A 230,686-nucleotide genomic window follows, 5' to 3' on the forward strand; every position below is an offset into this window, starting at 1 on the left:
GTGCGCGCGGCGGGCACGGCGTACAATATGTCGATCCGCAAGATGATCGAGCTGATTCGCGGCGCGGGACGAGAGCCGGCACAGCGCGATACGCGCTACCGCGTGATACGGAGGTTTTGAGATGAATGCAGAGACGGCGGGACGGGAGATATTGACGGAGAAAGATGTGCCGCAGGCGGGCTATGCCGTGATCGGCGGATCGGGGACGCTTTCGAGCGATTTCCCGCGCGCGTCTATGGCGGCGGATGTGGAGATCATCGCGGATGGGCTGCATTTTATAACGCCGTACGGGGAGAGCCCCGCGTTCCGTCTCTTTTCCGTCGCGGGGCGGCGCGTCCTGACCTGCAAAATGCACGGCTGGCGCAGCGGTGTCACGCGCGCGGACGCGTCGCGCCAAGTATTTTGGGTACTGCGCGCGGCGGGCGTGCGGCGCATCCTCTCCGAGGGCGGCGTCGGCACGGTCAATCCCCTGCTCGACCCGCGCGATTTCCTCATCCCCGACGACTACCTCGACCTCTCCGTGCGCAAGGACGTCATGCTCGACGGGCGCTATCTGCTCGTCATGCGCGACGCGCTCTGCCGTGAGCTGCGCGAGACATTGATTGCCGAGACGCGGAGACGATATGCGGGACGTATCTTTGACCGCGGCATCTATGCCGTCACCGACGGACGGCATTTCGAGAGTCCCGCCGAGATCGCTATGCTGAAGGGGCACGCCGACATCGTTGGGCAGAGCCTTGCCCCCGAGGTCTACCTCGCGCGCGAGATCGGCGCGTGCTATGCGGGGCTGTATTTCGTCGTGAACTACGGCGAGGGGATTCGCCCGTGGTCGCACGATGTGCTCACGGATATCTTTTACGACGACGCCCCCATGATCGGCGACATCCTCCTCTCCACGATTCGCAGCGTCCCGGATGACGCGTATACCTGCGAATGCCGCGCCCTGCGGAAAGAGACACTGCTTAAGGATGTTTACAATAAGGAATCTGATAAAGGATAAAGGCAACAACAAAAAAGGCTCCTCCACATTGCTGCTTATAGTGCAATGTGGAGGAGCCCCTTTAACGATCAGACCTTACTTTCTGCTGCCGCTTCATAACCGAGCATGAGCGCCTGCATATTCTGCTCCACCGTATGCGGCGGGACGCGGTTTTGCACGGCGGCTTCCACCGCGGAGAGAGGGACGAGACCCGCGATGCGTGTGATCGCGCCGAGGGCGACGATATTGGCAAAGAGGGCTTTGCCGAGCTGCTCGATGGCGAGCGTGGTGATGGGGACGGAGACGATGTGCGCCGCGTGCGGCACCCGGGGGACGAGCTCGCTGTCCACAATCAGGATGCCGTCCGCGTCGTCGAGGTCGCCCGCGTATTTATCCGCCGCCGCCTGCGTCATGGCGAGCACGATGTCGGGGTGCTCCACGTGCGGGTGGTAGATGGCGGCATCGCTTACAATGACCTCGGAGCGGGACGCGCCGCCGCGCGCCTCAGGGCCGTAGGACTGCGACTGCGCGACGTTCATGCCGCACGCGGTCGCGGCCTCTGCAAAGATGATGGCGGCGGTGATGACGCCCTGTCCGCCCGAGCCGGAGAGACGAAGTTCTTTCTGCATGTCAAAGCCCTCCTGCGCGGCGCATGATCTCTGTATTTGCCGCGCCGTATTCCGCGCCCTCGCACGCGTGGAGGAGACCGATGGGGAATTTGTCCGGCGTGCGCTTTTCAGGCGGAAGTTTGTCCCACGCGCTCTTCATGACGGCGTGGTCGCGCATCCACGAGAGCATCGCGGCGGGCGCCCCCATCTTGTTCCGGCGTCCGTAGGCGGTGGGGCATTGGACGATGGCTTCGATGAGGGAGAACCCGTGACTCTCTAGGCCGCCCGAAATCATTTGCGTGAGATGCTTGACGTGGAACGCCGTCGAGCGCGCGACGTAGGTCGCGCCCGCAGCCTCGGCAATGCGGCAGGCGTCGAGCACGCGGTCAACCGTGCCGTAGGGCGCGGTCGTCGTGGACATGCCCGTGGGCGTCGTCGGCGAGGTCTGCCCGCCCGTCATGCCGTAGATATTGTTGTTGAAAAGGACGACCGTCAGATCGACGTTGCGCCGGCAGCCGTGCAGGAAATGATTGCCGCCGATGGCAGTACAATCGCCGTCTCCTGTAATGACAATGACATTCAGCTCGGGGCGCGCGAGCTTGATGCCCGTGGCAAAGGGAATGGCGCGCCCGTGCGCCGTATGCACCGTGTCAAAGTCCATGTAGCCCGACCCGCGCGAGGAACAGCCGATGCCGGAGACGATGACCGTATTGTCCTGCGTGATGCCGTCCGCGCCCTCGATCGCCTCGGCGATGCATTTGAGCGCCGTGCCGTTACCGCAGCCGGGACACCAGAGGTGCGGCAGACGGTTTTGCCGGAAAAACTGCTCGTAGCCGCGGTCGATGTCCGTGTGCAGATTTGTATTCATATCCGCCATTATGCCCGTCCCTCCTCACACATGCGCCGAATCTCCGCGAGAATCTCCTGCGGAGTGAAGTCCAGCATATTGTATTTGAGCGCGGCACGGACAGGCGTGCCGTGCGCCGCGCGCGCGACTTCGTGCACGAGCTGACCGTAGTTCAGCTCCGCGACGAGGAGCGATTTCACGCGATCTGCGAGCCGTGAGACGGCGGCATTGGCAAAGGGCCAGATCGTTTGGAGACGCAGAAAACCGATGGCAAGACCCTCCGCACGCGCCGCGCGGACGGCTTCGTAGGCAGTGCGCGCCGTGCCGCCGTAGCTGACGACGGCGTAGTCCGCGTCCTCCATAAAATGTTCTTCCACATGGATGATCTCCTCGCCCACGCGGTCGATTTTCTCATGCAGACGGCGCAGCATGGTCTCGGTCACGGCGGGACTGCCCGAGGGGAAGCCCGTCTCGTCGTGGAGAAGTCCCGTCACGTGGATGCGATAGCCGTCGCCGAACCGTGCGACGTTGGGGACGAGGTCTTCGCCCACGGCGTACGGCTCGTAGCCCTCGGCGCGTGTCTTGGTCGGCAGGCGGCGCGGGTAGATGTCGAGCTTTTCGGGGGCGGGCAGCGTGACGTTCTCGCGCAGATGCCCGACGATCTCGTCCGTCAGCAGGATGACGGGCGAGCGGAACCGCTCCGCGTAGTTCACCGCCATGACCGCCATGTCGAACGACTCGCGGACGCTCCACGGCGAAAGCACAATGATCGGGTGATCGCCGTGCGTGCCCCAGCGCGTCTGCATCACGTCGCCCTGCGCGGGCGCAGTTGGTTGCCCCGTGGAGGGACCGACGCGCTGTACGTTGACGACGACGCAGGGAATCTCCGCGCACGCGGCATAGCCGATCAGCTCCTGCTTCAGCGAGAAGCCGGGGCCGCTCGTCGCGTCCATGACCTTTGCACCCGCGAGCGACGCGCCGAGGATCGCGCCCATCGCGCCGATCTCATCCTCCATTTGGAGGAACGTGCCGCCGATTTTCGGCAGCAGCAGCGCCATCTGCTCCGCGATCTCCGTCGACGGCGTGATGGGGTAGCCCGCGAAGAACGTTACCCCCGCCGCGACCGCGCCCTCGGCGACCGCCTCGTTGCCCTGCATTAGTCGGGCAGAGGAATTTGTTTTGCTCATACGACTGCCCTCCGCTCCACGAATATCGCAAAATCGGGACAGCGCATCTCGCACTGCCCGCAGGCGATACAATCATCGGGACGGACGGGCGTGATCTTGCCGAGGAGGCTCACCTCGAGCACCTTTTTTGGGCAGAATGCCGCGCAGATACCGCAGCCCTTGCACCTTTTTTCTTTGATAAACAGCTCACCCTTCATGGCGTTCAACTCCCGCCGGGATGCGGAACACATCCCACAATACACAGAACACATCTTCATCCCGTCGGCTATGCTGCCGTTTCTTCTTTGGATGATAGTTCCATTATAACAGAAAATACAGAAGAAAAGAAATAAAATGCATGAATACATGTCGTATTTCGGTCTGTGTATACGGGGCTATTGACGCATGGGCGGCGGCGTGGTAATCTGTACGATCATTGAACTTTTGCAGAAATATCGGGAGGTGCTCCTTGCAGTTCTATACCTATGCCTATATCGTGCAGCGCAGTCAGGTCAGCGACGCCGTGCAGTACGCGCTTTCGTTTCTCGCGCTGGCGGCGCTGCTCTTTGTGATTTTCAAATATCTGCGCAGCCGGTTCGTCTCGCGCTACCGTGATCTCATCGTTATTCTGCTGCTCACCGTTTTATTTCTCGGCGGCGTTCAGTACAGCGGCTATACGCAGACGAGGAGCGATCGGGAGCAGACATCGCGCATGGCGCTGTTCCTGCACCGCATCGCGGATGATCTCGGCGTCACGGTGAATGAGGTGCGGACGAACTCGACCAATCTGAAACAGGGGATGATCGTCAGCGTGCACGGGACATACTACACCGTGACGTTCAATGCGGATTTTACCTCGTTTCGCTATGATCGGACGCATCTGATGAGTCGGGATGTGCAGATCGTGGATAAGGAGGACTGACATGATCGTCTATTCGCTCGTACTCGTGAAGCTCGCGCTCGGACTCCTGTGTCTCATTCTGCAGATCAATCTGCTCGGCAAGGGGAACCTCGCGCCGAGCTCGGCGACGGATCAGGTGCAGAACTATGTGCTCGGCGGCATCATCGGCGGCGTGATCTACAACAACGACATCTCGGTGCTCGAATTCGTCCTCGAGCTCATCGCGTGGACGCTGCTCGTCCTGATTCTGAAATATCTAAAGTCCACAAGCAGCACGCTCAAGGCATTCGTGAACGGACGCCCCGCCGTCCTCATCGAGCGCGGCAAACTCAAGGTGGAGGAGTGCATGCGGCACGGTCTGCTTGCGCACGACATTCATCTGAAACTGCGCATGGCGGGCGTCTACTTCGTTAAGGATGTGAAGCGCGCCGTGCTCGAGCCGAACGGGCAGCTCACCGTCATCCAGTACGGCGAGCAAAATGCGCGCTATCCGCTCATCCTCGACGGGCAGATTGACGACGACGCCCTTGAACTCATCGATAAAGACCGCGTGTGGTTAAAGGGGGCGCTGCGGGAGGCTGGATATGAGCTGAAGGATATTTATATTGGGGAGTATAAGGAGGGGAAGCTAGCCTTCTACCCTTACGAAATGTGACGCGGGATTTTGGCGCATAGCTGTGTCACTGCAAAAAATCCTGCGGAGGGCGTAGGGAACGCCGCCGTATTGCGTTCAAGGGCACGGCAGCGCCGTGCCCCTACGGGGGCGGCGTGAATTGCTGAGACTTCTCACGATGCAAGGGGAACGCACCGCCTCAGGCGTTCCGCCGTTCTCTATCGTACGGTGAGGGGGCATATATCGCCGTCGCGGAGCTTTTACCCCGCAGGGGCGGCGTGCTCCGGTTGTTTCTTGTCGACGCAATGTCGCCGCGCCGCGGTACTGCCCGGCGCATGATCGACCGCCGGGCGGTGCGGCACAGGATCCTTTATCATTAGTCGTAACGCGCACACCGTTTGCGCAGCGACAAGAATATGCCCCCGAACCGATAAATCCGAGCCGCACATAGAATAGACGTTAAAAAGCTATCGCATGAATTTTCTATGCGATAGCTTTTTCTTGTTCTCTTCACTTCACGCGATACGCCACGGCATACATCACGGGGAGTACCAGCAGTGTCAGCACGGTGGCGACGATGAGTCCGCCCGCGATGGCGACTGCCATAGGCCCCCAGAAGATGCTGCGCATGAGGGGCAGCATGCCGAGGATGGCGGCGGCTGCGGTGAGCATGATGGGGCGGAATCGCAGAACAGCGGAGTCGATGATGGCGTCCATGGGCTGCTCGCCCGCGTCCTCATGCTTTTTGATCTGATCGATGAGGATGACGGAGTTGCGGATGATCATGCCAAAGAGCGCGAGAATGCCGAGATACGCGACGAAGCCGACGGCGGAGTCCGTGAGCAGCATCGCGAGCACGACGCCGATGAGCCCGAGCGGTGCGGTGAGGATGGTCAGCGTCATCTTGCCCATGCTGCCGACCTGTATCATGAGGAGCGTCATGATGATGAAAATCATGGCGGGTACGGGCTTTACGAGGTAGCTCATGGAGTCCGCGGAGTCCGCGAGCGCGCCCGCCGTCTCGATCGTCGTTCCCGCGGGGAGATTGTCGCGCAGCTCCTTTGTCGCGGCGAAAATGCGGCGCGCGGCGTCGTTGCCCTCGCCCTGCGTGACCTCCGCCTGTACGAGGATGGACGGGCGCAGGTTGAGGCGCTTGATGAATCCATCTTCCGCCTCGTAGGAAATATGCGCAATCTGCGCGAGCGGGATGTACCCGCCGGACGTGGCGACGGGGAGCTCCCCGAGCCGCTCGATATTCGTCCGATCTGGCTCTGCAAGCCGCAGAGCGATGCCGATCGTGCGGTCGCCCGTGTAGAACTCCGCCGCCTGCGCGCCCGAGAGCTCGGTGTAGAGCATCTGCTTGACCGTCTTGGCACTGATGCCGAGCCGTTTCAGCTTCTCCTTGTCAAAGTCGATGCGGACGGCCTTCGTTTTCTCCGTCCAGTCGAGGTGTACGTTCGCCGTGGCGGCATCGGCGCTTGCGATCGCGGCGACCTCTTCGGCGACGTGGCGCGCCTCGTCTGCGGTCGGCGCGGAGACGCGCAGCATGACGGGGAAGTCGGCGGGCGGCCCCGTCTGGATGTACTGCGTTGTGACGCGCACGCCCGAGAGCTCGTCATGGCGTGCGTCTCCGATCAGCGCGGCAAGCTGCTCGCGCTCCGCTGTGCCCTTCGCCGTGATGACGAACTGCGCCGTGTTGTCGGCGTCCGCCTTCGGATCGACGGTGAGGACGAACCGCGGCGTAGACCTGCCGACGTAGTACGCGTAGTTTTCGATTTTGTCCATATGCGCGTCGAGGAGCGCCGCAAGCCGATCCGACTCTGCCTGCGTCGCCTGCATGGACGCGCCTGCGGGCAGCGTCAGACGGACGAGCAGTTCGGGGCGCAGCGACGGCGGGAAAAAGGTCTGCTTGATATGCGGAAAAGCAACGAGAGATGCGGCGAATACGAGTACCGTCCCGACGAGCACGATGGCGCGATGCGCGAGAAAGGTCGTCAACACGCGGCGAAAGAGCCGGTAGAAGCGGCTTTGGTACGGATCGTGCGCGGTCTCTTCACTTTTGACACGGATGAGGTAGTACCCGAGCAGCGGCGCGACCATGACGGAGACGATCCAACTGAGGACGAGCGCGATACCGATGACGGGGAAGAGCGCGGCACAAAACTCGCTCGCGAGCCCCTTGGCAAACGCGACGGGGATGAACCCCGCGCAGGTGATGAGCGTACCCGTGAGCATCGGCTTTGCGGTCTGGGTAAAGGCGTAGCACGCGGCTTCGAAGCGATCCATGCCGCGCTCAAGCTGCACACTCATCATCTCGACGGCGATGATGGCGTCGTCCACGAGCAGACCGAGCGCGATGATGAGCGCGCCGAGTGAGACCTTGTGCAGGTCGATGCCGAGGATATACATCGCGACGAACGTGCCCGCGAGGACGAGCGGGATGCAGCACGCGACGACGAGCCCCGTGCGCAGTCCGAGCGAGAGGAAGCTGACGGCGAGCACGATGACGACGGCGAGCAGCAGCGTCTCGACGAAATCGTCAATGGAGTTCTGCACGACGGCGGGCTGGTTTGAGACCTCGCTGAGCTGTGCACCGAGCGGAAGGTTTGCACGGATCTCTGCGGTGAGTGCCGAGAGATTTTGCCCGAGTTCGAGGATATTGCCGCCGTCCGCCATGGAGACAGCAATACCGACGGCAGGGGCGCCGTCGTAGAACATCTTCGGATCGGCAGGCTCGATGTCGCGCCGCTCGACCTTTGCGATATCGCCGAGACGAAAGACGCGCCCGTTCGCGGCGATGGGCAGCGCGCGGATATCCTCGACGTTTTCAAAGACGCCCGAGGCGCGCAGATACACATTGTCCGTCTCCGTCTCGATGCGCCCCGCCGTCATCATCGCATCCTGTCCCGCCAGAGCGTCCGTGATGACCTGCGGGCTGATGCCGAGCTGCGCGAGGCGGTCGAGCGCGATCTCGACGTAGACGCGCTCGCGCTGGACGCCGATGAGGACGACCTTTTGCACGCTCGGCACGGCGAGGATGCGGCGGCGGGCGTCCTCCGCCATGGCGCGCAGCTCCTCATAGGAGTAGTCTGCGCCCGTGACGGCGTAGATCGAGCCGTACACGTCGTCGAATCGGTCGTTGTAGTAGGGACCGAGCACGCCGTCCGGCAGATCCCGTTTGACATCTTCGCCGAAGTTATGCACGTCGCGCCACGTCGGGCGAATCTGCGCCTTGTCCACCTCGGGGCGCAGCTCCAGATAGATGACGGTCTGCCCGGGGCGCGTCTCGCTCTTGATCTGCTTCATCCCCGGGACGTCTTGGAAACGGCGCTCGAGTTTGTCCGTAACCTGTTCCTGCATCTCCTCGGCGGTTGCACCCGGCCATGCGGCGGAGACGACCATCTGGCGGATGGTGAACGCGGGATCCTCCATGCGCCCGAGTGACCGGTACGCGAAGACGCCGCCGACGGCGAAGACGATGATGAAATACCAAACGAGAGAGCGGTGGCGCAGCGAGAGTTCGGTGAGATTCCTCATTGCGTGCGCACCTTCTCTCCCTCGTGCAGTTGGTGAACGCCTGCCGTCACGATGACAGCGCCCGCGGGGAGTCCCGTAACGACCGCGTCGTTATCGCGGAATGCCGTGACCGTGACCGGTTGGAGATGTACCGCGCCGTCCTCGACGATGTAGACACCTGTGGTATCGCCCGTTTGGTACAGGGCGGAAAGGGGGAGTACCGCGCCTGCCGCCTCCGCAGAGGAAAGGCGCACATGCGCCGTCATGCCGAGCGGAAGTTCCGCGGGGGCGTCTCTCAGTGCGATGCGCGCGGCGTAGGTGCCCGTCGCGGCATCGGCGACGGGGGCGATCTCGCGCACGGTGCCCGTATAGGCAATATCGTCTGCCCAGAGCGTCACGGCGGCGGGCATACCGACCGAGACATCCGATAGTCGGCTCTCCGGAACGGCGATCTCGATCTCGCGCGCGCCCTCCTGCGTGAGCGTCATGACCGTCTGCCCCGCGGCGACGACTTGACCCTCCTCGACCGTGATATTCGATATGACACCGTCCGCACCTGCAACGAGGTGTGTGTAGCCGAGCGCGTTGCTCGCCTCTGTGCTCTGCGCCGCCGCCTGACGATAGGCAGCTTCGGCGGCGTCTGCCTGTGCGCGGTACTGATCGAGCGCTGCCGCCGAGATCGCCTGTGCGGCGTAGAGCTCCTCATAGCGCGCGAGATTCGTGCGCGCGAGCTGCATCTGTGCGCGCGCCGAGGCAACGCCCGCATCCGCGGCGTTCGCCTTTTGCTGTACGTCGCGCGCGTCGATGACCATGAGCACATCGCCCGCGCGGACACGCGTCCCGACGTTCACGTTGCGCGAGAGAATCTGTCCGCCGACCTGAAAGGCGAGCTTTGTCTCGTATCGTCCGCGCACCGTGCCGGCATAGCCCGTGTCGCCTGTAGAAGAGGCATCGCCGACCGTGACCGTTCGCACGAGGGGAGGCGGCATTTCCTTTTCGGCGGTCGTGCCGCAGCCCGCCGCGGCAATCGCTGCTGCGAGAATAAGTACCGTATAGAAGTGCTGCTGCATATTCGTCTCCCTTCATCGATCTGTCAAGCGGTTCATCACATGTCCATCGGGTTCGAGGCTGTACGGAGAAAATAGAGTATATGCGAATTCTACCACCGAATCAGAACGCTGTCCATATCGTGAAGATTTGAACAGCTGCTGTATTTATGGTACAATAACGAAATCGATAGGAGAAAGGATTTCATGATGGACGAGGAACAGCGGCGGTATGAAAAGATCCGCGGGGCGTACCGATCGGTTGGGCGGCTTGCGAATCTGTACGACGGCATGATGACGTACAGTACATGGTCGGGGAAATTCGTCTCACGGCTCGTGTGGGGGCTCGACCGCGCGGGCGTTGCGCGCTATGTGGGGCTCGCGCTGCGCGCGGCGCACGAGGGCTTTGCGGGGCGGCTGCTCGAGGTGCCGGTCGGGACGGGCTGTCTCTCGCTCCCCGTCTACGCGGAACTCCCGGACGCCGACATCACTTGTCTCGACTACTCGCCCGCGATGCTCGCAGCGGCGCGGGCGCGGGCGGATGCGCTCGGTGTGCGCAACGTCGCTTTCGTCGAGGGGGATGTCGGACAGCTGACGTTCGAGGATGATTTCTTCGATGCGGCAGTATCCATCAACGGCTTTCACGCGTTCCCGGACAAGGAGAGCGCATGGGCGGAGGTGCACCGCGTACTGCGTCCGGGCGGGCGGCTGACAGGCTCGGTGTTCATCCTGGGGAAGAACCCGCGGACGACGTTTGTCGTCACGCAGCTCTATCAGCGCATGGGATTTTTCACGCCGCCGTATGACACGGAGGAGAGTCTTACGATGCGTCTGCAAAAGCTCTACCGCGAGGTCTCCGTGGAGTGTGTGGAGTCGCTGGCATGTTTTTCTTGTGTGAAGTAAAATGTTTGGTTCAAAGGAGTAGATGATGATGAAATTTCGTCGTATCGTATGTGCGCTCTGCATGGGGCTGATGCTCGGCGGTACCGTTGCCGCACCTGCGGCGTTCGCCGAAGAAGCGCCGGCGGAACAGCAGCAGGCTGCACCCGAGGTTGTGCAGATGTCCATCGAGGAGAGCGGTGTCTTTACCGTGGCGAAGCTCGAGGAACAGATGAAGTCGACAATTGACCTCTTTGAAAAGGGCGACATTGCGGCGCTGCAGGCGAGCGCAACCGACCAGATGCGTTCGGGACTCACGGAGCAGCTCGTGAATGAGGCAAAAGCAGAGTTCGCGCCGAAATGGGGGGCGCGTGTGGCGTTCGGCAAGCCGTATATGGTTGCGCTGCGTCAAGGGGACGAGGTTATTGCGATCGGTGAGATCGCAGTCGGGTACAAGGCGACGGCGGTCGTCTATCGTCTCACTTATGACCGGAATATGAAGCTCGCGGGATTCTTTGTGAAGTAATTGCCGAACGGTGTGCGCACTGGCTGATCAAGTGTCATAAGCGAGGGCGTGGACGCTGTGTCCGCTATAAATAATCAGATACAGTAAAACGGGACTGCTGCATTTTGGGCAGCAGTCCCGTTTTTATGGAGATTTGTGTGTTGTGCCGCCTCGATAGGGGCGGCGCTGCCTTACTCTTGAATTCTTTGCAGCGGGGCAGCGTGTTCAAGGGCTAAGAAGATGGACGCTGCGGATGAAAATCCTATGCTGCACCTTATGTCGCGTCATCATAGACGCTGTCGTCATACCCCGCCGCATCATCTGCCGACGTACCCGACTGCGTCGATGCAGGCGCTTGGAACGAGGCGGCGCTGTCATAGGTGGTCTGTACACCGTAGAGCGTCGTCTCGCCCTTTGTCTGGATGTAGAATTCTGTTCCTGCGGGGAGGTCGACGTTTTTGCCGCGGACAAAAGCGCCCGCAACGATTCCGATGGGACCGAGCACAGCCATGCCCGCGAGCGATGCGCCTGCTGCCATCGCCAGATGCTGCATTTCCTTTTTCGCCTCTTCGCCGATGTAGGTTGTCACATAGGTGCCGTCGAGCGCCTTTGTGTTGTTAAAGTCAATTTCGACCTGTGCGTTGCGCCCGAAATTGCGCGACTGGCGCACCTTTGTCACCGTGCCCTCGCCGCGCGAACCTTTCGTAAAGACGAGTGCATCGTTGACGAATACGTCGTCCGCGACCTGGTACTCGATCGTGTCGCCAACCTTGAGATTCTTTGCATTGACGGGCGTGACGAGCGAAACTTTGATGAGCGTATTCGCCGGGACGGTCACGGGGACGACGGGAATATCCTTCGCGCCGAACGAAGCGGTGCTGAGTGCAGAGATACGTTTCTTGAATGTGCCGTCGCCCGTTTTCCCGAGGAGTGACATCTCCATCTCGCCGATGCGTTCCTGTACGGAGCGCATACTCGTCTCATGGCTGATGTTCCACTCGATCGCGTTGAGATCCATCAATACGGACGGTACGGTGCCGGTCGTATAGATTTCCTCGTAGAGCGCGTCGATGCGCGCCATCAGGCTGCCCGAGCGGTGTTTGCCGTCGTAGTCGCGCTCGAGCCGGTTGATGCGGTCGATGAGTGCGCCCGTCTGTTCCTTGCCGTAGGTATCCTGCTCGATGAGCGCCAGTTTGGACTGTACCGCGTTCGGCGGTTCCGCCGCAAATGCCGTGCCCACAGACGTGAGTACGAGCACAAAGGTCAGCATGAGTGCGCAGATTTTTTCTCGCATGGATAGATCATCCTCCTACTTTGCCGTTTGCTTTTTTGCCGTCAGAAATTCCTCAATGAAGTCTACGATGCTCCGCATCGGCGAGCTCGCCGTATAGGGCTGCGGTATGTCCGTGCCTGGGACGGTGCGCAGGACTTCTTTCGTGTCGTAAATCTCCACCTGCGTGGAAAAAATGCGGTAGGTACTCTGCGTGCGGTCAAAACGCATCCGATAGAGATAGCGCCGATTTTCCGCCGCCTTCACGACAGCAACGACGGCGTCGCGCTCCGCCTCCGACACGCGCACGATGGAGAGCGTATCCACATAGTAGCCGGTGTCGCCGTCCGCATCGACGAACTGCATATCCTCTGCCGCCGCGCAGTGACCGAGTCCCATGAGGAACACGAGAGCGGCGAGCAGGAGTCCGCGCACACTGTACCGCCGCATCCGCATCAACGCCTCCTTTGGGGGAATCCCCGATCCCACATTCGCTTTCATATCCGTTCCATTATAGAGGAAATCGCATAGCGCGTCAAATTTATCTTATCTGTGTACGGCGCCGCACTGCATCCCCCTTTTTGGTTGCGAAAATTCCGTTTATGATGTAGTATAGACGTGCAATTATTTTTGAAAAGACAGGAGAATGCGCCCATGACCACAGCCTTGCAAAAGCGTATCTTACTCGCGCTCACCGCCGCCTGTACATTATTTCCGCAGGCGGTCGAGGCGGCGTACAGTGCGGACGGCGAGACGGGGATGCAGCATTTGGACTTCATCGAGAACCGCCGCCGCGAAGCGCGTGCGAATGCACTCACGCCGGAGCAGGAGAAACTGCTCGCGGATGTCGAGGCGATGCGGAAATATCTGAGGCATCCTGTGGATGCTGCGCAGCCTTCGCCGATCGCCTTTGAGGGCGACGATCTCACCTACGATCAGAGTACGGGCGCGTTCACGGCGAAGGGGCATGTCGATATTGTGCAGCTCGCGGCGCGGCGGTTCCAAGGGGACTATGTGGAGGGGAATACAACCTCCGGAGACGTCTCTATTCCCGACCGCGCACATCTGCTCCAGCTCACCGAGGGCGCGGCGCGCGTTACGCTCGACGGCTATCACATCAACTACAATTATCAAAAGCGCACGGGGACGATGGACGAGGCGGCGGGCAAGGTCGGCGCCTACTATATGACCGGGAAGCGGTTTGAGTTTTACCCCGATAAAATTGTGGTCTACGACGGCACACAGACGAAGTGCAGCGCCCAGCATCCCGACTATCATTTGAGTGCGGACGTGGCAGAGCTGTATCCAGGGGATCGGCTCGTGCTCACAAATGTGAAGTTTTGGCTGAAGAATAAAGTGATCTTCACAAAGAAACGCCATGAGGTGGACGTTTCGCATCCCATACAGAGAAATTTCCCGCGCGCGGGTTATGACAGCGACGACGGGGCGTGGGTGGAACAGACCTTTGAACAGACCGTTGCGCCGCGCGTGACGGCGGCGGTGAACCTCCACGTGACGACGAATCGAGGGTGGCGCACGCACTACGATCTCGGTTGGGAGAATGGGGGCGCGCGTGCACTCCTGACCTACGGCAACTATGAGGATAGTGACAGCGAGTGGATCAAAAAGGAACCTTCGCTCATTCTTGGTTATGGACAGCGCATCGGGAAGTCACCGATTCACTACAGCCTCAGTTCCGAGTACGGGCGCTGGTACGGCAGCGGCATCCACAGCAATCACTGGGTCTACGGCATCTCCGTTGCGCACGATACGATACCCTTTCACGGATTTGAGCTTGATCTTGCGGCGGGATATTCCATCACGCGCGAAAGCTACGATCATTCGCGTGTGCAGGGCATGAACGCGAGCGCGTTCCTTACAAAGGAGTTTAACGATCGCCTCGCTGCGTATGTCGGCTATCTTTATACCAAGAACACAAAGCAGAATGCGCTTTTTGCCTACGGTCAAGAGGACTATTCAAAGGTCTGGCAGGTCGGCATGAGCCTGCGGATTGATAAGCGCAACCGTATTGCCATCGGCGGTAAATATGCACAGGAGCCGCGGACGTGGACGGATGTCGATTACTACTGGTTCCATGACCTGCACTGTTCGCAGATCATTCTGCGTTGGCGGTCGAAGCAGAATTCGCTTAAAATTAAATGGGAGTTCACGCCGTGGTAAAAGACGCTGCGGGACTATGTGCCGCAGCGTCGTGCACTGCCGCGCGCAGAGAGGAGAGGTTGCCATGCTGATGCCGCGGGACGAGGTGCGCGCATATGCCGCGGCGCTGCGCGCGGCGGGGCAGCGCGTTGTCTTTACCAACGGCTGTTTTGACATCCTCCACGCGGGGCATGTGCGCTACCTCGCGGCGGCGCGGGCGTGCGGCGACTACCTGATCCTTGGACTCAACAGTGACGCGTCCGTGCGTCGGCTGAAGGGGGAGACGCGCCCTGTCAACGATGAGCATGACCGCGCGGAGGTGGTCGGCGCGCTGAAATCTGTGGACGCGGTTGTGATCTTTGGCGAGGATACGGCGGAGGAACTCATCGCCGAGGTGCGCCCCGACGTCTATGTCAAGGGCGGCGATTATACGCGCGAGACCCTGCCCGAGGCACGCATCGTCGAGCGCTGCGGCGGTGCGGTCGCGTTCATCCCACTCGTCGCCGGGAAATCCACAACGAATATCATCCGGCGGATGCAGGAATCGTGAACAGCGTCCTCATCGTCAAACTCAGCGCGATCGGGGACGTCGTTCATGCGCTCCCCACGGCATACGCGATCAAGGAAACGTATCCCGCGGCGCACATCACATGGGTCGTCGAGCCGCCCGCATACGATATTGTCCGTATGTGCTCCTCGGTGGACGAGGTGATTGTCTTTCCGAAAAAGGAGCTGCGGACACGGGCAGGCTTTCGGCGCGGCTTTCCTGTGTTTCGCCGGCTTCTTCGGGCGCGCAGGTACGATGCGGCGCTCGATCTGCAGGGGCTGTTTAAGTCGGCGGCGATCGCTTTTTTTGTGCGCGCAAAGAAAAAGATCGGCACAGGCTTTATGCGCGAGGGGGCGTGGCTCGTCTCGCGCCCCGTGCGGGGGGCGCACATCGGCGGGCACATCGTCGATCAGAATCTCGACGTCGCGCGCGCCCTTGGCTGTGCCGTGCGCGAGATTCGCTTCCCCCTGCAGATCCCGGCGGATGCCGTGCGTTCTGCGGCGGAAAAGCGCACGGCGGTCTGCGGCGGCGATCGTCCCTATGCCGCGTTGATCGTCGGGGCAAGCCGGGCGAATAAGATATGGGGGGCGGCGCATTTCGCGCGTCTGGCGGGACTCCTCCGCACGGCGGGCATCACGCCGCTCCTCGTGGGGGGCGGCGCGGCGGACGAGCGGCGTGCCGCAGAGATCGCCGCAGCGGCAGAGGAAGCCCCGCCGTCCCTCGTCGGCAGGACGACGTTCCCCGAGCTTGCCGCGCTCCTGCGCGGCGCGCGCGTTGTGGTCGGCGGCGATACGGGTCCCACGCACCTCGCGGATGCGGTCGGTGCGCCGACGCTCATGCTCATGGGCTCGTGGCCGCCGGCGCGCAACGGGCTCTACCGGCAGAGAGAGAACGTCATCGAGATCGACCGCCCCTGCCGGCACTGCATGAAGCGCATTTGCCCGCTCGGGCTCGACTGCCTTGACGTGATTACGCCGGAGCAGGTGATGGCGCGGGCGATGCCGCTCATTTCCGGCGATGCATGACCGAACCGGCAAGGAGGATTTTGTGAAAATCGCGGTGATTATTCTCACGCACAATGAGGAAGCCCATATCGGCGCGTGCATCCGGAGCGCGGCGTTCGCCGATGAGATCCTCGTGATTGACGATGAGAGCGAGGACAGGACGCGCGAGATCGCGGCGCAGGCGGGGGCGCGCGTCATTTCCCGGCCGCTCGTGGGGGACTTTGCCGCACAGCGCAACTTTGCGCTCACGGAGACGACGGCGGATTGGGTTCTATATTTGGATGCGGACGAGCGCGTCAGCCCTGCGGCGGGGGAGGAAATGCGCCGTATCGCAGAGGAAAGCCCCAAGTTTGCCTATGAGATCAAGCGGGTCAATATCGCCTTTGGGCAGAAAATGCGCTACGGCGGACATCGCCCCGATCTGTGCCTGCGGTTTTTCCCGCGCGATGCCGTGCGCTGGGAGGGGCTTGTCCATGAGCGCGCCTGCACGGAGCTGCCCGTTCGGCGGCTTGCGGGCGAGCTTTACCACTATACATATACGAGCTGGGATCGCTATTTTCAAAAATTCAACCAATATACGACACTGATGGCACAGCGTCAACATGCGGCGGGCAAGACCTGCTCGTTTGCAAAAGTGTTGTTCGATCCGCCGTTTGCGTTCTTTCGGTTTTACATCCTGCAGGGCGGCATTCTCGAAGGGCGGCTCGGTTTTGTCCTTGCCGCGTTCCACGCGTTTTACACGATGGCAAAATATGTGAAGCTGTATTATATGCAGGCAAAGGACTGAGGGCGCATGTACGAAAACATCCTCGTCATCAACCTCATGCACCTCGGCGACCTCATGCTCATGACGCCCGTCCTGCGTACGCTCCGGCACAACTACCCCGCCGCGCACATCACACTCCTCGCCGACCTCCTGCTCGCCGACATCGTGCGCGAGAACCCGCATGTCGATCGCTGTCTCTTCATCGATAAAAAAGGGAAGGACGACAGCTTCCTCGGCATCCTCCGCTTTGCGATGAAGCTGCGGAAAGAAAAATACGATCTCGTCGTCAATCTCCACCGCAACGAACGCGCCTCGGCGCTCGCCGCACTCTCGGGCGGGCGGCGCATCGTCGGCTATGCAAAGCCGGGCTTTGCCCTCGCATTTGACACCGTAAGCCCCGATCAAAATAAGATCATGCACGAGATCCACTCTCACTATGTAGCGCTGCGCGATGCGGGCGTCATCGGCACGATCGACGACGCGGGGCTCGAGATGTGGGTGCCGACCACAGCGGAGGAAGAGGCGGCGCGCCTGTGGGCGGCGGAGTTTGCCCCCGGGGATCGGGTCGTCGCGCTCAATATCGGTGCGAGCTGGCGGACGAAACGCTGGGAGTCCGGCTATTTTGCCGCCGTCGCCGATAGTTATCTCACGCGCGGCTATCACGTCGCCATGATGGGCGGCCCCATGGACGTCGAGATGGTAGACGCCTGTGTTGCGCAGATGCAGGAGCGGGCGCATCCGCATCTGCATATCTTTACCGGGAAAGTAAAGCTCGGCACGCTCGCGGGGCTTCTGCGGCGGTGCGCCCTCTTCATCACGACGGACTCGGGTCCCATGCACGTCGGTGTCGCGATGAACGTCCCCGTCCTGTGCATGTTCGGCGCGTCGCCCATCCCGGGGTTCTACCCCTACGACGCAAAGAGCATCTCCGTGCGCGCCCCCGTCCCGTGCCACCCGTGCCGCATCCACGAATGCCCGCTCACAGGCGACGAGCACATGATGTGCATGAAGCGGATGCCGCCCGAGCTGATTTTAACCTACGCCGACAAGCTCCTCGCCGAGACCGGCGGACGCCCCGCCTATGAACTTCCACGCCCCACGCAGTTTGAAACGCGCGTCGCCGAGATGCAGGCGGACGGGCGCTTTGCCCTCTCCCCGCCCGGGGCGGCGGGACGCGTCGTCACATCATCCCTGCCGCAGAGCAGATAACCGTTGCCTAGATAAAGAAGGCTTTTCAAAAAGCCTCGGAAAAGATGAAGCAAAACAAAGGAGTCACTACAGTATATGAGCGCAATTCTAAACCGCAAACTTGACCGATCCAACGAGCTTTGGGCAGAGGCGCAGGACACGATCCTCTCGGGCTGCCAGCTCTACAGCAAGGGGACGGAGACGCACATCAAGGGTGTTTCGCCGATCTATATTGATCACGGCAAGGACGCGCACGTCTGGGACGTAGACGGCACGGAGTACATCGATTACGACATGGGCATGGGTCCCGTCCTGCTCGGCTATCAATACAAGGCTGTCGACGATGCGGTCGTCGCGCAGCTGCGCCGCGGTATGGGCTACTCGCTCGTCGCGCCCGAGGAGGTCGAATATGCGCGGCTTTGCGTAAAGCATATCCCGAGCGCGGGCAAGGTACGCTTCCTCAAGACAGGTTCCGGTGCGACGGAGGCGGCGGTGCGCATCGCGCGCGCCTACACCGGGCGGCGGCACGTCCTGCGCGGCAAATACCACGGCTGGCACGAATGGACGACGGCGGCGGAGCACGACCGGCAGGGCGGCGTCCTCCCGGAGTCGCACAGCTATATCCATAAATTTGACTACAACGACCTTGAACAGGTGCGGGACTATTTCAAAGCATATCCGGACGACATCGCCGCGGTCATCACCGAAGCCGTCGAACACGAGGCGCCGCAGGAGCATTATCTCGAAGATTTGAAAACGCTCTGCCATGAACACGGCGCGCTGCTCATCTTTGACGAGATCGTGAACGGCTTCCACTTCGGCATCGGCGGCGCGCAGGCGTATTTCGGCGTGATGCCCGATCTCTCCACATTTGGCAAGGCGATGGCGAACGGAATGCCGCTTGCGATGGTCGCGGGACGCAAAGACATCATGGAGGACGTCGATCCGAAGGTGTTCATCTCGACGACGTTCGGCGGCGAGTGCCTTTCCCTCGCGGCGGGCATCGCCGTGATGAAGGAACTGGAGTCCGGTGAGGTGACGAAGGCGATTTGGGCGAAGGGGAAGTACCTCCAAGATAATTTCCGCAAACTCGCCAAGGACATCGGCGTGCCGATCGACCTCATCGGCTACCCGTGCCGTATGAATTTTGACTACACGGATTACGAGGGGCGGCGCGACTGGCTCTATAACTCCATATTTATGCAGGAGAGCGTCAAGCGCGGCGTGCTGCTCGGATGGAACGTGTTCCCGTGCTACACGCATACGCAGGAGGATCTGGATTTCTCGCTCAACGTGTTCGAAGACGCGATGAAGGTCTACCGCACGGCACTGAAGAGCGGGCATCCCGAGACCTACATGGAGGGGACGCCGCTCAAGATCGTCCTCGGCTAAAAATTTTTCAACAATAAATGCACCTGAAAAGAGCGCAGCTATATAACGAGCTGCGCTTTTGTGGTATAATAAAGAGACGATTTGCAAAGTTTATACGAAATCGAATGCTCCAATAGCGAAGGGCGGTGAAGACGATCGATACACTTTTTTTGCGGGAGGCAACCATGGCGGATGCCGCGCTCTTGTTTCAATGGCGTAACGATGGAACGTCACGGGAAATTCACAGCAAAAAGCTCGATGCGTCGACGCATTTGCTGTGGGTGGAGGAGACGCTGCGTGATCCGGGCGCAAAGCTGTTCATCCTCATGCGGGGGGAGACCCCCATCGGGCGCATCCGCGTCAACCAAAGGGACGAGGGATTCGTCATCTCGTGCAGCATCGCCGCCGAATACCGTCGGCACGGCTATGGCGCGCGCATGGTCGCACTGCTCGAAGAGCATATGCGCACCCGTCATCCGCGCAGCGTCCTCGTCGCCTATGTGGAAAAGAAGAACGAAGCGTCGCGCCGCACATTCGAACGTCTCGGCTATCAATGCATGGAGGAATACGAGTCCTATCGGTATACGAAGCAGCTCTGATGTGTTCATGCGGGGCAAAGTTACGAGAGCCGAGGGAAAATGAGGTGAACGGTACATGCGGAATGTGGAAGATCTCCTGCGCTATGGAGAAAGCTTGACACTCGAGTATAAAAAAGCGGAGCGCGGTCTTCCTCGGTCTATATGGGAGACCTATTCGGCGTTTGCCAACACGCGCGGCGGGACAATTGTGCTCGGCGTAGAGGAACAGCTTGACGCACCAATCGGGGAACGCGCATATCACATTTGCGGCGTGCAGAATCCGGACAAGCTGATTGCTGATTTTTGGAATACGATCAACAGCAATAAGGTCAGTGTGAATATCCTTGTTGATGCGGACGTGACGACACAGGCGGTCAACGGGAAAACTCTTGTCTGTATTGACGTCCCGCAGGCGACGTATCTGCAGCGCCCCGTGTACCTCAATGAGAATGTACTCAAAAATACCTTTAAGCGCGGGTACGAGGGTGACTATCACTGCACCGAGGAAGAAATCAAGGCGATGCTCCGCGATGCGAGTGATGCAGGGAATGACGGTACACTCTTAGTCGGTTATACGATGGATGACATCGACCTTGATACGCTGACTGCGTATCGTATGGAGTTTGATATACGCAATCCCGGGCATGTTTGGAGCCCCTTATCCCATCGTGATTTTTTAATGAATCTTGGCGGCTATACGGTGGAGCGCCCTTCCGGGCGTGAGGGGCTGACGACGGCGGGGCTTCTTATGTTTGGAAAAGGTCTGCCAATCCGCGAGCGATTTGACCATATCCGCATGGACTATATCGACGAGACAAACCGACTGCCGGGAAGCCGGTGGAGTGATCGGCTGACCTACGACGGCACATGGGAAAATAATCTATATAATTTTCTCAAGCGTGTCATTCCAAAGTTGACGGGGGATATTAAACGCCCGTTCCGCTTGGAGGGGATTGTACGCATCGACGATACGGCGGTACATCGCGCCGTCCGTGAGGCGTTTGTCAATCTAATCATCCACAGCGACTATTTGATCTCCGGCGTGCTCAAAATTATCAAGAAGGATCACAGCTTTTATTTTTCGAACCCGGGGAATCTGAAACTCCCAATCGATATGATTTATAGCGGCGGACACTCGGCAACACGGAACCCACGGATGCAGACGATGCTTCGTATGATCGGTCTGGGGGATAATATCGGCTCGGGATTCCCTACGATTTTGTCGGCATGGGGCGAGGAAAACTGGCGCAAGCCGGATCTCAGTGATAATCTTGACGTTCATATTGTGGAGCTGAAGCTTTGGACGATCTCGGCGATGCCGCAGGAGTGTACGGATTATTTGTACCAACTTTTTGGGGCGGCATATGGGCGCCTTTCGTCGCATGAGCAGATTATCCTGGCGACAGCCTATTTGGAGGATGAGGTCAGTAACACGCAGCTGCAATCGCTGCTCGATCTCCATCCGACCGACATCGGGAAGGTGTTGTATGGGCTGACCAAACGGGAAATGCTGCGTATGAATCATAAAGGGCGGTGGACGACCTATCGTCTAAACACCGAGTACCAATGCACGGAGACGATGCCGGAATCTGAAATTACCGTGTCCGAAGCGCTTGGTCTCAATCCCACAGATCGGCTGATCTATGAGTATCTGTGTGAGAATGAGCTTATTACAACCAAACAGATCAAAGAGATTACACGGATCAAGTCAGGTGTAGGTGCCTTGATCGCTGTGAGGAGATTGATGAAAAAGGATTTGATTGAAAAAATGCGTAGGGGCGGTTTGTGTACTATCGGCGCAAGAAGTAAGCGTCCATAAGTTAGGGTATTGCGCTAAAAAGTTAGGATATTGCGCTAAAAAGTTAGGGTATTGCGCTAAAAAAGTTAGGGTATTGCGCTAAAAAGTTGGGGTATCGGCACTTTGTAGGCGGTTGCACATTGCGTGAGGCTTGCAGTCCGGCGAAAGTTTCGGTACAATATACAATAATAGGACGAACACCCGAATCAGTGGAGATAGGAGCGGTTTCATGGACATGACCAAAATTCGCGCTGTCGTTGCGGAAAAGAGCGTGCGTAGCAACATTCTCGTTGTCGGCGATGTCATGCTGGATAAATATTATTCCGGCGAGGTCACGCGCATCTCGCCCGAGGCGCCCGTGCCGATCACGCATGTGACGGGGACGCGCGAGACGCTCGGCGGCGCGGCAAACGTGGCGCACAACATCGCGCTTCTCGGCGCGCACGTCAGCATCGCGGGCTTTGTCGGCGACGATGTGCACTGCAGGACGCTGCTCGAGAAATTCACCGCGCGCGGCATCGACTACACAGGACTTGTCCGGACGAACCGTCCGACGACGACGAAGATTCGCGTCATCGGCGGACATCAGCAGATGTTGCGCCTTGATTTCGAGGACGCCAGTGCAGTGGACGGCGACTACATGAAGCAGTACCTTTCCTATATCGACGGTAAGCTGAACGAGAGCATGGACTGCGTGATCATCTCGGACTACGGCAAAGGCTCGTGCACCGAATTTGCGGCGCAGCATATCATCCGTGCCGCACACGATCACGGCGTTCCCGTCATCATCGATCCGAAGGGGACGCAGTGGGCGAAATATAAGGATGCCGACTACATCACGCCAAATCTGAAGGAAATCAACGAGGTGCTCCTCGAACCCATTGCGAACGAGGACTTTGACGTGGAAAAAGCGGCGCGTTACGTCATGCGCAAATTCAGCATTCGCAACCTCATTCTCACGCGATCGGAGAAAGGACTTTCCATTGTCCACGGCGACGAGGTTGCCCACATCCCGACGCACGCGCAGGAGGTGTTCGACGTATCGGGCGCGGGCGATACCGTGATTGCGGTCTTTGGACTCGCGCTTGCGGGCGGACTCAAGCCCGCGGACGGCGCATATCTCGCGAATCTCGCGGCGAGCGTCGTCGTTTCGAAGGTCGGCACGTATGCGGTCAGCAGAGAAGAGCTCCTCGCTGTGCTCGACCGTGAGGAAGGAGTGACGGCATGATCATCGTTACCGGCGGTGCCGGATTCATCGGCAGCAATCTCGTCCACGAGCTCAATCGGCGCGGACATACGGACATCCTCATCGTGGACGACCTGAAGGACGGCGAGAACTACAAGAACCTGCGCGGACTGCATTTCATCGACTATCGGCACAAGGACGACTTCCTCCGGCTCATTGAGGACGGTGAGTTCGACGGGACGGACATCGACGCCATCTTCCACGAGGGCGCGTGCTCGGACACGATGGAGTACGACGTCAACTACATGATGAAGGTCAACTACGCGTACTCTAAGGCGCTCCTCCACTTTGCCATGGCGGCACGCATCCCGTTCCTTTACGCCTCCTCAGCCTCGACTTACGGCGGGGGAAAGCACGGATTCACTGAGGGGGACGTGTGCGAGGATGCGCTCAATCCCTATGCGTATTCAAAACTCGCGTTTGACCGCTATGTGCGGCAGGTGATCCCCGAGGCGCGCAGTCAGATCGTCGGGCTGAAATACTTCAACGTCTACGGACCGCAGGAGCATCATAAAGGGAAAATGGCGTCGATTTTCTACCAGCTCTACAATCAGATCAAGGAGACGGGCGAAGCGCACCTTTTCCGTGGGACGGACGGTCTCCCGGATGGCGAGCAGAAGCGCGACTTCGTCTATGTGAAGGACGTCGTGCGCGTCAACCTTTGGTTCTGGGAAAACGGCGGCGAGAGCGGTGTCTACAACTGCGGCACGGGGACGGCGCACACCTACAACGAAGCGGCGCGTGCCGTCATCGACGCCCTCGGCACGGGAACGATCGCCTATCGTGACTTCCCCGAGGTACTGCACGGCAAATATCAGAACTACACGCAGGCGGACACAACCTCGCTCCTCACCGCGGGCTACGACGGCGGATTTACTCCTATGGAGACGGCGGTGCGGGAGTACTGCGCGTTCCTCGATGCGGGCGGATATTTCTCCTATGCCGAAGAATAAGGCGATCTTTTTCGACCGTGACGGCACGCTCAACGTCGATGTGGACTATCTCCACGATCCCGCGGACTTCGTGTGGACGGAGGGCGCGATCGATGCCGTGCGCTGGGCGAATACGCACGGCTATCTCGCGATCGTCGTCACGAATCAGAGCGGCGTCGCGCGCGGCTACTTCCCCGAGAACGACGTCACGCGCCTGCACGATTGGATGAATGCGGAGCTGCAAAAGTGCGGCGCGCACATCGACGCGTTCTACTATTGTCCGCATCATCCTGCGGCAAAGATTCCCGCCTACCGGCAGGACTGTGACTGCCGCAAACCTGCGCCGGGGCTTCTCCTGCGCGCCCTGCGCGAGCACGACATCGACCCCGCCGCCTCCCTCATGATCGGCGACGCCCCGCGCGATATTACCTGCGCCGAGCAGGCGGGCGTCCGCGGCGTCCTCTATACGGGCGGAGATTTGTGCGCGGCGGTACGAGGGGCGATCAATACTTGAATTCATAGAGAGCTGAAATGAGAGTGAGAGGGTTGTCTCTGAATCTGTCTGTGGAACGCGTTCATCAATGGGCTTTTTATTTGCTTTGTGGCTTTGGATTATGCAGTAATATCTCAATTGCAGGTGCCAATATATTCCTTGGAACACTCGTCGCTGTGTTGCTCTTGCGGCTATGGATCAAGCACGATGATTGGCAGGATGCGCTGCCTGACGGCTGGATGAGAGTATCGCTGCTCATTCTCATGGGAGCGATTATCTTATCATCGCTTTTTTCGAGCGATATATCGAAGAGTCTGAGGACGTTTGGCGACTACTATGGTTATCGCATGTTGGGGCTCTATGCCGTCCTTCTCATGATTCGAGAGAAGAGGCAGCTCGCAATCATTGCTGTGTGTGTCGCCATATCATTTGCGGTCAATGATTTGGCTGTGATATATCAAGGAATATTCCAAGGGAATTTTAGAGCGTCCGGATTCTCCATCTACATGTCGGTGGGCGGATTTCTATCGATGCTCCTTCCGTCCCTTATATTGCTGCTGCTGAGCGGGCAAATGGATGAAAAATATCGTATTCCGGCGCGTATACTGCTCCTTCTCGGGTGCATCGCACTTCTTTATAATGGAACACGCGGAGCGTGGCTTGCAGTACCGATCGTGACGTTTTTATGCTGCGGGCTTTTGATGAAGCAGAAGAAGCGATTCGTTGCGGCCGCCGTCCTTGTCTGCATCCTTTTTGGGGGAATCTTTGCATCTGTGCCGATACTTTCCTCGCGGCTTGAAAGTATTGGTGATATGAATCTGCAGAGCAACGCAGAGCGGATTCGTCTATGGACGAGCGCCTATCATATGTTTGAGGATCACCCTGCTCTTGGGGTAGGCTTTGCGCAGTTCAAATCGGAATATCAAGGCGGCTATATTCTTCCCGAAGCAAAGGAACGTGAACTTACACATGCGCACAGCAATGTGATGCATATGCTTGCAGAGTGTGGGGCTGTCGGGTTTTTGGCGCTGCTCTTCTTTTGGGGCACATGGATTCTCCAAAGTGTTCGCATATGGAGCACAACGCACGAGATCGCGGCGCTTATTGTCGCGGCGGTGGTAATGGGGCTGATTCTGCAAGGGCTGACAGAGTACAATATGGGCAACTCTGCCGTAATGAAACTGCACTGGCTGCTGCTCGGGCTGTGCCTGCAGTGGGGGCGGATAGGGCAAAAATCTCTGTGAGATGAAGGTCGTACAAACAGTTGTTACAGTATACTAAAGAGGTGGCGCCAACGTGAAGATTGCTATTTTGGAGACAGTCAAAGCGGATGGTGGATTTGAACTCGAATTTGACCATATCATCATAGAGGCACTGCGTGCAGAAGGGCATGAGCCTATTTTATTTGTGCCGCCGGAAACGGATCTGGGACGAGATCTTCATGCTCCTATCAAATATTTGACCGGCGGAAAGATTGTCAGCTATGACGGCGTACATGGCATAAAGAAAGTATGGAGGTCACTTCAAAGGGAATACCGTCGCGTCAAATGGTTCGATGCCATGATGCAGGCGATACGGGAGAATGAGATCGATACGGTTCTTATCACAACCGCAACATACCGTTATTTGCGTGCGCTGCGTCGGAGCAGTCTGAAAGACAGCCCTGTTCCCGTCCGGTTTATATTTTTGGGCGTGAACCCACAGGAAAAGCCCAACTTCATAAAGGCGGCGTCTTCGTGTTTGCCGTATAAAAATATTCGGCTCTATGTCACGACATTGCGGGATGATTTTCGCGGGATACTGCCTGCGAATACGCGGCTCATTCCCCCGCCGGTTATGGCGCCGCCGGAAATGTCCGGGACGAGCGAGGGGGATGTGCTCAAGATCGGATTTTTTGGACACTACCGTCGCGGCGAGAAAAAGTTGGAATGGTTTCTTCGCCTTGCAGAAGAGAATGACTTTGCACGACCGGTGCAGATGATCCTCCAAATTGCGCCGACGGATGTACGGGATCGGGAAGAGGTCGATACCATTGTTCAGAAGTATGGGCATTTATCTCATGTGACGCTGATTACTGAAAAACTAATTGAAGAGGAATGGTATCGGGCGATTGCCGGTGTGGACGTAGTTTTCCTGCCTTATACGGCGAAACGCTACCTCTATAACTGGAGCGCGCTTTACTTTACCGCGATTGGCTTCCGGAAACCCGTCATTACGACCCCCGTGCTCAATCCCGAGGTGCTGGAAGCATTTGAGATAGGCAAGGCTATTTCTATGGATACATTTGAAGAATTTCGCCGGGGAATGCGGGATTTCGTTGACACGTTTGACCGGAAAAAAGAAATTTATCGATCCAACCTTTTGAAAGCATCGGATAAGTACAGCAAGCAAAATTTTATTCGACACATATTGCAATAATGGGGCATCAACTTTTATGGAAAGCTTTTTTCAACTATCAAAGCGTATATACAATACCTCAAACCTACGTGAAGTTCGCCGATTGGTCGTTTTTATGCTGCGTGTATGTCTGCATTACAGTGCTTTGAAAAAGCTCCAATCTGATTTCGAAGAAGACGATGTTTTGCGACAAGTAACGGAGTACTACCCGTTCGCCTATGAACAGCCGACGCGTGCGTTTTTCTATCATCGTTCCACCTTTGATGAACGCATGATGATTGTCAGATCTCATATGTCTTTTTTGCGTAATAGGATGCGGGCGGATACATTTCTAAAGCTATATCGGGGAACTGCACTGCCGCTGTGGCGGGGACTCCAATGTATGGGAAAAAACTTGACGGCAGAGCTTTTCTTTGAGCCCGGACAGCGCAAAGAAGGGATTCTTTCCGTTACTTTACGTATAGGCATGGAACCGCTCTATCAGATCATTTTTTGGATCGCACCGTCGCCGGATGACCGAAAGTATTCTATGTGGATCGGAGCGATGCAGGGGCCGAATATGGCGGATGCAAAGGAAGTGGTGAAACAGGCGACGAAGGTTTGCCATTCGTATCGAACGAAGAATCTCGTCCTCTATGTCGCACAGGCAGCAGCGCGGGCACTCGAACTCAAGCATATCTATGCCGTCACCAATGAAGGATATTATGCAAACAACCATGTGCGTGTTGACCGCAAGCTCAAGACGGACTTCAGTACATTTTGGGAAGAGGCAGGCGGACATAAGACAATTGATCCGCGATTTTATGAGCTGCCCCTTGTGGAATCTCGCAAAACCATCGAAGAAGTCCCTACACGAAAACGCGCCGTCTATCGGCGGCGCTTTCAAATGCTTGATGAGATTGATGCACAGGCAGCGGAGCAGATGTCAACGGCTTTGCAAGGATGAGACAGTGTCTGCGATGTAGAAAACTGAAATGTAAAAGTGAAAGACAGAAATTAGAAACTAAAATTTCCGTTTTTGATTTCTGTTTTTTTGTATGCTTTATTTCAGTTGTTGAAGACATATTGTGCTAATTAAGTAAAATGTGAAGATAAGAAACTGAAATCTATTCAGAAACCAAAATATGGAACAAAAAACCGTGTAGGTTCATGCGACCGTACACGGTTTTGTATATATGCGGCTTTATGCCGGAGAGACGGCGGGGATCTTACGGCAGTTTATTCATCCACCTTCACACCCGGGGTGATTCCGCGTGTATAGCGCCGTTCCATGCGGTCGTGGACGTGGGCGTATTTGGCGGTGACTTTGGGGCTGCGCTGGCGCAGCGTCTCCTGTACGACGCGCAGATCCTTGGTCTCTTGGTAGAGGTTCGTGCCGCAGCTATGGCGGAAGAGGTGGCAGGCGTAGCCGGGCTGTTTGAGTCCCGCCGCGGTGAGCGCGCGGTTGATGACGTAGCGGATGCCGACGCGCGAGATACGCCCCTGTGCGTTGTTGGAGGAGCAAGAGATGATGGTCGGCGTGAGCCGATTTTCCTGCGGCACTGCGCCGCGCTCCTCGAGGTATGCCTTGAGGAGCTCTAGGGTCTCTTCGCAGGGATAGATGAGTCCCGCGTGTCCTTTGCCGCGAATCTCGATGCGCCCGCGCTGCCAGTCGATGTCTTCGTCGGAGAGCCGCATGACCTCGACGACGCGCAGTCCCTCGACGCCCATGAGGTAGACGATGAGGAGATTGCGGAGGCGTTTGAGGGCATCCTTGTCCTCTTTGAGATAGGCGCAGATCTCGCCGATCTGGTCGACGGTGAGATATTTATAGTCCTCGTCGAGGTGCTGCGGGTTGCGCAGTTGGAGTTCGGCGCAGGGATTTTCGGCGATAAAGGAAAGCCGCTGGGCGACTTTATAAAAGGCGCGGATGGCGGCGCCCTTGATCATGAGGGTCGCGGCGCTGTAATTGCTGCGGCGCATCTCCTCCATGTAGACGCGGATCTGATAGTCGCGGACGTCATTCAGCGGGTGCAGTCCCTGCGCGACGCACCAGCGGAGGAACAGGCGGATCGCAAGCTCGTAGGTGTCGCGCGTGTCCTCGGTCGGGGCGCCGCCCGCGATATAGCGCGGCAGATACTCATAGAAATGCGTGATGAAATACTCGGGCGTGATGGCATCCTGTCGAACGCTCAGCGCGGGGGCGTCCATGGGGCGCACGCTTCCGACGGATGCAGGATGAGGGATGAGCGCGGGGACGCGCGCGTCTGCGTCTTGATCTGTATTTCCTTTTTTCATTGTCCCGCCTCCTCCTTCGTTGATCGTTGAAGTGATTATATCACGTGGGAAAGGGGTTAGCAACAGGTGTTAAAATAGATGCGTTATGTACAGCAAAAGAGCTGTGCGCAAGTGCACAGCTCTTTTGCTGTCATGGGAGATTTTTTAGGATTTGAGCGCCGCCTGCCGTACGATCTCGAGGGCGAGTTCGGCGGCATTGTAGAGATCCTCTTCGAGGAGGGATTCTTCCTTCGTGTGGCAGTCGGTCATGCCGACGCCGAGGACGGTGGTCGGGATGCCGTAGGCGTTGAAGAAGTTCGCGTCGGAGCCGCCGCCCTCCTCCTCGAGGATGACGGGGAATCCGAGCACGCCTGCGGCGCGGCGCAGATACCGGATCGCGCGCGCGTCCTGCGGGAGTTCGTAGGGATCGTAGTCCTTCTTGACGGTGACGGTCGCGGTGCAGGTCGCTTCTTTTGCCGTGCGCTCGGCGATCTCGACCATGCGTGCGGTGAGGGCGTCGAGTTTTGCCTTGTCGCGGCTGCGCGATTCGAAATTGATCGTGCAAAGCTCAGCGACGACGTTGGTCGCCGTGCCGCCCGTGATGCGTCCCGCGTTGCAGGTGGTCTCCTCGTCGATGCGCCCCTGCGGCATGGCGGCGAGGATTTTGCCTGCGGCGATGATGGCGTTGTGTCCTGCGTCGGGGTCAACGCCCGCGTGGGACGCCTTGCCGCGCACGGCGACCTCGATCTGATTCTTGCCCGGCGCCTTGAACGCCGCCATGCCGGGGTGACCGTGCGTGTCGAGTGTAAAGCCGACGTCGGCGTGCAGGAGCGAGCGGTCAATGTTCTGCGAGCCGTTCACGCCGCCCTCCTCGGCGACGGTAAAGACGATCTGCAGATCGCCGTGCGGGATGTTTTGCTCGCGCAGGCAGCGCAGCGTCTCGAGGATGGCGACGACGCCCGCCTTGTCATCCGCTCCGAGAATGGTTGTACCGTCCGAGCGGATCACGCCGTCCACGAGCTGTGGGCGAATACCCGCGCACGGCTCTACACAGTCCATATGTGCCGTCAGCATGACGGTCGGAACACCGGAAACCGATCCCTTGAAATTCGCGACGATGTTGCCGCAGTTGCCGCCGAGGATTTCCCCGGCATTGTCCTCATGAATCTCCGCGGCGCCGAGCTCCCGCAGCCGAGCGGTGAGCAGATTGCCCATTTCCCGTTCGTCGAGGGTGGAGCAGCGGATGGAGACGAGCGCGAAGAACTCGTCCAAAACTCTTTTCTTGTTGATCATGGCGTTACGCTTTCTATGAGAGGAAGAGCACAATCATGAACGTGACGGTCGCGAGCAGCATCGGGAGAGCGTTGCGTTTGGTGAGCTCCATGGGGCTGACCTTTGCAAGCCCTGCGCAGACGAGTGCTGCGCCCGCGACCGGCGACATGGAACGTCCGATGGAACCTGCCATCTGTGCGAGCGAGCCGAGGTCGATGATGCTCATGCCGAACGAAGCCGCCTGCGGGGTAATCGCCCCGTTGAAGGCAAGCGCCGCCGCGTCGCCCGAGCCGGAGATAACGGCGATGAGGAAGGGACCGAATGCGCCCGCGAGCTTGGCAACGGATTCCGATCCCTTCATCGCTTCAATCAGGCTGTCCGTGAGCCCCATTGCCGCCATACCCGTGGTAAAGACTGCTGCGGCGATGATGAGCCCGATGACATCACCGTAGGCACTGCCCATACCGTTGAAGAATTTTTTTGTAATCTCCTGGGGATCTTGGCGTGTGACAATGATCGCGAGCACTGTGCCGACGATCATAGCGGTCGGCACATCGACGAGCGGGAGGAACGCAATCTGCTTGCTGCCAAGCACGAGCAGAATGAGCGGGACGAGGGGAACGAGCGCGTAAAGGGCATTGACCTTAAAGTTCTTGCCGCCCTCCTCCTTCTCGAGTTCTGCAAGATATGCCGCACTGCGCGCGGCATCCGGCCCCTCTTTGCGTACGGCTGCGATGACGGTGAGGGTAATCACCGCGACGATGGAGGCAATGATCGCGGCGGGCACCTGCGCCATGATGACGGTCATGAGGTCGGTCTGCGCGAGGTCGGCGACGAAGATGTTGTGCGCCTGTCCCGGACTGATCGCGCTGCCCCATGTGCCTGCGAGCACCGCCGCCGCCGCCATCGCGGGATGGACGCCCGCAGCCATGAGCGTGGGGATGAGGATGCTGCCGACCGCCGCCGAACAGCCGGCAGCGCTTGGGATGGCGATGTTGATCCACCATGTGAGGAGTGTTGCCAGCGGAATGAGGATGAATTTGCTCCGCGTAATGACGCCCGAGATCGATTCGACGAGGTGACGGTCGCACGTCGTAATTTTCATGACATACGAAAAGCCCATGACCGTACAGATGACCGGCACAAGCGAGCCGTGCACCATCGTCTTGCTGAATGCTGCGACGGCATTGCCGCCTACGCCGCCGATGAAGCACATTAAAAAACCTGCGGCAATGAGCACCATGCGTGTCTCGTACTTTTTGATGATGGCAACAAAGGCGAGGATAACAATAATTCCTCCGGTGATAGCCAATGAAACGACCTCCTTAAAAAATACAGAAAATTACCTTATTCGAATTATTTTCGGCAGATACGGGCGAAATCCTTTCCAATGCACCGGAAAAATTCCAATAAAATAAGCCGATACACAGCAAAATCATGTCGTGTATCGGCAGAGAAAACTTATTCGGCGATGCCCGGGCGTGTCATCTGACGCGGGGAGAGGATGTGATCGAGCTCTTTTTTCGAGAGGAGGCCGCAGTCCAGAACGATCTCGCGGATGGGCTTTCCTGTTGTATAAGCCTCGCGTGCGAGCTCGGCGGATTTCTCATAGCCGATATGCGGCAGGAGCGCCGTGACGATACCGACGCTGTTGTCAAGCCACTTTTGACACTGATCGATGTTTGGCACAAGGTCGACGAGCAGTTTCTCGACGAAGGTATCGACCGCACGCGTGAGGTAATTCAGCGAGTTAAACATGTTGAACGCCATCACCGGCTCCATCACGTTCAGCTCGAACTGCCCGTTCTCCACGGCGAGCGTGACGGCGAGATCGCCGGCGATCACCTGATAGCACGCCTGATCGAGCACCTCCGCGATGACGGGGTTCACCTTGCCCGGCATGATGGACGAGCCCGGCTGACGCATCGGCAAATGCAGCTCGTTCAGCCCGCAGCGCGGTCCCGATGCCATAAGGCGGAAATCGTTGGCAAGCTTGATGAGGACGAGCGCCGCATTCTTCAGTGCGGACGAGACGTCGGCGAACGCATCGGTGTTGTTCGTTGCGTCGATGATGTTCTGCGACGTGCGGTACTGTTCGCCCGTGACCTCCGAGAGACGTTTTGCGACCGCCTTGATATACGCCGGCTCCGCGTTGAGCCCTGTGCCGACGGCGGTGCCGCCCATATTGATCGTATGGATATGCCGCAGAACGTAGCGGATACGCCGAATCGAACGGCGCACCGCGGACGCGTACGAGCCCATCTCCTGCCCGAGCGTGATGGGGACGGCATCCTGCAAATGCGTGCGCCCCATCTTGAGGATGCCGCGGTATGCCGTCGCCTTGCGCTCGAGTTCTGCGGCGAGCCGGTCGAGCGATGCGACAAAGCGCGCTCCCTTCGCCGAGAGACACACCTTGATGCCCGTCGGGAACGCGTCGTTCGTCGACTGCGCCATATTCGCGTGATTGTTCGGCGAGATGATGTCATAGCGTCCCTTTTCCTCGCCGCGCAGCTCGAGCGCACGGTTGCAGAGCACCTCGTTCATGTTCATGTTGACGGATGTGCCGGCACCGCCCTGAATCGGATCGACGGGGAACTGGTCGAACATTTCGCCCGCAATGACCTCGTCGGCAGCGCGTACGAGAACATCACCAATCTCATGCGGGAGACGCCCCGTGTCCATGTTTGCAAGCGCCGCAGCTTTTTTTACCTGCGCAAGTGCCACGATGAAATCAGGGTCAAGTTTTTGCCCTGTAATGCGGAAATTCTCGATGGCGCGCATCGTTTGAACGCCGTAGTACACATCGTCGGGTACCTCAAGACTGCCCAAGAAATCATGCTCTGTTCTCATGATACTGCTCTCCTCATCCGTTTGTGCAGAATTTGGCGCCTGCAGAGTTTATTTGTCGTTGATCCTGAGTTCGAGTACATCGGGACGTGCGTAGTGGCCACAGGGATCAAACTCCATTTTGGCAGACGCAGCCTTGCCGAGGTCGAGCGTCGTGACGATGAGCTCCTCTTTGTCCCAGACGGGCTCGGTATAGAAATTGCCGAATGGATCGATCACGCAGCTGCCGCCCCGGCAGACAATCTCAGGCAGCCGATCAATCTCCTCGGAGCAGTGCAGCCGGGCGCGGGGATAGTCGTCCCGCGTGAAGACCATGTCCGCGTTGATGAAGTAGCAGCGACCTTCAAGCCCGATGTGCTGTACCGTGTTGATCCACGAGGGAACGTCGTTCGTGTTCGGCGCGATGAGGATGTTCACGCCGCGGTCGTAGAGTGCCGCGCGCGCGAGCGGCATATAGTTCTCCCAGCAGATGAGGCTTCCCAACGGCCCCCATGGACTGTCGATCGTGGGGAAGTAGCCGCGGTTCGCGTCGCCCCAGACAAAGCGCTCCGCGCCGGTCGGCTTGAGCTTGCGGTGGACGGAGGCAAGCGCACCGTCGGGTGTGAACATCAGATTTGTATTGTAGAGTGTACCCGTCGTATCGTCACGTTCAGAGACACCGATGCTGATGTAGGCATGGTGCTTCTTTGCCGCGGCGCCGATGGCGGCGGTTTCTGCCCCCGGGCAAACAACGGAGTTGTCATAGTAGAGTTTCCAATCCTTGCGTCCGTCCTCGCTGCGGCTGCCAACGGTGAACCCGAAGGTCATGCCGAAGGGGTATCCGGGGAGGAACAGCTCGGGGAATACGATGAGCTCGGCGTCTTTCTCAGCAGCCTTTTCAATCCATTCGAGTGCTTTTTTGAGAGACGCTGCTTTGTCGAACATGACGGGGGCTGCCTGAATGAGACCAAGACGGCAGGTTTCTTTGAGATCCTTCATAATGTTGACTCCTTTACATGTTCAGTTGCTGCGGCTGCGATAGAGTTCGACGACGTCCGCGTCATAGTCCCATAGCGGCGTATCGGTCGTTTTCTTCTTCTGCCGGTAGTCTTTGAGCGCAAAGACTACGTATTTGGACAGACGGAACAATGCGATAACGTTGAAAAGCACCATGAGAGCACCGAACAGATCGGAGAACTCCCACATGGAAGTGACGGGGACGATAGAGCTGAAAAGGATCAGCGCAAGTGCAAAGATGCGATATGCGGTTACGGCATGTTCCTTGTCCGGGAAGAGGTAGCGCGTATTCACCTCACCGTAATACATATTGGCCAGCAGCGTTGTATAGCCGAACAGGAACATCGCAGCGGCGACGAGCCAGTAGCCGAGATCGCCGAACGAAGCGGAGAATGCGGCCTGTGTCAGCTGGATCCCTTTCAGATCACCGTTCAGGGCGCCCGAGAGCAGGATACAGAATGCCGTGCAGCTGCAGACGATGATCGTCGTCACGAAAACACCGAGCATTCCGGAAAGCCCTTGGTTCACAGGATGCTTGACATTCGCCGCCGCGTGCATGGACGGAGTCGTTCCGGCGCCTGCATCATTGCTGAACAGCCCTCGTGCGACGCCATAGCGGAATGCCTCCTGTACCGTGTAGCCGAGCGCCCCGCCCGCCGCCTGTTGAATACCGAATGCGGAGTCGAAGATAAGGCGGAGCATATCGGCAATCCACTCAGCGTGCGTCACGAGCACGATGAGCGCAAGGATGATATAGGCGAATGCCATGAAGGGAACGACGTAGGACGCGACGGTGGATAGTCGTTTGATGCCGCCGAAGATAACGAGCGCCGTAAGGATCACGAGCACTGCCCCGACACCGAGCGGCGGGAGCGCGGCTTGACCGCTGAACGACCCCGCGATGGAGTTGCTCTGTACCATGCAGTAAACGACGCCGTTGCCGAGAATGACCGAGACAGAAAAGAGGATGGGGAGCACGCGGGCGTTCAGCCCTCGTCTCATGTAGTATGCGGGACCTCCGCGAAACGTTGTTCCATCCTCGTTTCGCACACGGAACATCTGCGCGAGTACCGCCTCACCGAACATGATGGGCATACCGAGGATGGCCGTTACCCACATCCAAAAGATCGCGCCGGGACCGCCCGAGGCGAGCGCCGTTGCAACGCCGACGAGACTGCCCGCACCGACTTCGCTGCCGATGGCCGAGCAGAGCGCGCCGAATGCACTGACGCCTGTCGCGTCGCGGCTGGCCTTCCAGAGATTCGGTACAAGCTGGGTGAAGTACCGTACCTGCGGCACGCCGAGGCGGATCGTGTAGAAAATACCGCATGAAAGCAGGAGCCCGGCAATCAGCCAGCCCCAAAAGATGCCGTTGACGGCTTTGATGATTTCCACGGCAAAGCTCCTTTCTCCAAACAGGAAATACAGCGGCAGAATAACGGTTGCGTCTTTCTATATTTATGGTATCATAAAAGAAATACTTAAGTAAAATTGAGAATAGTAAATTTCTTTATCGAAAAAAATGATGGAAAGGAGGGGGGATTTATGGAGCTGCGGAACATTAAGACCTTCGTTTATGCGGCTGAGACGGGAAGCTTTACCGAGGCGGCACAGCGGCAGAACTATGCGCAGTCAACGGTAACACAGCAGATTCGCCTGTTGGAGGAGGAACTTGGTACAGAGTTGTTTATTCGTATGGGACGCCGTGTGGCTCTTTCGAGTGCCGGGCGTGCCTTCTTGTGGCATGCAAATCGCATGATTGCCCTGGAACAAGAGACCCTGGCACAGTTCCGCGGATCTGCAGAGCCGGAAGGAATCTTTTTCATCGGTGTTATTGAAACGATTGCCACATCGCATTATATGAACAGCATCGGTGCGTTCCTGCAGCGGTATCCGCATGTTCGGCTGCAAGTGCATGTGAGCACGGCGCCGCAGCTCCGGCAGGAACTCCTGCGGGGCGGCATCGATATGGCGATCCTCCTCGATCGGTTCAGCGAAATACCGAACATACGCCTCCTGTATCATGCGCCGTCTCCCATACAATTTATTGCAGCTCCGGGCAATTCCTTTGCACACCGTCCTGTCCGCCTGGAGGAGTTGACGAAGACCGCGTGGATCCTGACTGAACGGGGAACAAACTACCGCAAGCAGCTGGAAGATGATCTGGCCGCGCGCCGGCTTTTTTTATATGATCGGCTCGAAATCGGTACGAGCAAGACCATCATCGACTTTGTCGCGGCCGGGCTTGGGATATCCATATTACCGGCCGTCACGGTTGCCAATGCGATTTGCGATCATCGTGTCGTCCCCCTTCATGTTGTGGATTATGAAATGAACATGGAGCTGCAGATCCTCGCGGTGAAAGACCGGTGGCTGCCGCAGCCGCTGATGCTTCTGGCCGAGATGGTTGCCGCTGCTTTTGCGGAGAAAGGCTAACGCGGGTGCCGATTGGCAATGAATAAGCACGGAAAGAATGCGTACTACGGGCAGGGATAAAGTTCGACTGACGCGAGACTCCGGCGCAGGCGCGCAGAAGGAAATTCTGCGGCGATCGCGAAATAAAGAAGTGGATACGCCGGATGTACGGAAATATTGTGGGGTGACAGCGCATGACAAAAGCGGAAGAGGTTGTGTTCTACGCCAAGCTGCTGGATGAGAAGGGCTTGGTAAACTCCCTGGAAGGGAATATTTCCGTGCTGGATCGGACGGAGGGGAAACTCTACATTACGCCCTCCGGCAAGAGAAAATCCCTGCTTACGCCCGATATGATCGCCGTCATGCGCGGCGATGAACAGGTCGGCGGCAACTGCAGGCGGTCAAGCGAATATTTGCTCCATCGGGCGGCGCTCAACGCGCGGCCGGACTGCAGTGCCGCCGTGCACGTCCACGCACCGTATCTCACAGCCTATGCCTTCTGCAGTCGGTCAATCCGTCTGCGCTGCTCCACCACCTTTGGGCTTCTCTTTGAGGATATTCCCTGCCTGCCCTACGGACAGCCGGGCACGCCCGCAATTGCGGACGGCATCGAGGAGGCGATCGCGCACCGCGATCTGCTGCTCCTTGCAAACCATGGGTGTATTGCCGTGGGAGCGACGCTGGAAGAGGCTGTCGCGCTGATCGAAGCGGGCGAAGAAGTTATGAAGATCTATGCGCTCGCGCGTGCCGCGGGAGAAGTCAGCGACATCCCGCCGGCAGATTGGGAGCGCATGTGCGAAGAACACCCGGGGAGCGTACGGAACCGACATAGGAAGGCATGACGCAGCAGAAAAATACCTGAAAAGCGTTGCTGCGTACCCTTGCCGTACGACAGAAAACAGCATACAAAAAGACAGACGAGACACCTGCCAAACGGCAGGTGATCGTCTGTCTTTCACTATGGGAACTTATGGGAAATAACGCGCACGCTCGCAGGGAACGACGCTGCGCGTCAGTGGATCTCGATCTGCTTGCGCGGCGCTTCGCCGGCGGCTTTGGGCAGGTTCACCTGCAATACGCCGTCCTTGAACTCCGCGTGAATGTTCGCGTCGTCGATGCCGTCGATGTAGAACGAGCGGCTCACCTCGCCCGTGTGACGCTCACGGCGGATGTAGTTGCCCGCGTCATCCTTCTCGTCTTTCGACTCGCTGCGGGTGGCGGCGATCGTCAGATAGCCGTTCTCGTAGTTGAGGCTGATGTCCTCCTTTGCCATGCCCGGCAGGTCGGCGGTCAGCTCATAGTGATCGTCCGCATCCTTCACGTCCACCTTGAACGAGCCCGCGCCCCAGTTCGCCGCGGGGAATCCGTCGTGGAAGAAGGAATCGCGCATCGCGTCAAAAAGTGCGAAGGGATTCGCGCTGTCATTGCGGCTGAGTCCGCGCCGCCCGGAAAAAGGTACCAATCCAAACATGATGATCAACTCCTCGTTGTGCTTTATTCCGGTGCGCGTACCGTTTGGAGAGCCGCGCGCCGTTCACTGTCTGTTTTGGAAGGGGGGCTTTCTTCATCGCCCGCCTTCTGATTGTTATTATACAACGAAAAGTCAAAAAGTCAATAGGTCAAAAAGAAAAAGTTGAAAAATTTTTCCGTGCTTGTATAATGAAGTGGAAGCGGCGATATATTTCAATTGCCGATGAGCGCGCGTAAAGGGCAGTGTGGTTACGATGAATTTCTATCACCTGATTCAGGAAAAAGTATTTCATACCTATGAAGACTGGCACATAAAAAGCCCGATCTATGACCGCAGCGGCTTCCATATCACGGGCATCGATAATTCGCTCCGCGCGATGCGGGATGGACATATCATGTATACGGAGATACGTCCACCGCATGAGATCGGCGGCTGCACGCTGATGCAAGCGGTTGTCGGGGCACGTCAAGAGCGTGTGGATTTATATCTGGACGTCCGGGATAAAAAATATCGGATCACCGACTTGCGCTATGAAGATGCCGTGCGGATGATGCGAAATTTCGTGAAGGATCGCCGGCTTCCCGAATCCGGCACATACGTTGAAGTCCCGGAGAACGATGCGGAAAAACGCGCGGCGTCCTTTGCCGCCTTAGCGGAGCTGCTGACGGGCGATGCGGGGTATGCCAAGCAATTCATTGGGAAGGCAGACCCGGAGGAGATCGAAACCGCATGGATGCGGCTTTCTGAAGAACTGCTGCGAAGAGGAAGGGCGACTGCGCTTGACGCCAAAAGTGGAAAAGCCGATTTTCTCTCTGCCGTAAAGCAATTGACCGCAGGTCTGCCGGTCGCAATCCATGAAGATATGCTTGGTGAGACCGAAAATATAGAGCAGTGGTGCAAAGCCCTGAATGACGCGTGGCGCGGCTATGTACTTGCGGCGCAGGATGTCGGCAGCGACAACTATGTATTGATCGTGCTCACGGAAGAAGATTTTGCTAGGGCGAAGGAACTGGCAGGAACGATACTGCATCGTATCGCCCGCGCCGAAGATATGTAAGTATGAGGGAGGAACATCATATGACAAAGGATATTCTATTCATCGGCTACCCGAAGTGCTCGACCTGCCAAAAGGCGGAGAAGTTCCTGCGGGCGCATGGCTGCGGCGCACCGATGCGCGACATCAAGGCGGAGCCGCCGACGGCAGACGAACTGCGCGCGTGGCATGAGCGCAGCGGGCTGCCGCTGAAGCGGTTTTTCAACACGAGCGGACTGAAATACAAGGAACTCGGGCTGAAGGACAAGCTGCCCGCGATGACGGAGGAGGAGCAGTACGCACTGCTCGCCACGGACGGGATGCTCGTCAAGCGTCCCCTGATCATCACGCCGAAGGGGATTCTCACGGGATTTCGCGAGAAGGAGTGGGCGGAGCTGCTTTCGTGACGGTGTTCCTCGATAGAAAGGATTTTGGATGAAACGGGAAGATCTGAAGGGCATCCTCTACACGCTCATTTTTGCGATTGCCGCCTATGTACTCGGTGGCTATTTCCCCATCGTCGGCGGTCCCGTGTTCGGCATCCTCATCGGGATGCTGTTTGCGCGGCGCCGCCGTCCGAAGTCGGTGGAGAGCGGCATTCGCTTTACGGGCAAGAAGATTTTGCAGTATGCCATCATCCTGCTTGGCTTTGAGATGAATCTCTTTCACGTCGCCGAGGTGGGGGCGCAGTCGCTCTACGTCATGATATTCACATTGATCGCGGCGTTCGGCGCGGCGTTTCTCATGGGGAAAGCGCTCGGACTCGACCGCGATATGACGTCGCTCGTCGGGGCGGGCACCGCCATCTGCGGCGGCTCTGCGATTGCCGCCGTTGCGCCCGTCATCGGGGCGAAGGATCGGGACGTCGTGATTTCGATTGCGACGATTTTCCTCTTTAATGTGCTCGCGGTCTTTATTTTCCCCGCCATCGGGCACAGCTGGGGCATGACGGACGCGGGATTCGGCATGTGGGCGGGCACCGCCATCAACGACACCTCGTCCGTTGTTGCGGCGGGCTACGCGTACAGTCACGAGGCGGGCGCGTACGCGACCATCGTGAAACTCACGCGTACGCTGATGATCGTGCCGGTCTGTCTCTTCTTTGCGCTGCTCGTTTCGCGCCGCGCGAAGGAGACGGGCGAGGGGTTCTCCCTGCGGCGCATCTTCCCGATGTTCGTCCTCTACTTTGTCCTCGCCTGCATCGTGAATACGACGGGCGTCCTGCCGGCGGAGGTGTCGCACGGACTCGGCGCGCTGGGTAAGTTTGCCATCGTCATGGCGATGAGCGCCATCGGGCTGAACACCGACCTCGCATCGCTCGTAAAGAACGGGCTGCGGCCGCTCGCCCTCGGGCTCGTCTGCTGGATCGCTGTCGCGGGAACGTCCATCATCGTACAGCGCGCGCTCGGACTGCTCTAATATGAGCAGCGTATTTTTGTGCTTGTCAGGAGACGCGTAAGCTGTTATAATGAGAACAGAAAGAACGCCCCTCGGGCGGCATATTTCCAAAATTAAGCGTTTATTTTATATTAACCGCACATTGTGGAGATGGGCGGTTATTTCTTTGTAAGAACTAGTAGGTAACCGGTCGCTGCGATGAGCAATACAATCGCATTCACTATGGTCATACCTACCACCCCCTTTCGGGGGAAAGATACCGCCAAGTCCGGGGAACGTTCCTATGATATTATAGCGAACGTCTGTATTGGATGCAATACGGTATTTTGGACTTGCGAGATGATGAACAAGCTGTTACAATGGGTATAGAAAGAACGCCCCTCGGGCGGCATCTTTCCAAGAATCGCTTGCTTTTACTTAAAACAACCGCTCATTGTCCGGATGGGCGGTTATTTCTTTAGGAGGAATCGGATGGAAAACAGCATACAGGAAATAGAACTGCGCCCCTTTCCGCCGTTTCTGCCGCCCCGTGCGACGGTCATGATGATGGGGAGCTTCCCGCCAAGCGCGGAGAAGCGCGCGATGGCGTTCCACTACCCGAACTTTCAAAACGACATGTGGCGCGTCTACGGGCTCGTATTCTTCGGAGACGTGCAGCACTTTCAGGTGCCGGAGGCAAAGGCGTTTGACGCCGACCGCATCAAGGCATTCCTCATGGAGGAGGGCATTGCCTCCTGCCCGACGGTGAAGCGCGCCATTCGCCGGCACGGCAACGCATCCGACGCCTACCTCGACGTCGTCGAGACCGTCGACATCGCTGCGGTGCTCGGCGACATTCCCGAATGCCGCCGCATCTGCACGACGGGCGGGAAGGCGACGGAGATATTGCTCTCCCTGCTCGACGCCGAGGTCAAGGCAAAGGACGTCAAGACGGGCACGACGATCTCCGCACGCTGCGGCGCCCGCGACCTCCTCGTCACGCGCCTGCCGTCCACCTCGCGCGCCTATCCGATGAAGCTCGAGAAGAAGGCGGAGTATTATCGGGCGTTTTTCGAGGAAGCGGGATTATTGGGGACGCTGTGATACGATAAAATCAACATATCATAAAAGAGCCGCTCTGTACCGACGCGATTTGAAACTCGGTACGGAGCGGTTCTTTTTGTTTAGACGGGGGATGATGCGCCGGAAAGACTGCTGAGCCGTATGACGCTCACGCGGGCGGAGGCATTTCATAGTCTGTGCGGAGGAGGCGTTCGACCACTTCCTGCAGCTGCGCGACGCTGTGGCGGCGGCTGCGCGCGCAGTCCTGCGCCTGTCTGCCGCAGAGGAGACAGCGGCGCGGGACGCGTCGCGTGATTTTTTCGCCCGCCGCATCGAGGACATCCATGTCGAACAGTCTGCCGAGCGGGTGCGTCTCCTCCAAGGTCACGGCAATAGACTTGATTTCTTCGGGGGCGGCGCGGAGCGCGAGTATGGCTTCGTCGCCTGTCGCCTCGTGCCGCTCTTCCCGCGCGATGCACGGGATGTTTCGCTTCGCCAGCGCTGCGGTGAGTGCGTCGAGCCCCGCGTCAAAGGCGCGGCGAATGTCTGCGGAGGTCTTGACGGGGCCGGGGATGTTGAGCGTGTACGAGAGCAGCGGCGCATGAAAGCGCGCCAAGAGATCCCGCTGACGCAGGGCGCGCGCTTCGCGTGCGGCGAGCATAGCGGTGAGATCAACGGGGGTGCCGTGCAGCATAGGCGTTCCTTTCTCTGATCGGCGTATGGACGTGCCGCGCGCGGTTTCAGTAATGTACGACATCCTCCGCCTTCGCGATGGCGCGGCGCACGGGGGCGCTCTCCTCCGATCGCAGATAGGCAAGGGTGGACGGCGGAACGAGCGCGGCCAGCGCGGAAAGGTCATCGTCCTTAATACAGCGGCGCACAGTGGACGCGCTGATAGGCATCCCTGCGTATTCTTTGCGCGGAATGATTTCGCATGCAATGCCCGCCTGCGGCAGGAGCGTCCGCATGGTCTCGTTGTAAAGGCTCGTCACGCGGCTTGCGCGCTCCGCTCCGACATAGCGGCGCGTGATGCGGAGCGCCGCGGCGATTTTTGTAAAGACGGCGAGATCCAGCTGTGCGTGCCCGCGGATCGCATCGTCTTCGTCTTTTTGGAAATAGCTCGGGAAGGTCGCTTGACTGACGATATACGAGCCGCTCTCATGCAGAACGACGTTCGACAGGTGTGCGGTTCCTTCTCGTACGAGTCGGACGCGCACATCGTGCGGGAAAAAACTCGCGTCCTCGCTGACGATGAAGAGGTGCACGCGGTCGTTCTCCTGTGCGGCGTGCTCCGCGAGATATTGGTGCCCGAGGGTAAAGGGGTTCGCGTTCATGACGATGGCGGCGATGCGCGCCGCATCCCCCGCAGGCGTTTCCGCCCGTAATTTTTTCAGGTAATCGGAGAAGCCCCAGCGGGTGTTTTCCATAAAGACAACGTGATCCGGCACGCGCGCGATCTCGTAAAAGCCGAGGTCGCCGAAGAATTGGGCGGATGCACATTTGGTATAGAGAAAGACGGGGCTGTTGCCGCGTGCCTGCTGCACGTCGAGGAGATGGGTCAGCAGTGCGTTCAGCAGTCCTTCGCCTTGCCGGGCAGCGTCCACGGCGAGACAGCGCAGTGTATTTCCCGCGCAGCTGCCCGTCGCGATGACGGCGCGGTGCCCGTCATAGACGGCGCATGTGTAGTCGAGCCGCGGGTCGAGACGCAGACCCTCTTTTGCGAGAAGGGCGCGGACGGCGGCGATCCCTGCACGGTCGGAGGGATAGATCACGGAGATGTCGGACATATCGGACTCCTTTGCGGATCAGCGGAACATGTCGATGAAGGCGCGCACCTGCGGAAGCTCCTCCGCCTGTGCGGTGTAAAAGAGGTAGGTGGCGCGCATGAGCGGCGTGCCGTCGGCAAAGTACATCGGGCGAACGCAGCCGTCGAACTGCGCAAGGCAGATCTGCGGCACGATGCTCCAGCCGAGTCCCTGTCGTACCATCTCCATGCAGGTGGCTGTGCTGTTCGCGGCGATATGGCTTTTTGCCGGGGGAATGCGGTTTTCTTTCATCCACTGGGTGATGTCGCGCGCCATCTCGGTGTCCGTATGGCGTGTGACCTGGCTGAATTCGCGCAGCGGGCGGCTCGCATCCTCCTTGCTTGTGATGACGCAGATCGGTTCGCGCCCCAGGAACATGCGCGGACCGATCCAGTCGGAGTGCTCGCCGCGCAGGATAGCGACCTCGTCCTTTCCCGCGAGGAACCGTGAAAAGACATCTTGGCTCGAGCACGTGACGAACTGCGTCTGTACGAGCGGATAGCGGCTCCGGTAAAGATGCAGTCGTGCGGGCAGGCGGTACACGGCATAGTTGATCGAGACGCCGACACGCAGCGTGCCGGACACAACGCCCTGTCGATCTTTGAGCGCGCGGTGCATCGTGTTGACTTCGTGGAGGACGGTACGCGCGTGCGCGAGGACGATTTCGCCCGCGGGCGTAAACTGGATGCCCTGCCGCGAACGCAGGAGGAGAACGATGCCAAGTTCCTTCTCAATATGTCGCACTCGTTTAGAAACCGACGACTGAGTGATGAAAAGCTCCTCTGCCGCATGCGTGATATTGCGCGTGCGCGCAAGTGTCACGAGCAGACTGAAATCCTGAACATCCATACGACTCCCTCTCTTCGGCGGCATGACGCGATGGTCTTCGGCCCAGATGCAGTGCATTCTGCAGGGCAGATGTCTTCGTATTTTTCTTCATTATACCGCTCGTACTGACAAAACACCATAGAAACATTCCAAAAGGGAATGGCGTGAACAGAAAAAGAGAACTTTTACAAGCACGGGGAATTCGTGGTTTAATGGTATCATAAATGAAAGGAGGAAATGCGATGGAGATTCAGAAATCTGCAATCGCCGGTACACTTGAGTCGAGCGATGCGCAGGTCACGGTTGCACCGGGGACGGACGGCATCGAGCTGACCGTCGAGAGCAGCGTCATGAATCAATACGGGCGCGCGATTCGTCGTACGGTTCTTGCAACACTGGAACGTCTCGGCGTCACAGCGGCGCGCGTGCAGGTCGTCGATAAGGGCGCTCTCGACTGCACGATCAAGGCACGCGTGGAGTGCGCCGTATTCCGCAGCGCAGAAGCATCGGCCAGAGACGTTCCGTGGGGAGGTGTCGTCAGATGATCCCAAGACCGAAACCGCAGCGGTTCCGGCTGCGCCGCACGATGCTCTTCATGAATGCGCAGAAGCCGGGACTCATCAAGGACGCTTATATTTACGGCGTCGACAGCATTATTCTCGATTTGGAGGACGCAGTCGCCGAGAACCAGAAGGACGCGGCGCGGTTCTCGCTCTACCATGCGCTCAAAAGCGTCGATTACGGCGATACCGAGGTGCTTGTGCGCATGAACGGGCTGGAGACGCCGCACTGGCAGGAGGACGTCCGCGTGAGCGTCGCGGCCGGCGCGGACGGCGTGCGCATCGCGAAATGCGAGAGCGCGGCGGACGTGCGCCTTGTCGAGGAACATGTGCGCGCGGCCGAGGAGGAGTTTGGCGTCGAGACCGGCCGTACGCTCCTCATGGCGGCGCTCGAAAGCCCGAAAGGCATTCTCAACGCGGCCGAGATCTGCACGGCGTCGGAGCGCATGCTCGGCGTCGCGATCTCGGGCGGCGATTTCCGGAAAAGCATGCACGTCCGTCCCGTGCCCGGCGGTGTCGAGATCAACACGGCGCGCAGCCTCATGCTTCTCGCGGCGCGCGCGGCGGGCATCCAGTGCTTTGATACTGTGTTCACGGCGCTCGACGACGAGGAGGGCTTCCGCGCGGAGGTGCGGCTCGATCACGAGATGGGATTTGACGGCAAGAGTCTCATCAATCCGCGTCAGATCGCCTATGTGCACGAGACCTTCGCGCCCACGCCCGCAGAGATCGCAACGGCGGAGCTCTACGTCCGCAGCTATGAGGAGCAGTCGAAGCAGGGCGTCGGCGTCTATACGGTCAACGGGAAAATGGTCGATATTCCCTTCATTGAGGATGCACAGCGCATCATCGCGCTCGCGAAGGCATGCGGCGTCTATCACGGCGATTTGTAAAGGAGGCGATTTGATGAAAAACGCAGTGGGCAGAGAAATTCCGGACACACTTCTGACGGACGGCAAAGAGGTTTACCGGGGGAAATATCATAAGGACGGTCAATATTTCCGCAAGGCCGGGCCGCGCGTGCGCCGAGCGGAGCGGCCGCAGGCGTCGAAGGTCGTCGCTTCGATCCGCGAGGCGTGTGAGAAATGCGGCGCGCGCGACGGCATGACCGTCTCGTTCCATCATTCCTTCCGCAACGGTGACTATGTGACGAGCATGGTCATGAAGGTACTCGTGGAGGAGATGGGGCTGAAGGATCTCACCGTTGCAACAACTTCGCTCGGCAGCGCGCAGGATCTCCTCGCGGACTACATCGAGCAGGGGAAGATCATTGGTGTTCAGTCCTCCGGTGTACGCGGCCGCATCGGCGAGGTGATTTCCGCCGGCAAGCTCAAGACGCCTGCGATCATCCGCAGTCACGGCGGGCGCCCGCGTGCGATTGAGACAGGCGAGCTTACGATCGATATCAGCTTTATCGCGGCGTCTGCGGCTGATGACTACGGCAACGCGAACGGCACGGGCGGAAAGAACAACTGCGGAACACTCGGCTATGCGGTCGCTGATTCGCGCTATGCCGATCACGTCGTCGTCGTCACGGATACGCTCGTCCCGTTTCCCAATTCGCCCGCGCCGATCGCGGCGATCGACGTGGACTATGTCGTGGTTGTAGAGGAGATCGGCGATCCGAAAAAAATCGGCACGAAAGAAGCGCGCGTCACGGAGGATCCGCGCAATCTGATGATGGCGGAGAACTGTGCGAAGATCATCGCCGCAACCCCGTATTTTAAGGACGGATTTTCCTTCCAAACCGGTGTCGGCGGCCCTTCGCTCGCAGTCAACCGCTATCTCGAGACCTATATGCGCGAACGCGGCATTGTGATGGGCTTTGCGCTCGGCGGTATGGGGGCAACGATCTGCGATCTCATGGACAAGGGGCTCGTGCGGAGACTCCTCGATACCCAGGATTTTGACACAAAGGCAATCGAACATCTCGCCGCTCATCCGGACAAACACCTTGAGATCTCTACAAGCGAGTATGCGAACCCCGCGAATAAGGGCGCGTATGTGAACAAGCTGGATTTCGTCGTGCTCGCGGCGCTCGAAGTCGATACGGACTTCAACGTCAATGTGCTGACCGGCTCGGACGGCGTGCTGCGCGGCGCTCCGGGCGGACACCCGGATACGGCCGCGGGGAGCAAATGCTGCATCATCGTCACGCCGCTCGTACGCGGGCGCATGGCGACCGTCTGCAAGAAAGTCGTTACGGTGACAACACCGGGCGATTGTGTGGACGTTGTCGTGACAGATTATGGCATTGCGGTCAACCCCATGCGCAGAGATCTCGTCGCATGTCTTGACGCGGCGGGCATCGCGCATACGACGATCGAGGCGCTGCAGGAAAAGGCATACAGCCTTGTCGGCACGCCTGACGAACTCGAATGGGAAGACCGGGTCATCGCCGTGCTCGAGGCGCGAGACGGAACGATCCTCGATGTCGTACGTAAAATCAAGCCGCTGCAGATCTAAGGATCGGTCGGTGGGGAATGCCCTCGGGAATCGTGCCCGGAGGGGAGCGAGACACCCCCGCGGCGCCTGCCGGATCAATTTTCACGATGCAAGGGAGTGAGGTGACGAAAGGATGGATCGAGCCGCGTACATCGCATCATTCGCGCTCGAGGCTCTGCTCGTGGAGGCGGCGGCGACGCCGAAACCCGGGCTTGTCGACCGCGCGAACTGCGGTGCACATGCAGATATGGACTTCTTTACCTTTCAGATCTCGGCGGCGGCGATCGCACCGTTCTTGCCCGTCTTCGTCCGCACGGGCATAGAGCATACGACCGACGCACCCGCGCTGCTTACGTCGCTCCGGCGCGTCGGTTTGGAGGCGGAGCGCGCGATGTTTGCACGTACCGGCGGCGTCAACACACACAAGGGGGCGATCTTTAGCTTCGGCGTGCTCCTTGGCGCTGCGGGGCTGGCGCTGCGGCGGGGTAAAAAATGCACGGCGGAGTGTGTGCTTGATCTCGTTCAGGAGATCTGTGCGGGGATCTGCCGCCGCCACTTCGATGGTCTGGATGCTTGCGCTCCCGAGACAAAAGGAGACGCGGCGTATCTCGCCTGCGGTGCGACGGGCGCGCGCGGGACAGCAGAGGCAGGGTTCCCTCTTGTGCGCCGTATCGCCCTGCCGCTCTATCGCGCACTGATGGATCAGGGGCTGCCCATGAACGACGCACTCGTCGACGTTCTCGTTACGCTCATCACACTTAATGATGATACGAATATCCTCAGCCGCCACCACCTCGGTGTCCTGCACGAAGTGCAGGCGACAGCGCGCCGCGCCGAAGCGCTCGGCGGAATGGCGGCACCCGAAGGCCGCGCGGCAATCCTGCAGATGGACGAGGACTTCATTCGCAAGTGGATCAGTCCGGGCGGATCGGCGGATCTCCTTGCCGTCACTTATTTTCTCTATGCACTCGAACGCGCGGACGGATAATGTTTCCGCGTGCTGATGAAATACGCAAAAGGAGGGACTTTTATGCTGTTGGCCATCACCGGCTTTGTCATGATTTTTCTGATCATCTACTGCCTGCTCCAAACGAAGGCGCATCCGACGCCGGTATTTGTCATCGTGCCGATCGTCTGCGCCATTGTCTGCGGCTTTGATTTTGCGCAGATTGCAGAGTTCGTCAAGAGCGGCGTAACGACGACCATGCCGGTCGCCGTGCTCTTTATCTTCTCCATCGTCTATTTCTCCATCATGTCGGAGGTCGGGCTGTTCGATCCGCTCGTCGACTTCCTCGTAAAACACGCGGGATCGAACGTCGTTCTCGTCACGGTGGCGACGGCGTGCATCGCCACGATCGCCCATCTCGACGGCGCGCTCGCCGCAACGCTGCTCGTGACGATCCCCGCGATGCTGCCAATCTACAAACGACTGCATATCCGTCCTGTCGTCCTCTGCGTCATCATCGGCGCGGCGATGAGTATCATGAACCTCTTGCCGTGGGGCGGTCCCGTCGCACGCGTCGGAGTGATCCTCGATACGGACGTCAATGCACTCTGGCACACGCTGATCCCACTGCAAATCGTCGGCATCGGCATGGTGCTCGTCTTCGCCGCCTTTATGGGCATTCTGGAAAAACGGCGCGGCGCGGGCGCCGTGCCGACGGGCAAGGCGGCGCAGCTCGATGAGGACGCCTCGTCCGCGAAGCAGGTCACCGCGGAGGAAGCGGCGGCGCTCAAGCGCCCGAAACTCTTCTGGTTCAATCTCCTACTCACGGTCGGTGTCATCGCACTGCTTTGCTTTACGAAGATTCAGCTGTATGCCGCCTTCATGATCGGGCTTTCCATTGCTCTTATCGTGAACTTCCCCGATCCGAAGATGCAGGGGGCGCGTATTCGCGCACATGCGGGTGAGGCGCTCGGCGTGCCGATGATCCTCCTCGCGTCAGGCGTGTTCCTCGGCGTATTGACGGGCAGCAAGATGCTCGAGGCGATGGCCGAGACGCTCGTCATGATCATCCCGGGATTCCTCGGGCCGTACTTCCATATCGTCATGGGAATATTCGCCGTGCCGATTGGTATGATGCTCGGCACGAGTCCGTATTTCTTCGGCCTCCTGCCGCTTGCGATCGGCGTCGGCGAGCAGTACGGCATCTCTCCCGAAAACATGTCGCACGCTATGCTGATCGGCAAGAACTTTGCCGTCCTCGTCACGCCGCACGCGGCGACGACCTTCCTCTGCTGCGGCCTCGCAGGTATCTCCATCAAGGATCTCCTGCGGTTCTGTATGCCGTGGCTTTGGCTGCTCTCCATCATTTCACTGTTCTTTGCCATCTTGCTGGGGATTGTCGTCGTCTAGACAATGTGAAAAACTTGTAATGCATACGAAAACGGCACAGGCGCGTGATGCGTGATCTGTGCCGTTTTTCTATATGCTGTGTCGTTAGAACAACTTCTCCGCGAGCACGATGGTCTGCTCGCGCGAGGGACCGACGGAGACGATGCCGAGGGCGATGCCCGTGACCTCAGCCATGCGCGTGAGGTAGCGGCGCGCGTTCTCGGGGAGCGCGTCGTAGCTGCGGATGCTGGAGATGTCGGTCTTCCACCCCGGGAAGGTCTCGTAGATCGGCTCGACCTCGGCGAGGACGTTCAGGCTCGCGGGGACACCCTTCAGCACATCGCCCTTGTGCCGGTAGCCCGTGCAGATCTTGATCTCGTCAAATCCGTCGAGGATATCGAGACGCGTGACCGCCATGTAGTCGATGCCCGAGAGCATCCCCGCGTGGCGGACGACAACGGCGTCGAGCCAGCCCGTGCGGCGCGGACGCCCCGTCACCGTGCCGAACTCGTGCCCTGCGCGGCGCAGCTCCTCGCCGATGTCGTTCAGCTGCTCGGTGGGGAAAGGGCCTTCGCCGACGCGCGTGCAGTATGCCTTGACGACGCCGATGACCGTATCGATCTTCTTCGGCGCAACGCCCGCGCCGATGGTGACGCCGCCCGAGATGGGATGCGAGGCGGTGACATACGGATAGGTGCCGTAGTCGATGTCGAGCATCGTCGCCTGTGCGCCCTCAAAGAGGATCTTGCGCCCCTCTGCGATCTCTTCGTTGATCAGCGGGATTGTGTCGGTGACGAGCGGGCGCAGACGCTCGGCGTAGCCCTTGTACTCGGCGAGCACCTCCTCGTAGACGAGGGGCGCGTGGTCGTATGCCGCCGCGAGCTCAGCGTTCTTGCGCGCGAGGTTCTTTTTGAGCTTTTTCGCAAACTCGTCGCCGTCCATGAGATCACAGACGCGGATGCCGACGCGGTCGTCGCGATCCATGTAGCAGGGGCCGATGCCGCGCCCCGTCGTGCCGATCTTGTCCGCGCCGCGCTGCGCATCGCCGATGCCGTCCATCAGGCGGTGGTAGGGCATGACTACATGGGCGCGGTCGGAGATGCGGATATGCGACACGTCGATGCCGCGCGATGCGAGAGCATCCATCTCCTGCAAACAGACCTCGGGATCAAAGGCGACCCCGTTCGCGATGATATTATGCGTCCCCTTGTAGAGAATGCCCGACGGCAGCAGGCGCAGCTTGTACTCCTCACCTGCGGCGACGACCGTGTGTCCCGCGTTGCAGCCGCCCTGATAGCGAACGACGGTATCCGCCTGCTCCGCGAGATAGTCGACGATCTTTCCCTTTCCCTCGTCGCCCCACTGCGTACCTGTGATAACGATGGTTGACATATGCTCAGTCCCCTTTTTTTATCAAAACCTGTTCCCTTTACAGGTCAAAACGCTTGAAGATTTCATCCACATTGCGGAGGAAATACTTATAATCAAAGCAGTCGTCTATCTCCTGTGTTGTCAGATGCTTGGAGATGTCCTCGTCCCGCTCGACATTCGTGCGGAAATCCTCTTTCTCGAGCCAGCGTTTCATGGCGTTGCGCTGCACCCATACATACGCTGTCTGGCGCATGACGCCCTTATTAACGAGCGCAGTGAGGATGCGCTGACTGTAGATGAGCCCGCCCGTGCGCCCCATGTTGTGGAGCATCGCATCGGGATAGACGAGGAGCTTGTCGACGATGTTTGTCAGCTTTGCGAGGCAGTAGTCCACGTTGATCGTGCTGTCCGGCAGGATGACGCGCTCGACGGAGGAGTGCGAGATGTCGCGCTCATGCCAGAGCGTCATGTCCTCGAGCGCCGCGACGGCGTTGCCGCGCACGAGCCGCGCCATGCCCGAGACGCGCTCGCAATTGATGGGATTGCGCTTGTGCGGCATCGCGGACGAGCCCTTTTGTCCCGCCTTGAAGAACTCCTCCGCCTCGCGGATATCCGTGCGTTGGAGGTTGCGGATTTCGGTCGCGATCTTCTCCATCGTGCCCGCGATGATCGCAAGCGTCGTGACGAGCTCGGCGTGGCGGTCGCGCTGGATGACCTGCGTTGCGAGACGGACGGGCGTGAGACCGAGACGTTTGCACGTCAGCTCCTCGATGCGCATGTCGATGTTGGAGTAGGTGCCGACCGCGCCCGAGAGCTTGCCGACCGAGACAATCTCCTGCGCGCGCGTCAGACGCTCAATGTCGCGCTCGATCTCTGCGCTCCAGAGGAGGAGCTTGAGTCCGAACGTCATAGGCTCCGCATGGATGCCGTGCGTACGTCCGATACACGGTGTATGGCGGAACTCGTCCGCACGGCGGCGGAGCACTTCGCGGAACTTACACAGCCCCGTAAGGATCAGCCCCGCGGCATCGCGCATCATGATGCAGTACGCCGTGTCCTTCACGTCGCTCGAGGTCAGTCCCTTGTGGATGTATTTCGAATCCTCGCCGACATTTTCCTCAAGGTTCGTGAGGAAGGCGATGATGTCGTGGTCGGTCGTCTTTTCGATCTCGTTGATGCGGGCGACGTCGAACTTCGCCGTACGGCGGATGTTCTCCACGGCAGCGGCGGGGATCTCGCCCAGCTCCGCCATCGCCTCGCACGCCGCGATCTCGACGTTCAGGATGGTCTGCCACTCATTCTCGATCGACCAGAGACGACCCATCTCCGGCCGCGTATAACGCTCTATCATCATATCCTCCTGCTCATGTGCACAGACATAAAACAACACCTATATCATATATCTCAAAGCGTCCAATGTCAACGAAAACAAAGCGTGCGGAGAACGTTCGGCGGAGTATGGCACCATGGTAAAAATTTAGGGCGTACTATTGACTTAGAGTGCGCTCCTAGGATTATATTGACAGACAGATATTTGACTGAATCAAGGGGACTATGATGGGAGAAAATAACCGGACGGAGCGACGTTTGAGTCGGCGCTCCTTTATCAAAGGTGCGGCTGCGGCGGGCGTTCTCGCTGCGAGCGGCGCGCTCTTTTTGGGGACGGGCTGCGGGCGCACGGTTGTGGAGACAGCGGAGCGCAAACTCTTTGCCGAGCTGCGCGTAAATTATCTGCGGCAGATCGTCACGCAGGATACGGGGCGTGCGCGCGTCCTCATGTGGGAGATGCCCACGCCTGCGGCGGATCAGGTCGTCGAGCTGCGCACGGCGGGGCAGACGGAGACGCGTTCTTTTGATGTGTGCGATGCGGGCTTTACAGACGACGGCGTGACCGTCTATCAATACGCAGCGGCGATTGACGAGCTGACGCCCGGCACGTCGTACGAATACCGCGTGCGCGCCGGTGATGCTGCGACGGCGTGGATGCCGCTCGCGGCACCTGCCGAGGACGCACCGTATAAAATGATCATCTTCCCGGATTCACAGTCGAGCGACTATACGGACTGGCAGAATGTGGCGCGCGGCGCGTGGGAGCGCAACCGTGATGCGGCCGTCTACTGCAACATGGGTGACCTTGTGGACAACGGAGAGGATCGTTCGCAGTGGGCGGCGTGGTTCGAGGGATTTGACGCCGACATGCTGTACGCGCTGCCCTTCGTCCCCGTGATGGGCAATCATGAAACGTATAACCGTGATTGGAAGGTGCGCCTGCCGGAGGCGTACCTGCACTATTTCGACGTGCCCGCGAACGGCAGCACGCAGTTCGAGCGGTACTACTACTCGTTTGATTTCGGCAGCGTCCATTACATCGTCCTCAACACAATGCAGCAGGAGCTTGACGACTTTATCCCCGGGCTCGTGGAGGAACAGCAGGCATGGATCCGCCGCGACATGGCAGCGCATCGGAACAAGTGGAACATCGTCATGATGCACAAAGATGTCCTGCAATACCGCATCAACGGGCGTCCCGAGCGCACGGAGGGATTCAGCGAGGACGGGAACCTATGGATGCCGCTGTTTGACGAACTGGGCATAGACATCGTATATACGGCGCACTTGCACACCTATCCCAATCGCGGGCATATCTACGGATTCGCAAAGCAGCCGGACAAAAGGGGGCCGCTCTACATCCTCACGGGTGTCGCGGGCAACGTCCGCTATCCGAATCTGTGGCTGGATCATGCGATGGACGATGTGACGCTCCCGCAGCCCGAGACCGACAACTACCTCACGATGGAGGTCGGCGCGACCGGCATTGAGATCGCGTGCTTCCTGCCTGACGGTACGGAGATGGATCGTGTGCGCGTGGAGAAATGAAGTATATGGCTTGACGAATTGTATGTAAAAATTTATAATTGGGTTGAAATTACTTTACCGTTATGGTAGAATAAGATAGATTTATATATAATGGGAGGGATTTACCGAATATTATTTATCGTAAAAATTGAATAAGGACATCAGGTGTTTTGTGACTTGCTGCAAAGCTTTACGGGGAAGTTTGATGTGATTTCAACGCTGTAGCGCAGCCGTGAAGGGGAGTTTATTCATCGTAGTCCTCTTACAAAGGGATGAATGGGCGACGATCCTAAGCCGGGGTACCGACTGAGGTCTGTTATTTATGTAAAGTATGCGCTTTACGTACTTCAGCATTTAGGAGAGGTTCAGCTTTCCGCCGGTATTTTATTGCCAAAAATGGGGCGGACGATCTCGGGTGTTAGGGTTTGCAGCGCAGCTTACAGTACATGAAATGAAGCAGGAAATTTAGCTGTTGCGCAGCCGGATTTCCTGCTTATTTATTATAAAGTATTTTATTATCGTTAAATATGAATGCAACCTGAAAACTCTTATTGACAAAAAAAAACAATAATGCTAATATAAACATAAAAATTGCATATGATAGGGAATAGGTGTCGCAAGACTTCAAAAGGAATCCGGTCAAAGCCGGAGCGGTCCCGCCACTGTAAGAGGAGCCCGTCAAAATATGCCACTGGAGAGATCCGGGAAGGTTTGACGCGGCGATGAATCTAAGCCAGGAGACTTGCCTGTTTCAACATCACCGTTGATTTTTGAATTGTTTCAAGAATCAGTACCTGCGAGCGATGGGGAGGGGATTACGTCCAAGATGAAATACAGACGTACCTCCGGCAGGAATATATTCTGCCGGATTTCTGATTTCTGCGGATGTTCATCCGCCTGACTATGGTCGTTGGTACAGGCGGATTTTTTCGTGGAGTGAAGGGAAGCATGGCACGGGGATTGTCCACATCTTTTGAAGATACGCCGGCATACGGTCGGTCGGCAAAGAAGAACGGAGGCTCTTTTATGTCAAAGCAAGTAAGCAAAAGGATGGTCTCGGGTGTTCTCTGGATGCTGCTCGCCGCTGCGACAGGACAGCCCGCATTCGCAGCAGAGTCGGGACAGACGTCGGATGCACAGGGCGTATATACAACGCAGGATGTTACGGTTCAGGCAAAACGCCCCGTATGGGAGGAGACTCTCTCCCCCGGCACCGTAACCGTCATCCGCCCTGAGGAGTTCAAGGGCGAGCAGAAAACCCTGCCGGACTTTCTGAAAATGGTGCCAGGCGTGCATGTGCGTGAGGTGCAGGGCAAGGGGCAGTATACGACCGTAACCGTACGCGGCTCGACGGCAGCGCAGGTCGGAGTCTTCGTCGACGGTGTGCTGACAAACCTCGGCGGCGATGCGGCGGTCGATATCTCGACGATCCCTGTCAGCAACGTCGAACGCATTGAGGTCTACCGCGGCTACATTCCCGCACGCTTTGCGGGCACCTTTATCGGCGGTGTGATCAACGTCGTGACGAAGAAGCCGACGGGTGCACACGGCTCTGCCGAGATCGGGCCGAGCTCGTTCGGCGGGAAGAAAGCATCGGTCGAGGTTACGGCGCCTGTCGGCAAAGGCAGCCTGCTTTTCGGATTCAACCACGAGTCGCGTGACGGCGACTTCCCCTATCACAGCTATGCGGCGGATCAGTTCTATACGAATACCGGAGATGGACGGCTGATTATGGAGACACGAGCCGAGCTGCAAGGCTACCTCGCTATGACACCGGCAGAAAGGGCGGCATATGATGCTTTGCATGGTGCCGGTGCATGGCAGCAGAATGTAGATGACTGTATCCAGTGGCTCGAAGACAACGGCGGTCGCTTGGTGACAGCCGCCGACGATCCCGAGCGCCGCCGTAAATACAACGACTACAGCAATTCGGATCTTCTCGTCAAATGGCAGAATGATGACTGGATGATCAAGGGAACATACAAGACTGTCGATCGACATCTGCCGGACAGCCTCTGGGTTGATTATCGAAGCTATTTCGATATGATTCAGCCGGGGCTTCTCGTGGATAAATACGATCTCTATAAATACGACAAGCGGCATCAAAAAATCAGTGCAGCGGAGCTGCTCGTACAGCGACGCTATATAGGGAAACGCTATGAATGGGGTTGGATGATTGACTATCTAAGCCAGAGCAAGGATTACCGTGCCGAGAATATTCACGACGGTCTGCGCTATATGATTAAGATTCCCATGCGGGAGTGGAGCCGCTATCGTTCGAAGAAATACAATGTGCAGATAGACGGCACCTACGAGCTCAGCAAAAACAACATGCTCGACTTCCAGATGAACTACTCGCATGAGCGCATGAATATCGACGGCGACGGACTTGATGAGGTCATCGACGATGTGCAGGCGGGCATTGGGAATCTCTGGGCGCAGATGCGCAACCAGTTCGATCAGAACATCTTCAATGTGCAGCTGCAGGATACGATCACGCTCGATAAAAAGAAGACGTGGCAGCTGACACCCGCCGTCCGCTACAACCGCTCGCAGATCATTGGCTACAGTCAGTTTGGACGCTTTAACCCTCTCAAAACGTACCGTTGGGTTCATCCGAAGGACAGTCAGGTCGATTCCAAGGTGACGTGGCAGCTCGCACTCAAGAAGGAGTTCAACGACCACTTTACGATGCGCATGACGGGCGGCACCTACTTCCGCCTGCTCAACATGTATGAGATCGCGGGCGACGGCGCGGGCATCATGCCGGCACCGATGGACTATAAGGGGAGCGGCGCCAAATTTCCGCAGCCAGAATACGGCAAGCAGTTCGATCTCAGTGTCATATGGGACGGCAAGTTCCTTGGCTCGGACAATCGAACAACGCTCACCTATTTCTGGCGCGACACGCAGCGGATGCTCTACCTCTACCGCGCGGGGCTCAACTACAGCTCCTACTTCAACGACATGCGCGGTAAGGCACACGGCATTGAGCTGCAGACGAATTTCCACTGGAAGAAGTTTGATCTCGATATCGAAGGCACGCATCTCAACATAGCGGCGCAGCGCAGGGATTCCTCTCCGGGGGTCCATTACGACTGGTTCGAAGTGCGTCCGACCTACCAGCCAAGATGGGAGGGCAATATCCGTCTGACCTATCGCCCGACGGAGAAATGGCTCTTCTTCGGCGAGGCGCATTATGTTTCGCAATACTACACGCACTATGCCATTCCGCAGACCAGGAATCCCGTGGAAAAAGAACTTGCCGGCAGGCCGAGAGCTGCGCTGAAGACGATCAACGTGGGTCTCAAGTGGTCGCCGCGCAAGGATATGACGCTGTCGATTGGCTGCAACGATGTGCTTGATGAGGCGTCGAAGCTGAAAGTGCACAGCGTACAGCGCTACTTGAGCGACCCGAGCTGGGTAAACATCGAGTACCCGCTGCAGGGACGCAGTTACTATATGAGCTTCCGTTATGAATTCTAGGGAGGGAAAGAAGATGAAGGAGTATTTCAGCAAGGCGCGGCGCCTGCGCCTGACGGCTCTTGTCGTGGGCGGGCTGCTCTACGGCTCGTCGGTGCATGCCGCCAATCTGGTTTCGACGATTCCTTCGGATTACGGCAATAGCGAGATGGGCGCGGTCACTGGCTCGCGCGTAACGACGGAGGTCGATGCGGCGCCACAGGCAGGGGTGCTGAAGAACCTCAACCGCGACCCTGCCTCCTTCGGTTTCCATCAGAAGGGCAAGAGCATGCTCCTGTTGCGACAGTACACCTACAGCACGACGGAGCTTGAGAACACCGCTCTCATCGATCCGAATTCCGCAGGCGCGGCGGCGAGCGTGGCGAGCGGGAAGACGGAAACTGTGCCGAATATGCATGCGGCGGCGGCTAGTGACGAGCATATCTATATGACCGGCTATGATATGGGACAGATTGGCGTCTTTCGCCAAAGCGGCAAGCGATTGATGGAAAACAAAACAGCTGTCGTCAATCTCAAGAATGACATCAAGCAGTACTGTGGCTATAACTTCACCGAGACGTTTCAGAACCTCGACGAGGATCCAAAAGGCGAAAAGGGCAAAATCTACACGGGCGATCCGGCGAAAGCGCAGGTACACGGTGAAGCTTTGCTTGTCGATGGGCGCAGGCTCTATGTGGCGGCGTCCGTCAACCCGCTCGCGGGCTACGATCCCTACGACGACGGCTTCCTGATGCAGTACGACATCCAGGACGATGGCAGTCTGAAGTTCGGAAGCTATACGCGCATCAGCCGCAACATCGATCAGGGCAGGCTCAATAAGTTCAACGACCATATCCTTATTTCCTGCATCGGCGGCTATCAGCACTATAACGGGACGGGAAATACCCACTATACGGCGCTCAATATCGCTAAGATCGATCAGAATACGGGGCGCATCCTGGGCACGGAGCAGCGCCGCGCCTCGATTCCAGAGCATGTCAAGGGAACCGGCGAGGATATGCGCGATCTGAAGATCCTGCCGAACGGTACTGCCTACGTCATGACGTACAACCTCAGCCCGAGCGGCAGCCAGATCAATGCGCATGTCTACCAGACGACCATGTCCAACCTGATGTCGGAACATCCCGACGATTGGACGGAGATTGCCGTTGCGCACGAACAGGAGGGCTGGTTCGGCAAGCTCAACGCCGAATACTATACGAAGCGTCTCTGGCTCGAACTCGGCGATACCCTGCAGGCCTATACGGACGGCGATGATGTGGCGAAACATATATGGCAGGCGAAGGATTTCTCCGAGAACAAGGCATTCAGCCGCTTCAACAAGATCACGATGATCGAGCCGGACTGGGTCTACGGCAATACGGCATCTGTCGTCATGACGCTGCCGGCGGAACTGGGCGGAACGACGACCGCAGCGGCACTCAATGAGAATGCCGTCTGGAAAGACAATGCCGTATACACCGATACGGTCACGACGCGGCAGAGCTGGGACGGCGATACCGTTGTCAGCATCGGAAAAGACAAGATCGGCGACAAATCGACGAATGTGCTTGCGGCTATTTCTGCAACCGGCGGCAAGCGCCTCAATATCAGTGCGAAGAAAAATCTCCTGCAGCTGCAGGTGGAAAATACCGTGGGAAATCCGACGGGAATCTATGCCAAGGGAACGGATCTCATCGTAAGTGCGGCGAAGGGAATCAATATCCTCACACGAGGGCTTGACGGCGGCAATACGCTGACGAATGCCGTCCAGCTCGATGCACTGAAGGACAAGGCATCGCAGATTACCATCAACGGACCGCTCAATATCTCGATGACAGGCGGCCTTGGCGGCAACGGCGTCGCAGTTCAAAAGAGCGACCGTTTGGGGGAGAAATCCTATGAAGCGAGCGTCGCATCGGGAATCCGCATCAACGGCAATCTGAAGATTGCAGGCGAACAGACGGATCGGTGGGGCATTCCGCTCAATCGTGAGAATGTATTCTCGCGCTTTAATAATGCAGGCATTCTGACACAGGTCGAAAAGAGCACGGTGACCGTAACCGGTGATGTGGATATGACCGTTTACGGCAACGGCGTGACAACGAACGCCAAGGACAGCAGTGTACGCCTCGCAGGCGGCGGCTCCATTCAGGTGCCTGCCGGCATGAAGTACAGCTACTACGCGCTCGCCGCATATCAGGGCGCGATTTCCATGAATATGGGAGAAGATGGGACGCAGCCAGGCAACGGCAAGCCGGAAAATGCAATCGCTGACGTGAAGCTCGACGGCGATCTGTTTGCTTTGCCCACGGGCAGGCTTGATGTTGCCCTTATGACGAATAAGTCCTATCTGCACGGCCTTGTTGACAACGGCGGCACGGCGAATCTTTATCTGCAGAACGGCGCAAAGTGGCTCAATGAAGGCCGCAACGAGCGCTATTATCAGGACGACGAGGATATGGGAGCCGGCACGATGGCGGCTGCCAAAACCCGGGCAGGCGGTACTGTCGGGAGGTTCTATAATGCGCAGAGCCGCGTCACGAACTTCGTTGGCGGTGCAACGGAAGCACAGCGCGGCATCATCTACCAGAAGAGCATAAATCCGCTCGTACTTGAAAACTACAGCGGCCATACGGCGGCGATCTATACCCATGATGCGGCTGAACCGGCGCTCTTTAAGGGCGGCGACATCATCATCAACAAGGCGAAGGCAGACACCGAGAATGTCTTTACCCTCTTTACCGACGGCGCCGGCGTAACGACAGGCAATCAGACTGCGGTGCTCAATGCGCTTGCCAACAAGCTGACGTACAAGAGCTTCGCCGAGAACAAGCTTTCGGGCAAGCTCTCAATTGGTGAGAGCCTGACGACGTCCTCCATCAAGGGGGACATCACCTTCGGCAACGAGAAGGGAAGCTATACGGGCGGCGCAACGCCTCCGACACCGCCGGGCGCGGAACAGACGAAGACGGAGTTCACTTCGCAGCTTACACAAAAGGAAGTTGCAGAGTATAAGGCGGCCAATGTCGAGCCGTCGCCCGGTAATTACAAGTTCACGAAGGACACGACGATTCGCAGAAGTTCCCACGACGGCATTATCGCGGCAGCAACGTATCCGAAACAGCCGCTCAATGTCGATGCAAGCGGGCATAAGCTGACCTTGATCGGCGACGGCAGCAACTTCATCCTCGGCGTGGACAACAACAGCAAGGATGGCATCAAGATCACGGCGGACACTCTGAAGATTGACGTAAAGAGCAGCGACGGCCGTGCTTTTGGCATACGCAATAATCAGGACGGCTCTGTCGTCAAGATCAAGGGCGACCTCGATATCAAGGGGCAGAGCAGCCAGACTGCGCAGGGTCTCGTCACGAGCCGGGGTGCGGCGATTGAAACGGATGGGCTGCATGTAGAGCTGAACAAGGACTCGACGGACGGCGCCTGGGCCATCAGCAACAGCAACGGCACGGTCACGGTCAACAGCGACGGCACACATGAGGTGGTCATCAACGGCAATGTCCAGACGGGTGAGGAAGGGAATACCAATATATCGCTGACGACGGAGCAGTCTGCTTTGAACGGCGTCATGCAAAAAGTGGCCTCAAGCGGCGGTGAGGATGAAGATGAAGACGAGGAATTCGGTCTTCCGGTCAGTCCTCAGCAGAACGGCGAGGCAAAAGGCAATGCGCTGACACTGCAGAATGGCGCAGTTTGGACGAATGAAGATTACAATACGCGAAAGAACGCGCTCACTGCGGCGAAATTCACAGGAAGCCAGCTGCGTTCCCTCAAGGGCGGCGATGATGCTGCCCATGCGGGCGTGATCTTCCAGAAGAATGACAAGGATATCACGATCGACAACTACAGCGGCAATACGCGCGTATTCTATGCGCATGATGCTGCAGCACCGACGACGATAAAGGGCGGTGCGCTCAAGATCGGCAAGGCGGCTGCGGACAGCAGCATCACGCTGACGACGGACAACAGCGGCCTGAACACAGAGGCAGCGTCGGGAGCGGACAAGAAGCTTGTGGACGATACGCTCAATGCGCTCGCGAACAAGCTCTGGTATACGGCCTATACGACGGGAGAGAGAAATCTCACGGGCAAGGCGGAGATCGCCGAAGGCCTGACGACCTCTGCCGCAAGCAAGCGTATCGAAAACATCACGTTTGACAACACAACAGGGCAGGGCAGCTATACGACGACCTCGCCGACCCCGCCGAGCACGGAGCAGACGACGACGGAGTTCACAACACGCCTTCGCGGTACGGATTCGGATCAGGAATACATCGATGCGAATGTTCGTCAGGTAGACGGCACATATCGCTTCACGAAGGACTCGACCATCACGTATCAAAACGACCAGGGTGGGCTCCGCAGCACAATTATACCGAATGAGGATGTTCACATCGATGCAACAGATCGCGTCCTGACGATCAAGAATGGCAGCGGGATCGCGAGCGTCACACAAGGCGCTGCTATCGCTAATTCCGGAAAGACGCTTGATATCAAGGCGAAGACGCTGAAACTCCTCGTGAACGATACGACTTCGGTCGCTCCGCTGCAGACTGCCTGGGGCATTTTGTCTATGGGCGGTACGACGAATATCTCCGGCATGACGGAAATCGATGTCGCAGGCACGGAGCGCAGCAAGGCAATCCAGGCTTATGGCGGCACGGTGACGCTGGAAGGCCTCCGTGCCAAGGCGAATGCCGCATCCAAGGATGCGGTGACGCTCGATGTACAGGGCGACGGGCGCATCAACGTCAATGTCAAGGACGGCACGGTCGGCAGCAGCGAAGTCATGCTCGACGGCAATATTACCGCCCGGGAGTCCGGCAGCCGTGTGGATGCTGCACTTACGACCGGAACATCGTACATCAAAGGGCTTATCTCCGGCGTTGGGACGCTCAATCTCTGGCTCCAGAATGGCGCCGCTTGGCATAATGAGGAGTACACGGCCCAGCCGACAGGATTTGCCAGCCGTCTGACGAACCTCGCGGGTGGCAGCGATGCTTCCCATGCGGGTGTGATTTTCCAGAGGAATGACAAGGATATCACGATTGACAATTACAGCGGCCATACGCGCGTGTTCTATGCGCATGATGCTGCGACGCCGACGGCGATGATCGGCGGAGACTTCCGCATCAAGAACGCGGCAGCAGGAAGCGCCATTACGCTGACAACGGACAGCGTCGGCCTCAATACGGAGTCGACGAAGGCGGAGGACAAGAACCGTGTCAGTGCGACGCTCAATGCGCTCGCCAACAAGCTCTGGTACACGGCCTATACGACGGGAGAGAGGAATCTCACGGGCAAGGCGGAGATCGCCGAAGGCTTGACGACGTCCGCTGCAAGCAAGCGCATCGAGGACATCACGTTTGATACGGCAAGCGGACAGGGCAGCTATGTCTATACGCCGGCTTCGGAAGTGACGACTGATCCGATTACGGAATCCGAGACACTGACCTATGATCGCCAGGCGATTGCTACACAGCCGAATACCAAGGGCAACCGCATTGTCTCCGCGCTCTACACGGATAATACTGCATACGATAAGCAGCATCCGATGGTCGTCGATATGAACGGTCATAGTCTGCACCTTGAGGCAAACAGTAAGAACCAGATTTCCAGCGCAATTTACGGCGGCAACAACAAGAGCATCCGAATTGTGAACAGCGGCGAAGAAAAGGCGCTGACCATCAAGGCATCGAATACGGATACGCGTGCGGCTACCGGCATCCAGTCGGATGCAAATTCCCATATCTATATTCAGGGACCTGTCGTCATCGAGGATGTTCATGCAAAGGGATATAATGCGACGGCGATTCAGACATCCGGTACCATTGGTTCCCCGAGCGATGTCACGATCGACGGCGATCTCACTGTGCAGTCCATACGGGCTGATCGCGTGGACACGAAAAACAAGGGTGCAGACGACGGACGCAATCTGGCTGCGCTCAAAACGACAGGCGATGAGACTAAGATCACAGTCAAGGGCAATGTCGATATTCAGAATATCAAGGGCAGCGTACTGCAGACGGTCGGCGCGGACAGCGTGATCGATGTCGGCGGCGGCACGATGTCGGCTGCCGAGGATGCCGATCATACGAAGCAGTATTATGCCGTCCGTGCAGAGAAGGGCACGGTGAACATCAACACGCCCGAGGGTGTCAGCGGCAGCAGAAAGACGAATATCACGGGCGATATGTATGTCACGCGTGAATATGGAAAGAAGACAGTCGAATACAGCGGCGGTCAGCTTGTTGATTTTGAAAAGGAGGGCGTGCTGAACGTCTCTTTGACGACAGCAGATTCTTCCTGGACGGGCGCGGCAACGTATGACGTCAATCGGGCAGATTTCGGCTCCGGCGGCTTCACGGCGCATGATGTCGGTCAGTTCAACCTGACCCTGCAGAATGGTGCGCGATGGACGAATGAACAGAGATCCAGCGTCACGGACAAGTGGCTGGGCAGCCATCTTGCTACTTTGCAAGGCGGCGATGCTGCAGCCAATGCCGGCGCGATCTTCCAGAAGAACGCCAAGGACATCACGATCGACAACTACAGCGGCCATACGCGCGTGTTCTATGCGCATGATGCTGCGACGCCGACGACGATGATCGGCGGCGCGCTGAAGATTGGTAAGGCGGCTGCGGACAGCATCATTACGCTGACGACGGACAACAGCGGCCTGAACACAGAGGCAGCGTCGGGAGCGGACAAGAAGCTTGTGGACGATACGCTCAATGCGCTCGCCAATAAGCTCTGGTACACGGCCTATACGACAGGAGAGAGGAATCTCAGGGGCAAGGCGGAAATCGCCGAAGGCCTGACGACATCGGCGGCCAGCAAGCGCATCGAAAACATCACCTTCGACGGCACAACAGGGCAGGGCAGCTATACGACAACCCCGCCGACTCCGCCGATCGGGGAGCAGACAAAGACGGAGTTTACGACGCAGCTTACGCAGAAAGAAGTTGCGGAATACAAGGATGCCAATGTTGAACCCAGTCCTGGAAATTATAAGTTCACGAAGGATACGACCATATCCAAGACATCTTATGCCGGAGCCATTTCCAACACGGGATTTCCCCAAAATCCGCTGACGATTGATGCCGGCGGACATGTGCTGACGGTCAAGAGCGAAGGAAATAACGGACTTGTCACGGGGATTAAAAACAGCGGTGAAAAGGGCATTGCAATTGCCGCAGATACGGTAAAGATCAATGTCAAGAGTGGAACGGGAAAGGCATACGGTGTTTGGAATGCTAAGGGCGGCTCAACAATTAAAATAACAGGGGATTTGGATATATCTGCCACGGGTGGCGATGCGGCAAAGGGACTTTCCGCAAGTAAAGATGCTGCAATTGAGACGGACGGTCTGGATGTCACACTGAATAAAGCCTCTTTGGATGGTTGGTCTATCGACAACAATGGGACCATTAAGGTAAACAAGGAAGGCACGCATAAGGTAATCTTGCGTGGAAATATTCATTCAGGACCCAATAGCAGTATAGATCTGTCACTGACTACAGCGGAGTCCGCTTTGAACGGTGTTGTTCATAAAGAGGGAGAGACCGTAAATGGAGTGAGTCTCTTATTGACGAACGGTGCTGTGTGGAACAATCAGGACTGGAACCAATCCTCCGCTGTTCTTGAAAAGGTGTCCTTTGCCGGCAGTCGTCTTGCCTCTTTGAAGGGTGGCAGCAATGCCAACAATGCAGGCGCGATCTTCCAGAAGAACGCCAAGGACATCACGATTGACAATTACAGCGGCCATACGCGCGTATTCTATGCGCATGATGCTGCGACGCCGACGACGATGATCGGCGGAGACTTCCGGATCAAGAACGCGGCAGCGGGAAGCGCCATTACGCTGACGACGGACAGCGTCGGTCTCAATACGGAATCGACGAAGGCGGTGGATAAGAACCGTGTCAGCGCGACGCTCAATGCGCTCGCCAACAAGCTCTGGTACACGGCCTATACGACGGGAGAAAGGAACCTCACGGGCAAGGCGGAGATCGCCGAAGGCTTGACGACCTCTGCTGCAAGCAAGCGCATCGAGGACATCACGTTCGATACGGCAAGCGGACAGGGCCGCTATGTCTATACGCCTGCCGCCGATCCCCCGGCATCACAGACCACGACAGAGTTCACCACATCCATTACAGGCGATGAAACGCACGACGCTCCCTATGTGAATGCTGGCGTCCGCAAGGGCGACGGTAACTATGTGTTCACGAAGGATACAAAAATCACGACGGATGATTCTGAAACAGTGATCGGCGGACCGTGGACACCTGCGAACTCTCCCGCGATATCGAATGTCAATGCCGCACAGCCGCTCAATATCGACATGAACGGCAGGAAGCTGACGATTGAAGCCACAGGAAACGGTACGGTCGTAGGCATCAGCGCAGTCGGCAAGGGAAGCCAGGTCAATATCAAGAATGCGGGTGCGATCTCCATCACAGGAACGAATACGGGCAGCGCTTATGCCCCGACGCTCTTTGCCAACGGCGGTGGCTCCGTCCACATTGAAAACGGCGGTGCAGATCTTGAAAGCAAGGTACTCACGCTGCGCACCGTCGGCAAGAAAGAAGCGAGTCCCGCTGTTATCAAGTCGATGAACGGCGTCGATGGTGCGGAATCGAGCATCACGATTGACGGACTCGTCGACATTCTTGTAGACGGTACATATCCCGATGGCAAGGGCGCGAACGAGGGTGTCAGCGCCGTCGCTTCGCGCGTCGACATCGGCGGCGGATCGATTCGCGCCACCGGCAGTGCATGGGCGGCGATTCGCGCTTACGGCGAGTTCGTTTCGGAGAACTATGGCACGGTCAACTTCAACGTCACGAAGGGAGCGGACGGCCTCGCCAACGGCGCAGGCACGAACCGCGCCGTCATCGAAGGTGACATCGTCACGAACGGCGGCATGGGTACGAAGGGGCGCGTCTCCGTCGGTCTTTCGACGGCGGATTCGCACTGGCTCGGCAACTATGCCGATACGAGTGGCTACGGCGTGACGCCGGGACAGCTCGGTGCGGTCAACCTCTTCATGAAGAACGGCTCTTACTGGAAGGGCTTCTCCAACGGTTCCATGAAAGTGGAGATGAGCGGCGAAGGAACGAGCTGGACGGGCTTCAACGTTGGAAATAATATGCAGCTCAAGCTCTCCGACGGCGCGATCTGGCACAATGCTATCACGCAGGAGCAGAAGGATCAGAGCAACAACCCGGCAATCAGCAGGGTCAAATACTTCACGGGCAGCGGCGGTTTCATCGATATGACAGGAACGAACCGCTTCCTCGCTTCGAGCAACAGCCTGAGCGGCGCTCCCGTACAGACGGGTTCCTCCTCCATTGAGGAGAAGGGACTTGGCGAGACAGGCGATCTCACGATTGATGAGTTCAACGGCTCGACGACGATGCTCTATCGCCATGACGCGTTGTCACCGACGACGATCTACGGCGGCAAGCTGACGATCGGCAAGGCGGCGGCAGGAAGTCTCGTCAAAATGGTGACGGACAGCGTCGGCCTCAATACGGAATCGACAGCGGCGGCGGACAAGAACCGTGTCAGTGCGACGCTCAATGCGCTCGCCAACAAGCTCTGGTATACGGCCTATACGACGGGAGAAAGGAACCTCACGGGCAAGGCGGAGATCGCCGAAGGCTTGACGACCTCTGCTGCAAGCAAGCGCATCGAGGATATCACATTCAATGAGACGACGGGACAAGGCGGCTATACCTATACGCCTGCCGTCGATCCTCCGGCATCACAGACGGATACAGAGTTCACCACGGCCATCACGGGTAATGAGGTGCATGATGCTCCGTATGTGAATGCCGGCGTCCGCAAGCCGGATGGGCGGTATGTCTTCACGAAAGATTCCACCATTACCACTGGCAAGGATCTGATTAAGGGCGGCGCGTGGATGAGCAATATCAGCGCGGCCGTATCGAGTGCCAATAAAGGAAAGACATTGGATGTTGACTTGAATGGCAGAAACCTCACGATTAAGACCGTGACGGATGTCAGTACCACGGGAATCACGGCGATCGGAAAGGATTCGAAGGTCAATATCAAAAATGCCGGCGCCATCTCCATCGATGCGGAGAGTACGAACTATGGACAGACGGCGACACTCTTTGTCAACGGCGGCGGCGCGATTCATATCGAAAATGGCGGCAGTGACATTGAGAATAAGGTGCTCAAGGTTCGTGCCAATGGAAATGCAAAGACGAATGTCGCTGTCATCAAGTCGATGAACGGCGTGGGAGGCGTCGAGTCGAATATCACGATCGACGGGCTCGTCGATGTGCTGGCAGACGGCAATGATGCGGCAAACGGCAAGGGAGCCAATGAAGCGGTCAGCGCTGTTGCTTCGACGATTGACATCGGCGGCGGCACAATCCGCGCCATCAACGGCGCCTGGGCGGCGATCCGCGCTTATGGTGAATTTGCTTCGGAGAACTACGGCACGGTCAATTTCAATGTCACGAAGGGAGCGGACGGCCTCGCCAACGGCGCAGGCACGAACCGCGCCGTCATCGAAGGTGACATCGTCACGAACGGCGGCATGGGTACGAAGGGGCGCGTCTCCGTCGGTCTCTCCACCGCGGATTCGCACTGGATCGGCAACTATGCCGATACGCGAGGCTACGGAGTGACGCCGGGAGCACTCGGCGCGGTCAACCTCTTCATGAAGAACAGCTCGTACTGGAAGGGCTTCTCCAACGGTTCCATGAAAGTGGAGATGAGCGGCGAAGGAACGAGCTGGACGGGCTTCAACGTTGGAAATAATATGCAGCTCAAGCTCTCCGACGGCGCGATCTGGCACAATGCTATCACGCAGGAGCAGAAGGATCAGAGCAACAACCCGGCAATCAGCAGGGTCAAATACTTCACGGGCAGCGGCGGTTTCATCGATATGACAGGAACGAACCGCTTCCTCGCTTCGAGCAACAGCCTGAGCGGCGCTCCCGTACAGACGGGTTCCTCCTCCATTGAGGAGAAGGGACTTGGCGAGACAGGCGATCTCACGATTGATGAGTTCAACGGCTCGACGACGATGCTCTATCGCCATGACGCGTTGTCACCGACGACGATCTACGGCGGCAAGCTGACGATCGGCAAGGCGGCGGCCGGCAGTACCGTTACGATGCGCACGGACAGCAACGGTCTCAATACGGCCTCAACCAAAGCGGCCGATCAGAACCTCGTCAGCGCGACGCTGAACGCTCTCGCGAACAAACTCTACTATACGGCATATACGACGGGCGAACGCAACCTCACGGGCAAAACGGAGATTGCCGAAGGCCTTACGACATCCTCGGCAAGCCGTACGGAGAAAATCACGTTCAATGAAGCGACAGGACAGGGCGGTTATACCTACAAGCCTTCGACCGACATCCCGGATACACAGGTGACGACGGTATTTACGCAGGGGATCACGGGCGATGTGGATACGGATGCCGTCTATGCGACGGGCGGCGTGCTGAAAAACGGTAAATACTATTTCAGCAAAGCAACGTCCATCACGGCGGATACCGGCATCGCCGCGGCAGACGGCAAGCCCGTCGATATCACGGGCGGTTCCGGCACGACCCTTGCCATCAATGCCAAGAACTACGGCATTGATGCCGCGGCGAACAGCAAGGTGGATATGACGGGCGATCGTCTGTCAATTACCGCCGCAGACGGTGCGGCAAACAGAAGCATCCGCGCGGCGGCAGGTTCTTCCGTGGGCATCGCCTCCGGCTTTGACATTAAGGGCGCGGTCGAAAACAACGGCGGCACCGTCAAGCTGGACGGCACGGGCAAGACGAGCTCGCTCGTCGGCAATATCACGCAGAATGACGGGACGTTCAATCTCAGAATGACCGGCAAGAACTCCGTGCTGAAGAGCGATATTATCAGCAAGGGCGGAAATCTGGCCGTCACCCTCGACGGCGAGGGCACCGTGTTCACCGGCAGCATCGGTACTGCGGCAAAGAGCGGCGTATCCTTCTACCGTGCGGGAACACCGACCGGGACGCGGGAGCTGACGCTCGGGCGCATGGCGGTATGGAATGTGACCGGGGCTTCGGATCTGACGAAACTCTCGGCGCAGGGCACCATTGTGCAGCAGTCGAATCAGGAAGCGCGTATCGGCAGCTATGAAGGGACGGCAAAAGTCCTGTACCGCGGCACAGCAACCCCGGACGGTGTGCTGACCCTGCGGAACACCGGGCGGTTCACCGTTCAAAACATCATCGGCACAAACAATTCTCTGACGCTTGCAACCGACGCGTTCAGCGGCAGCGACGCAGGCGATGAGAAGGTCGCCGAGACACTCGCAAAGCGGTTCGTTTACAGCGGCGACATCGGCAATATCGAAAATGAAGGGGTCAAGGGACTGCGCCTCAACGCTGCGATCGCCGACGGCATGACGACATCGGCAAAGACCTATCGCGTGCGTTTGGGAGCCAACGGTCTGAGCCAAGGGGTCACGCGTGTCGCTCTCTCGGATATCCAGTACGGCGACTACGAGACGAAGCTCATGAGCGGCGTGAAATCCGCGATGACGGCGTCCGCGATGGCGTGGCGTGCAGAGTCGAACGACCTTATGAAACGTCTCGGCGACCTGCGCCTTTCGCCCGAGCAGATCGGCACCTGGGTGCGGTTCTACCGCGGTAAATCGAGCAGTGACAAGGATCGCGCGGACTTCCGCATGAACTATTCGACCATCCAGGTCGGACATGATTGGAAGGTATCCCCCGCGTGGCGCGTCGGTCTTGCCGGCAGCTATATGAAGGGCTCTTCGAGCTACGCGAGCGGCAGCGGCAAGAATAAAGAAGGGAACCTCGGGATCTACGGAACGTGGACGGGAAAAGACGGCCAATATCTCGATCTCATCGCGAAGGTCGGCCGCCTTACGAACGAATACTCCGTCTACAACGACTTCGGGCACTATGTCAAAGGCGACTACGGCGCGTGGGGCGGATCGCTCTCTGCGGAATACGGCAAGAGAATCCGCGGGAAGAACGGCGGCTTCATCGAGCCGCAGGCCGAACTGATCTACACGCATCTGAACGGCGCGAATTATGCGGGCAGCACCGATTACATGGTCGGCGGCGTATATCAGAAGATGTACGTACGGCAGGGCGCGTTCAACAGCCTCATCGGCCGGCTCGGCATCGGATTCGGCCGTGAGACGAATCGGAGCACATGGTTTGCGAAAGTATCGCTCTACCACGCCTTCTCCGGCAGTCTGCATACCGATTATTCCGACGGGATCAATCCGTGGAAGCACACGCATCAGGACTTTAAGGATACGTGGGTCGGCGCGCAGATTGGCGGTACCGTGAAGATCGGCGAGAAGTGCAGCCTGTACGGCGACTTTGAAAAGACCTTCGGCGGCGATGTCAAAACCGACTGGCGCATGGACGCCGGCGTCCGTTGGAGCTTCTAACCGAATACGGCGGCGGCATGGAACGTGCCGCGCAGAAAGAGACGGGACTGCCGCACAGATGTGTGCGGCAGTCCCGTTTTGTCTGTATGAAACGGCTTGGCAAGGTTGCGCGGAATTTGCTTTCAATGGTATAATAAATAGAGAAATTTTTGAATGTATGGGAGTGGCATTGGATGGATGAGTTTGCTTGGCGGGTGCGTTTGGCACGGCGGCGCAAGCAGAGCCGACAAAAGTTTCGCTTTGCAGCGGGAGTGATCGTGCTGACCGTCGCGGCGCTGGGGTGGTACCTCGGTTACTACATCCAGCGTCCCGCCTATGCGCTCGCACAGACGGCGGCGGCGCTCGAAGCGCACGATGCGGACGCGTTCCTCCGCCGCGTAAATGTGCAGGCGCTTGCGGACGCGGGCTATGATGATCTCACCTATGTGCTCTTTTCCCGCGATACGAATCTCAAGGAAAAGGAGCGCACCGCCTCGGGCAAGTTTTACGAAAATATCAAGGAATCCGTCGCGGCGGGGCTTGCGCGCTCCATCGAGGGGGGCGTGCGCACGGGAACGTGGGAGGAGCCTACAGGCGTCGATGCGCTCAAGGGACGTTCGCTCGGCATCGACTATGAGTATCTCATGGAGTGCAGTCATCTGCGCGATACGACGCTGCTGAGCATCGGGGAGATCACGCATGACGGGAGAGCGGCAACGGCGCAAATTATGGTGCGCGATGAGGGCACGGGACTGGAGTTCCCGCTCGAGCTGCGCATGGAGCACGGGAGCGGCGGCTGGCAGATCGTGCGCGTGACGAATTACCGCGCGTATCTCGAGGCGGTGCAGAGCGCGGCGAGCGTGGATCTCTCGCGCTATATCGAGGCAACGCGCCCCATCGTCGACCGCTACAACGGTGTGTTCCGCTCGATGCAGGGCGAGTTCCGGCACCTGACGGAGAATGCGCACGGCACCTATACGACCGAGCATCGCAAGGCGCTGATGCGGCTTTTGCAGGAGGATATGATCCCACTGCTGAAAAAATATCGCCGGGAGCTCGACGCCGTGGATGTGCCGCGCGGTGCCGCGTATCTCGCCGCACAGCGGCAGGCGGCGACGGATGCGTCCATTGCGGCGTACGAGAGCTTTGTGAAAGGTCTTGATACGGGACTGCCGGAGGACTTCGCCCGCGCGGAGAGTCTGCACAAGACGGCACTCACCTATGACCTGCGCGTCGGGGATATGATTCGCCGCGGCGCAGTGAGCAAGGAGACGCCCGCGACGCCGTAACGATGCGTTTTCCTATCGATGAAAGCATGATAAAACCGCCCCATACGCAGGAAACATGCGTGCGGGGCGGTTGTTGTGTGACTAGCTTTTCATCGGAACAAAGTAAAGATCACTTTACACCGCTTCCATCCTTCGCATCCTGCGCTTCCATCCCCAATAGAGGAGGGCGATCATGACGAGGAAGCTGGTATTGTAGGCGTTGTAGACGACGAGCATGGAGTGGATGCCGGCGAGATCCCACGCGCAGCACCATGCGACGCGAAAGAGGCTGTACGCGGCGAGCGAGGTGAGCATCGGATAGAAGGTGTCGCCCAGCCCGCGGATCGCGCCGATGTAGACCTGATTGATTCCGTAGAGCCAGTAGAACGGCATTGTCCAGTAGACGGCCTCAAGACTGTTGCAGACCGTTGCGGGATCGTCCGTAAAGAGGGCGATGAGCTCAGGGGCAAAAAAGGAAGCGAACGCCGCCATGACGAGCGATCCGCCGACCGTGAGCCGCAGGCTTGCCCGCACGCCCGCGCGGACGCGATCTGGCTGCTTTGCCCCCACATTTTGCCCGATGAAGCTCGTCAGCGCGATGCCAAACGCGAACAGCGGATAGTAGAGAAATCCCTCGACACGCGCGTAGACCGTCATGCCCGCCATCGCCGCATAGCCGAACGAGTTGATATACCCCTGGATGACGAGCGAGGAGATGCTCATAAAGACTGCCTGCATCCCCGCGGGGATGCTCGTGTGAACGATCGGTGCGAGATAACCCGCGTGAAAGAGCGGACGGCGCAGGCGGAACTGCCATACGCCATGCAGGTGAAAAAATTTTTGCACGACGAGCGCGGCGGCGACGTACTGCGAGACGACGGTCGCGATCGCCGCACCCATGATGCCGAGCGGGAAAACGATGAGGAGGAGCACGTCGAGCGCGATGTTGAGGATCACCGCGACAAAGAGGTAGCGGAGCGCGCTGGTCGTGTTGCCGAGCGCACGCAGGACGGCGGTTGCCGTGTTGTAGACGAGCTGCGCGAGCATCCCAAGGAAGGAGATCTCGAGGTACGCGGCGGCGAGCGGTATAATGTCCTCCGGCGTGTTGAGCCCCGTGAGCATCGCGGGGATGAGCGCGAGCCCACCGAGCGTAAAGACAACGGAGAAGAGCAGCACGACGACGAAAATTGTCTGCACGAGCGTATTGAGCTTTTCATAGGACTGCTCGCCGTAGAGGTGTGAGACGAGCACACTCAGCCCCGCCGAACCGCCGATGAAAAAATTGACGATGACCGAGAGAATGAGGCTTGCCGTCCCAACCGCGGCAAGTGCCTCTGCGCCGAGGGTTTGACCGACGATGGCGGTGTCGGCGATGGTGTAGAACTGCTGGAGGAGCTGAGAGAGCAAAATCGGCAGCATGAATACGAGCAGCTGCCGTACGATCGGTCCGCGCGTGAAGTCCTGCTGATCCGCGTTGTGAAAGAGCAGAACGTGCAGGTGATGCAGATTGTGATGCAGAAAGTCATAGGTGAGCGGATTGTGGATGCCGTAGATACGTTCTTGACATTTGATCGCACAGAGACGACACTTGATGCTGCTGATGTTCATAATGAGATATTTTATCACAGAATCGAGGAGGCTGCACGAACATTATGGGGGATAGGCATTTTTCTCGCCAAACAAAAAGACTGCCGTATCTATGTGCGGCAGTCTTTCTGACTGTGGGGCACTTCCTCAGAATGCGGGAAGGATGGCGCCTTTGTACTTGTCGTTAATGAAGTTCTTGACGGTATCGGAGTGAAGCGCCTTGAGCAGCGCCTTGATCTCGGGACGCTCCTCGTCACCCTGACGGATGGCGATGATGTTGACGTACGGCGAGGTCTTATCCTCCATGAAGAGGGCGTCGCGCGTCGGCACGAGATCCGCCTGCATTGCCCAGTTCGTATTGATGACGGCGATGTCCACGTCGTCGAGCGTGCGCGGGAGCTGTGGTGCTTCGATTTCCTTGAAGATTAGCTTCTTCGGGTTCTCTGCAATGTCGCTGAGGGTTGCCGTCTCGCCGGCGCCGTCCTTCAGTTTGATGAGGCCTGCGCGCTGGAGCAGGAGGAGCGAACGTCCGCCGTTGGTGGGATCGCTCGGGATAGAGACCTGAGCGCCTTCCTTGAGCTCGTCGAGCTTTTTGATCTTGTGCGAGTAGATCCCCATCGGTTCGATGTGGACGCCGAGGACGTTCACGAGCTTGACCTCGGGATGCTCCTGCATGAAGTTCTTCAGATACGGCTCATGCTGGAAGAAGTTCGCGTCGATTTCCTTGTCGTTCGTCGCGAGGTTTGGCTGCACATAGTCGTTGAACTCGACGATCTCGAGCTTCACACCGTCCTTTTCGAGCTCGGGCTTGATCGCCTCGAGGATCTCGGCATGGGGGACGGGGGAGGCGCCGACCTTGACGACCTTCTCCGATTTGGCGTTATTGTCTCCGCCGCCGCAGCCAACCATAGCGAGTGCTGCAATTGCGAGGACGAGGGTGAGCAGTTTTTTCATAGAGTACCTCCTTGTGGATAGAGATTACCTTTTATTCAGACGTGCGGCGAGGGCATTGCCCGCAAGCTGCACGAGCTGGACGAGGATGATGAGGATGACGACGGTCGCGATCATGATGTCGGGGCGGAACCGCTGGTAGCCGTAGCGGATCGCGAGGTCGCCGAGCCCGCCGCCGCCGATCGCGCCCGCCATGGCGGACTCGCCGACGAGAGCGATGACGACGGTCGTGAGCTGACTGACGATGCCCGGCATGGACTCGGGGAGCAGCACGCGCGTGACGATCTGCATCGGAGTGGCGCCCATGGCGAGCGCGGCTTCGATAAGACCGTGCGGCACCTCGCGCAGAGACGTCTCGACCTGTCGTCCGATGAAGGGGACGGAGGCGATGACGAGCGGCACCATGGCTGCGGTTGTGCCGATGGCGGAGCCGACGATGAGACGCGTGAGCGGGATGATGGCGACCATGAGGATGATAAAGGGGACGGAACGCACAGCGTTGACGACGGCGCCGACGGTGCGGTTCACGCCCGGGGCGTCGAGGATCTCTCCCTTTGCCGTGACGTGCAGGAGCACGCCGAGCGGGATGCCGACGGCGCTCGCGATGATCATGCTGACGAGCACCATGTAGACGGTTTCGCCCAGCGCCTTAGTCAGCAGGGGCATCATTTCGGCGGACATAGCCGATCACCTCCTGTTTCAAATGCTGTGCGGACAGATACGAGATCGCCGCGTCGATCTCCGCGGTTTCGCCGCGCAGACCGATGATCATGCGCCCAAAGGGCTGATCCTTCATCTGGTCGAGCGTGCCGAAGAGCATCGTGACCTCGATATCGGGGAACAGGCGGATCATGTCGGCGAGTACGGGATCATCCGCGTTCTCGCCGAGGAAGGTGAGCCGCAGGAGCATGTAGCTGCCCGGCGTCGGCGACGCCTCGATCGGGTTGCCGCGGAACGCCGTCGGCAGGTCGTTCGAGAGCAGAACGCTGATAAATTCCTTCGTAATCGCTTGCCGGGGCTCGGTAAAGACATCTACAACGTCGCCCTCCTCTGCGATGACACCGCCGTCGAGCACGGCGACGCGGTCGCAGATGTCCTTGATGACCTGCATCTCGTGCGTGATGACGACGACCGTCAGACCGAGCCGGCGGTTGATGTCGCGGATGAGCGCGAGGATGGACTTCGTCGTCTGTGGGTCGAGCGCGGAGGTTGCCTCGTCACACAGCAGCACCTTTGGATCGCCCGCGAGCGCGCGCGCGATGCCAACGCGCTGTTTCTGCCCGCCCGAGAGATGGCTCGGATACGCGTCCGCCTTGTCCGCGAGACCGACGAGCGCGAGGAGCTCCGTGACCTTTGGGCGGATCTCCTCGGCGGAGCGTCCCGCGAGCCGCAGAGGAAAGGCGACGTTGTCGTAGACAGTCGCCGAGGACAGCAGGTTAAAATGCTGAAAGATCATGCCGATGTGGCGGCGCTCTTCGCGCAGTTCGCTCTCGCTCATCGCAGTCAGATCGTGTCCGTCAATGATCACCTCACCGCTTGTTGGGCGCTCGAGCAGATTGATGCATCGGATGAGCGTGGATTTGCCTGCGCCCGAGAGTCCGACGATGCCGTAGATCGTGCCGCGCTCGATGCGCAGATTGATGCCGCGCAGGGCGTGGACGTCGTCCGCGTATGTTTTAATGATATTTTTGAGTTCAATCATATACAGCCCTCCTTTGGGCAAGGTTAGAAACAAACGTAGCACAGACGAGAACTTTTGTCAATGTTTTCGGACGAATGCGAGAGGCTTTGCGCAACTTTTTTCAGATTTTTATCGGATGGGAAAAAGGCGGTGCAGATACTTGTATTGTGGACACCCTCATGCTATACTAATGAAAACTCCATAACGAGGTGTTTTTCGAGCTGCCGGCGCCTACGGCTTTGCTATGGCGCGGCGGCCTGACCGGGACGAACTCGGTCACGGGGGACGGATTGGAAACGGGCGTCCCTTCCGCAGACGCTCGTCGTCTGCATTGTAAAGGAAAACCGGCAGGAGCATGGTGCGCTTTTTCGCGTGCAGTCGATGCCCCCGGATTTCCGGCGGGCATTTTTTGATGCCCGGGCGATGGGATTTCGGCACGTGCCGAGAAAGGGGAATTCAATGAAGGCAGGAACAGAGTTCATGCGGCGCATCTCGGCGCTGCTCGCGTGCGCGGTCACTGCGGCGGCCCTGCTCGCGGGCTGCGGGCAGACGGCAAAACAGGCGGCGGAGCAGACCTCTGCACAGGAGACGTACAAGTTTACGGATCAGGCGGGCAACGCGGTCGAGGTCAAGGCGCCCGTCGAGCGCATGGTCGTCCTCCAGCATCATTCGCTCGACATCATCTGCCAACTCGGCGGACAGGACAAGATTGTCGGTGTCGAGTCGACGTGGCAGCGCGATCTCGGCGACTACATCGCGGACATCTGGCCCGCGATCAAGGAGATGAAAACACCCGGCACGCTCTCGCAGCCCAACATCGAGGAGATCGCCGCGCTCAAGCCCGACATCGTGATCGTCGCCTCGCAGTCGGATCAGGCATCCGCGGCAAAGCTGCGCGAGATGGGCATCCCCGTAGCGGTCATTTCGCTCCGCGGCGAGGGCAAACAGGCGGAGGCGCAGAACCCGCGCCTTTCCAACGCGGACAAGGCGTATACGGACGGGCTGCATAACGCGATCGAGATTCTCGGACATCTCACGGGACGCGATGCGAAGGCAAAGGAGCTCTGGGCGTTCGCCGAGGAGAGCCGCGCGATCGTCGAGAAAGCGGTCGGCGACATTCCCGATGCGGAGCGCGTGACCGCGATCCCCGTGTCGAGCAAGCACATGGTCTACGGCAACGATAAATACGTCGGCTGTATGCTCCTGCGCGCGGGTGCGGTGAACCCGGCGGCAAAGGACATCCAGGGCAACGGCGAGTACAACGTCGAGTCGCTGGCAAAGTGGAACCCCGACGTCATCATCTCGCAGGATCGCTATCCCGAGGTCTACAAGGAACTCACGACCGACCCCGCCTATGCACAGCTGCGCGCTGTGCAGAACGGGAACGTCATCAACGCGCCGTACTGGGCAAAGCCGTGGGGCAACCCGGACGCGGATTCCGTTGCACTCGGCGAGCTGTGGCTCGCGCATATGTTCTACCCGAGCAAGGTGAGCGCGGACGTTGTGCTAGAGCGCGCAAAGGCGTTCTACGAGACGTTCTACGGCGTGCCGTTCACGGGCACGGTAGATGCGGGAATCAAGGCAAAATGACGGGAACAAAATTGTTCACCCATGGGGGGCGGGGCGCACTGTGCGTCCTGCTCCCTTTGGCGTGTATCCTATTTTCACTGACACTCGGAGCGTACTATATCCCCGTGGAGCACGTCTTTCACATCCTCACTGCAGACGTGACAGGGACGCTTCCCGCGGATATCACGCCCATGGAGGTCTCGATGATCTACGACGTGCGCCTGCCGCGCGTCGTCGCCGCCGTGCTCGCGGGCTGCGGGCTGGCGGTCGCGGGCGGCGTCTTTCAGGCGCTCTTTGGCAACCCGCTCGCCAGTCCCTACACCCTCGGCGTCAGCAACGGTGCGGGCTTCGGCGCGGCGCTTGCCATCGTGCTCACGACGAGCGCGGCGGCGGTGCAGATCTCTGCGCTCGCGTTCGGCATCGTCTCGGTCGGGCTGACCTTCCTCCTCGCAGGGCGCAAGAGGAGCGCGCCCGTGACCATGATCCTCTCGGGGATGCTTGTCAGCGCTTTTTTCTCCTCGCTCGTCGCGCTGCTGAAATTCACCGCCGACCCGCAGGAAAAACTCCCGCAGATCGTCTACTGGCTCATGGGCTCGCTCGCGAGCGTGCGCTATGACGGGCTGCTGCTCGTCCTGCCCGCGTATATCGCCGCGCTCGTGCTGCTCCTCCTCTATCGTTGGCGCATCAATATCCTCAGCATGGGGACGCAGGAGGCGCGCTCGATGGGCGTCTCCGTTACGCGCGACCGCGCCCTCATCATCCTCGCGGCGACGCTCCTCACCTCGCTCGTCGTCAGCTTTTCCGGCATCATCGGCTGGGTCGGCATCGTCATCCCGCATCTCGCGCGCATGATCACGGGACCCGATTTCCGCCGGCTCATGCCCGTCTCCGCCGCACTCGGCGTCGTCTATCTGCTCGTCATCGACGACCTGTGCCGCACACTTACCTCGCTCGAGATCCCCATCGGCGTCATCACGGGCATCGTGAGCATCCCGATCTTCATCTATTTTATCCTGAAAAAGAAGGTGCGCTGGTCATGAAACTCGAAGCGGAGCATTTACATTTTGGCTATGACGCGGCGCGCACAATCCTCGAGGACGTCTCGTTCGCGCTCGGCGGCACGGGCGTCTACTGCATCCTCGGCAGGAACGGCACGGGCAAGAGCACACTCCTAAAATGCCTTGTGGGCGAGCTGCACGCCGCGGGGCGCATCCTCTTTGACGGGAAAGAACGCGCCGCGTACAGCGACCGCGAGATCGCGCAGAGAGTCGCCTATATCCCGCAGTCGCACACGCCCACGTTCCCGTTCCGCGTGCTCGACGTCGTGATGATGGGACGCACCGCGCACATGGCGTATTTTGCCTCGCCCGGCGCGCGCGAGGAGGAGATCGCGCGGCATCATATGAACTTTCTCGGCATCGCGCATCTGGCGGAGCAGCCCTATACGAACATCTCGGGCGGCGAGCGGCAGCTCGTCATGCTCGCCGCCGCGCTCACGCAGCAGCCCGCGTTCCTCATCCTCGACGAACCGACGGCGCATCTCGACTTTGGCAACGCGCAGCGCTTCCTCGACCTCGTCCTGCGCCTGAACGCCGAGGGACTCGGCATCCTCATGACCTCCCACTTCCCCGATCACGCACTCTACCTCGGCGCCGAGACACTCGTCATGAAGGATAAAAAACTCTGGAAGCACGGCGCTGCCGCAGATGTCATCGACGAAGAAAGCATGACGGCACTCTACGGACTCCCCGTCCACATCGGCAGCATCGGCACACGCAGCGTCTGCGTCGGCGGAGAGATCGGGGAGCGATAAAAGTATTTCTATTTGATGGAAGATCGAGTACAATAGAAGTGCCGAAAGCATGTTATGGATCGTGGAGGAAGCAAATGCCGGATAAAAAGAACAATGAAATACCTGTGGAGGAAATACCGGATATATATGATCGCCGGACGTTGAATCAAATGTATCGGGAGATCCCCCTGAAGGATACGACCTCCCGCCTTTTGCGGAAATATTTCGCTGCGATGGCAAATCTCTACGGCATTATCCCTCTGCCCGAGGCGTATAAGATCGCAAAACATTTCAGCCCGCGCAGCTTTTCCGAGGAGGAGTTCTTTGACTTTGCGGAGATTGCCCGGCATGAGGACGGCAATTATGGAGTCCTTGGAGCAGAGAATCTTTATACCGACGGTCGACCGAGTGCACCGCGTGATCGCGAGATCGTCAATCTCGATTTGATGGAGCCGGTTCGGACGGATAAAATCGCCTATTACGACACCAAAGAATTTCAGTATGGGAAGACATATTATATTCCGTCTACGAAAGAAGACTTACTTGCTTATGTGGATGAGTACTATGTTGAGGTGACGCCGGAATATGCCGCGTTTGACCGGTTTTTACGCGCACATTACGCACCGAGAAAGAACATTATAGGTGTTGACTTTGCCGTCAAGATGATGTTTGTTTTGATTCGTATCGATGTGGACATGGATACGCTGATGGATAAATTTGCATTCTATGGATTTAAGCTGCAGGGCGGCGACGACATTCGCAGATTTGGGGAACTCTATCAAAACTATGTCAATCATGCGCGGCTTTTTAGCAACTGTGGCTATACACCGAATGAGCTCCAAGCGATGAAGCCACCGGAATACTATAAAAACGCGACGATCAGCATCGGGAAAAATATGCGGGCAATGCTCGAAAACGGCGAACTCGATATCTATGACCTGCGCCGCAGTATTATGGAGCAGGAGTTCCCGAACGAACGGATGCGGGACAGCCTCTTGGAGCAGATTGACGAAATCATGGCAGGAAGATCACCGTCTGCTAAGAGCAAAAAGATCGGCCGCAACGAGCCGTGTCCCTGCGGCAGTGGGAAAAAGTACAAAAAATGCTGTGGACGCTAGAGTATACATCCAATTTTGAAAAACGAAAAAACTTCGCCGTGACCCTTGACATGAAAATTAGTATGTAGTAAGATATGATGACCTATTGACGTAAGTATGGGGTTCGTGCGCCTTTTTTGGCTTTTTAGAAAGGATTAGGGGACTGCCCCGCGGGCGGTTCCATGAGAGCAAGGTATTCGGACGGTTGCCTTGTTCTTTTTGTGTCCTTTCAGAAAAGCGGTGCGGAGCCCATCAATATATTCAGCGAAAGGGTGACAGCGTTCATGTTCAATCCTGTGTCGGTCGGTCGTCGCACCCGGTATAGCTATGCGCGCATCAAGGAAGTTATGGAGATGCCGCATCTGCTCGATATTCAGCGGACGAGCTATCGGTGGTTCTTGGATGTGGGACTCGGAGAGATTTTCCGCGATATTTCCCCCATTCAGGATTTCTCGGGGAATCTCATCCTTTCCTTTGAATCGTTTGCGCTCGGCGCACCGAAATACGATCTCGACGAGTGCAAGGAACGCGACGTGACCTACGCCGCGCCGCTTCGCGTGAATGTACGTCTCGTCAACCGCGAGACGGGCGAGATCAAGGAGCAGGAAGTGTTTATGGGCGATTTCCCGCTCATGACGGACACGGGGACGTTCATCATCAACGGCGCGGAGCGCGTCATCGTCAGTCAGCTCGTGCGGTCTCCCGGCGCGTATTACGGCGTGGAGATCGACACAACGGGCAAGGAGCTCTACAACGCAACGGTCATTCCGAACCGCGGCGCGTGGATCGAGCTCGAAACTGACGCGAACGATGTCGTGTCCGTGCGCATCGACCGCACGCGCAAAATGCCTGTGACCTACCTTATCCGTGCGCTCGGCTACGAGACGGACAGCGATATTCGTGCGCTTTTCGGTGACGATCCCCGCATCCTCGCGACGATTGAACGCGATACGGATGAGGTCAAGACACGCGGCAAGGCGGTCATTGAGATCTACCGCCGCCTGCGCCCGGGCGAGCCGGCGAATGAGGACAATGCGCGCCAGCTCCTCGAGGTGCTGTTCTTTGATCCGCGTCGTTACGATCTGGCGACAGTCGGTCGCTATAAACTGACGAAAAAACTCGGCTGGCGGCGTCGCCTGCTTGGCAAGGTACTTGCGGAGCCGGTCATCGATAAGGAATCGGGCGAGATCGTGTTCCCGAAGGGCGAGGCGATCACACAGGATATGGTAGACGCCGTGAGCGAAGAGCGTGAGAAAGTGCTCTTCGGCGACGGCGAGCTCGTCTCGCTCAGCATACAGAAGGCGGACGGCGAGGTCTACCGGATGCTCTGCGCGCCGACGCGCGACTATCAGTACCGTACGATCACGCGCGAGGATGTCATGGCGTCGATCAGCTATCTGCTCGGTCTTATGGACGGCTTCGGCAATACGGATGACATCGATCACCTCGGCAACCGCCGCGTGCGCGCGGTCGGCGAACTCCTGCAGAACCAGTTCCGCATCGGTCTTTCGCGCATGGAACGCGTCGTGCGCGAGCGCATGACGATCCAGGAGACGGACAGCATCACGCCGCAGGGGCTCATCAACATTCGTCCCGTTGTGGCGGCGGTGAAGGAGTTCTTCGGCTCCTCGCAGCTCTCACAGTTCATGGATCAGCACAATCCGCTCTCGGAGCTGACGCATAAGCGCCGTCTCTCGGCGCTCGGCCCGGGCGGGCTCTCGCGTGAACGCGCAGGATTCGAGGTGCGTGACGTCCATAACTCGCATTATGGGCGTATGTGCCCGGTGGAATCGCCGGAAGGCCCGAACATCGGCCTCATCGGCTCGCTCGCAAACTATGCACGCGTCAACCGGTTCGGATTCATGGAGACCCCGTATCGCCGCGTGGACAAGGAGCATCACCGCGTTACGGACGACGTGCGCTACCTTACGGCGGACGAGGAGGACGAGCTCATCATCGCGCAGGCGAACGAGCCGCTCGATGAGAACGAGTACTTTATCAATGAGCGTGTCACGGCGCGGTTCCATGAGGAAACGGGGCTGCATCACCGCGACCGCGTGGACTATATGGACGTGTCGCCGCGTCAGGTCTTTTCAATCGCGACGGCGATGATCCCGTTCCTCGAGAACGACGATGCGAACCGCGCGCTCATGGGTGCGAATATGCAGCGCCAGGCCGTACCGCTCCTGAAGACACAGGCGCCGCTCGTCGGCACTGGCATGGAGTATAAGGCTGCCTGTGACTCGGGCGTCATGGTACTTGCACGCCGCGGCGGCGTCGTTACGGATGTCGCTGCGAATGCTGTTACCATCAAGACGGATGAGGGCACGTTCGACAACTATAAACTGCAGAAATTTGTCCGCTCGAACCAAGCGACCTGCATCAATCAGCGTCCGCTCGTCTATGAAGGGGAGCGCGTTGTGGAAGGTCAGCCCATCGCGGACGGACCTTCGACAGACAACGGCGAGCTCGCGCTCGGCTACAATATCATCGTGGCGTATATGCCATGGGAAGGCTACAATTACGAGGACGCGATCCTCCTCAGCGAGAACCTCGTGAAGCGCGACCTCTATACCTCGATTCACATTGAGGAGTATGAGTGCGACGCGCGCGATACGAAGCTCGGCCCCGAGGAGATCACGCGCGACATCCCGAATGTTGCGGAGGAGGCACTCAAGGATCTTGACGAGGAGGGCATTGTCTCCATCGGCGCCGATGTGCGCCCCGGCGACATCCTCGTCGGCAAGGTTACGCCCAAAGGCGAGACGGAGCTGACGGCGGAGGAACGCCTCCTGCGCGCAATCTTCGGCGAGAAGGCGCGCGAGGTGCGCGATACGTCGCTGCGCGTGCCGCACGGTGAGGGCGGAAAGATCATCGACGTGAAGATCTTTACGCGTGAAAACAATGATGAACTGCCGCCCGGCGTCAACCGTCTCGTGCGCGTCTACATCGCGCAGAAGCGCAAGATCTCGGTCGGCGACAAGATGTCCGGGCGTCACGGGAACAAGGGCGTCGTCTCGCGCATCATGCGCCAGGAGGATATGCCGTTCCTGCCGGACGGTACCCCCGTCGACATCGTACTGAACCCGCTCGGCGTGCCGTCGCGCATGAACATCGGGCAGGTGCTCGAAACGCATCTCGGCATGGCGTGCCGTGTGCTCGGACAGCGCATCAAGGACGGCGATCCGACGGTGGAGGGCGACCTCCGCGCGGCTGGATACAATTTTGACGTGAACGGAATGCCGAAACCGGATGAGGCGGGCATTCATATCGCAACGCCGGTTTTTGACGGTGCGGGCGACGACGATGTGTTCGGCACGATCCGCGCGGCAGGACTGCCTGCCGACGGCAAGACGGTGCTCTATGACGGGCGCACGGGCGAGCCGTTCGAGAACCGCGTTACGGTTGGCTGTGTTTACATGCTGAAACTGCATCATCTGGTCGACGATAAGATTCATGCGCGTTCCACGGGACCGTACTCCCTCGTCACGCAGCAGCCGCTGGGCGGCAAGGCACAGTTCGGCGGACAGCGGTTCGGCGAGATGGAGGTCTGGGCGCTCGAAGCATACGGCGCCGCATACACGCTCCAAGAGATCCTGACGGTGAAGTCCGACGACGTAGTCGGCCGCGTGAAAGCATACGAATCGATCGTTAAGGGAGATAATATCCCCGAGCCGGGCGTCCCAGAGTCCTTTAAGGTGCTCATCAAGGAACTGCAGGCGATCGGACTTGATATCAAGGTGCTCAACGAGGATGCGAAGGAAATCGCGATCCGCGACGAAGAGGACGAGGATATCGGCGAGAAGGCGCGTTCCCTCGATCTCGATGTGGAAGGCGTTGACGAAAACGGCGCACCGCCGCCGCCCCCCGTATATGACGAGGGGGATGATGCGGAGCAGGGCGAGGATATTCCCGATGAGGACATCATCGCGCATATCGGCGGCGCGGACGAAGAACTGTCAGATGATATGGATACGATCCTGCACGGCGGGCTTGACGACATCGACGTGCCGAATGAGGACGATTCGGAGTTCTGATTTTAGGAAGGGAGTGACATCTGTTGCTGGATGTAAACAATTTTGACTCAATGCGGATTGGACTCGCTTCCCCCGATAAAATTCGTGAGTGGTCGCACGGCGAGGTCAAAAAGCCGGAGACCATCAATTACCGTACGCTTAAACCGGAGCGTGACGGCCTCTTCTGCGAGCGCATCTTCGGCCCGACACGCGACTGGGAATGCCACTGCGGCAAGTATAAGCGCATCCGCTACAAGGGCGTCGTCTGCGACCGTTGCGGCGTCGAGGTCACGCGTGCCAAGGTGCGCCGCGAGCGCATGGGGCATATTGAACTCGCCGCGCCCGTCTCGCATATTTGGTATTTCAAGGGGATCCCGAGCCGCATGGGGCTGATCCTCGACGTATCACCCCGTTCGCTCGAAAAAGTCCTCTATTTCGCCTATTATATCGTCGTCGATCCGGGCGAAACGGATCTCAAGAAGAAAGACCTTCTTTCCGAGCGCGAGTATCACGAAGCGCTGGAGAAATACGGCAATACCTTCCGCGTCGGTATGGGCGCGGAGGCAGTGAAGGAGCTGCTCGAAGAACTCGATCTCGAGGCGATGAGCGAGCAGCTTAGGAACGATGTGCGCACAACTTCCGGCCAGAAGAAAGTGCGTGCGATCCGCCGCCTTGAGGTGGTCGAGGCGTTCCGCAAATCCGGCAACCGTCCGTCGTGGATGATCATGGACGTCGTTCCGGTCATTCCGCCCGACCTGCGCCCGATGGTGCAGCTTGACGGCGGTCGCTTTGCGACGTCTGATCTCAACGACCTCTACCGCCGCGTCATCAACCGCAACAACCGCCTGCGTCGTCTGCTCGACCTCGGCGCGCCCGACATTATCGTGCGCAACGAGAAGCGGATGCTCCAGGAAGCGGTCGACGCACTCATCGACAACGGCCGCCGCGGGCGCCCTGTCACAGGACCCGGCAACCGTGCGCTCAAATCCCTCTCGGACATGCTCAAGGGAAAGCAGGGGCGGTTCCGTCAGAACCTCCTCGGCAAGCGCGTGGACTATTCCGGGCGTTCCGTTATCGTCGTCGGTCCCGAGCTGAAACTTCATCAGTGCGGCCTGCCGAAGGAGATGGCACTCGAGCTCTTCAAACCGTTTGTCATGAAAAAACTTCAGGCGGACGGTGCGGCGCACAACATCAAATCTGCGAAGCGCATGGTTGAGCGCGCGCGTCCCGAGGTTTGGGATGTGCTCGAGGGTGTCATCAAGGAGCATCCCGTGCTCCTCAATCGTGCTCCGACGCTCCACCGTCTCGGCATTCAGGCATTTGAACCGGTGCTCACCGAGGGGCGTGCGCTGAAGCTCCATCCGCTTGCATGTACGGCGTACAACGCCGACTTTGACGGCGACCAGATGGCGATTCATCTGCCGCTTTCGGCAGAGGCGCAGACCGAGGCGCGTGTCCTCATGTTGGCGGCGAACCATATCCTCGCGCCGAAAGACGGCAAGCCCATCATCGTTCCTTCGCAGGACATGGTGCTCGGCTCCTATTACTTGACCAAACTCAAGCCGGGAGCGAAGGGTGAGGGCAAGGTCTTTACGGGGACGTCGGAAGCTCTGCTCGCTTATCATCAGAAGAGCCTTGATCTGCAGGCGGAGATCCGCGTGCGCGTCGAGGGCTACGGGCTCGTCCGCAGCTCGCTCGGACGTCTTATTTTCAGCGAGATCCTGCCCGAGGAACTGCGGCACTACCGGCAGGATCCCGAGACGGGCGAGTGGAGTCTCGGCGTTTTGATGAACAAGAAGGAGCTCGGCAAACTCGTTGCAAACTGCTATGACCACTTCGGTGCAACCAAGACTGCCGAGGTCATTGATCATGTGAAAAATCTCGGCTACCACTATGCCTGCATTGCGGGCATGACGGTCGCCGTCTCCGACGTCATTGTGCCGCCGAAGAAGAAGGAAATCATCGCCGATACACAGGCGCGCGTCAACAAGGTGGAGCGCCAGTTCGGGCGCGGTCTCATCACCGAGGACGAGCGCTACAAGAAAGTCGTCCAGCTGTGGACGCAGGCGACGGACGACGTGGCGGACGCCATGATGGAAAACATGGATCCGTTCAACCCGATCTTCATGATGGCGGACTCCGGCGCACGCGGCAACAAGCAGCAGATGCGCCAGCTCGCCGGAATGCGCGGGCTCATGGCTGACCCTTCCGGTAAAATCATCGACCTGCCGATTACGGCGAACTTCCGTGAGGGACTTTCCGTTTCCGATTACTTCATCTCTTCGCACGGCGCGCGCAAAGGTCTTGCCGACACGGCGCTGCGCACGGCGGACTCGGGCTATCTCACCCGTCGTCTCGTCGATGTCGCGCAGGATGTCATCGTCCGCGAAGAGGACTGCGACGTCTCCGCGATCAACCTCATGCAGGTGCGTGCGCGGCTTGCAGAGTCCACATTTGACGCGCTTGAGCTCCTCGTAGAGAGCCTCATGGGACGTCTTCTTGCCGCAGCGGTTTACGATCCCAAGACCAAGGAAGTCCTTTACCCGCGTGATACAGTTCTCACCGATGAGGTGCTCGAGGCGATCGGCGAACACAATATCCGTGAAATCATGGTGCGTGGTTCCTCCGTCAATGTCGAGGGTGCCGTCAGCAACGCCATGATCACCGAGAGCATCGCGCTCGGCGAACCTGACGCGAAAAAACGCAAAAAGGATCGTGCGGCGGTCATTCGCGAACTCAGCGGCAAGGAAGTCGTGCGCGACGCTGCCGAGGGTGACGGCGCCGTGCTCGCAGCAGAGGGGACAACGCTCACGGATAAACTCGTCGAGGCGATCCTCGACTCCGAGGTGCATGAACTCCATATCCGCAACAATAACGTCCGCGGCATCGAGGTCGAGGCGATCACCGAAGGCTCCGGCGTCATCGAGTCGCTTGCCGACCGCATCGTCGGGCGTGTGCTCGCCGAGGATATCATCGACGAAGCGACAGGAGAGAAGATCGCCTCCATCAACGACCCCGTCGACGAGGCACTTGCAAAACGTATCGAAGGCGTCCGGAAGCGTGTCTCCATCCGCAGCGTACTGACCTGCAAATCGCAGTTCGGCGTCTGCATGAAGTGCTACGGACGCGACCTTGCCAATCAGGCGGAGGTCGAGATCGGCGAGGCGGTCGGCATCATTGCCGCACAGTCCATCGGCGAACCCGGCACACAGCTCACGATGCGTACGTTCCACTCGGGCGGCGTCGCGGGCGACGATATCACGCAAGGTCTGCCGCGCGTTGAGGAGCTTTTCGAGGCGCGCAAACCCAAGCACAACGCGATCATCGCGGAGAACGAGGGCGTCGTCGCCATTGAGGATACCGGCAAGGGAATGCGCACGGTCACGATCACCTCGCACGAGGGCGTGCCGCGCGAATACAGCGTACCGTTCGGCGCGCGCATGGCGGTGCGCGACGGTGCGGAGCTGAAACCCGGCGACAAGATCACCGAGGGCTCTATCAATCCCCACGACATCCTGCGCGTCTGCGGACTGCAGGCGACCCAGCGCTACCTCGTCTACGAGGTGCAGAAGGTCTACAAGTCGCAGGGCGTTGAGATCAACGACAAGCACATCGAGGTCATGGTGCGGCAGATGCTGCACAAGGTCAAAATCGAAGAGGCGGGAACAACCGACTTCCTGCCCGGCGAATACATCGAGATCAACGCGTTCGAAGCCGCGAATACCAAGGCGATCGAGGAGGACGGCGAGCCCGCCGTGGCAAAACCCATCCTGCTCGGCATCACAAAGGCATCGCTCGCAACGGACTCCTTCCTCTCGGCGGCATCGTTCCAGGAGACGACCCGCGTCCTCACGGATGCGGCGATCAAGGGGAAGATCGATCCGCTCGTCGGCCTCAAGGAGAACGTCATCATCGGCAAGCTCATCCCTGCGGGCACGGGCATGACCCGTTACCGCAATCTCGACATCATCGATCACGCGCCGCAGCCTGTGGCAGAGGAGATCGAAGAAGAGGAAGAGGTATACGAAGAGGTGGATTTGTCGCGGTTGGAGCATCTTAATAATTAAAAAGGTGACGCGGAGACGTGACGCGGGATTTTCGCGCCTAGCGTCGTCATTTTCGACGAACGCTTCGTCGATGTAGGCTTCATCTACGCCTTCCTTGCGTTCGTCTTAATTCCTAGCTATGCATCGAAACTTCCACGTCACTGAGGTTACGGTGTTGACGCGGGATTTTGGCGCATAGCTGTGTCATATCGTCAAATGCTTCGCTCGACGTAGCGCTTTACTACGCCTTCGCTTGCATTTTCCTCATTCCTTGCTCTGCATCCAAACTTCCGCGTCACTTACTGTGCGGTTTTAGGTGCGGGATTTTCGCGCATAGCTGTGTCACCGTGAAAAACCTACGGGTTCAGAATACAAAGAGGCCGTCAACACGGATATAAAAACCGGTTGACGTTCTCTTTTTTTGTGTGTAAAATAGCGAAAGAATTTATAGATAGGAAGTGTAATTTTTATGTCACAATATGACGACAAATTCTTTTCGATTCGCAATACCACGCGGATGGCGCTGTGCATCGCGCTCATCTGCGTCAGCGCCTATATCGCGATCCCCGTGCCGTTCATGGCGCCGCTCACGATGCAGACCTTTGCACTGTGTCTCACAGCACTCGTCCTGACGCCCGCGCAGACTGCCGTCGTGCTCGTCGGCTATACGCTGCTCGGCGCGGTCGGTCTGCCGGTCTTTGCGGGCGGCGTCGGCGGGCTTGCAATTATTTTTAGTCCGCGCGGCGGTTTCTTCCTTGGATTTCTCATCGCTTACACACTGATGAGCTTCCTCAAGGGGGATCGCCCGTCGTTTGCGCGCTATGCAGTCGTCGCCGTCCTCGTCAGCGTCCCCGTGACCTATATTTTTGCGACGCTGTGGCTCGTCGTTCTCTTCGGGGACAAATTCGCCGGCATCGCCGCCGCGTTCGGTGCGCTTGTCCAGTATGTGCCGGGGGATATGATCAAGGCGGCGGCTGCGGCAGGGTTGGGGGTGTCGCTGAATCGCCGCCTTAAATATCTGTGACGCGCGATCTTGGCGCCTAGCGTCGTTATTCGTCGAATCCTGCGCTCGACGTAGGTCTTAACTACGCCTTCGCTTGGATTCTCCTCATGCCTAGCTATGCATCCAAGCTTGCGCGTCACTTGGGTTACAGTAGTGTGACGCGGGATTTTGGCGCATAACTGTGTCACTGCGAAAAATACGGCGCTCGACGTAGCGCTTTAACTACGACTTCGCTTGTATTTTTCTTGTTCCTTGTTCTGCATCCAAACTTCCGCGTCACTTAGGTTACGGCGTGACGCGCGATCTTGGCGCATAACTGTGTCACTGCAAAAAACTCAGTTGCTGCCCGGAAGACCGGACTGCCGATACGGCATCAAAAATCCCGGTATACGCTGCCGTCGCATGCCGGGATTTTTCTATGCCAATTTTTATTTACAAATACGGTCGATCCATGCAAACAATTCGTCCAGATCGTAATCGCCGGCATGGCCGTACCCCCATGGAACGGCAAAGTCCACATCAATTCCTGCGTTCATAAGGCGCAGGGCGAGAACGGCAGGGATGGGGAGCGCCGTATCACGATCTTTGGCGCCGTGCCGAATGCGGAAGTGCGGTGCGGTTCGTACGCCGTTTGCGCCGATATAGTTCAGCGGGTTCAACATACGGATGTTCGCAGCGGGAGCGAGTGCGCCGTGCGTCGTATCATATTTCCGAGAAAACTTGGTGAAGTGGCGGGGAACGTTTGTCTCCGTGCCGAACTCATCATTTTCGCCGGAACTAAGATCGAATTTATCAAAGGCGGGGGTCGCTTTCAGACGTGTCGCCCAGCGCGCATATGCGGCAAGATCGACGTCTGTGACGCGGCCGTTTTGTACGGTAAACCAATCGGCGCCGTCCAGGGCTGCGTTATTGTCAACTGCATACTGTGCAGAAGTGCGGTAGAGCCCTTTGATGTATTCCGCAAAGGTGCCCGTGCCGTCGGAGCAGAGCTGCAGCACGCTGCCCGCAGCGTCTTTCAGTCTGAGACTGTTGAGGTAGCGGGGGAAGTCCTTTTTTAACCATGCAGAGGCTGTGATTTGCTCTGCGGTCATCGGTACTGCAGATGAGGTTTCCGTGGGGGCATTTGCAGGGCGGTTCGTTACCGTGGCGCCCTCTTGATTTTCCGTGTGCAGGGCAGGGGCGGGAGCTCCCTGATGATAATCGTTGATGCCCGAAAAGATCCATTCGTATGCCATGTCGGCATGCTCGAGATTGGTAATAGGGCAGTAGCAGCTGGCGGCAAAAATATCGTCGCGCGCACCCGCTGCACCGATCTCGGCAAGAGCTGCCGTATAGTCCGGGCTGTTGCCGGTTGTGCCAAGAAGCGCCGACAAGGCGCCGCCTGCGCTTGTTCCGTTTGAAATGATCCGCTCCGTATTTCCCGCGGGCAGACGTGCGGCGTTGTAGCGCAGATAGCGGACAGCGGCTTTATAGTCCACGATGAGCGCGGGCGCTTTGCCGACATACACCCCCTGTGCGTCGGTGTTCGTACGCCCCCGTATCGCCGGAGCGGCGACAACCAGTCCGCGGGAGAGTGCGGTAAGCGCTGCGTTTGGGGCGCCCGACATACGTGATTTTTCCTGAGGCTCTTCGATCTCTCCGGGCATATAGCCGCCGACTCCGTTCGGCATGAAGATGGGAGCAGTCGCTGCCGTATAGCCGTTTACCGTGCCGCCTGTCAGATACGCGGCAGGGATAAAGATGCTCATACTTTGATGTGCGGCATCTTTGGGGCTCGACACATAGGGAATGTTGCGGTACGCACGGAATGCAACGGGCGTGCCGTTGAGCGACAGCACTTCGTCCGTATAATTTGTGCGGTCAAAGATAAGTGACGTCACGCTCGGCTCGGCGGCCGCTGCGGCGCCTGTCCCTGCGGTGCCGCTCATCGGAGCCGCCGACGTATTTCCCATGCAGGTGCAGCTCAATAAAGCGCTGAGGACACCGACACGGATGAGCTGTAGATTGTTCACAGCAATCACCTTTCTATACAGGGGAGAAAGTAATAAGGGGGATACGGTGCTGCCCGTATCCCTCTTATTATATGATTTAGTTTTTTGGCGTCATGTCCTCCGCCGTCAGTGTGCCCGCCTTAGCGCGGTCGGCGAATTCCGCCGTTGCGGTGAAGAGGACGTCGGTGGAGCTGTTGAGTGCGGTTTCGCACGAGTCTTGAAGGACGCCGATGATGAAGCCGACGCCGACGACCTGCATGGCAATGTCATTGCTGATGCCGAACGAGGAGCAGGCGACGGGGATGAGGAGGAGCGAGCCGCCCGCAACGCCCGATGCGCCGCACGCGCCGACGGTGGCGATGAGGCAGAGGAGGAGCGCGGTCGGCAGATCAACATGAATACTGAGCGTATATGCCGCGGCGAGTGAGAGGATCGCAATCGTGATCGCCGCGCCGCTCATGTTGATGGTCGCGCCGAGCGGGATGGAGATGGAGTAGATTTCTTCGTTGAGACCAAGGCGTTTGCACAGCTCCATGTTGACGGGGATATTTGCTGCCGAGCTGCGCGTGAAGAATGCGTAGATGCCGCTCTCGCGCAGAGTCGTAAAGACGAGCGGGAACGGGTTGCGGCGGATGTGCAGCCAGACGATGATGGGGTTCATGATGAGCGCGACGGAGAAGAACGCGCCGAGCAGGACGGCGAGGAGCTGCAGATAGCTGATGAGGGCGTCCACGCCGCTCGTTCCAACCGCATCCGCAACGAGTCCCATGATGCCGAAGGGGGCGAACCGTATGACCCACAGGACGATCTGCGTCATGACGACGGCGAAATCGTGCACGGTGTTCTTTGTGGTCGGATTCGCTTTTTGCAGTGCCAGACCTGCGAGAATGCTCCACGCGAGGATGCCGATGTAGTTGGCGTTTGCAATCGCGTGCAGAGGATTGTCCACGACGTTGAGGATGAGGTTGTGCACGACCTCGACGATGCCGCTCGGCGGCGCAACAGCAGTATCGGCGACGACGAGATGCAGCTGCGTCGGGAAGAGGAAGGAGAACGCGACGGCGACCACGGACGCAAGGAATGTCGCGATGAGGTAGAGCCGTACGATCGGTTTGAGCGCGGCGCCCGCGCCGACCGTGCGCTGCGCCATGGCGTTCATGACAAGGACAAAGACGAGGATCGGCGCGACGCCTTTGAGCGCGCGGACGAAGATGTCGCCGAGCACGGAGACGGCGGGAATCATCGCGGGCGCATAGAGCGCAATGAGAATGCCGATGATGAGACCAATAGCGATCAGCTTGATGAGTGCCGTCTCGCGGTACTTGCGGCTGATGTTCCTAAACAAAGAAACTCCCCCTTTATGATTGAGAAAAATATTCCTCATTATAGCAGACTTTGAAATCCTTGTCACTACAACGCGGCTGTATACCTGATTTCACGGCAGAGAAGGGAAATGGGGGGGCGCGTATTTTCTTAGTTTGTAAAATTTTCTTGACAGAACGGGAGCTTTCTTGTTAGAATAATATCCGTTGATTGACCGATGTTGTCGGCGCAGGATGCGGAAGTAGCTCAGTGGTAGAGCACCACCTTGCCAAGGTGGGGGTCGCGAGTTCGAGCCTCGTTTTCCGCTCCATTCTGCGGAAGTAGCTCAGTGGTAGAGCACCACCTTGCCAAGGTGGGGGTCGCGAGTTCGAGCCTCGTTTTCCGCTCCATCGCTTACCTGACCTGCGCAATGCGCAGGTTTTTTTGAAAAGCGGAGAACGTGCTGTTCCTCGCTGCATAGGGGCCTATAGCTCAGTTGGTTAGAGCAACCGGCTCATAACCGGTCGGTCCTTGGTTCAAGTCCAAGTGGGCCCACCATAGAGGTGGAAGAGCATCGCGCAGGTGATGCTTTTTTTATTTTCTTGAAAGGAGGGGAGGATATGACGGAATCTCTGTTTGTGGAGGCGGTGCGGTCTGCGGGCGCGCGCGTTTTTCGCGTGGGCGGCTGCGTGCGGGATGCCTTTCGCGGGGCGGCGGCGCACGATATGGACTACGTACTGACGGGGATGGAGGAGAGATGCTTTTGTGCGCTCTTTCCGCGTGCGGAGAAGATCGGAAAGGCGTTTCCGGTCTACCATGTCTACATTGACGGGCGGCGCACAGAGGTGTCCTTTGCGCGCAAAGAAGTCAAGACGGGCGCGGGTTATCGCGGGTTTGACGTCATGTTCGACCCTGCGGTGACGATTGAGGAGGATCTTTACCGGCGCGACACGACGATGAACGCGATGGCGCAGGAGCTGCCGGAGGAGCGGCTCGTCGATCCCTACGGGGGGCGCGCGGATATTGCGGCGGGCATCATTCGCGCTGTGTCGGCGCATTTTATCGAGGATCCCGTGCGGGCGCTGCGCGCGGCGCGGCAGGCGGCGGCGTTCGGCTTTATGGTCGAGGCGAGGACACTTGCCTATATGCGTTCCTGCGCGGAGGAACTCCAAAAAGAGCCGAGTGAGCGTACGATGGGAGAGCTGCGCCGTGCGCTCGAGGTGTCGCGTCCCTCCGTGTTTTTCCGCGTGCTCGACGCGGCGGAGCTGCTTGACGTGACCTTTCCTGAGATCGCGGCGCTCAAAGGAAAGACGCAGCCGGTCGAATTTCATCCCGAGGGGGACGCGTTTGAACATACGATGTCTATTGTCGATGCGGTTGCGGCGGCGACGGACGACGTGATAACGCGGTTCACGGGGCTTGTGCACGACATCGGCAAGGGGGAGACGCCCGCGGAGATGCTGCCGCACCACTACGGGCATGAGAAGGTCGGTCTCGATGTGCTCGCCGCGTGGAACAGGCGCATGACGCTGCCGCACACATGGATGAAGGCGGCGTCGTTCGTGATCCGTGAGCATATGCGTGCGCCGCGCCTCACGCATGTCGGCAAGATTGCCGATCTCCTGCTCGGCGTCGGGCGGTCGGGGCTCTCCATGGAGCAGTTCACCGCCGTCATCCGCGCGGATCACGGGACGCTGCCGGATTACCTGACGCACGGGGCGGAGTACCTTGCCGCCATGCTGCGCGTAACGGGCAGGGATGCGCCCGCGCATCTCGTCGGTGCACAGATCGGTGCATGGCTGCGCGAGGAGAGAATCCGCACGTTGCGGAAAATTTTGGCGGAGCGCCGCGCGGATCCTTTTTATTCGGCAGAAAATATGGCGGTGCTCTCCTGCAGAATCGCCGATATAAAAGCAGGGAGAAACGTTTCCGAACATGATCCGGTCGAGGTGAAGAGCGGGGCGGACGTCCCTCAAAACGAGAAATAAAATATGATGAAAATATGTCTCCGCCATGCTATAATAGGAACGTCAGAGGAACATGATGAGGAGGCGCGTATTGATGGACAAGATCATTCTGCCCTACAGGGGAAAGAGCCCTGCGATCGACCCGACGGCGTTTATCGCACCGTCCGCGGCGGTGATCGGCGACGTGACGATCGGCGCACATTCGAGCGTTTGGTTCGGCGCTGTCGTGCGCGGCGACTTTCAGCCGATTAGGATCGGCAGCAACACGAACATCCAGGAGAACGCGACAATTCACGTCATGCGTGACGTGCCGGTAGAGATCGGGGATCATGTGCTCATCGGGCACAACGCGGTCGTGCACTGCAGCAAGATCGGCAGCAATACGCTCATCGGTATGGGCTCGATTGTGATGGGTTACTCCGAGATTGGCGAGAACGTGGTCATCGGGGCGGGGACGTTCCTGCCGCAGCACAAGAAGATCCCCGCGAACTCGCTCGTGTTCGGTTCCCCTGCACAGATCGTGCGCGCACTGCGCGACGACGAAATCGAGGCGCTGCACAATGCAGCGGAAAACTACGCCGACCTCGCAGCAGAATATCAAAAGATCATTGAGGAGTTGAAGTAATGGAACAGACACTGGTTCTCATTAAGCCGGACGCCGTCAAGGCACATCACATCGGCGACATCACGAAGGCATACGAGGATGCGGGGCTCACGATCCGCGCGATGAAGATGATGCAGATGACGGATCGCATCGCGCGCATTCATTACGAAGAGCATCTGACGAAGCCGTTCTACGGCGAGCTCTCCGCGTTCATGACCTCCGCGCCGCTCGTTGCGATGGTGCTCGCCGGGGAGAACGCGATTGCGCGTGTGCGCGAGCTGCACGGCGCGACGAACCCTGCGAACGCGGCTGAGGGAACCATTCGCAAGCGTTTCGCAAAGGATGGAAGCGAGAACGCGGTGCATGCCTCCGACAGTCCAGAGAGCGCAGCGCGCGAGATTCACATCTTCTTCAGCGAGACGGAGATTTTCTAAAAAATATAGCGGAAGCAATCGCCCGACCGTGCCTTTGCGCGGCCGGGCACACGCATCTATATAAGGAGGAAACTGTAATGGGCGTCACAACGAAAACAGGCGATAAAGGGCAGACGAGCCTCTTCACCGGCGAACGCGTGGACAAGGATCACCGCCGCGTCGAGGTCTACGGCAACGTGGACATGCTCGCGTCCGCGCTCGGCATGGCGCGGGCGTTCGTTGAGAACGAGAGCGTCAAGGAGCGCGTTCTGAATCTCCAAAAGAAGCTCGGTATGCTCATGGCGGATTTCGCGAGCATCGGAAAAGAGCCGATGATTACCGACGAGATGCTGGCGGAGCTCGAGGCGGACGAGGAAGCCATCGAGAAGAGTCTGCCGCCCCTGCGCGTTTTCCTCATCCCGGGCGAGACGAAGGGCGGCGCGATGCTCGACTTTGCGCGCACGACGGCGCGCACGGCGGAGCGACGCGCATGGTCGCTGCGCCGCGAAGAGGATGTCCATGAGATCGACATTCGCTTCCTCAACCGCATGTCGGATTACATCTTCCTCCTCATGCGCCTCGAAGAACAGGATGTGCGGGACAAGTGACGGAAAAATTTGCAGTCATCGACGGGAGCAGTCTCTTTTTCCGTGCGTTCTACGCGCTGCAGCTCCCGCCGAACGCACACGGCGTCCATACGAACGCGATCCACGGCTTTGCGATGATGCTTGTGAAACTCCTCAAGGAGCACGCGCCCGCGCAGATCGTCATCGCGTTTGACAAGAGCCGCACGACGTTCCGCACGGCGCTGTACCCCGACTACAAGGGCACGCGGGACAAGACGCCCGAGGAGCTGATTGAGCAGATTCCCCTGCTGAAGGAGCTCGCGGCGTGTCTCGGCATCCCCTTTGTCGAGATGGATGACTACGAGGCGGACGACATTATCGGCACGCTGGGGACGCAGGCGGCGGCAGCGGGGGCGGCGGCGATCGTCGTGACGGGCGACCGCGACGCGCTCCAGCTCATCCGTCCGGGGCTCGACGTGCTCCTGACGAAAAAGGGCATCAGTGACACGCACCGCTACGATACGGCGGTGTTCGAGGAGGAGTACGGGTTCGCGCCGATCCGTCTCATCGACTTGAAGGGGCTGATGGGGGACAGCTCGGACAATATTCCGGGCGTTCCGGGCATCGGTCCCAAGACCGCGACGAAGCTCCTGCTCTCCTACGGGACGATCGAATCCGTCCTCGATCATGCGGAGGAGGTCGCGGGGAAGAAACTGAGCGCATCGCTCATAGCGTACCGCGATCAGGCGCTCCTCTCGAAGGAGCTTGCGACGATCAAATGCGATGTGCCGGAACTCCGCTATACGGCGGAGGGCTTTCGTATGCAGCCCGACCGCGCGGCGCTCGAGGCGTTTTGCAGGACGTACGAGCTGCGCTCCGTGTGGCGCAGCCTCTCGGAGTTCCTTGCGCCCGCGGCGCAGGAGACGCATGTGGAGCAGTCGCTCTTTGCGGCGGCAGAGGACGAAGAGACGGAGAGTGACCTCGTGCCGCTCGACCTTGACGCATCGCTCGATCCGGTGTCGCTGCGCTCTGCGGAGCGGATCGCGGTCGCTGGCGTGTTCGAGGGGACGGCGCCGTTCCTGAATCTCGTAGCACTGGCGCTTTCTTATGGGGATGTGCGCGGCGTGCTGCACGCGTCGTCTGCGCATTTTGCAGAGGTATTGTCGATTCTTTCGGAGCGTCCCGTTGTCCTTTGGGATGCGAAGCGTTATGCGCAGGCGGGAGTGACGCTCGGGACGGAGGTTTTTGACTTCGCGCTCGCGGACTATTTGCTGCGCCCCGAGGAGCGGCAGAGGTCGCTTGATCGTGCGGCGTCCGCCTATTTGGACGAGCTTTCTGCGCCGCAGACGGCGGAGGATCGTACGCTCTCTGCGGCGTATGCGCACCTCGCAAACGGCGCGCCGCTGCATAACGAGCAGACTGCCTTCTATGAGGTGATCCTTGCGGCACGGCTCTATGCGCCGACGTCGGCGGCGCTTGCCGATGCAAAGCTGACCAAGCTATATGGAGAAATAGAGCTTCCTCTCGTCCCCATCCTCGCGGCGATGGAGCGGACGGGCGTCGCGGTGAACCGTGCGGCGCTCGTGCGTGCGCTTGCGGCGGCGAATGAGCGCATCGCGGAGATCGAGCAGGACATCTATGCGCTCGCGGGGACGGAGTTCAACATCAGCTCACCCAAGCAGCTCGGCGAAGTCCTCTTTGACCGGCTCGGGCTGACATCTCCGAAGATGAAAAAGACCAAGACGGGCTACTCGACGAACGCCGAGGTGCTAGAGGAGATGCGCGCGGCGCATCCCGTTGTGGATCGGGTGCTGACGTACCGCATGTGGAGCAAGATTCGCTCGACCTACCTTGAGGGCATCGGTGCGCTCATTCGTCCCGATACGGGGCGGGTGCACACGAGTTTCAACCAGACGGTGACGGCGACGGGGCGGCTCTCAAGCTCCGATCCGAACCTCCAGAACATCCCCGTGCGGACAGAGGAGGGGCGCGCCGTGCGTGCGCTCTTCGAACCGGGCGAGGGCTATGATGCACTGCTCTCAGCGGACTACTCGCAGATCGAGCTGCGCATTCTTGCGCATATGTCGGGGGACGAGACGCTCATCGACGCGTTTCTGCAGGGGCAGGACATTCACGCGCGCACGGCGTCGGAGGTGTTCGGCGTGCCGCTCGCCGAGGTGACGAGCGCACAGCGGCGCAGCGCAAAGGCGGTCAATTTCGGCATCGTCTACGGGCTCAGCGACTACGGGCTCTCGCAGGATCTCGGCATCCCGCGCAAGGAGGCGGCAGGCTACATTGAACGCTACTTCGAGCGCTATCACGGCGTGCGCGCGTTCCTCGACCGCGTCGTCGCGGACGCGCACACGAACGGATTTGTCACGACGCTCTACGGGCGGCGGCGCGCGCTCCCGGCGATCAACAGCCGCAATTTCATGCAGCGGTCGAACGCGGAGCGCATGGCGATGAACACGCCGATTCAGGGGACGGCGGCAGATCTCATCAAAATCGCGATGATTCGTGCGGACGCGGCGCTTCGTGCCGCGGGGGTAAAGAGCCGCATCCTCCTGCAGGTGCACGACGAGCTCGTGCTTGAGGTCGTAAATGACGAAATCGCACAGGTGACGGAGCTGCTGACGGCGGCGATGAGCGGGGCGGCACAGCTCGCCGTGCCGCTCGCCGTCGACGTGCATACGGGGAAGAATTGGGCGGAGGCAAAGTAATGTATGTCATAGGGCTGACGGGCGGCATCGCCTGCGGCAAATCCACCGTGAGCGAAGCGCTGCGCAGGGAAGGGGCGGCGATCGTGGACGCGGACGCCATCGCGCACGAACTCTCGCGCCCGGGCGGGGCGGTCTACGACTTCTACGTGCGGGAGTTTGGCGGAGATATTCTCGCTGCGGACGGCACGCTCGACCGCGGCGAGATTGCGCGGCGCGTCTTTGCCGATCCGCATGTGCGGGATCGGGTGAACGCGCGCGTGCATCCGCTGATTCGCGCTGCGGCGACGGACAAAATCGCGGATCTGAGAGCGGAGGGACACGCGGCGATCGTGCTCGACGTGCCGCTCCTCTTTGAGGCGGGCTGGCATCGGATGACCGACGAGTCGTGGGTCGTCTCCGTGCCGAAAGATGTGCAGCTCGCGCGCCTGATGGCACGCGATACGGCGATGAGCGAGGCGGAGGCGCGCGCGCGGATCGCGGCGCAGATGCCGCTCGCGGAAAAATGTGCGCTGGCAGACGTCGTGATCGACAACGGCGGCGCACGCACGGACACCGAGCGGCGCGCCGCAGAGCTTTGGAGGCAGCGTCTTGCGTCCCTTTCGTAATACGCGCCGGGGTCTGTGGCTGCTCCTGCGCGCGGCGGTTGTCGCGGCAGTCGCCTTTGCCCTCGTGGGCGGCTGGTCCTTTGTCGAGCGCAGCTATATCTACCCCTACGACTATCGCAGCTACATCGAGACGAGCGCCGCGCAGCAGCGGCTCGACCCCTTCCTCGTCGCCGCGGTAATTAAAAACGAGAGCAAATTCCGCAGCGATGCCGCCTCCGACGGCGGCGCGGTCGGGCTGATGCAGCTCATGCCGCAGACCGCCGCATGGATTGCAGGACGGCTGGGCGAGCCGTTTACCGAGGACTACCTTTACGACCCCGCGCTGAACATTCGCTATGGCGCGTGGTATCTGGCGGAGCTCCTGCAGGAGTTCCACGGCAACGAAATTCTTGCGCTCGCGGCATACAATGCGGGGCGCGGCAACGTGCGCGACTGGATGGAGCGCTATCGGTGGACGGATGCGTTCGACGAGATCGACGCAATCCCCTACCCGGAGACGCGGCTCTATGTGCGGGCGGTGCTCGAGGACAGAGCGCAGTATAAGAGGCTGTACGAAGAATGAACAAGACCTACCGGATTCTCCCCAGTGCCGAGGATATGCTCCTCCGGCTCATACGCGGACTCTCCCTCTCCGATGCGGAGCGGGAGCTTTTGTGTGCGAGCACACTGCGCCATGTCGAGGTATCCGCAGAGTCGAACGAGTGGGAGCTGGTCGTCGGCACATCCGCCGTCCTCTCGGAGGAGCTGATTGCGCGCATCTGCGCGCAGATCGCGGAGAACTACGGTCTTGCCGAGGTCTTTTTGCAGCAGAACGTCGTCGCACTTGAGCGCGCCGTTGCGCCCGTGTGGGAGCGCACCGTCAATCAGGCGGCGGCGGGCGATGCCGTCCTCTTTCACACACTGCGCCAGTCGCGCTATGCCGTCGACGGCAACGTTCTTCGGCTCGAAGCGCCGGGGCGGTTCGGCGCGGAGCTGCTCGGCACGCGCACGGTGACGCGGCGGCTCGAAGAGGCGATCCGCATGAATGTAGGATGTGCGTGCCGCGTTGTGTGCGCGGAATGCGCCATCGCCGAGGACGCGGCGCAGCCGGCATGGACGCCGCCCCCCGTGCCCGTGACCGCAAAAAAATCCGCATCCGCCGCACAGCCCGCCTCGTCCCGCGCATCACGCGGCGCAAAAAAAGGCGCGCCGCTCCCCGAAAGCGTCATTATCGGGCGCGTCGTGCAGGGCGAAGCGCGCGAACTCGGCGTCGTGGAGGACGAAATCAAAAACATCGTCCTCGAGGGCGAAATCTTCGCGCCGCAGGCGAATAAGCTCAAATCCGGCGCGTACATCCTCCTGCTCAAATTTGCCGACAAGACGAACGGCATCGCCTGCAAGAAATTTTTCGGCATCCGCGGGAAAGCCACGCAGGAGGAGATCGACGCCGAGGTCGAGCGCATCCTGAAGGCAATCGGCAAGGGCTGCGCCGTTCGCATCCAAGGGAAGATCGAATACGACAAATTCGTCAGCGATTATGTCCTTTTCATCGACAGCATCGAGAAGCGGAAAGTACCGCAGCGTGAGGATAACGCCGCGGAAAAGCGTGTCGAACTGCACGCGCACACGAAGATGAGCGCGCTCGACGCCGTTGTGCCGCCGAAGACGCTCGTCGAGACGGCGGCGCGCTGGGGATGGCCCGCGGTCGCCATCACCGACCACGGCGTCGTGCAGGCGTTCCCCGAGGCGATGAACACCGCGCGCGCGCTGAAGAAAAAGGGCGTCGATATCAAGATCATCTACGGCATGGAGGGCTACCTCATCGACGACCCCGCACAGCAGCGGTCGAACCACATCATCTTTTTGGCGAAGAATAAAACGGGGCTCTACAACCTCTACAAGCTCGTCTCCATCTCGCACATCCGCTTTTTCCGCGGGTCGAAAAAGCGCGGCCGCCCCTGCGTGCCGCGCGCCATCCTCGAAGAATACCGCGATGGGCTGATCGTCGGCTCCGCGTGCGAAGCGGGCGAGCTGATCCGCGCCATCGTGCGCGGGGAGAGCGACGAGGAGCTTGAGCGCATCGCCGCGTTCTATGACTTCCTCGAAATACAGCCGATCCACAACAACGACTTCCTAAAAATCGACGATCGTTTCCCGATTCGCGACGACGAGGACTTGCGCAATATCAACCGCAAGGTCTCGGAACTCGCGGATAAACTCGGAAAGCCGCTGATCGCGACCTGCGACGTCCATTTTCTCAACCCTGAGGACGCCGTCTATCGCGCCATGCTGCAAAAGGCAAACGGCTATCGCGACGCCGACCGCCAGCCGCCGCTCTATCTGCGCACGACGGACGAAATGCTCGCCGAGTTCGACTACCTCGGCGCCGAACGCGCCTACGAGTGCGTCGTCACGAACCCGCGCCGCATCGCGGACGAGGTCGAAGAGTTCCTGCCTATCCCCGACGAGCTCTACGCGCCGATGGTACCGGGCGCGGATCGCGAGATCGAAGAGATGTCGTATCGGAAGGCGCGGCGGCTCTACGGCGAAAATTTGCCGAAGATCGTCTCCGACCGCCTCGATCTTGAGCTCAAACCCATCCTAAAGCACGGTTTTTCCGCGCTCTACATCATCGCGCAGCGTCTCGTCAAGAAATCCAACGACGACGGCTACCTCGTCGGCTCGCGCGGATCGGTCGGCTCGTCCTTCGTCGCGACCATGATCGGCGTCACCGAGGTCAACCCCCTGCCGCCGCATTATCGCTGCAAACACTGTCAATACAATAAATTTATCACGGACGGTTCCGTCGGGAGCGGTTTTGATCTGCCCTCCATGGACTGCCCCGTCTGCGGCACACCGCTCATCAAGGACGGACACAACATCCCGTTCGCGGTGTTCCTCGGATTTGACGGCGACAAAGTCCCGGACATCGATCTCAACTTCTCGGGCGACTATCAGCCCGTCGCGCATAAGTACACCGAAGTCCTCTTCGGCAAGATGAACGTGTTCCGTGCGGGTACGATCGCGGGACTGCAGGACAAGAACGCCTACGGCTACGCCATGCACTACTATGAGGACATGGGCGTGCAGAAGGGGCGTCCCTACATCGAGCATATGATGCGCGGCTGCATGGGCGTCAAGGCGACCACGGGACAGCACGCGGGCGGCATCATGGTCGTGCCGCGCGACATGGACGTGCATTATTTCACGCCGATCCAGCGCCCCGCGAACAATATGGAATCCGACACGCTCACGACGCATTTTGATTACCACTCCATCAGCGAACGTCTCGTCAAGCTCGACATTCTCGGACACGATGACCCGACCGTCATCAAGATGCTCGAAGAGCTGACCCACCGCGACCCGGAAACCATCCCGTTCGACGATCCCGCCACCATGTCCATCTTCACCTCGACCGACGCACTCGGCATCACGCCCGAGGAGCTTGGCGCGAACATGGGCACGTACGGCATTCCAGAGTTCCGCACGTCTTTTACGCAGAAAATGATCGACGATTCGAATCCCGACTGTTTCGCCGACCTCGTGCGCATCTCCGGATTTTCGCACGGCACGAACGTCTGGCTCGGCAACGCGCAGGATCTCATCAAGGCGGGCACGAGCACGCTGAAGGACGCCATCTCCGCGCGCGACGACATCATGAACTACCTCATGCAGAACGGCATCGACCCGCTGCTCTCGTTCAAGACCATGGAGAATGTGCGCAAGGGCAAGGGCATCGCGCCCGACGTCGTGGAGAAACTATATGCGGGCGGCATTCCCGAATGGTACGTCGAGTCCTGCCAAAAGATCAAGTACCTCTTCCCGCGCGCGCACGCGACCGCCTACGTCATGATGGGCTACCGCATCGCGTTCTGCAAAGTGCATTACCCGCTCGCGTACTACGCCGCGTACTTCTCCATCCGTGCCGACGAGTTCGACGCGAACATCATTGCAAAGGGGCGGGACGCGATCAAGGCGGCGATCGACGCACTGAACGCCGAGGCGCGCGAGCACAGAGGGAAGCTCGACAACAAGAAGCAGGACACCCTCATCGTGCTCCAGCTCGCATGGGAAATGTATCTGCGCGGATTCGCCTGCGAACCCGTCGATATCTACACCTCCAACGCGGAGACCTTCATCCTGCACGAAAAATCCCTTCTGCCCCCGCTCACCGCGCTCCCCGGCATGGGGCAAAAGGCGGCGCAGGCAATCGTCGAGGCGCGCAAAGACGGCGTATTCATCTCCATCGAGGACCTCGCCACGCGCGCCCACGTCCCCGCCCCCTCCATCGAAGTCCTCCGTGCACACGGATGTCTCGCAGGTATGACCGAGAGCAACCAGGTGGAGCTGTTTGCGTAGAAAAATAAAACACCACATCCGAGTTAATCAATGATTCGGATGTGGTTTTACATTTTGGAATCCAATTCTGATATACGCGGAGGAAAATTCTTGATGAACAACGTATTCTGAGGGACTATATGATGAATGCGGTATTTCTGAAAAATATGCAAAGGATTATATTTCGGCCGCAGTATATCCTTTCCGAATATACCGCCTCCAAACGAACACAGAAAGCGTCAGCAAGATTGCGCCCGCCGTCGGGAATAGGAAGTGCATGCCAAGATAGGTAGCGACGATGCCGCCGAGGAGCGGTCCCGTAAAGCCGCCGACCTGCTGCGCGGCGAAGAGCATACCGAACACGCTGCCCTTGAGGTGTGCGGGGGTGTGCTGCGCGATGACGGCATTGAGCGAGGGCTGCACGCCTGCGCCGCATAGTCCGATGACGAACTGCATGGCGGCAAAGGGGATAAGGGTCTCGGGGATCCCCTGCAGGGTTAGGACGATGCCCGCGAGCGTCATCGCCAGACACATGGAGACGAAATAGCTGCGCCGCGCGCCGAAGATGCCCCAGAGCGGCGCGGCGATCGCGCCCGCGATGCCGCTGAGCGAGAAGACGACACCCGCGGCGAGGACGATGTTTTCGATCGTATCGCCCGCGAGATATTTGACATAGGTTGTGAGGACGGGCTGGAGGATAAAGACGACCATCTGTGCGAGCGTGCTGACAACCATCATCGTGCGCAGGATAGGAATGCGCCACAGATGCCACGGATTCGCGTCTTCCTCCGTCTGAGGCGTTTCATCCGCAGGGGCGGGCGGTTCCTTGATGAGGAATGTGAATGCGAGGAAATTGACAAAGAGCGCCGCGGCGCCGATATAAAAGCTCATGCGCATACCGAACGTTTCGGCGAGCACGCCGCCGAGGAGGGGACCGATGACGCCGCCCGCAGTCAGCGTGCCCTGCATGATGCCGAGGCACAGACCAAGGCGCTTGCGCGGCGCGTAGAGCGTCATGATGGCAAGATCCATCGGCCAGAGTCCTGCTGCGAACCCTTGAAAGAGCCGCACGAGGACGAGCTGTTCGGGCGTCTGCACGATGCCGCCGAGGAAATAGCTGACGGCGATGAGAAAACTCGCGCGCATCGCCATGAGCCGCTTGCCCTTGCGGTCGGCAATGCGGCCCCAAATCGGCGCCATCACTGCCGAGACGAGGAAGGTCACGGAGAACGTAATGCCCGCCCATAGATTGACCGACGCCTCGTCCACGCCAAGCTCGAGCGTCAGGTACATGGGGAGAAACGGAATGAGCATCGTATAGCTGGCGGACATAAAGAGGACATTGCAGGTGAGCAGCGCAAGCGCAGCTTTCCAGTTCATATGCGGCACACCCTTTCGGAAAATATCTCTGCTTCTATTCTAGCACTTTTTTTGGAAAAAGAAATAAGTGCGGCAGGACGTTTTTCCTATTTCTTGATTTTCAGCGCCCATTGTGCTATGATAACGAAAACGTAACAATTCCGTCCTAAAAAGTTAAAATACATTAACTTTTTGGGTTTATGAAAAGCGCTCCCGGTAAAGCGCCAAAGAACACTGCAACATTGTCTGCCGCGCGTCATTTACGGCAGATTTTTTCGAAGGTAAGGAATGCGTATGAAACACATTGTCGTCGATTTGGAGATGAATCCTATTGGCAAGGAATACAAAGAAATACGACGGAAATTAAACGGCGAGATTATTGAGATTGGCGCAGTGCGTCTCAGCGAAAAATTTGTGCAGGAGGATAAATTTCAGTGTTATGTCTGCCCTGAGTACGGGCTGGTGAAGAAGCATATTACGGAGCTCACGGGCATCACGCAGGAGCAGGTCAGCGGGCAGCGCGTTTTTGCCGAGAGCTTCAAAAATTTTGTGGACTGGATTGGTGCTTCGGAGACGAAAATCTACTCGTGGAGCATGTCGGACATCAAACAACTCCGTAAGGAGTGCCGCCTCAAGGTGCCGGACTTTGATGTGAACTGGCTCGATATGCGCTGGGTGGATCTCCAGCAGGCGTTTGACGATCGGCTCGGGCTGCACAACAGTCTCGCACTCAAACACGCGCTCGGTGCGATGGGGCGGCGGTTCGAGGGGACGCAGCACTCTGCGCTCGCCGACGCGATCAATACGAGCGCCGTGCTTACGCTCATGCAGGATGATGAGAAGTTCCGCGAGACGATGCGTCCCGTGCTTGAGATCCTCGAGCCGAGCGAGGGGCTTTCGGACGCGATCGGGGATCTCTTTCCGGATCTTGAGAAACTAAAGAATAATTTGTAGTCAAATCCCGCCAATATGCAGCAGAGCTGTTGCACAAGTATATGCAACAGCTCTGTTTTTACATGTGTTTGATTTTTCTATGTGGTAGTGCCTGATGCAAAAATCGCGTCGACACACGCTCAATCGTACCGCATCAGCGACTCGATAGTGATCGTGCCGGGCGATGCAGAGGGGGGATCTGCAGGGGATGTTGCCGGGGCGTCAAATGATTCTGCGGGCGCTGCTTCACCGGGTACCGTTTCCTCCGCTGCAGGCAGTTCTTTCGCCGGCTCCTGCATCTCTTCTTTTATATGCGGGCGTACCGTGGGGAGGGGGACTGCCGGTGCGTCGGGGAGTCCCGCGTGTGCGGCAATGGTGCGGAGGATCATGCTTGCGGCAGGGGCATCCGTATCGACGGACGATGCGGATGTGCCCGGTGAAACGATCGGCGTTAGGATGACCTCGAGTGTGTCGCCGTTCCGGATGGGGCTTGTAAAGTCCGCCTTGACCCCGTTGACGAGAATGGCAAAAGTCACGCGGGTGGTCGCAGGCGGGGGAGTGAATCCTACGGCGAGCAGCGCTTCGCTGACATTGGCGCTGCCCGTGCCCTTTTGATATGAAATCACCGCGCCGTCCGTGAGGACGGTCTCGGGGGCGGCATCCGCACCGTTGACTGTCAGGCTGAAGCCGGAGGCGGGGACATCGTGTTCTTTCCCCTCATAGGTAATCGTTGCATACGAGGCAGAGGAGAGATCAATGACGGACGCGATTGTTGGAATGCTTGTCTCTTCGTATTCGATGACGTCCCCCGCGCGCAGAACGGTCGAGAGTGCGGCGGGCGCGTCGTTCAGTGTGATCTTTGGCTGCGCGGTAAAGCGGCGGGGGTCTCCGTTCAGCGTATAGGCGATGTGTCGTCCTGCCGGCGGCAGATCCTCGGCGCGCAGCAGCTCGCCGAGCGTACGCTCCCGTCGTGAGGTAATGATGTCGCCGTCGCATAGGAGCGGGTCGCCCTCAGGGGCTGCTTCGTTGACGAGGACATTTGCAGCGACGCGCACTTCTGCGCCGTTCAGCAGCACTGTATAGTCGTTTGCCGCCCCTGTGACATCGCTGAGATGCACCTCGGGCTGCGTGCCGTTCTCTCCTGCCACGAGTTTGATGCGGCAGTCGTCGTGAATGGGGGAGTCGAGCCCCGCGCTTTTGCCGTCGATGGTGATCTGCGCGAGCGTCCCCATCGTACCTGGGAAACTGCGCCGCTCGCCGTTCACCGTGACCATGAGTCCCATGCCGGGACGCCCGTTGTATTTGCGCAGGCTGATGCCCGCGGCGAGCAGCGCGTCGGAGACGTTCAGCTCACGGAAATTGAACAGGCTGTACTCGATATCGTTGATCCACACGGCAAGGAAGTGCAGTGTGTTGATCGAGGCGATCTTGAGGATGCCGAGCGGCGTTACCGCATCCGGCGTGTGCAGCTCGGGCGGCAGATCCTCGACGCCGTCGACGACGTCAGGCTGGCGGACGGCAACACGTCCCGCGGGGATGCCGAGCGCATCCGCGACCAGTTCCGGCATCATCGGGGTGAGTGAACCGCCGCCGACGAGCATGACCGCCTGCGGCGGCTCGCCGTTCAGCTCCAAGATCTGCTTTGCGATCGCGCCCGCGAGATTTTCAACGCTCGGGCGAATGGCAGCGACGACCTGATCCGCCGTGAGTGAGAGCCGCATCCCGAGAATATCGGTGAAGGAGACGTCCTCGCCGGCAGAAGCTTTGCGCTTGATATCCTCCGCGATATTAAAGTCGAGGAGATATTCGCGCGAGATCGCCTCTGTGATCTCATCGCCCGCCATCGGCACCATCCCGTACGCGATGACCGAACCGCCGCGCGTGATGGCGACGTCGGACGTGCCCGCACCAATGTCGACGAGGACGAGGTTCAGGTGGCGCATCGTGGGGGGGATCAGGACGTTGATGCCCGCGATCGGCTCGAGTGTGAGCGCGCGCATCTCCAGATGCGTCTCGCGCAGAGCGGACTGCATGGAGTCGACGACCTGGCGCGGGAGGAAAGTCGCGATGACCGTCGCCTGCGCACGCCGACCGCGCTGTCCGACGAGCGTCTTGAGGTCGTTCCCGTCGAGTGTGTAGCGGATCGTGCTGTAGCCGACGCAGTAGTAGCGCGTCGGATCGTCTACGGTATGCGATTGGGCGAGCTTCTTCTGTGCTGCCTGTACGCCGGCAAAGTCGAGGTCGCGCTGCTGTGCGGGCGTGATCGTCCCCGTGACATCCTGCGACGCCTCGGCGGTCATCGTGTAGAGCGCGCGCCCCGCTGCGGCGACGGCGGCACTGTGGAGCGCACCCGTGCGCTCGGTGAGCCGCCGCTTGACCTCGCGGATGATTGCCGCGACCTGCGGCACATCGTGAATCTGTCCGTCGAGCATGGCACGTGTCTTATGCTCCATGCGTTCCGTTGCAAGGATGTGGAGGCCGCCCTCACGCTGCTCGGCGACAATGCCGATGACGCTGCGCGTACCGATGTCGAGTGCAAAGACAAGCTCTGTCTGCCGCTCGCGGCGCGGCGTGCCGAGCGTGGGTGCGCTCTCGTCCTTTTTCGGTCGACCGCGGCGCTTCGCCGGCTGCTCCTCCGGTTCCTCTTGTATGCGTTTTTTGGGGCGGCCGCGCCGTTTTGCGGACTGCTCCGGGGCGGGAACTTCTTCGTTGATATTCTCCAAATCCGGCATTTCTGTCTCCCCTGACCAATCAATGTAAACTAAAGTATACTATTTCATTTAATTCGTGTTCTTTTGAAAAAATCCTGCTGTGTGCTCCGTATCTCCGCACACAAAAAGGTCAGAACGCAGCCGCCGCGCGGGCAGATCCGTCCTGACCGGAAGAGAGGGGTCTGAAATGCCGTATGCCTTATATGTCTAGACCTGCGTAAAGCAGGTGGGTACCCTAAGTCCGGCTTCCGCCTGTGCGGAGCACTTCGCGTTCACCGAAATCAAGTCGGGTTCCCTAAAAGATCTGTAGGTTAGACATTGCTAAGACATACGCACATCGAAGGCGTACCGCTCTTTTATATTATGATAGCATAAAAAAAAATGACCCGCAAGACTTGACAAATAAAGAATCAAAATTTGTAACAACAATATGAAATCCGACTTTGCACAAAAACTCGCCGGAAATTGCGCGCCCCCCTTTTCCTGTGCGGGTTCCCGTGCTATAATATGAGCGGTAATATGGAAAATTCTCAATTTCATGAGAAAGATGGTGTGACGGAGATGGCAAATGTTCGTGATGCGGTAAATGCGGTCGTCGCTGCGGTTATGGCGCAGAAGGACTACCTCACGGCGGTGGATGCGAAAACCGGGGACGGTGATCACGGGCTGAACATGGCGCGCGGTTTTACAGAGGCACAGGATCGGCTGGCGGAGCTGCCGCCGGATGCGCCGCTCGGAGACGTCCTCCGGCAGATCGGGCGCGCGTTCATCGAGAATGTCGGCGGTGCGGCGGGGCCTCTGTACGGCATCGCGTTCGTACGTGCAGGCGAGGCGGTAAACGCGGAGACGCGGCTTGACGTGCGGAGTTTCGAAAACTGTTTACCTGCGGCATCGAGGCGATTGAGCGGCGCGGGCGTGCACAGCGCGGCGATAAGACCATGCTCGATACGCTCATCCCGATCCGCGATGCCTTCCTGCCCGCGCAGGCAGAGGGCAAGAGCCTGCGGGAGTGCCTCGAGGAGGCTCTTGACGCGGGGCGCGCGGGTGCAGAGTATACGAAGACGATTGTCGCGCGGCGCGGGCGTGCCGCGCTCATCGGCGAGCGCAGCATCGGCATTGAGGATCCGGGCGCGATGAGCTCGCTCATAATGTTCCGTGCACTGTGCAGCTATCTGCGCGGCTGAACACGAGAGATTGTATTTTGGGAGGAAATATTTGATGAACACTGCGATTCGCACCCGTTTTGCACCGAGCCCTACAGGCTACATGCACATCGGAAATCTGCGCACGGCGCTCTATGCGTACCTATTTGCGCGCGCGAACGACGGGACGTTCATCCTGCGCATTGAGGACACCGACCGCAGCCGCTACGTCGCAGACGCCGTTGACTTCATCCGCCGCACGCTCGACGCTGCGGGCATCGTTCCCGACGAGGGGCCTGACGATATTGGCGGCGACTACGGTCCTTATGTACAAAGCGAGCGTATGGAGATTTACAAAAAATACGCAGAGCAGCTCGTTGCGACCGGACACGCCTACCGCTGCTTCTGCAGCCATACGGAGGAAGTGCCCCCGGCAGAGGGAGAAAAGAGCTTCGGCGGCTATCCGCGCACATGCCGCGATCTCTCGCCTGAAGAGATAGAGGCGCGTCTCGCACGGGGCGAGGCGTACGTCATCCGGCAAAAGATGCCGCTCACGGGCGAGACGACATTTTATGATGTGCTGCACGGCAACGTTACGATCCCGAACACGGAGCTCGAGGATCAGGTGCTCCTCAAGAGCGACGGTATGCCGACCTATAACTTTGCCAATGTCATCGACGACCGCCTCATGAAGGTCTCGCATATCATCCGCGGCACCGAGTTCATCACCTCGACGCCGAAACATGTCCTGCTTTACGAAGCGTTCGGCTGGGAGCCGCCCGTATTCGTGCATCTCGCGCCCGTCATGGGACGTGATGAGGAGACGGGCAAGACGAGCAAACTCTCGAAACGCCACGGTGCGACGAGCTTTAACGACCTCGTAGAGGCAGGGTACCCCGCCGCCGCTATCGTCAATTATGTGGCGCTGCTCGGCTGGAGCCCGAAGACGACGAATCAAGAAGTCTTTTCCATGGACGAGCTGATCGAATGCTTCTCGCTCGAGGGGCTCTCGAAATCGCCCGCCGTCTTTGACTATGACAAGCTTGGGTGGATGAGCGGCGAATATTTCAAGGCGATGACGGACGAAGAGTTTGCGGAGGCTGCACGCCCCTTTGCCGGTAATCTGCCTGCGAATCTCGCGGCGCGGTGGATGCAGATTGCAAAGCTGCTCAAGACGCGCGTCACGAAACTCGGTGATGTGCGCCCCGCGATCGCCTTTCTCATCGAAGCGCCTGCCTTTGATGCCGGCCTCTATGAGAATAAGCGGAACAAGGTTACGCCTGCAGCGGCGGCGGAACTGCTGCCCATGCTCATCGAGATCCTCGCGGCACTCCCCGCGGAGCACTGGGAGAACGACCTCCTCTATGCGCTCCTTGAGGAGTGTATTGAGCGCGAGGGCTGGCGCAAGGGGACGGTCATGTGGGTGCTGCGCATTGCGGCGGCGGGACAGGCGGTCACACCGGGCGGCGCAACGGAGATTCTGTCGATTCTTGGACGCGAGACAGGGCTTGCACGACTGCACGGGGCACTTGATCGTCTGAATGAATTGCACTGAGCTCCTGCGGGGGAGGAACGAAGAAAAAACGCTTGATTTTTGCCAATCTCTATGCTATAGTATCTCCTGTTGACATATGTGGCGCCTTCGTCAAGTGGTTAAGACACCGCCCTCTCACGGCGGGTTCATGGGTTCGAATCCCATAGGCGTCACCAACATTCGGCGCCTTCGTCAAGTGGTTAAGACACCGCCCTCTCACGGCGGGTTCATGGGTTCGAATCCCATAGGCGTCACCATGTGTCTATTCGGGAGCTGCATGGCAGCTCCTTTTGTGTATATGGGAGCTTGTATGCTTTTTCTGTCCATGCTCCTTCTCGGCGCGACCATCGGGTTCGTCGGTGCGGGCGGCGGCGGCGTCGTCATCACACTGCTCGTCGTCGGATTTGGCGTGCCGATCCATCAGGCGCTCGCCGTTGCCCTCGGTTCGATGGCGTTCACGACGCTTTCGGGTGCGGTCAGCCACTACCGTGAGGGCGAAGTCGTTCCGCGCACGGGATTTGTGATCGGTGCGGGCGGACTCGTCGGCGCACTCATCGGCGCAGTGATTTCAAATCATATCGAATCAGGAAACCTCAGCCTCTTCACGGGGCTGATGCTCGAATCGAGTGCATTTTTGCTCTACCTGCGCATCTATCAATCCTCGTGGCTCGAACAGCACATCCATGTGCGTGCCGAACTCCTCACCGGACGCCCGCTTTATATCTACGGCAGTCTCACCGGACTCGTCTGCGGCATCCTTGCGGGCGCGTTCGGCATCGGCTCGGCGGCGTACATTCAGATCGCGCTCATGGTTGTGTTCGGCGTGCCGCTCCTGCAGGCAATCGGGACGACCATGATGATCATCGTCCCGATCTCCATCAGCGGAGGCATCGGTTACCTCCTCTATGGACAGTTCGAGCCTGTGATCTTTTTGCAGACGCTCGTCGCGCTCTCCGTCGGCTCATATTTTGGGGCAAAGCTGACACACCTTGCTCCGCGTGCCGTCCTGAGGTTCTTTATCGTTGCGCTCCCCACGGTGGGCGGCTTGATTATGGTTTTGTTTCGGTAGACTGCGGCAGGTTGTGCCGCGTAATTTATACAAAGGAGAATTTACATGAAAAAATTTGTTGCGGCAGTTCTGCTCGCAGCGGCGGCGGTCACAGCATTTGGGTGCGGACAAAGCTCCGCCGCCACAGGCAGCGACGGCGGGCAGACTGCATTTCGCCGCGTCACGGGGGACGAGGCACAGAAAATGATGGAGAGCGAGACGGGCTATCTGATCGTGGATGTAAGAACCCCGCAGGAATACGCCGAAGGGCATATCCCGCACGCGATCAATGTTCCCCTCGATACCATCGGGACGAATCCCCCCGCCGAGCTCCCCGACAAAGCGCAGATGATTTTCGTCTACTGCCGCAGCGGCGCGCGCAGCATGACCGCGTCGAATAAGCTCGCGCAGATGGGGTATACGAATATCGTTGAGATGGGGGGGATTAAGGACTGGCATGGAGAGGTCGTAAAGTAAGATGTGACGCGGGATTTTGGCGCATAACTGTGTCACTGCGAAAAATACTGTGCTCGACGTAGGTCTTTAACTACGACTTCGCTTGCATTTTTCTTGTTCCTTGTTCTGCATCCAAACTTCCGCGTCTCTCAGGTTTCCTACATAGAGAGGCGTGACGCGGGATTTTGGCGCACGGTATTCTAATTGTAAAATCAAACACGGAGATGTTGTCATGTACAACATCTCCGTGTTTGATTTAGGCTTGCAATACAGGAATATGTTCCTGCCGTGAGGCGGTTAGTGTGTTGTTTCTGCGTCGAGTTTGGGCTTCCACAGGAAGAGGATCAGGACGATAATGCCGGCACCCAGCAGCATATCCAGCACATACCAAAGCTTTCCGTCCACGACACCCGTAATGGCGACAATACCTCCGAATGCGACGATGGACGTTATGCCGTGCATCATGCCGACGGCGCCGGCAATGGAGGTTCCGACTGCACAGGCGATCCATGTCCGTCGAAAATCCTTTCCGGCGAAGGGGATCGCTCCTTCCGTAATGCCGGCAGAGGAAAGAAAGAGCGCGGATATGCCGAGCTGTCTGTCGGCAGCATCGAAGCGGCTGCGCAGGAGGAATGAGGCGAGTCCCATACCGAGCGGGGGAATCGCGCAGCACATACGGAAGACACCGTTCGGCCCGAGGATTCCTTCCGCCATGAGCGCCAGTGTAAAGGCTGTGGCTGCCTTGCTGCACGCACCGCCAAAGTCGGCCGCTGCGAGCAGACCGATGCCAAGCCCTAGTGCCATCGCACTCGTTCCGTTCAGCTGATACATGCACTGAATCATGAACTGGACGAATGCATTCAGCGGAATGGTTAGGATATAGATGTAAAACAGACCGAGGATCAGCGTCGTAAAGAGCGGCACGAGGAATGTCGGCATCATCGGCTGCAGAAGTGCCGGTACGGGCAGCTTTTTCGTCCATCGGACGAGATAACCGACAAGGAACCCCAGGATCAGGGCGCCGAGAAAGCCGGTCGCAATGTGAGACTCACCCATTGGCGTATTGGCGGCATGGCCGAGAATAAAGCCCGGGGCAATGGCTGCTTTGCTGCCAATGGCATAGGCGATATATGCGCACAGCACGGGAACCATCATGGAAAAGCCGGCCATCCCAAGGTCATATACGTTTTGCCAGAACGGGCTGCTGGGAACAATGCGCCCGTCTTCGACATGTCCCGTAATCAGTGTGAAGGAGAACAGCATACCGCCCGCAATAATGACGGGGAGGAAATAGGAAATACCCGTGTTGAAATAGCGAAAGAGTTCCGCACCAAGGTTCGTGTGCTGCTTTTCTGCCGTCGCTATATTTTCGGCGCGATCGATGAGCCCCGCCGTATTTTTGATCGCTTCCGAAGGGCTGACATCCAGAATCTTCCCCGCATCGCGCTTCGCGTCGAAGCGCTCGCTCATCTCGACGCTGACTGCCACGGCAAGGATGACGACGTCCGCCGCGTCGATTTCTGCCTGTGTGAGTTCGTTGCCGATGCCCATGCCGCCCTGCGTTTCGACCTTGCAGTCGATCCCGCGCTTTTTGCATTCCTGTTCGATGGCCTCCTGTGCCATATAGGTATGGGCAATGCCGGCCGTGCAGGCGGATACCGCTACGATTTTCATTTTAGTTCCTCCTCAATTTCCTGCAGAATTTGATAGAGTTCTTTTGTCGAAGATGCTTCTTCCAGCCGATGCCGAAATGATGCGTGCATCAGCTTTTTGCTGAGTGCCGCCAGGATCTTCAAATGAAGATTGGTATCGGTGCCTCCGGCAGCCTCCGGAACACCGATGAGGAAGACCATCCGAGCATCTTCGCCGGGTTCCGTCCCCCAAGTGACAGGAGCTTTCAAGCGCGCAAAGGAAACAAACGGCGTCTCTACGGCGCTTGATTTGGCGTGCGGTATGGCTACGCCGTCGATCGTGTAGGTGGCAAACGACACCTCTCTGTCGCTGACAGCCTGCTCGTAAAGATCCGCATCCTGCACGCAGTCATTTTCCATGTGCGTTAAATATCGGATGACCTCCTCTTTTGTCGCAAGCGGCTGCGTGAGCAAAATAATTCGTTTCTCGTCAAACAAAGCATATCACTCCTTTCCTGTCTTCATTCCGGTATTTCGCTGCCGGATCTTATAGAAATCAGTATACCATTCAGAGCGGAAACATCCAGTCTCTAAACTGCGGCATATTATGCCGCAGACGAGATCGCTGCATATGTGGCGGAGGAATGGCGGAAGGGTCTACGGGTTTACAGCGGCGGATTTTAGGCTATAATGAGGTGGGGGGAGGGACGCGTCTGCGCGGCGCGGCAGCTATGACAAGACAGGAGGATACGCTTATGGATCGATGGCTGCAGCTCGTCCTTCTCATGCCGGAAAATGAGTGCATCACCTGCAAGGAACTCGCCGAGGCTCTCGGCGTCTCCACGCGGACGATCTACGATGACATTCTGCAGCTGAATCGGATGATGTTGCCGCACGGCGCACAGCTTGAGGCAAGACCCTATCACGGGGTGAAACTGTCGGTGACGGATCGCACGCGGTTCCTCAGTTTTTTAGATACGCTGGAAGCGGACGGCACACTTCGAGGCGAGACCGCGGAGTCGCGTATCAACAAGATTATTCGGGTACTTCTTCAGACCGATGCGGCTGTCAAAAGTGATGATCTTTGCGAGATGCTGCACGTCAGCCGCTCGACACTCAAGAAAGATCTCCGTATGATCCGCCCGATCCTGAGCCATTATGATCTGCAGCTCTTGCATCAGCCGTATGCGGGGCTGCGCATTGACGGAACGGAAAAGAATATCCGACGATGCATGGCGAAGCTTGGGCGGAATATGATCGCAAATGACGGGGAATTTTTAAGCGAGAATATTCAAAAGCTGGCGATATTGCTGCAGGATATTTTCCGCCGGCATGCATATCGCATGGCGGCGTATTCGTTCCAGAGCTTTGTTCTGCATATGTACGTTTCAATTTGCAGGATCCGACTCGGACGGGAGGTCGCGCGGGAACTCCTGCGCCATGAACCTGCCGACCCACAGGTATGCGGACTTGCAAAAGATGTGAGCTCCGTACTGGCGGAGGCATACGGTATACGGTTTACCCGGAGCGAATATCAGTACATCCTGCTGCATTTGGAATGCAAGAAGATCATTTCATGGAAGCAGGTCTCGCTCGCTGCGTCCGAAAGCTACGAGCTGGTCAGGCAGATGCTGCAGTCCGTGGAAAATGTATTCTGCTATAATTTTTCTCATGACTTTGAGCTGATCGCCGGTCTCTACACGCATTTGATCCCTATGCGTACGCGCCTTCTCTACGATATGCCGCTCGATAATCCCATGATGCAGGAGATCCGTGAAACCGAACCGCTCGCATATGAGATGGCAAACGTCGCCTGCGGCGTACTGCAAAGAAAGTACGAGAAGGAGATACCGGTTGACGAGACGGGGTACATTGCGCTCTATTTCCATGTAGCGTTGGAACGCAGCAGGGCGCAGCGCAGAAAAAATGTCCTGATCGTCTGCGGAACAGGAAAAAGTGCGGCAGCATTGTTGGCCTATAAAATCAAAGATGCCTACGGAAAACACCTCAATGTGGTCGGCATGTACGAGTCGGCAGATTTTATCGACAGAGATCTGGAGACTGCCGATTATATTCTCTCTACGACTCCGATCAAGAAAGAGCTCCCCATCCCCGTCATTGAGCTGGGGCATGGATTCCCATGGAATAAGGATAAGGATATCCGGGAACACCTCAAACGGGAACAGCAAAAAACGCTTTTGGGCTACTTCTCTCAAGCACTGTTTCTGCCCCACATGTCAGCCGGTGGAAAAGAGCATGTGCTGCGGCAAATGTGTAGAAAGACTGCCGCACACGAAACCATTCCCGAAGACTTCTATGAGCATGTGCTGCAAAGAGAGCGCATCGGCGGAACTGCACTCGGCAACGGCGTGGCAACCCCGCATCCGGATCGGCCGCTCGGAGAGCGGAGCCTGGTGGTTATCGGTATCTTGGATGCCCCTATTCCATGGGATCAAGAGGATGTGCAGATCATTTTCCTGCTCTCTATGAAGGTCGGAGGCGATCGTAATCTGCCGCTTTTTTATAAGATGATCAGCCGGTTTTTGACCAACAAGACAATCGTGCGTCATCTGATCAAACAGCAGACGTTTGAGAATATGATCGCCATTTTCTCCGCACTCTCGGACGACGCCTGTGTGCTGGACTGAACGTCTTATGTGTTTTTGCACAACAAAAGAGCCCCTGCGGCAACGCTGATGCATCGCCGCAGGGGCTCTGTCGTATAATGTTAGAACGACGCGACGGGATCGAGCGCCTTCACTTCGCCTGAGGCTTCCATGGTGATGGACTGTCCTTCGCCGAGGCCTGTGAAGATGACGAGGCAGGCGTCGGATTTGGCGTTCTCTTTGATGTAGTCGATGTCGAACGTCATGAGTTTATCGCCCTTTTTCACCTGCTGTCCGGATTCGACAAAGACCTCGAATCCTTTGCCGCCGAGCGCGACGGTATCGACGCCGATGTGGAGCAGGTACTCCGTGCCGTCCGCGCTCTTCATACCGATGGCGTGCTTCGTGTCAAAGACAAAGACGACTTCGCCGTCCGCAGGGGCGACGACTTCGCCGACGGTCGGGTAGATGAAGTACCCGTCGCCCATCATCTTGCCCGCGAAGGCTTCGTCGGGGGCTTCGGTGATGGGATGCACCATCCCCGTGACGGGGGTGCAGAGCGTGTGCCTGCCCGCAGTTTCCGCGGGTACGGCAGGTTTTTCTGCTGCGGGCGCCGGCTCTGGTGCGGCATCCGGTTCCGGCTCGACCTCCGGGGCGGTCATCAGATAGGTCTCGAGGTTCGACTTGATGACGGCGACCTGCGGCCCGTAGATGACCTGTACGCCCGTGCCCTTGACGATGACGCCGACGGCGCCCGTCGCCTTGAGCAGTTTTTCATTGACGAGTGAGGAGTCGGCGACTGAGCAGCGCAGGCGCGTCGCACAGCAGTCGACGGAGGTGATGTTGCGCTTGCTGCCGAGCCCGCGCGCAATCGCCGCACTCTTTTCGTCCGCCGTGGGCGCGTCGCCCGATGCCGCACTGCCGCCCTCGCGTGCCTTGTAGTCCGCCTTCGTGAAGAGCCTTGTCTCCTCGTCGTCGTCCTCACGTCCGGGGGTCTTGAAGTTGAAATGCGTGATCATCCAACGGAAGATGAAATAGTAGAGGAAGAAGTAGACGATGCCGACGGGGATGACGTACATCCAGCTCGTCTTGTCTTCGCCCTGCAATATGCCGAAGATGAAAAAGTCGAGCAGCCCGCCGGAGAATGTGAGTCCGACCGCGATGTTCAGCATGTGCGCGATCATGTACGCAGCGCCTGCGAGCGCGACCTGCACGGCAAAGAGGGCGGGTGCGACGAAGAGGAAGGAGAACTCGATCGGCTCGGTGATGCCCGTGAGCATACAGGTGAGTGCTGCCGAGAGCAGGAGACCGCCCGCGACTTTTTTCTTTTCGGGGCGCGCCGTATGGTACATGGCGAGCGCCGCGCCCGGCAGGCCGAAGATCATGAAGATGAACTCGCCCGAGAAGTAGCGCGTCGCATCGGCGCTGAAATGAACGACATTCGGGGAGGCGAGCTGCGCGAAGAAGATGTTCTGACCGCCCTGGATGAGTTGTCCGTCGATCATCATGGAGCCGCCGACACCCGTCTGCCAGAAGGGGAGGTAGAAGACGTGGTGCAGACCGAACGGAATGAGCGCGCGCTTGATGATGCCGAAGATGAGCGTACCGATGTAGCCCGTCCCCGTAACGAGACCGCCGAGGGCGAAGATGCCCTGCTGGGCGAGCGGCCAGATGAAGTACATGGCGATGCCGACAAAGAGAAAGACCACCGTCGAGATGATCGGGACGAAGCGCGATCCGCCGAAGAAGGAGAGCGCATTCGGCAGGACGATCTTGTGGTACTTATTGTGCAGCCACGCGACGCCGATACCGACGATGATGCCGCCGAAGACGCCCATCTGGAACGACATGATGCCGCAGGACGCCGCGATCGTGCCTTCGAGCACATGCGGCGCGATGCTCCCGTCCGGCAGAATCTGCCCGCCGAGCTTCAGCATGGCGTTGCACGCGGAGTGCATGACGAAGAACGCGATCATCGCGGAGAGCGCCGCGACTTCCTTTTCCGCCTTTGCCATGCCGATGGCGACGCCGACGGCGAAGATGATCGGCAGGTTGCCAAAGATGGTGCTGCCCGCACTTGCCATGATGGCGAGCAGCGAGTGCAGCGCCGTGCCGCTCCCGAGGATGCCGCCGAGACCGTACGTCTCTATCGTCGTGGGGTTGGTGAACGACGCGCCGATGCCGAGCAGGATGCCTGCGATCGGCAGAATAGCGACGGGCAGCATGAAGCTGCGGCCAACCCGCTGGAGCACACTGAAAATCTCATCTTTCATATTTGTGACCCCTTTCCACCGCGCCGCAGTCTGCACATTCCCCCAAAGACACTGTGAAAAAAGGCAGCCACAAAGAGTACCGATACGATGCTCTCCTCTCTGCGCTGCCTTTTCATCTGCGGACACGGAAAATCCTATTGAACTGTTGCGTCTTGATTATAGCCGAGAGAGGACGGATGTGTAAAGGAAAAAAATCACATTCGCCCCGCAATCCTATGCCTGTGCGTCTTGTTTTAGTTCCGCGAGGAAACGTGCAACGGCATCCTGCCACGGCGGGAGGCGCCGGAACCCTGCGGCGTCGAGACTCTTTTTCGAGAGCCGCGAGTTCTTCGGGCGCGCCGCCTTGGTCGGGTAGGCGCGGCTCGGCACGGAGGTGACGGCGACGCCTTTGCCGGCGGCGCGGAAGATCTCGCGCGCAAACTCCGCCCACGAGCAAAATCCTTCGTTCGTCGCATGGTAGACGCCGTACCGGTCGGAGACAATCATGTCGGCGAGCAGCGGCGCGAGATCACGCGTATAGGTCGGCGAGCCGATTTGATCGCTGACGATGGAGAGGCTTTTGTGCGTATCCGCGAGGGAGAGCATTGTTTTGACAAAATTCTTGCCATGCGTGCCGAACACCCACGAGATGCGGACGATAAAATAATCCGTGAGATGTGCGGCGACCGCCTCCTCACCCGCGAGTTTCGACGCGCCGTAGACATTTTTCGGCCCTTTCGGATCGTCCGCCTCATAGGGCGTATCCCCCGTGCCGGGAAACACATAGTCCGTGCTGATGTAAAGCAGCCTGCATCCGTATTCCGCCGCAAGTTTCGCGACGATCTCCGTTCCCGCCGCATTGACGAGGCGGCAGGGATCCGGTTCGTCCTCCGCCGCGTCGACCGCCGTGTATGCCGCCGCGTGGAGGATGGAGTCCGGCTCGAACTCCTCGAGGACGGCGCGCATCGCCCGCTCGTCCGAGAGCGGGAACATGTGCGAGGAGACACCGTAGACTTCGTGACCGCGCGCCTTGAACTCTGTTACACAGTCGCTTCCGAGCTGCCCCGTCGCTCCGGTAATGAGGATTTTCATAGCGTACCGCCTTTCTTGTCATTGCTTTGATTTCCCTCTGCACAAAGATGCCCGTCGTTAGCTTGCAGACGAAATACTATTGATAGAACAAATACGTAAAAAGTTGTCGACGCGTTCAAATGTAATGTTCAAATCCTGCGGAAAATGCGCGATGAGCGTTTGATCGCTCCATTCATATTCCGTATTGTTCCATGTCAGAAATCCCTCTGTAAAAATCTTATGGTCGATGTGGAATTGTTGAATACATCGCGTTGTGATGGATACGAAATTTTGAACGTCGACGGGAGCGAATATGCGATCGGAAACTCCTGAAAATGCGACGAAAATTGCTCCGCCGTCATGTGATCCCCTGTAATAACAATAGTTGCCGGCGATGCCGCAAGTGACGATCGATAGGTTATGTCCGCTGAACGTATCGTTCAATCTAAATTCTGCGGTTGTCAGAGCCTCTAATCTCCAGCGTTCGCCGACTTCTTTTGTGTGATCGGCAAGCCGGAGAATTTCTTCGGAAAAGCCGTTGATATTCTCCCAGCCCCATAGCCATGTGTTGCTTTCCGTGGACTCGCTTCCAATAAATTGAAGCGGATATTTTTGGGCGCCGAAGCGGATGCTGCCCTCCTCAAAATCGATGTTCCAGTCTTGTCCCTTGACCACCTGATCGCTGCAGGCCGTCTGTACGGCCATCATTTTACCAAGGCAGGCCGAGAAAACATGGAACCAATTTCCCGTATCGACGGCGAGGCGTTCGATCCAAAGGTTCCGGTTGCCGTCACTGCTAAAAAATCCCATCAGGATCCCGCCTTCTCTGTGCAATCAAAGAATGCTTTCGTTTATTGCTATGATTTTATTTTCCAGTCGGAGGCAAGGTGCAGCCTTAGATTCTCCTCGTAACCTAAATCCCCGTTCAGCCCGAAGGCTTCAAACACGGCGTTTTTATCGGCATGGTGTCGGGGATCGCTGAGATCATGCTGTCTTCCCTCGTAGAAAGGTAAATTACTCCTTGCCGCTATACAGGCTTCGAATTGATAGAGATCCGGTGAAAAGCTAATCTCTTCCGCTCTATATTGATCCAATGCGCCCGGCCACGGTTGATCAAAAAGTGCTTGATATTTCGCTAACGGCATTTCCCGATAGATCCATCCGTATTGCAGGTAGGCGATATCAGGATCGTCAGCGCTGATGCTTGGGGATGTTGAAATCATTGCATCCTCAAAATCCGAACCAATCGTCTTCAATCGGGTTGGGCCCCAAATGCGTCCGATCTTCATTTGTTAATATGAACGCTCTGCTGTCGTGCATGATTTTCTCCTTTTACAGGCGTGCTGATTTGATAATATCTGTTATTTTATATTATACCATTTTTGAACCGGTTTTCATATGGAAACAATCGTTGGAATGTACGCGCAAAAAAACGGACAGCAGCCTTTTCGGCGACTGTCCGCTGTTGTTATTGCGCTTCGGGTGTGATGGTCGGAATCCGAAGGATGATCGTCGTGCCTTGATCGACTGCACTTTTCAGCGCAATTGCGATGCCGTGCTGATCGGCGATCCAGCGCGCGATCGAAAGTCCCAGCCCCGAGCCGCCTGTCTCCTTCGTACGCGAGGAATCGACGCGGTAGAACCGATCGAAGATGTGCGGTTGATGTTCGGGGGCGATGCCGATGCCGTCGTCAGAGAGCTGCACGGTGACGCTTTTGCCGTCCTCCGAGCGTATCGATTCCGCGCTGATATGACCGCCGGGAGGTGTGTATTTGACACTGTTCTCCAGGAAGATACGCAGGAGCTGACGCAGGAGAACGGGGTCTGCCCGGACGATTGCGGGATCGTTCCTGCCGAGCGAGACCTCATGCGTGGTCGTGACCGTATGCATCTTCTCCATCGTGTCCGCGAGCAGCTCCTCCAGATCCACGTCTTCCATATTGACGGCGAGACGCCGCTGATCGGCACGCGCGAGGAAGAGCAGCTTTTCGATGAGCTGCTGCATGTTTTCCGCCTCGGAGCGGATAGAGGTCAGGCTCTCCTCGAGGATCGCCTTGTCCTCGCGCCCCCAGCGCGAGAGGATGTCCGAGTAGCCGAGTATGACCGTCAGCGGCGTGCGCAGCTCGTGCGAGGCATCCGAGACGAAGCGCTGCTGCTGCGTGAAGCCTTCCTGCAGGCGGTCGAGCATCCGGTTGAACGTGCGCGCGAGTTCGGCGAGCTCGTCGCGTGCGCGCGGCACATCGAGACGCCGACCGAGGCGTTCCACCTCAATGCTGCGCGCCGTCCATGTGATCTCGCGGATGGGCTTTAGGATACGGTTGCTGAGGAAGTGCCCTGCGATCAGTGCCAGCACAAAACAGATAGCGACCGTGTAGAAAATCAGCCGCTGCAGGGAGTAAAAAAAGTCCTTTTCCGTCGTGATGGTGCGGAAAAAGTGAATCCGATAGGGAACCCCCGCATAGGTCACGTCGCGCATCGCGTGGTAGACAGTACCGTTGCGAAACGAGGAGACCTCCATCTCAGGATTTGCCCAAAACGGCGTTGCGATGCGCCCCGCCTCAATCGTCTCAATCGAGGGGAAATGTGCGTCCGTATCGAGCACAACGCGGCCGTTCGCGTCTGTGATGCGGACAATGACACCGGGGATAACGGGCCCCTCGAACCAGAATTTCACATCGGAGGCATGACCGTTCTCAATGTTGTCCATCACATGGCGGATGCTGCGGTCAAGATCCACCTCTGCCTGCCGGTAAAAATAGACGTACGCGCCAACCCCCAATATCGCCGTTGAGAGAATGAGGACGAAAAAGAGGATTGCCGCGTACAGCAGAGTGATCTTCGTTGAGATGCGTATGTAGAAGTAGCGGTCGATCCAGCGGGCAAGTTTTGCCTTAGTCGCGTACCACATAGCCGACGCCCCGCACCGTGTAGATATACTTCTGGTGGAAGCGGTCGTCCAGCTTTGCACGGAGATAGCGAATGTAGACGTCGACCACATTCGTCTCACCCGTGTAATCGAATCCCCAGACCTCCTGCAGGATCTGATCGCGCGTCAGCACTGTGCGCTTGTTGCGCAGGAGATACTCGAGAAGATCGTATTCGCGTTTTGTGAGGGCGACAATCTCGCCGTCCACCTGCACCTCGTAGCGCGAGAGGAACATGACGAGGTTCTTCACCGTCAGGCGGTCGCTCGGATCGCCCTCGGCAAGATCGCGGCGGCGCAGTGCGTTGTTCAGACGTGCGATGAGCTCGGGCACCGCGAACGGCTTCGTCATGTAATCGTCCGCACCGATGTCGAGGCCCTCGACGCGATCCTCCACGGCATCGCGCGCCGTCAGCATGATGATAGGAACGTTCGAGATTTCACGCACGCGGCGGCAGATCTCGATGCCGTCCATGCCGGGCAGCATCACATCGAGCAGAACGATGTCAAATTTTTCCTGAATGATGCGCTCGTAGGCACGAGTGCCGTTGCTCTCCGTCTCTGCTTCGAAGCCTTCATGCTCCAGCTCCATCTGCAGGAAACGTGCAATGCGAGCCTCGTCCTCAACGATGAGGACACGGGTCTTTTCATCCATTGGTGCACCACCTAATCTGTTTTTTTATAATTTGATGCCCTTACTATAAGGGAAGAAAGTAAAAATTAAAAGATGAAAACGGGGGATTTAATTGAAAAATAATATCCATTCCTATATCTTACCTAGGTCTAAGGGACTTTGGCACCTCTTTTGTAGAGGTTAAAGGAAACAGACAATATTGATAAAATTAGCAGAGAAAAATTTACGTGGTATCGAATGATTATGAATAAGTTTAATTTTTACTTAGTTAGAACGTCGGGCGCAGAACTCGGGCTGAAGTAAATAGATTCGGAACCCCTTTTGCAGATGTCCGCTCTCGCGGGAAGCTGCCTTTTATTTGGCGCTTGCACGGCGCCGGCAGGCGCATAACAACTGCCGGGAGCCGTAGTTTTCGCTTGACAAGGGGCGGCGCGTCCGCTATAACACAGAGGAGACTATAGAGAATCGAGGGATCTATGTGGCAGAAACGGGAACGCTCTACCTCTGCGCGACGCCCATCGGCAACCTCGGCGATATGACGTACCGTGCGGTGGAGACACTGAGCGCGGCAGATCTCGTCGCGGCGGAGGACACACGCCGCACGCGCACGCTGCTCGCACACTACGATATTCATGTGAGGGTGACGAGCTATCACGAGCACAACAAGGCGGAAAAAGGGACGCTCCTCATCGAGGAGCTGAAGGCGGGCAAAATGATCGTCTGCGTCAGCGATGCGGGACTGCCCGGCATCGCCGACCCCGGTGCCGATCTCGCGCGGCGTGCCATCGTGGAGGGGATCGCGGTGACGCCGCTGCCGGGGGCGAACGCCGCGCTCTCGGCACTCATCTGCGCGGGGCTTCCGCTCGAGGGCTTTACTTTTGTCGGATTCCTCCCGCGCAGGGCGAAGCATCGCAAGGAACTCCTCGCGCGTGTACGCACCTATCCGGAGACGCTCGTCTTTTACGAGGCGCCGCACCGTCTGCGCGAGACACTCGCGCTGCTCGCAGCAGAGCTCGGCGCGGAGCGCCGAGCATGTGCCGCGCGCGAACTCACAAAGAAGTTTGAAGAGTTCCTCCGCATGACGCTTGGAGAACTTGAGCTATATTATAAGGAAAACGAACCGCGCGGGGAATTCGTCATCGTCGTCGCGGGGGCGGAGGAGACGGTGCCCGAGGAACGCGGTGCGGACGCGCCCGATCTGCACGCACGCTATGCGGCGCATTTGGCGGCGGGGCTTGATAAAAAGGAAGCGATGCGCCGCACGGCGCAGGAGCTAGGCATTGCGCGGCGTGACGTTTACAAGACGCTCTTAGAGAAAAAAATAGGGACGCATACGACGGATCAGATCGGTGCGGTTGGTTCGTTTGGAGAGAAAGAGGAGGATGGTTGATGATGAACACAGGGGCATTACGAATTGTTGCGCTCTTTGTCGCACTCGTATTTACGCCGACGGCGGCATTCGCCAATGGTTCCGCTGCAGAGGCGGTCGCGCCCGGTATCGAAGAAGCGAGCGCTGCTCTCGCCGCGGACAAGAATGCCGAGAAGTCTTTCCGTGTGGTGGAGGATCACCGCGTTCTTAGTCTGCGGTCAGCGATTCCTTTTCCGCCGCTTCGGAAACACACGATATCCGACGGGAAAGATACGCCGAAAACGATCGGCTATACGACGGAGATCCCCGGAGGCGTCGAGTTCGGCGTGTTCCATATCTCATTTGGTGAGAAATTCTATGCGCAGCATGTACGCGGCAATGAGATGCACTTCATCCGAGCGTACTACGTCTTCCGTATGCGCTCCATAGCGGACGATCCAAAATCGGGGGCGACGCTGCGCGCGTTCAGCCCAGTCCCGGTCGCCCAGGCACAGGTCGGCGACGGGGCGCTCCTCTTTGAATATGATGTGACGGATCATAAAAAGAAAGTCGACGATCATAACTATATTTTCTTTATCGCACAAGATCCTGTCCTGTGGGTTGTCGAGGCGTCCTGCCCCGTCGGCACATCGGCGGAGGATCTTGCGCGCGTGCGCGATATATTTACGACGGTGCGTGTTGGAGACGCCTCGGACGGCAAACTCTAACGAAGGGGAAGACAATGTACGACATACGACATATTTTATCCGCCGCGGCGGCGTTTTATCTTGTGTGCGTGCCTCCCACGGCGAACGCGGCGCGCCCGCCGTGGCTGGAAAACGTCCCTCATCTTGACGCTTACGTTGCGGCACAGGCGACGGAAAGGGATGTGCCGTCCCCTGCGGCGGCAGGGGAGGGACATGGCGCCTCCTCAGCGCCGGTCGGCGCCGGCGAGCAACTTCCCGTCGAACCTGCGGGGACGTCTCTGCGCATCGTATCGGAGCGGCACGTGCTGCGATTCGTGCCGAAGATTGCGCTCACGAAGCCTTACCGGCTCGATCTCTCCTCAAAGGAGTTCGCTGCGCGGGGGAATGGGGAAAAACTCGACGTTTATATATCGTTCAATCAAGATGCTCCTCTCGTTTTCTGCGTCGCCTGTATGCATATGGATGAGGATTTCTACGCGGCGCATATACGCGGAAACGAGGAATCTATCGTCCAATCAGCGTACGGGTTCGCCATGATGCTTGCCGACGCGGCGCGTCAGAAACGGGAGGGCGTCGGCGGCGGGTTCAGCATGGAGACGAAGAACCGCACGGATCTTGGCAATTTTGCACGGGAATTTGACAGCACCGTCCGGACGAAGGACGGCGATGTGCGCGAGATTGCCCTTGTCGTGATGCGGGAGCCCGTCATGTGGATGGTGACCGCCTATTATCCGGCATCGGCGGAGAACATGGACGCACTCATAGAGGAGACTCTCAGCAGTGTGACGGTGGAAAACCTGACGGGGGCGGGTGCAAAACAGATATGAACATGGCGGTCGGAGCTCACTTGCGGGACAATGTCTGCTGTGGTACTATTATAAAGAAAACAGAGCGAAACGAGGAATTATAATGAGTGAAAAGACGCCGTTTTATATCACCACCCCCATTTACTACCCGAGCGCAAAGCTCCACATCGGTCACGCGTACTGCACGACCGTCGCGGATACGATCGCGCGGTTCAAGCGGCTTGCGGGCTACGACGTGTTCTTCCTGACGGGATCTGATGAGCACGGGCAGAAGATTCAGCAGGCGGCGGAGAAGGAGGGCGTCACGCCGCAGGCGTATGTCGACCGTATCGTCGCAGGCTTTCAAGAACTGTGGCAGCTGCTCGGCATCTCTTACGACGATTTCATCCGCACGTCGGAGGAGCGCCATCATGAGCTCGTGCAGAATATTTTCCAACAGATATACGATCAGGGAGATATTTACAAGGGGGAGTACAAGGGACTCTACTGCACGCCATGCGAGAGCTACTGGACGGAGCTGCAGCTCGACGAGAACGGCAACTGCCCCGACTGCCACCGCCCCGTGCAGGAAGTCTCCGAGGAGGCGTATTTCTTCCGCATGAGCAAGTACGCGGATCGCGTGCTTGCGTATATCAAGGAGCACCCCGATTTTATCCAACCCGTCTCGCGGCGCAACGAGATGATCAGCTTCATCGAGCAGGGGCTGGAGGATCTGTGCGTCTCGCGCACGTCGTTCGACTGGGGGATCCCCGTGCCGTTTGACCCGAAGCACGTCGTTTATGTGTGGTTCGACGCGCTCACGAACTATCTGACGCCGATCGGCTATATGCACGATAAAGAAACGTTCCATAAATATTGGCCGTGCGACGTGCATCTCGTCGGCAAGGAGATCGTACGATTCCATACGATCATCTGGGGATGTATGCTCATGGCGCTCGGTCTCGCGCTGCCGAAAAAGGTCTACGGGCACGGATGGCTCATCGTCGACGGTGCGAAGATGTCGAAATCCGTCGGCAACGTCGTTGATCCGATCGCACTCATCGAGGAATTCGGCGCGGATGCGATCCGGTACTTCCTCCTGCGTGAAATCACACTCGGGCAGGACGGCAATATCTCGCGCGACGCGCTCATCAACCGTATCAATTCCGATCTGGCGAACGACCTGGGCAATTTGCTCCATCGAACGCTCTCCATGGCGAAAAAATATCGCGGCGGCGTGATTGTGAAAGGTACGGGAGAGACGGCGTTCGACGCGTCGCTGGAGGAGATAGCGGCGGAGACGGTCAAAATGTATACCGCGCAGATGGAAGCGATGGAGCTGTCCCCGGCGATTCGAACCGTGTGGGCGTTTATCGCACGTACGAACAAATATATCGACGAGACCGCGCCGTGGACGCTCGCCAAGGACGAAGCGAAGGCGGGGCAGCTCGACTCCGTGCTTTATCATCTCGTCGAAGCGCTGCACATCACGAGTATCCTCATTGCACCGTTCATGCCCGTGACCGCGCGGCGCATCCATGCGCAGCTCGGCTTTGCCGATGATTTTGACGCGGTGCAGCTCGCGGACATCGCGCATTGGGGGCGCGTTGCGGAGGGTCACACGGTCGGCACGGCGGAGCAGCTCTTCCCGCGGATCGAAATCGTATGAGCGCCGCATTCATCGACACGCATGCGCATCTCTATGATGGGAAGTTCGCGGACGATCTGTCGGAGACAATCGCCCGCGCGGCGGCGGCGGGCGTGACGCGCATCGTCAGCATGGGGGACTCCATGGAAGCGTCCGCGCAGGTCGTGGCGGATGCCGAGACACATCCCGCACTCTACGCCGCTGTCGGCATTCACCCCGAGAACGCCGCTCCGCTGACGGATGAGATGCGCGACCGTCTTCTCGCGTGGGCGCGGCATCCGAAGGTCGTCGCCATCGGCGAGATTGGCCTCGACTACTATTGGGAAAAGGATGCCGACCGTCGCCTTACCCAGCGCGAGCTCTTCGCCGCGCAGCTGCATCTGGCGCGCAAGGCGGGACTGCCCGTCTGCATCCATGACCGTGAGGCGCACGGTGATACGCTGCGGATTTTGCAGGAGGAGGGGCAGGGCCTCTCGGGCGTCCTGCACTGCTACTCCGGCAGTCTCGAAATGGCGCGGGAACTCTGGAAGATGGGGTTTTACATCGGCATTGACGGCCCGCTCACCTATAAGAACGCGGCAAAGCTGCCCGACATCGTGCGCGAAGCACCGCGCGACCGCCTCCTCATCGAGACGGACAGCCCTTACCTCGCACCCGTTCCACTGCGCGGCAAGCGCAACGAGCCCGCCTACGTCGTTCATGTGGCGGCAAAGATCGCAGAAGTGCGCGGCGAGAGTATCGAGGAGGTCGCGCGTTACACGACGGAAAACGCCCTGCGGCTTTATCCGAAACTGAACAACTAAATATTGTTTTGTCTGATTTATAAGCCCTGCGTCGCTGCAAAAACGGTGGTGCGGGGCTTTTGTATTGGGAAGAAAATCCTAGATTGTGGAGAGTAAGAACAGAAAATCGCTATCAATTCGTGTCCGCATCCCATTCTTCATGAAAAATTCAGCTTAAAGTGGGAAAATGCTTTCAAACAAAGGGGGCATTCTATGCGTTTGAAATCAGTAGGGAATTTCATTCAAACTAAGAAAAACACGATGCTCTGTGCCATGCTCGGCGGCATGATGCTGCTCTCGAGCGGATTCACGATGAACGGCTTTCCGAAGAATATGCACCGCGTCAGCGTGCATGTTGACGGGCAGACCCTCACCGATATGACGGTACAGACGAAACCCAAGGATATTTTTGCCAAACTCGGCGTAAAACTCGGTGAGAAGGACACCTACGAGGTGTTTCGAAGCGAGGACTGGCGCCGCACCGAAATCGAAGTGCGCCGTGCGGTGCCTGTGACAATTTCGTTTTGGGGTGATACGCAGGAGGTCATGACGAGCAGCCGCACGGTCGGCGACGTCATGGCGGAGTACGGCTATAATATGAACGAGATCGACGCGGCACCGGGTGTGGATGCCCCTGTCACGGAACATCTCGCGATTATGCTGACGGAAAAGCCGGAGGCAGCCGAAGCCCGCCGCGCACGTGAACGCGAGGCAGAGCGTGTCAGCCGCGGCATCCCGCGCTACCGTGCGGCATATACCATGCATGCCTCGGCATACCTGCCGAGCGACGGCGGCGGCAGCGGCATCACGGCCAGCGGCATCCCGGCGCGGCGCGGTGTCGTCGCGGTCGATCCGAACGTGATCCCGCTCGGATCGCGCCTCTACATCCCGGGCTACGGCGAGGCGATCGCCGCGGATACGGGCGGCGCCATCGTCGGACAAAAAATTGATCTCTGCATGGAGAGCTACGACGAAGCAATCCAATTTGGACGGCGTAATGTCGAGGTCTACGTACTCGAATAATAAAATTTTCGCGCGACACAAAAATCGCGCGATTTTTTATTGACAAGACCGTTCATCAGTGATACTATACTATCGTACGATAAAAACTTCATATGGATTGGATCAGGTGTAGGGAGATGCTTCGCAGAGATGCGGACATCAACCGAACTTAATAGGGAATCCGGTACAAGCCGGAGCGGTCACGCCACTGTAACAGCGAGTGAACCTGCAAGGTAGATAGAAGATATCTACAGTCACTGGGGAGAGCATCCTTGGGAAGGCGCAGGCGAGCGATGAACTGAAGCCAGGAGAACTGCCTGATTGACAATCACCGTTTGACCTACGAGTGATGGGGATGGGGATTACGAATCGTTCGCTTCAAAACGAAAATCCGGCGCAGCCAAGAGATCGGATTAGATGAGAACTGAGTGACGATATCGGAAGCCCGTCCTGCACAACGTGTGGGGCGGGCTTTTCGCTTGCCATACGGTGCGTGAGCATGTCCCGAGGAGATCGGTGTGCATGGGAAGATGAGCTTCCGTGCATAGCGATTTCCCCGGGATGAAGGGGCGGTATACACCCCTTGGGGAAACATTGCTCATCTTTTCAGTTCTCATTTATCTCCGTTATGGAGGTCACTCCGAGGGTGGAAGCTCGGGGTGTTTTTTTTATAAAAAAACTGCCTCACCGCAGTTTTTTAAGAGAAGTTTGAGTTCATCAGCTTCCCTTATCATACAAAGGAGGACGTACTATGCCGGAAGAAAAAGAGCGCTCAAGCGACGAAGAACTTCAGCAGCTTCTGAAGAAATCGGCTGAGGTCGAGGATTTCCCCGACGTTCCGCTCGATGAATTCACTCCGCCGACAGACGAGGAGTGGAAAGCTGCGTGCGAAGCTCTGCTCAAGGGAGCTCCGTTCGAAAAAGTGATGTTCACGAAAACCTACGAGGGCATCACATTCGAGCCTATGTACACGAAGAAGCACACGGAGGAAATCCTGCCCAAGAGCGTTATGCCGGGGATGGGCGACTTCCTGCGCGGTGTGGATGCGGCGGGCTACATCGGAAAGCCCTGGGGCATTGCCCAGGCGTGCGACGAGACCCTGCCCAAGGAGAACAACGAGCTGCTCCGCCATGAGAATGACAAGGGCTCGACCATCTACCACATCGTCCTCGACAGTGCGTCACGCAAAGGCGTCGACGCGCGCGAGGCGGAACATGTCGGTGACCTCGGCACGAGCGTGACGACAGTCGACGATATGCACACGCTGCTCGAGGGGCTCGATCTCGGGAAGTTCCCGCTCTATGTCTATGCAGGCGCAGCGGTGCTCCCGATCCTCTCGCTCGTCGCGGCGGCACGCCGTGCGGCAGGGGAGGATATGTCGGGCGTGCGCGGCGTCATCGGCGCCGACCCCATCGGCGAGCTCGCCGCACGCGGCAAGATCGGCGCGTCGCTCAGCGCACAGTATGATGCAATGGCGGCGGCGGCAAAATGGGCGGTGAAGAACGCGCCGCATGTCAAAACCGTATTTGTACGCAGCGATGTTTACAGCAACGGCGGCGCGAACGACGTGCAGGAGATTGCCTCCTCGCTCGCAACGGCGACGGCGTATCTGCGTGCGCTCTGTGAGCGCGGGCTCACGGTTGACGACGCGGCGTCGCAGATCATGTTCGGGTTCTCCATGGGCGCGAACTTCTTCCTCCAGATTGCGAAACTGCGCGCGGTGCGTCCGATTTGGGCGCAGATCGTCAAGGCGTTCGGCGGAAACGCGGAATCGCAGAAGATGCGCATTCACGCGCGTCCCGCGCTCTTCTTCAAGACCGTTTACGACCCGTACGTCAACATGCTCCGCAATACGACGGAGATCTTCTCGGGCGTTGTCGGCGGCATCGATTCCTTCGAGAGCGCACCGTTTGACGAACCGATCCGTAAGGGTGACGAATTCTCCCGGCGCATTGCGCGCAACATCCAGATCATGCTCCAGGAGGAGTTCGGGATGCTTCAGCCGATCGATCCCGCAGGCGGATCGTGGGCGGTCGAATCGCTGACGCGCCAGATGAAAGAACGCATCTGGGCGGAGTTCCAGACCATCGAGGGCAAAGGCGGGATCGTCGAGGCCTTAAAGAGCGGCTATGTGCAGGAAGAGATCGCGAAGATCCTTGCCGACCGCTTCAAGAAGGCGGATGTGCGCAAGGATCGCATCGTCGGCAACAACATGTATCCGAACATGACGGAGACCCTGCTCGACCGCCGCGAAGAGGATACGGTGGCGCTGAAACAGCAGCGTGCCGCCGATATCGACGCATATCTCGCCGACATTGATGTGAAGCACTGCAAAGACGCGCTGACAGCGCTCAGGAGCGCGCCTACCGTCGAGAACGGCGTCGAGGCGGCATTTGCCGGCGCGACCATCGCGGAACTCATGGCTGCGGTCATCGAGGGCAAACCGGCGTCCGAAGAGGTCGACGCTATCGCGCCGCACCGCTGGAGCGAGCGCTTCGAGGCGCTGCGCCGCCGCACTGAGGACTACAAGGCGGAGAAGAACGACAACGTCAAGATCTTCCTCGCGAACATGGGACCCATCCCGCAGCACAAGGCGCGTGCAGACTTCACCACGGGCTTCCTGCAGGTCGGCGCATTCGAAGTGCTCGGCAACGACGGCTTTAAGACGGTCGAAGAGGCGGCGGAAGCTGCAGGCAAGAGCGGCGCGGACGCGGTCGTCATCTGCTCGACGGATGCGACCTATCCCGAGATCGTTCCTGCACTCGCACCGAAGCTCCACGAAGTACTCCCGAACGCGCGCGTGTTCCTTGCGGGCGCTGCGCCGAAGGATCTCCTCGAGACCTACAACAACGCGGGCATCGACGAGTACATCTCCGTGAAGGCAAACTGCTATGAGACGCTTGAGCGCCTCCAGAAGAAGAAAGGGATGATTGCCTAATGGCCGGATTTACGAATCCCGATTTTACAGGCATGAGCCTCGGCGAAAGCCCCTCCGCAGATTCCAAGGAGTGGCGCGCCCTCTTTGAGGGATCGACCGGACGCAGCTTCGACGCGCTCACGCACAAGACGATGGAGCGCGTGCCTGTAAAACCGTATTACGATCATGACGAGTATGCGCACATGAGCCATCTCGACTTTGCAAGCGGCATTCCGCCGTGCCTGCGCGGACCGTACTCCACGATGTACGTGTTCCGTCCCTGGACAGTGCGTCAGTACGCAGGTTTCTCCACGGCGGAGGAGTCCAACGCGTTCTATCGCCGCAACCTCGCCGCAGGTCAGAAAGGTCTTTCCATCGCGTTCGACCTCCCGACCCACCGCGGCTATGACGCGGACAACCCGCGCGTTGTCGGTGACGTCGGCAAGGCGGGCGTTTCGGTCTGCTCCATGCTGGATATGAACATCCTGTTCTCTGGCATCCCGCTCGATCAGATGTCCGTCTCCATGACGATGAACGGCGCGGTTCTGCCCGTTCTCGCATTCTTCATCGTCTCCGGTGAAGAGCAGGGCGTTGACAAGAAGATCATGGCGGGAACGATTCAGAACGACATTCTGAAAGAGTTCATGGTGCGTAACACCTACATCTACCCGCCCGATATGTCGATGCGCATCATCGGCGACATCTTCGAGTACACGACAAAGTACATGCCGAAGTTCAACAGCATCTCCATCTCCGGCTACCATATGCAGGAGGCGGGCGCGCCTGCGGACATCGAGCTCGGCTACACGCTCGCCGACGGTCTCGAGTACATCCGTACAGGCATCAAGGCGGGACTTGCCGTCGACGACTTCGCAAAGCGTCTCTCGTTCTTCTGGGCGATCGGCAAGAACTACTTCATGGAGATCGCAAAGATGCGTGCGGCGCGTGTGCTCTGGGCGAAGATCGTCAAGTCCTTCGACGCCAAGAACGACAAGTCCATGGCGCTGCGTACGCACAGTCAGACATCCGGCTGGTCGCTCACGGCGCAGGATCCGTTCAACAACATCGCCCGCACGGCGATGGAGGCGATGGGCGCGGCGCTCGGACATACCCAGTCACTGCACACGAACGCACTCGACGAGGCGATCGCGCTGCCGACAGACTTCTCCGCGCGTATTGCACGCAACACGCAGCTCTACATCCAGGACGAGACGAGCGTCTGCAAGATCATCGACCCGTGGGGCGGTTCCTACTACGTTGAGGCTCTTACAAACGAGATCATCCGCCGTGCATGGGCGCATATCCAGGAAGTCGAAGCACTCGGCGGCATGGCAAAGGCGATCTCGACAGGGCTGCCGAAGATGCGTATCGAGGAGGCATCCGCACGCCGCCAGGCGCAGATCGACTCCGGTATCGAGAGCATCGTCGGCGTGAACAAGTACCGTCTCGAGAAGGAAGACCCGCTGCAGATCCTCGCGATCGACAACACGGCGGTGCGTCAGGCACAGATCGAGCGTCTCGAAAAACTGCGCCGCGAGCGCAACGAGGACGATGTGCGCCGCACTCTCGAGGGTATCACAAAGGCGGCGGAATCCCGCGACAACGGCAACCTGCTTGAAGCGGCTGTCGACGCGGCACGCGTCCGCGCATCGCTCGGTGAGATCTCCGATGCTGTCGAGAAGGTCTCCGGGCGATTCCAGGCGGTCATTCACACCATCTCGGGTGTCTATTCCTCCGAGTTCACCGACAAGAGCGAGCTCGAGCGCGCCCGCGAGATGGCGGACGAGTTCGAAGAGCTCACCGGTCGCCGTCCGCGTATCTTCGTCGCGAAGATGGGACAGGACGGACACGACCGCGGACAGAAGGTCATCGCCTCGTCCTTCGCCGACATGGGCTGGGACGTCGACGTGGGGCCGCTCTTCCAGACGCCGGAGGAGACTGCACAGGACGCGGTCGACAACGACGTTCACATGGTCGGGTTCAGCTCGCTCGCTGCAGGACACAACACACTCCTGCCGCAGCTGGTTGACGAACTCCACAAACTTGGACGCGACGATATCATGGTCTGCATCGGCGGCGTTATTCCGGTGCAGGATTATGACAACCTTTACGAACACGGCGCCGTCGCGATCTTCGCGCCGGGCACGAATATTCCGGAAGCAGGGATTAAACTTCTGACGCTCCTCATCGATCGGGCGAAGGAAGAAGCTGCGGGCTGACCGCAGCGGAAGGGGGCTGTTGCACGAGGTGATATCGTGCAATAGCCTTTTTCGCATTCGACCGGGGCGGGATCTTTGCGCCTCACTTTGTCATTTCGTCAAACGCTTCGTCGACGTAGGCTTTTGACTACGCCTTCCTCGCGTTTTCCTCATTTCGCGCGATGCATCAAAGCTTCCGCCCCGGATCAAGCGACGGCGGCACAAGTGCGAAGGGGAATCATACCAAAAGAATCATGAGAAGCACATCCATATATCTCGTATAGAGATATGAAGGCGGGGCGAAAGATCGCGTCCCGCCCAAGGAAAGGAGGAATTATGAGCGACGAACATCATAGCTATACCACTGAACGCCCCGACTGGGTACCCGAGGGCGCTGATGAGAAGTTCACGACTACGGTCATGGGCGGCATCGAGGGCATCAAGGATCTCACGGTTGGTAATATCAACCCGAAGCTTATGAGCGGAGAGGCGCGCCCGCGCCGTCGTCTCGTCATGACCGAGGACGACTATGTTGCAGGCGTCGAAAAGGGCGACCGCATGACGCTCTCGCGCGCCATCACCCTCATCGAAAGCAACAGCAGCAAGCATTTTAAGCTCGCTCAGCGCGTGCTCCAGCGGCTTCTGCCGCGCACAGGAAAGGCACTGCGCGTCGGCTTCACCGGTGTGCCGGGCGCGGGCAAATCGACCATGATCGAGGCATTCGGCAACATGCTCTGCGACGCGGGGCATCGTGTTGCCGTCCTCACGGTCGACCCGACCAGCTCCGTGACCAAAGGCTCTATCCTCGGCGACAAGACGCGCATGGGAACGCTCTCACGGCGTCCCGAGGCGTTCATTCGCCCATCGCCTGCGGGCGGCACCCTCGGCGGCGTCGCGCGCAAGAGCCGCGAGACCATGCTGCTCTGCGAGGCGGCGGGCTACGACGTCATCATCATCGAGACGGTCGGCGTCGGACAGTCCGAGACAACCGTGCGCTCCATGGTTGACTTCTTCCTGCTCGTCGTGCTGACGGGCGCGGGCGACGAGCTCCAAGGCATCAAAAAGGGCATCATGGAGCTTGCGGATGCCATCGTCATCAACAAGGCGGACGGCGACAACCTCCTCAAGGCGCGTGTTGCGCGCGGGCAGTATGAGCGCATGATCGAGTTCATCCGTCCCGCGACCCCGGGCTGGGAGACGCACGCCTACCTCGCCTCGGCGATCGAAAAGACGGGGCTCGCCGAACTCTGGACGGTCATTCGTGCCTTCCGCGAGCGCACCGAAAAGAGCGGCGTATGGAAAAAACGACGCGAGGGGCAGCTCCTCGACTGGATGAACAGCATGATCGACGAGCATCTGCACAATCTCTTCTTCGAGGATGCCGTGGTGCGCGGCCGTATGCCCGAAATCAAGGATGCTGTCATCTCCGGGGAGATCTCGCCGACACAGGCGGTCGCCGAACTCCTCGGCGTCTTTGACGTTCACCGCGCGGCATCGCGGCAGGTCGATCTGTTTACGAACTAAAAGGAGGTGAACACCGTGACCAAACGCATCTGTCTTTCCGGCGCGGATATGTACGAGCTGGAGGAAGTATTCGCCGGGCGGCGCGGCATCATCTCCGTCCGCACGGGCTATATCAATGCGGCGGAGAATGCGCGTCACGAGGACGTCGCGACCGGCGCGGCAGGGGGGCGCATGGGCATCGAGATCGCGTTCGATCCAAAGAAGATCGACATCTCGCAGATCCTCGACCTCCTCTTTGCCGTCGTCACCCCGTACAGCATTGACGGACAGGGCTATGTGCGCGGCGCCGCGTACCGTGCCGGCGTGTTCTACGAGAGCGCCGAGGATGAACCGCTGGTCGCGCTCCATATGACTTTTCTCGCGGGGCGCGGACGCTGCCCCGACACGGGCGAAGCGCTTGTGCTCAACGATCCGAACCACAACGCCGACGCGCGGCGCGTCATGCACGCGACAATGGAGCGCCTGACCTCCTTTCAGCCGGCGGACGACTCTCACCAAGGGTATTTGAAGAAGCATCCGGAGACGGAGACCTACATCGATTTCGGACGTTTGCGGGAACTCGTTTCACTCTAAATTATAATGTAATACGACGGTCATAGAAGATATGCGCTTCTATGACCGTTTTTCTATATGATATGCGCGCAATTATTATAAAATAGCATCACAATACATACTTTTTATGCTATAATGCGGTTCATAGAGAAAGTCATTGAATCAGAATGATTTTGGGGGAAGTAAAATATGATGATACGAAGTAAGCTTCGGGCGACGCTTGTTGTCTTATTTGCACTCATTGTAGGACTCGTGGGGCTTAATTTTTTCGTATTAGAGCAGTTAAAATCGGATTCGCCCTCGGTGAATAACGCGGGCGTCCTCCGTATGCGCGTCTATCGGCTTGCGTGGCTCTCATCGCGTCTTGTTCATGCCGACGTTATGGAGGCGGCGGGGATTCGGGGCGAGATGCTTCGGTATATTGGCGAGTGTGACCGCACACTTGAGGGGCTGGAGCATGGCGATGAGGAGCTGCGCCTCCGTCCCGCCGCCGATGCCGATGTACAGAGGGAGCTCGCGCATGTCAAGTCGATTTGGACATCCTACCGCGCCGATGTGCTCGCCGCGGCGGATGCCGCAGCACCCGAAGCGCGCGCGGCAGCGGAGATGAAGGTCGCCGTTGAGGTCAACGGGTATGCAGAACAGGTGAACGAGCTGGTACGCGCCTATGACAATGTGAACCGGGAAAAGATCGCCTTGGCGGAGCATATTGGACTCGGTATACTCGTCGCGGCACTTATCATCTTTGCCGGAGCTTCTTATCTCATTATCACGCAGATGCTCCGCCCGCTCGCGGCGCTTACGCTTTCCTTTGCGCGGGTTGCGGGACGCGAGGGCGATCTGCGGCAGAAGCTCCACGCGGATCGGGAGGATGAAATTGGACGTATCGTCAGCTGCTTTAACAATTTCGTTGCCGATTTGCGCCGCATCGTGAAGGAGGCGCAGGAATGCTCTGCGGAGGTCTCTGCGCTTGCTGAAAATCTCTGGAAGGCAAGCATCGAAAACAGCAGCGCCGTGGAATATGCGGCTGCAGCGGTCACGGATATGGCGGACAGCACGCAGAAACAGAACGACGACATTCGAACGCTCGCATCGAGCGTGTCGGGGATTGCCGCGCAGGTCAAACTGATGCAGGAGCAGATCGGCGGTATCGAAGCAGCCGGACGGAGCGGCGCGCTCATCACTGCCGCGGAGCTGACGCGTGCATGTGCGGACAGCGCATCGGCGGCGACGAACGGTATTGCCGAGGCGGCGCAGCATATTGCCTCCTGTACCGAGGAGGGGGCGGCAGCCATCGAGGAGCAGAGCGCTTCGCTGCAGGCGTTTGCCGCCGCTGCAGAGCATCTGTCAGGACTTTCCGCAAAGCTCGACGGTCTGGTTGGGAAATTTAAGGTATAGTAATAAAAATATCGGCAGGAATCATGTCCTGCCGATATTTTTCATCTGTACCCGCCGGCGAATGCCGGCGTTTCACACACGAGCGCCATCCTCAACGCTGTGCGTTCAGCACATCCTCATAATGCTGTATCTTTTTATTGAGCCGTTCAATCGTCGCATCCAGTTCATCCCGCTGGGTATGGAGCCGGGTGCGCTGCTCCTTTAGAATGTTGAGCCGCTCGAGCTCCGTTCCCTCGACAAAGGACAGCGCCACATACTGCGTGAGCGTTGCAATCTGTACGCCGCAGTCACGCATGCACTTGATGAACGCAATCCATTCGCACGCCTCTTCGTCAAAATTGCGGATGCCGCTTTTCGTTCGTTTGATGCGCGGAAAAAGTCCAATGCGTTCATAGTATCGCAGCGTATCCGTTGAGATGCCGTACTTCTTACTGACTTCTTTTATTGTCATGAAACCAATCCTTTCCGCGCAAAAATTCCTCTATTATGGGGATTATAAGCGATGGAGCAAACTATAAGTCAAGTACCTAAAGGCAGTTTCGGCATAATGAGTTGAAAATAATTCGGTTCGGACTGACATAGAAAGGTTTTTTCAGTGAAAGTCTTTACTTTTTGTGCCTCCTTTCGTAGAATAGGAGCAGGAATCATCGGCTCTGCGTGCGCAGGGCAGTTTGAATATGGGACGGGGGATGTTTTATGCTGAAAAAGGCTATTGCGGTCGTCACCTCAGGCGGCGACAGCCCGGGGATGAATGCGGCGGCGCGTGCTGTGGTGCGCACTGCCGTCTATGAGGGTGTCGAGGTCTACGGAGTGCACAACGGCTACAGCGGCATGGTGCACGACGATATTGAGCAGCTCACGACGCGCAGCGTCAGTGATCTCATCCAGCGCGGCGGGACGTTTCTCGGAACGGCACGCAGCAAGTCGTTTATGACGCCCGAGGGGCGCAAAACAGCGTTTGAAAATCTGCGCAAACGCGGCATCGAGGGGCTCGTTATCATTGGCGGCGACGGCTCGCTCACGGGCGGCTCGATGATGAGCCGTGAAACAGGGATGCCCATCGTGGGGCTCCCGGGAACAATCGACAACGATGTCTGGGGCATGGATTATACCATCGGCTGCGATACGGCGTGCAATACGATCGTGGACGCCATCAACAAGCTGCGTGATACAGCATCTGCACACCGCCGCATCATTCTCGTCGAGGTTATGGGGCGACATTCGGGCTGGCTTGCCATGATGTCCGGCATCGCGGGCGGGGCAGAGTTCATCCTCGTGCCGGAGGTCGCCTACGACCTCGAGGAGATCAGCATCGAACTGCAGGAGATGTATGACCGCGGCAAACGCTACAGCATCATCGTTGTCGCGGAGGGGGCGGGTTCCGCCATCGAGATCGGTAAGATCATCAGCGAGAAGACCGAAATTGATACGCGCGTCTCCGTCCTTGGGCACATCCAACGCGGCGGATCGCCGACCGTCGAGGATCGCATCAAGGCGTCCATGCTCGGCGAAAAGGCGGCGCTCGCCGTCATTTCGGGCATCAACGACGTCGTGTTCAGCTTCAACGAGGGACAAGTCGTCAGCGTAAACCTCTTTGAGGCGGTGAATAATAAGAAGACGCTGGATCCGGAACTTGTACGTCTTTCCCGCGTCTTAGCGTGAGACGTGACGCGGGATTTTCGCGCCTAACTTTGTCATGTCGTCGACCGCAGTATTTTTCACAGTGACACAGTGATGCGCCAAAATCCCGCCTCACGCCGCCCTCTATAGGTAACACTAAGTGGCGCGAAAATCCCGCGTCACGTCTAATTTACTCTTGACAACACTTCCCCTCCCATGCTAGACTATCCAATGTTGCGGAAGTGAATAGCTTTTGAGAGCACGTGGAGAGTTGTCCGAGTGGTTGAAGGAGCACGCCTGGAAAGCGTGTGTGCGGTGATACCGTACCGAGAGTTCGAATCTCTCACTCTCCGCCATTTTTATTGATTTTTCTCAGGGCGGGCTGCAGTGCCTTGGTCTCGCGCAATGGAGCCCTGTGAACCCCGTCAGGTCCGGAAGGAAGCAGCGGTAAGCGGTCAGCCTCATGTGCCGCGAGGACACCTGGGAACTGCGGTCTGCCGTGGGAGAAATCGTGCGTTACAGCAGCCGAGAGGCTGCTTTTTTGTTTTTGTGGTTTTTCCTAAAGGGAAGGAGGATGCCCCATGTCCTATGTTGCGCTCTATCGCCGCTGGCGCCCGACGAGTTTTGCCGATCTCGTCGGGCAGGAACATATCAGCAGGACGCTTTCGCGTGCCGTGACATCGGGACAGACGAGCCACGCCTATCTCTTTACGGGACCGCGCGGTACGGGCAAGACGAGCACGGCAAAAATCCTCGCGCGCTCTCTGAACTGCGCCCAAGGGCCGACGCTCACGCCCTGCGGGCAGTGCGAGTCCTGCCGCGCGATTGCGGACGGGTCGTCCATGGACGTCTTTGAGATCGACGCGGCGTCGAACCGCGGCATCGACGAGATCCGCGATCTGCGCGAGACGGTAAAATTCGCGCCGACCGAGGGACGCTGCAAAATCTATATCATCGACGAAGTGCATATGCTGACGACGGAGGCGTTCAACGCGCTGCTCAAAACGCTCGAAGAGCCGCCGCCGAGCGTACTCTTCATTCTCGCAACGACTGAGCCGCACAAAGTCCCCGCAACGATACAGTCGCGGTGCCAACGCTATGACTTTCACCGCATCACTGTCGCGGAGATTCGGGAGCGGCTGAGCTATGTCTGCAGGGAATCGGGGATCGCAGCGAATGACGACGCGCTCTCCATCATCGCAGCGCAGGCGGACGGAGGGATGCGGGACGCGCTCTCCATCCTCGACCAGTGCAGTGCACTCGCGGAGGGGACGCTGACCGCAGAGCAGGTGCAGGAAGCGCTCGGACTCGTCGGCAAGGAGCGCATTGCGCGGCTCGCTGTGCAGATCGCTGATAAGGATGGCTCGGGACTTCTCGCGGGGCTGAGTGAGCTGCTGCAAAGCGGGCGGGAGCTGAACCGCATCTTTGTAGAACTCGCTCTGCATTTCCGGGCGCTGATGATTGCGGGCGTTGGCGGCGCGTCCTTTACGGCAGAGTTTTCCGGGACGGAGGCGGCGGAGCAGCTGCGTGCAGACGCCGCGCGTTTCTCGCAGCCGGAGATTATGAACATCCTGCGCCGCATCAGCGAAACGCTTCAAGAGATGCGCACGGCGCCGCAGCCGCGGATCACGGCGGAGACACTGCTGCTCTCGCTTTGCCGCGAATCCCTCACGCCGGCGGACAGCGGAACGCATACTGCGCCTGCAGCGCAGCAGCCGTCTGTCGATACGGGGCGCATCGCGCGTCTCGAGGCACAGGTGCAGCAGCTCACGGCGGCACTCGCCGCAGTGCGGAGCGGTACTGTATCCGCTCCTGCCGCTCTTGCATCCGCCGCCTCCCCGAAGGCGGTAAAGCTGCCCGCCGCACGTGCGCCGCAAAGCCGGGGAAAAGCCGCCGCGGCAAAGCCCCCCGACGCTGCAGAAAAGGTGCAGCGCACACTCGATATGGAGCTTTGGCAGCGCTTTTCCGCACAGCTTGGGGTGCGGGATAAACTCGCGGCGTCACTCCTTTCAGGGGCTGCCTATGAGGGCATGACGGAGCGGCAGTTTTTCATCCGTCCTGCGCGTGATATCGCACGGAAGTTTATCCGCGAACGGCACCGCGGCATCTTTGAGGAGGTCATGACAAAGCTTGTCGGGCGCGCCATGGAGGTCGTCTGCACGGGAGACGAGGAGGAACAGGAGAGCGTGCCGATCCCGGCGGCGCCGCAGCAACCGGAATATCCCGCGCAGGTGAAGGATTTGCTCTCGATTGCAGGGGCGGGAGCGCGCGTCGAGGAGATCGAAAAACCGGCGCGTCAGGATCGTCCTGCCCCTCCCGCTGCTCCGACCCGTGCAGTACCCGAGGAGAGCAGCGTGCCGTACGACACCTACGAACCGACGCCGGATGAGGAGGCGGAAATGTTTGACGAGCTGCCGGATGACGAAGAGACTTGACGCATCCCGCGCTTTTTGTTAGGCTATACCATATTGGTAGAAAAAAGGAGAATGCATATGTTTGGTGGCGGCGGCAATATGGCCGGTATGATGAAAAAAGTTCAAAAAATGCAGAATGAGATGAAGAAGATGCAGGATGATCTGAAGCGCCGTACGGTGGAGGTTTCTTCGGGCGGCGGCGCGGTAAAGATCGTTATGGACGGGGAGAAGCAGGTGCAGAGCCTTGTCATAGCGCCTGCAGCGGTCGATCCCGAGGACATCGAGATGCTCCAGGATCTTCTCTCGGCGGCATTCAACGAGGCGACGAAGAAGGTTGACGATATGATGGCGGCGGAGATGGGCAAGCTCACGAGCGGGCTGGGGCTGCCGCCGGGACTCCTCTAAATGCAGCACATCGCACCGCTCACGCAGCTCATGGAGCAGTTCCGTGCGCTCCCGGGCATCGGGGCGAAGACGGCGGCGCGCCTCGCTTATCATGTCCTTGATATGGATATGGAGCGCGCGCAAAGGCTTGCGTCCGCCATCGTCGAGGCAAAGCGGAAGATCGGATTTTGCTCGACCTGCTTTAACCTCACGGACACCGATCCCTGCGTCATCTGCACAGCGGAGAAACGCGATCACAGCGTTGTCTGCGTTGTGGAACAGCCGCCCGACGTTGCGGCGATGGAGCGCATGAACGACTACGACGGCGTGTACCACGTCCTGCACGGTGCGCTCTCGCCGCTCGAAGGCGTCGGACCGAACGACCTGCGCATCAAGGAACTGGTGACGCGCGTTGGAACTACGGATGTGCAGGAGGTCATCATGGCGACGAACCCGAATGTCGAGGGGGAGGCGACCGCGATGTATATTGCAAAACTTTTGAAACCGATGGGCGTACGCGTTACGCGCATCGCGCACGGACTGCCGGTCGGCGGCGACCTTGAGTATGCCGACGAGGTGACGCTCTCGCGCGCGATGGAGAACAGGAGGGAGATTTAGATAGATATTATTGCAGGCGTTGCCGTTGCCATTGTTTTGTTCTGCATTCTGGGCAAACTGATTGCGCTGCCGTTTCATATTTTATGGAAACTTATCACGAACAGCATCATTGGCGCCATCATCCTATGGGGGATTAACCTCTTTGGCGTCGGCATCAAGATCACCTTCCTCAAGGCGCTTGTTGCGGGCATATTCGGCATCCCGGGCGTTGTGCTCGTCCTGATTGCGCACGCGCTGGGATATTAATAAAAAAGAACGTAAAAACAGGCTGCTGCACGAATGTGTTCCGTTCCGTGCGGCAGCCTTTTTGTGCGCTTTTATGTAATTTGACAGCCGATATTAGTCCTTGCCCCGCCGGATCGTCAGTACGAGCAGCCCTGCGCCGCACATGAACGCGCCCATGAGGTAGTAGCCGAGATCGAACGAGCCTGTGTTGGTCTTGATCCAGCCCATCATATAGGGACCGACCCAGCCGCCGAGATTGCCGCAGGAGTTGATGAGCGCGATCGAGCCCGCGGCAGCGGGACCCGATAGGAATGTTGTCGGGATCGTCCACCACACGCCCATCGATGCATAGATGCCGACGGCGGAGAGACAGATGAGGAAGAGCGCGGCGGCGGGGCTTTCGGCGAAGGGGCTGAAACCAAGCCCGATTGCCCCGACAAAGAGCACGCCCGCCACATGCCAAATCTTTTCGCCCGTGCGCGTCGAGGACATGCCGACGAGCACCTGAACGAGCAGCGCCGCAGCCATCGGAATGGCGATCGCCCAACCGAGGAATGCCGTCGACCAGCCCGAGAGACTTTTGAGCACCGTCGGCATCCAGAAGTTAAAGCCCCAGAACCCGATGACCCACAGGAAATAGATGAGACAGAGCCGCAGTACCTTCGGATCGGACATCGCCTGCCACACCGTGTATTTGCGGGCGGATTGTACCGTGTGCAGTTCTTCTGCAATGGTATTTGTAAGATAGGTCTTTTCCTCATCGGTGAGCCAGGACACCTGCGTTGGGTGATCCTTGACCCAAAAGAAAAAGATAAAGGCGAAGAGCACCGCCGGTACTGCTTCAAGCACGAAGAGCACCTGCCAGCCGTGCAGTCCGAAGAGCGGAATCTCCAGCAGCGTCCCCGCGAGCGGCGCTCCGATGATCGTCGAGATGATGAGCGATGTGAGCATGAGCGAAGTCGCCCGTGCGCGTTCGCGCTCCGTAAACCATGCGGGGAAGAGAACGGAGTAGATCACAGGATAGAGACTTGCCTCCGCCGCGCCGAGCAGGAAGCGGCAGACGAAGAAGCCGGTCTCGGACTCGATGAAGGCGAGCGATGCCGAGACCATGCCCCATGTGAGCATGATGCGCGCGATCCACTTTGCGGCGGAGAACCGCGCCGCGACGAGCGCGCCCGGTACCTCGAAGATGAGGTAGCCAACGAAGAAGATGCTCGCGCCCATGCCGAAGATTTCGGGCGTCAGCCACGGCAGATCCTGCTCCATCGTCAGTTTTGCATAGGCGATGTTCACGCGGTCGATACACGCGATGACCGAGACGAGAAAGACGGGGAGCACCATGTGCAGATCGCGTTTTCGCTTGAGCTGTGCAAGCTGTGCATCCGTCATGCGACGTACCTCTGATACAGCTCGACGAAGAAGAGCGCAGCGGCAAGCCCGATCGTCACGAAGCTTCCGCGCGTGACGAGCATACGCTGCGTCTCGCTGAGCTTATGCCCGTGGTAGCGGTTCGTGTAGGTAAGTCCGAGTGAAATCGTCAGCAGGACATACATCGCACGGCTTGTCATATCAAACATCTCCCAGCCAGCAATCGTCAGCGTCAGCGTGAAGAGCACAATGCCGAGGATCAGATAACCCTTGCCCGTCGGCGGCGCAGGTGTTGTGTCCTTTTGAGGGAGATTCTTTTGTTTTAACTTTTTTAACATTCTTGCCATAGCTGTCAGTCCCTTTGTTTATTTATTGTAGAAACGTTGCAAGTATATCACAAAAAAACTTCACCGCCATATTGTTTTTTGCGGTATCAGGGTACTGTAATGAAAAGATCTTAATTGTATGGGGGCGGCGGTTTTCTCATAGGCGCGGGAGCGGCGTATTTTTTATATTTCCTCTTGTCTGCTGCAGATGAGTATGTTATAATATTTTTCAAATATACAATCAATTTTGAGGAGTGTGTGCGCGTGAGAGGTGCGGAAGCAGTTTTGGCATGTCTGCGCGAGCAGGGCGTGGATACGGTGTTCGGCTATCCGGGCGGTATGATTCTGCCGCTCTACGATGCGCTCTATGGACAGGACAGCGTGCGTCAGGTGCTCGTGACGCATGAGCAGAACGCGGCGCACGCGGCGGACGGCTATGCACGCGCAACAGGGCGTGTCGGCGTCTGCATCGCCACCTCGGGACCGGGCGCAACGAATCTCGTGACGGGGCTTGCAACGGCATATATGGACTCGATTCCTGTGGTCGCCATCACGGGACAGGTGGATATGGCGATGCTCGGTCGTGATGCGTTCCAAGAGACGGATATCCTCGACGTGACGATGCCCATCACGAAGCACAACTATAAAATTAAGCGCGCGGACGATCTCGTCCCCGCGATGCGCAAGGCTTTTGAACTCGCATGGAGCGGGCGACCGGGACCGGTGCTTCTCGATGTGCCGCGCAATCTCTTTTTCGAAGAGATTGTCTATGCGCCCGAGGAAGTACACTGCCGCACGCCCGGCACGCCCGATGCGGACTTTATGATCTGTGCGGCGGAGGCGGCGGAGGAGATCGTACGCGCAGAGCATCCGCTCGTCATCGTGGGCGGCGGCGTGATCTCTGCCGGGACGTCCGCCGAGGTCACGGCGTTCATTGAGAAATATAATTTACCTGTCGTACATACCCTTATGGGCATGGGCGCGGTCAGGAGTTCGCACCCGCAGATGCTCGGTTTTGCCGGGATGCACGGGGAGAAGGCTGCGAACTATGCCATCGGTGCGGCGGATCTCGTCATTGCGATCGGCAGCCGCTTTGCCGATCGGCAGACGGGAAATCTCAGCAAGTATACGGCGAACCGCAAGTTTATCCACATCGATATCGATCCTGCCGAAATTGACAAGAACATTGCGGGCAGTCTGGGGCTTGCAGGCGATATGCGAACCATTCTGGAGCTCCTTATGCGGCAGCCGACAAAAGGGCGGCTTTCCGCATGGTGGGAGCAGATTCGCGCGTGGCAGGATACGTATGACTATGACTACCATGTCGGGCGTCTGACTGTGCCGTGGGCGCTGCATCGGATTGCAGAGAGCACAATGGGCAAACCCTATGCCTATGCGACGGACGTGGGGCAGCATCAGATGTGGGCGGCACTGCATCTGCGCGTGGAGGAGCCGCGCACGTGGCTCACTTCGGGCGGGCTTGGGACGATGGGGTATGGACTCCCGGCAGCAATGGGGGCGCAGGCGGCATGGGGCAGCAGCCGTCGTGTCATCCATATTGCGGGTGACGGCGGCATTAAAATGACAGGCAGCGAATACTATACGATTGCCCGGCTGAATCTCCCCATTCTTTCCATCATTGTCAACAACCGCAGCCTCGGTATGATCCGTCAACTGCAAAAGGTGCTCTATGATGAGCGCTACATTGCGTGTGCGCTCGATCATGAGATGGACTACGTGAAATATGCGGAGAGCTTTGGCATCAAGGCGGTGTCGGTCAGGACGCAGGAGGAGTTTGCTGCGGAGCTTCATGAAGCATTGGCAGATGCGGCGCATCCGCGTGTGATCGTGATGGAGACGGAGCGCAGCTTTGTGGAGCCGATGGCGAAGGGCGGTGCGCGCATTGATGAATTCGTCGATTTCAAATAAGGATGCAGGTTCATTGCGGCGTCGGGGCGAAGCGGGGTTCTCTCTGCTCTCGACGATGCTTGCCGTGATGATCCTCGGTATCGTGCTTGCGATCGCGGTGCCGCGCTTTTCCGCGGCGATCGCCGCGGCGAATACGGTGAAGGTGCAGGCAGATCTGACCGCACTTGATACGGCGATCACACTCTACCGAACGACGCACGGAAAGAACCCCGAGAGCATCGATAAACTGTCCGATTATATGACGGATCTTGCACATCTAAAGCCGCCCTCGGGTAAAGCGCAGGCGGAGGGCAAAGAGGTCGATCTGACAGGAAAGTCCTATGCGCTTGCAACGGTGGACAGCGTGTGCCGTGCTGTATGCGACGGCAAGACGGCAGAGCAGTATGCGCGGAAGGAATGAGAACGGAGGTCGCTGTGATGCGGGAAATGGCACGTCGGCTGGCTCCGTCGCGCCGACCCGCAATCCTGCTCGCCGCTTTGTGGGGACTTGCCTCTGCCGGGGTCTATGTGGTGAACGGCATGGGTGTGCGGCTCTTCGTGGGCACTCTGTTTTCGGCGGTGCTCCTTTGGCTTGCGTTTTTGGATGTGCGTGACGGCTTCTTGTATGACTGCATTACGCTGCCGTTTGCCTTTGCGGGCGTGGTTTTTTCGGCGGGTGGGTTGACGATGCCTCTCATTGATGCGATTCTTGGCGGGACGCTTTGCGGCGTCTTATTTTATTGCCTATATATTGCCGCGCGGGGCGGTATGGGCGGCGGCGATGTGAAATTCGCCCTCGGCATAGGGCTGTGGCTCGGTTGGGAATCGGCAATTATCGCCGTGTGGACGGCATTTCTCATCGGCGGCATGATGGCGGCATTCCTGCTTTTGACGAGGCGCAAAGGGCGGCGCGATGCGCTCCCCTTTGGCCCCTGCCTCGCGGCAGGCGGGTATCTCGCATTTCTTTGCGGCGATGTGATTTGGCGGCTCTATTGGGGGCTTGCCTGATGCGTGCGCAGATGCGCGGCATGGCGCTTGTCGAGATGCTCATAGGGCTGTCCATACTGACAGTGCTGCTCAGTGCGGCGCTGCCGCTGGGACACCGCGTCTATGCGCGGGCGGCAGTGACGTACGAAGCGATGCGGCTGGCTGCAGAGCTGCGCCGGATACAGGCGATCAGCCGTACGACCGCGACTGTACTCTACGTGCTCGATCGGGATCGGGCGGGCTTTCGCGAGCCGACCCTCTTCATCCGTTCAGACGGTTATGATATTCGCCATCACCTCGAAGGGCGTGTCCAATCGCACAGCACATTGCCGCTCGTACGTCTGGAACGTGACAGCCGCAGCGACCGTCCTGCTGTATTTGACGGGAACGGGGGCATCTCGTGGGAGGGCGGGAATATGACGATTCGCGTCTATGCTCTTGGGCATAAGGAGGATTTTGTGGACGTCGTTATCGATCGTGCGGCGCGGATTCGTCTTGCGTGGGGGACACCGTGAGACGGCGGGCGGCGAAGAATGATGCTGCGGGCTACCTTCTCTTCGAGACCGCTGCGCTTGGGTTGATTGTTCTCGCTATGGCAGCGGTGCTTGGTATCTTTGCGCGGACGGCACTGCTCGAAGCGGAGGGGCGTACGCGCATGGATGCGGCGCTCATCGCACGGGAAGAATTTTCTCTGCTGGAAGCGCGGCTCGATGCGGGAGAGCATATAGAGAGCAATACCATAACCGTATTACGAAATGACGTTGACTATACGATGACAATACAAATTGAGGCCGATGGTATATTTTATGACGTGACGCTGCGCATCTCATGGACGGTATGGGGGCATGAGCGGACTGCGGAGTTTGTACGGAGGCTGCGGGCACATGGGACGTAGAGCGGGACATAAAGAGCGCGCGGAAGAGACGGGCATGATTCTCGCAGAGCTTGCGGCAGGGCTCCCGATCATTGTGCTTCTCCTGACTTTTCTCATGGTTGCTGTTCTATGGAGCCGGCAAAACTATGAACGGCAGATTGCGGATGCGGAGCTGCGGCAGGAGATGCAGAGCGCCTTTGCCCGTATCGTTGAGTCAGCGCTCCTCTCTGACCGCATTGAACCGCATTTTCAAGGTGGATACGAAATGCAGAGGAATATTGAGACGGGGCGGATGCAGACGCGGTATTGGGTGGATGCGGGGCGTCTGGTCGTCAACTATGCGTCGTTTCCCATGACAGGCTCATTTGCAGGTGCGGGCGTACATATTTCGGAACTTTCTATTGAGCAGGAGGATGCGGTGCCGCTTTATCACATCCGCATGACGGGGGAGAGTGTCGTCACAGGACATACGTATACGCTCGAGACGCGTGTGTATCTAAAGGGGCAGGGAGATGTGCGCTGATGTCCTGCGCCGTGATGAGCGCGGTGCGGTTTCAGTGCTTGGCCTCGGGATGCTCGCGGCTGTTCTCTTGCTCGCGCTCGGCGCGGTTCATTTTATGCGCACAAGTACGATCATTGCCGCAGAGTATGAGCGCGAGACCCAACTGCGGCTTGCGGCGGAGAGCGGGATCGAGACGGCTGCTGCGGCCTTGGAACAGTCCTCTGAGGCGTATGGGGAAATGCCGAAATGGGGGCGGCGCAAGGAGCTTTCCGTCGGCTCGGTTCCCGTGACGGGCGATATTGAGGTGCGCGTCTTTGTCGAGACACGTGCGGGTGGGCAGATCTATCTGATCGCCGCCGCCGTGGATCATGAAAAGCCGCATATCGACGACGGTGCGGACTGGCTGCGCGGCAAGCTCGTGCGCGCCGCTATGAAAAAGCATGAGAGGGAGGAACGCTATGTTTGGCAGCGTTTTTTCTAAATATCTGCATCCTGTGCGCGAAGCGGTCGGCATCTATCCAAGCGCACACGGTCTCGTCTATGCGCATCTTTGCGCGCCGGACGATACTGCCGGTGTATGGTCGGTGTCTATGCTGCGCAGGACAACGGATGTGTGGCGGGCGGAGGACGATCCCGGGCGGCTCGCGGCGCTCGTTCGGGAAGAACTCGCGCGCAGGGAGGAGACCCATCTGCCGCTTGCACTTGCCCTGCCTGAAGCGGCCGCGGATACTGTACAGCGGGAACTGCCTGCAGCTCTCACCGGCGAGGAGCTGCGGCGCGCGCTCCTCTGGTCGATTCGCGCAGAGACAGAGGGGGATGCCCATGTCGAAGAGAAAATGCTTTGCTGCACACCGCTGACCGACGTATCGCCCTATTGCTATTGGACGGCGGTGATGCCCGCAGTACAGGTGCGGGCGGTATATGCGGCTTTTGCCGAAGCGGGGCTTTCTCTGCAGCGCCTGACCGTTTGTCCGCCGGGCGGCGGTATGCTTGCCCCACAGATTGAAGCGGCACGTGCCGCCCCGCTGCCGTGGGCACAGACGAATTCCGAATCGGAGACATCCGTGGACGAGGAAGTGCTGCCCGCGATTTACGCGGGACTGCTCTTTCATCCGGAGACGCCCGCACAGTGCTATTGGGGCAGCACGCAGAAGGCAACAAGCCTCTGCCGCTGTGCTGCAGCGGCAGTTGCCGTCCTTGCCGCAGTGCTCTTTTGGGGAATCGCGTCTGACATCGGTTCCTATATGACGGCCGTGCAGGCACGGGATGAGATGCGCGCGGAACTTCTTCTGCACAGCGCCGATCAGAACCGGTTGGAAGAAGAGACTGAGCTGCGTGCCAATATGGAAGAACGGGCGCAGCTGCTTGGTGCGTTTCTGTCGGAGAGTCGTCCGCTGAGGGCGCTGCTCATTCGGCTTGGCACGGCGGCGGGGGACGGCGTACGTCTTACAGCGCTCAACACGGAGGGGCAAATGCTGCGCATTGAAGGAGAGGCAGTGCACTATGCAGCTCTGACTGCGATGATGACACGCCTGCAGGAAGATGCCGGATTCCCCGACGGTATTACGCTCGAGCGCGCGGAGCATGAACGTGGTGCGGCGGGAGAGCCTGCGCATGTGCATTTTGTCCTGCGCGCGGCATGGCGGAGCGAGGTGTGAGGATGGGGCGTTTTTCGATGTGCGGACGATTGCGGATTGCCGCGGGCGGGCTGCTGATCCTCGGGGGGCTCTATGTATTTTTCCTTGCGCCGTATATCGCATCGGCGCGTCTGAATGCACAGAAAGAATGTGCGGCAGCTCATACGCAGCTCGCACGGCTCGCATCATATCGCCGCGCGGACGAGACGGAGACCGCCCGGCTTGACCTGCGCCGCAGTACATACAGTGACGCGCTTCCGGGTATACTCGGTCAAGGCGCGTTCCTCACCGATGTGGAGCACACGGCACATGCGGCGGGCGTGACGATCGATGCTGTCGCGCCGCAGCCGCCCCTGAGTGCGGATGCTCTGACCGTCCTGCCAATCGAGCTGTCCTTTCACGGGAATTATTACGCCGTCCTCGATTTCCTGCATGCGCTCACGGAGGGGGCGCGTGCCGTTCGCTTGGGCGATATGGAGATCAAGGCGGACGAAGGAATCCTGCACTGTGTGCTCATCGTCGAAATCGCATCTACGGTACAGGCACGAGATAAAAATCTGCCGTGATGTTATGGTTACACTCTTGTTTTTGTATCGCAAATAGAATATTATAGATAATGATTATGGATTATAGGCATGGGAAGGGATATCAATGGGCGGACTGCGTTTTATGACGGCGGGTGAGTCGCACGGTGCGGCGCTCACGGCGATACTCGAGGGGGTGCCTGCCGGGCTCAGGATCCCGCGTGCGGCGATCGACGATGCACTCGCACGTAGACAGCGCGGATACGGACGCGGCGACCGCATGAAGATCGAGACGGATCGCGTCACGGTGCTTTCAGGAATGCGGTTCGGCGAGACCCTTGGTTCGCCGCTCACCTTGCAGGTGGTCAATCGCGATTTTGAAAACTGGACGGATCGCATGGATCCCTTCGGTGCACCCGTAGGTGCAAAGGTCACGGCGGTGCGCCCGGGACATGCCGATCTGACGGGCGTGTTGAAATATGAACGCACGGACGCACGCGACATCCTCGAGCGGTCGAGCGCGCGGGAGACAACCATGCGCGTTGCCGTCGGTGCAGTCTGCAGCGCGCTGCTGCGGGAACTCGGGATCACCGTTGCGTCGCATGTAACGGAGATCGGCGGCGAAGCGGTGAACCGCGCGGCGATCCGCGACGAGGACATCGGCGTCACGAACAGCGCCGACCTGAGCTGCTGCGATCCGGACGCCGCGGTACGCATGAAGGCGCGCATCGACGCGGCAAAGGCGGCGGGCGATACCCTCGGCGGCATCTTTGAGATCGTTGTGCGCGGGCTTCCCGCAGGGCTCGGTTCACATGTGCAGTGGGATCGGCGGCTCGATGGGCGGCTCGCAGGGGCGCTCATGTCCATTCAGGCGATCAAGGGCGTCGAGATCGGCGCGGGATTTGCCTGCGCGCATGTGCCGGGCAGCGAGATTCATGACGAAATCTATATGGACGCGGACGGGCGTCCATATCGCCGCACGAACCGCGCAGGCGGACTCGAGGGCGGTATGACAAACGGAGAACCGCTCGTCGTGCGCGCCGTGATGAAGCCCATCCCGACGCTCATGGCACCGCTTCATACGATCGATATCGCATCGAAGAAAGAAGTGTCTGCCGCAAAGGAACGCAGCGACTGCTGTGCCGTGCCCGCCGCATCCGCCGTCGGCGAAGCGATGCTCTCATTCGTACTCGCGGACGCGGTCTGCACCATGTTCCACGCGGATACGATGACGGATCTCATGGCGTCCCTTGCGGCATATCGCGCGCGTATTGACAGCAGATGGCAGGACGTATGAAAAACATCGTTTTGATCGGTTTTATGGGGACGGGCAAGACGAGCGTCGGGCGTCTTCTAGCAGCTCGGCTCGGCTGCGCTTTTCACGATCTCGATAAAAAGATCGAGGAAGCGCACGGCATGACCATCCCCGAGATGTTTGTCCGCCACGGCGAGCCATACTTCCGCGCACGCGAAAAGGAAGCGGTTGCAGCGGCGGCGGCGCGCGGGAACCTCGTCGTTGCGACGGGCGGCGGCGTTGTCAAGGACGCGGAGAACATGCGAGCGCTGCGTAAAAACGGCATCATCGTCGCACTGACCGCAGACGTTGATACCATCCTTGCGCGTACTGCGGCGCGGGGCGAGCGCCCTGTGCTCGACCGTGCGGATGCGGGGGATCGCCGCGCTGCCGTCGCCGCGCTTATGGAGGAGCGGCGGCTCCTCTACGCAGGCGCGGACGTTACCGTTGACACGACGGGACGCGCGCCGCTCGAGATCGCAGAGCATATTATGCAGACCATACGGATATGGAGAAAATAACAATGCGGACGGTAGAAGTCGCGCTCGGAGAGCGCAGCTATCATATCTATATCGGCGGCGGACTCATGGACGAGCTCGCGGCATTCGTGCGCGCGGCGGACTTCTCTTCGCGCGGACTGCTCGTGACCGACGCGCAGGTTGGCGCGCTCTATGGCGCACAGGTCGCCGAGACACTCACACGCGCGGGGATTGCGGCGGAGATCGTCACGATCCCTGCGGGGGAGCCGTCGAAATCGCTCGAGACTGCGAATCGCATTTACACGCGTGCCATCGAGCTGGGGCTTGATCGGAAATCGCCGATCTTTGCGCTCGGCGGCGGCGTTGTCGGCGACCTCGCGGGATTTGTCGCGGCAACGTATATGCGCGGAGTGCCCTTTGTCCAGATTCCGACCAGCCTTCTCGCACAGGTGGATTCGAGTGTCGGCGGCAAGGTCGCCGTCAATCATCCGCTTGGAAAGAATCTCATCGGCGCGTTCTATCAGCCTGCGGCGGTCTTTATCGACCTCGATTTCCTGCACGCGCTCCCGCCGCGTGAGATCGCTTCGGGACTCGGGGAGATCATCAAATACGGCATCATTTCCGACGCGGATTTCTTCACATGGCTTGCGGAACACACCGGCGATGTGCGCACTCTCCAACGGGACAGCGCTGTCCATATGATTGCACGATCCTGCGAGATCAAGGCGGACGTTGTCGCACGCGACGAGTACGAGGGAGGGCTTCGGCGCATCCTCAATTTCGGACACACGATTGCCCACGCGATCGAGAAGGAGACGGGCTACACACGCTATCGCCACGGCGAAGCCGTCGCCGTCGGAATGGTCGGTGCGGCGTATATCAGTGAGGAGATGGGGCTGCTCTCGCCGGAGGAGCGCGCACGCATCGAAGCCTTGATTTGCGGTGTCGGACTGCCGCTGTGCGCGGAGGGCGTCGCGCCTGATGCGATGTACGCCGATCTCTTTCACGATAAAAAGACCGTCGGCGGGCGTCTTCACTGGGTGCTTGCGAAGGGCATCGGGAGCACGGAGGTACGCGCCGATGTGCCGGAGGAGACGGTGCGGCGTGCGTTGGCAAAAATAGTCAAAGGTCCCTGAAGTGCACTTAAGAAAAACTTATTTTCAACGAATGAACAATGTGGGGAGGTGAGTGTGTGCGATCGCATCTGTATTCGCTGATCGGGACGCTGATTGCTGCAGTTATACTATGCTTCGGGCATTCGGTATCTGCGGCGGCGACCGATTTGGAATGGGAATACTGGGCAGAAAGCACACCAATGCCGCAGACCCCCGCGAAGCGGCCGCCGAATTTTTCGCCGGAAGAGGGGCAGTGGCGGAAATTCAATCCACAGTACGGCGTTGCCGTCCCGAACGATGAACATTACGTTTGGGTACGCGTGTTTATTCCTCTGAATACGGCGGCGGATGACAGTCTTTTTTTCTCGACGAACGATCAGTCCGTGCAGGTGTTTCTCGACGGCCTTCCCATCTATCGCTATGGTGCACTCAAGCACCGCGACTATACATACGGGCGCAAGTGGCACCTCGTCAACCTGCCTGCCTGGGCGTCGGGGCGGCATCTTGTCATGCAGGTGTATGCCGACAACCGGTGGGTTCTTGGACAGTTTGACCGTGTACGGCTGGATAAATCCTCCCATTTGATCGAACACGTATTTCTCCATGATTTCCCCTATGTCAGCGGTGTGACGGCGCTCGTCATCTTCATCATTCTGCTCGGCGTCTACTTTTTCACCGAGAAGAAACTGCGCGCCACCTATGTGCGTCTGATTACCTTCCTCTTCATATTCTTTGTGTGGATGCTTGGCTCATCGAGTCTCATGCTGCTCTGGCTCGATTATCCTGTGTTCTGGTGGTATGTCGAGATGACGGCGGCATATCTCATCATTCTCGCGGGATATTGGCTCATCTACCATGTGATCGATGAGGATTATAAAAAGCGCGTCCTGCGCGTTTCCTACGCCTACATCGCCATTATTCTCGCCGCGGTTGTGCTTGAGCTCTGCGGCTTATACGGCATGTATCTTATGCGGTTCTTCTTCTATCCCACGCTCGTTATCTGCGGCATTCCAACAGCCTATTGGCTTTGGAGCTGTCACAAAAAGGGGAATATGTACTGCCGTCCGATCCTCATTGCGTTTGCCGCACTGTCGATACTTGCGGTTCTTGATGGGCTGTCGTTCCAGTTCCGTGTCTTTGCGTGGAACACTTACCTCCTGCCGTTCGGCATCTATACAGTGGCATTCTTTATTGTACGGCTGATCCTTGACCGAGCGGCGAACGAACGCTATCTCTCCGATCTGTCCGCATCGCTCGAAAGTCAGGTGGATGCGGTCACAAAGCGTATGGAGGTTGATCCTCTCACGAGCTGCTACAACCGCAACAAATTTCCGTCGGCAGTGCACGACTTCATGCGGATTGCCCGCGACACAGGCGAGCCGTTCTCACTGATCATGTTTGACATTGACCACTTCAAACGCATCAACGACACTTACGGTCACGATGTCGGCGACGTCGTGCTTGTGAATTTTGCCCGCACGATCAAAGCCTTTCTCGATCGGCGCCATGTACTCATCCGCTGGGGCGGCGAGGAGTTCATCCTCCTCTGCCTGCACTACGACGGTGCGCAGGCGCAGGCATTCGCCAACGTGATCCGCGAGGCGGTCTCCGAGGAACGCATTCACCCCTCGGATCAGGTTACGTGCAGCGCCGGTGTCGGTGTTTGGTACGGCAGCGACGAGGATACCGCAGACTGCATCGTAAAGCGTGCGGACACCGCCCTCTACGAGTCGAAACAAAACGGACGCAACCGCGTCACCTGTGAACCGGACTGGGCGCTCTATATGCCAAAACGCGGCGTAAAGCGAAGTCAAGCCATGCCGCCGCCAAACTGCACCGGACGTGATTCCGACCGGAACGGCGAAAATAGGGACTAGAAAAATTTTTCCTTGCACCCGCGCGCATCTTATGTTATAGTCATCAAGTATGTGTATAGATGGTCCGCCGGGCGCAGAGGGCGTCTGTGAACATCTGATCGAAGGAGGAAAACAATGAATATCATCGAGGTCCTGGAAAAGGAGCAGCTCCGCTCCGACATTCCGCAGTTTGCACCGGGCGACACCGTCCGCGTCCATGCCCGCATTGTCGAGGGCACGCGCGAGCGCATTCAGGTGTTCGAGGGCGTCGTCATCGGACGTCAGGGCACGGGCGTCCGCGAGACTTTCACCGTGCGCCGCATCGCATCGGGCGTCGGCGTCGAGCGTCTCTTCCCCGTGCATTCCCCGCGTATCGCAAAGATCGAGGTGACGCGCCGCGGCATCGTTCGCCGGGCGAAACTCTACTACCTGCGCGGTCTCACGGGCAAAGCTGCCCGCATTCGGGAAAAGCGCTAATCGTAAGAGCGATGGGGACTGCTTCGGCAGTCCCTATTTTTGCTGTTATGAGAGGAGGATTTTATGGAAAAGGAAAATTCGACCGCTTCAGAAATCAAGGACTGGGTCATCTCCATCGTCGTCGCCGTGGCGCTCGCGATGTTCATCCGCACGTTCATCGTCGAACTCTATGTCGTGGACGGCCCCTCGATGCGACCAACGCTCGAGTCGTCGGAGCGGCTTGTCGTCAATAAATTCATCTATCGCTTCCGCGCGCCCGAAAAAGGGGAGATACTTGTATTTCAGTACCCGCGCGATCCGAGCCGTGATTTCATCAAGCGCGTCATCGCGACGCCGGGTGATACCATCGAGATCCGCGAGGGGCGCGTTCTCGTCAACGACCAAATCCTCGTCGAGGATTACATCCTCGAAAAGACGCGGAGCGAATACCCCAAAATGACCGTCCCGGAGGGGCATATCTTCGTCATGGGCGACAACCGCAACAATTCCGAGGACAGCCGCTTTGCCGACGTCGGATTCGTGCCGTACGACCTTATCAAGGGCAAGGCGGTCATGGTGTTCTGGCCGCTGTCCGCCTATAAAACACTCTAAAAAGGGGGACTTTCATGCGCTTTGTATCATGGAACGTCAACGGACTGCGCGCCGCACTCAAAAAGGGCTTCATGGAGTCGTTCAAAGAACTCGATGCGGACGCCTTCTGCCTGCAGGAAACGAAGATGCAGGAGGGGCAGGCGATCCTCGATCTGCCCGGCTATGAGCAGTATTTTTACAGCGCCGAGAAAAAGGGATATTCCGGCACCGCGATCTTTACGCGCGTAAAGCCACTGTCCGTTGCCCGCGGCATCGGCATCCCGCAGCACGACAACGAGGGACGCGTCATCACGATGGAGTTTGACGATCTCTATCTCGTCACCGTCTACACACCAAACTCCCAAAATGCGCTCGCACGTCTCGATTACCGCATGGCATGGGAGGACGCGTTCCGAGCGTTCCTGCTCGAACTGCGGTCGAAAAAGCCCGTCGTCGTCTGCGGCGATCTCAACGTCGCACACACGGAAATCGACCTCAAGAACCCCAAGAGCAACCGCCGAAACGCGGGCTTTACCGACGAAGAGCGCGGCAAATTCGGCGAGCTCCTCGCGGCGGGCTTCGTCGACACCTTCCGCGCACTTTACCCCGACAAAGTCGGCGCGTATACATGGTGGTCGTATCTGCGCCACGCGCGCGAGACGAATGCCGGATGGCGCATCGACTACTTCCTCGTCTCCGAGGAGCTGCGCGGGCGCATCGCCGCCGCCGAGATTCATGCGGACGTATTCGGGAGCGACCATTGCCCCGTCTCGCTGACATTATCCTAAATCCGAAGGAAGATTCATGGCTACGTTAAAAGAAGAGCTCGCGGCAGAGATTGCCAAACGGCGCACGTTCGCGATCATCTCACATCCGGACGCGGGCAAGACCACGCTCACCGAAAAGCTCCTCCTCTACGGAGGCGCGATCCATCTCGCGGGCTCCATCAAGTCGCGCAAGACGCAGCGGCACGCCGTCTCCGACTGGATGGAGATCGAGAAACAGCGCGGTATCTCCGTCACGTCCTCCGTCCTCCAGTTCGACTACGACGGATACCGCATCAACATCCTCGACACCCCCGGGCATCAGGACTTCAGCGAGGACACCTACCGCACACTCATGGCGGTCGACAGCGCCGTCATGATCCTCGACGCGGCAAAGGGCGTTGAGGCGCAGACACGGAAGCTGTTCCGCGTCTGTCGACAGCGCGGCATCCCCATCTTTACCTTTGTCAACAAACTCGATCGCTTCGGAAAAGCGCCGCTTGACCTCATGGACGAACTCGAAAACGTCCTCGGCATTCGCTCCTATCCCATGAACTGGCCCATCGGCACCGACGGCACCTACCGCGGCGTCTACGACCGCGAGAAAGACCGCATCGAGCTGTTTGCCGAGGACAGCACCCACGGACAGGAGACGCGCGCCTCCGAGATCTTTGCCCCGGACGATCCCGCGTGGAAGGATCGCGTCGGCGCCGAGACCTGCGCCGCGCTCGCGGACGATCTCGAACTCCTGCGCGAAGCGGGGGAGGAGTTCGACGAGGAAGCGGTTGCCGCAGGACGACTCACGCCCATGTTCTTCGGCTCCGCCATGACGAACTTCGGCGTGCAGAACTTTCTCGAAGAGTACATCCGTCTCGCGCCGCCGCCCGCGCCGCGCATGTCCTCAGACGGCGTGATCGAACCCGACGACGAACAGTTCTCCGGATTCGTCTTTAAGATACAGGCGAACATGAACCCCGCGCACCGCGACCGCCTCGCGTTCATCCGCATCTCCTCCGGGAAATTTGACCGGAACATGAGCGTCTGGCACGCGCCGAGCGGCAAACTCATCAAGCTCGCGCAGCCGCAGCAGTTCCTCGCGCAGGACAGGCAGATCATCGACACCGCCTATCCCGGCGACATCGTAGGGCTCTTTGACCCCGGCGTGTTCGGCATCGGCGACACCCTGTGCGACCCCGCGCACAAATTCAAATTCGAGGACTTCCCCGTGTTCCCGCCCGAACGCTTCGCGCGCGTCGCCGCAAAGGACACCATGAAGCGCAAGCAGTTCGTCAAGGGCATTGAGCAGCTCACGCAGGAAGGCGCGATACAGCTCTTCGAGCAGGTCGGCGCAGGGCTTGACAGCTACATCGTCGGCACCGTCGGCACGCTCCAGTTCGAAGTGCTTGAGTATCGTCTCAAGAACGAATACAACGTCGACATCACCATGCAGATGCAGCCCTTTGAGACCGCACGCTGGCTCGCGTTCCCCGACGGACGCGCCGTTAGGCCCTCCGACCTGCGCGGCGCAGACCGCGGCATGTTCGTCCGGGATAGGCACGGCAACCCCGTCCTGCTTGTCAATAACGAATGGGCGCTCGGGTGGATTCGCGAAAATAATCCGGAGTTGGAATTAGGTCAAGTGCCTTTCGATAGGAATAAGGCGTGACACGGGATTTTCGCGCCTAGCTGTGTCATTTCGTCGAATACTTCGGTCGACGTAGGTCTAAAACTACGCCTTCCCTCGCCTTCTCCTCATTCCTTGCTATGCATCGAAACTTCCGCGTCACTTAGGTGGGCGGCGCAAGGCGGGATTTTCGCGCCTAGCCCGTTTTATAGCAGCATACTCTGCCGTACCGGCGCGAACGTCGCGTTTGGTGCGGTTTTTTCATGTCCCGGGGAATGGTAAGTATTGACAATGGTTCTTGGCATAAGCTATACTGCAATCAGATAAAATTCATAGAGAGGACGGCGGCATGATATGCCGACCGTTCGCAGAGCATCCGATTTGTGTATTGGCATCATCCCGCCGAACACAGCCTATACTGTATGAATAGGAGTTGTATACACGTCGATATCGGCCGGTGTGCCGGGGCTTTTGCGCGGGGGTATCTCCCCGGACGACGCAAGGGCATCGTTGCTGCCGGAGACTTACGTCTGTATTCGCGTGCAGCCGGGAAGGGATGAGGATGCTCTGTTCGCTTGTTTGACAGGCCCTTCTGCGTTTGCAGAGGGGCTTTTATATTGCCGCGGTCAGGGGGGCGGCGATATGGGGACTATGGGGAAAGGAAAAAAATATGTGGCGTATGATTTTACGGCGTTTTCTCATGATGCTCGTGATCCTGTTCCTGCTCTCTGTGATCACGTTCATCCTCATGCACACGTCGTCGTCGGACCCTGTGAAGCTCTATATGATTCGGTCGGGGATTGTGCCGACGCCGGAGCTGATTGCGGAAGTACGCGCGCTCTACGGACTGGATGAGCCGCTTTGGGTGCAGTACGGCGTGTGGATGAAGAATCTCCTCTCGGGAGACCTTGGGTATTCGCTGCTCTTTAGCATGCCGGTGTCGACGCTGCTGGCCGATGCGATTCCCAATACGATTCGCCTCTCGGTGTGTGCGATGATATTGTCGATCGTGATTTCCGTGCCGCTCGCGATCGCGGCGTTCCGCTTTCACGGGCGCCCGCTCGATCTGGTCATCCGGTTCGGCTCGTTCTTCGGCATTACGATTCCGACGTTTTGGCTGGCGCTCATCCTCATCTATGTCGTTTCGGTCAAATTATCGCTGCTCCCGATGAACACCTCCGGCATGGAGGGGCTGATTCTCCCGTCGGCTGCGCTCGCGGTCTACTATGTGGGGCTCTACGTCCGCCGTCTGCGCGGGGCGCTGCTCGAGGAGCATATGAAGGACTATATTACGGGCGCGCGTGCGCTTGGGCTGTCCGACCGTGTGATCCTTTGGCGGTACCTCATGCCGAATGCGCTGCCGAATGTGCTCACGATGCTGGGAATCTCCCTCGGCAATTTGCTGGGCGGCACCGTGGTCATCGAGTCGATCTTCGGCTGGCGGGGCATGGGCTTCCTCATGGTGGAGGCGATCAAGAACAATGATTTTACGCTGATGCAGGCGTATGTACTGTGGGGCTCGGGGGTTTTTATCGTTGTTAACCTCGTCATGGATATTCTGTGTCTGTGGCTCAATCCGCAGGTGCGTGCGCAGGAGGTGCGGGGATGAGTCTCTTTTTTGCGCGGATGCGGCGCAATCCGGCATTTGTCGCGCTTGTCGTCCTCTTGATCCTATGGGTTCTCTCAATGTTCGCCGCACCGTCGTTTCTCTCCTACGACGCCTATGCGACGAATACGGGGACGCGTCTGCTGCCGCCGTCGGCCCAGCACCTCATGGGCACGGATCAGCTCGGCCGCGATCTTCTCGCACGGGTGCTCGTCGGCGGACAGGCGAGCCTCATGGTCTCGATTGTGAGCGGCGTGCTTTCCGCGGCTTTTGGCATCGGCGTCGGCGCTGCGATGGCGATGACGCGCGGGCGCGTGCAGCTCGTCTGTACGGGGATCATCGACTTCTTCCTCGCGTTCCCGAGCCGGGTCTTTCTCGTCGCTCTGGTCGGCTTTCTGGGACCGAGCGTGTTCAACATCATCGCTGCGATCCTCATCACGACGTGGGCGGAGTATGCGCGCATCACGCGCACGATCGTCCGCACGGAACGAGAGAAGTGGTATGTGCGCTATGCGGATGTTTCCGGTATTCCCTTTTCGTGCAGGCTGCGCAGCTATGTGCTGCCGAATGTCATCCCGCAGATGCTCGTGTTTTTCTTCCAGCATCTGAGCGACATTATTCTTACCGTTGCGGGCCTTTCCCTCATCGGCATCGGGATTCAGCCGCCGACGCCCGAGTGGGGCATGCTCCTCATGGGGTCGAAGGACTATATGCAGACGGCGCCGTGGCTGCTCATGTTCCCGGGCGCGGCAATCTTCATCACGGTGGTTATTTTCAGCCTGATGGGTGATGAGCTGCGCGACATCTTCGAGCCGCGCTGGGAGCGCGGGCACAGAAAGGAGGCGCGGGAAGCATGAGCGAACGGGAAAATCAGCCGCTGCTTTCGGTGTCCCGGCTTTCGATTGAGGTGGCGCGCAAAATCGTATTGGACGATGTGAGCGTCGAACTTGCGGCGGGGGAGTCTCTCTCTGTCATCGGCGCGAGCGGCTCGGGAAAGTCCACGCTTCTGCGTGCGATTCTGGGCATCCTTCCGCACGAGGGGCGTATCTGCGGCGGCGAGATTCGCTATCGTGGGAGGGCGCTCCTCGGCGACGATGCGGCCTATCCGTTCCAGCTCTCGGGCGGCGAGCGGCAGCGCGTGGCGATCGCCATGACGCTCTCGCTTTCGCCGCGGCTCATCCTGCTCGACGAGCCGACCAGCGCGCTCGATCCGATCGCATCGCTCGACTTTCTGAATCGCATGAAGACCTATCAGGAGGACGGCGCCGCACTGATTTTTGTGACGCACAATATCCGCGCGGGGGCGTATCTCGGTGACCGGCTGCTGATTCTGCGCGGGGGACGCGTGGTGGAGACGGGGAAAACGGCGGATGTCACGGCGCATCCCGCCGATCCTTATACAAAGGAACTGCTGTCTGCGGTATTGGAGGTGCGGCCGTGAACGGGAAGGAGATGAAGGATCGGGAGCAGACCGCCGCCGTGCTTACGGTACAGGATGTACACAAGTCCTTTCGGACGCGCGAGGGGATGCTCGACGTGCTGCGGGGCGTTTCGCTTTCGGTGGTGCGCGACGAGATGGTCGGCATCGTGGGGGCCAGCGGCTCCGGCAAGTCGACGCTCTTTCGCGTGATCGCGGGGATCGAGCAGCCGGACAGCGGATCGGTCTCCTATCGGGGCGTCGTCCGACTGGTGTTTCAGGATCCGCGCGAGGCGTTTTCCCCGCGCATGCAGATGCGGGAATTTTTCCGCAGCGCGCTGGCATACGATAAGGAGGCGGCGCGGGGGGATCTGGAGGAGCGCGTTGCCGCGATGCTCGGTGAGGTACAGCTTCCGCCGCGCGTGCTGGATGCGCTCCCGCATCAGCTGTCGGGCGGCGAGCTGCAGCGCGTCATCATCGCGCGGGCGCTGCTCCAGCAGCCCGACATCCTGCTCTTTGACGAGCCGACGAGCGCGCTCGATGTGATCACGCAGCGGCAGATTCTCGATTTGATTGCGGCGCTGCGCGGGCGGTTCCGATTTGCGGGGCTGTTCGTCAGTCACGATCTCGGCGCGGTGCAGCGGGTTGCGCAGCGGGTCTGCGTGCTCTATGAGGGGAAGTTTGTCGAGACGCTCGATGCGGCGCGGCTCACGCAGGCGGAGCATGCGGCGACGCAGGCGCTCCTGCACGCGCAGCAGCTTTTATGAAGGGGTTTATTTGGTTCAGGAGGTTTTTTGATGAAACGAATACTGTCCATGTTTCTGCTCGGCGTAAGCCTTTTGGCGCTCGTCGGCTGCGGCGGAAACGCGATGAAGACGACGGCGGGCCACCTCAATCTTGCGATCTGGTGGTTCGGCGAGACGCTCGATCCCGCGCACGCGTGGGACAGCTGGACGCTGACGCGCATCGGCGCGGGCGAGACGCTCGTTGCGGTCAACGAGCATATGGAGTTTATTCCGCAGCTCGCGGACAAATGGGAGAATGTCGATCCCGTGACGTGGCGGTTCCATATCCGTCAGGGCGTGAAGTTCCAGAACGGCGATCCGATGACGCCGGAACTGGTCAAGGCCTCCATTGAGCGCAGCATGAATGAAAACGAGCGGGCAAAGAAGATCGCACGCATCAAGGAAATGCGCGTAGAGGGGGAAGACCTCGTCTTTGTGACGACGACGCCCTATGCTTCGTTCGTCTCCAGTCTTTCGGATCCCGTATTCATCATCGTGAACACGCAGGCGGATCTGTCGAAGGTCGCTTCGACGCCTGTGCTCACAGGTCCCTATGCGATCACGGGCTGGACCAAGGGGGTAGAGATCCAGCTGAAGCGCAACGAGCACTATTGGGACGGCACGCCCGGCCTCGAAACCGTCACCGTCAAGAATGTCGAGGACGACGTGTCGCGCGCGATGGCGCTCCAGTCGGGAGAGTTCGATCTCATCCAGCGGCTTTCGGCGGCGAACCGCTCCCTTTTCGAGAATAATGCGAACTACGGGATCTATGAGACGACCGGCGTGCGCGTGCAGATGCTGACGACGAACGAGGAGGGCGTGCTCGGCGACAAGAATCTGCGCACGGCGCTCGCCTATCTCTTTGACAGCGAGGCCCTCGCGGAGGTGTACGGCAATGCGGTAGCGGCGGGCGAGCCGTTCCCGCCGAGCATTCCGTACGGTCATCCCGGGGAGAAGATCACGCACGATCCTGCTAAAGCGGATGCGGCCTTTGCCGCGGCGGGCTATACCAAAAATGCGCAGGGGATGTATGAGAAAAACGGGCAGCCGCTGACGCTGAAGTTTGCGACGTGGGGCGACAAGACCACCCTCTACGAGGCGATTGAGTCGCAGCTGCGCGAGGGCGGCGTCGATGTCAAGATGATCCATGTGCAGGAGCCGGATAAGGTGGACTCCGTCGGCGGCTTCGATCTGCTGGAGGAGGACTGGGCGGTCGCGGCGACGAACGATCCGTATTCGTGGCTGCGCGGCATGTTCTACTCCGACAGCACGTCCAACCGCGGGCACTATAAGAGCGCCGCGTTCGACGCGATCCTTGACGAGATGGCGACGGCGATGGATCCCGCGCGCAAGGACGAGCTCGTGAAGGCCGCGGCGCGGCAGCTGATCGAGGACCAGCCGACGCTGTTCCTCACGGTGCCGATGACAATCCTGGCGGGCAAATCAAATGTCAAGAACGTCAAGATTTTCCCCTTGGATTACTATCTGCTGACGAAGGACGTTACGGTCGAATAGACAATGTGCAGAGATTTTGACCTGGGAAAGGGAAGGCAGGATTTTATGAAAAAACATATGCTCAGCGCTCTCGTCGGCGCAGCGCTCATCGGCGCGCTTTCTTCCTCTGCCGCGGCCGCGGCGAACCCGTTCAGCGATGTGCCGCGCGACCATTGGGCGTACGACGCCGTGACGCAGCTCGCGGCGGACGGCGTCGTCGAGGGCTACGGCGACGGCACCTACCGCGGCGACCGCTCCATCACGCGCTACGAGATGGCGCAGATGACGGCGCGCGCGATGGCGAAGGGCGACCTGTCCGCATCGGACCGCGCGCTGGTCGACCGCCTTGCGGCGGAGTTCGCGGACGAGCTGAACAATCTCGGCGTTCGCGTCTCGAACCTCGAGCGCAACGCCGATATGGTGAAGTGGGAAGGCGAGCTGCGCTACGTCTACCTGAGCTATCGCGACGAGCGTCGGGACGGGACGACGGATAAGCACAATACGAATATGCTGCAAGTACGCCTGCTGCCGAATGCTGAAATCAATAAAAACTGGCGCGTCAAGGCTCGTCTGACGGGAACCACCGCCCTTGCCAAGGATCAAGCGGGTAATGTGGCACTCAGCTACCTCTACGCGGACGGCAACTATGGAAAGCTGCGGCTTCAGTTCGGAAAGATGTCCCATTTCTGGTCGTATTCCGACGACGGGCTTGTCGCCGACTCGTGGTTCTCGGGCGCCATCGCCACCTACGGCTCGAAGGTGAAGGTCATGGCGGAGGCGGGGCGTTGGAATATGAAGAGCGCGCACGTCGGGATCTCCGGCTATGTGCCGGCGGGCGGCGATACGTCGAACCATCAGGGCATCGGCATCGACTATGCGAATGGAAAACTGCAGGCAGGCGTCGCCTATCGCCGCTGGGAAGCGGATACATTCCGTCTGTTGCCACAGTACCGCAGGAACGGGACGAGCAATCGGGCGTCTATCTGGTCGGTCGGCGGCAAGTACAGCTTTACGAAGAACGTCGCCCTTGCCGCACGCTTTGCGGAAAATACCGAAGCGGATAATTACAATCGGTCGTATAACTTCCAGCTGAACTATAAGGGATCCAACACGAAGGATCCGGGCTCGTGGGGCGCGTATGTCGCCTATCGCCGCCTCGGCGGCTACAGTACGCTCATGCCGACCTATGAGATCCACCGGCAGACGTACAAGACGCCCGTACATGACGGGGAGTTCGGAACGAAGGGCTGGGTCGTCGGCGGCAGCTTCGCGCCGATGATGAACACGAACATCGACGTCGGATATTTCCACGGCAAGTCGCTGAACACCGGAAAATCCGCCGAGACGCTCTATACGCGTGTGCAGATGTTCTGGTAAATAACTGAAGACTGCCTGATATACGGCGGAGACCGCGCGAAACGCATGCGTTTCGCGCGGTCTCCGTTTGTTCGTCGTCATTGATATCCGTGTGCGTTGCGGCTTGCACATGTTGCGATTATATTGTAGGCTATGTCCCGGATTGAATGAGCTTGATATTTTTGATATATAGCGGAGGAGGAAATACGATGATCGAAGCGTGGCTGAAGAGCGCGCCGCGTCCGACGCTGTTCTGCGCCGGCATTTCGGCGGCGGCGCTCGTGATGAGCCTTGCGGGTATTCCCGCGGCGCCCTTTGATCCCGCGTGGATTGCGGTCGCTTTGTGTGGCGTTCCTATTCTCTATGTCGCGGGGCGCGGCATCATGGACGGTTTTGACATCCGCGCCGGTGTCCTCGTCTCGCTCGCTCTCATCGCTGCGCTGCTGACGAAGGAGTACTTCGCTGCGGGCGAGGTCGCGCTCATCATGCAGATCGGCACGCTGCTTGAGGACTGGACGGTCGCGCGGGCGCGTGCGGGACTCGAGGGACTTGCGGCGCTCGCGCCGCAGACGGCGCACCGCCTGCGCGGAGACGTACAGGAGACGGTTCCCGCGGAGGCGGTGCGGTCGGGCGATCTGCTGGTCGTGCGCGCGGGCGAAACCGTACCCGTCGACGGTACGGTGACGGCGGGGGAGAGCGCCGTGAACGCCGCCGTCATGACGGGCGAATCCCTGCCCGTGGATAAGCGTGCGGGCGACGCCGTCATCAGCGGCACGGTGAACACCTACGGCACATTTACCATGCGGGCGGAGAAGGCCGCGACGGATTCCTCCCTCCAGCGCATGATCGCACTTGCACGTGAAGCGGATGCGAAAAAGGCGCCCATCGTGCGCCTTGCCGACCGTTGGGCCTCATGGCTCGTCGGTATCGCGCTCGCCTGTGCGCTGCTCGTCTGGTGGGGGACGGGCGAGCTCGTGCGCGGCGTTACAGTGCTTGTCGTCTTCTGCCCCTGCGCCTTCGTGCTCGCCACGCCGACGGCCGTCGCGGCGAGCATCGGCAACCTCACGCGTCACGGCGTTTTGATCCGTACGGGAGATGCGCTCGAACGGCTTGCCCGGGTTCAGACCGTCGCCTTTGATAAGACGGGGACGCTGACGCACGGGACGCCTCGGGTTGTTGCCGTACGCGCGCTGTCGGGCGCGTATACCGACGAAGAGCTTCTGCGCCTTGCAGCAGCTGCAGAACAGCATTCCGAGCACCCGCTGGGACGCGCCGTCGTCGCGGCGTATTTGGAGCATGGAATGCCGCTGCCGCCGGCACGGGATACGCAGGTGCGCGCGGGGCGCGGCATCACGGCGGAGGTCGAGCACCGGAAGATTACGGTCGGGAGCCCTGCATTGCTCGCGGGATATACGGCGATCGATACAGCCGCGCAGTGTGTCGCTGCGTATGCGCGGGAGGGCGCGACGGTCAGCTGCGTTGTCGTGGATGACGAGATTATCGGCATCGTCGCGCTCGCCGATACGCTGCGTGCAGAGGCTGCGGCCGTCGTCGCCGCGCTGCACGCACGGGGCATCGACACCGTCCTGCTTACGGGGGACAGCGCCGCCGCAGCGGAACATATCGGTGCGCAGGCGGGGATTGCAGAGCTGAGGAGCAGCCTTCTCCCTGCCGATAAGATGAACTATGTTGCGGACGAAGGGCGCCGTATTGCTATGGTCGGCGACGGCATCAACGACGCGCTCGCGCTGAAGGCGGCCTATGTCGGAGTCGCCGTGGGCGGCGTCGGCTCGGACATCGCGGCGGCGTCCGCGGATGCGGTGCTCGTTGCGGGAGGCGTGCGGCGGCTCCCGCATCTTTTCGCGATGGCGGAGCGCTGTATGTGGAAAGTGCGGCAGAATATCTTCCTCGGCCTCTGCATCAATTTCGTTGCCGTCATGCTCTCGGCGCTCGGGATGTTGACGCCCGTCACGGGCGCGCTCTGGCATAATGCAGGCTCCGTCTTTGTCGTCGTGAATGCGGCGCTCCTGCTGCGCGCGCGGGATGACTGAGTACAAAAGACGGCATAATTGCCGTCCGCTATATAGAAACGGAGCATGTGCCGCAATCTTTCTTGTCCTACAGAACCTTTCTAAAACTGGAAAATATACACTTCTTCACCGTGCACGCGTAAAATGGATGTGCACGGTGCCTTTTTCTATACAACCACTTGTAATGAGAATCTATATCGTTTATAATACGACTGTTATTACTTTTTGTTTTACAATGGGATTTTCTAATTGGGGATTCGGAGGAAAGGGAGAATCGTCATGTCGCCTTATCATATTCGCCAAAGCATATTATTATCTCTGCTTGCAAGCGGAACATTGCTGTACGGGACTACTGTATTTGCTGCAGCTGAAAATTCTGAAAACGGGGGGGGTAGATCCTTCTCATAGTGAGGCGTCCACAGTCTACGGTCTTGACGACGATGCGGAAGTCTATGATCTCGATACGGTTGTCGTTACGGCGCGCCGCGAGCCGCTCTCGGAGCTGACGGACAAAAGCGACTATGCGGGCGGACAGGTCTCGCGCAAACTCAACCTCGGCTCGCTCGGCGAGCGCGACTTCCTCAACACGCCGTTCTCCGTCACGGGCTACACGGCGAAGTTCATCGAGGACACGCAGGCGCAGACGGTGGACGACGTCGTGGCGAACGATCCTTCGGTGCACACGCAGTCCGGCTCGACGGCGACGAACATGTGGACGATCCGCGGGTTTGATTTGCAGAGCCAGGATATGAGCTATAACGGGCTCTACGGCATCGCGCCGAACTATCAGGTGAGCATGGACGCCATCGAGCGCGTCGAGGTGTTCAAGGGACCGAGCGTCCTCCTGCACGGCATGTCGCCGAACGGTTCGGTCGGCGGGACGATCGACCTCATCCCGAAGCGCGCCGAGAACAAGCCGCTCAAGCGGTTCACGATGGGATTCGGCAACGGCACGCAGACGAGCGCGCATCTCGACCTCGGACAGCGGTTCGGCGAGAATAATAAGTACGGCATCCGGTTCAACATATCGCACCGCAACGGATCGACCGTGCGCGATGATGAGAAGGATAAGATGACCGCCGCGACGATCGCGTTCGATATTCGCGGGAACCGTTCGCGCTTTGCCCTCGACGCCGGCTATCTGCATCGAGAGGTCAAGAATGCCAGTATGCCGCTGAAATTCAGCGATGCGGTACTTGCGCAGATCACGACACCGCCGACCCTGCCGAGCAACACGCTGAACTTCGGTGTGCGCGGTACCATTGCCGATACGAAGGATACGTTCGGCATGGCGTGGTATGAATACGATCTCAGCAAGGACTGGATGGCGTATCTTGCCGTCGGTCTGCGTCACACAGAGCAGGACTATTCCTATGGCACGCTCCGCTTTACCCCGCCTGATACGGTATATGTGAGTTCTTACACATATTTCCCGAAATCATCGGGCGCCAATACGCAGATGGTCGGCATCCGCGGAAAGGCACGCACAGGCAGCATCGACCACCAGATTTCCGTTTCGGCGAGCCGGCTTAATATTACAAGCCACTCGTTCGTCGGCAGTCCCAGCGGATCGTCGGCACCGATGAGCCTGCAAAACCCCAATGCGATTTGGCCGTCGAATTATGTAAAGCGCGGCACGAAAAATCTTCCGAAATTCGCAAGCACCACGTTGAAGGGGCTCAGCATCTCCGATGTGCTCTCCACGGCGGATGACCGCTGGCAGCTTATTCTAGGCGGGCGGTTCCAACAGATATCACAGCGGTCATTCAGCCGTGCGACGGGGCGTGTGACGGGACAGTATGATAAAAGTGCGTTTTCACCTGCATTCGCGCTCATTCATAAATTCAACGAGCGCACCTCCGTCTATGCCAACTATATCGAAGGTCTCCAGCAGGGCGGTACCGTTGACGACGCCAATGCGGACAACAACGGCACGGTATTCTCTCCATATAAGACGAAACAGTATGAGATCGGCGCAAAATACGATATGGGCAAGATCGCGGCAACCGTCAGCGCGTTCAGTACGAAGCTGCCCTCGACGATCAATAGGACGACGACGCCCGGTCGACATATTGTCGTATTGGACGGCGAAGAGCGGCACCGCGGCATCGAGGTGAACGTCTTCGGCGAGCCGAAGAAAGGATTCCGCCTGCTCGGAGGGCTCATGTACCTCGATGCGAAAAAGATCAGCACCAATAGGGGGCTGCTTGACGGGAAATCTGCGATGGCCGCGCCGCGGCTGACCGCCGTTCTGAACGCGGAGTACGACATCCCCTCGATCCCCGGGCTGACCGTAACGGGACGGCTTACCCATACCGGAGCGGCGTATATCAATCCGGAAAATACCGTCCGCGTACCGTCTTACATGACGTTTGACCTTGGACTCCGCTACAAGTTCCAATCCGGGAAAACGCCGATGACCCTGCGGCTCAGCGTCAATAATCTCTTTGACCGCAAATACTGGCAGGCGCGCGCTTACGGCGTGACCGTCGGCAATCCGCGCACGTTCCTCCTCTCGCTTTCAGCGGATCTCTAAATCGTATCGTACATAGAAAAGACGGCAGGCTGCCTAAAGCCTGCCGTTTTTGCAGGAGGAGCACGTGAAAAATTTGAACCGCGCATTTTTGCGCGATATATGGCTGCTGTCCAGGGGATTTTGGACGTCCGATTATAAATGGAAGGCGCGGCTGCTGGCTGTCGCCATTATCGCGATGCAGCTCGTTTATGTTTCCATTATGGTGTATTACAACGCCTGGCAGAAAGACTTTTACAATACCATTCAAGAAGTCTCCCCGGAGCATTTCTTTTACTATCTGAAATTTTGGCCGATGTACATGGTGACCTTCATCTTTATTGAGGTGAACCGCGACTATCTCATGCAGTATTTGGAGATACGGTGGCGCGCATGGGTGGTGGACAACTATACCGGCACGTGGCTCGGCGACCGCACCTATTACTTCATGCAGGTGATGCGGGGCGGAGAAGAGGATATCGATAACCCTGATCAGCGGATTTCCGACGATATCCGCTTGTTCGTGAACTATGTTCTGTCTCTGTCGCTCGGTATCTTGAACGCCGTTATGAAAATCTGTTCGTTCAGCGTCGTCCTTTGGAATCTCTCCGGCGTGCTCTATCTGCCGGTGGGTGAGACGGGGGTGCCGGTGTACGGCTATATGGTGTGGCTTGCCGTGGCCTATGCTCTAGCAGGCTGCTTCTTCACCGTTTGGTTTGGAAAACCGCTCGTTTCTCTGAACTATAAGCAGCAGGAATACGAGGCGAATTTCCGTTTTGGTTTGGCGCGTCTGCGCGAATATGGCGAAAGTATTGCCGCTTACTGCGGTGAAGCAAAAGAGCAAAAGGATGCCGCCGCGCGATTTCGTTCAATATGGGAGAACTTTCGCCGTCTCATGACGAAGCAGCGGCAGCTCTCATGGGTGACGTCACTGCATTGGCGTATATCGTTTCTCTTCCCCTATCTCGTGGGGGTACCGAAGATCTTCAGCGGCGAGATGCAGTTCGGCGGGCTCATGCAGACGGCGGTTGCCTTTCAGCAGGTGGAAAACGCGCTTGCCTATCTGGTTCTGCACTATTATTCGCCGACCGAAGCGTCGTTTGCGCAGCTGCAGGCAGTGGTGCATCGCCTTACGGATTTTCGCCGGCATATGGATGACACGCGGGAGATGCTGCGTCGATCGCATCTGCGCCGCAGCGTGCATTCGGAGCATGTATTGGAGGCGCGTGCACTTACCGTGCACAAACCGGACGGTGAGATTCTGCTGCGGGATCTGAACCTCACGATTGCAGCGGGGGAGCGGCTCCTCATCACAGGATCTTCCGGACGCGGCAAGAGCACGATGCTCAAAACGCTTGCGGGCATATGGCCTTATGCCGACGGAGAGATTGCGGCGCCGCCGGACTTCACCCCGTTCTTTGTGCCGCAGAAGCCGTATCTCCCGCTTGGCTCGCTGCGCGATGCGATCATTTATCCGCAGCGGGAGATGCCGTGCAGCGACGACTACCTGCGGGATCTCCTCCGCGCCTGCGGACTCTCCTCTCTTGTGCAGCGGTTGGCGGACGAAGAGAATTGGGGACAGTCCCTTTCGCTTGGCGAGCAGCAGCGCATTGCATTCCTGCGTGTCTTTTTGAAAAAGCCCGCGTGGCTCTTCCTGGACGAGGCAACATCGGCTCTTGATCACGCGAATGAGGAAGCGATGTACGGCCTTTTGCGCGTGTATTGTTCCGAGAGCACCGTCGTCAGTATTGCGCATCGCCTCTCTTTGCGGCGGTTCCATGAGTGGGAACTGGCGCTTTAGGCAGACCGGGCAGCGGCGCCTCTTTACGTGTGCCTGCTCTCCAAAAATATTTCCTTGACAACCGCATGGGATTCGTCTATAATCTCCCATGTTGCTGACATGCAGCGATAGGGGTATCGCCAAGTTGGTAAGGCACGGGATTCTGAATCCCGCATGCGTTGGTTCGAGTCCAGCTACCCCTGCCATTTGTAAATTAAAACCGCAGTCAAACGGCTGCGGTTTTTCTGTGCGCTCATTTTGTATCGCGGCAGCGTTGCTCCGCGGGATGCCAATCGTCAAGCGTTCCCGGAATTCTCGCCGCAAATCTGCGCGAGGAGGGCACGGCACCCTGCGTTGACGTCGCGGTAGGTGGTTTCGAAGTCTCCGGTGTACCACGGGTCGGCGACATCGCGGCGCTCTCCAATGAAGGAGAGGAGTTTGTACGTCTTTCCTGCCGGATCACCGCCCGTCAGGCGGTCGAGGTCGCGCATGTTTTCACGATCCATGCCGACGATGTAGTCATACGTGTCGTAATCGGAGCGCTGCATGAGCGCGGCACTCCGCTTTGTAAAGGGGATACCGTGTACGCGCAGCACCTCGCGCGTGCCGTAATGCGTATCGCTTCCGATTTCGTCCGTGTGCATCGCTTTTGATGTGACGCTGATTTCGTCCGCACGCCCAGCTTCCTGTACCAATGCTTTCATGACGAATTCCGCCATCGGAGAGCGGCAGATGTTGCCATGGCAGACGAACAGTATTTTCTTCATTACGTACGACCTCCCTGTGAGATGCGGCTTCGGTTCCGGTACTGCCGATTCTACCGTAAATCTCTCTGCACCGCAAGCGCCGCGTGCTTGTCTTTTGTATATGAAGATGCTAGAATACAAATGGAATAATGAACCGGGTGAACTATGATTTGGGAGTGAACCGCAATCGTGAGCAGTGCTGTATATCATCGGAAAAAATACGGAACGATGCGTCTTTGGCTTGCCGCCGTTGTCTGCGCCGCCTGTACGGGAGCGGGGACAAGCGTCTTTGCCGCGCCGTCACTCGCGCGGCCGGGGGAGGATATTGCGGAGATGGCGCCGCCTTCCGAGATCGGTGTAGAGGATCGGATCCCTTCCTATCAAAAGGATGACTTTGAAGCACATTTTACGGTGGAGAATTTTGTGCTTGAGGCGCCCGATCTGAATCTTGATAAGGACGAGCTCTCACGCATCCTCGAAGAGGGGATGGGGGCGGGCAAGACGATCGCCGATCTGCGCCGCACCGTCGATGCATTGACGACGTATTGCCGCACGCATGGCTATCCTGCCGCTGCGGCGTATCTGCCGCCGCAGGAGAGCATGGACGGGGTCATTGTGCTGCGCGTGATCCCAGGGCGTTACAATGACATCCGCATTGAGAATAAGAGCCGCCTGAAGACGCCCGTTGCTGCGCGTATCATTGCGGGGCTGAAGAAGAATGATATCATTACGTCGGCGAAGCTCGAGACGGCGCTCTACTCGGTGTCGGATGCGACAGGGGCGCGCGCGGTCGGTGTGCTGAGCCCGGGCGCTTCGTTCGGGACGAGCGATCTGACGGTGCGGATCGAGGATTCGAAGGAGTCCAATACGATTTTCTATGTGGAGAACTACGGCAGTACAGGGACAGGACGTTACCGGTACGGCCTGCAGGAAACGCTTTACGATCCGTCGGGGCGCGGGGATAAGGTCAATGCGGGCACGATTATTTCGAACGGGAGCCTGCGGAATTTCTATGTGAACTATGAGACGGTAGTCGGCCGCGGCGGGACAACGGCGGGCATCGGCATTGCACGGATGAATTACAAGGTCGGCGGCGCGCTTGCGGCGATCGGTGCGGAGGGGAATTCCCTGACGATGACGATTTTTGCCCGGACGCCGCTCTATCATCTGACAAACCGCAGCCTGCTGGTGCGTTACGGCTATAACTACCGCAGGCTGAACGACGATATTACGGGCTTTGATCTCGAAGGGAAGAAGCATACGCACAGCGTCTATGCGGGGCTGGTCGGGATGCAGCGGATGCGCGGGTTGCAGCTGAATTATAATATGAACTTTACGCTCGGACGTTTGTCCTATGATTCGTTGTATTCGAGCATCCTCGGAATGATCAACCGGACGAACGAAGGCGCTTACGAGAAGGTTGAAGCGGATATGACGGCGGTGCAGCGGCTCGGCAATGCGGCGGATCTCATGGTCAAGGTGTCGGGGCAAAAATCGTGGCAGAACCTCGACAGCTCGGAGGATTTTTATCTCGGGGGGCCGAACGGTGTGCGTGCCTACGCGCAGGGAGAGGCATCGGGCGACGAAGGCGTGCTCGGCACGGCGGAACTGCGCTGGCATACGCCGCTGCGCGGGCTGACGATGAGTACGTTCTACGATGCGGGGACAGTACGTATTAGCCATAACGCGCCGAACCGCATGACGCTGCGCGGCTGGGGTGTCGGGGCGGCTTATCATAAGCCGGGCGACTGGTTCGCGCGGCTCGACTATGCACGGCGCATTGGTCTCGATGCGCAGGTTGCGCCGAAGAATGCGGCGTCGGGGCGTGTGTGGTTCCTCATGGGAAAGATTTGGTAATTTCGACGATGGTGCGGCGAGAAAGAGCGGAGATGAACGGGGCAGGATATGAGACTGCGGCGAAAACCGTGGATTGACACGGCGATACGGGACTATGCGGATTTTGTGACGCCGCTCGGCGGGGACGTCCGGCATTTTGCGGGGCGATGGGCGGATGAATTTCGCCGCACGGCGCCGCTTCATATTGAGATCGGTGTGGGCAAGGGCGATTTTATCACGGAGCTGGCGGCACGGCATCCGGAGATCAACTATGTGGGGCTGGAGGCACAGCAGGGCGTGCTCTATTTTGCTGCGCGCAAGGCGGCGGAGCGGGAGCTGAAGAATCTGCGCCTGCTTGTCTTTGATGCGGCGCATCTGTCGGAACTGTTCGCGCCGGGGGAGGTCTGGCGTATCTATTTGAATTTTTCAGACCCGTGGCCGAAGAAGCGCCATGCGAAGCGGCGGCTGACGAGCGAGGTGTTCCTTGCGCGTTATCGGGAAGTATTGCGTCCGGACGGAGAGATCCGGTTCAAGACGGACAATGAGGGCTTATTTGCGTACTCTCTTGAGACGATGGTGCAGGAGGGGTGGCGTCTCTCGGATGTGACGCATGATCTGCACGCACTCGGCGATCCGTCGAATATCATGACGGAGTACGAGCGCAAGTTCAGCGCGCGCGGGGCGAAGATTGGGCGCCTCACGGCGCGGCTGCCGCAGGAGCACGACTGATGCGTACGCGCTATACGCTCTTTAAGAGCGATTCGGAGCCGATTGTTATCATCATGGGGATTCTTCTCGTGGTGGGATTGGTCAATGTATTCAGCTCGAGTTATGTGCTTGCGGCGATGGATTTTGAGAACCCGTATTTCTTCTTGGGGCGCCACGCGCTGTGGAGCTTTTTCGGCATCATTGCCTGCGTGATCTGCCGTAAGGTGGACTATCGCAAATGGCGCGGGCTGATGTTCGTGGGGCTCGGCGTCACGCTCTTCCTGCTTGTCGCAGTACTCTTCGTCGGGACGACGGTGAACGGTGCGCAGCGGTGGATTTCGCTTGGACCGCTTAGCTTTCAGCCCGCAGAGTTTGCGAAGCTCATGGCAGTGCTGATGGGGGCGTTTTCGATTTCGTCGGTGCTCTCGAAGGAGGACTTTTACATTGCGGAGGACTGGCCGCGCGTGGTTGTTCCGTTCGGGGCGATTCTCGTGATGGCGTTTCTCGTCTACCGTGAGCCGGATTTTGGCACAGCGTGCATCGTGTTCGGTGTGCCGCTTCTCATGGCGATTGTGCTGCTTGTTCGTCCGTTTTACTGGGGCGGGTTTGGTCTGCTGGGCGGAATTATTGCCCTTGGGATTGGGGCGCTTCAGCCCTACCGTATGAAGCGCATTCTGGTCTGGATCGATCCTTGGTCGGACGCGCGCGACGCGGGGTATCAGATGGTGCAGTCGCTTTCGACGATCGGGTCGGGCGGCATCTTTGGGATGGGCTTCGGCGACGGCGTGAGCAAATATGAGTATCTGCCGGAGGCACATACAGATTTTGCCTTTGCGATCTTTAGTCAGGAACACGGCTTTCTCGGTGTGCTGCTCATTTTTTTCTTCATCGGGGTGCTTCTCATCTACTGTCTTCGCGTGGCGGCTCGGGCAAAAGACGTGTTCGGGCAGGTGCTCGCGCTCGGCATCGTCTTTCTCGTACTCGGTCAGGCGCTGGCAAATCTTGCGATGGTTGCGGGACTCCTCCCCGTCGTCGGTGTGCCGCTGCCCTTTATTAGCTACGGCGGCTCCTCACTCGTTGTGACAATGGCGGGGATGGGGATGCTGCTCGGCATTGCCGATCGAAACGACCGTGCGTCGGACGGCGATGCGCCACAGAGGCGCGGCGCAGAGGAGGAAGCGGAAGAACGCCGCCGCCGTATGCATGTGGTGCGATAAAGGGACTGCCGTACGCGGGAGCGCGGGCGGCAGTTTTTCAATATCATTGTAGCTTTGTGAGGAAAATCGATGTTCAGTGATTTTTTTCTTGGTGCGCAGCAGGATCTAAAAATCGCGCTCCTGCCGCCGATGATCTGCGCTGTGTTCCGCTTGATCTTCATCCTGACTTACCGTTCGAAAAAGTCGCCGCGCGGCGAGTGGCGCAAGTGGTTCGGCTGTTTTAACTATGGATTTTGGTGGGGGATGGACTTCAACGCATATGTCTATCTTGCGCTTCTGCTTTTTGTTTCCGTTCCGAGCGCCTTTTTGCCCGCTTATTTCAGCGTCGCCGATACGGTGCGGACGATTTTCGTGCTCCTTTATGCGGCGCTGCTGTATACGGCGTTCATTGGGAAGATGATTTTCTATGCACATTTCCGCGATACGTTCAATCAAACGGTATGGCTTGGAAAAAATGCCGATAAGAGAAATTTTGCCGATATATTCTTCAACCAAAATCATGGGGCGTGGCTGTTGCTCGGCTATTTTCCGTATCTTGCGGTCTGTGCTCTCGCCGCGCGGGGGCTTCTTGCACTGCCGTCCGTCGCATATCCGTTTGCGTTTGAGGGCGCCGCGCAGTATGCGGCGAATACGGCGACCTTTCTCGCTGCGATTGCACTCTTTTACTGGCTGCGCTACGGTGGGACGTTCCGCCATCGGAAAAAGCCGGAGTGGGACGAGGTGCCGCCGATCGTGAAGAATGACGTCGTGCTCGGCAAGGCGACCATCGATGATTTTATCGCGCTCGAAATGGTATGGAAGCGTCCGCCGCGCGAAGCGCTCAGACATACGGATGAGGAGTCGCGGCGGATCATAAGAGCGGTACTGCCCGGCGGACGTGACTTTGCCGAATGTCCGCTCGAGCTGTATAAAAGAACCGCGCAGGGGAGCAGAATTGAACCTCCCCGACATATTTTCTTCCTGCTGGGAGAGAGCCATATGCAGGCTCTTTTTGACGCGACATTCGCGCACCTGCATCTGATGGAGGCGAGTGAGCGGTTCCGCGCTGATCCTCATACGGTGAGCATCCATAATTTCCTCCCGGCGGGGATGATCTCGCAGCCGGCGCTCACGAGTCTGCTCCTCGGCATTTATGATGCGGATATGGAGCTGAATGAGAATAAGGATTTTTGGAGCGGGACTCTGCCAACCTCGCTGCCGCGTCAAATGAAGGAGCTTGGGTACCGGACGGATTTTTGGTATGGCGGCGGTTTGAACTGGGGAAGTCTCGCACATTTCCTTCCGGCGGTCGGCTTTGATGCGTCTTACGGCGGCCCCGACATCTGCCCGCCGGATGCGCCGCGCACATGGCTCGGCGTGCATGACCATATCTTTCTCAGAGAGGCTGCACGGCGGATTCGTGCGGCGGAGGAGTACCGCGGGTTTCACTTCCTCTATACAACGTCGAATCACGGACCTTACCTCCTGCCGTTCGAGGACTATGGCTTTGATGCGGATCGGGTTCTGCGGGATGCGCCCGCAGAGCTGCGCGAGAAGGGGCTCCGGCGGCGCGGTCTGGCGTGTGCGTGGTATGCGGACAGAGCTCTTTGTGCGTTCATTGACGAAATGCGAGCGGCGTTCCCGGACAGTCTCTTCATCGTGACGGGCGACCACATGGGCGGCGTGCTGCCGGTGGCGGAGGTTCTGGAACGCAAGGAGATCGCCCTGCGCGAGCGTGTCCTAACGTCCTTTGCGATGCATCATCCGCAGCTGACGCCCACGCACTTTGCAGGGAATACCATCGGCGGACATATGAATATCCTGCCGACGCTCTTTGAACTCATTGCACCGCAGGGATTCGAATACTATGCGATCGAGCGGCCGCTGACAGAGCCTATTGAACGTGTCGTTACGCCCTATGCGTGGGTGACGCGCGCCGAGATTGGCTTTTATGCCGAGCGCGCGGAGCAGACACTCGCCGTGTCGGCGGGCGAGATTCCGCGCCGGAACGATGTGGAGCGGTTTACGGAGGAGCGTGACGGTTGGTCAGAGATGGCGGCGTATTATGTGCGGCATCCGCAGCTTTTGGAATCTGCGGGGCATCGGAACTTGTGATGCACAAAAAGATGAGCAAAAGCTTCGACTGAGGAGGGAAATCATGGAAGGCAGCGTCAGTATTTATGTCAATCGGAAGGATAAATCCCTGTCGCGGGGGCTTCATTACACGGTGCCCGCCGGATTTGGGCAGACTATGGGGGGATATATTCCCGTGGAACGAGACGCGCTTAAAGAGTGTGTCATGGAGGGGCTGGCGGAGAGTTTGGCGGCGTATCGGACGGAGCGGCAGGCTTCCGAACCGTGGCGCATGACGAAGTATAAGACATGGAATAAGTGGCATCGATTTCATCAATGCATCGAGATTGATTATGACGCAGATGAAAAGAAATATCGAATTTCATTATGGGGGAGGGATGAGAGGACGCATTCCTATTCGGGGACTGAGCCGGGCTGCGACTTTCTATTGACGGAGGAGGAGTTTGAAACGCGGTTCGAGGAAATCATGGATTTTCTGATTGACAAGGTGCGGATCATCCACTATATGATTCTGCCTCGTTAAGTGTTTATAAATGAGGGAAGAACGCGGATTCTTTTTGAGGCGGTAGATTTCGTGTCCGCCATATGCTGCTGGTATCGATAGAGGCAATTCGAGAGATACAGGAGCACGCCGCGCCTGCGGAAGAATTGCTGCAAAGAGAAGGCGCCTTTGCGTTCGGCAGGGGCGCTTTTCTTATGCGACGGGAAAAATTTTTTCAAAACACATCCTTTTTTGCAGAAAGATACGCTAGAAAATGTGTCAATGAAAAACTTTGTAAAATATACGTTGACAAGGGTTTTAGCGGATGATATTATGTGACAGTCCCCTTTTTGGAGGTGAGGATATGTCTCTGGAGAAACTGCGCTCTGCGCGCCGCATTGCGGGCGTAAAGCAGGTGGAACGCGCCGTGCTGAACGGTGCCGCGGAGACGGTATTCATCGCATCCGACGCCGATGAACGCGTGACGCACACGCTTCTTGCGGCGTGTGCGGAGAAGGGCGTCGCGGTTGACCGCACGGCGACGAAGGACGAGCTCGGTGAGCGGGCGCGCCTCGATGTAGGCGCCGCTGCGGTCGCAATACTACGGTAAAAACGCAGCCATGCGTTTTCCTACAAAAGAATTGTTACTCGACGACAAAGGAAGGAGGTGCAGTATGCCAACGATCAATCAGCTCATTCGAAAGAGCAGAAAGAGCCTTGAGGAGAAATCGAAAGCACCAGCACTGAAGAACAGCCCGCAGAAGCGAGGGGTCTGCACGCGTGTTTACACATCCACGCCGAAGAAGCCGAACTCTGCTCTTAGAAAGGTTGCTCGTGTTCGCCTGACGAACAGCATCGAGGTGACCGCATATATCCCCGGCATCGGACACAATCTGCAGGAGCACAGCGTCGTCCTCATTCGCGGCGGGCGCGTCAAGGATCTGCCGGGCGTGCGCTATCATATCATCCGCGGCTCGCTCGATACGGCCGGTGTGCAGGATCGCGCACAGGGACGTTCGAAGTACGGCGCAAAGCGTGCGAAGAAGAAGTAAGGAAGTATATCGTTTTAGGTAGGAGGTTGGGCTATGCCACGTAAGGGCCCCGTGCCGAAGCGGGATGTTCTGCCGGATCCGGTATATCATTCCAAGACGGTGACGAAGTTTATCAACAAGGTCATGCTCTCGGGCAAGAAGAGTGTCGCGGAGCGCGTTGTGTACGATGCGTTCGACACAATTCGCGAGAAGACAGGGCAGGATCCGCTCGAGGTGTTCGAGACGGCGCTGCGCAATGTTATGCCCGTGCTCGAGGTGAAAGCGCGCCGCGTCGGCGGTGCGAACTATCAGGTACCTGTCGAGGTACGTGCGGATCGCCGTATGACACTCGGCATTCGCTGGCTCGTCAGCTATGCGCGTCTGCGCGGCGAGAAGACGATGGAAGCGCGCCTGTCGGCGGAGCTGATGGATGCTGCGAACAATACGGGCGCGGCAATCAAGAAGAAGGAAGATACGCACAAGATGGCGGAGGCCAACAAGGCATTCGCACATTATCGCTGGTAACAATACCTGCAGTGTAAGGAGCGATAGGAAACAGTGGCAAGAGAATATTCCCTTGAAAAAACGCGGAATATCGGCATCATGGCGCACATTGATGCCGGCAAGACGACGACCACCGAGCGCATTCTCTTCTACACGGGCGTAACGCACAAGATCGGCGAGGTCCATGAAGGCGCAGCCACAATGGACTGGATGGTTCAGGAACAGGAACGCGGCATTACGATTACGTCGGCGGCGACGACCTGCCACTGGAAAGACCATCGCATCAATATTATTGATACGCCGGGTCACGTTGACTTTACGGTCGAGGTAGAGCGCTCGCTGCGCGTTCTGGACGGCACGGTCGCCGTTCTCACGGCGCGCGGCGGTGTCGAGCCGCAGACGGAGACGGTTTGGCGTCAGGCGGAGCGTTACAACGTTCCGCGCATGGCGTACGTCAACAAGATGGACATTACGGGCGCGGATTTCTTCAATGTTATGAAGATGATGCGCGAGCGCCTCAACGCAAATCCGGTGGCGATTCAGCTGCCGATCGGCGCGGAGGACGAGTTTAAGGGCATCATCGACCTCGTGAAGATGGATGCCATCGTCTATGAGGACGATCTCGGCAAGGTGACCGACGAGGTCGAGATTCCCGCAGAGTACAAAGAGCAGGCGGAAGAGTATCGCGAGAAGCTGCTCGAGGCGTGCGCTGAGGCGGATGATGAACTCATGGAGAAGTACCTCGGCGGCGAAGAGGTCACGGAGGCGGAGATCCGCCATGCGATCCGCAAGGCGACCATCGCCTGCGAGATGACTCCGGTCACCTGCGGCACGTCGTACCGCAACAAGGGGGTACAGCCGCTGCTCGACGCCATCGTGGACTATATGCCGGCACCGACGGATATTCCTCCGATTGCGGGCGTGAATCCCGATACCGGCGAGGCAGACAGCCGTCCCGCGTCGGACAGCGCACCGTTCTCGGCACTTGCGTTCAAGATTATGACCGATCCGTTCGTCGGTAAGCTTGCGTTCTTCCGTGTATATTCCGGCACGCTGAACTCCGGCTCTTACGTCTTCAATGCGACGAAGGACAACAAGGAGCGCATCGGGCGTATCCTCCAGATGCATGCAAACAACCGCAAAGAGATCGATGTGGTCTACAGCGGCGATATTGCTGCTGCCGTCGGACTCAAGAACACGACGACGGGCGATACACTGTGCGACGAAGCGCATCCGATCATTCTCGAGTCGATGGAGTTCCCCGATCCCGTAATCTCCGTTGCGGTGGAACCTGCAACGAAGAACGATCAGGAGAAGATGGGCATTGCCCTTCAAAAGCTTGCTGAGGAGGATCCAACGTTCCGCGTTCATACGGACGCAGAGACGGGACAGGTCATCATCTCGGGCATGGGTGAGCTGCATCTGCAGATCATCGTCGACCGTATGCTCCGCGAGTTCAAGGTCGACTGCAAGGTCGGCGAGCCGCAGGTTGCCTACCGTGAGACGATCCGCAAGTCCGTCAAGTCCGAGGGCAAGTTCGTCCGCCAGTCCGGCGGTCACGGTCAGTACGGTCACTGCTGGCTCGAACTCTTCCCGCAGGAAGCGGGCGAGGGCTTTACGTTCGAGAACAAGGTCGTCGGCGGCGTGATTCCGAAGGAATTCATCAACCCGATCGAGGCGGGCGTTCGTCAGGCAATGGAGAGCGGTGTTGTTGCCGGCTATCCGATGGTGGACATCAAGGTTGTCGTTTACGACGGATCGTTCCATGAAGTCGACTCCTCGGAGGCGGCATTCAAGGTGGCAGGCTCGATGGCGTTCAAAGCCGGTGCCGAGAAGGCAAATCCTGTCCTGCTCGAGCCGTATGTGAAGGTTGAGGTCACGGTGCCCGAAGAATACATGGGTGACGTTATCGGCGACCTGAACTCGCGCCGCGGGCGCATCGACGGCATGGAGCCGCGCAACGGCGTGCAGGTCATCAATGCGTACGTTCCGCTCTCGGAGATGTTCGGCTACTCGACGGATCTCCGTTCCAAAACTCAGGGCCGCGGGAACTACTCGATGGAGGTTTCCTTCTACGACGAAGTTCCTAAGAATATAGCTGACGCTGTAGTCGCCAAAAACAAAGGCGAATAAGGAGGCAATTTTTAATGGCAAAGGAAAAGTTTAACCGCAGCAAGCCCCATGTCAACATCGGCACGATCGGCCACGTTGACCATGGCAAGACGACGCTGACGGCTGCAATCACGAAGGTGCTCTCCGAGAAGGGCTACGCGAAGTTCGAGGACTACGCGGACATCGACAAGGCTCCCGAGGAGCGCGAGCGCGGCATCACGATCAACACGGCGCACGTTGAGTACGAGACGGACAACCGTCACTATGCACACGTGGACTGCCCGGGTCACGCGGACTATGTGAAGAACATGATCACGGGTGCGGCGCAGATGGACGGCGCGATCCTTGTGGTCTCCGCCGCCGACGGCCCCATGCCCCAGACGCGCGAGCACATCCTGCTTGCCCGCCAGGTCGGTGTTCCGGCACTCGTTGTGTTCCTGAACAAGGTCGACCAGGTCGACGACCCTGAGCTCCTCGAGCTCGTCGAGATGGAAGTCCGCGAGCTTCTCTCGCAGTATGAGTTCCCCGGCGATGACATCCCTGTTGTTGCAGGCTCGGCACTCAAGGCACTCGAGGGCGACGAGGCGATGAAGGCGAAGATCCTCGAACTCATGGATGCGGTTGATTCCTATATTCCGACTCCGGTTCGCGACACGGATAAGCCCTTCCTCATGCCGGTTGAGGACGTCTTCACGATCACGGGGCGCGGTACGGTTGCTACGGGTCGTGTGGAGCGCGGCGAGCTGAAGCTCAACGACACGGTTGAGATCGTCGGCCTTCAGGATGAGGCGCGCAGCACGGTCGTTACGGGCATCGAGATGTTCCGCAAGCTGCTCGACAGCGCGGTTGCGGGCGACAACATCGGCGCACTGCTCCGCGGCGTGGATCGCAAGGACATCGAGCGCGGCCAGGTTCTCGCGAAGCCGGGCTCCATTAAGCCCCACACGAAGTTCAAGGCGCAGGTCTACGTCCTGACGAAGGAAGAGGGCGGCCGTCATACGCCGTTCTTCACAAACTATCGTCCCCAGTTCTACTTCCGCACGACGGACGTGACGGGCGTTGTCCGTCTCCCCGAGGGCACCGAGATGGTCATGCCCGGCGATAACGTCGAAATGGAAGTCGAGCTCATCACCCCGATCGCGATCGAGCAGGGTCTCCGCTTCGCTATCCGTGAGGGCGGCCATACGGTCGGCGCAGGTCGTGTTACGGCAATCGAGGGTTAATCCCATTTGATATTCCCATGAGGAGGAGCGGCGCACCGCGTCGCTCCTTTTCGAGGGAGTATGACAAAACTTCTTACATTCATCTTTTGGAATCATATGAAACGATGTACTCCATGCGATGACATGGCAGATGGCTATGCCCCGGCGGGGCAGAGGGAACTGCCGTGGAGAAATGTTTGGGGCGAGACCCCGGACGAAGGAGGAAAACTATTTTGGCGAAACAGCAGAAAATCAGAATTCGTTTGAAAGCCTATGACCACAAGGCGCTCGATCAGAGTGCGGCGAAGATCGTCGACACGGCAAAGAAGACGGGCGCAATGGTCTCGGGACCCATCCCACTTCCGACGGAGAAGAACGTCTACACGATTCTCCGCTCTCCGCACGTCAACAAGGACTCGCGCGAGCAGTTTGAGATGCGTACGCACAAGCGCCTCATCGACATCCTGCAGCCGACGAACAAGACGGTCGATTCGCTCATGCGGCTCGATCTGCCTGCCGGCGTTGACATCGAGATTAAGCTCTAAAATAGGAGGTGGAAGCCTTGGCTAAGGCTATTTTAGGAAGAAAACTGGGCATGACCCAGATCTTCACAGAGGAAGGCCGCGTCGTTCCCGTGACGGTCGTCGAGTCGGGCAACAATTTGGTGCTCCGCAATAAGACCAACGAGACGGACGGCTATAACGCTGTGCAGATTGGATTTGGCGACGTGAAGGAAAAGAATGTCACGAAGCCGCTCAAGGGACAGTTTGAGAAGGCGGGCGTGAAGGCAGTGCGCTTCATTCGTGAAATGCGCCTTTCGGCTCCTTCCGAATATAATGTAGGCGACACGATCGGCGTCGACATCTTCGCAGAGGGCGACCTCGTCGATGTGGTCGGCACCTCGAAGGGCAAAGGTTTTGCAGGCGGCATCAAGCGCCACAACTTTGCACGCGGCCCCATGGGACACGGCTCGAAGTCGCACCGTGAACCCGGTTCAACGGGTGCGATGATCTCGGGACCCGGCGGACGCGTCCTCAAGGGCAAGAAGCTCCCCGGCCGCATGGGCGGCGAGCGCGTCACGGTACAGCGCCTGACGGTTGTCCGCGTGGACACCGACCGCAACCTTATCCTCATCAAAGGCGCGATTCCGGGACCCAAGAAGGGATTTGTCGTCATTAAGGATACCGTAAAGCCCGCAAAGGCAGCGAAAGAATAAGGAAGGAGGAACAGCAGTATGGCAAATGTAGCAGTATACGATATGTCGCATAAGCAGGTCGGCGAGATCGACCTCAGCGACGATTTCTTCAATGTCGAAATGAATGCCGGCCTCCTTCATCAGGCGGTTGTCCTCCAGCTCGCATCGCAGCGTCTCGGCACGCATGCCACAAAGACGCGCGGACTCGTGCGCGGCGGCGGCAAAAAGCCGTGGCGCCAGAAGGGCACGGGGCGTGCCCGCGCAGGTTCAACGCGCAGCCCGCTGTGGGTCGGCGGCGGTACGGTCTTTGGACCGCATCCACGCAAGTACGGCTTTACGATGCCGCGCAAGCAGCGCCGTCTCGCCCTCAAATGCGCGCTGTCGGATAAGGTGCGCACGGGTGACTTTATCGTCCTTGAGAGCCTTGATTTCGACGCGCCGAAGACGAAGCAGGCAGTGAAGCTCCTGAACGATTTCGGCGTCGACGCAAAGAGTCTTTTCATCACGGCGGACGAAGCCGTGAATGTCGCACGGTCAACGAGCAATATTCCGGGTGTGAAGGCCATCACGGCAGCCGGCATCAATGTCTTTGACATTCTCCATCACGATAAGCTCTTCATTACGAAGGATGCCGTCACCCGTATCGAGGAGGTATTCGCATAATGGAAGCACGCGATATTCTCGTTCGCCCGCTCATCACGGAGCGGACGACGCAGCTCATGGCGGAGGGCAAATACGTCTTCGTCGTTGCAAAGGCTGCCAACAAAATTGAGATCGCAAAGGCGGTCGCAGAGATCTTCAAGGTGAAGGTCGCAAAGGTCAATACTGTGAACGTCCTCGGTAAGACGAAGCGCATGGGACGCACGCAGGGTAAGCGCCCGGACTATAAGAAGGCCATCGTAAAACTCGCACCGGGCGAGACCATCGAGTTCTTTGAAGGCTGAGACGAAAGGGAGGTACGAACGTGGCAGTAAAGAGTTTTAAGCCGTATTCTGCCGGCAGACGCTTCATGACGGTCTCTTCCTTCGATGAGATCACAACGGACAAGCCGGAGAAGTCCCTCACGGTTCGCCTGACGAAAACGGGCGGGCGCAACCAGCAGGGAAAACTGACCGTACGCCATCGCGGCGGCGGACACAAGCGGCTCTACCGCATCATTGATTTTAAGCGCACGAAGGACGGTATCCCCGCCCGTGTCGCAACGATTGAATACGATCCGAACCGCAGCGCGCGCATCGCGCTTCTGAACTACGCGGACGGAGAGAAACGCTATATCCTGGCACCGAACGGACTGAAGGTCGGCACGATTGTCGAGTCGGGTCCCGAATCCGACATCAAGCCGGGCAACGCACTTCCGCTGAAGAATATCCCGCTCGGTACGGTCATCCATGCCGTTGAGCTCAAGATCGGCAAGGGTGCCCAGCTCGTCCGCAGCGCCGGAACCTCGGCGCAGCTCATGGCAAAGGAAGGCAGCTATGCGCTTCTCCGTATGCCGTCGGGCGAGATTCGCCGCGTGCACATCAACTGCCGTGCGACGATCGGCGAGGTCGGCAACCTCGAGCATGAGAATATCACCATCGGCAAGGCGGGACGCAGCCGCTGGCTCGGGCGCCGTCCCGAGGTACGCGGTACCGTTATGAACCCGAACGACCATCCGCACGGCGGCGGCGAGGGTCGTTCGCCGGTCGGACGCAAGAGCCCGATGACGAAGTGGGGCAAGATCGCGATGGGCAAGAAGACGCGCAAGAAGAAGAAAGCGTCGAATCGCCTCATCGTTCACCGCCGTAAATAATCAACCCCGATAGAGCCTCGCCGGACGCGCACCTGCCGCCCGGCGAAAGGAGGAGAAACTTTGTCAAGATCGATTAAAAAAGGGCCTTTCGTCGCAGAGAGCCTGATGAAGAAGATTGAGGCGCTCAACGAGAAGAACGAGAAGAAGGTCGTGCGCACGTGGTCACGCAGCTCGACGATCTTCCCTGACTTTGTTGGACATACCATTGCCGTCCATGACGGCCGCAAGCATGTTCCCGTGTATGTCACGGAGGATATGGTCGGACATAAGCTCGGTGAATTTGCACCGACACGCACATTTAAGGGTCACGCAGGCGAAGAGCGCAAGACCTCGCTGCGCTGATAGAGAGGAGGACGATTCGTGGCACAGGAAGTAAAGGCTACTGCCAAATACATCCGTATCGCGCCGCGCAAGGTTCGCATCGTGATGAACCTCGTGCGCGGCAAGAGCGTCGCCGACGCTCTCGCAATCCTGAAATTCACGCCGAAGGTCGGCGCGGATGCCGTGGAGAAGGTGCTCCGCTCCGCCGTTGCAAATGCGGAGAACAACTTCGACATGGATGTGGATCGACTGTTCATTTCCTCAGCTTTCGTTGACCAGGGACCGACGCTCAAGCGCATTCATCCGCGTTCCCGCGGACAGGCGTTCAAAATCTTGAAGCACACGTCCCACATCACGGTTGCCGTAAACGAAAAGGAATAAGGAGGGAAACAGTTTGGGTCAGAAAGTAAATCCCCATGGCATTCGCCTTGGCATCGTCAAGGATTGGGATGCCCGCTGGTATGCAGATAAGGATTTCGCGCAGAATCTGCACGAGGACATTAAGATTCGCGATTACCTCAAGAAGAGCCTCCAGACCGCAGGCGTGCCGCGCGTTGAAACCGAGCGCAGCAAGAACCGCCTGAAGCTCACGATCCATACGGCAAAGCCGGGCATGGTCATCGGGCGCGGCGGCTCAGGCATTGAGCAGATCAAGGAAGGCCTCAAGGGGCTTACCGATAAGCGCGTTGATATCAATATTGCAGAAATCAAGCAGCCCGATCTCGATGCGACGCTCGTCGCAGAGAACATCGCCGCGCAGCTCGAGCGCCGCATTGCGTTCCGCCGCGCGATGAAGCAGGCGGTCGGACGCACGATGCGTCTCGGCGCAAAGGGCATTAAGATCGCCGTCAGCGGACGTCTCGGCGGTGCGGAAATCGCACGCCGCGAGTCCTACCGTGAGGGCAGCATCCCTCTGCACACACTTCGTGCAGATATCGACTACGGCACGGCCGAGGCGCACACAACCTACGGCCGCATCGGCATTAAAGTTTGGATCTTCAAGAGCGAAGTGCTCCCTGATAAGAAACAGCAGCCGAAAGCCGCCAAGGAAAGGAGCGAGGCATAATGTTACTCCCAAAGCGCGTTAAATACCGCAAGCAGTTCCGCGGCCGTATGAAGGGCAAGGCACAGCGCGGCAACACGGTCAGCCACGGTCAGTACGGCCTCGTCGCCCTGGAGCCCGCATGGATCACGAACCGCCAGATCGAGGCGGCGCGTATCGCTATGACGCGCTACATCAAGCGCGGCGGTAAAGTTTGGATCAAGATTTTCCCGGATAAGCCGGTCACGGCAAAACCCGCCGAGACCCGCATGGGGTCCGGCAAGGGCTCGCCCGAGTACTGGGTTGCCGTCGTAAAGCCCGGCCGCGTCCTCTTTGAGATGGACGGCGTCGCACGCGATGTGGCGGCGGAGGCAATGCGCCTCGCGGGACACAAGCTCCCGATCAAGACGAAATTTGTCGTACGGGAAGAACTAGAGGGCGGTGAAGTGAATGAAGGTTGATGAGATCCGCGGTCTGAGCGCCGACGAGCTCACGGAAAAACTTGCGTCGCTCAAGGAAGAGCTCTTTGGCCTCCGTTTTCAGCACGCCACAGGACAGCTCGACAACCCGATGCGTATCAAGGACGTAAAGAAGACGATTGCCCGCATCAAGACCATTCAGCGCGAGCAGGCGAACGCCTAATCGAGAGGATGGGGCAGCAGCCGAAAAGATACGCAGAAGGAAGGAGGCTCATCCAATATGAGCGATAGAAACGTACGCAAGGTAAGAGTCGGCAAAGTCGTGTCCGATAAGATGGACAAGACGGTTGTCGTCGCTGTCGAAGAGCTCGAACAGCATAAGATGTATAAAAAGCCGGTCAAAAAGACCGTGAAGTTCCACGCACATGACGAGAAGAACGACGCCCACATCGGCGACCGCGTGTCCATCATGGAGACGCGTCCGCTCTCGCGCACGAAGCGCTGGCGCGTCGTTGAGATCGTCGAGCGCGCGAAGTAAGGAGGAAGCAATCAATGATACAGCAGGAAACAATCCTGAATGTCGGCGATAACACAGGAGCCAAGGAAATCCTCTGCATTCGTGTGCTGGGCGGCTCGTACCGCAAGTATGCCAACATCGGCGACGTGATCGTCGCATCGGTGAAGTCGGCGGCGCCGGGCGGTACCGTGAAGAAGGGCGACGTCGTGAAGGCGGTCGTCGTTCGCAGCGTCAAGGGCAAGCGCCGCGCCGACGGTTCCTACATCCGTTTTGACGAGAATGCAGCAGTGATCATCAAAGACGATCACACTCCGCGCGGAACGCGCATTTTTGGACCCGTTGCCCGCGAGCTGCGCGAGAAGGATTTCATGAAGATCGTCTCGCTCGCTCCCGAAGTACTTTGAGGAGGAGGTGTTATTTTGTCGCTGGCAAAGCTGAATGTCAAGAAGGGCGATACGGTTCTCGTTCTTTCCGGCAAGGATAAGGGCAAGCAGGGCAAGGTCATCGAGGCGCAGCCCAAGAAGGGCAAGGTCATCGTCGAGGGCGTCAACAAGGTGAAGCGCCACACGAAACCCAGCCAGAGTGCTCCGCAGGGCGGAATCATCACGAAGGAAGCACCGCTCTTCGCGAGTAAGGTGCAGCTCGTCTGCCCCGCCTGCGGTAAGGCCACGCGCATCGCACACCGCTTCGTTGACGGGCGCAAGATCCGTGCCTGCAAGAAGTGCGGCGAAGCGATCGAGCAGTAATCTTTAGCGGAAAGGAGGAATACGCAAAGTGGAAAGACTCAAGGAAAAGTATCAGAAGGAAGTTGCCCCGGCGCTGACCGAAAAGTTCGGCTATAAGAACGTTATGCAGCTCCCCAAAGTCGAGAAGGTCATCATCAACATGGGCGTCGGCGAAGCCGTCGGCAACCCCAAGGCACTCGACGCCGCCGTGACGGATCTCGCCGCAATCGCAGGTCAGAAGCCCCAGCTCACGCGCGCGAAGAAATCTCTCGCCGCATGGAAGCTGCGCGAGGGTATGCCGATCGGCTGCAAGGTCACGCTGCGCGGCACTCGTATGTATCAGTTCCTCGATAAATTCATGAATGTGGCGCTTCCGCGCGTCCGCGATTTCCGCGGCGTCAGTGAGAAGGCGTTCGACGGGCGCGGCAACTACGCCGTGGGACTGCGCGAACAGCTCATTTTCCCCGAAATTGACTACGATAAGATCGACAAGATCCGCGGCATGAATATCGTCATCGTCACGAGCGCGCATACCGACGAAGAGGCTAAAGAGCTGCTCCGTCTCATGGGTATGCCGTTCTGCGCGTAACCACAAGGAGGAACAACTGTGGCAAAGAAGGCAATGATTGAGAAATGGAGCAAAGAGCCCAAATTCTCGACACGCAAGTATAACCGCTGCAAGATCTGCGGACGTCCGCACGGATATATCCGCAAATTCGACATGTGCCGTATCTGCTTCCGTGAGCAGAGTTACAAGGGCGCCATCCCTGGTGTAACGAAGGCAAGCTGGTAAGACAAACACAAAGGAGGATATCGATTCATGGCAATGACTGATCCTATTGCAGATATGCTGACCCGCATCCGCAACGCAAACTCGGTCTACCACGAGAGCGTCGCAATCCCGGGGTCAAAGGTCAAGACCGCGATTGCAGAGGTCTTGAAAAAAGAAGGCTTCATCAAGGATTATACCTTCAAAGAGGACGGCAAGCAGGGCGTTCTCACCGTCACGCTGAAGTATGGAGCAAAGCGTGAGCATGTTATCTCCGGCCTAAAGCGCGTCTCGAAACCCGGACTGCGCCAGTATGCAAAGCACGATGCACTCCCGCGTGTCTACGGCGGCCTCGGCATCTCCGTGATCTCCACATCGAAGGGGATCATGAGCGACAAGGATGCACGCAAGGCAGGTCTCGGCGGCGAAGTGCTCGCATTCGTATGGTAATGCACAGGCAGGAGGTGTAAGAATGTCAAGAATTGGAAGAGCACCGATTGACATCCCGTCCGGCGTTACCGTCACGGTCGGTGCGGATAATCTCGTGAAGGTCAAAGGCCCGAAGGGCGAGCTTTCACGCGTCATCCATCCGGATATGAAAATCACCGTCGAGGGCGCGGTCGTTACGGTCGCACGTCCTTCCGACGATAAACAGCACAGGTCGCTGCACGGCCTTTCCCGCAGCCTCATCCACAACATGGTGGTCGGCGTGTCGGAAGGTTTTACAAAGACCCTTGAAATCAGCGGCGTCGGCTACCGCGCGGCCAAGCAGGGCAAGAACCTCAATCTCTCGCTCGGCTTCTCGCATCCCGTGATCGTCGAACCGCCCGAGGGCATCACGTTCGAGTGCCCCTCGGCAACCGTGATCACGATCTCCGGCATCAATAAGGAGACCGTCGGTCAGACCGCCGCAGAGATTCGCGCCCATCGTCAGCCCGAGCCGTATAAGGGCAAGGGTATCAAGTACGCCGGAGAGCATGTCCGCCGCAAAGAGGGCAAAGCCGGCGCGAAGGGCAAGAAATAAGAAGGAGAGGAGTGACACTCTGTGCTTATCAAACAGGATAAGAATAAGGCGCGTCAGAAGCGCCATCTGCGTGTGCGCAACCATATTGCGGGCACAGCTGCGCGTCCGCGTCTCAACGTGTTCCGCAGCCTCAAGAACATCTACGCACAGATCATTGATGATGAAAAGGGCGTGACGCTCGTCTCCGCGAGCTCCAAGGACAAGGATTTCGCGCAGTACGGCGGCAATGTTGCGGCGGCAAAACTCATCGGCGAGGCTGTTGCAAAGCGCGCCCTCGAAAAGGGCATCACCGAGGTCGTCTTTGACCGCGGCGGCTACATTTACCATGGCCGCGTCGCTGCTCTCGCCGAGGCGGCACGCGAAGCCGGACTCAAATTCTAAAGGAGGGAAAGCATGGCTAGACATAACGAAAACGAGACGCCGGAGTTTGAGGAGCGTGTCGTATTCATCAACCGCGTATCGAAGGTTGTCAAGGGCGGCCGCCGCTCCTCCTTCAGCGCATTGGTTGTTGTTGGCAACAAGAAGGGCAAAGTCGGCGTCGGACTCGGCAAAGCGGCAGAAGTCCCCGAAGCGATCCGCAAGGGCGTAGAGGATGCCAAAAAGAGCCTCATCGAAGTGCCGCTGCGCGAAGAGCGCACGATCACGCATGAGATCACGGGCATCTTCGGCGCCGGCCGCGTGCTCCTAAAGCCCGCCGCCAAAGGTACTGGTGTCATCGCCGGCGGTCCTGCGCGTGCGGTGCTCGAGCTTGCGGGCGTCCGCGACATCCTCACGAAGTCGCTCGGCTCGTCCAACCCGAACAACATGGTGCGCGCCACGATGGAAGGCCTCCTCGGGCTTAAGAGCCCGGCGGAGGTTGCGGCTCTGCGCGGCAAATCCGTGGCTGAGATCTTTGGCTGATAAGGAGAAACGAACATGGCAAAAGTCAGAGTTACCTTGACCCGAAGCCTGATCGGTCGTCCTGAGACACAGCGAAAGACCGTGAAGTCCCTCGGGCTCCATAAGCGCAATTCCGTAAAAGAGCTTCCCGACACGCCTGCCGTGCGTGGACAGCTTCATAAAGTCTCCCACCTCATCACGGTGGAAGAGATCGCAGACTGAAGAGGGGAGGCTAAGAATCTATGAAACTGCATGAACTACAGCCTGCCGAAGGTTCGAAGAAGACGCGCAAGCGCGTCGGACGCGGCATCGGCTCCGGACTCGGAAAGACGTCCGGCCGCGGCATGAAGGGGCAGAAGGCGCGCTCCGGCGGCGGCGTCCGCACCGGGTTTGAAGGCGGTCAGATGCCTCTCTATCGCCGTCTCCCGAAGCGCGGCTTCAAGAACATCTGGGCAAAGACCTTTGCCGAGGTGAACGTCGGGAGCCTGAACTGCTTTGAAGAAGGTACGACGGTTGACCCCGTTGCCCTCATTGAGGCGGGCATCCTCAAGAATGTCCGTGACGGCATTCGCATTCTTGGCGACGGCGAGCTCACGGTTAAGAACCTCACCGTCCGTGCGAACGGCTTTACACAGTCGGCAGCGGACAAGATCGCAGCGGCAGGCGGCAAAGTCGAGGTGATCTAAGGTGCTCGACGCCCTTGGAAATATCTTCCGGATTCCCGAACTGCGCCAAAAGATCATATTCACACTCATCATGTTCGCCGTGTTCCGCATGGGGACGCATATTCCCGTGCCCGGCGTCGACCCGAGCGCGATCGAACAACTCTTCGCGCAGGGGACACTGTTCGGACTGCTCGACCTCTTTTCGGGCGGTGCGTTCAGTAAATTTTCCGTCTTTGCGATGAGCATCACGCCCTACATCAACGCAGCCATCATTATTCAGCTCCTCAACGTCGTTGTACCGACGCTTGAGCAGTGGTCGAAGGAAGGTGCGGAGGGGCAGAAGAAGACGACGAAGGTCACACGGTATCTGACGGTGGCGCTCGCATTCTTTCAGGCAATCGGCATGTCGATCGGTCTTAAAAGTGCGATCCTCAATCCGAATCCCGTGAATATCCTCATCATCGCCATCACGCTCACTGCAGGAACCGTCTTCCTCATGTGGCTTGGTGAGCAGATCACCGCGAACGGGGTCGGCAACGGGATCTCACTGATCATCTTTGCCGGTATCGTCGCGGCGCTGCCGAAGAATATCGGCACGATCTACGCCTACCTCAAGGCGGGCACGATCAGCTATTTCAGCGTCTTTGCCTTTGCCGTGATTGCACTCGCGATGATCGTCTTTGTTATCCACATCGAGACGGGCTTCCGCCGTGTTCCGGTGACCTATGCAAAGCGTGTTGTCGGCGGACGCATGGGGGCGGGGCATTCGAGTCATATCCCGTTCAAGGTCAATCAGGCGGGCGTTATCCCGATCATCTTCGCTTCGTCGGTGCTCATGTTCCCAATTACCGTGGCGCAGTTCATCGACATCCCGTGGGTCAAGACCGTAGCGAGTTATCTCGAGTGGGGCAAACCGCTCCAGACGACGCTCTACGTCCTCATGATCATCTTCTTTACCTATTTTTACACATCCGTGACGGTGAAGATCCAGGATATGGCGGACAACCTCAAGAAATACGGCGGCTTCGTCCCCGGGCTTCGCCCCGGACAGGCGACTGCGGACTATCTGGACTATGTGCTGACCCGCATCACGCTCGCGGGAGCATTCTTCCTCGCATTCATCGCCGTTCTGCCGAACATGGTGGCGGGGGCGACGCATATTCAGGGCGTGTACTTCGGCGGCACGGCGCTGCTCATCGTCGTCGGCGTTGCCCTGCAGACGATGAAGCAGATCGAATCCATGGTCGTCATGCGCAACTATGAAGGCTTCATGAAATAAAGGAGAGTCTATGCACATCATTTTAATGGGTCCCCCGGGTGCCGGCAAAGGCACACAGGCGACGAACCTTGTAAAACGATACGGTATTCTCCACATCTCCACGGGTGATATGTTTCGTGAAGCAGTGAAAGAGGGAACACCGCTCGGCAAAGAGGCCAAGTCCTATATGGATGCGGGCAAACTTGTGCCGGACAGCGTTACCATCGGTATTGTGCGGCAGCGTCTCAGCAAGCCCGACTGCAGGAAGGGATTCATCCTCGACGGGTTCCCGCGCACCGTGGAACAGGCGGATGCACTTGGAGAGATCCTAAAGGATAATGGTCTTCAGCTAACGGCGGTACTGAACATCAACGTACCGACGGAAGACCTCATCGAGCGTGCCGTCGGACGGCGTATCTGCAAATCCTGCGGACACTCCTTCCATGTGAAATTTAACCCGACGAAAGTCGAGGGCGTCTGCGACGACTGCGGCGGCGAAACTTATCAGCGCGCCGACGACAGTGCGGACACCATGAAGAGCCGTCTTTCCGTCTACGAATCCTCCACGCGTCCCCTGATCGAGTACTATCGGAAGGCCGGCGTCTACAAGGAGATCGACGGCAGACAGGACATCGCAAAGGTCGAGGCGGATCTTTCCGCCGCCCTTGGGGCGTAAAAGGAGCGAAAGGGAAGTATGTCAAAACAGGATGTCATCGAGGTAGAGGGACGAGTCGTTGAAAAACTCCCCAATGCGATGTTCCAGGTCGAGCTTGAGAACGGACATGTCGTCCTTGCTCACGTTTCCGGAAAGATACGCATGAACTTCATCCGTATTCTGCCGGGCGACAAAGTGACCATTGAACTCACCCCGTACGATCTGACACGCGGACGAATTACCTATCGCTTCAAATAAAAGATAATAGCGCAACAAGGTATGCAGTGTAAAAAATCTTTTCATCAAAGAAATTTTGTGCTAAAATAGGAAAGATCGACTTGAACGCAGGCAGGACGGAAGGAGGAAGCGTCGTGAAAGTAAGACCGTCTGTCAAGAAAATCTGTGAAAAATGCAAGATTATCAAGCGCAAGGGCCGTGTTATGGTCATTTGCGAGAATCCCAAGCATAAACAAAGACAAGGATAAAAGGAGGTGTAATTATGGCACGTATTGCCGGTGTAGATTTGCCCCGTGACAAGAGAATTGAAATCGCCCTGACGTACATCTATGGAATCGGTCTCACGACTTCGAAGAAGCTGCTCGCAATTGCAGACGTGAACCCCGATGCCCGTACGCGGGATCTCACGGAGGATGAAGTCGTCAGACTTCGCGATGCCATCGACAAGAACGCCGTGGTCGAAGGAGATCTTCGCCGCGAGGTTCAGATGAACATCAAGCGTCTCGTTGATATCGGCTGCTACCGTGGCCGCCGCCACCGTCTCGGCCTGCCTGTCCGCGGACAGAATACGAAGAACAACGCGCGCACGCGCAAAGGCCCGAAAAAGGCCGTTGCAGGCAAGAAAAAGTAAAGGAGGCTCGTAGAGGTGGCTGTTAAGAAAACAACACGTTCCAAGAAAAAAGTTCGCAAGAACATAGAGTCGGGCGTTGCACACATCAGCTCGACGTTCAATAATACGATCGTTACGCTCACGGATAAGAGCGGCAATGCACTCTCTTGGGCGAGCGCCGGCGGCCTTGGCTTCCGCGGCTCCCGCAAGAGCACCCCGTTCGCGGCACAGATGGCTGCGGAGACGGCGGCAAAAGCTGCAATGGAACATGGACTCAAGTCCGTCGAGGTCTTTGTCAAAGGCCCCGGCGCCGGACGCGAGGCGGCAATCCGCTCGCTGCAGGCAACAGGACTTGAAGTCAACATGATCAAAGACGTGACGCCCATCCCGCACAACGGATGCCGTCCGCCGAAGCGTCGCCGCGTCTAACAGGAGGTGTATGTAAAGCATGGCAATAGATAGAGTACCGGTATTAAAACGCTGCCGCGCCCTCGGACTCGAGCCCGCCACACTCGGCCGCTCCCGCCAGTCCACGCGCCAGCTCCGCCGTACGAACCGCAAGGTTTCCGAGTACGGCCTCCAGCTCAAGGAAAAGCAGAAGGCCAAGTTCATTTACGGTGTCCTTGAGCGCCAGTTCCGCGGCTATTATGAGAAGGCGAAGAAGATGTCCGGTGTCACCGGTGAGAACCTCCTCAGCCTCCTCGAGCGCCGCATCGACAACGTTGTGTTCCGCCTTGGCCTTGCCAACACGCGCCGTCAGGCGCGCCAGCTCGTCCGCCACGGTCATTTCACCGTGAACGGCAAGCGCGTTGACATCCCCTCCGCACTCGTGCATGAGGGCGATGTGATCGAGGTCGCCGAGAAGAGCCGCGCAAGCGCCTTCTTCAAGGAACTCAAAGAAAGCAGCAATGCACTTTCCGCTCCCGCATGGCTGACTGCCGATCAGGCAAACCTCACCGGCACGGTGACACGTTTCCCGCATCGTGAGGAGATTGACGTTCCTGTCAACGAGCAGGCCATCGTCGAGCTTTACTCCAAATAATGAATGTGAATGTGTCTGCATTACGCGTTTATTATGGAGGAGGCACATAGATGACAGATATCGAGAAACCGAAAATCGAGATCACGGAGATCAGCGAGGACGGACGCTACGGGCGTTTTGTCTGCGAACCCCTCGAGCCGGGATACGGTACGACGTTCGGCAACAGCCTGCGCCGTATGCTCCTTTCATCGCTCGAAGGGGCGGCAGTGACCTCCATTCAGATTGACGGCGTACTTCATGAGTTTTCCACCATCCCGGGCGTACGCGACGATGTCACGAGCATTGTGCTCAACATCAAGCAGCTCTGCCTCAAAATGCAGGGCAGCGATCCGCATACCATCCGTATTGACGTGGCGGGAGAGCGTGAGGTCACGGCGGCCGACATCGAGTGCGGCAGCGACATTGAGATCCTCAATCCGGAGCTGCACATCGCGACGCTGAACGCGACGGGCAAACTCAAGATCGAAATGACCGTCGAACGCGGCAGAGGCTATGTCCCTGCCGATAAGAATAAAAAGCCGGATGACTCCATCGGCGTCATTCCCATCGACTCCATCTTCTCGCCTGTCCATCGCGTCAATTACACGGTGGAGGACACGCGTGTCGGCAACGTCACGGACTATGACCGCCTGATCCTCGATGTGTGGACGAACGGCTCCATCCGTCCGGAGGAAGCCGTGAGCAAGGCGGCCGCCATCCTGGTCATGCACCTGCGCCTGTTCCAGAACATGGACGGCAACGTGGTCGAGGAGGAGGAGGAAGTTGCGAACTTCCCACCCGAAGAAGTGGACGACAGCGCAAAAGTGCTCGAGATGACCATTGACGATTTGGATCTTTCCGTTCGTTCCTTCAACTGTCTCAAGCGTGCGGGGATTAACTCCGTCGCCGATCTGACGCAAAAGACCGAAGAGGACATGATGAAGGTACGCAATCTCGGGCGCAAATCCCTGGATGAAGTGAAGAAAAAACTTGAGGAGCTTGGACTCTCCTTGAGACAGGAAAACGAATAACGATAGGAGTGGGAACACACATGAGAAAGCTCGGACGCAATTCTGCGGCCCGTAAGGCACTCCTGAAGAGCATCCTCACATCCTTCTTCAAGTACGGACGCATTGAGACGACTGAGGCAAAGGCAAAGGAGCTGCGCTCCCTTGCGGACGGCCTCATCACGCTCGCAAAACGCGGTGATCTCAGCGCGCGCCGTCAGGCCATCGCAGCACTGGCAGAGGAAGATGTTGTGCGTAAACTCTTCGGCGAAATCGCAGAGAAGTACACTGACCGCAAGAGCGGATACACTCGCATCTTGAAGCTCGGTCCCCGCCGCGGCGATGCCGCCCCGATGGCGATCATCGAGTTGGTCTGACAAAAGAATACGGTAATAAAGAGCCGTCGTATCGAAAGATACGACGGCTCTTTTGCTGTATTCAGAAGAAAATTCATTTATCTATGGAAACAAAAAGTTATTATCTCAATAAATGATAGGAATATATCAAAATATAAAATATAAAATGAAATAAATCTTGCATAAATATATGCACGGTGATATACTTTCATCAAGGTTATCCGGAAACCAAAATTTCTGAGCGGTATAGGGCATCGATCTAAATTTGGCGATGCAGACAGCAGAGAAAGGAGAGAAACATGGACGAGCAAAAGGATTATACTGAGCTCATGAAGAAGTTCAATCGGTATAAGATGGAATCGCTCGTAGGTATTTTTGTGGGCTATGCGGCGTATTATATCGTACGCAATAACTTCATCTTTTCCACACCGTACCTCAAAGAAGAACTTCAGCTCAGCACAACGGAAATCGGGCTCTTGAGCAGCTGTATGCTCATCACGTACGGTCTGAGCAAAGGCTTTATGAGCGTGCTGGCGGATAAGTCTAATCCCAAATACTTCATGGCGCTTGGCTTAGTACTCTGTATTTTGGTCAATATCCTGATGGGATTCAGCACGAGTTTTTATATTTTCGTGGCGCTGGTCATTCTCTTGGGGCTTTGTCAAGGAATGGGCGTCGGGCCATCTATCATTACGGTCGGTCATTGGTTCTCTCGGTCACAGCGGGGGCGTGCGAGCACGACATGGAATATTTCGCACAATCTTGGCGGCGGTCTGGTGTCGCCGATTGTCGGTGCGGCACTGGCATGGCTTGGGACGGAGCATTGGCGGATTGCGGCCTATATCGTTCCTGCGGTCATTGCCCTGCTGTGCACAGGTGTAGTGTTAAAGCTCGTCAAGCGGCGTCCGGTCGAGGAGGGATTTCCGCCCGTTGAGGAACTGACGCATGAGGATTCAGTCACGGAAAAACTCCTCAAGAATGCCCAGGAAAAGCCGAAGGACATGTCGGCGTGGCAGATTTTCTATAACTATGTGTTCAAAAATGACAACTCATGGTACCTCGTGCTTATCGACGTCTTTACCTACATGGTTCGCTTTGGGATGATCACATGGATTCCGCTCTATCTGCTGACGGTCAAAGGGCTGTCGCGCGAGGAGATGGGCGTCTCGTTCATGCTCTTTGAATGGGCGGCGATTCCGTCGACTTTAGTGGCAGGATGGCTCGTTGATAAGTATTTCAAAGGGAAGGTCATGCTCCTCCCTCTTGCATGTCTTATTGTTGTATTCCTCTGTGTGTTCGGCTACATGCAGTCGTCCTCTGTCTTTGCGATCACGATCTTTGCGACGATCACGGGTTGTCTTATCTATATCCCGCAGTCCATGGTAGCGGTACAGGCGATGGAGGTCATACCGAGTTTTGCGCTCGGGTCGGCGGTCGGTCTGCGCGGCTTTATGAGCTATCTTGTCGGCAGCTCGATGGGAACTACGCTCTTCGGTTTTGTGGTCGACCGCTTCGGCTGGGACAGCGGCTTTTACCTCATCATGTGCGGCGCTGTGCTCTGCATGACGTTCTGCTGGTTGTCGCATCGCGGTGTACAAAAGATTTATGGAACGCAGAAGTAAAATTCCTTAGAATGGGTCGGAAAGGAAGTGTGATGTGGCAAACATCGGTGTTTACGGGATGGGCGTCATGGGCAGCAATCTTGCGCTCAATTTTGCAGATCACGGCTTTTCTGTCGCTGTCTGCAATGTTACGCCGGATCTCACGGATAAAGTACTCCGAGAGCACCCGCATGAACAGATCAAGGGCTATTATGACCTGAAGGCGTTCGTAGGAGCGTTGGAGCGTCCGCGTCGGGTCATTATGATGATCCTTGCAGGGAAGCCCGTGGACGATGTGATTGACGAGCTGCTCACGGTGATGGAGCCGGGCGACATGATTTTGGACACCGGCAATTCGTACTTTGAGGATACGGTGCGCCGTGCGGCATATGTCGAGTCAAAGGGGCTGTTCTATTTCGGCGTCGGCGTTTCCGGCGGAGAACGCGGCGCGCGCTTTGGCCCCGCCGTTATGCCCGGGGGAGATGCTGATGCCTATGCGTATGTCGCACCGTTTTTTGAGGCGATCGCAGCACGTGCGGCGGACGGCGTTCCCTGCTGTGCCTATATGGGTACGGACGGTGCGGGTCACTATGTCAAGATGGTGCACAACGGCATCGAATATGCGGATATGCAGCTCATTGCAGAAGCGTATCTCCTGCTCAAATATGCGGGCGGCTGTGACAATGCGCAGATGTCCGATATATTTGGGGAGTGGAATACAGGCGAGCTGAGGAGCTTCCTCGTCGGCATTACGTCCAAGATCCTGCGTGAACCGGATGATCTCGGGAGCGGTATGCTCATTGACCGGATTATTGATCGTGCGGGACAAAAGGGGACGGGGCGCTGGACGAGCATCGAGGCACTGCGCGAGGGTGTTGACCTGTCCTTGATTACGGCGGCGTGCAATGCTCGTGTTCTGTCCAACTGTACGGCAGAGCGTGCGGCTGCCGCTGCAGGGTTCGGGACGGAGCCGCGCGCGGATGTCCCGGCGAATTTTGTCGAGACGGTGCGGCGGAGCCTCTACATTGGCAAGATTATTGCCTACACGCAGGGCTTTGCGCTTTATCGTGCGGCGGCACGCACGCATGGATGGCATCTCGACTATGCCGGGATCGCACGCATTTTCCGTTCCGGCTGTATCATTCAGGCAGAGCTTCTAGGGCATATCGCGGCGGCATACGAGAAGGATCCGGAGCTGCCGCTGCTGCTCCTGGATGAGTTTTTCCTTACACGGATTCGTTCGTATCTGCCTGATCTGCGCAGTACCGGCGCATATGCCGCGGCACACGGTATCCCGGTGCCGGCACTGTTGAGCGCCGTGAGCTATCTTGACATGCTCTGCGCTCCGCAGATGGGGGCGAATCTCATACAGGGACAGCGTGATTATTTCGGGGCACATACCTATGAGCGCACGGATCGTCCCGGTAGTTTTCATCATCAATGGGATCATGTGATTCAATCGTATTGATGAAAAAGCCTTTTGCGATAAACAGCCCGTACATGATGTGCGGGCTGTTTTGCTATGGGAAAATATGAAATTGTGCTATAATGAATTACCGGAGGAAGGGGGGACGGCATGGCGGCAGAACAGATGGATCGATTTCCTCGTATTCGAACGGCATATGGGAGTCTTACCAAGGCGGAAAAACGCATTGCCGATTATATTGTGCAGCATATGGAGCATCTGGTAGAGTGCACGATCTCGGAGGTTGCCGAGGATACGGGGACGTCTGAGATTACGGTGTCGCGCTTTTGCAAGAAACTCGGATGCAGCGGATGGCAGAGTCTCAAGATCGCCGTCGCAGTCGAACAGTCCGCCGAGGGCGGCGCGGAGAGCACGGATATACACGTCGACGATTCGTTTGAGAGCATTACGGCAAAGATTTTTCGCAATATCACGGACGGTTTGCAGGATACGCTGAAACTGCTCGACTATGCGGCAGTAGAGCGAGCGGTGGAAACGCTCATCGGAGCAAAGCGCATCGCAGTCTACGGCGTCGGCAACTCGGCAAATGTATGCCGCGACATCGAGACCCGTTTTCTGCGGTTTGGCATGGCGATACGGGCATATTCGGATACCCATATGCAGATCACATCCGCAGCGCTGCTCGGTGCGGGCGATGTTGTAATTGCGGTATCGCATACGGGCGATACGGTTGAAATCCTTGAGAGTGTAAAACTGGCGCAGAGCCGCGGGGCAGTGATCATCGCCGTCACAAGCCATGCGCGTTCCCGGCTTGCGCGTGTGGCTGAGATTGTCTTGGTCGGTATGGGACGCGAAGTACACTACCGATCAGAAGCTGTCGCTTCACGGCTTGTCCATCTTGCAATTGTCGATGTGCTTTATGCGGGCATTGCGCGGCAGATTCCCGAGCAGTACCGCGAGAATTTGCGGAACATGCGTAAGGTGATCGCAGAGCACCGATTGTGAGCGGATTACAATGCCGAATCCTGTACGAGAATGTCCTTCAGACGCTCTTCGTCCTCGGTGACGAAGAGCGTTTTTTCGTTGACGAAGCGGACGAATCCGGGGACGGCACCGGCAGGTTTCTTGACGAAGCGGATACCGGTGTAGTCGACGGGGACGTTCGAGGAGCCGCGCGCCTTGCTGAAATGTGCGGCGAGCTGCGCGGCGAGGTGGAGCGTCTCGTCGGCGACGGGTGCGCCGCCCGTGCGCAGGACGACGTGCGAGCCGGGGATGTCCCGCACATGCAGCCAAATGTCATTGGGGGCGGCAGTCTTAAAGGTCAGTGCGTCGTTCTGCGTGTTGTTCTTGCCGACGAGGATGCGCGTCCCGTCGGGCGCGGTGAAGGTAAAGGGCTGTGCGCGGCGGTCTTTGCTGCGCTTCGGCAGTTTCTCATGAAGATAACCGGCCGTGATGAGTTCGTCTTCGATCTCCGCGATCTCGGCGAGCCGTGTGGAGACCTCGAGCGATGCCTCAATGCTCTCGAGATGACGGATGCTCGCGGCGCAGCGTTCCTGCTGGACGGCGAGGAGGGTGCGGGCGCGTTTGAGCTTGTCGTATTTTTTGTAATACGCCTGCATATTTTGGATGATCGTGTGCCGCCGGTCGAGCGGGATGGTGAGCTCTTCGCCGCTCTCGCTGTAGATGTTCGCGACGGTGATTTCAGCATCCGCATGATCTTGGTACTGATACTGGTAGGTCATGAGATTGTCGGCGTAAATTTTTTGCTCCTCGGCGTTCTCGGCGGCGGCGATCTCCTCGTCGAGCTTGCCGTATTTTTCGCGTGCGCGGGCGAGCTCTGTGCGTACGAGACGGCGGAACCGTTCGCGGTCGGGGATAACGTAGCTGCCGAGCCTGCGGTCGGCGTCGATCATGAGGGCGCTGACGGTCGGATAGGAGAGCCGCCGCGTGCCGGGCATCTCGCTGAGCGGGAACGCCGCCATCGCCGTGATCTTGCCGTTTTCATCGAGGCGCAGGGAGGGGGCGGGTTGCTCCATGAGCGCGCGGAGCTCGTCGAGTACAGCGGAGAGCGTTACAAAATCTGCCTCGTCGAGTGCGGAGACGGAGATATTCGGCGCGAGCCCCGCCATAAAGCAGACTTCTTTCGCCGAGACGGGACCGAATCCGAGACATGTTCCGATGAGCGCTTGAAAGAGCTTTGCTTCGCTTTCCGACTGTACGCGTGTGATGATGTCGTTGATATTTGCCGAGAGCAAATCCATTTTATCCTGCGCGGGCGGGAGTGTATACGGCAGTCCCTTCAGGACGGTGCGGACGCGGCTCGAGTTCTCGCCGATGCGGCGCAGGGCTTCGACGATTGTGCCGTCCTCGGTGAGGATGATGTTGCTGTATTTGCCGATGAGCTCGAGGGTGAGCGTGCGCGTGACGATGCGTCCGCCGCCCGCGATGACGTCGATGTCGAGGTGCAGGATGCGGTCGCGCCCCTCCTGACGCACGGCGGCGATGCGTCCCGTTTCGAGCTGCTTGCGCAGCACCATGCAGAACGTCGGCGGCTCGGGCGGGTTCTCGGGGGCGGTCTCGATGATGTACGCCGCAGGATTGGCCGCGTTCGTGTTGATGTAGAGGAGGAGGTTTTTGCCCGGCTGACGGACAGAGAAAACAACGGACTGTTTGTTGGGCTGGGTGATCTTGTCGATGCGCCCGCCCGTGAGGGCGTCCGCGAGCTCCGCGGCGAGCGCGGACATGGAGAATCCGTCAAGGCTCATAGCAGCATCCTTCTTTCGTAAATCGTGTCGGGGAAAATTATAGCACCCGCGGGGCGGAATGCGCAAGCGTGCCTTGCGCCGAAGGGAAAATCATCGTATAATACAGCAAGAATAAATGAACGGAAGGCAAGGAAAAACGATGGAATTTACCAAATGGCAGGGCTGCGGCAACGATTTTGTCGTCGTGGACTTCCTTGCGCGCGAACCGGTGGACTTCGCGGCGCTCGCCGTGCGCATGTGTGATCGGCATTTTGGCGTCGGGGCGGACGGGCTGATGGTCGTTTTGCCGTCGGAGACGGCGGATATCCGGATGCGCGAATTCAATCCGGACGGAACGGAGCCGGAGATGTGCGGCAACGGCATCCGCTGTTTCGCGCGCTATCTCTACGAATACGGGCGCATTAAGAAGGAACAATTCACGATCGAGACGCTCGCGGGAATCATGACGCCGCGCATCCTCATAGAGGACGGAAAAGTGACGGCGGTCGAGGTCGACATGGGCGTGCCCGTGCTCACAGGCGACGACATTCCCGTGCGCGGCTTCGGCACAGAGCGTGTCATCGCGGCGCCGATCACGGTTGCGGGGCGCACATATAAAATGACCTGCGTCTCAATGGGAAATCCGCACGCGGTCATCTTCGTGGACGACGCGGAGCATTTTCCCCTCGCGGAGCTTGGCGCGCAGTTTGAAAACCACGAACTCTTCCCGCGCAAAATCAACACGGAGTTCGTCGAGGTAAAGGATCGCAGTCATGCGCGGATGCGCGTGTGGGAGCGCGGCGCGGGTATCACGCTTGCCTGCGGGACGGGCACCTGCGCGACGCTGACGGCGGGCGTCCTGACCGGCGTGCTTGACCGCGCGGCAGACATCGAGGTCGACGGCGGCGTGATCCGGGTGGAGTGGCGCGAAGACGGGCATATCTTCATGACGGGACCCGCGGAACCCGTCTTTACGGGCGTATGGCAGGGGGCGGTATGAGCGGGACGCAGCGCAAGAGCATGACGGGGTATGGAGCGGCAACGGTGGAGACCGAGGCGTACCGCGTCACCGTCGAGATGAAGTCGGTCAATCAGCGGTTCCTCGAGATCGTCCCACATATGCCGCGCGCATTCGGCGCGTGGGAGAGCGAGCTGCGCGAGACGATCCGCACGCGTGTTGCGCGCGGGAAGCTCGACATCTTTGTGAACTTCGAGGATCGCAGCGAAAAAGAGTACGATGTCCGCGTCAACGAAAGCCTCGCGCGCGCGTATTATACGGCGCTCGTGAGGGTCGCGCGGGCGGCGGATGCACCGCTGAGTGACGGCGTGCGCATCGTTTCAGAGCAAGACGGCGTGATCGAGGTCAGCGAGCGTGCGGACATCTCCGGTGCGCGAGAGGTATTCATGGATGCCGTGCGCGGGGCGCTCGACGCGCTCGACCGGATGCGAAGGGCGGAAGGCGCACATATCGCGCGTGACCTCGCGCGGCGCATCGACCGCCTCGAAGAGCAACGCACACAGGTGAAGGAGATCGCGCCGCAGATCGTGGCGGAGTACCGCGCGCATCTGAGGGACGTACTCGCGGAGTTTAGGGACGTCACCCCCGACGAGACGCGCATTGTGCAGGAGGCGGCGATCTACGCCGACCGCGTGAACGTGACGGAGGAGCTGGTGCGGCTCGCAAGCCATTTTGCCCAGTTCCGCGCGATTCTCGCCGAGGACGAACCGGTCGGGCGGCGGCTCGATTTCCTCCTGCAGGAGATCAACCGCGAGGTGAACACGATCGGGTCAAAGGCAAACAATGCCGATGCACAGCAGATCGTCGTCGCGATGAAGAATGAGGTCGAAAAACTGCGCGAGCAGGTACAGAATTTGGAGTGAGTGCATGGAGATTAGACCGGTGAATATCGGTTTCGGCGACATCGTGTTCGCCGGGCGCATCGTCGCCATCGTCGCCCCGACGTCCGCATCCGCCAAGCGCATGGTGCAGGATGCGCGCGACGCGGGACGGCTCGTCGACGCGACGTACAAGCGGCGGACGCGTGCCGTCATCGTCACGGACAGCGGTCACATCGTGCTCTCGGCGCTCCAGCCGGAGACGCTCGCGAACCGCGTGGGCGGCGAAAAGGAGGATGCGGAATGAAAAAAGGGCTTCTGATTGTCATCTCCGGCGCCTCGGGGACGGGCAAGGGGGCGGTCTGTAAGGAACTCCTCTCCCGCGAGAGGGAGCTTGCCTACTCCGTTTCCGCGACCTCGCGCGCCCCGCGGGACGGCGAGGCGGAGGGGCGCGAATATTACTTCCGCACGCGCATAGAGTTCGAGGAAATGATCGCCGCAGGCGCGTTTCTCGAGTATGCGGACGTCTACGGCAACTACTACGGTACGCCGCTCGCCCCCATCGAGGAGCGGCGCGCCGCGGGCGAGGACATCCTGCTCGAGATCGACACGCAGGGGGCACTGAACGTGATGGAGCGGTGTCCGGACGGGACGTTCATCTTCCTCCTGCCGCCCTCCTTTGAGGAACTGCGACGCCGCATCACGGGGCGCGGGACGGAGACTGAGGAGAACCTTGCGCGCCGTCTGAGTGCGGCGCAGGACGAGATTCGCCTCGGCAGGAAATACCGCTACGCCGTCGTCAACGATACCGTAAAAGACGCGGTGAAACGCATCCAAACGATTCTCGCGGCGGAGCGGTTTCGCGCGGATATGAACCCGGCGCAGTTTGAGATAGAGAACTAAGGAACGAGGTACGAATAATGAAAACGAATGCGGAAATCGGCATGGTCAACCCCTCCACAGACGAGCTGCTGACGAAGGTGGACAGCCGCTACGGCATGGTTGTGCTCGCGGCGAAGCGTGCACGGCAGCTCCTCGAGGGCGACCCGGTCAAGTCGGAACTCGCGCGCTCGACAAAGAACGTCACGAACGCGTTTGAAGAGATCGCCGAGGGCAAGATCAGCTACGATCTTTACAAGGAGAGCATCTGACCATGGGAACTCTTGCGGGACGCAGCATCGTACTCGGCGTGACGGGCGGCATCGCCGCATATAAGGCGGTCGAGATCGCAAGCAGACTGAAAAAGGCGGGCGCCGAAGTCCGCGTCGTCATGACGCGGGCGGCGGCGTCCTTTGTCGCGCCGCTGACCTTTCGCGAGATCACGGGGCAGGCAGTCGCGACCAGCATGTGGATGGAGGTTCCTGCGCATCACGTCGAGCACATCGCGCTCGCCGAGCTTGCCGATCTCGTCCTCGTCGCGCCCGCAACGGCGAATTTCATCGCAAAGGCGGCGGCGGGCATCGCCGACGACCTCCTTACAACAACCGTGCTTGCCACGCGCGCCCCGCTCTACATCGCACCCGCAATGAATACGGGCATGTGGGAGAACCCCGTCACGCAGGAGAACGTCATGCGCCTGCGTGATCGCGGCGTACAGGTGATCCCTCCCGCAGAGGGGCTGCTCGCGTGCGGTACAACGGGTGCGGGACGCCTGCCTGAGCCGGAGGAGATCGTCGCCGCTGTCGAGCGTCACTTCGCTGCGGCGGAGATCCTTGCAGGGCGGCGCATCATCGTCACCGCAGGCGGAACTGAGGAGGCGCTCGACCCCGTGCGCTACCTCAGCAACCGTTCCACCGGGCGCATGGGCTATGCCGTCGCGGCGGAGGCGGCGCGGCGCGGCGCGGAGGTCATCCTCGTCTCCGCCCCCACGCATCTTGATACCCCCGCGGGCGTGCGCCGCGTGGATGTGCGGAGCGCGCGGGAGATGTACGACGCGGTCATGGCGGAGTACGAGAACGCCGACGCCGTCGTCAAGGCGGCGGCGGTCGCCGACTACCGACCCGCCGAGATCGCCCCGCAAAAGATAAAGAAGTCCGACGGCGAGCTGACGATCACGCTTGCGCGCAACCCCGACATCCTCATGGAGCTCGGCAGGAAAAAGACACGGCAAGTCCTCGTCGGATTCGCCGCCGAAACCGAGAACGTCGAGACGTACGCGCAGGGCAAGCTTTTGAAGAAGAACCTCGACTTCATCGTCGCCAACAACGTCGCCGAAAAGGACGCGGGCTTTTCCGTCGGCACGAACCGCGTCAAAATCTTTTTCAAAGACGGCAGAGCAGAAGAACATCCCCTCATGGCGAAATCCGAGCTCGCGGGTATCATCCTCGATCGATTGGCGGATGAGTTGGAGCGGAGAAACCGGAGATAGGGGGAGAACACCGCCGAGAATACGCTTTGTAAGGAGGAGATGTTCATGTGGAAATCTTGTAGATTACTCGTCCTGCTCTGCGCTGTTCTTTGCGCCTGTATGAGCGCAAGTACCGCCGCCGCGAAGGATTGGGCGGAGGTGGGGCGGTATACGCATTCCTATTGGAATGCCGAGTAGGTCGGCGTTGATGCGATGTATATCGCAACGATTGACATGGACAGTATTGAGCGTCATTCGGACGCACGTTATACTTACTACAGCGTAGACGGTCTGCGCCGCACGGTTGACGAAAATGCCGGCATCTATGGGGAGGCAGACCTGTACGCGTATCGGTTCCGCCACGATAAGAAAACGGGCGAGTGGCGCTGCCTCCAGTACTATGTTCCCGCGTTCGATAGAACCTATGACAAGGACACAGACTTTGAGCCGTTCGGGGCTCTCCTCGAGGCAGGCGACATCACCGCGGACGGGGGCGTATTCCTCACCGCGCCCGACAGAACCCCGGGATATATTGCCCGCCATGTCAGGGGCGGAGGAGTCGGCGGCGTTATCAGACAAGAACAACTGCGGCAGGGCGAGGCCGCCTATGTCCTGCGCGCCGTGCTCGCCCGGCAAAAGGGAGAGAAAATCACGAACCTCGACGAAGGAAAAATTACGCGGGACGGCGGCTATCCGATCTTTTAAGCGATGAACTAAATCACGAATGGCGGTCATACCGCCGCAGCACTGGCTGCCGTATGGAGAACACATGCAGCGGCTTTTTTTGTGGAAAGATTCTCAGGGGATGGATGGCGTTGGTATTCCGGGGGATGGAGGAACGCGCCGATTTATGCTATACTAAGCGGTAGAATGAAGGTCGTATGTTTATGTCCGGTTCGCGCTCTCATGCGGCGATGAACAGTGACGGCACACATGAAATATTCCTCGGGAGGTGATTGGATGATCTTTACCACGCATTACGCATCCCCGCTCGGGGATATCTTGATCGCCGAATGCGGCGGTGCGCTGATCGGCCTCTGGATCGCGGGGCAGGACTACATGTCCGATCTGCACGGGAAGAGCGTAGAGGAGCGCGAGACGCCGCTCCTCGTACGGACAAAGGCGTGGCTCTCGCGGTACTTCGCGGGAGAGCGCCCCGCAATCGCAGAACTCCCCCTCGCCCCGCGCGGGAGCGCGTTCCGTCGCGCTGTATGGAATCTGCTCTGCGGCATCCCCTACGGCGCGACGACTACCTACGGTGCGCTCGCGCGCGAGATTGCCGCTCTGACCGGCAAGTCCCGCATGTCCGCGCAGGCCGTCGGCGGCGCCGTCGGGCACAACCCCATCTCCATCATCATCCCCTGTCATCGCGTTGTCGGAACGAACGGCAGCCTCACCGGATACGGCGGCGGTCTCCCGATGAAGATTGCCCTCCTCGAACACGAGGGCGTCGATATGAGCGCGTTCTTTGTGCCGAAACACGGGACGAAACTCTGATACAGTGAAACGCATAGAAAAAGAACCTGATGAATTAGCGCAGAGAGTTGATTCATCAGGTTCTTATCGTTAGGAGATGTAGTGATAACCGTGCCGCTCGGCATTGCCGAGCAGATAGAGAAAGGCAAATGCCGGAATACGAAGGAGGATTGCCCTTGTTTTCGTCATTTGCAGACCTAGATCATTTGCCGTCTTTGTAATGACAATGGCAGCCGACGCCTCGTCTGCCAGCACGCTGACGGCGTCGTCATCCGAGATGGTCGTATTTTCACGATATTTTACCTCGATGAGTATTTTTTTCGCCATCGGATAGTCAATGACAATATCGACTTCTTTGTTCTTTGTTCCGCCGCGAAAATAACCGATGGAGGTGACATATCGATAATAGAATGCGGCGACGTGTTTGTAGACGGCCGTTTCGACGATTTTCCCCATCTGAATCGGATCGGTGAGCAGAGTATCGTCCATGAGGACGGCGTTTCTGATGGCGGCGTCGGCGATGTAGATTTTGGGGCGCGCTTTGAGAACGCGCTTGCCCGCCATGTCGATGGGCCAGCTCCGATAGATGAGATTGGCGCTCTCCAGAAACCGGATGTAGTTCTCTACGGTGGGGCGGGAGACGCCGCTCAGCTCTTTTGAGAGCGCATCGACGGAGACAATCTCTGAAGATACGCTGCAAAGGTAGAGGAAGATGCGCTCCAGCTCCGTGATGTTGCGGATGGCGTAGAGCGAGGGAAGATCGCGCTTGAGCACTTTGTCGACGACATCCTCCCGCATAATTTGCTGTGCGAGAATGTCGTTGCTTGCAAGTGCAAGTTCAGGAAATCCGCCCACTTGCAGGTAGCGGGTAAAGTGCTGTTGCACCTTGGATAACTGGAGCATGATTTCGGTCTGCTGCGGACGCTGCATATAGGGCAGATCGGTCGCTTTGAGGTCCTCCGGCAGCTGCGGGCGGTCAAGTGACAGGAGGTTGCAATATTCGTAGAATGACAGCGTCGGGACGGGGATTACCGACCAACGGCCGACGCCGCTCTCTTGATTGCCCTTCATCAGCGCGGGGCTTGCAGACCCCGTTGCGACGACCTGTGTCTCCGGTGTGCTGTCATAGATGACCTTGAGCCATTTATCCCAGTCCCGAACGTATTGAATTTCATCAAAAAAATAGTAAACATCATGATCAACATAAATGTTTTCATGATAGCAGTCGAGGATTTCTTGAAAGTCGCTGAGTTTCAGCATTGGGTGATCCATCGAGATAAAGAGAATTCGCTGTGGAGAAATTCCGCGCGCGAGCAGCGCCTCGATTAACTGGTATTGAATGGTCGTTTTGCCGACGCGCCGCATACCGCTGAGGACGAGGATGCGGCGCATCTCTGTTTCCGCTAAACGAGCCATTGTCTCGTAGAAAGCAAAGCGCTTATAATGCTTTGTCAGAGCGGGGATTACCGTACCGGTTTTCCACCAAGGATTGTAGCCTATGAGTACCTTTAGGATGTTTTCCTTGTTGATGATGGACATTCTGCGTCACCTGCCTTTGCAGTAATTATAACTATACTTTACAATTTTGTCTACAAAAATGCAAAGTATAGTTTATATTTTTGTATTACAACGGGGGAATACAGCAAAAAATACGCCCCCATCATTTTGGGAGTGTGCATTTTATGTCATATAGATTATGGACTTGTGGTAAAATGATATATGGACAGAAGGGAGATAATAGTTTGGACATGCGGGCGTTGGAGAAAATGCGGGCGTTACGTCGTCTCATGAACGAGCTTGAACAAGGAAAACAATCCGGCGAGGAGAGAGGTTGGCTAACATTGGAGGAAGCTGAGAAGCGGCTTAGCGTTGCCAAGAATAAGGGGAACATTTATGGAGCAGATCCATCTTGTTCAGCACAGTTATGAGGTTGCTGACTTCGATGAAGTGAAATATATCGGCGCGTATTCTTCGGAAAAGAGGGCGAAGGAAGCCGTCGAGCGGATTATGCATCTCAGCGGTTTTAAGGAAACACTGATAAATTCTTATGTTGCGCAACTCTGCCTTGAAAGATTACAATAGAGAAAAACAATAAACGATGAGGGAGAGACAAAAATGGTGCAGCAAACATTTACAGACATGGAATACGCAAACCGTAACAGAACAACAAAGCGTGAAGCCTTCCTGGATGCCATGGAATCCATCATCCCTTGGAAAGAATGGATGGAACTCATTGCGCCGTTCTACGTCCAGAAAGAGCGTGGCAGGAAGTTAATCCCGCTCGAAACGATGCTGCGCATGTATCTCATGCAGAACTGGTTCGGTCTCTCGGACGAGGGAATCGAGGATGCAATCTATGACAGCTATGCCATGAAGCGCTTCCTGAAGATCGACTTCTCCATCGAACGGACACCGGATGCTACGACACTCCTGCACTTTCGACACCTGCTGGAAAAGCATGACATCACCCGCAAGATGTTCGACGACGTGAAAGAGCGGCTGGACGCCGCAGGACTCATCATGCACGGCGGTACATCGTTGACGCCACCATCATCCATGCACCAAGCTCGACCAAGAACACCACGAAGACCCGCGACCCTGAAATGCACTCCGTCAGGAAAGGGAATCAATGGTTCTTCGGCATGAAGATTCATTCCGGTACGGATGCGGCAACAGGCTACGTTCATACAATCACAGGGACAGCAGCCAACGTGCATGACATCGTGCAGGCGCACGCATTGATCCGAGCGGATGACCACAGCGTCTATGGGGACTCTGGGTATCTCGGCGTGGAAAAGCGCGCAGAAATCCTTGAAGATCCTCATCTATCGAGCGTGGATTACCGTATTGCGAAAAGACCTTCAAAGAACCGCACAACAAAGGCGTATGCAGGAGTCAACTGGGACAAGAAGATCGAACACGAGAAAACTTCCATCCGCTGCAAGGTGGAGCATCCGTTCCTCATTGTGAAGCGGCTGTTCCAAGCGGGCAGGACAAGGTATCGTGGCATCAAGAAGAACCTGCTCCGTTACTATCTGCTCTTTGCATCGGCGAACCTCGTCATGTGTTTGAGGGCAGGAAGGCAGAGGGCGTTCTGCATGACAATGGGATAAGTGCGCCCTTTTTCCAAAATTTCCCGGTGAAATGGGCGATTCGGGGAAGAAAAAGGGGCAATGAGAGCAGTGTTGCACGCTCTTTTGTATTGCAATTTGTGAAATTTGTGTCTGCGGATCAGCTGGCTGTGATTATCCACTATTTATCAGTGATTCCTTAAGGAGTTTTCACGAGAGCATTTTTCTGTAGAAATTTATCGGTTAAATGAAGATGCCGATTGGAAAGGAGGATTTTATCACGCAGTCGATGAGGGCGACGAATACGACGAGTGTGAAATTTGGTACGAATCGCAGACGCGGGGAGCGGCACACCGCACATTACAAAGAACGAACAGCGGGGGAGATGCGGTTGCGCGTTATGTTTACATCTTAGAGCATGTGTATCGCGTGAGGTCATTTGCCGAAGGGAAACTTATCGGCGTTTATGATTCGAGGGCAGCGGCAGAGGAGGCCGTTACGCGTTTTGAGCATCTGCCGGGCTTTTGTTATCATCCGCAGGAGTGCTTTCATATCATGCCCTACGGCATCAATCAGACGCATTGGACGGAGGGCTTTGCGGATATCAAAGTGCCGACGCCAAAAGAAAAAACGTGGGGCGTAGACCTTCCCGCATAGCTTTATATTGTATAGGAAGAGCTTTACATGAGATGCTGTGATGCGATTTATGTTGAGAGGTGTATGGTGAGAGAAGAGATTGTTGCTGAAGGGAGTCCTATGATTATGATATCAATGCGCATCTTTTTTATGCTGTTCGCCGTGTGTATGTCGCTTTTTACTGTGCAGAAATGTGATGCTGCACAAAGGTTCTCGGGCAGCATTTTTTTGCAGGATCATTCGCGGCCCGGTTTTGTAGTTATCAATCCGAACCGTGTCACCGATGAGGTGAAGATCGATCTGTCACAGGCAATACCCCGTGGATACCGGATAGGGAGTTCCGTTCTTACAGAATCCGGGATATATTTCTTCGTAGAGTTGGATTATAATTGCTGTCTCGCAGAGTCGAAAGCCGAGATAGAAAAGGTGAGGCCGCATCTTTTTCATTTGACGGAGGAGGGGGTCGCAGAAATTCCTATTGATTGGCCGGACCAGGAACTTGAGTTATACCCGTGGGATCTTTATGAATTTGATGATAAATTCTACATTACGTTCGTTGGGAATGAGATTCCTCTTGTCCCAAAGGATCGGTGGCCTTCCGATCGTATTTATATGATCCCTAAGAGCGGCGGCAAGGCAAGAGAACTTTATACAAAATGCAGGCTTAAGAATTTTGGAGAACCGTCGCAGCGTGACAGTCAGCCGATCGAGTATGGCGACGGTGTGATATGTGTGCGCAGTGAGGATTTGGCTGTCGTGTTCGTTCATGATGAGGAAGAAGAAAGACTATTTTCCCTGCCCGTCGGGACGGCATATTTGCTGAAAGGATGGTATGAAGAGGGGAAGAGTCTGCTGCTGTGGAGTGAGTCGCCAAACGTCAGCCTCGTTGTCGATCTGCAAGGGAACGTCCTGCAGGAATGGCACCATGGTTACGGCAGTACGTGCTGTTGGAATATATATGGAAACATGGAAGGCGGCATATTGTTTCGCCGGTCGTCAACCTCTACGCTCCAAGAGGATGATCGGCGGCCGAAGTTTGGAAATCATGATGCCTTTTGTATGGAGCGTATAAAGCAGAATAAATTTGGGATCTATGACATACGGACGGGAGATGTTATTCCGTTGAATGGTCATAAGGGAGATGAACCTTATTCTGGTTGTTGGTCTAAAATAAGTTATAGAAAAGTACAATTTGAGCGCCTTGCGGTGGCGGCATGTGAGAGCAAGGAATTGTCACTGCCATTGACAGAATGTGCTATCAGTGCGACCGGTTTTGCCGGTTCTTTCGATGATGATTCATGAGTAAAGTTAAAGCGTTAAAAAAATCTCCCGACCGCCCCTTGACAACGCCCCGCACTTTCGTTACAATGCGACGTATAGAAGAGAATATACCTCATCCAGAGCAGTGGAGGGACGGGCCCTATGAAGCTGCGGCAACCATGACGTTTTGGTCAACGGTGCCAATTCCTTTAGGCGGAGCAGCCTATGAGATGAGAGCGGTCATAAGCCTCCCATCTGATAGGGAGGCTTTTCTTGTGGGGATGAGGATGTCTTTTTGGTAAAATATTTTTCGACAACCGGGGGAGGTTTTTGTATGAAAAAAATGTTGTTTACATCCGAGTCCGTGACCGAGGGGCATCCCGATAAACTCGCCGATCAGATTTCCGACAGCATCCTCGATGCGATTCTCGCGCAGGATCCGCAGGGACGCGTTGCCTGTGAGACGCTCGTGACGACGGGGCAGGCGCATGTGGTTGGGGAGATTTCGACGTCGTGTTATGTGGACATTCCGAAGATCATCCGTCAGACGGTGCGCGAGATCGGCTATACGAACGCGAGCTACGGGTTCGACGCCGACACCTGCGGCATTCTCGTCTCGCTCGACGAGCAGTCGCCCGACATCGCGCAGGGCGTCAACGAGGCGATCGAGTCCCGCGAAGGCAAGATGGACGCGGCGGATGCGATCGGCGCGGGCGATCAGGGCATGATGTTCGGTTACGCGACGAACGAGACGCCCGAGTACATGCCGCTGACGACAGTGCTCGCGCATAAACTCGCACGCCGCCTGACGGACGCGCGCAAGAGCGGTGAGCTCTCCTATCTGCGCCCGGACGGCAAGACGCAGGTGACGGTCGCCTATGAGGACGGGAAGCCCGTCTATGTCGATACGGTCGTCATCTCGACGCAGCACGACGAGGCGGTTGACCTTGCGACCATCCGCAAGGATATGATTGAAAAAATCATCAAGGAAATCATTCCCGCAGAACTCCTGCGCGCGGAGACGAAATACTTCGTCAACCCGACGGGAAAATTCGTCATCGGCGGCCCGCACGGCGACTCGGGACTGACGGGGCGCAAGATTATCGTCGATACCTACGGCGGCTGGGCGCGGCACGGCGGCGGCGCGTTCTCGGGCAAAGACCCCACGAAGGTCGACCGCAGCGCGGCGTATGCGGCGCGCTATGTGGCGAAGAACATCGTCGCGGCAGGGCTTGCCGACCGCGTTGAGATCCAGCTTGCATATGCCATCGGCGTGGCGCATCCCGTGTCCATCATGGTGGATACGTTCGGTACGGGCAAGATCGACGAGGAGAAAATCGTCGATTTGGTACAGAAAAACTTTGACCTGCGCCCCGCGGGCATCATCAAAATGCTCGACCTGCGCCGTCCGATCTATCGTCAAACGGCGGCGTACGGGCATTTCGGCCGCACGGACGTCGATCTGCCGTGGGAAAAGACGGACAAAGCCGCCGTACTGAAGCAGGATGCGGGACTCTAATCCGTATTGTGCAATATAAAACAGTCTTGCGCGTCCCTCTTTTGCCGGGGTGCATAAGACTGTTTTCCTATATGGGGGTGAAATGATGACGGAGCAGGAAATCATGGAGTTTGCGCGCGCCGAGTTTTACTGGCTGCACGCGCATCCGGAACTTTCCTATGAGGAGTTTGAAACGACGGCGCGCCTGCGGGCAGCGTTTGAACGCTTTGGCATACGTGTGCTCGATGTGCCTCTCGAGACGGGGCTTGTGGCGGCGATCGGATCGGGGGAAAAACCCATTGTTGCGCTGCGGACGGATATCGACGCGCTGCCGGTGACCGAGGCGACCGATCTGCCGTATCGTTCTTTAACGGAAGGGAAGATGCACGCCTGCGGGCATGATTTTCACATGGCGGCGGTGCTTGCGGCGGCGCTCCTGCTGAAAGAGCGGGAAGCGGCACTCGAAGGGACGGTCTATATCGTCTGTCAGCCGGCGGAGGAGGCACCCGGCGGGGCGCGTTGTGTGCTCGATACGGGGGTCCTTGACGGTGTGACTGCGATATTCGGCATTCATACGCGTCCCCTTTATCCGGTGGGGACATTTGGGCTGTGCGCGGGCGGCATGATGGCGTCCACGGATAAGTTCGAGATCGCGTTCACGGGCGTGGGAACGCATGCGGCGCAGCCCGACCGCGGATGCGATCCCATCGTGATGGCAGCGCAGTTCGTGACGGCGGCACAAACGATCGCCGCACGCAACGTGAACCCGCTGCACGCCGCCGTTGTGAGCATCGCGCACATTGAGGGCGGGACGACGTGGAACGTGCTGCCGGAGCGGGTATGGATGGAAGGAACGATTCGGCTCTTCGATGCGAACGACCGTGTGCTGGTGAAGAAACGGATGGAGGAACTCGCCGCGGGGATCGCCGCGGGGCTCGGCGGGCATGTGGAAATCTCTTGGAAGTCGGGCGCGCCTGCCGTGGTGAATACGCCGCGTTGGAATGAACTCGCGGCGGACGTGGCAAAGCGGGAGGGATTTACCGTTGTGGATGCCGTACCGTGGATGGCGGGAGAGGACTTCGCGTATTATCAGGAGACGATGGAGAGCTGCTTTGCATTCGTCGGGACGGGGCTGGGACCGGAGAATCATCATCCGCAGTTCACGGTCGATCCGGCGGGGATTCCGCAGACGGCGCGATATTTGGCTCGTCTAGCTGAAACATCTCTACGCTGCGTGACGCGCGATTTTGGCGCATAGCTGTGTCATTCGATCAGACACGTCGGTTGACGTAGCTTTTTACTACGCCTGCCCTTGTGTCCTCCTCATTCCTTGCTCTGCATCGAAACTTCCGCTTCTCCTAGATCGTGAATGGATTTTCGCGCCTAGCTGTGTCGCAAAATGTTTCTGCACCGTTCGGGTATCTGCCTTGCCAAAAAAGCATGGCTTAAAAATGGCTGCGGCAGATACCGCTCACGGCACGGTGGTTCATTCGCACTGATTATCGAGAAAATTCTGCATCAAAAAAGATAAGGACGAGGCGTTTATCCTTATCTTTTTTGTTTCTATTTCTTTTTTGTATCCCAATGGTCAGTGCGTTGACGATCGGCACACGGTCGCCGATGCCTCGCACGATGATGGCGGAGCAGAGGGTGAGGAGGAGGGTGGCGGTGTAGAGCCCAAGGGCGATGGGGGCGGTGAGGACGTATCCGTGCGCGTGGATCAGCATCAGCAGGTAGGTGATCGCGACGGGATGCGCGAGGTAGATGAAGTAGGAGTGTTTTCCGAGCGTTTGAAAGGCGCGCCCGAGCAGGTTCTGCGTGCCGAGACGCGTGAAGAACGCAAAGAGGGCAAGCGACGCTCCTATGGTATAGAGGATGCCGAGCGGCGAGAGCTGATGCGCGGTGTAGATCGCCTCGAGCGGGGTGTACCCGTCGATGAGAATCAGCTTGTAGTACCACGCGAGGAGCAGTCCGAGGCTGAGAAGTCCAAATGCATAAAGGCTTCGCGCCCGTCGCTCCATCAGCGTGCGGAACGCGTCAAAATGCAGGGCGAGATACCCGCCGAGCAGGAAGATAAAGACGTAGTGCATGACCCAATAGTTCAGGCGATAAAAGAGCAGCGCGCGCAGGAGTGTTCCCTCGGGCAGGCTGTAAACATAGAGGTTGAACGCACTGTCAAAGCTCGACCAGTAGTCGAACGCGACCTGCGCGGCGAGCAGAACGCCGAGGCGCGGGAGCGTCATATGCCGCAGCAGGACGCGCCAGAGCGGCATGAGGAGGTAGAACCAGATGAGGATGACCATGAAGTAGAGCTGATATTTCGCATTCCCAAAGAAGAGTATCCCCGGAATGGAGAGCAGCGGCGGTATGCCCATACCGTAATGCCACGCGTCGTGGAGGATGTAAAAGAGCGACCATACGAGATAGGGCAGGGCGACCGCGTGCCACCGCCGCCGGAGAAATGCGCGGTAGGAAAACGGTACGGCGGGATTTTGCCCATAGAACAGCCCGAACGCAGAGATGAAGAAAAAAATCGGCACGCTAAAGCGCGTGCCGATGTCAAAAAGCGCTGTGAGATGAAGATTTGGCGAGGGGTTTGCAAGGTACTCTGCGCCAATGTGGATGCCGATGACGCCCATCATGGAGATGCCGCGAATCGCCTCTACTGCGGAGAGCCGCGCCGGTTTATTCGATGACATAGGTGACGTTCACAAGCCCTTCGACAGAGAGACGGCCTGCCGCAATCGGCGTTTCGCCAAAGTCGGCTGCGGCCTCTTTTACCATTGCCGAATAGCGCACGCTGTTGTACGGCTGCGCGTGGACATCCGTAAAGGAGATCGTTGCAATACGGACAATGCGGACACCAGCCGCAGCGGCGAGCGCATCCGCCTTTGCACGCGCGTCTCTCATCGCTGCCTCGAGCGCTGTTTTTTTCGCAGCCGTGAGATCGCTTGCGCTGAACTCGAGCGAATCGATGCGGTTTGCCCCTGCGGCGAGTGCCGCGTCAATGACGCGACCGACCTTTGAAAGGTCATGCACGGTGATGGCGATCATATTCTGCGCGGTGTAGCCGACGAGTTCCGTTTTTCCGTCATCGCGCGTGTCCCAGCGCTGCGAGAAATCATAATGCGTTGTCTGAATGTCTGCGTTTGCGATGCCGAGTTCTTTCATCGCCTTGTGGACGCGCGCCGTCAGCACGGCGTTGTCCGCGTGTGTCTTTGCTGCGTCCTTTGCGTCCGTGACGACGCCGACCGTGATCGCGGCGGTGTCCGGGGTGACATAGGTGACGCTTGTGCCGCTCGTGCTGAGCGTCGCGGGATATTCCTCCGCCGCCGCGTGTCCCGCAGGCAGAAGGAGGGCTGCGGCGAGTGCAGCGACGCAGGTGAGTGCGCCGAATGAGGTGCGTTTCATCATATCCTCCGTTTCATGCACATTGTAAATATCTGTGCTCATGATAACACGACCGTACGGATATTATCATGGAAGACAGGTTATCCCTGCTGCACGCCCGAGAGCAGATTCTCGTTGTATTTCACCGCAGCCTTATACGCCCAGAAGGCGCCGATGGGGAAGGTTATGATTAATCCGATCCCGACCGTGAAGAGACCGACGATGAGATTCACGATGAGCATGACGACGGCGCCCTTAATCGTCGAGTAGAGCATACCGAGGGGACCGAAGAAGAGCGCGAGCCCGGCGGCGAGACCGGCATTTTTCGTCGACTGTACGATGAGAGCCTTGGGGGCGGCGTTCTGCGTGCCCGGCTGTGTGTTCTGTTCGTTGTCCATGATAAAATCTCCTTTTCCCTATACAGATGATAAACAATATCTAAAAATGAGTATAATGCAAAACGCTGCGAATTGCAAACGCAGTGTACAAAAATCCCGTCGGACGCATTATTTAGGAAAAAGGGAAATGATATTTGATTTTTTGCCGTTTTTTGTGTAATATAGAGCATAGAAATCGAGTCGTATAAGACGAAACGATATACAAAAATAGTTGCACGTAAGGGAGAGCGATATTATGGCAAAGGAAACGCATGAGTTTCAAGCCGAGACGAAACAATTACTGGATCTGATGATCCATTCCATTTACACGAACCGTGAGATCTTTTTGCGCGAGCTGATTTCGAACGCGTCGGACGCGATCGATAAGCTTCACTTTGAGAGCCTGACAAACCGCGACATTCTTGAGGGAAACGACGCCTACGAGATTTTCTTGGTGCCAGACGCGGAGAGTAAAACGCTGACGATCTCCGACAACGGCATCGGCATGACGCGCGCCGAGGTTGTCGATAACATCGGCACGATCGCAAAATCCGGGACGAAGGCGTTCATGGAGCAGCTCGCAAAGGCGAAGGAGGAGAGCGGCGGTGCACCGGACAAGGATCTCATCGGGCAGTTCGGCGTCGGCTTCTACTCCGCGTTCATGGTCGCCGAATCCGTGACCATTGTCACGCGCCGTGCGGGCGAGACGCAGGCGACGCGCTGGGAGTCGACGGGCGACGGCAGCTATACGGTCGAGGACGCGGAGAAGGAATCGCGCGGCACGACCATCACGATCCGCCTTGCGCAGGAGTTCACCGAGGGCGAGACGGACTACACGGACACCTACACGCTCGAACGTCTTGTGAAGAAATACTCGGACTATGTGCGCTACCCGATCAAGATGAACGTCACGACGGAGGAGCTTCCGCGCGACGCCGAGGGGAAAATCGTCGAGGGCGCGGAGCCGGTCAAAAAGACGGAGCTGCGCACGCTGAACTCGATGCAGCCGCTCTGGACGCGCGCAAAATCGGAGATCAAGGAAGAGGAGTACAACGACTTTTTCAAGAACCAATTTCACGAGTGGGAAGCGCCGATGGAGGTCTTTCACACGAAGGCGGAGGGCACGGTCGAGTACACGGCGCTCCTCGAGATCCCCGCGCGCGCGCCGTTCAACCTCTACCAGTCCGACTACGAGCCGGGCATTCAGCTCTATTCGCGCCATGTGTTCATCATGGACAAATGCAAGGATCTTCTGCCGGACTATCTGCGCTTTATGAAGGGGCTCGTCGACTCGCCCGACCTGTCGCTCAACATCTCGCGCGAACTCCTCCAGCAGAGCCGCGAGCTCAAGACCATCGGGCGCGCCCTTGAGAAAAACATCCTCAAGACGCTCGGGAAAAAACTTGAAAAAGACCGTGAGGGCTACGAAAAGTTCTGGAACGAATACGGCCGCTCGCTCAAGATCGGCATCTACAACAGCATGTATTCCGGGCGTGAGACCGTGGACAAGCTGAAGGATCTCATTCTCTTCACGAGCTCGCAGGAGGGCAAACTCGTCTCGCTGAAGGAATACGTCGCGCGGATGCCGGAGAGCCAAAAGAGCATTTTCTACGCGACGGCGAAGGACAAGGCGACGATCGAGCAGCTCCCGCAGATGGAGCAGCTGCGCGAACGCGGGCTTGAGGTGCTCTTCCTGCTCGATCCCGTGGACGAGTTCGCGATCGAGACCGTGCACGAGTACGAGGGCAAGCCGTTTCACTCCATCAGCCGCGGCGATCTCGACCTCGGCGATGCGGAGAGCGAGGAGACGAAGAAGGAGACCGAGGAGATCGCAAAGACGAACGACGATCTCATCAAGGACGTGAAGGAAGTACTCGGGGACAAGATCGCCGAGGTCAAGATCTCGCAGCGTCTGCGCTCAAGCGCGGTCTGTCTCGTGGCGGATGAGGCAGGTCCCTCGCTCTCGATGGAGCAGACCTTTGCCGAGATGAACAATCCGATGTTCAAGGCGCGTCGCATCCTCGAGATCAACCCGCATCACGATCTCTTTGAAAAGCTCCGGCGCGTCCACGCGGCGGGCAAGGAGAGCGAGGAGTTCAAGGACTACTGCGACCTCCTCTACACGCAGGCGCTGCTCATCGAGGGCATCCTGCCGGAGAATCCCGTCGCCTTTGCGCAGAAACTCGCAAAGCTGATGGCGAAATAAGGAGATATTTGTGGAAATCGAACTCTTTTCGTCACAGTTCTTTGTGGCGCTCTTTTCGATCATTGTTCTCGACCTCGTGCTCGCGGGGGACAATGCGGTCGTCATCGCGATGGCGTCGAACCGTCTGCCGGCGCAGCTGCGGACGCGGGCGATCTACGTCGGCACGGCGGGCGCGGTGCTCGTGCGTCTCATCATGACGTTCTTTGCTGTGGAGATGCTGACCGTGCCGTATTTGCAGGCGCTCGGCGGGCTCGTTCTCCTGCCGATCGCGGTGAAACTCATGCGCCCGTCGAAGGAGGCGCATGTCAAAGCGGCGGATACGTTCGCGGGCGCGGTTAAGACGATCATCGTTGCGGACGCCGCGATGGGGCTGGACAATGTGCTCGCGATTGCGGGCGCGTCGCAGGGGCATTTCCTGCTCGTCGTGATCGGGCTCATCATCAGCATTCCGATCGTGGTCGGCGGCAGTCAGCTCATCGCTCGTCTGATGGATCGGTACCCCGTGCTCATCGTGATCGGGGCGGCGATTCTCGGCTGGACGGCGGGCACGATGATCGCGCACGATCACTCGGTGGGACCGATGATTTTGAATATCCTGCCGAACGCCGGGACGCTGCTTCCCGCCGCGTGCGCAGGTCTCGTGTGCGCCATTGGCGGACGGAATCGGAGTGCATAATATGGTCGGCCTTGTGATTGTAACGCACAGCCCCGCGCTCGCCAAGGGGGTCGTGGAGACCTGCCGCATGATGGCGAAGGATGCCCGCATCGCGACCGCGGGCGGCATGGAAAACGGCGCGTTCGGGACGAGCTATGCGCGCATCATACATGCGATCGATGCGGTGTACGGAGCGGACGGCGTGGTCATCCTTGTGGATGCGGGCAGTTCGATCCTGACCGTGGAAACGATCCTGGACGAGCGCAAGGACACGCTCTTGCGCATGGCGGATTGTCCCGTCGTGGAGGGCAGCGTCGTCGCAGCGGTCGCCGCCGTCTGCGGTGCGCCCCTCGACGAGGTGGTGCGCCGTGCGGAGGAGACGCGGCGCGCGGTAAAGATTGACGATTGACAGCGTAAATATTGGGTGTTACAATATACAAAGCGATGCTCTTTGAGGCGGGGTGAAAATCCCCACCGGCGGTACAGCCCGCAAGCCCGTGACGGACGGCACAGATGCCGCTCCGCGGGGCACGATTCGGTGAGATTCCGAAGCCGACGGTGAAGGAGGCAACTCCGCAGTCCGGATGGGAAAAGGCGCGTCTTTTATGGACGATTTGTGTGCCGCCGAGAGAGATTCTCGGCGGTATTTTTATTTGGGTGGATAACGATGGACGAACAACGAGCGCGTGACGAGCATTTTATGTGGGAGGCGCTGCACCTTGCAGAGTTCGCGCGCGGGCGCACGTCTCCAAATCCGTTGGTGGGCGCGGTGATCGTGCGGGACGGCATCGTCGTCGGGAGCGGTTGGCACCGCGCGGCGGGCGAGCCTCATGCGGAGATTCATGCGCTGCGCATGGCGGGGGAACTCGCGCGCGGGGCGACGCTCTATGTAACGCTCGAGCCGTGTTCCCACCACGGGCGTACGGGACCCTGCGCGGAAGCGGTGATCGCGGCGGGCATTGCGCGCGTCGTAACGGCGCTCAGTGATCCGAATCCCGTCGTCGCGGGGCATGGCATCGAGCGGCTGCGCGCGGCGGGCATCGAGGTCACGACGGGCGTTCTCTCGGAAGAGGCGCGCCGGCAGAACGAGGTGTTCCTCAAATGGGTGGTGACGAAGCGTCCCTTCGTGACGCTCAAGACCGCCATGACGCTCGACGGCAAGACCGCGAGCCGGACGGGCGCGTCGCAGTGGATCACGGGCGCGGAGGCACGCATGCGCGTGCACGAGTGGCGCGACGCGCACGATGCGATCCTCGTCGGGATCGGCACGGTGCTTGCGGACAATCCGAGTCTCACGGTGCGCCTGCCGCACCGCACGGGGAAAAATCCCGTGCGCGTTGTGCTCGACAGCACGGCGCGGACGCCGCACGATGCGAAGCTCCTCACGGACGGGGCGGCGCGGACGATCATTGCCGTCAGCGAGCGCGCCGCGCCGAAGCGAACGGCTCTGTTGCAGGCGTGCGGCGCGGAGGTCGTGACCTTTGGGCGGGAGCGGGTGGACATTCCCGCGCTCATGGATTTTCTCGGGAGAGAGGAATTGACCTCGGTCTTTGTCGAGGGGGGCGCGTCGGTGCATTGGTCGTTTCTCTCGGCGGGGCTTGTGGACAAGGTGCGCGCTTTCATCGCGCCGATGCTCATGGGCGGGGCGGATGCCCCAACGGCGGTCGGCGGTGCGGGCTTTGAAAGTCCGCAGGCGGCGCTCCGTCTCACGGATACGACGGTGGAGCGGGTCGGCGCGGACATCCTCATGACGGGCTATCCGCAGTACGGGGGGTGAGCGGTTGTTTACGGGCATCATCGAGGAGGTCGGCTCCTTCGAGGGCTTCACAGGCGGCGCAATCTCCGTCGGCGCGCATCTCGTCGTATCGGACGCGCACATCGGCGACAGCATTGCCGTCAACGGCATCTGTCTTACGGTCACGCATTTTGATGCGCACGGCTTTCGTGCGGACGTCATGCCGGAGACCGTGCGGCGCACGTCGCTCGCGGGGCTTGTGCGCGGCGCGCAGCTCAACCTCGAGCGGGCGCTCCTGCCGACGACGCGCATGGGCGGACATTTCGTCAGCGGGCACATCGACGGCTTGGGGCGGATCACGCGCATTCGAGAGGAGGGCAACGCGATCCTTATGACCGTCACGGCGGACGCGGAGCTCCTGCGCGGCATCGTGGAAAAAGGCTCCGTCGCCCTCGACGGCATCAGTCTCACGGTCGCGCGCGTCGGCACAGCGGATTTTACCGTCAGTCTCATCCCGCACACGCACACGGTGACGAACCTCGGCACGAAGCAGACGGGCAGTCCCATCAATATCGAGACGGATATTTTAGGAAAATACGCGCTGAAGCTGCTCGGCGGGAACGCGCCGGGGCAGGGGGGCGGATTGACGCAGGAGCTTCTTCTGCGCAGCGGATTTTAGGAGAGATACGCATGGATTTTGCAACGATTGAACAGGCAATCGAGGATATTAAAAACGGAAAGATGCTCGTCGTCGTAGACGATGAGGATCGTGAGAACGAGGGCGACATCATCGTTGCCGCCGAGAAGCTGACGCCGGAGCATATGAATTTCATGGCGACGTATGCGAAGGGGCTCATCTGCACGCCGATCATCGGCAGCCGTCTCGACGAGCTGCAGATCGGTCAGATGGTGGAGAACAACACGGACAATCACGAGACGGCGTTCACCGTCTCCGTCGACGCCTACGACACGACGACGGGCATCTCCGCGTTTGAGCGCTGCCGCACGGTGAAGCTGCTCATCGATCCCGCGGCAAAGCCGGGGCAGTTCCGCCGCCCGGGGCATGTGTTCCCACTGCGCACGGTGGAGGGCGGCGTCCTGCGCCGCGCGGGGCATACCGAGGCGACGACCGACCTTGCGCGGCTCGCAGGGCTTTATCCGGCGGGGCTTTGCTGTGAGGTCATGGCGGACGACGGGCATATGATGCGCACGCCGCAGCTCAAGGAGTTTGCGAAAAAACACGGACTGAACATCATCACGATCAAATCGCTCATCGAGTACCGCACGCGCACGGAGAACTTCGTGCATCAGGTGGCGGACGTTGATTTCCCGAGCAAATACGGGCATTTCCGCCTTGTTTCCTACGAGAACAGCCTGAACGGACGCTGCGACCTCGCGGTCGTCAAGGGTGATGTGCGCGGCAAGGAGAACGTGCTCGTGCGCGTGCATTCCGAGTGCCTGACGGGCGACGCGCTCGGCTCGATGCGCTGTGACTGCGGCGATCAGCTCGGCACCGCGCTCCGCACGATCGAGGCGGAGGGCGAGGGAGTTCTGCTCTACCTGCGGCAGGAGGGACGCGGCATTGGGCTCGCGAACAAGATGCGCGCGTATGCCTTGCAGGATCAGGGGCGCGACACGGTGGAGGCGAACGTCGAGCTCGGCTTTGCACCCGATCTGCGCGACTACGGCATCGGCGCACAGATTCTCGCCGATCTCGGGCTTTCGACCATCCGCCTGCTGACGAATAATCCTGCCAAGCGCGCGGGGCTCGAGGGCTACGGGCTGACGATCGTCGAGCGCGTTCCGATCGTCATGCACACGCACGAGTTTGACCGCCGCTATATGACGGTGAAAAAGGAAAAGATGGGGCATCTCTTGACGGATGAGGAACTGGGAGGAAAATAAGATGGCAAATATGCTCGAAGGATATATCAGCGGCAAGGGGCTCAAAATCGGCATCGTCGCCGCGCGGTTCAACGAGTTCATCACGAGCCGGCTGCTCAGCGGCGCGCTCGACGCGCTCCACCGTCACGAGACGGCGGACGGCGACATCGACGTCGCGTGGGTGCCGGGCGCGTTTGAGATCCCCATCGCGGCGAAGCGTATGGCGGTGAGCGGACGCTACGACGCCGTGATCTGTCTCGGCGCGGTGATCCGCGGCTCGACGACGCATTATGATTATGTGTGCAGCGAGGTCTCAAAGGGGGTCGCGCAGGTCGGGCTTGCGAGCGGCGTGCCGACGATCTTCGGCGTCGTGACGACGGAGAACATCGAGCAGGCAATCGAGCGCGCGGGGACAAAGGCGGGCAACAAGGGCGCGGATGCCGCCGTCGCCGCGATGGAGATGGCGAATCTCTTTCGGAAGATGTGACGGCGCAATTTAATTTTTTGGATAGGATAAACGGTGTGATATTTCATCTCGCCCCGGATTGGTAAGAACAATGGATCAACTGGTAAAGGCAATTGCGGCGGGCGGCGCATTGCGCGCCTATGCGGCGGTAACGACGGACGCGGTCGCGGAAGCGATGCGCCGGCACGACTGTTACCCCGTCGCGGCGGCGGCGCTTGGGCGCACGATGACGGGAGCGCTGCTCCTCGCCGCGAATCTCAAGAACAAGGAATCTGTCACGATAAAGTTCAAGGGCGACGGCGCGCTCGGCACGGTCACGGCGGACGCGACGGCGGAGGGATCGGTGCGCGGCTATGTGGATCACCCGCATACGAATCTGCCGCTGAACCCGCTTGGCAAGATCGACGTCGGCGGCGGCATCGGGCGCGGCATCCTCACGGTGACGCGTTTCACGGGGCTAAAGGAACCGGTCACGGGCAGCGTCGACATCACGACGGGCGAGGTCGCGGACGACCTCATCAACTATCTCTATACCTCGGAACAGACGCCGTCCTCCATCGGGCTCGGCGTGCTCGTCAGCCCCGAGCTGCGCTGTCTCGGCGCGGGCGGCTTCTTCGTTCAGCCCTTGCCGGGCGCGTCAGACGAGGTGATTGACAAACTTGAGAGCAATCTGCGGCTCGTCTCCTCCGTTTCTCATATGGTGGAACAGGGCATGGATGCGCGCGGCATCATCGGCGTCCTGCTCGGCAATTTTGACGACGTGAAGATTCTCGCGTCAACCGATCTCGCGTTCCGGTGCAACTGCTCGAAGAACTACATCACGGATCGCCTTATTACGCTCGGCGCGGACGACCTCGATAGTCTCGTCGCGGACGGGCAGGCGGAGGTGAAATGTCACTTTTGCGGTGAGGCGTATCAATTTGACGAAGAAGAACTCACCGCGATCCGCAGCGTCGCCATCAAGATGCGCGCCATGCACGCGCGCAGCGCGAAGTGAAGCGGCGTACGAGACTCTTGCGCGAGGAGCGCGGCACGATGGGCGGATACGACGTTCACATCCGCTATAAAAATATCAAGAACCTCTACCTCCGCGTTCAACCGCCGGGCGTCGTGGAGGTGAGCGCACCGCAGGGCATGACGGGCGCGGACATCGAGGGATTTATCAGCCGCAGACGTACGTGGATCGACGAACGCCTGCGGCCGATTTCTGCGGCTGCTGAGGCGCAGGAGCGTCGCCGCTACGAGATGGGAGAGACGATCCTCCTGTGGGGCGTGCAGTGTCCGCTCGAAGTGCGCCCCGTTACGCGCGGCAAAGCGTACGCGGAATATGCGGACGGGCGGATTCTCCTCTATGCATCGCCCGATGCGGACGTGGAGGAGCGTGCCGAGGCAGTGCGCGCTCTTTACCGTGCGGAACTCGCCGCCGCGATTGAGCGCACCGTGCCGGAATGTGAGCACATTGTAGGCAAACACGCCGCCGCGTGGCGCATCCGCGCGATGAAAACGCGGTGGGGGAGCTGCAGCACGCGCACCGCGTCCATCACGCTGAACCTCGCCCTCGCGCGCTATGAGCGCCGCGCCCTCGTCTACGTCATCCTGCATGAGCTCACGCATCTGTGGGTGCGCGGACACGGCGCCGTCTTCCACGCGCGCATGGATCGTTACCTCCCGGATTGGCGTGACGTGCGCCGCGTGCTCAACGCACAGGCGCGAGAGGACGAGGAGGGGCGGTGAACGTCGGTGCGTGGACGAATATAGGTCGTCTAAAATGCGGGGAAATCGCATTTTAGACGAAAAAATTTTCCATGCCGGTAATTTCGTGG

General features: G+C 58.4%; 211 protein-coding genes, 7 tRNA genes, 1 other RNA gene, 1 pseudogene and 5 riboswitches (1 of these 225 running past the window's edge). Of the genes and pseudogenes, 175 read left to right on the forward strand and 45 right to left on the reverse strand.

The genetic code is table 11. From position 1 onward, the window contains the following. Both mqnC and HMPREF9162_RS02290 read left to right on the forward strand, forming a co-directional pair. Nucleotides 1–120 carry the 3' portion of a cyclic dehypoxanthinyl futalosine synthase gene (gene mqnC / locus HMPREF9162_RS02285; protein WP_009752646.1) on the forward strand. The gene continues 906 nt to the left of window position 1, outside the view, so only the last 120 of its 1,026 coding nucleotides appear in the window; its start codon lies off the left edge, out of view; the stop codon is at nucleotides 118–120. Between the two features lie 31 nt (nucleotides 121–151). Then, nucleotides 152–1,000 (forward strand): MTAP family purine nucleoside phosphorylase, encoded by an 849-nt coding sequence (locus HMPREF9162_RS02290; protein ID WP_037350145.1) that lies wholly within the window; start codon nucleotides 152–154, stop codon nucleotides 998–1,000. A 68-nt stretch (nucleotides 1,001–1,068) separates the two neighbouring features. Here the strand turns inward: HMPREF9162_RS02290 and HMPREF9162_RS02295 are convergent, their stop codons facing one another. The 4 genes from HMPREF9162_RS02295 to HMPREF9162_RS02310 are packed head-to-tail and all read right to left on the reverse strand — an operon-like array spanning nucleotide 1,069 to nucleotide 3,818. After that, a complete protein-coding gene (locus HMPREF9162_RS02295; protein WP_009438272.1) occupies nucleotides 1,069–1,608 on the reverse strand; it encodes a 2-oxoacid:acceptor oxidoreductase family protein in 540 nt (179 codons plus the stop codon). 1 nt (nucleotide 1,609) lies between these two features. Then, nucleotides 1,610–2,464 (reverse strand): thiamine pyrophosphate-dependent enzyme, encoded by an 855-nt coding sequence (locus HMPREF9162_RS02300; RefSeq protein WP_009752758.1) that lies wholly within the window; start codon nucleotides 2,462–2,464, stop codon nucleotides 1,610–1,612. Then, nucleotides 2,464–3,621, reverse strand: coding sequence for a 2-oxoacid:acceptor oxidoreductase subunit alpha (locus HMPREF9162_RS02305; RefSeq protein ID WP_009752635.1), 1,158 nt, complete (start codon nucleotides 3,619–3,621; stop codon nucleotides 2,464–2,466). Before HMPREF9162_RS02305 ends, HMPREF9162_RS02300 begins: the two co-directional genes overlap by 1 nt. After that, nucleotides 3,618–3,818, reverse strand: a complete 201-nt coding sequence (locus HMPREF9162_RS02310) for a 4Fe-4S binding protein (protein WP_009658625.1) — start codon at nucleotides 3,816–3,818, stop codon at nucleotides 3,618–3,620. The genes HMPREF9162_RS02305 and HMPREF9162_RS02310 overlap by 4 nt, the downstream gene beginning before the upstream one ends. Before the next feature lie 251 nt (nucleotides 3,819–4,069). Between HMPREF9162_RS02310 and HMPREF9162_RS02315 the strand changes: the two genes are divergently transcribed. Then, nucleotides 4,070–4,522 carry a DUF3290 domain-containing protein gene (locus HMPREF9162_RS02315; RefSeq protein WP_009658707.1) on the forward strand — a complete coding sequence of 151 codons (453 nt, stop codon included), beginning with the start codon at nucleotides 4,070–4,072 and terminating at the stop codon, nucleotides 4,520–4,522. A gap of 1 nt (nucleotide 4,523) precedes the next feature. Next, nucleotides 4,524–5,156: a DUF421 domain-containing protein gene (locus tag HMPREF9162_RS02320; RefSeq protein WP_009752674.1), complete on the forward strand. Its 633-nt coding sequence runs from the start codon at nucleotides 4,524–4,526 to the stop codon at nucleotides 5,154–5,156. Nucleotides 5,157–5,624: 468 nt separating this feature from the next. Here the strand turns inward: HMPREF9162_RS02320 and HMPREF9162_RS02325 are convergent, their stop codons facing one another. Next, entirely contained in the window at nucleotides 5,625–8,651 is a 3,027-nt protein-coding gene (locus HMPREF9162_RS02325; RefSeq protein ID WP_009752649.1) for an efflux RND transporter permease subunit, read from the reverse strand. Then, nucleotides 8,648–9,700, reverse strand: a complete 1,053-nt coding sequence (locus HMPREF9162_RS02330; protein ID WP_009752578.1) for an efflux RND transporter periplasmic adaptor subunit — start codon at nucleotides 9,698–9,700, stop codon at nucleotides 8,648–8,650. The genes HMPREF9162_RS02325 and HMPREF9162_RS02330 overlap by 4 nt, the downstream gene beginning before the upstream one ends. A 183-nt stretch (nucleotides 9,701–9,883) precedes the next feature. On the opposite strand from HMPREF9162_RS02330, the gene HMPREF9162_RS02335 reads away from it, so the two are divergent. Together HMPREF9162_RS02335 and HMPREF9162_RS02340 are read left to right on the forward strand one after the other, a co-directional pair. Next, nucleotides 9,884–10,579: a class I SAM-dependent methyltransferase gene (locus HMPREF9162_RS02335; protein WP_009438302.1), complete on the forward strand. Its 696-nt coding sequence runs from the start codon at nucleotides 9,884–9,886 to the stop codon at nucleotides 10,577–10,579. Between the two features lie 25 nt (nucleotides 10,580–10,604). Beyond that, on the forward strand, nucleotides 10,605–11,081 hold the full coding sequence (locus tag HMPREF9162_RS02340) for a DUF3887 domain-containing protein (RefSeq protein ID WP_009752728.1): 477 nt from the start codon (nucleotides 10,605–10,607) through the stop codon (nucleotides 11,079–11,081). Nucleotides 11,082–11,334: 253 nt separating this feature from the next. Here HMPREF9162_RS02340 and HMPREF9162_RS02345 read toward each other — a convergent pair whose 3' ends face one another. Next, entirely contained in the window at nucleotides 11,335–12,354 is a 1,020-nt protein-coding gene (locus tag HMPREF9162_RS02345; RefSeq protein WP_009752598.1) for a hypothetical protein, read from the reverse strand. A gap of 15 nt (nucleotides 12,355–12,369) precedes the next feature. Then, nucleotides 12,370–12,786 (reverse strand): hypothetical protein, encoded by a 417-nt coding sequence (locus tag HMPREF9162_RS02350; RefSeq protein WP_009752571.1) that lies wholly within the window; start codon nucleotides 12,784–12,786, stop codon nucleotides 12,370–12,372. Between the two features lie 198 nt (nucleotides 12,787–12,984). Here HMPREF9162_RS02350 and HMPREF9162_RS02355 point away from each other — a divergent pair, with 198 nt between their 5' ends. From HMPREF9162_RS02355 to HMPREF9162_RS02420, 14 genes are all read left to right on the forward strand, one after another. After that, entirely contained in the window at nucleotides 12,985–14,511 is a 1,527-nt protein-coding gene (locus tag HMPREF9162_RS02355) for an organic solvent tolerance protein OstA (RefSeq protein WP_009658713.1), read from the forward strand. A 64-nt stretch (nucleotides 14,512–14,575) separates the two neighbouring features. After that, nucleotides 14,576–15,040: a D-glycero-beta-D-manno-heptose 1-phosphate adenylyltransferase gene (gene rfaE2, locus HMPREF9162_RS02360; RefSeq protein WP_009752573.1), complete on the forward strand. Its 465-nt coding sequence runs from the start codon at nucleotides 14,576–14,578 to the stop codon at nucleotides 15,038–15,040. Next, nucleotides 15,037–16,062: a lipopolysaccharide heptosyltransferase I gene (waaC, locus tag HMPREF9162_RS02365; RefSeq protein WP_009752609.1), complete on the forward strand. Its 1,026-nt coding sequence runs from the start codon at nucleotides 15,037–15,039 to the stop codon at nucleotides 16,060–16,062. The genes rfaE2 and waaC overlap by 4 nt, the downstream gene beginning before the upstream one ends. A gap of 22 nt (nucleotides 16,063–16,084) precedes the next feature. Continuing rightward, on the forward strand, nucleotides 16,085–16,828 hold the full coding sequence (locus tag HMPREF9162_RS02370; RefSeq protein ID WP_009752745.1) for a glycosyltransferase family 2 protein: 744 nt from the start codon (nucleotides 16,085–16,087) through the stop codon (nucleotides 16,826–16,828). A 6-nt stretch (nucleotides 16,829–16,834) separates the two neighbouring features. Further along, a complete protein-coding gene (locus tag HMPREF9162_RS02375; protein WP_009752638.1) occupies nucleotides 16,835–18,016 on the forward strand; it encodes a glycosyltransferase family 9 protein in 1,182 nt (393 codons plus the stop codon). Nucleotides 18,017–18,091: 75 nt separating this feature from the next. Next, nucleotides 18,092–19,387 carry an aspartate aminotransferase family protein gene (locus HMPREF9162_RS02380; RefSeq protein ID WP_009438277.1) on the forward strand — a complete coding sequence of 432 codons (1,296 nt, stop codon included), beginning with the start codon at nucleotides 18,092–18,094 and terminating at the stop codon, nucleotides 19,385–19,387. 125 nt (nucleotides 19,388–19,512) lie between these two features. Continuing rightward, complete coding sequence (locus HMPREF9162_RS02385) at nucleotides 19,513–19,965, forward strand: GNAT family N-acetyltransferase (RefSeq protein ID WP_009438239.1); 453 nt, start codon at nucleotides 19,513–19,515, stop codon at nucleotides 19,963–19,965. A 55-nt stretch (nucleotides 19,966–20,020) separates the two neighbouring features. Further along, nucleotides 20,021–21,763, forward strand: a complete 1,743-nt coding sequence (locus HMPREF9162_RS02390; protein WP_009752630.1) for an RNA-binding domain-containing protein — start codon at nucleotides 20,021–20,023, stop codon at nucleotides 21,761–21,763. 208 nt (nucleotides 21,764–21,971) lie between these two features. After that, entirely contained in the window at nucleotides 21,972–22,970 is a 999-nt protein-coding gene (gene rfaE1, locus HMPREF9162_RS02395; protein WP_009752665.1) for a D-glycero-beta-D-manno-heptose-7-phosphate kinase, read from the forward strand. Next, nucleotides 22,967–23,941, forward strand: coding sequence for an ADP-glyceromanno-heptose 6-epimerase (rfaD, locus tag HMPREF9162_RS02400; protein ID WP_009752628.1), 975 nt, complete (start codon nucleotides 22,967–22,969; stop codon nucleotides 23,939–23,941). The genes rfaE1 and rfaD overlap by 4 nt, the downstream gene beginning before the upstream one ends. Continuing rightward, nucleotides 23,928–24,434 carry a D-glycero-beta-D-manno-heptose 1,7-bisphosphate 7-phosphatase gene (locus tag HMPREF9162_RS02405; RefSeq protein WP_009752563.1) on the forward strand — a complete coding sequence of 169 codons (507 nt, stop codon included), beginning with the start codon at nucleotides 23,928–23,930 and terminating at the stop codon, nucleotides 24,432–24,434. The genes rfaD and HMPREF9162_RS02405 overlap by 14 nt, the downstream gene beginning before the upstream one ends. A gap of 158 nt (nucleotides 24,435–24,592) precedes the next feature. After that, the gene (locus HMPREF9162_RS02410) at nucleotides 24,593–25,657 is read left to right on the forward strand and encodes an O-antigen ligase family protein (protein WP_139057075.1); all 1,065 of its coding nucleotides are present in this window, start codon (nucleotides 24,593–24,595) and stop codon (nucleotides 25,655–25,657) included. A gap of 52 nt (nucleotides 25,658–25,709) precedes the next feature. Next, the gene (locus tag HMPREF9162_RS02415; protein WP_009752546.1) at nucleotides 25,710–26,831 is read left to right on the forward strand and encodes a hypothetical protein; all 1,122 of its coding nucleotides are present in this window, start codon (nucleotides 25,710–25,712) and stop codon (nucleotides 26,829–26,831) included. Between the two features lie 16 nt (nucleotides 26,832–26,847). Next, on the forward strand, nucleotides 26,848–27,756 hold the full coding sequence (locus HMPREF9162_RS02420) for a VirK/YbjX family protein (RefSeq protein WP_037350104.1): 909 nt from the start codon (nucleotides 26,848–26,850) through the stop codon (nucleotides 27,754–27,756). A gap of 272 nt (nucleotides 27,757–28,028) precedes the next feature. Here the strand turns inward: HMPREF9162_RS02420 and HMPREF9162_RS02425 are convergent, their stop codons facing one another. The 6 genes from HMPREF9162_RS02425 to HMPREF9162_RS02450 form a co-directional block, all read right to left on the reverse strand. Beyond that, the gene (locus HMPREF9162_RS02425; RefSeq protein ID WP_009752550.1) at nucleotides 28,029–29,087 is read right to left on the reverse strand and encodes a tyrosine-type recombinase/integrase; all 1,059 of its coding nucleotides are present in this window, start codon (nucleotides 29,085–29,087) and stop codon (nucleotides 28,029–28,031) included. 144 nt (nucleotides 29,088–29,231) lie between these two features. Further along, nucleotides 29,232–30,359 (reverse strand): M20/M25/M40 family metallo-hydrolase, encoded by a 1,128-nt coding sequence (locus HMPREF9162_RS02430; RefSeq protein WP_009752634.1) that lies wholly within the window; start codon nucleotides 30,357–30,359, stop codon nucleotides 29,232–29,234. Nucleotides 30,360–30,372: 13 nt separating this feature from the next. Further along, on the reverse strand, nucleotides 30,373–31,650 hold the full coding sequence (dcuC, locus tag HMPREF9162_RS02435; protein ID WP_009349492.1) for a C4-dicarboxylate transporter DcuC: 1,278 nt from the start codon (nucleotides 31,648–31,650) through the stop codon (nucleotides 30,373–30,375). Between the two features lie 149 nt (nucleotides 31,651–31,799). Then, nucleotides 31,800–33,188: an aspartate ammonia-lyase gene (locus HMPREF9162_RS02440; RefSeq protein WP_009752614.1), complete on the reverse strand. Its 1,389-nt coding sequence runs from the start codon at nucleotides 33,186–33,188 to the stop codon at nucleotides 31,800–31,802. Between the two features lie 48 nt (nucleotides 33,189–33,236). After that, nucleotides 33,237–34,163 carry a carbon-nitrogen hydrolase family protein gene (locus HMPREF9162_RS02445; RefSeq protein ID WP_009752716.1) on the reverse strand — a complete coding sequence of 309 codons (927 nt, stop codon included), beginning with the start codon at nucleotides 34,161–34,163 and terminating at the stop codon, nucleotides 33,237–33,239. Between the two features lie 21 nt (nucleotides 34,164–34,184). After that, a complete protein-coding gene (locus HMPREF9162_RS02450) occupies nucleotides 34,185–35,576 on the reverse strand; it encodes a sodium:alanine symporter family protein (protein ID WP_009752770.1) in 1,392 nt (463 codons plus the stop codon). 150 nt (nucleotides 35,577–35,726) lie between these two features. Between HMPREF9162_RS02450 and HMPREF9162_RS02455 the strand changes: the two genes are divergently transcribed. Continuing rightward, nucleotides 35,727–36,617, forward strand: a complete 891-nt coding sequence (locus HMPREF9162_RS02455; RefSeq protein ID WP_009438262.1) for a LysR family transcriptional regulator — start codon at nucleotides 35,727–35,729, stop codon at nucleotides 36,615–36,617. Between the two features lie 173 nt (nucleotides 36,618–36,790). Continuing rightward, nucleotides 36,791–37,438, forward strand: coding sequence for a class II aldolase/adducin family protein (locus HMPREF9162_RS02460; RefSeq protein ID WP_009752540.1), 648 nt, complete (start codon nucleotides 36,791–36,793; stop codon nucleotides 37,436–37,438). 170 nt (nucleotides 37,439–37,608) lie between these two features. On the opposite strand, the gene HMPREF9162_RS02465 is transcribed toward HMPREF9162_RS02460, so the two are convergent. Beyond that, a complete protein-coding gene (locus HMPREF9162_RS02465) occupies nucleotides 37,609–38,067 on the reverse strand; it encodes an Hsp20/alpha crystallin family protein (RefSeq protein WP_009438245.1) in 459 nt (152 codons plus the stop codon). Between the two features lie 253 nt (nucleotides 38,068–38,320). On the opposite strand from HMPREF9162_RS02465, the gene HMPREF9162_RS02470 reads away from it, so the two are divergent. The 4 genes from HMPREF9162_RS02470 (at nucleotide 38,321) to HMPREF9162_RS02485 (ending at nucleotide 41,581) form a co-directional block, all read left to right on the forward strand. Continuing rightward, on the forward strand, nucleotides 38,321–39,124 hold the full coding sequence (locus HMPREF9162_RS02470) for a DUF6630 family protein (protein WP_009752613.1): 804 nt from the start codon (nucleotides 38,321–38,323) through the stop codon (nucleotides 39,122–39,124). Between the two features lie 20 nt (nucleotides 39,125–39,144). Beyond that, nucleotides 39,145–39,507: an arsenate reductase family protein gene (locus tag HMPREF9162_RS02475; RefSeq protein ID WP_009658728.1), complete on the forward strand. Its 363-nt coding sequence runs from the start codon at nucleotides 39,145–39,147 to the stop codon at nucleotides 39,505–39,507. A 28-nt stretch (nucleotides 39,508–39,535) separates the two neighbouring features. Beyond that, the gene (locus tag HMPREF9162_RS02480; protein WP_009752735.1) at nucleotides 39,536–40,519 is read left to right on the forward strand and encodes a YeiH family protein; all 984 of its coding nucleotides are present in this window, start codon (nucleotides 39,536–39,538) and stop codon (nucleotides 40,517–40,519) included. 450 nt (nucleotides 40,520–40,969) lie between these two features. Beyond that, nucleotides 40,970–41,581, forward strand: a complete 612-nt coding sequence (locus HMPREF9162_RS02485; protein WP_009752746.1) for a DNA glycosylase — start codon at nucleotides 40,970–40,972, stop codon at nucleotides 41,579–41,581. 127 nt (nucleotides 41,582–41,708) lie between these two features. Here the strand turns inward: HMPREF9162_RS02485 and citX are convergent, their stop codons facing one another. The 3 genes from citX to HMPREF9162_RS02500 are packed head-to-tail and all read right to left on the reverse strand — an operon-like array spanning nucleotide 41,709 to nucleotide 44,193. After that, nucleotides 41,709–42,233, reverse strand: coding sequence for a citrate lyase holo-[acyl-carrier protein] synthase (citX, locus tag HMPREF9162_RS02490; RefSeq protein ID WP_009438271.1), 525 nt, complete (start codon nucleotides 42,231–42,233; stop codon nucleotides 41,709–41,711). A gap of 46 nt (nucleotides 42,234–42,279) precedes the next feature. Next, nucleotides 42,280–43,326, reverse strand: a complete 1,047-nt coding sequence (gene citC, locus HMPREF9162_RS02495) for a [citrate (pro-3S)-lyase] ligase (protein WP_009752506.1) — start codon at nucleotides 43,324–43,326, stop codon at nucleotides 42,280–42,282. 18 nt (nucleotides 43,327–43,344) lie between these two features. Then, nucleotides 43,345–44,193: a LysR family transcriptional regulator gene (locus HMPREF9162_RS02500; protein ID WP_009658611.1), complete on the reverse strand. Its 849-nt coding sequence runs from the start codon at nucleotides 44,191–44,193 to the stop codon at nucleotides 43,345–43,347. Between the two features lie 221 nt (nucleotides 44,194–44,414). Here HMPREF9162_RS02500 and citD point away from each other — a divergent pair, with 221 nt between their 5' ends. From citD to HMPREF9162_RS02525, 5 genes are all read left to right on the forward strand, one after another. Further along, entirely contained in the window at nucleotides 44,415–44,717 is a 303-nt protein-coding gene (gene citD / locus HMPREF9162_RS02505) for a citrate lyase acyl carrier protein (RefSeq protein WP_009752555.1), read from the forward strand. Beyond that, nucleotides 44,714–45,625, forward strand: a complete 912-nt coding sequence (locus HMPREF9162_RS02510; protein WP_009438274.1) for an aldolase/citrate lyase family protein — start codon at nucleotides 44,714–44,716, stop codon at nucleotides 45,623–45,625. The genes citD and HMPREF9162_RS02510 overlap by 4 nt, the downstream gene beginning before the upstream one ends. A 13-nt stretch (nucleotides 45,626–45,638) precedes the next feature. Further along, nucleotides 45,639–47,198, forward strand: coding sequence for a citrate lyase subunit alpha (citF, locus tag HMPREF9162_RS02515; RefSeq protein ID WP_009752718.1), 1,560 nt, complete (start codon nucleotides 45,639–45,641; stop codon nucleotides 47,196–47,198). 112 nt (nucleotides 47,199–47,310) lie between these two features. After that, the gene (gene citG, locus HMPREF9162_RS02520; RefSeq protein ID WP_009438214.1) at nucleotides 47,311–48,165 is read left to right on the forward strand and encodes a triphosphoribosyl-dephospho-CoA synthase CitG; all 855 of its coding nucleotides are present in this window, start codon (nucleotides 47,311–47,313) and stop codon (nucleotides 48,163–48,165) included. A 42-nt stretch (nucleotides 48,166–48,207) separates the two neighbouring features. Continuing rightward, the gene (locus HMPREF9162_RS02525; protein ID WP_009438284.1) at nucleotides 48,208–49,533 is read left to right on the forward strand and encodes a CitMHS family transporter; all 1,326 of its coding nucleotides are present in this window, start codon (nucleotides 48,208–48,210) and stop codon (nucleotides 49,531–49,533) included. A gap of 84 nt (nucleotides 49,534–49,617) precedes the next feature. Here the strand turns inward: HMPREF9162_RS02525 and HMPREF9162_RS02530 are convergent, their stop codons facing one another. Further along, on the reverse strand, nucleotides 49,618–50,904 hold the full coding sequence (locus HMPREF9162_RS02530; RefSeq protein ID WP_009752579.1) for an adenylosuccinate synthase: 1,287 nt from the start codon (nucleotides 50,902–50,904) through the stop codon (nucleotides 49,618–49,620). 37 nt (nucleotides 50,905–50,941) lie between these two features. After that, nucleotides 50,942–52,234: an adenylosuccinate lyase gene (gene purB / locus HMPREF9162_RS02535; RefSeq protein WP_009438316.1), complete on the reverse strand. Its 1,293-nt coding sequence runs from the start codon at nucleotides 52,232–52,234 to the stop codon at nucleotides 50,942–50,944. 206 nt (nucleotides 52,235–52,440) lie between these two features. Between purB and HMPREF9162_RS02540 the strand changes: the two genes are divergently transcribed. From HMPREF9162_RS02540 to HMPREF9162_RS02555, 5 genes are all read left to right on the forward strand, one after another. Beyond that, the gene (locus tag HMPREF9162_RS02540; protein WP_009752740.1) at nucleotides 52,441–53,760 is read left to right on the forward strand and encodes a metallophosphoesterase; all 1,320 of its coding nucleotides are present in this window, start codon (nucleotides 52,441–52,443) and stop codon (nucleotides 53,758–53,760) included. 571 nt (nucleotides 53,761–54,331) lie between these two features. Next, nucleotides 54,332–54,504: riboswitch (cobalamin riboswitch) on the forward strand. A gap of 261 nt (nucleotides 54,505–54,765) precedes the next feature. After that, on the forward strand, nucleotides 54,766–57,225 hold the full coding sequence (locus tag HMPREF9162_RS02545) for a TonB-dependent siderophore receptor (RefSeq protein ID WP_254655343.1): 2,460 nt from the start codon (nucleotides 54,766–54,768) through the stop codon (nucleotides 57,223–57,225). Between the two features lie 13 nt (nucleotides 57,226–57,238). Then, nucleotides 57,239–70,672 carry a transporter gene (locus HMPREF9162_RS02550; protein WP_009752595.1) on the forward strand — a complete coding sequence of 4,478 codons (13,434 nt, stop codon included), beginning with the start codon at nucleotides 57,239–57,241 and terminating at the stop codon, nucleotides 70,670–70,672. Next, nucleotides 70,660–70,806, forward strand: a complete 147-nt coding sequence (locus tag HMPREF9162_RS12490; RefSeq protein ID WP_009438289.1) for a hypothetical protein — start codon at nucleotides 70,660–70,662, stop codon at nucleotides 70,804–70,806. Before HMPREF9162_RS02550 ends, HMPREF9162_RS12490 begins: the two co-directional genes overlap by 13 nt. A gap of 39 nt (nucleotides 70,807–70,845) precedes the next feature. Further along, nucleotides 70,846–71,940 carry a hypothetical protein gene (locus HMPREF9162_RS02555; protein ID WP_009658712.1) on the forward strand — a complete coding sequence of 365 codons (1,095 nt, stop codon included), beginning with the start codon at nucleotides 70,846–70,848 and terminating at the stop codon, nucleotides 71,938–71,940. Nucleotides 71,941–72,054: 114 nt separating this feature from the next. Here the strand turns inward: HMPREF9162_RS02555 and HMPREF9162_RS02560 are convergent, their stop codons facing one another. From HMPREF9162_RS02560 to HMPREF9162_RS02575, 4 genes are all read right to left on the reverse strand, one after another. After that, the gene (locus tag HMPREF9162_RS02560) at nucleotides 72,055–73,527 is read right to left on the reverse strand and encodes an MATE family efflux transporter (protein WP_009438211.1); all 1,473 of its coding nucleotides are present in this window, start codon (nucleotides 73,525–73,527) and stop codon (nucleotides 72,055–72,057) included. Nucleotides 73,528–73,653: 126 nt separating this feature from the next. Then, nucleotides 73,654–74,460: a MetQ/NlpA family ABC transporter substrate-binding protein gene (locus tag HMPREF9162_RS02565; protein WP_009752529.1), complete on the reverse strand. Its 807-nt coding sequence runs from the start codon at nucleotides 74,458–74,460 to the stop codon at nucleotides 73,654–73,656. Between the two features lie 24 nt (nucleotides 74,461–74,484). Next, nucleotides 74,485–75,138 carry a methionine ABC transporter permease gene (locus HMPREF9162_RS02570; RefSeq protein WP_009658697.1) on the reverse strand — a complete coding sequence of 218 codons (654 nt, stop codon included), beginning with the start codon at nucleotides 75,136–75,138 and terminating at the stop codon, nucleotides 74,485–74,487. Then, entirely contained in the window at nucleotides 75,107–76,159 is a 1,053-nt protein-coding gene (locus HMPREF9162_RS02575) for a methionine ABC transporter ATP-binding protein (protein WP_009752710.1), read from the reverse strand. Before HMPREF9162_RS02575 ends, HMPREF9162_RS02570 begins: the two co-directional genes overlap by 32 nt. 181 nt (nucleotides 76,160–76,340) lie before the next feature. Beyond that, a riboswitch (molybdenum cofactor riboswitch) is annotated at nucleotides 76,341–76,496 on the forward strand. A gap of 101 nt (nucleotides 76,497–76,597) precedes the next feature. Between HMPREF9162_RS02575 and HMPREF9162_RS02580 the strand changes: the two genes are divergently transcribed. The 7 genes from HMPREF9162_RS02580 (at nucleotide 76,598) to HMPREF9162_RS02610 (ending at nucleotide 89,682) form a co-directional block, all read left to right on the forward strand. Further along, entirely contained in the window at nucleotides 76,598–77,728 is a 1,131-nt protein-coding gene (locus HMPREF9162_RS02580) for an ABC transporter substrate-binding protein (protein ID WP_009752548.1), read from the forward strand. After that, a complete protein-coding gene (locus tag HMPREF9162_RS02585) occupies nucleotides 77,725–78,747 on the forward strand; it encodes an iron ABC transporter permease (RefSeq protein ID WP_009752772.1) in 1,023 nt (340 codons plus the stop codon). The genes HMPREF9162_RS02580 and HMPREF9162_RS02585 overlap by 4 nt, the downstream gene beginning before the upstream one ends. Further along, on the forward strand, nucleotides 78,744–79,520 hold the full coding sequence (locus HMPREF9162_RS02590; RefSeq protein ID WP_009752558.1) for an ABC transporter ATP-binding protein: 777 nt from the start codon (nucleotides 78,744–78,746) through the stop codon (nucleotides 79,518–79,520). Before HMPREF9162_RS02585 ends, HMPREF9162_RS02590 begins: the two co-directional genes overlap by 4 nt. Before the next feature lie 74 nt (nucleotides 79,521–79,594). Continuing rightward, nucleotides 79,595–80,617: a YecA family protein gene (locus HMPREF9162_RS02595; protein ID WP_009752491.1), complete on the forward strand. Its 1,023-nt coding sequence runs from the start codon at nucleotides 79,595–79,597 to the stop codon at nucleotides 80,615–80,617. Between the two features lie 263 nt (nucleotides 80,618–80,880). After that, nucleotides 80,881–84,633 carry a DNA-directed RNA polymerase subunit beta gene (rpoB, locus tag HMPREF9162_RS02600; protein ID WP_037350152.1) on the forward strand — a complete coding sequence of 1,251 codons (3,753 nt, stop codon included), beginning with the start codon at nucleotides 80,881–80,883 and terminating at the stop codon, nucleotides 84,631–84,633. A 50-nt stretch (nucleotides 84,634–84,683) separates the two neighbouring features. Next, nucleotides 84,684–88,679, forward strand: a complete 3,996-nt coding sequence (gene rpoC, locus HMPREF9162_RS02605; protein ID WP_175282241.1) for a DNA-directed RNA polymerase subunit beta' — start codon at nucleotides 84,684–84,686, stop codon at nucleotides 88,677–88,679. Between the two features lie 448 nt (nucleotides 88,680–89,127). After that, nucleotides 89,128–89,682 carry a biotin transporter BioY gene (locus HMPREF9162_RS02610; RefSeq protein WP_009349530.1) on the forward strand — a complete coding sequence of 185 codons (555 nt, stop codon included), beginning with the start codon at nucleotides 89,128–89,130 and terminating at the stop codon, nucleotides 89,680–89,682. Between the two features lie 407 nt (nucleotides 89,683–90,089). Here the strand turns inward: HMPREF9162_RS02610 and HMPREF9162_RS02615 are convergent, their stop codons facing one another. Both HMPREF9162_RS02615 and sstT read right to left on the reverse strand, forming a co-directional pair. After that, a complete protein-coding gene (locus HMPREF9162_RS02615; protein WP_009752596.1) occupies nucleotides 90,090–91,613 on the reverse strand; it encodes a subtype B tannase in 1,524 nt (507 codons plus the stop codon). A 136-nt stretch (nucleotides 91,614–91,749) separates the two neighbouring features. Continuing rightward, on the reverse strand, nucleotides 91,750–92,997 hold the full coding sequence (gene sstT / locus HMPREF9162_RS02620; RefSeq protein ID WP_009752641.1) for a serine/threonine transporter SstT: 1,248 nt from the start codon (nucleotides 92,995–92,997) through the stop codon (nucleotides 91,750–91,752). 213 nt (nucleotides 92,998–93,210) lie between these two features. Here sstT and HMPREF9162_RS02625 point away from each other — a divergent pair. The 11 genes from HMPREF9162_RS02625 (at nucleotide 93,211) to HMPREF9162_RS02675 (ending at nucleotide 104,167) form a co-directional block, all read left to right on the forward strand. Continuing rightward, nucleotides 93,211–93,285 (forward strand) — tRNA-Gly (locus tag HMPREF9162_RS02625). Between the two features lie 4 nt (nucleotides 93,286–93,289). Next, nucleotides 93,290–93,364, forward strand: a tRNA-Gly gene (locus tag HMPREF9162_RS02630). 71 nt (nucleotides 93,365–93,435) lie between these two features. Continuing rightward, nucleotides 93,436–93,512, forward strand: a tRNA-Ile gene (locus HMPREF9162_RS02635). A 62-nt stretch (nucleotides 93,513–93,574) separates the two neighbouring features. Then, nucleotides 93,575–94,942, forward strand: coding sequence for an HD domain-containing protein (locus tag HMPREF9162_RS02640; RefSeq protein WP_009658642.1), 1,368 nt, complete (start codon nucleotides 93,575–93,577; stop codon nucleotides 94,940–94,942). A gap of 73 nt (nucleotides 94,943–95,015) precedes the next feature. Further along, the gene (locus HMPREF9162_RS02645) at nucleotides 95,016–95,546 is read left to right on the forward strand and encodes a gamma carbonic anhydrase family protein (RefSeq protein WP_009752751.1); all 531 of its coding nucleotides are present in this window, start codon (nucleotides 95,016–95,018) and stop codon (nucleotides 95,544–95,546) included. Beyond that, nucleotides 95,546–95,959, forward strand: a complete 414-nt coding sequence (gene ndk / locus HMPREF9162_RS02650) for a nucleoside-diphosphate kinase (RefSeq protein WP_009349537.1) — start codon at nucleotides 95,546–95,548, stop codon at nucleotides 95,957–95,959. Before HMPREF9162_RS02645 ends, ndk begins: the two co-directional genes overlap by 1 nt. Before the next feature lie 77 nt (nucleotides 95,960–96,036). Then, nucleotides 96,037–96,546: a cob(I)yrinic acid a,c-diamide adenosyltransferase gene (locus tag HMPREF9162_RS02655; protein WP_009752655.1), complete on the forward strand. Its 510-nt coding sequence runs from the start codon at nucleotides 96,037–96,039 to the stop codon at nucleotides 96,544–96,546. Further along, a complete protein-coding gene (gene polA, locus HMPREF9162_RS02660) occupies nucleotides 96,543–99,224 on the forward strand; it encodes a DNA polymerase I (RefSeq protein WP_009752756.1) in 2,682 nt (893 codons plus the stop codon). The genes HMPREF9162_RS02655 and polA overlap by 4 nt, the downstream gene beginning before the upstream one ends. Then, nucleotides 99,224–99,829: a dephospho-CoA kinase gene (gene coaE, locus HMPREF9162_RS02665; RefSeq protein WP_009349540.1), complete on the forward strand. Its 606-nt coding sequence runs from the start codon at nucleotides 99,224–99,226 to the stop codon at nucleotides 99,827–99,829. Before polA ends, coaE begins: the two co-directional genes overlap by 1 nt. Beyond that, nucleotides 99,813–100,391, forward strand: a complete 579-nt coding sequence (locus tag HMPREF9162_RS02670; RefSeq protein WP_009752545.1) for a lytic transglycosylase domain-containing protein — start codon at nucleotides 99,813–99,815, stop codon at nucleotides 100,389–100,391. Before coaE ends, HMPREF9162_RS02670 begins: the two co-directional genes overlap by 17 nt. Next, complete coding sequence (locus tag HMPREF9162_RS02675; protein ID WP_009438244.1) at nucleotides 100,388–104,167, forward strand: PolC-type DNA polymerase III; 3,780 nt, start codon at nucleotides 100,388–100,390, stop codon at nucleotides 104,165–104,167. The genes HMPREF9162_RS02670 and HMPREF9162_RS02675 overlap by 4 nt, the downstream gene beginning before the upstream one ends. A gap of 156 nt (nucleotides 104,168–104,323) precedes the next feature. On the opposite strand, the gene HMPREF9162_RS02680 is transcribed toward HMPREF9162_RS02675, so the two are convergent. Continuing rightward, complete coding sequence (locus HMPREF9162_RS02680; RefSeq protein WP_009752537.1) at nucleotides 104,324–105,526, reverse strand: MFS transporter; 1,203 nt, start codon at nucleotides 105,524–105,526, stop codon at nucleotides 104,324–104,326. Nucleotides 105,527–105,799: 273 nt separating this feature from the next. Between HMPREF9162_RS02680 and HMPREF9162_RS02685 the strand changes: the two genes are divergently transcribed. Then, nucleotides 105,800–106,459 (forward strand): 3'-5' exonuclease, encoded by a 660-nt coding sequence (locus HMPREF9162_RS02685; protein ID WP_009658609.1) that lies wholly within the window; start codon nucleotides 105,800–105,802, stop codon nucleotides 106,457–106,459. A 119-nt stretch (nucleotides 106,460–106,578) separates the two neighbouring features. Here the strand turns inward: HMPREF9162_RS02685 and HMPREF9162_RS02690 are convergent, their stop codons facing one another. Further along, nucleotides 106,579–109,170 carry a cell division FtsA domain-containing protein gene (locus HMPREF9162_RS02690; protein WP_009752650.1) on the reverse strand — a complete coding sequence of 864 codons (2,592 nt, stop codon included), beginning with the start codon at nucleotides 109,168–109,170 and terminating at the stop codon, nucleotides 106,579–106,581. A gap of 486 nt (nucleotides 109,171–109,656) precedes the next feature. On the opposite strand from HMPREF9162_RS02690, the pseudogene dhaL reads away from it, so the two are divergent. The 6 genes and pseudogenes from dhaL (at nucleotide 109,657) to HMPREF9162_RS02720 (ending at nucleotide 113,350) form a co-directional block, all read left to right on the forward strand. Continuing rightward, nucleotides 109,657–110,333, forward strand: a pseudogene (gene dhaL, locus HMPREF9162_RS02695) (dihydroxyacetone kinase subunit DhaL). A 34-nt stretch (nucleotides 110,334–110,367) separates the two neighbouring features. After that, a complete protein-coding gene (gene gltX, locus HMPREF9162_RS02700) occupies nucleotides 110,368–111,846 on the forward strand; it encodes a glutamate--tRNA ligase (protein ID WP_009752604.1) in 1,479 nt (492 codons plus the stop codon). Nucleotides 111,847–111,926: 80 nt separating this feature from the next. Further along, nucleotides 111,927–112,001 (forward strand) — tRNA-Glu (locus HMPREF9162_RS02705). Nucleotides 112,002–112,007: 6 nt separating this feature from the next. Next, nucleotides 112,008–112,082 (forward strand) — tRNA-Glu (locus HMPREF9162_RS02710). A gap of 53 nt (nucleotides 112,083–112,135) precedes the next feature. Further along, nucleotides 112,136–112,894 (forward strand): sulfite exporter TauE/SafE family protein, encoded by a 759-nt coding sequence (locus HMPREF9162_RS02715; protein WP_009752706.1) that lies wholly within the window; start codon nucleotides 112,136–112,138, stop codon nucleotides 112,892–112,894. 45 nt (nucleotides 112,895–112,939) lie between these two features. Then, on the forward strand, nucleotides 112,940–113,350 hold the full coding sequence (locus tag HMPREF9162_RS02720; protein ID WP_009349550.1) for a rhodanese-like domain-containing protein: 411 nt from the start codon (nucleotides 112,940–112,942) through the stop codon (nucleotides 113,348–113,350). 276 nt (nucleotides 113,351–113,626) lie between these two features. On the opposite strand, the gene HMPREF9162_RS02725 is transcribed toward HMPREF9162_RS02720, so the two are convergent. Next, nucleotides 113,627–115,003 carry a PTS fructose transporter subunit IIC gene (locus HMPREF9162_RS02725; RefSeq protein WP_009752668.1) on the reverse strand — a complete coding sequence of 459 codons (1,377 nt, stop codon included), beginning with the start codon at nucleotides 115,001–115,003 and terminating at the stop codon, nucleotides 113,627–113,629. After that, complete coding sequence (locus HMPREF9162_RS02730) at nucleotides 115,000–115,458, reverse strand: PTS sugar transporter subunit IIA (protein WP_009752773.1); 459 nt, start codon at nucleotides 115,456–115,458, stop codon at nucleotides 115,000–115,002. Before HMPREF9162_RS02730 ends, HMPREF9162_RS02725 begins: the two co-directional genes overlap by 4 nt. 257 nt (nucleotides 115,459–115,715) lie before the next feature. On the opposite strand from HMPREF9162_RS02730, the gene HMPREF9162_RS02735 reads away from it, so the two are divergent. Further along, nucleotides 115,716–117,608 (forward strand): BglG family transcription antiterminator, encoded by a 1,893-nt coding sequence (locus tag HMPREF9162_RS02735; RefSeq protein ID WP_009438250.1) that lies wholly within the window; start codon nucleotides 115,716–115,718, stop codon nucleotides 117,606–117,608. Nucleotides 117,609–117,688: 80 nt separating this feature from the next. Here the strand turns inward: HMPREF9162_RS02735 and HMPREF9162_RS02740 are convergent, their stop codons facing one another. The 6 genes from HMPREF9162_RS02740 to HMPREF9162_RS02765 form a co-directional block, all read right to left on the reverse strand. Then, nucleotides 117,689–119,839, reverse strand: a complete 2,151-nt coding sequence (locus tag HMPREF9162_RS02740; protein WP_009752627.1) for a PTS transporter subunit IIABC — start codon at nucleotides 119,837–119,839, stop codon at nucleotides 117,689–117,691. 213 nt (nucleotides 119,840–120,052) lie between these two features. Beyond that, nucleotides 120,053–120,910 carry a dTDP-4-dehydrorhamnose reductase gene (gene rfbD / locus HMPREF9162_RS02745; RefSeq protein WP_009438210.1) on the reverse strand — a complete coding sequence of 286 codons (858 nt, stop codon included), beginning with the start codon at nucleotides 120,908–120,910 and terminating at the stop codon, nucleotides 120,053–120,055. A 57-nt stretch (nucleotides 120,911–120,967) separates the two neighbouring features. Beyond that, nucleotides 120,968–121,699 carry a DUF6882 domain-containing protein gene (locus tag HMPREF9162_RS02750; RefSeq protein ID WP_009752500.1) on the reverse strand — a complete coding sequence of 244 codons (732 nt, stop codon included), beginning with the start codon at nucleotides 121,697–121,699 and terminating at the stop codon, nucleotides 120,968–120,970. Between the two features lie 47 nt (nucleotides 121,700–121,746). Continuing rightward, nucleotides 121,747–122,178 (reverse strand): hypothetical protein, encoded by a 432-nt coding sequence (locus HMPREF9162_RS02755; protein ID WP_254655344.1) that lies wholly within the window; start codon nucleotides 122,176–122,178, stop codon nucleotides 121,747–121,749. A 179-nt stretch (nucleotides 122,179–122,357) separates the two neighbouring features. Continuing rightward, nucleotides 122,358–123,797, reverse strand: a complete 1,440-nt coding sequence (locus tag HMPREF9162_RS02760) for a cell wall metabolism sensor histidine kinase WalK (protein ID WP_009752688.1) — start codon at nucleotides 123,795–123,797, stop codon at nucleotides 122,358–122,360. Further along, nucleotides 123,781–124,467, reverse strand: coding sequence for a response regulator transcription factor (locus HMPREF9162_RS02765; protein ID WP_009349562.1), 687 nt, complete (start codon nucleotides 124,465–124,467; stop codon nucleotides 123,781–123,783). The genes HMPREF9162_RS02760 and HMPREF9162_RS02765 overlap by 17 nt, the downstream gene beginning before the upstream one ends. Nucleotides 124,468–124,924: 457 nt before the next feature. On the opposite strand from HMPREF9162_RS02765, the gene rsmI reads away from it, so the two are divergent. The 11 genes from rsmI (at nucleotide 124,925) to HMPREF9162_RS02820 (ending at nucleotide 139,307) form a co-directional block, all read left to right on the forward strand. After that, nucleotides 124,925–125,836, forward strand: coding sequence for a 16S rRNA (cytidine(1402)-2'-O)-methyltransferase (gene rsmI / locus HMPREF9162_RS02770; RefSeq protein WP_009752502.1), 912 nt, complete (start codon nucleotides 124,925–124,927; stop codon nucleotides 125,834–125,836). Continuing rightward, complete coding sequence (locus HMPREF9162_RS02775; RefSeq protein WP_009752519.1) at nucleotides 125,836–126,522, forward strand: hypothetical protein; 687 nt, start codon at nucleotides 125,836–125,838, stop codon at nucleotides 126,520–126,522. Before rsmI ends, HMPREF9162_RS02775 begins: the two co-directional genes overlap by 1 nt. A 14-nt stretch (nucleotides 126,523–126,536) precedes the next feature. Then, a complete protein-coding gene (locus HMPREF9162_RS02780) occupies nucleotides 126,537–127,328 on the forward strand; it encodes a hypothetical protein (RefSeq protein ID WP_009752620.1) in 792 nt (263 codons plus the stop codon). Nucleotides 127,329–127,410: 82 nt separating this feature from the next. Next, nucleotides 127,411–128,955, forward strand: coding sequence for a methionine--tRNA ligase (gene metG / locus HMPREF9162_RS02785; protein ID WP_009752753.1), 1,545 nt, complete (start codon nucleotides 127,411–127,413; stop codon nucleotides 128,953–128,955). Beyond that, nucleotides 128,952–129,737: a TatD family hydrolase gene (locus tag HMPREF9162_RS02790; RefSeq protein ID WP_009438298.1), complete on the forward strand. Its 786-nt coding sequence runs from the start codon at nucleotides 128,952–128,954 to the stop codon at nucleotides 129,735–129,737. Before metG ends, HMPREF9162_RS02790 begins: the two co-directional genes overlap by 4 nt. 192 nt (nucleotides 129,738–129,929) lie before the next feature. Then, complete coding sequence (locus tag HMPREF9162_RS02795; protein WP_009752557.1) at nucleotides 129,930–130,739, forward strand: G5 and 3D domain-containing protein; 810 nt, start codon at nucleotides 129,930–129,932, stop codon at nucleotides 130,737–130,739. Between the two features lie 87 nt (nucleotides 130,740–130,826). Then, nucleotides 130,827–131,054, forward strand: a riboswitch (cobalamin riboswitch). A gap of 415 nt (nucleotides 131,055–131,469) precedes the next feature. Then, nucleotides 131,470–133,656, forward strand: a complete 2,187-nt coding sequence (locus tag HMPREF9162_RS02800; RefSeq protein ID WP_009752651.1) for a methylmalonyl-CoA mutase family protein — start codon at nucleotides 131,470–131,472, stop codon at nucleotides 133,654–133,656. Then, nucleotides 133,656–135,854: a methylmalonyl-CoA mutase gene (gene scpA, locus HMPREF9162_RS02805; RefSeq protein ID WP_009349572.1), complete on the forward strand. Its 2,199-nt coding sequence runs from the start codon at nucleotides 133,656–133,658 to the stop codon at nucleotides 135,852–135,854. Before HMPREF9162_RS02800 ends, scpA begins: the two co-directional genes overlap by 1 nt. Nucleotides 135,855–136,169: 315 nt before the next feature. Further along, nucleotides 136,170–137,357: a methylmalonyl Co-A mutase-associated GTPase MeaB gene (gene meaB / locus HMPREF9162_RS02810; RefSeq protein WP_009658470.1), complete on the forward strand. Its 1,188-nt coding sequence runs from the start codon at nucleotides 136,170–136,172 to the stop codon at nucleotides 137,355–137,357. A gap of 15 nt (nucleotides 137,358–137,372) precedes the next feature. Then, a complete protein-coding gene (locus HMPREF9162_RS02815) occupies nucleotides 137,373–137,930 on the forward strand; it encodes a peptide-methionine (S)-S-oxide reductase (RefSeq protein ID WP_009752640.1) in 558 nt (185 codons plus the stop codon). A 168-nt stretch (nucleotides 137,931–138,098) separates the two neighbouring features. Then, entirely contained in the window at nucleotides 138,099–139,307 is a 1,209-nt protein-coding gene (locus tag HMPREF9162_RS02820; protein ID WP_009752568.1) for a methyl-accepting chemotaxis protein, read from the forward strand. 91 nt (nucleotides 139,308–139,398) lie between these two features. On the opposite strand, the gene HMPREF9162_RS02825 is transcribed toward HMPREF9162_RS02820, so the two are convergent. After that, nucleotides 139,399–139,758: a MerR family transcriptional regulator gene (locus tag HMPREF9162_RS02825; RefSeq protein ID WP_009752599.1), complete on the reverse strand. Its 360-nt coding sequence runs from the start codon at nucleotides 139,756–139,758 to the stop codon at nucleotides 139,399–139,401. Nucleotides 139,759–140,003: 245 nt separating this feature from the next. On the opposite strand from HMPREF9162_RS02825, the gene pfkA reads away from it, so the two are divergent. The 7 genes from pfkA (at nucleotide 140,004) to HMPREF9162_RS02855 (ending at nucleotide 144,589) form a co-directional block, all read left to right on the forward strand. Then, nucleotides 140,004–140,969 (forward strand): 6-phosphofructokinase, encoded by a 966-nt coding sequence (gene pfkA / locus HMPREF9162_RS02830; RefSeq protein WP_009349577.1) that lies wholly within the window; start codon nucleotides 140,004–140,006, stop codon nucleotides 140,967–140,969. A gap of 223 nt (nucleotides 140,970–141,192) precedes the next feature. Continuing rightward, a tRNA-Ser gene (locus HMPREF9162_RS02835) sits at nucleotides 141,193–141,283 on the forward strand. A 33-nt stretch (nucleotides 141,284–141,316) separates the two neighbouring features. Further along, nucleotides 141,317–141,416: signal recognition particle sRNA small type (ffs, locus tag HMPREF9162_RS11845), an RNA gene on the forward strand. Nucleotides 141,417–141,508: 92 nt separating this feature from the next. Next, complete coding sequence (dnaX, locus tag HMPREF9162_RS02840; RefSeq protein WP_009438260.1) at nucleotides 141,509–143,362, forward strand: DNA polymerase III subunit gamma/tau; 1,854 nt, start codon at nucleotides 141,509–141,511, stop codon at nucleotides 143,360–143,362. Between the two features lie 57 nt (nucleotides 143,363–143,419). Beyond that, nucleotides 143,420–143,746, forward strand: a complete 327-nt coding sequence (locus HMPREF9162_RS02845) for a YbaB/EbfC family nucleoid-associated protein (RefSeq protein WP_009752509.1) — start codon at nucleotides 143,420–143,422, stop codon at nucleotides 143,744–143,746. Next, a complete protein-coding gene (recR, locus tag HMPREF9162_RS02850; protein WP_009752757.1) occupies nucleotides 143,747–144,343 on the forward strand; it encodes a recombination mediator RecR in 597 nt (198 codons plus the stop codon). Next, on the forward strand, nucleotides 144,344–144,589 hold the full coding sequence (locus HMPREF9162_RS02855; RefSeq protein ID WP_037350110.1) for a pro-sigmaK processing inhibitor BofA family protein: 246 nt from the start codon (nucleotides 144,344–144,346) through the stop codon (nucleotides 144,587–144,589). A gap of 93 nt (nucleotides 144,590–144,682) precedes the next feature. Here HMPREF9162_RS02855 and HMPREF9162_RS02860 read toward each other — a convergent pair whose 3' ends face one another. Together HMPREF9162_RS02860 and HMPREF9162_RS02865 are read right to left on the reverse strand one after the other, a co-directional pair. Beyond that, a complete protein-coding gene (locus HMPREF9162_RS02860; RefSeq protein ID WP_009752503.1) occupies nucleotides 144,683–145,957 on the reverse strand; it encodes an MFS transporter in 1,275 nt (424 codons plus the stop codon). Next, on the reverse strand, nucleotides 145,954–146,283 hold the full coding sequence (locus HMPREF9162_RS02865; protein ID WP_009752566.1) for a hypothetical protein: 330 nt from the start codon (nucleotides 146,281–146,283) through the stop codon (nucleotides 145,954–145,956). Before HMPREF9162_RS02865 ends, HMPREF9162_RS02860 begins: the two co-directional genes overlap by 4 nt. A 243-nt stretch (nucleotides 146,284–146,526) precedes the next feature. On the opposite strand from HMPREF9162_RS02865, the gene ilvB reads away from it, so the two are divergent. The 27 genes from ilvB to HMPREF9162_RS03000 all read left to right on the forward strand — a co-directional run bounded on the left by ilvB (nucleotide 146,527) and on the right by HMPREF9162_RS03000 (nucleotide 174,059). Beyond that, a complete protein-coding gene (gene ilvB, locus HMPREF9162_RS02870; RefSeq protein ID WP_037350154.1) occupies nucleotides 146,527–148,191 on the forward strand; it encodes a biosynthetic-type acetolactate synthase large subunit in 1,665 nt (554 codons plus the stop codon). Between the two features lie 13 nt (nucleotides 148,192–148,204). After that, entirely contained in the window at nucleotides 148,205–148,591 is a 387-nt protein-coding gene (locus HMPREF9162_RS02875; protein WP_009438304.1) for a type II secretion system protein, read from the forward strand. Between the two features lie 17 nt (nucleotides 148,592–148,608). Next, on the forward strand, nucleotides 148,609–149,178 hold the full coding sequence (locus HMPREF9162_RS02880) for an A24 family peptidase (RefSeq protein WP_009658473.1): 570 nt from the start codon (nucleotides 148,609–148,611) through the stop codon (nucleotides 149,176–149,178). Further along, nucleotides 149,178–149,672, forward strand: a complete 495-nt coding sequence (locus HMPREF9162_RS02885) for a Tfp pilus assembly protein FimT/FimU (RefSeq protein ID WP_009752602.1) — start codon at nucleotides 149,178–149,180, stop codon at nucleotides 149,670–149,672. Before HMPREF9162_RS02880 ends, HMPREF9162_RS02885 begins: the two co-directional genes overlap by 1 nt. Beyond that, nucleotides 149,669–150,052: a hypothetical protein gene (locus tag HMPREF9162_RS02890; RefSeq protein ID WP_009752759.1), complete on the forward strand. Its 384-nt coding sequence runs from the start codon at nucleotides 149,669–149,671 to the stop codon at nucleotides 150,050–150,052. The genes HMPREF9162_RS02885 and HMPREF9162_RS02890 overlap by 4 nt, the downstream gene beginning before the upstream one ends. Continuing rightward, nucleotides 150,042–150,554, forward strand: coding sequence for a hypothetical protein (locus tag HMPREF9162_RS02895; protein ID WP_009752637.1), 513 nt, complete (start codon nucleotides 150,042–150,044; stop codon nucleotides 150,552–150,554). The genes HMPREF9162_RS02890 and HMPREF9162_RS02895 overlap by 11 nt, the downstream gene beginning before the upstream one ends. Then, the gene (locus HMPREF9162_RS02900; protein ID WP_009752763.1) at nucleotides 150,544–151,014 is read left to right on the forward strand and encodes a hypothetical protein; all 471 of its coding nucleotides are present in this window, start codon (nucleotides 150,544–150,546) and stop codon (nucleotides 151,012–151,014) included. The genes HMPREF9162_RS02895 and HMPREF9162_RS02900 overlap by 11 nt, the downstream gene beginning before the upstream one ends. After that, nucleotides 150,992–152,191, forward strand: coding sequence for a PilN domain-containing protein (locus HMPREF9162_RS02905; protein WP_009752729.1), 1,200 nt, complete (start codon nucleotides 150,992–150,994; stop codon nucleotides 152,189–152,191). The genes HMPREF9162_RS02900 and HMPREF9162_RS02905 overlap by 23 nt, the downstream gene beginning before the upstream one ends. A 2-nt stretch (nucleotides 152,192–152,193) precedes the next feature. Further along, nucleotides 152,194–152,736, forward strand: coding sequence for a type 4a pilus biogenesis protein PilO (gene pilO, locus HMPREF9162_RS02910; RefSeq protein ID WP_254655345.1), 543 nt, complete (start codon nucleotides 152,194–152,196; stop codon nucleotides 152,734–152,736). A gap of 85 nt (nucleotides 152,737–152,821) precedes the next feature. Then, nucleotides 152,822–153,991: a chorismate synthase gene (gene aroC, locus HMPREF9162_RS02915; RefSeq protein ID WP_009752583.1), complete on the forward strand. Its 1,170-nt coding sequence runs from the start codon at nucleotides 152,822–152,824 to the stop codon at nucleotides 153,989–153,991. Continuing rightward, nucleotides 153,988–154,509: a shikimate kinase gene (locus HMPREF9162_RS02920; protein ID WP_009752689.1), complete on the forward strand. Its 522-nt coding sequence runs from the start codon at nucleotides 153,988–153,990 to the stop codon at nucleotides 154,507–154,509. The genes aroC and HMPREF9162_RS02920 overlap by 4 nt, the downstream gene beginning before the upstream one ends. Nucleotides 154,510–154,511: 2 nt before the next feature. Beyond that, complete coding sequence (aroB, locus tag HMPREF9162_RS02925; protein WP_009438288.1) at nucleotides 154,512–155,603, forward strand: 3-dehydroquinate synthase; 1,092 nt, start codon at nucleotides 154,512–154,514, stop codon at nucleotides 155,601–155,603. A 56-nt stretch (nucleotides 155,604–155,659) separates the two neighbouring features. After that, nucleotides 155,660–157,459: a diguanylate cyclase gene (locus HMPREF9162_RS02930; RefSeq protein ID WP_009658472.1), complete on the forward strand. Its 1,800-nt coding sequence runs from the start codon at nucleotides 155,660–155,662 to the stop codon at nucleotides 157,457–157,459. A 114-nt stretch (nucleotides 157,460–157,573) separates the two neighbouring features. Further along, on the forward strand, nucleotides 157,574–157,915 hold the full coding sequence (gene rplS / locus HMPREF9162_RS02935) for a 50S ribosomal protein L19 (RefSeq protein ID WP_009438265.1): 342 nt from the start codon (nucleotides 157,574–157,576) through the stop codon (nucleotides 157,913–157,915). Nucleotides 157,916–157,978: 63 nt separating this feature from the next. Continuing rightward, nucleotides 157,979–158,506, forward strand: a complete 528-nt coding sequence (gene lepB, locus HMPREF9162_RS02940) for a signal peptidase I (RefSeq protein WP_009658497.1) — start codon at nucleotides 157,979–157,981, stop codon at nucleotides 158,504–158,506. A gap of 14 nt (nucleotides 158,507–158,520) precedes the next feature. After that, nucleotides 158,521–159,273 carry an exodeoxyribonuclease III gene (locus tag HMPREF9162_RS02945; protein WP_009752680.1) on the forward strand — a complete coding sequence of 251 codons (753 nt, stop codon included), beginning with the start codon at nucleotides 158,521–158,523 and terminating at the stop codon, nucleotides 159,271–159,273. Nucleotides 159,274–159,289: 16 nt separating this feature from the next. Continuing rightward, entirely contained in the window at nucleotides 159,290–160,915 is a 1,626-nt protein-coding gene (locus HMPREF9162_RS02950) for a peptide chain release factor 3 (protein WP_009752606.1), read from the forward strand. A gap of 637 nt (nucleotides 160,916–161,552) precedes the next feature. Next, the gene (locus tag HMPREF9162_RS02955; RefSeq protein WP_256359068.1) at nucleotides 161,553–162,482 is read left to right on the forward strand and encodes an ABC transporter permease; all 930 of its coding nucleotides are present in this window, start codon (nucleotides 161,553–161,555) and stop codon (nucleotides 162,480–162,482) included. After that, nucleotides 162,479–163,336, forward strand: coding sequence for an ABC transporter permease (locus HMPREF9162_RS02960; protein WP_009752508.1), 858 nt, complete (start codon nucleotides 162,479–162,481; stop codon nucleotides 163,334–163,336). The genes HMPREF9162_RS02955 and HMPREF9162_RS02960 overlap by 4 nt, the downstream gene beginning before the upstream one ends. Continuing rightward, nucleotides 163,333–163,920, forward strand: coding sequence for an ATP-binding cassette domain-containing protein (locus HMPREF9162_RS12905; protein ID WP_009752741.1), 588 nt, complete (start codon nucleotides 163,333–163,335; stop codon nucleotides 163,918–163,920). The genes HMPREF9162_RS02960 and HMPREF9162_RS12905 overlap by 4 nt, the downstream gene beginning before the upstream one ends. Beyond that, nucleotides 163,917–164,663: an ABC transporter ATP-binding protein gene (locus tag HMPREF9162_RS02970; RefSeq protein WP_009438281.1), complete on the forward strand. Its 747-nt coding sequence runs from the start codon at nucleotides 163,917–163,919 to the stop codon at nucleotides 164,661–164,663. The genes HMPREF9162_RS12905 and HMPREF9162_RS02970 overlap by 4 nt, the downstream gene beginning before the upstream one ends. 30 nt (nucleotides 164,664–164,693) lie before the next feature. Then, the gene (locus tag HMPREF9162_RS02975) at nucleotides 164,694–166,196 is read left to right on the forward strand and encodes an ABC transporter substrate-binding protein (RefSeq protein ID WP_009438279.1); all 1,503 of its coding nucleotides are present in this window, start codon (nucleotides 164,694–164,696) and stop codon (nucleotides 166,194–166,196) included. A gap of 45 nt (nucleotides 166,197–166,241) precedes the next feature. Next, the gene (locus HMPREF9162_RS02980; RefSeq protein ID WP_009752496.1) at nucleotides 166,242–167,552 is read left to right on the forward strand and encodes a porin; all 1,311 of its coding nucleotides are present in this window, start codon (nucleotides 166,242–166,244) and stop codon (nucleotides 167,550–167,552) included. Between the two features lie 188 nt (nucleotides 167,553–167,740). Continuing rightward, complete coding sequence (locus tag HMPREF9162_RS02985) at nucleotides 167,741–169,582, forward strand: cation-translocating P-type ATPase (RefSeq protein ID WP_009752601.1); 1,842 nt, start codon at nucleotides 167,741–167,743, stop codon at nucleotides 169,580–169,582. Between the two features lie 337 nt (nucleotides 169,583–169,919). Further along, entirely contained in the window at nucleotides 169,920–172,097 is a 2,178-nt protein-coding gene (locus HMPREF9162_RS02990) for a TonB-dependent siderophore receptor (protein ID WP_009752701.1), read from the forward strand. Between the two features lie 64 nt (nucleotides 172,098–172,161). Beyond that, nucleotides 172,162–173,874 (forward strand): ABC transporter ATP-binding protein/permease, encoded by a 1,713-nt coding sequence (locus HMPREF9162_RS02995; protein WP_009752725.1) that lies wholly within the window; start codon nucleotides 172,162–172,164, stop codon nucleotides 173,872–173,874. A 109-nt stretch (nucleotides 173,875–173,983) separates the two neighbouring features. Beyond that, a tRNA-Gln gene (locus HMPREF9162_RS03000) sits at nucleotides 173,984–174,059 on the forward strand. A 90-nt stretch (nucleotides 174,060–174,149) separates the two neighbouring features. On the opposite strand, the gene HMPREF9162_RS03005 is transcribed toward HMPREF9162_RS03000, so the two are convergent. Then, nucleotides 174,150–174,620 (reverse strand): low molecular weight protein-tyrosine-phosphatase, encoded by a 471-nt coding sequence (locus HMPREF9162_RS03005; protein WP_009657356.1) that lies wholly within the window; start codon nucleotides 174,618–174,620, stop codon nucleotides 174,150–174,152. 207 nt (nucleotides 174,621–174,827) lie between these two features. On the opposite strand from HMPREF9162_RS03005, the gene HMPREF9162_RS03010 reads away from it, so the two are divergent. The 43 genes from HMPREF9162_RS03010 (at nucleotide 174,828) to HMPREF9162_RS03220 (ending at nucleotide 204,287) form a co-directional block, all read left to right on the forward strand. Next, nucleotides 174,828–176,456 carry a ShlB/FhaC/HecB family hemolysin secretion/activation protein gene (locus HMPREF9162_RS03010; protein WP_037350160.1) on the forward strand — a complete coding sequence of 543 codons (1,629 nt, stop codon included), beginning with the start codon at nucleotides 174,828–174,830 and terminating at the stop codon, nucleotides 176,454–176,456. Between the two features lie 48 nt (nucleotides 176,457–176,504). After that, nucleotides 176,505–177,164 (forward strand): tRNA (guanosine(46)-N7)-methyltransferase TrmB, encoded by a 660-nt coding sequence (trmB, locus tag HMPREF9162_RS03015; protein ID WP_009752582.1) that lies wholly within the window; start codon nucleotides 176,505–176,507, stop codon nucleotides 177,162–177,164. Then, complete coding sequence (locus HMPREF9162_RS03020; protein WP_009752686.1) at nucleotides 177,164–178,360, forward strand: FtsW/RodA/SpoVE family cell cycle protein; 1,197 nt, start codon at nucleotides 177,164–177,166, stop codon at nucleotides 178,358–178,360. The genes trmB and HMPREF9162_RS03020 overlap by 1 nt, the downstream gene beginning before the upstream one ends. A 69-nt stretch (nucleotides 178,361–178,429) precedes the next feature. Beyond that, entirely contained in the window at nucleotides 178,430–180,454 is a 2,025-nt protein-coding gene (locus HMPREF9162_RS03025; protein ID WP_009438240.1) for an LTA synthase family protein, read from the forward strand. A 43-nt stretch (nucleotides 180,455–180,497) separates the two neighbouring features. Continuing rightward, nucleotides 180,498–180,956 carry a hypothetical protein gene (locus tag HMPREF9162_RS03030; protein WP_009438318.1) on the forward strand — a complete coding sequence of 153 codons (459 nt, stop codon included), beginning with the start codon at nucleotides 180,498–180,500 and terminating at the stop codon, nucleotides 180,954–180,956. Nucleotides 180,957–181,278: 322 nt separating this feature from the next. Further along, a complete protein-coding gene (locus tag HMPREF9162_RS03040; RefSeq protein ID WP_009349612.1) occupies nucleotides 181,279–181,524 on the forward strand; it encodes a ribosomal L7Ae/L30e/S12e/Gadd45 family protein in 246 nt (81 codons plus the stop codon). A gap of 64 nt (nucleotides 181,525–181,588) precedes the next feature. After that, entirely contained in the window at nucleotides 181,589–181,966 is a 378-nt protein-coding gene (gene rpsL, locus HMPREF9162_RS03045; protein ID WP_006307578.1) for a 30S ribosomal protein S12, read from the forward strand. A gap of 33 nt (nucleotides 181,967–181,999) precedes the next feature. Next, on the forward strand, nucleotides 182,000–182,470 hold the full coding sequence (gene rpsG, locus HMPREF9162_RS03050; protein ID WP_009657301.1) for a 30S ribosomal protein S7: 471 nt from the start codon (nucleotides 182,000–182,002) through the stop codon (nucleotides 182,468–182,470). 33 nt (nucleotides 182,471–182,503) lie between these two features. After that, on the forward strand, nucleotides 182,504–184,582 hold the full coding sequence (fusA, locus tag HMPREF9162_RS03055) for an elongation factor G (RefSeq protein ID WP_009657363.1): 2,079 nt from the start codon (nucleotides 182,504–182,506) through the stop codon (nucleotides 184,580–184,582). Between the two features lie 14 nt (nucleotides 184,583–184,596). Continuing rightward, nucleotides 184,597–185,784, forward strand: a complete 1,188-nt coding sequence (gene tuf, locus HMPREF9162_RS03060) for an elongation factor Tu (RefSeq protein ID WP_009752556.1) — start codon at nucleotides 184,597–184,599, stop codon at nucleotides 185,782–185,784. 212 nt (nucleotides 185,785–185,996) lie between these two features. Next, complete coding sequence (rpsJ, locus tag HMPREF9162_RS03065; protein ID WP_006695835.1) at nucleotides 185,997–186,308, forward strand: 30S ribosomal protein S10; 312 nt, start codon at nucleotides 185,997–185,999, stop codon at nucleotides 186,306–186,308. Between the two features lie 17 nt (nucleotides 186,309–186,325). After that, nucleotides 186,326–186,979 (forward strand): 50S ribosomal protein L3, encoded by a 654-nt coding sequence (rplC, locus tag HMPREF9162_RS03070; protein WP_009752692.1) that lies wholly within the window; start codon nucleotides 186,326–186,328, stop codon nucleotides 186,977–186,979. 18 nt (nucleotides 186,980–186,997) lie between these two features. Further along, a complete protein-coding gene (rplD, locus tag HMPREF9162_RS03075; RefSeq protein ID WP_009438268.1) occupies nucleotides 186,998–187,621 on the forward strand; it encodes a 50S ribosomal protein L4 in 624 nt (207 codons plus the stop codon). After that, nucleotides 187,621–187,902, forward strand: coding sequence for a 50S ribosomal protein L23 (rplW, locus tag HMPREF9162_RS03080; RefSeq protein WP_009349619.1), 282 nt, complete (start codon nucleotides 187,621–187,623; stop codon nucleotides 187,900–187,902). Before rplD ends, rplW begins: the two co-directional genes overlap by 1 nt. Nucleotides 187,903–187,922: 20 nt before the next feature. Beyond that, the gene (gene rplB, locus HMPREF9162_RS03085) at nucleotides 187,923–188,750 is read left to right on the forward strand and encodes a 50S ribosomal protein L2 (RefSeq protein ID WP_009657263.1); all 828 of its coding nucleotides are present in this window, start codon (nucleotides 187,923–187,925) and stop codon (nucleotides 188,748–188,750) included. Between the two features lie 60 nt (nucleotides 188,751–188,810). Beyond that, nucleotides 188,811–189,092 (forward strand): 30S ribosomal protein S19, encoded by a 282-nt coding sequence (gene rpsS, locus HMPREF9162_RS03090; RefSeq protein ID WP_006695832.1) that lies wholly within the window; start codon nucleotides 188,811–188,813, stop codon nucleotides 189,090–189,092. 18 nt (nucleotides 189,093–189,110) lie between these two features. Next, nucleotides 189,111–189,452: a 50S ribosomal protein L22 gene (gene rplV / locus HMPREF9162_RS03095; protein ID WP_006691174.1), complete on the forward strand. Its 342-nt coding sequence runs from the start codon at nucleotides 189,111–189,113 to the stop codon at nucleotides 189,450–189,452. Nucleotides 189,453–189,465: 13 nt separating this feature from the next. Continuing rightward, nucleotides 189,466–190,137, forward strand: a complete 672-nt coding sequence (rpsC, locus tag HMPREF9162_RS03100) for a 30S ribosomal protein S3 (protein WP_009752717.1) — start codon at nucleotides 189,466–189,468, stop codon at nucleotides 190,135–190,137. Beyond that, a complete protein-coding gene (gene rplP / locus HMPREF9162_RS03105; protein WP_009349623.1) occupies nucleotides 190,137–190,574 on the forward strand; it encodes a 50S ribosomal protein L16 in 438 nt (145 codons plus the stop codon). The genes rpsC and rplP overlap by 1 nt, the downstream gene beginning before the upstream one ends. Further along, nucleotides 190,564–190,755 (forward strand): 50S ribosomal protein L29, encoded by a 192-nt coding sequence (rpmC, locus tag HMPREF9162_RS03110; protein ID WP_006307553.1) that lies wholly within the window; start codon nucleotides 190,564–190,566, stop codon nucleotides 190,753–190,755. The genes rplP and rpmC overlap by 11 nt, the downstream gene beginning before the upstream one ends. Nucleotides 190,756–190,812: 57 nt before the next feature. Then, complete coding sequence (rpsQ, locus tag HMPREF9162_RS03115; protein ID WP_009349624.1) at nucleotides 190,813–191,070, forward strand: 30S ribosomal protein S17; 258 nt, start codon at nucleotides 190,813–190,815, stop codon at nucleotides 191,068–191,070. Nucleotides 191,071–191,084: 14 nt separating this feature from the next. Beyond that, the gene (rplN, locus tag HMPREF9162_RS03120) at nucleotides 191,085–191,453 is read left to right on the forward strand and encodes a 50S ribosomal protein L14 (RefSeq protein ID WP_009349626.1); all 369 of its coding nucleotides are present in this window, start codon (nucleotides 191,085–191,087) and stop codon (nucleotides 191,451–191,453) included. Nucleotides 191,454–191,468: 15 nt separating this feature from the next. Beyond that, on the forward strand, nucleotides 191,469–191,795 hold the full coding sequence (gene rplX, locus HMPREF9162_RS03125) for a 50S ribosomal protein L24 (protein ID WP_009349627.1): 327 nt from the start codon (nucleotides 191,469–191,471) through the stop codon (nucleotides 191,793–191,795). A 28-nt stretch (nucleotides 191,796–191,823) separates the two neighbouring features. Further along, complete coding sequence (gene rplE, locus HMPREF9162_RS03130; RefSeq protein WP_009752536.1) at nucleotides 191,824–192,363, forward strand: 50S ribosomal protein L5; 540 nt, start codon at nucleotides 191,824–191,826, stop codon at nucleotides 192,361–192,363. A gap of 18 nt (nucleotides 192,364–192,381) precedes the next feature. Next, complete coding sequence (locus HMPREF9162_RS03135) at nucleotides 192,382–192,567, forward strand: type Z 30S ribosomal protein S14 (protein ID WP_006307548.1); 186 nt, start codon at nucleotides 192,382–192,384, stop codon at nucleotides 192,565–192,567. 27 nt (nucleotides 192,568–192,594) lie between these two features. Further along, nucleotides 192,595–192,993, forward strand: coding sequence for a 30S ribosomal protein S8 (rpsH, locus tag HMPREF9162_RS03140; RefSeq protein ID WP_009349628.1), 399 nt, complete (start codon nucleotides 192,595–192,597; stop codon nucleotides 192,991–192,993). Nucleotides 192,994–193,015: 22 nt separating this feature from the next. After that, the gene (rplF, locus tag HMPREF9162_RS03145; RefSeq protein WP_009657417.1) at nucleotides 193,016–193,567 is read left to right on the forward strand and encodes a 50S ribosomal protein L6; all 552 of its coding nucleotides are present in this window, start codon (nucleotides 193,016–193,018) and stop codon (nucleotides 193,565–193,567) included. 21 nt (nucleotides 193,568–193,588) lie between these two features. Then, the gene (gene rplR, locus HMPREF9162_RS03150) at nucleotides 193,589–193,948 is read left to right on the forward strand and encodes a 50S ribosomal protein L18 (RefSeq protein WP_009349630.1); all 360 of its coding nucleotides are present in this window, start codon (nucleotides 193,589–193,591) and stop codon (nucleotides 193,946–193,948) included. A 12-nt stretch (nucleotides 193,949–193,960) separates the two neighbouring features. Then, nucleotides 193,961–194,467 (forward strand): 30S ribosomal protein S5, encoded by a 507-nt coding sequence (gene rpsE, locus HMPREF9162_RS03155; protein ID WP_009438293.1) that lies wholly within the window; start codon nucleotides 193,961–193,963, stop codon nucleotides 194,465–194,467. Between the two features lie 15 nt (nucleotides 194,468–194,482). Then, nucleotides 194,483–194,668: a 50S ribosomal protein L30 gene (gene rpmD / locus HMPREF9162_RS03160; protein WP_009349632.1), complete on the forward strand. Its 186-nt coding sequence runs from the start codon at nucleotides 194,483–194,485 to the stop codon at nucleotides 194,666–194,668. Between the two features lie 20 nt (nucleotides 194,669–194,688). Next, a complete protein-coding gene (rplO, locus tag HMPREF9162_RS03165) occupies nucleotides 194,689–195,132 on the forward strand; it encodes a 50S ribosomal protein L15 (protein ID WP_009657268.1) in 444 nt (147 codons plus the stop codon). Between the two features lies 1 nt (nucleotide 195,133). Then, on the forward strand, nucleotides 195,134–196,390 hold the full coding sequence (gene secY, locus HMPREF9162_RS03170; RefSeq protein ID WP_009349634.1) for a preprotein translocase subunit SecY: 1,257 nt from the start codon (nucleotides 195,134–195,136) through the stop codon (nucleotides 196,388–196,390). A gap of 10 nt (nucleotides 196,391–196,400) precedes the next feature. Further along, nucleotides 196,401–197,045, forward strand: a complete 645-nt coding sequence (locus HMPREF9162_RS03175) for an adenylate kinase (RefSeq protein WP_009752526.1) — start codon at nucleotides 196,401–196,403, stop codon at nucleotides 197,043–197,045. Nucleotides 197,046–197,063: 18 nt separating this feature from the next. Continuing rightward, entirely contained in the window at nucleotides 197,064–197,282 is a 219-nt protein-coding gene (gene infA / locus HMPREF9162_RS03180; RefSeq protein ID WP_006307539.1) for a translation initiation factor IF-1, read from the forward strand. Nucleotides 197,283–197,395: 113 nt separating this feature from the next. Further along, complete coding sequence (gene rpmJ / locus HMPREF9162_RS11855) at nucleotides 197,396–197,509, forward strand: 50S ribosomal protein L36 (RefSeq protein WP_006307538.1); 114 nt, start codon at nucleotides 197,396–197,398, stop codon at nucleotides 197,507–197,509. Nucleotides 197,510–197,523: 14 nt separating this feature from the next. After that, complete coding sequence (rpsM, locus tag HMPREF9162_RS03185) at nucleotides 197,524–197,892, forward strand: 30S ribosomal protein S13 (protein WP_009349637.1); 369 nt, start codon at nucleotides 197,524–197,526, stop codon at nucleotides 197,890–197,892. A gap of 15 nt (nucleotides 197,893–197,907) precedes the next feature. Then, complete coding sequence (gene rpsK / locus HMPREF9162_RS03190) at nucleotides 197,908–198,300, forward strand: 30S ribosomal protein S11 (RefSeq protein ID WP_009349638.1); 393 nt, start codon at nucleotides 197,908–197,910, stop codon at nucleotides 198,298–198,300. A gap of 19 nt (nucleotides 198,301–198,319) precedes the next feature. Beyond that, nucleotides 198,320–198,913 carry a 30S ribosomal protein S4 gene (gene rpsD, locus HMPREF9162_RS03195; RefSeq protein WP_009349639.1) on the forward strand — a complete coding sequence of 198 codons (594 nt, stop codon included), beginning with the start codon at nucleotides 198,320–198,322 and terminating at the stop codon, nucleotides 198,911–198,913. Nucleotides 198,914–198,963: 50 nt separating this feature from the next. Next, on the forward strand, nucleotides 198,964–199,923 hold the full coding sequence (locus tag HMPREF9162_RS03200; protein WP_009349640.1) for a DNA-directed RNA polymerase subunit alpha: 960 nt from the start codon (nucleotides 198,964–198,966) through the stop codon (nucleotides 199,921–199,923). A 20-nt stretch (nucleotides 199,924–199,943) separates the two neighbouring features. After that, the gene (rplQ, locus tag HMPREF9162_RS03205) at nucleotides 199,944–200,276 is read left to right on the forward strand and encodes a 50S ribosomal protein L17 (RefSeq protein ID WP_009349641.1); all 333 of its coding nucleotides are present in this window, start codon (nucleotides 199,944–199,946) and stop codon (nucleotides 200,274–200,276) included. A 278-nt stretch (nucleotides 200,277–200,554) separates the two neighbouring features. Continuing rightward, the gene (locus HMPREF9162_RS03210; protein ID WP_009752504.1) at nucleotides 200,555–201,877 is read left to right on the forward strand and encodes an MFS transporter; all 1,323 of its coding nucleotides are present in this window, start codon (nucleotides 200,555–200,557) and stop codon (nucleotides 201,875–201,877) included. Between the two features lie 34 nt (nucleotides 201,878–201,911). Continuing rightward, the gene (gene gndA, locus HMPREF9162_RS03215; RefSeq protein ID WP_009752776.1) at nucleotides 201,912–203,324 is read left to right on the forward strand and encodes an NADP-dependent phosphogluconate dehydrogenase; all 1,413 of its coding nucleotides are present in this window, start codon (nucleotides 201,912–201,914) and stop codon (nucleotides 203,322–203,324) included. Nucleotides 203,325–203,432: 108 nt separating this feature from the next. Beyond that, nucleotides 203,433–204,287: a MurR/RpiR family transcriptional regulator gene (locus HMPREF9162_RS03220; protein WP_009752577.1), complete on the forward strand. Its 855-nt coding sequence runs from the start codon at nucleotides 203,433–203,435 to the stop codon at nucleotides 204,285–204,287. A gap of 5 nt (nucleotides 204,288–204,292) precedes the next feature. Here the strand turns inward: HMPREF9162_RS03220 and HMPREF9162_RS03225 are convergent, their stop codons facing one another. Next, nucleotides 204,293–206,047: an NFACT family protein gene (locus tag HMPREF9162_RS03225; protein ID WP_009752684.1), complete on the reverse strand. Its 1,755-nt coding sequence runs from the start codon at nucleotides 206,045–206,047 to the stop codon at nucleotides 204,293–204,295. A 139-nt stretch (nucleotides 206,048–206,186) separates the two neighbouring features. Here HMPREF9162_RS03225 and dapF point away from each other — a divergent pair, with 139 nt between their 5' ends. From dapF to HMPREF9162_RS03265, 9 genes are all read left to right on the forward strand, one after another. Next, on the forward strand, nucleotides 206,187–207,026 hold the full coding sequence (gene dapF / locus HMPREF9162_RS03230) for a diaminopimelate epimerase (protein WP_009438229.1): 840 nt from the start codon (nucleotides 206,187–206,189) through the stop codon (nucleotides 207,024–207,026). Further along, complete coding sequence (locus HMPREF9162_RS03235; protein ID WP_009752495.1) at nucleotides 207,023–207,907, forward strand: YicC/YloC family endoribonuclease; 885 nt, start codon at nucleotides 207,023–207,025, stop codon at nucleotides 207,905–207,907. Before dapF ends, HMPREF9162_RS03235 begins: the two co-directional genes overlap by 4 nt. Before the next feature lie 4 nt (nucleotides 207,908–207,911). Then, nucleotides 207,912–208,169: a DUF370 domain-containing protein gene (locus HMPREF9162_RS03240; RefSeq protein ID WP_009349648.1), complete on the forward strand. Its 258-nt coding sequence runs from the start codon at nucleotides 207,912–207,914 to the stop codon at nucleotides 208,167–208,169. Then, entirely contained in the window at nucleotides 208,166–208,765 is a 600-nt protein-coding gene (gene gmk, locus HMPREF9162_RS03245; RefSeq protein WP_009752672.1) for a guanylate kinase, read from the forward strand. The genes HMPREF9162_RS03240 and gmk overlap by 4 nt, the downstream gene beginning before the upstream one ends. A 17-nt stretch (nucleotides 208,766–208,782) precedes the next feature. After that, entirely contained in the window at nucleotides 208,783–209,013 is a 231-nt protein-coding gene (gene rpoZ / locus HMPREF9162_RS03250) for a DNA-directed RNA polymerase subunit omega (protein WP_009349650.1), read from the forward strand. 2 nt (nucleotides 209,014–209,015) lie between these two features. Further along, nucleotides 209,016–210,230, forward strand: coding sequence for a bifunctional phosphopantothenoylcysteine decarboxylase/phosphopantothenate--cysteine ligase CoaBC (gene coaBC / locus HMPREF9162_RS03255; protein ID WP_009438213.1), 1,215 nt, complete (start codon nucleotides 209,016–209,018; stop codon nucleotides 210,228–210,230). A 45-nt stretch (nucleotides 210,231–210,275) separates the two neighbouring features. Next, the gene (locus HMPREF9162_RS12860) at nucleotides 210,276–210,407 is read left to right on the forward strand and encodes a hypothetical protein (RefSeq protein WP_256359069.1); all 132 of its coding nucleotides are present in this window, start codon (nucleotides 210,276–210,278) and stop codon (nucleotides 210,405–210,407) included. A 15-nt stretch (nucleotides 210,408–210,422) separates the two neighbouring features. Next, entirely contained in the window at nucleotides 210,423–210,914 is a 492-nt protein-coding gene (locus HMPREF9162_RS03260) for a hypothetical protein (RefSeq protein WP_009752524.1), read from the forward strand. 255 nt (nucleotides 210,915–211,169) lie between these two features. Next, nucleotides 211,170–211,706, forward strand: a complete 537-nt coding sequence (locus HMPREF9162_RS03265; protein ID WP_009752679.1) for a methylated-DNA--[protein]-cysteine S-methyltransferase — start codon at nucleotides 211,170–211,172, stop codon at nucleotides 211,704–211,706. Between the two features lie 69 nt (nucleotides 211,707–211,775). Here the strand turns inward: HMPREF9162_RS03265 and HMPREF9162_RS03270 are convergent, their stop codons facing one another. Further along, complete coding sequence (locus HMPREF9162_RS03270; protein WP_009438220.1) at nucleotides 211,776–213,224, reverse strand: ATP-binding protein; 1,449 nt, start codon at nucleotides 213,222–213,224, stop codon at nucleotides 211,776–211,778. 354 nt (nucleotides 213,225–213,578) lie between these two features. Here HMPREF9162_RS03270 and HMPREF9162_RS03275 point away from each other — a divergent pair, with 354 nt between their 5' ends. From HMPREF9162_RS03275 to HMPREF9162_RS03300, 7 genes are all read left to right on the forward strand, one after another. After that, nucleotides 213,579–213,767, forward strand: a complete 189-nt coding sequence (locus HMPREF9162_RS03275; RefSeq protein WP_009752562.1) for a hypothetical protein — start codon at nucleotides 213,579–213,581, stop codon at nucleotides 213,765–213,767. A 36-nt stretch (nucleotides 213,768–213,803) separates the two neighbouring features. Then, nucleotides 213,804–214,798, forward strand: a protein-coding gene (locus tag HMPREF9162_RS12320) for an IS5 family transposase (RefSeq protein WP_175282243.1) whose coding sequence is annotated in 2 segments (ribosomal slippage) — nucleotides 213,804–214,221 and nucleotides 214,221–214,798 — 996 coding nt in all. Because the reading frame shifts where the segments join, the coding sequence is not laid out codon by codon here. Nucleotides 214,799–215,009: 211 nt separating this feature from the next. Further along, nucleotides 215,010–215,171, forward strand: coding sequence for a hypothetical protein (locus tag HMPREF9162_RS12585; protein WP_217490378.1), 162 nt, complete (start codon nucleotides 215,010–215,012; stop codon nucleotides 215,169–215,171). Nucleotides 215,172–215,176: 5 nt separating this feature from the next. Then, nucleotides 215,177–215,413: a hypothetical protein gene (locus tag HMPREF9162_RS03285; protein WP_254655347.1), complete on the forward strand. Its 237-nt coding sequence runs from the start codon at nucleotides 215,177–215,179 to the stop codon at nucleotides 215,411–215,413. A 63-nt stretch (nucleotides 215,414–215,476) separates the two neighbouring features. Beyond that, nucleotides 215,477–216,694 (forward strand): hypothetical protein, encoded by a 1,218-nt coding sequence (locus HMPREF9162_RS03290; protein WP_050782866.1) that lies wholly within the window; start codon nucleotides 215,477–215,479, stop codon nucleotides 216,692–216,694. A gap of 88 nt (nucleotides 216,695–216,782) precedes the next feature. Then, nucleotides 216,783–216,889, forward strand: a riboswitch (SAM riboswitch). 97 nt (nucleotides 216,890–216,986) lie between these two features. Continuing rightward, nucleotides 216,987–218,171, forward strand: coding sequence for a methionine adenosyltransferase (metK, locus tag HMPREF9162_RS03295; protein ID WP_009752588.1), 1,185 nt, complete (start codon nucleotides 216,987–216,989; stop codon nucleotides 218,169–218,171). Nucleotides 218,172–218,253: 82 nt separating this feature from the next. Then, entirely contained in the window at nucleotides 218,254–219,408 is a 1,155-nt protein-coding gene (locus HMPREF9162_RS03300) for an amidohydrolase (protein WP_009438299.1), read from the forward strand. Between the two features lie 241 nt (nucleotides 219,409–219,649). On the opposite strand, the gene HMPREF9162_RS03305 is transcribed toward HMPREF9162_RS03300, so the two are convergent. From HMPREF9162_RS03305 to HMPREF9162_RS03315, 3 genes are read right to left on the reverse strand one after another with little or no spacing between them, the layout of a single operon-like run. Further along, complete coding sequence (locus HMPREF9162_RS03305; protein ID WP_009438249.1) at nucleotides 219,650–220,849, reverse strand: acyltransferase; 1,200 nt, start codon at nucleotides 220,847–220,849, stop codon at nucleotides 219,650–219,652. Next, nucleotides 220,836–221,603 carry an SIMPL domain-containing protein gene (locus HMPREF9162_RS03310; protein WP_009657350.1) on the reverse strand — a complete coding sequence of 256 codons (768 nt, stop codon included), beginning with the start codon at nucleotides 221,601–221,603 and terminating at the stop codon, nucleotides 220,836–220,838. The genes HMPREF9162_RS03305 and HMPREF9162_RS03310 overlap by 14 nt, the downstream gene beginning before the upstream one ends. Before the next feature lie 38 nt (nucleotides 221,604–221,641). Beyond that, on the reverse strand, nucleotides 221,642–221,938 hold the full coding sequence (locus tag HMPREF9162_RS03315) for a hypothetical protein (protein ID WP_009752593.1): 297 nt from the start codon (nucleotides 221,936–221,938) through the stop codon (nucleotides 221,642–221,644). 235 nt (nucleotides 221,939–222,173) lie between these two features. On the opposite strand from HMPREF9162_RS03315, the gene htpG reads away from it, so the two are divergent. The 9 genes from htpG (at nucleotide 222,174) to HMPREF9162_RS03360 (ending at nucleotide 230,597) form a co-directional block, all read left to right on the forward strand. Beyond that, nucleotides 222,174–224,123 (forward strand): molecular chaperone HtpG, encoded by a 1,950-nt coding sequence (htpG, locus tag HMPREF9162_RS03320; RefSeq protein WP_009438297.1) that lies wholly within the window; start codon nucleotides 222,174–222,176, stop codon nucleotides 224,121–224,123. Nucleotides 224,124–224,133: 10 nt separating this feature from the next. Then, entirely contained in the window at nucleotides 224,134–224,799 is a 666-nt protein-coding gene (locus tag HMPREF9162_RS03325) for a TerC family protein (RefSeq protein WP_009349665.1), read from the forward strand. 1 nt (nucleotide 224,800) lies between these two features. After that, entirely contained in the window at nucleotides 224,801–225,187 is a 387-nt protein-coding gene (gene dhaM / locus HMPREF9162_RS03330; RefSeq protein WP_009752585.1) for a dihydroxyacetone kinase phosphoryl donor subunit DhaM, read from the forward strand. Between the two features lie 35 nt (nucleotides 225,188–225,222). Beyond that, nucleotides 225,223–225,378, forward strand: a riboswitch (FMN riboswitch). A 67-nt stretch (nucleotides 225,379–225,445) separates the two neighbouring features. Further along, the gene (gene ribD / locus HMPREF9162_RS03335) at nucleotides 225,446–226,555 is read left to right on the forward strand and encodes a bifunctional diaminohydroxyphosphoribosylaminopyrimidine deaminase/5-amino-6-(5-phosphoribosylamino)uracil reductase RibD (protein ID WP_037350118.1); all 1,110 of its coding nucleotides are present in this window, start codon (nucleotides 225,446–225,448) and stop codon (nucleotides 226,553–226,555) included. A 4-nt stretch (nucleotides 226,556–226,559) separates the two neighbouring features. Beyond that, nucleotides 226,560–227,192 carry a riboflavin synthase gene (locus tag HMPREF9162_RS03340; RefSeq protein WP_009752616.1) on the forward strand — a complete coding sequence of 211 codons (633 nt, stop codon included), beginning with the start codon at nucleotides 226,560–226,562 and terminating at the stop codon, nucleotides 227,190–227,192. An 11-nt stretch (nucleotides 227,193–227,203) separates the two neighbouring features. Further along, nucleotides 227,204–228,418, forward strand: coding sequence for a bifunctional 3,4-dihydroxy-2-butanone-4-phosphate synthase/GTP cyclohydrolase II (locus HMPREF9162_RS03345; protein WP_009752719.1), 1,215 nt, complete (start codon nucleotides 227,204–227,206; stop codon nucleotides 228,416–228,418). A gap of 1 nt (nucleotide 228,419) precedes the next feature. Beyond that, nucleotides 228,420–228,884, forward strand: a complete 465-nt coding sequence (gene ribE / locus HMPREF9162_RS03350) for a 6,7-dimethyl-8-ribityllumazine synthase (RefSeq protein WP_009752743.1) — start codon at nucleotides 228,420–228,422, stop codon at nucleotides 228,882–228,884. A 70-nt stretch (nucleotides 228,885–228,954) separates the two neighbouring features. Further along, nucleotides 228,955–229,860 (forward strand): Hsp33 family molecular chaperone HslO, encoded by a 906-nt coding sequence (hslO, locus tag HMPREF9162_RS03355; RefSeq protein ID WP_009438267.1) that lies wholly within the window; start codon nucleotides 228,955–228,957, stop codon nucleotides 229,858–229,860. Continuing rightward, the gene (locus HMPREF9162_RS03360) at nucleotides 229,857–230,597 is read left to right on the forward strand and encodes a M48 family metallopeptidase (protein ID WP_037350120.1); all 741 of its coding nucleotides are present in this window, start codon (nucleotides 229,857–229,859) and stop codon (nucleotides 230,595–230,597) included. The genes hslO and HMPREF9162_RS03360 overlap by 4 nt, the downstream gene beginning before the upstream one ends. Nucleotides 230,598–230,686 lie beyond the last annotated feature (89 nt).

The sequence above is a fragment of the Selenomonas sp. oral taxon 137 str. F0430 genome (assembly GCF_000183625.1).
Lineage (GTDB): Bacteria > Bacillota > Negativicutes > Selenomonadales > Selenomonadaceae > Centipeda > Centipeda artemidis.

Coding starts and splice junctions, on each gene's coding strand:
- rplO (WP_009657268.1), top strand. CDS start 194,689: ATGAAACTGCATGAACTACAGCCTGCCGAAGGTTCGAAGAAGACGCGC.
- trmB (WP_009752582.1), top strand. CDS start 176,505: ATGAGACTGCGGCGAAAACCGTGGATTGACACGGCGATACGGGACTAT.
- rpsG (WP_009657301.1), top strand. CDS start 182,000: ATGCCACGTAAGGGCCCCGTGCCGAAGCGGGATGTTCTGCCGGATCCG.
- ribE (WP_009752743.1), top strand. CDS start 228,420: ATGGCAAATATGCTCGAAGGATATATCAGCGGCAAGGGGCTCAAAATC.
- rpoZ (WP_009349650.1), top strand. CDS start 208,783: ATGAAAACGAATGCGGAAATCGGCATGGTCAACCCCTCCACAGACGAG.
- HMPREF9162_RS02380 (WP_009438277.1), top strand. CDS start 18,092: ATGAGCGCAATTCTAAACCGCAAACTTGACCGATCCAACGAGCTTTGG.
- rfaD (WP_009752628.1), top strand. CDS start 22,967: ATGATCATCGTTACCGGCGGTGCCGGATTCATCGGCAGCAATCTCGTC.
- HMPREF9162_RS02460 (WP_009752540.1), top strand. CDS start 36,791: ATGACAAAAGCGGAAGAGGTTGTGTTCTACGCCAAGCTGCTGGATGAG.
- HMPREF9162_RS03225 (WP_009752684.1), bottom strand. CDS start 206,047: ATGAGCCTTGACGGATTCTCCATGTCCGCGCTCGCCGCGGAGCTCGCG.
- HMPREF9162_RS02310 (WP_009658625.1), bottom strand. CDS start 3,818: ATGAAGGGTGAGCTGTTTATCAAAGAAAAAAGGTGCAAGGGCTGCGGT.
- pfkA (WP_009349577.1), top strand. CDS start 140,004: ATGCTGAAAAAGGCTATTGCGGTCGTCACCTCAGGCGGCGACAGCCCG.
- HMPREF9162_RS02595 (WP_009752491.1), top strand. CDS start 79,595: ATGCCGGATAAAAAGAACAATGAAATACCTGTGGAGGAAATACCGGAT.
- HMPREF9162_RS02740 (WP_009752627.1), bottom strand. CDS start 119,839: ATGAAAGATGAGATTTTCAGTGTGCTCCAGCGGGTTGGCCGCAGCTTC.
- rpsQ (WP_009349624.1), top strand. CDS start 190,813: ATGAGCGATAGAAACGTACGCAAGGTAAGAGTCGGCAAAGTCGTGTCC.
- HMPREF9162_RS02405 (WP_009752563.1), top strand. CDS start 23,928: ATGCCGAAGAATAAGGCGATCTTTTTCGACCGTGACGGCACGCTCAAC.
- rplW (WP_009349619.1), top strand. CDS start 187,621: ATGGAAGCACGCGATATTCTCGTTCGCCCGCTCATCACGGAGCGGACG.
- htpG (WP_009438297.1), top strand. CDS start 222,174: ATGGCAAAGGAAACGCATGAGTTTCAAGCCGAGACGAAACAATTACTG.
- HMPREF9162_RS02320 (WP_009752674.1), top strand. CDS start 4,524: ATGATCGTCTATTCGCTCGTACTCGTGAAGCTCGCGCTCGGACTCCTG.
- HMPREF9162_RS02720 (WP_009349550.1), top strand. CDS start 112,940: ATGAAAAAATTTGTTGCGGCAGTTCTGCTCGCAGCGGCGGCGGTCACA.
- rpsH (WP_009349628.1), top strand. CDS start 192,595: ATGGCAATGACTGATCCTATTGCAGATATGCTGACCCGCATCCGCAAC.
- HMPREF9162_RS03220 (WP_009752577.1), top strand. CDS start 203,433: ATGGCGGCAGAACAGATGGATCGATTTCCTCGTATTCGAACGGCATAT.
- HMPREF9162_RS03030 (WP_009438318.1), top strand. CDS start 180,498: ATGGAAGGCAGCGTCAGTATTTATGTCAATCGGAAGGATAAATCCCTG.
- HMPREF9162_RS02330 (WP_009752578.1), bottom strand. CDS start 9,700: ATGCAGCAGCACTTCTATACGGTACTTATTCTCGCAGCAGCGATTGCC.
- HMPREF9162_RS02725 (WP_009752668.1), bottom strand. CDS start 115,003: ATGAAAATCGTAGCGGTATCCGCCTGCACGGCCGGCATTGCCCATACC.
- HMPREF9162_RS02690 (WP_009752650.1), bottom strand. CDS start 109,170: ATGCCGGATTTGGAGAATATCAACGAAGAAGTTCCCGCCCCGGAGCAG.
- infA (WP_006307539.1), top strand. CDS start 197,064: ATGTCAAAACAGGATGTCATCGAGGTAGAGGGACGAGTCGTTGAAAAA.
- HMPREF9162_RS02825 (WP_009752599.1), bottom strand. CDS start 139,758: ATGACAATAAAAGAAGTCAGTAAGAAGTACGGCATCTCAACGGATACG.
- HMPREF9162_RS03265 (WP_009752679.1), top strand. CDS start 211,170: ATGATCTTTACCACGCATTACGCATCCCCGCTCGGGGATATCTTGATC.
- coaE (WP_009349540.1), top strand. CDS start 99,224: ATGTATGTCATAGGGCTGACGGGCGGCATCGCCTGCGGCAAATCCACC.
- HMPREF9162_RS02685 (WP_009658609.1), top strand. CDS start 105,800: ATGAAACACATTGTCGTCGATTTGGAGATGAATCCTATTGGCAAGGAA.
- HMPREF9162_RS02750 (WP_009752500.1), bottom strand. CDS start 121,699: ATGGGATTTTTTAGCAGTGACGGCAACCGGAACCTTTGGATCGAACGC.
- HMPREF9162_RS02445 (WP_009752716.1), bottom strand. CDS start 34,163: ATGAAGGATCTCAAAGAAACCTGCCGTCTTGGTCTCATTCAGGCAGCC.
- rplP (WP_009349623.1), top strand. CDS start 190,137: ATGTTACTCCCAAAGCGCGTTAAATACCGCAAGCAGTTCCGCGGCCGT.
- rpsD (WP_009349639.1), top strand. CDS start 198,320: ATGGCAATAGATAGAGTACCGGTATTAAAACGCTGCCGCGCCCTCGGA.
- HMPREF9162_RS02765 (WP_009349562.1), bottom strand. CDS start 124,467: ATGGATGAAAAGACCCGTGTCCTCATCGTTGAGGACGAGGCTCGCATT.
- HMPREF9162_RS02455 (WP_009438262.1), top strand. CDS start 35,727: ATGGAGCTGCGGAACATTAAGACCTTCGTTTATGCGGCTGAGACGGGA.
- HMPREF9162_RS03270 (WP_009438220.1), bottom strand. CDS start 213,224: ATGTCCATCATCAACAAGGAAAACATCCTAAAGGTACTCATAGGCTAC.
- HMPREF9162_RS03200 (WP_009349640.1), top strand. CDS start 198,964: ATGACAGATATCGAGAAACCGAAAATCGAGATCACGGAGATCAGCGAG.
- rpsM (WP_009349637.1), top strand. CDS start 197,524: ATGGCACGTATTGCCGGTGTAGATTTGCCCCGTGACAAGAGAATTGAA.
- HMPREF9162_RS02580 (WP_009752548.1), top strand. CDS start 76,598: ATGAAGGCAGGAACAGAGTTCATGCGGCGCATCTCGGCGCTGCTCGCG.
- HMPREF9162_RS02790 (WP_009438298.1), top strand. CDS start 128,952: ATGAGCGCCGCATTCATCGACACGCATGCGCATCTCTATGATGGGAAG.
- HMPREF9162_RS03305 (WP_009438249.1), bottom strand. CDS start 220,849: ATGTCATCGAATAAACCGGCGCGGCTCTCCGCAGTAGAGGCGATTCGC.
- HMPREF9162_RS02480 (WP_009752735.1), top strand. CDS start 39,536: ATGAAACGGGAAGATCTGAAGGGCATCCTCTACACGCTCATTTTTGCG.
- metK (WP_009752588.1), top strand. CDS start 216,987: ATGAAAAAAATGTTGTTTACATCCGAGTCCGTGACCGAGGGGCATCCC.
- HMPREF9162_RS02425 (WP_009752550.1), bottom strand. CDS start 29,087: ATGAAAAAAGGAAATACAGATCAAGACGCAGACGCGCGCGTCCCCGCG.
- HMPREF9162_RS02610 (WP_009349530.1), top strand. CDS start 89,128: ATGTCACAATATGACGACAAATTCTTTTCGATTCGCAATACCACGCGG.
- gmk (WP_009752672.1), top strand. CDS start 208,166: ATGAAAAAAGGGCTTCTGATTGTCATCTCCGGCGCCTCGGGGACGGGC.
- HMPREF9162_RS02305 (WP_009752635.1), bottom strand. CDS start 3,621: ATGAGCAAAACAAATTCCTCTGCCCGACTAATGCAGGGCAACGAGGCG.
- dapF (WP_009438229.1), top strand. CDS start 206,187: ATGGAATTTACCAAATGGCAGGGCTGCGGCAACGATTTTGTCGTCGTG.
- HMPREF9162_RS02560 (WP_009438211.1), bottom strand. CDS start 73,527: ATGAACATCAGCAGCATCAAGTGTCGTCTCTGTGCGATCAAATGTCAA.
- HMPREF9162_RS02565 (WP_009752529.1), bottom strand. CDS start 74,460: ATGAAAAAACTGCTCACCCTCGTCCTCGCAATTGCAGCACTCGCTATG.
- HMPREF9162_RS02555 (WP_009658712.1), top strand. CDS start 70,846: ATGGATGAGTTTGCTTGGCGGGTGCGTTTGGCACGGCGGCGCAAGCAG.
- HMPREF9162_RS02510 (WP_009438274.1), top strand. CDS start 44,714: ATGATCCCAAGACCGAAACCGCAGCGGTTCCGGCTGCGCCGCACGATG.
- HMPREF9162_RS03300 (WP_009438299.1), top strand. CDS start 218,254: ATGATGACGGAGCAGGAAATCATGGAGTTTGCGCGCGCCGAGTTTTAC.
- HMPREF9162_RS03010 (WP_037350160.1), top strand. CDS start 174,828: ATGCGTCTTTGGCTTGCCGCCGTTGTCTGCGCCGCCTGTACGGGAGCG.
- HMPREF9162_RS03315 (WP_009752593.1), bottom strand. CDS start 221,938: ATGGACAACGAACAGAACACACAGCCGGGCACGCAGAACGCCGCCCCC.
- HMPREF9162_RS02390 (WP_009752630.1), top strand. CDS start 20,021: ATGCGGAATGTGGAAGATCTCCTGCGCTATGGAGAAAGCTTGACACTC.
- HMPREF9162_RS02540 (WP_009752740.1), top strand. CDS start 52,441: ATGGGAGAAAATAACCGGACGGAGCGACGTTTGAGTCGGCGCTCCTTT.
- HMPREF9162_RS02985 (WP_009752601.1), top strand. CDS start 167,741: ATGATCGAAGCGTGGCTGAAGAGCGCGCCGCGTCCGACGCTGTTCTGC.
- HMPREF9162_RS02655 (WP_009752655.1), top strand. CDS start 96,037: ATGGGCGTCACAACGAAAACAGGCGATAAAGGGCAGACGAGCCTCTTC.
- gltX (WP_009752604.1), top strand. CDS start 110,368: ATGAACACTGCGATTCGCACCCGTTTTGCACCGAGCCCTACAGGCTAC.
- HMPREF9162_RS02895 (WP_009752637.1), top strand. CDS start 150,042: ATGGGACGTAGAGCGGGACATAAAGAGCGCGCGGAAGAGACGGGCATG.
- HMPREF9162_RS02800 (WP_009752651.1), top strand. CDS start 131,470: ATGCCGGAAGAAAAAGAGCGCTCAAGCGACGAAGAACTTCAGCAGCTT.
- HMPREF9162_RS12585 (WP_217490378.1), top strand. CDS start 215,010: ATGCCGATTGGAAAGGAGGATTTTATCACGCAGTCGATGAGGGCGACG.
- citC (WP_009752506.1), bottom strand. CDS start 43,326: ATGTCCGACATCTCCGTGATCTATCCCTCCGACCGTGCAGGGATCGCC.
- ribD (WP_037350118.1), top strand. CDS start 225,446: ATGGACGAACAACGAGCGCGTGACGAGCATTTTATGTGGGAGGCGCTG.
- HMPREF9162_RS03310 (WP_009657350.1), bottom strand. CDS start 221,603: ATGAGCACAGATATTTACAATGTGCATGAAACGGAGGATATGATGAAA.
- HMPREF9162_RS02300 (WP_009752758.1), bottom strand. CDS start 2,464: ATGGCGGATATGAATACAAATCTGCACACGGACATCGACCGCGGCTAC.
- HMPREF9162_RS02680 (WP_009752537.1), bottom strand. CDS start 105,526: ATGAACTGGAAAGCTGCGCTTGCGCTGCTCACCTGCAATGTCCTCTTT.
- HMPREF9162_RS02355 (WP_009658713.1), top strand. CDS start 12,985: ATGACCACAGCCTTGCAAAAGCGTATCTTACTCGCGCTCACCGCCGCC.
- rpmD (WP_009349632.1), top strand. CDS start 194,483: ATGGCAAAAGTCAGAGTTACCTTGACCCGAAGCCTGATCGGTCGTCCT.
- HMPREF9162_RS02615 (WP_009752596.1), bottom strand. CDS start 91,613: ATGGGAAATACGTCGGCGGCTCCGATGAGCGGCACCGCAGGGACAGGC.
- scpA (WP_009349572.1), top strand. CDS start 133,656: ATGGCCGGATTTACGAATCCCGATTTTACAGGCATGAGCCTCGGCGAA.
- HMPREF9162_RS02530 (WP_009752579.1), bottom strand. CDS start 50,904: ATGTCAACCATCGTTATCACAGGTACGCAGTGGGGCGACGAGGGAAAG.
- HMPREF9162_RS02795 (WP_009752557.1), top strand. CDS start 129,930: ATGCGTTTGAAATCAGTAGGGAATTTCATTCAAACTAAGAAAAACACG.
- HMPREF9162_RS02470 (WP_009752613.1), top strand. CDS start 38,321: ATGAATTTCTATCACCTGATTCAGGAAAAAGTATTTCATACCTATGAA.
- HMPREF9162_RS02550 (WP_009752595.1), top strand. CDS start 57,239: ATGAAGGAGTATTTCAGCAAGGCGCGGCGCCTGCGCCTGACGGCTCTT.
- HMPREF9162_RS03275 (WP_009752562.1), top strand. CDS start 213,579: ATGGAGCAGATCCATCTTGTTCAGCACAGTTATGAGGTTGCTGACTTC.
- citX (WP_009438271.1), bottom strand. CDS start 42,233: ATGCTGCACGGCACCCCCGTTGATCTCACCGCTATGCTCGCCGCACGC.
- HMPREF9162_RS02780 (WP_009752620.1), top strand. CDS start 126,537: ATGTACGACATACGACATATTTTATCCGCCGCGGCGGCGTTTTATCTT.
- HMPREF9162_RS02715 (WP_009752706.1), top strand. CDS start 112,136: ATGCTTTTTCTGTCCATGCTCCTTCTCGGCGCGACCATCGGGTTCGTC.
- HMPREF9162_RS02375 (WP_009752638.1), top strand. CDS start 16,835: ATGTACGAAAACATCCTCGTCATCAACCTCATGCACCTCGGCGACCTC.
- HMPREF9162_RS02345 (WP_009752598.1), bottom strand. CDS start 12,354: ATGCGAGAAAAAATCTGCGCACTCATGCTGACCTTTGTGCTCGTACTC.
- HMPREF9162_RS12860 (WP_256359069.1), top strand. CDS start 210,276: ATGTGGAAATCTTGTAGATTACTCGTCCTGCTCTGCGCTGTTCTTTGC.
- HMPREF9162_RS02820 (WP_009752568.1), top strand. CDS start 138,099: ATGATGATACGAAGTAAGCTTCGGGCGACGCTTGTTGTCTTATTTGCA.
- HMPREF9162_RS03345 (WP_009752719.1), top strand. CDS start 227,204: ATGGATTTTGCAACGATTGAACAGGCAATCGAGGATATTAAAAACGGA.
- HMPREF9162_RS02420 (WP_037350104.1), top strand. CDS start 26,848: ATGGAAAGCTTTTTTCAACTATCAAAGCGTATATACAATACCTCAAAC.
- HMPREF9162_RS02885 (WP_009752602.1), top strand. CDS start 149,178: ATGCGTGCGCAGATGCGCGGCATGGCGCTTGTCGAGATGCTCATAGGG.
- HMPREF9162_RS03235 (WP_009752495.1), top strand. CDS start 207,023: ATGAGCGGGACGCAGCGCAAGAGCATGACGGGGTATGGAGCGGCAACG.
- HMPREF9162_RS02865 (WP_009752566.1), bottom strand. CDS start 146,283: ATGGCAAGAATGTTAAAAAAGTTAAAACAAAAGAATCTCCCTCAAAAG.
- HMPREF9162_RS02960 (WP_009752508.1), top strand. CDS start 162,479: ATGAGTCTCTTTTTTGCGCGGATGCGGCGCAATCCGGCATTTGTCGCG.
- HMPREF9162_RS02945 (WP_009752680.1), top strand. CDS start 158,521: ATGCGCTTTGTATCATGGAACGTCAACGGACTGCGCGCCGCACTCAAA.
- HMPREF9162_RS02845 (WP_009752509.1), top strand. CDS start 143,420: ATGTTTGGTGGCGGCGGCAATATGGCCGGTATGATGAAAAAAGTTCAA.
- rfaE2 (WP_009752573.1), top strand. CDS start 14,576: ATGCTGATGCCGCGGGACGAGGTGCGCGCATATGCCGCGGCGCTGCGC.
- HMPREF9162_RS02735 (WP_009438250.1), top strand. CDS start 115,716: ATGGATCGATGGCTGCAGCTCGTCCTTCTCATGCCGGAAAATGAGTGC.
- HMPREF9162_RS02645 (WP_009752751.1), top strand. CDS start 95,016: ATGGACAAGATCATTCTGCCCTACAGGGGAAAGAGCCCTGCGATCGAC.
- HMPREF9162_RS02350 (WP_009752571.1), bottom strand. CDS start 12,786: ATGCGGATGCGGCGGTACAGTGTGCGCGGACTCCTGCTCGCCGCTCTC.
- dhaM (WP_009752585.1), top strand. CDS start 224,801: ATGGTCGGCCTTGTGATTGTAACGCACAGCCCCGCGCTCGCCAAGGGG.
- HMPREF9162_RS03020 (WP_009752686.1), top strand. CDS start 177,164: ATGCGTACGCGCTATACGCTCTTTAAGAGCGATTCGGAGCCGATTGTT.
- HMPREF9162_RS02570 (WP_009658697.1), bottom strand. CDS start 75,138: ATGTCCGCCGAAATGATGCCCCTGCTGACTAAGGCGCTGGGCGAAACC.
- HMPREF9162_RS03260 (WP_009752524.1), top strand. CDS start 210,423: ATGTATATCGCAACGATTGACATGGACAGTATTGAGCGTCATTCGGAC.
- HMPREF9162_RS02575 (WP_009752710.1), bottom strand. CDS start 76,159: ATGATTGAACTCAAAAATATCATTAAAACATACGCGGACGACGTCCAC.
- rplD (WP_009438268.1), top strand. CDS start 186,998: ATGGCAAATGTAGCAGTATACGATATGTCGCATAAGCAGGTCGGCGAG.
- HMPREF9162_RS02590 (WP_009752558.1), top strand. CDS start 78,744: ATGAAACTCGAAGCGGAGCATTTACATTTTGGCTATGACGCGGCGCGC.
- HMPREF9162_RS02325 (WP_009752649.1), bottom strand. CDS start 8,651: ATGAGGAATCTCACCGAACTCTCGCTGCGCCACCGCTCTCTCGTTTGG.
- dnaX (WP_009438260.1), top strand. CDS start 141,509: ATGTCCTATGTTGCGCTCTATCGCCGCTGGCGCCCGACGAGTTTTGCC.
- rpoB (WP_037350152.1), top strand. CDS start 80,881: ATGTTCAATCCTGTGTCGGTCGGTCGTCGCACCCGGTATAGCTATGCG.
- coaBC (WP_009438213.1), top strand. CDS start 209,016: ATGGGAACTCTTGCGGGACGCAGCATCGTACTCGGCGTGACGGGCGGC.
- HMPREF9162_RS02485 (WP_009752746.1), top strand. CDS start 40,970: ATGGAAAACAGCATACAGGAAATAGAACTGCGCCCCTTTCCGCCGTTT.
- hslO (WP_009438267.1), top strand. CDS start 228,955: ATGGATCAACTGGTAAAGGCAATTGCGGCGGGCGGCGCATTGCGCGCC.
- HMPREF9162_RS02545 (WP_254655343.1), top strand. CDS start 54,766: ATGTCAAAGCAAGTAAGCAAAAGGATGGTCTCGGGTGTTCTCTGGATG.
- rpmC (WP_006307553.1), top strand. CDS start 190,564: ATGAAGGTTGATGAGATCCGCGGTCTGAGCGCCGACGAGCTCACGGAA.
- rplN (WP_009349626.1), top strand. CDS start 191,085: ATGATACAGCAGGAAACAATCCTGAATGTCGGCGATAACACAGGAGCC.
- rplS (WP_009438265.1), top strand. CDS start 157,574: ATGAATATCATCGAGGTCCTGGAAAAGGAGCAGCTCCGCTCCGACATT.
- rplF (WP_009657417.1), top strand. CDS start 193,016: ATGTCAAGAATTGGAAGAGCACCGATTGACATCCCGTCCGGCGTTACC.
- HMPREF9162_RS02920 (WP_009752689.1), top strand. CDS start 153,988: ATGAAAAACATCGTTTTGATCGGTTTTATGGGGACGGGCAAGACGAGC.
- HMPREF9162_RS02955 (WP_256359068.1), top strand. CDS start 161,553: ATGATTTTACGGCGTTTTCTCATGATGCTCGTGATCCTGTTCCTGCTC.
- purB (WP_009438316.1), bottom strand. CDS start 52,234: ATGATAGAGCGTTATACGCGGCCGGAGATGGGTCGTCTCTGGTCGATC.
- HMPREF9162_RS02430 (WP_009752634.1), bottom strand. CDS start 30,359: ATGATCAACAAGAAAAGAGTTTTGGACGAGTTCTTCGCGCTCGTCTCC.
- HMPREF9162_RS03005 (WP_009657356.1), bottom strand. CDS start 174,620: ATGAAGAAAATACTGTTCGTCTGCCATGGCAACATCTGCCGCTCTCCG.
- HMPREF9162_RS02475 (WP_009658728.1), top strand. CDS start 39,145: ATGACAAAGGATATTCTATTCATCGGCTACCCGAAGTGCTCGACCTGC.
- rpoC (WP_175282241.1), top strand. CDS start 84,684: ATGCGGATTGGACTCGCTTCCCCCGATAAAATTCGTGAGTGGTCGCAC.
- HMPREF9162_RS03240 (WP_009349648.1), top strand. CDS start 207,912: ATGGAGATTAGACCGGTGAATATCGGTTTCGGCGACATCGTGTTCGCC.
- HMPREF9162_RS03175 (WP_009752526.1), top strand. CDS start 196,401: ATGCACATCATTTTAATGGGTCCCCCGGGTGCCGGCAAAGGCACACAG.
- HMPREF9162_RS03025 (WP_009438240.1), top strand. CDS start 178,430: ATGTTCAGTGATTTTTTTCTTGGTGCGCAGCAGGATCTAAAAATCGCG.
- HMPREF9162_RS03040 (WP_009349612.1), top strand. CDS start 181,279: ATGTCTCTGGAGAAACTGCGCTCTGCGCGCCGCATTGCGGGCGTAAAG.
- aroC (WP_009752583.1), top strand. CDS start 152,822: ATGGGCGGACTGCGTTTTATGACGGCGGGTGAGTCGCACGGTGCGGCG.
- HMPREF9162_RS02860 (WP_009752503.1), bottom strand. CDS start 145,957: ATGACGGATGCACAGCTTGCACAGCTCAAGCGAAAACGCGATCTGCAC.
- HMPREF9162_RS02900 (WP_009752763.1), top strand. CDS start 150,544: ATGTGCGCTGATGTCCTGCGCCGTGATGAGCGCGGTGCGGTTTCAGTG.
- HMPREF9162_RS02775 (WP_009752519.1), top strand. CDS start 125,836: ATGATGAACACAGGGGCATTACGAATTGTTGCGCTCTTTGTCGCACTC.
- HMPREF9162_RS02980 (WP_009752496.1), top strand. CDS start 166,242: ATGAAAAAACATATGCTCAGCGCTCTCGTCGGCGCAGCGCTCATCGGC.
- meaB (WP_009658470.1), top strand. CDS start 136,170: ATGAGCGACGAACATCATAGCTATACCACTGAACGCCCCGACTGGGTA.
- HMPREF9162_RS02760 (WP_009752688.1), bottom strand. CDS start 123,797: ATGTGGTACGCGACTAAGGCAAAACTTGCCCGCTGGATCGACCGCTAC.
- citG (WP_009438214.1), top strand. CDS start 47,311: ATGGATCGAGCCGCGTACATCGCATCATTCGCGCTCGAGGCTCTGCTC.
- pilO (WP_254655345.1), top strand. CDS start 152,194: ATGGGGCGTTTTTCGATGTGCGGACGATTGCGGATTGCCGCGGGCGGG.
- HMPREF9162_RS02755 (WP_254655344.1), bottom strand. CDS start 122,178: ATGAAGATCGGACGCATTTGGGGCCCAACCCGATTGAAGACGATTGGT.
- recR (WP_009752757.1), top strand. CDS start 143,747: ATGCAGCACATCGCACCGCTCACGCAGCTCATGGAGCAGTTCCGTGCG.
- HMPREF9162_RS02340 (WP_009752728.1), top strand. CDS start 10,605: ATGATGAAATTTCGTCGTATCGTATGTGCGCTCTGCATGGGGCTGATG.
- rfaE1 (WP_009752665.1), top strand. CDS start 21,972: ATGGACATGACCAAAATTCGCGCTGTCGTTGCGGAAAAGAGCGTGCGT.
- HMPREF9162_RS02295 (WP_009438272.1), bottom strand. CDS start 1,608: ATGCAGAAAGAACTTCGTCTCTCCGGCTCGGGCGGACAGGGCGTCATC.
- citD (WP_009752555.1), top strand. CDS start 44,415: ATGGAGATTCAGAAATCTGCAATCGCCGGTACACTTGAGTCGAGCGAT.
- rfbD (WP_009438210.1), bottom strand. CDS start 120,910: ATGAAAATCCTCATTACCGGAGCGACGGGGCAGCTCGGAAGCGACTGT.
- HMPREF9162_RS02675 (WP_009438244.1), top strand. CDS start 100,388: ATGAACAAGACCTACCGGATTCTCCCCAGTGCCGAGGATATGCTCCTC.
- HMPREF9162_RS12905 (WP_009752741.1), top strand. CDS start 163,333: ATGAGCGAACGGGAAAATCAGCCGCTGCTTTCGGTGTCCCGGCTTTCG.
- rpsL (WP_006307578.1), top strand. CDS start 181,589: ATGCCAACGATCAATCAGCTCATTCGAAAGAGCAGAAAGAGCCTTGAG.
- HMPREF9162_RS02880 (WP_009658473.1), top strand. CDS start 148,609: ATGCGGGAAATGGCACGTCGGCTGGCTCCGTCGCGCCGACCCGCAATC.
- lepB (WP_009658497.1), top strand. CDS start 157,979: ATGGAAAAGGAAAATTCGACCGCTTCAGAAATCAAGGACTGGGTCATC.
- HMPREF9162_RS02525 (WP_009438284.1), top strand. CDS start 48,208: ATGCTGTTGGCCATCACCGGCTTTGTCATGATTTTTCTGATCATCTAC.
- HMPREF9162_RS02975 (WP_009438279.1), top strand. CDS start 164,694: ATGAAACGAATACTGTCCATGTTTCTGCTCGGCGTAAGCCTTTTGGCG.
- citF (WP_009752718.1), top strand. CDS start 45,639: ATGAAAAACGCAGTGGGCAGAGAAATTCCGGACACACTTCTGACGGAC.
- HMPREF9162_RS02905 (WP_009752729.1), top strand. CDS start 150,992: ATGTTTGGCAGCGTTTTTTCTAAATATCTGCATCCTGTGCGCGAAGCG.
- HMPREF9162_RS02950 (WP_009752606.1), top strand. CDS start 159,290: ATGGCTACGTTAAAAGAAGAGCTCGCGGCAGAGATTGCCAAACGGCGC.
- metG (WP_009752753.1), top strand. CDS start 127,411: ATGAGTGAAAAGACGCCGTTTTATATCACCACCCCCATTTACTACCCG.
- aroB (WP_009438288.1), top strand. CDS start 154,512: ATGCGGACGGTAGAAGTCGCGCTCGGAGAGCGCAGCTATCATATCTAT.
- HMPREF9162_RS02500 (WP_009658611.1), bottom strand. CDS start 44,193: ATGGATGTTCAGGATTTCAGTCTGCTCGTGACACTTGCGCGCACGCGC.
- rpsE (WP_009438293.1), top strand. CDS start 193,961: ATGGCTAGACATAACGAAAACGAGACGCCGGAGTTTGAGGAGCGTGTC.
- tuf (WP_009752556.1), top strand. CDS start 184,597: ATGGCAAAGGAAAAGTTTAACCGCAGCAAGCCCCATGTCAACATCGGC.
- ndk (WP_009349537.1), top strand. CDS start 95,546: ATGGAACAGACACTGGTTCTCATTAAGCCGGACGCCGTCAAGGCACAT.
- rplQ (WP_009349641.1), top strand. CDS start 199,944: ATGAGAAAGCTCGGACGCAATTCTGCGGCCCGTAAGGCACTCCTGAAG.
- HMPREF9162_RS02465 (WP_009438245.1), bottom strand. CDS start 38,067: ATGTTTGGATTGGTACCTTTTTCCGGGCGGCGCGGACTCAGCCGCAAT.
- HMPREF9162_RS03210 (WP_009752504.1), top strand. CDS start 200,555: ATGGACGAGCAAAAGGATTATACTGAGCTCATGAAGAAGTTCAATCGG.
- HMPREF9162_RS02335 (WP_009438302.1), top strand. CDS start 9,884: ATGATGGACGAGGAACAGCGGCGGTATGAAAAGATCCGCGGGGCGTAC.
- HMPREF9162_RS03290 (WP_050782866.1), top strand. CDS start 215,477: ATGGTGAGAGAAGAGATTGTTGCTGAAGGGAGTCCTATGATTATGATA.
- HMPREF9162_RS02440 (WP_009752614.1), bottom strand. CDS start 33,188: ATGAGAACAGAGCATGATTTCTTGGGCAGTCTTGAGGTACCCGACGAT.
- HMPREF9162_RS02585 (WP_009752772.1), top strand. CDS start 77,725: ATGACGGGAACAAAATTGTTCACCCATGGGGGGCGGGGCGCACTGTGC.
- HMPREF9162_RS02640 (WP_009658642.1), top strand. CDS start 93,575: ATGACGGAATCTCTGTTTGTGGAGGCGGTGCGGTCTGCGGGCGCGCGC.